The sequence below is a fragment of the Streptomyces iakyrus genome, assembly GCF_000717055.1.
Lineage (GTDB): Bacteria > Actinomycetota > Actinomycetes > Streptomycetales > Streptomycetaceae > Streptomyces > Streptomyces iakyrus.
Map to the genome: position 1 here is coordinate 170,983 of NZ_JNXI01000027.1, position 179,899 is coordinate 350,881.

Annotated in this window: 149 protein-coding genes, 5 tRNA genes, 7 pseudogenes and 2 riboswitches (1 of these 163 cut by a window edge); of the genes and pseudogenes, 67 read left to right on the plus strand and 94 right to left on the minus strand. The window is 71.5% G+C overall.

Annotated elements, in window-relative coordinates; translation table 11 throughout:
• Nucleotides 1–694 carry the 5' portion of an NAD(P)H-dependent glycerol-3-phosphate dehydrogenase gene (locus OO68_RS34405; protein WP_033313191.1) on the minus strand. The gene continues 317 nt to the left of window position 1, outside the view, so 694 of the gene's 1,011 nt are visible here — the first part of the coding sequence; it begins with the start codon at nucleotides 692–694; its stop codon lies beyond the left edge, outside the window.
• Nucleotides 691–1,482, minus strand: a complete 792-nt coding sequence (locus tag OO68_RS34410; RefSeq protein WP_033313192.1) for a lysophospholipid acyltransferase family protein — start codon at nucleotides 1,480–1,482, stop codon at nucleotides 691–693. The genes OO68_RS34405 and OO68_RS34410 overlap by 4 nt, the downstream gene beginning before the upstream one ends.
• A gap of 158 nt (nucleotides 1,483–1,640) precedes the next feature.
• On the opposite strand from OO68_RS34410, the gene cofC reads away from it, so the two are divergent.
• Together cofC and OO68_RS34420 are read left to right on the plus strand one after the other, a co-directional pair.
• Complete coding sequence (cofC, locus tag OO68_RS34415; protein ID WP_033313193.1) at nucleotides 1,641–2,279, plus strand: 2-phospho-L-lactate guanylyltransferase; 639 nt, start codon at nucleotides 1,641–1,643, stop codon at nucleotides 2,277–2,279.
• A gap of 9 nt (nucleotides 2,280–2,288) precedes the next feature.
• Entirely contained in the window at nucleotides 2,289–2,492 is a 204-nt protein-coding gene (locus tag OO68_RS34420; protein WP_033313194.1) for a hypothetical protein, read from the plus strand.
• 71 nt (nucleotides 2,493–2,563) lie between these two features.
• Here OO68_RS34420 and OO68_RS34425 read toward each other — a convergent pair whose 3' ends face one another.
• From OO68_RS34425 to leuC, 4 genes are all read right to left on the minus strand, one after another.
• Nucleotides 2,564–3,205, minus strand: a complete 642-nt coding sequence (locus tag OO68_RS34425) for an HU family DNA-binding protein (RefSeq protein ID WP_030851950.1) — start codon at nucleotides 3,203–3,205, stop codon at nucleotides 2,564–2,566.
• A 136-nt stretch (nucleotides 3,206–3,341) separates the two neighbouring features.
• A complete protein-coding gene (locus tag OO68_RS34430) occupies nucleotides 3,342–3,572 on the minus strand; it encodes an SCO5555 family protein (RefSeq protein WP_033313195.1) in 231 nt (76 codons plus the stop codon).
• Nucleotides 3,573–3,849: 277 nt separating this feature from the next.
• Nucleotides 3,850–4,443 carry a 3-isopropylmalate dehydratase small subunit gene (gene leuD / locus OO68_RS34435; protein WP_033313196.1) on the minus strand — a complete coding sequence of 198 codons (594 nt, stop codon included), beginning with the start codon at nucleotides 4,441–4,443 and terminating at the stop codon, nucleotides 3,850–3,852.
• Nucleotides 4,444–4,449: 6 nt separating this feature from the next.
• On the minus strand, nucleotides 4,450–5,880 hold the full coding sequence (gene leuC, locus OO68_RS34440) for a 3-isopropylmalate dehydratase large subunit (protein WP_033313197.1): 1,431 nt from the start codon (nucleotides 5,878–5,880) through the stop codon (nucleotides 4,450–4,452).
• A gap of 195 nt (nucleotides 5,881–6,075) precedes the next feature.
• Between leuC and ndgR the strand changes: the two genes are divergently transcribed.
• Complete coding sequence (ndgR, locus tag OO68_RS34445) at nucleotides 6,076–6,792, plus strand: IclR family transcriptional regulator NdgR (RefSeq protein WP_003993203.1); 717 nt, start codon at nucleotides 6,076–6,078, stop codon at nucleotides 6,790–6,792.
• A 201-nt stretch (nucleotides 6,793–6,993) separates the two neighbouring features.
• On the opposite strand, the gene OO68_RS34450 is transcribed toward ndgR, so the two are convergent.
• The 10 genes from OO68_RS34450 to OO68_RS34495 form a co-directional block, all read right to left on the minus strand.
• Nucleotides 6,994–7,066: transfer RNA gene (locus OO68_RS34450), tRNA-Glu, on the minus strand.
• Nucleotides 7,067–7,094: 28 nt separating this feature from the next.
• Nucleotides 7,095–7,166: transfer RNA gene (locus tag OO68_RS34455), tRNA-Gln, on the minus strand.
• 20 nt (nucleotides 7,167–7,186) lie between these two features.
• A tRNA-Glu gene (locus OO68_RS34460) sits at nucleotides 7,187–7,259 on the minus strand.
• A gap of 39 nt (nucleotides 7,260–7,298) precedes the next feature.
• Nucleotides 7,299–7,371: transfer RNA gene (locus tag OO68_RS34465), tRNA-Glu, on the minus strand.
• 21 nt (nucleotides 7,372–7,392) lie between these two features.
• Nucleotides 7,393–7,464: transfer RNA gene (locus OO68_RS34470), tRNA-Gln, on the minus strand.
• Between the two features lie 89 nt (nucleotides 7,465–7,553).
• Entirely contained in the window at nucleotides 7,554–8,285 is a 732-nt protein-coding gene (locus tag OO68_RS34475) for an HAD family hydrolase (RefSeq protein WP_033313198.1), read from the minus strand.
• Between the two features lie 29 nt (nucleotides 8,286–8,314).
• Nucleotides 8,315–10,531, minus strand: a complete 2,217-nt coding sequence (locus OO68_RS46440; protein WP_051814900.1) for a T9SS type B sorting domain-containing protein — start codon at nucleotides 10,529–10,531, stop codon at nucleotides 8,315–8,317.
• A gap of 173 nt (nucleotides 10,532–10,704) precedes the next feature.
• Nucleotides 10,705–12,189, minus strand: a complete 1,485-nt coding sequence (gltX, locus tag OO68_RS34485; RefSeq protein WP_078625628.1) for a glutamate--tRNA ligase — start codon at nucleotides 12,187–12,189, stop codon at nucleotides 10,705–10,707.
• Entirely contained in the window at nucleotides 12,182–12,958 is a 777-nt protein-coding gene (locus OO68_RS34490) for a fumarylacetoacetate hydrolase family protein (RefSeq protein ID WP_033313200.1), read from the minus strand. Before OO68_RS34490 ends, gltX begins: the two co-directional genes overlap by 8 nt.
• A 173-nt stretch (nucleotides 12,959–13,131) precedes the next feature.
• Nucleotides 13,132–13,323 carry a hypothetical protein gene (locus OO68_RS34495; RefSeq protein WP_033313201.1) on the minus strand — a complete coding sequence of 64 codons (192 nt, stop codon included), beginning with the start codon at nucleotides 13,321–13,323 and terminating at the stop codon, nucleotides 13,132–13,134.
• 604 nt (nucleotides 13,324–13,927) lie between these two features.
• Here OO68_RS34495 and OO68_RS34500 point away from each other — a divergent pair.
• From OO68_RS34500 to OO68_RS34535, 8 genes and pseudogenes are all read left to right on the plus strand, one after another.
• Nucleotides 13,928–17,779: a sensor histidine kinase gene (locus tag OO68_RS34500; protein WP_033313202.1), complete on the plus strand. Its 3,852-nt coding sequence runs from the start codon at nucleotides 13,928–13,930 to the stop codon at nucleotides 17,777–17,779.
• 9 nt (nucleotides 17,780–17,788) lie between these two features.
• Nucleotides 17,789–18,202 carry a roadblock/LC7 domain-containing protein gene (locus tag OO68_RS34505; RefSeq protein ID WP_030231800.1) on the plus strand — a complete coding sequence of 138 codons (414 nt, stop codon included), beginning with the start codon at nucleotides 17,789–17,791 and terminating at the stop codon, nucleotides 18,200–18,202.
• A gap of 110 nt (nucleotides 18,203–18,312) precedes the next feature.
• On the plus strand, nucleotides 18,313–18,708 hold the full coding sequence (locus tag OO68_RS34510) for a DUF742 domain-containing protein (RefSeq protein ID WP_030851927.1): 396 nt from the start codon (nucleotides 18,313–18,315) through the stop codon (nucleotides 18,706–18,708).
• Nucleotides 18,689–19,021, plus strand: a pseudogene (locus OO68_RS34515) (GTP-binding protein); the annotation flags it as partial. The gene OO68_RS34510 and the pseudogene OO68_RS34515, both read left to right, overlap by 20 nt.
• Before the next feature lie 414 nt (nucleotides 19,022–19,435).
• The gene (locus tag OO68_RS34520) at nucleotides 19,436–22,747 is read left to right on the plus strand and encodes a sensor histidine kinase (RefSeq protein WP_033313203.1); all 3,312 of its coding nucleotides are present in this window, start codon (nucleotides 19,436–19,438) and stop codon (nucleotides 22,745–22,747) included.
• A 10-nt stretch (nucleotides 22,748–22,757) separates the two neighbouring features.
• On the plus strand, nucleotides 22,758–23,171 hold the full coding sequence (locus OO68_RS34525; protein ID WP_003993185.1) for a roadblock/LC7 domain-containing protein: 414 nt from the start codon (nucleotides 22,758–22,760) through the stop codon (nucleotides 23,169–23,171).
• A 94-nt stretch (nucleotides 23,172–23,265) separates the two neighbouring features.
• Nucleotides 23,266–23,844: a DUF742 domain-containing protein gene (locus tag OO68_RS34530; RefSeq protein WP_029181511.1), complete on the plus strand. Its 579-nt coding sequence runs from the start codon at nucleotides 23,266–23,268 to the stop codon at nucleotides 23,842–23,844.
• On the plus strand, nucleotides 23,825–24,214 hold the full coding sequence (locus OO68_RS34535) for a GTP-binding protein (RefSeq protein WP_033313206.1): 390 nt from the start codon (nucleotides 23,825–23,827) through the stop codon (nucleotides 24,212–24,214). Before OO68_RS34530 ends, OO68_RS34535 begins: the two co-directional genes overlap by 20 nt.
• Before the next feature lie 178 nt (nucleotides 24,215–24,392).
• On the opposite strand, the gene OO68_RS34540 is transcribed toward OO68_RS34535, so the two are convergent.
• The 4 genes from OO68_RS34540 to OO68_RS34555 all read right to left on the minus strand — a co-directional run bounded on the left by OO68_RS34540 (nucleotide 24,393) and on the right by OO68_RS34555 (nucleotide 29,742).
• Complete coding sequence (locus OO68_RS34540) at nucleotides 24,393–24,587, minus strand: acyl-CoA carboxylase subunit epsilon (protein ID WP_033313207.1); 195 nt, start codon at nucleotides 24,585–24,587, stop codon at nucleotides 24,393–24,395.
• Nucleotides 24,588–24,622: 35 nt separating this feature from the next.
• Nucleotides 24,623–26,206, minus strand: a complete 1,584-nt coding sequence (locus OO68_RS34545) for an acyl-CoA carboxylase subunit beta (protein ID WP_033313208.1) — start codon at nucleotides 26,204–26,206, stop codon at nucleotides 24,623–24,625.
• Nucleotides 26,207–26,360: 154 nt separating this feature from the next.
• A complete protein-coding gene (locus tag OO68_RS34550) occupies nucleotides 26,361–28,733 on the minus strand; it encodes a polysaccharide lyase 8 family protein (protein ID WP_051814910.1) in 2,373 nt (790 codons plus the stop codon).
• 151 nt (nucleotides 28,734–28,884) lie between these two features.
• Complete coding sequence (locus tag OO68_RS34555; protein WP_033313209.1) at nucleotides 28,885–29,742, minus strand: SDR family NAD(P)-dependent oxidoreductase; 858 nt, start codon at nucleotides 29,740–29,742, stop codon at nucleotides 28,885–28,887.
• Between the two features lie 444 nt (nucleotides 29,743–30,186).
• Between OO68_RS34555 and OO68_RS42615 the strand changes: the two genes are divergently transcribed.
• Nucleotides 30,187–30,717, plus strand: a complete 531-nt coding sequence (locus OO68_RS42615; protein WP_245237283.1) for a YceI family protein — start codon at nucleotides 30,187–30,189, stop codon at nucleotides 30,715–30,717.
• Nucleotides 30,718–30,934: 217 nt separating this feature from the next.
• Nucleotides 30,935–31,720, plus strand: a complete 786-nt coding sequence (locus OO68_RS34565; RefSeq protein WP_033313210.1) for a S1 family peptidase — start codon at nucleotides 30,935–30,937, stop codon at nucleotides 31,718–31,720.
• Nucleotides 31,721–31,830: 110 nt separating this feature from the next.
• Here OO68_RS34565 and OO68_RS34570 read toward each other — a convergent pair whose 3' ends face one another.
• Both OO68_RS34570 and OO68_RS34575 read right to left on the minus strand, forming a co-directional pair.
• Nucleotides 31,831–32,409 carry a YdeI/OmpD-associated family protein gene (locus tag OO68_RS34570; protein ID WP_033313211.1) on the minus strand — a complete coding sequence of 193 codons (579 nt, stop codon included), beginning with the start codon at nucleotides 32,407–32,409 and terminating at the stop codon, nucleotides 31,831–31,833.
• A gap of 39 nt (nucleotides 32,410–32,448) precedes the next feature.
• On the minus strand, nucleotides 32,449–33,033 hold the full coding sequence (locus tag OO68_RS34575) for a TetR/AcrR family transcriptional regulator (protein ID WP_033313213.1): 585 nt from the start codon (nucleotides 33,031–33,033) through the stop codon (nucleotides 32,449–32,451).
• Nucleotides 33,034–33,105: 72 nt separating this feature from the next.
• Between OO68_RS34575 and OO68_RS34580 the strand changes: the two genes are divergently transcribed.
• Complete coding sequence (locus tag OO68_RS34580) at nucleotides 33,106–34,044, plus strand: DMT family transporter (protein ID WP_033313215.1); 939 nt, start codon at nucleotides 33,106–33,108, stop codon at nucleotides 34,042–34,044.
• Nucleotides 34,045–34,215: 171 nt separating this feature from the next.
• Entirely contained in the window at nucleotides 34,216–35,388 is a 1,173-nt protein-coding gene (locus tag OO68_RS34585; protein ID WP_033313217.1) for a Cmx/CmrA family chloramphenicol efflux MFS transporter, read from the plus strand.
• A gap of 555 nt (nucleotides 35,389–35,943) precedes the next feature.
• Here the strand turns inward: OO68_RS34585 and OO68_RS34590 are convergent.
• Entirely contained in the window at nucleotides 35,944–37,299 is a 1,356-nt protein-coding gene (locus OO68_RS34590) for a membrane protein (protein WP_033313218.1), read from the minus strand.
• A 149-nt stretch (nucleotides 37,300–37,448) separates the two neighbouring features.
• On the opposite strand from OO68_RS34590, the gene OO68_RS43235 reads away from it, so the two are divergent.
• Complete coding sequence (locus OO68_RS43235; RefSeq protein ID WP_051814901.1) at nucleotides 37,449–38,108, plus strand: SLATT domain-containing protein; 660 nt, start codon at nucleotides 37,449–37,451, stop codon at nucleotides 38,106–38,108.
• A 31-nt stretch (nucleotides 38,109–38,139) separates the two neighbouring features.
• On the opposite strand, the gene cimA is transcribed toward OO68_RS43235, so the two are convergent.
• The 6 genes from cimA to ureA form a co-directional block, all read right to left on the minus strand.
• Complete coding sequence (gene cimA, locus OO68_RS34600; protein WP_033313219.1) at nucleotides 38,140–39,744, minus strand: citramalate synthase; 1,605 nt, start codon at nucleotides 39,742–39,744, stop codon at nucleotides 38,140–38,142.
• A gap of 301 nt (nucleotides 39,745–40,045) precedes the next feature.
• Nucleotides 40,046–41,293: a TolB family protein gene (locus OO68_RS34605; protein WP_033313220.1), complete on the minus strand. Its 1,248-nt coding sequence runs from the start codon at nucleotides 41,291–41,293 to the stop codon at nucleotides 40,046–40,048.
• Nucleotides 41,294–41,435: 142 nt separating this feature from the next.
• A complete protein-coding gene (locus OO68_RS34610; RefSeq protein WP_033313221.1) occupies nucleotides 41,436–42,041 on the minus strand; it encodes a TetR/AcrR family transcriptional regulator in 606 nt (201 codons plus the stop codon).
• An 8-nt stretch (nucleotides 42,042–42,049) separates the two neighbouring features.
• The gene (locus OO68_RS34615; RefSeq protein ID WP_033313222.1) at nucleotides 42,050–43,087 is read right to left on the minus strand and encodes an agmatine deiminase family protein; all 1,038 of its coding nucleotides are present in this window, start codon (nucleotides 43,085–43,087) and stop codon (nucleotides 42,050–42,052) included.
• A gap of 9 nt (nucleotides 43,088–43,096) precedes the next feature.
• Nucleotides 43,097–44,806: an urease subunit alpha gene (locus tag OO68_RS34620; protein ID WP_033313223.1), complete on the minus strand. Its 1,710-nt coding sequence runs from the start codon at nucleotides 44,804–44,806 to the stop codon at nucleotides 43,097–43,099.
• Nucleotides 44,803–45,510, minus strand: a complete 708-nt coding sequence (gene ureA, locus OO68_RS34625) for an urease subunit gamma (RefSeq protein ID WP_033313226.1) — start codon at nucleotides 45,508–45,510, stop codon at nucleotides 44,803–44,805. Before ureA ends, OO68_RS34620 begins: the two co-directional genes overlap by 4 nt.
• Nucleotides 45,511–45,625: 115 nt before the next feature.
• Here ureA and OO68_RS34630 point away from each other — a divergent pair, with 115 nt between their 5' ends.
• The gene (locus OO68_RS34630) at nucleotides 45,626–47,077 is read left to right on the plus strand and encodes a cytosine permease (RefSeq protein WP_033313228.1); all 1,452 of its coding nucleotides are present in this window, start codon (nucleotides 45,626–45,628) and stop codon (nucleotides 47,075–47,077) included.
• Nucleotides 47,078–47,120: 43 nt separating this feature from the next.
• Here OO68_RS34630 and OO68_RS34635 read toward each other — a convergent pair whose 3' ends face one another.
• On the minus strand, nucleotides 47,121–48,209 hold the full coding sequence (locus tag OO68_RS34635; RefSeq protein WP_033313230.1) for a branched-chain amino acid aminotransferase: 1,089 nt from the start codon (nucleotides 48,207–48,209) through the stop codon (nucleotides 47,121–47,123).
• 241 nt (nucleotides 48,210–48,450) lie between these two features.
• Nucleotides 48,451–49,494 (minus strand): 3-isopropylmalate dehydrogenase, encoded by a 1,044-nt coding sequence (locus OO68_RS34640; RefSeq protein WP_033313231.1) that lies wholly within the window; start codon nucleotides 49,492–49,494, stop codon nucleotides 48,451–48,453.
• Between the two features lie 154 nt (nucleotides 49,495–49,648).
• Between OO68_RS34640 and OO68_RS34645 the strand changes: the two genes are divergently transcribed.
• Complete coding sequence (locus OO68_RS34645; RefSeq protein WP_033313232.1) at nucleotides 49,649–51,229, plus strand: purple acid phosphatase family protein; 1,581 nt, start codon at nucleotides 49,649–49,651, stop codon at nucleotides 51,227–51,229.
• A gap of 53 nt (nucleotides 51,230–51,282) precedes the next feature.
• On the opposite strand, the gene OO68_RS48370 is transcribed toward OO68_RS34645, so the two are convergent.
• From OO68_RS48370 to OO68_RS34660, 4 genes are all read right to left on the minus strand, one after another.
• Nucleotides 51,283–51,414, minus strand: coding sequence for a hypothetical protein (locus OO68_RS48370; RefSeq protein WP_104781486.1), 132 nt, complete (start codon nucleotides 51,412–51,414; stop codon nucleotides 51,283–51,285).
• 248 nt (nucleotides 51,415–51,662) lie between these two features.
• Nucleotides 51,663–52,205: a GNAT family N-acetyltransferase gene (locus tag OO68_RS34650; protein ID WP_033313234.1), complete on the minus strand. Its 543-nt coding sequence runs from the start codon at nucleotides 52,203–52,205 to the stop codon at nucleotides 51,663–51,665.
• 73 nt (nucleotides 52,206–52,278) lie between these two features.
• A complete protein-coding gene (pruA, locus tag OO68_RS34655) occupies nucleotides 52,279–53,910 on the minus strand; it encodes an L-glutamate gamma-semialdehyde dehydrogenase (protein ID WP_033313236.1) in 1,632 nt (543 codons plus the stop codon).
• A gap of 54 nt (nucleotides 53,911–53,964) precedes the next feature.
• Nucleotides 53,965–54,891, minus strand: coding sequence for a proline dehydrogenase family protein (locus OO68_RS34660; RefSeq protein WP_033313238.1), 927 nt, complete (start codon nucleotides 54,889–54,891; stop codon nucleotides 53,965–53,967).
• Nucleotides 54,892–55,042: 151 nt separating this feature from the next.
• Here OO68_RS34660 and OO68_RS34665 point away from each other — a divergent pair, with 151 nt between their 5' ends.
• On the plus strand, nucleotides 55,043–56,503 hold the full coding sequence (locus OO68_RS34665; protein WP_403550577.1) for a PucR family transcriptional regulator: 1,461 nt from the start codon (nucleotides 55,043–55,045) through the stop codon (nucleotides 56,501–56,503).
• Nucleotides 56,502–56,676 (plus strand): annotated as a pseudogene (locus OO68_RS47945) (ATP-binding cassette domain-containing protein); the annotation flags it as partial. The gene OO68_RS34665 and the pseudogene OO68_RS47945, both read left to right, overlap by 2 nt.
• Here the strand turns inward: OO68_RS47945 and OO68_RS34670 are convergent.
• Nucleotides 56,663–57,241 carry a TetR/AcrR family transcriptional regulator gene (locus OO68_RS34670; protein WP_033313240.1) on the minus strand — a complete coding sequence of 193 codons (579 nt, stop codon included), beginning with the start codon at nucleotides 57,239–57,241 and terminating at the stop codon, nucleotides 56,663–56,665. The pseudogene OO68_RS47945 and the gene OO68_RS34670 sit on opposite strands and share 14 nt — an antisense overlap.
• Before the next feature lie 85 nt (nucleotides 57,242–57,326).
• Here OO68_RS34670 and OO68_RS34675 point away from each other — a divergent pair, with 85 nt between their 5' ends.
• A complete protein-coding gene (locus OO68_RS34675; protein ID WP_033313242.1) occupies nucleotides 57,327–58,868 on the plus strand; it encodes an MFS transporter in 1,542 nt (513 codons plus the stop codon).
• Nucleotides 58,869–58,895: 27 nt separating this feature from the next.
• Here the strand turns inward: OO68_RS34675 and serA are convergent, their stop codons facing one another.
• From serA to OO68_RS34705, 6 genes are all read right to left on the minus strand, one after another.
• Nucleotides 58,896–60,485 carry a phosphoglycerate dehydrogenase gene (serA, locus tag OO68_RS34680; protein WP_033313244.1) on the minus strand — a complete coding sequence of 530 codons (1,590 nt, stop codon included), beginning with the start codon at nucleotides 60,483–60,485 and terminating at the stop codon, nucleotides 58,896–58,898.
• A 272-nt stretch (nucleotides 60,486–60,757) separates the two neighbouring features.
• Complete coding sequence (gene ilvC, locus OO68_RS34685; RefSeq protein ID WP_033313245.1) at nucleotides 60,758–61,756, minus strand: ketol-acid reductoisomerase; 999 nt, start codon at nucleotides 61,754–61,756, stop codon at nucleotides 60,758–60,760.
• Nucleotides 61,757–61,878: 122 nt separating this feature from the next.
• Nucleotides 61,879–62,403, minus strand: a complete 525-nt coding sequence (ilvN, locus tag OO68_RS34690) for an acetolactate synthase small subunit (protein ID WP_003993148.1) — start codon at nucleotides 62,401–62,403, stop codon at nucleotides 61,879–61,881.
• Nucleotides 62,404–62,424: 21 nt separating this feature from the next.
• Nucleotides 62,425–64,275 (minus strand): acetolactate synthase large subunit, encoded by a 1,851-nt coding sequence (locus OO68_RS34695; protein ID WP_033313246.1) that lies wholly within the window; start codon nucleotides 64,273–64,275, stop codon nucleotides 62,425–62,427.
• A gap of 225 nt (nucleotides 64,276–64,500) precedes the next feature.
• Entirely contained in the window at nucleotides 64,501–67,515 is a 3,015-nt protein-coding gene (locus OO68_RS34700; protein WP_033313247.1) for a putative bifunctional diguanylate cyclase/phosphodiesterase, read from the minus strand.
• Between the two features lie 425 nt (nucleotides 67,516–67,940).
• On the minus strand, nucleotides 67,941–68,891 hold the full coding sequence (locus OO68_RS34705; RefSeq protein WP_078625631.1) for a 2-hydroxyacid dehydrogenase: 951 nt from the start codon (nucleotides 68,889–68,891) through the stop codon (nucleotides 67,941–67,943).
• Between the two features lie 77 nt (nucleotides 68,892–68,968).
• Here OO68_RS34705 and OO68_RS34710 point away from each other — a divergent pair, with 77 nt between their 5' ends.
• Together OO68_RS34710 and OO68_RS34715 are read left to right on the plus strand one after the other, a co-directional pair.
• Complete coding sequence (locus OO68_RS34710) at nucleotides 68,969–69,967, plus strand: aldo/keto reductase (RefSeq protein ID WP_033313250.1); 999 nt, start codon at nucleotides 68,969–68,971, stop codon at nucleotides 69,965–69,967.
• A 125-nt stretch (nucleotides 69,968–70,092) separates the two neighbouring features.
• Nucleotides 70,093–71,265, plus strand: a complete 1,173-nt coding sequence (locus tag OO68_RS34715; RefSeq protein WP_033313252.1) for a PQQ-dependent sugar dehydrogenase — start codon at nucleotides 70,093–70,095, stop codon at nucleotides 71,263–71,265.
• 20 nt (nucleotides 71,266–71,285) lie between these two features.
• On the opposite strand, the gene OO68_RS34720 is transcribed toward OO68_RS34715, so the two are convergent.
• The 7 genes from OO68_RS34720 to OO68_RS34750 form a co-directional block, all read right to left on the minus strand.
• The gene (locus tag OO68_RS34720) at nucleotides 71,286–71,471 is read right to left on the minus strand and encodes a DUF6191 domain-containing protein (protein WP_033313254.1); all 186 of its coding nucleotides are present in this window, start codon (nucleotides 71,469–71,471) and stop codon (nucleotides 71,286–71,288) included.
• Nucleotides 71,472–71,519: 48 nt separating this feature from the next.
• Entirely contained in the window at nucleotides 71,520–74,564 is a 3,045-nt protein-coding gene (locus tag OO68_RS34725) for a helix-turn-helix transcriptional regulator (RefSeq protein ID WP_033313256.1), read from the minus strand.
• A 128-nt stretch (nucleotides 74,565–74,692) separates the two neighbouring features.
• A complete protein-coding gene (locus OO68_RS34730; protein ID WP_033313258.1) occupies nucleotides 74,693–74,878 on the minus strand; it encodes a hypothetical protein in 186 nt (61 codons plus the stop codon).
• A 198-nt stretch (nucleotides 74,879–75,076) separates the two neighbouring features.
• The gene (locus OO68_RS34735) at nucleotides 75,077–75,613 is read right to left on the minus strand and encodes a hypothetical protein (RefSeq protein ID WP_033313259.1); all 537 of its coding nucleotides are present in this window, start codon (nucleotides 75,611–75,613) and stop codon (nucleotides 75,077–75,079) included.
• A 35-nt stretch (nucleotides 75,614–75,648) separates the two neighbouring features.
• Nucleotides 75,649–76,221: a GNAT family N-acetyltransferase gene (locus tag OO68_RS34740; protein ID WP_033313260.1), complete on the minus strand. Its 573-nt coding sequence runs from the start codon at nucleotides 76,219–76,221 to the stop codon at nucleotides 75,649–75,651.
• The gene (locus OO68_RS34745; protein ID WP_033313261.1) at nucleotides 76,199–78,445 is read right to left on the minus strand and encodes an MMPL family transporter; all 2,247 of its coding nucleotides are present in this window, start codon (nucleotides 78,443–78,445) and stop codon (nucleotides 76,199–76,201) included. The genes OO68_RS34740 and OO68_RS34745 overlap by 23 nt, the downstream gene beginning before the upstream one ends.
• A 158-nt stretch (nucleotides 78,446–78,603) precedes the next feature.
• On the minus strand, nucleotides 78,604–78,945 hold the full coding sequence (locus tag OO68_RS34750) for a hypothetical protein (RefSeq protein ID WP_033313262.1): 342 nt from the start codon (nucleotides 78,943–78,945) through the stop codon (nucleotides 78,604–78,606).
• 190 nt (nucleotides 78,946–79,135) lie between these two features.
• Between OO68_RS34750 and OO68_RS34755 the strand changes: the two genes are divergently transcribed.
• Nucleotides 79,136–79,939 carry an SAM-dependent methyltransferase gene (locus OO68_RS34755; RefSeq protein WP_033313263.1) on the plus strand — a complete coding sequence of 268 codons (804 nt, stop codon included), beginning with the start codon at nucleotides 79,136–79,138 and terminating at the stop codon, nucleotides 79,937–79,939.
• A 61-nt stretch (nucleotides 79,940–80,000) separates the two neighbouring features.
• Here OO68_RS34755 and gatB read toward each other — a convergent pair whose 3' ends face one another.
• The 10 genes and pseudogenes from gatB to OO68_RS34805 form a co-directional block, all read right to left on the minus strand.
• Nucleotides 80,001–81,515, minus strand: coding sequence for an Asp-tRNA(Asn)/Glu-tRNA(Gln) amidotransferase subunit GatB (gene gatB / locus OO68_RS34760; RefSeq protein ID WP_033313265.1), 1,515 nt, complete (start codon nucleotides 81,513–81,515; stop codon nucleotides 80,001–80,003).
• A 16-nt stretch (nucleotides 81,516–81,531) separates the two neighbouring features.
• Nucleotides 81,532–81,771, minus strand: a complete 240-nt coding sequence (locus tag OO68_RS34765) for a hypothetical protein (protein WP_019329755.1) — start codon at nucleotides 81,769–81,771, stop codon at nucleotides 81,532–81,534.
• Nucleotides 81,768–83,261 carry an Asp-tRNA(Asn)/Glu-tRNA(Gln) amidotransferase subunit GatA gene (gene gatA / locus OO68_RS34770; protein ID WP_033313267.1) on the minus strand — a complete coding sequence of 498 codons (1,494 nt, stop codon included), beginning with the start codon at nucleotides 83,259–83,261 and terminating at the stop codon, nucleotides 81,768–81,770. Before gatA ends, OO68_RS34765 begins: the two co-directional genes overlap by 4 nt.
• 5 nt (nucleotides 83,262–83,266) lie before the next feature.
• The gene (gene gatC, locus OO68_RS34775) at nucleotides 83,267–83,563 is read right to left on the minus strand and encodes an Asp-tRNA(Asn)/Glu-tRNA(Gln) amidotransferase subunit GatC (RefSeq protein WP_018531282.1); all 297 of its coding nucleotides are present in this window, start codon (nucleotides 83,561–83,563) and stop codon (nucleotides 83,267–83,269) included.
• Between the two features lie 125 nt (nucleotides 83,564–83,688).
• Nucleotides 83,689–85,760: pseudogene (locus OO68_RS42620) on the minus strand (putative bifunctional diguanylate cyclase/phosphodiesterase).
• A gap of 258 nt (nucleotides 85,761–86,018) precedes the next feature.
• Complete coding sequence (gene ligA / locus OO68_RS34785) at nucleotides 86,019–88,214, minus strand: NAD-dependent DNA ligase LigA (RefSeq protein ID WP_033313270.1); 2,196 nt, start codon at nucleotides 88,212–88,214, stop codon at nucleotides 86,019–86,021.
• 15 nt (nucleotides 88,215–88,229) lie between these two features.
• Nucleotides 88,230–89,237, minus strand: a complete 1,008-nt coding sequence (locus OO68_RS34790; protein ID WP_033313272.1) for a methionine synthase — start codon at nucleotides 89,235–89,237, stop codon at nucleotides 88,230–88,232.
• Between the two features lie 31 nt (nucleotides 89,238–89,268).
• Complete coding sequence (locus OO68_RS34795) at nucleotides 89,269–89,967, minus strand: SDR family oxidoreductase (protein ID WP_078625633.1); 699 nt, start codon at nucleotides 89,965–89,967, stop codon at nucleotides 89,269–89,271.
• 18 nt (nucleotides 89,968–89,985) lie between these two features.
• The gene (locus OO68_RS34800) at nucleotides 89,986–90,525 is read right to left on the minus strand and encodes an LOG family protein (protein ID WP_033313276.1); all 540 of its coding nucleotides are present in this window, start codon (nucleotides 90,523–90,525) and stop codon (nucleotides 89,986–89,988) included.
• A complete protein-coding gene (locus tag OO68_RS34805) occupies nucleotides 90,522–91,328 on the minus strand; it encodes a class I SAM-dependent methyltransferase (protein ID WP_051814902.1) in 807 nt (268 codons plus the stop codon). The genes OO68_RS34800 and OO68_RS34805 overlap by 4 nt, the downstream gene beginning before the upstream one ends.
• 81 nt (nucleotides 91,329–91,409) lie before the next feature.
• On the opposite strand from OO68_RS34805, the gene OO68_RS34810 reads away from it, so the two are divergent.
• Nucleotides 91,410–91,733 carry a DUF427 domain-containing protein gene (locus OO68_RS34810; protein ID WP_033313277.1) on the plus strand — a complete coding sequence of 108 codons (324 nt, stop codon included), beginning with the start codon at nucleotides 91,410–91,412 and terminating at the stop codon, nucleotides 91,731–91,733.
• Nucleotides 91,734–91,794: 61 nt separating this feature from the next.
• A complete protein-coding gene (locus tag OO68_RS34815; protein WP_033313278.1) occupies nucleotides 91,795–92,577 on the plus strand; it encodes an alpha/beta fold hydrolase in 783 nt (260 codons plus the stop codon).
• Nucleotides 92,578–92,701: 124 nt separating this feature from the next.
• On the opposite strand, the gene mnmA is transcribed toward OO68_RS34815, so the two are convergent.
• Nucleotides 92,702–93,832, minus strand: a complete 1,131-nt coding sequence (mnmA, locus tag OO68_RS34820) for a tRNA 2-thiouridine(34) synthase MnmA (RefSeq protein WP_033313280.1) — start codon at nucleotides 93,830–93,832, stop codon at nucleotides 92,702–92,704.
• 60 nt (nucleotides 93,833–93,892) lie between these two features.
• Here mnmA and OO68_RS34825 point away from each other — a divergent pair, with 60 nt between their 5' ends.
• Nucleotides 93,893–94,558: an N-acetylmuramoyl-L-alanine amidase gene (locus tag OO68_RS34825; protein ID WP_033313282.1), complete on the plus strand. Its 666-nt coding sequence runs from the start codon at nucleotides 93,893–93,895 to the stop codon at nucleotides 94,556–94,558.
• 209 nt (nucleotides 94,559–94,767) lie between these two features.
• On the opposite strand, the gene OO68_RS34830 is transcribed toward OO68_RS34825, so the two are convergent.
• From OO68_RS34830 to OO68_RS45785, 3 genes are all read right to left on the minus strand, one after another.
• Entirely contained in the window at nucleotides 94,768–95,937 is a 1,170-nt protein-coding gene (locus tag OO68_RS34830; RefSeq protein WP_033313284.1) for a cysteine desulfurase family protein, read from the minus strand.
• A 140-nt stretch (nucleotides 95,938–96,077) separates the two neighbouring features.
• A complete protein-coding gene (locus OO68_RS34835; RefSeq protein WP_033313286.1) occupies nucleotides 96,078–96,344 on the minus strand; it encodes a hypothetical protein in 267 nt (88 codons plus the stop codon).
• A gap of 44 nt (nucleotides 96,345–96,388) precedes the next feature.
• Entirely contained in the window at nucleotides 96,389–96,553 is a 165-nt protein-coding gene (locus tag OO68_RS45785) for a hypothetical protein (protein WP_033313288.1), read from the minus strand.
• 116 nt (nucleotides 96,554–96,669) lie between these two features.
• On the opposite strand from OO68_RS45785, the gene OO68_RS34845 reads away from it, so the two are divergent.
• Nucleotides 96,670–97,308: a TetR family transcriptional regulator gene (locus tag OO68_RS34845; protein ID WP_033313290.1), complete on the plus strand. Its 639-nt coding sequence runs from the start codon at nucleotides 96,670–96,672 to the stop codon at nucleotides 97,306–97,308.
• A 630-nt stretch (nucleotides 97,309–97,938) separates the two neighbouring features.
• On the opposite strand, the gene OO68_RS34850 is transcribed toward OO68_RS34845, so the two are convergent.
• Nucleotides 97,939–98,799 carry a thioesterase family protein gene (locus tag OO68_RS34850; RefSeq protein ID WP_033313291.1) on the minus strand — a complete coding sequence of 287 codons (861 nt, stop codon included), beginning with the start codon at nucleotides 98,797–98,799 and terminating at the stop codon, nucleotides 97,939–97,941.
• Nucleotides 98,800–98,947: 148 nt separating this feature from the next.
• Here OO68_RS34850 and OO68_RS34855 point away from each other — a divergent pair, with 148 nt between their 5' ends.
• The gene (locus OO68_RS34855) at nucleotides 98,948–100,183 is read left to right on the plus strand and encodes an alpha/beta hydrolase (protein WP_033313293.1); all 1,236 of its coding nucleotides are present in this window, start codon (nucleotides 98,948–98,950) and stop codon (nucleotides 100,181–100,183) included.
• Here OO68_RS34855 and OO68_RS44670 read toward each other — a convergent pair.
• From OO68_RS44670 to OO68_RS34900, 9 genes are all read right to left on the minus strand, one after another.
• Nucleotides 100,074–100,748, minus strand: coding sequence for a trimeric intracellular cation channel family protein (locus OO68_RS44670; RefSeq protein WP_078625635.1), 675 nt, complete (start codon nucleotides 100,746–100,748; stop codon nucleotides 100,074–100,076). The two genes, OO68_RS34855 and OO68_RS44670, sit on opposite strands and share 110 nt — an antisense overlap.
• Nucleotides 100,749–100,812: 64 nt before the next feature.
• Nucleotides 100,813–101,937: an ABC transporter ATP-binding protein gene (locus tag OO68_RS34865; protein ID WP_033313295.1), complete on the minus strand. Its 1,125-nt coding sequence runs from the start codon at nucleotides 101,935–101,937 to the stop codon at nucleotides 100,813–100,815.
• Entirely contained in the window at nucleotides 101,934–103,016 is a 1,083-nt protein-coding gene (locus OO68_RS34870) for an ABC transporter ATP-binding protein (protein WP_033313297.1), read from the minus strand. Before OO68_RS34870 ends, OO68_RS34865 begins: the two co-directional genes overlap by 4 nt.
• Entirely contained in the window at nucleotides 103,013–104,023 is a 1,011-nt protein-coding gene (locus OO68_RS34875) for an ABC transporter permease (protein ID WP_033313390.1), read from the minus strand. The genes OO68_RS34870 and OO68_RS34875 overlap by 4 nt, the downstream gene beginning before the upstream one ends.
• Before the next feature lie 91 nt (nucleotides 104,024–104,114).
• Complete coding sequence (locus OO68_RS34880; protein WP_209442650.1) at nucleotides 104,115–105,881, minus strand: ABC transporter substrate-binding protein; 1,767 nt, start codon at nucleotides 105,879–105,881, stop codon at nucleotides 104,115–104,117.
• Nucleotides 105,882–105,889: 8 nt separating this feature from the next.
• Nucleotides 105,890–106,888: an ABC transporter permease gene (locus OO68_RS34885; RefSeq protein WP_033313301.1), complete on the minus strand. Its 999-nt coding sequence runs from the start codon at nucleotides 106,886–106,888 to the stop codon at nucleotides 105,890–105,892.
• Between the two features lie 343 nt (nucleotides 106,889–107,231).
• On the minus strand, nucleotides 107,232–108,032 hold the full coding sequence (locus OO68_RS34890) for an enhanced serine sensitivity protein SseB C-terminal domain-containing protein (protein ID WP_033313302.1): 801 nt from the start codon (nucleotides 108,030–108,032) through the stop codon (nucleotides 107,232–107,234).
• A gap of 137 nt (nucleotides 108,033–108,169) precedes the next feature.
• Nucleotides 108,170–108,958, minus strand: coding sequence for an enhanced serine sensitivity protein SseB (locus OO68_RS34895; RefSeq protein WP_033313304.1), 789 nt, complete (start codon nucleotides 108,956–108,958; stop codon nucleotides 108,170–108,172).
• A gap of 103 nt (nucleotides 108,959–109,061) precedes the next feature.
• Nucleotides 109,062–109,727 (minus strand): AAA family ATPase, encoded by a 666-nt coding sequence (locus tag OO68_RS34900; RefSeq protein WP_033313305.1) that lies wholly within the window; start codon nucleotides 109,725–109,727, stop codon nucleotides 109,062–109,064.
• Between the two features lie 222 nt (nucleotides 109,728–109,949).
• Nucleotides 109,950–110,049, plus strand: a riboswitch (glycine riboswitch).
• Nucleotides 110,050–110,166, plus strand: a riboswitch (glycine riboswitch).
• Nucleotides 110,167–110,204: 38 nt separating this feature from the next.
• Here OO68_RS34900 and gcvT point away from each other — a divergent pair.
• From gcvT to OO68_RS34920, 4 genes are all read left to right on the plus strand, one after another.
• Nucleotides 110,205–111,323: a glycine cleavage system aminomethyltransferase GcvT gene (gene gcvT, locus OO68_RS34905; RefSeq protein ID WP_033313306.1), complete on the plus strand. Its 1,119-nt coding sequence runs from the start codon at nucleotides 110,205–110,207 to the stop codon at nucleotides 111,321–111,323.
• Nucleotides 111,324–111,426: 103 nt separating this feature from the next.
• Nucleotides 111,427–111,804 (plus strand): glycine cleavage system protein GcvH, encoded by a 378-nt coding sequence (gene gcvH / locus OO68_RS34910; RefSeq protein WP_033313307.1) that lies wholly within the window; start codon nucleotides 111,427–111,429, stop codon nucleotides 111,802–111,804.
• A gap of 9 nt (nucleotides 111,805–111,813) precedes the next feature.
• Entirely contained in the window at nucleotides 111,814–113,076 is a 1,263-nt protein-coding gene (gene glyA / locus OO68_RS34915; RefSeq protein WP_033313308.1) for a serine hydroxymethyltransferase, read from the plus strand.
• Between the two features lie 87 nt (nucleotides 113,077–113,163).
• Nucleotides 113,164–114,531 (plus strand): L-serine ammonia-lyase, encoded by a 1,368-nt coding sequence (locus tag OO68_RS34920; protein WP_033313309.1) that lies wholly within the window; start codon nucleotides 113,164–113,166, stop codon nucleotides 114,529–114,531.
• 61 nt (nucleotides 114,532–114,592) lie between these two features.
• On the opposite strand, the gene OO68_RS34925 is transcribed toward OO68_RS34920, so the two are convergent.
• Nucleotides 114,593–115,333, minus strand: a complete 741-nt coding sequence (locus OO68_RS34925) for a class I SAM-dependent methyltransferase (protein ID WP_033313310.1) — start codon at nucleotides 115,331–115,333, stop codon at nucleotides 114,593–114,595.
• A 190-nt stretch (nucleotides 115,334–115,523) separates the two neighbouring features.
• Between OO68_RS34925 and OO68_RS34930 the strand changes: the two genes are divergently transcribed.
• Nucleotides 115,524–116,081: a glycoside hydrolase family 25 protein gene (locus tag OO68_RS34930; protein WP_033313311.1), complete on the plus strand. Its 558-nt coding sequence runs from the start codon at nucleotides 115,524–115,526 to the stop codon at nucleotides 116,079–116,081.
• 236 nt (nucleotides 116,082–116,317) lie between these two features.
• On the opposite strand, the gene OO68_RS34935 is transcribed toward OO68_RS34930, so the two are convergent.
• The gene (locus OO68_RS34935) at nucleotides 116,318–116,530 is read right to left on the minus strand and encodes an EF-hand domain-containing protein (RefSeq protein WP_033313313.1); all 213 of its coding nucleotides are present in this window, start codon (nucleotides 116,528–116,530) and stop codon (nucleotides 116,318–116,320) included.
• Between the two features lie 54 nt (nucleotides 116,531–116,584).
• Entirely contained in the window at nucleotides 116,585–116,956 is a 372-nt protein-coding gene (locus tag OO68_RS34940) for a hypothetical protein (RefSeq protein WP_033313315.1), read from the minus strand.
• On the opposite strand from OO68_RS34940, the gene OO68_RS43240 reads away from it, so the two are divergent.
• Nucleotides 116,904–117,527 carry a hypothetical protein gene (locus tag OO68_RS43240; protein WP_033313318.1) on the plus strand — a complete coding sequence of 208 codons (624 nt, stop codon included), beginning with the start codon at nucleotides 116,904–116,906 and terminating at the stop codon, nucleotides 117,525–117,527. The genes OO68_RS34940 and OO68_RS43240 overlap by 53 nt on opposite strands.
• A 180-nt stretch (nucleotides 117,528–117,707) precedes the next feature.
• Here the strand turns inward: OO68_RS43240 and OO68_RS34950 are convergent, their stop codons facing one another.
• Complete coding sequence (locus tag OO68_RS34950) at nucleotides 117,708–117,926, minus strand: hypothetical protein (protein WP_033313319.1); 219 nt, start codon at nucleotides 117,924–117,926, stop codon at nucleotides 117,708–117,710.
• Nucleotides 117,927–118,714: 788 nt separating this feature from the next.
• Between OO68_RS34950 and OO68_RS34955 the strand changes: the two genes are divergently transcribed.
• The 8 genes from OO68_RS34955 to OO68_RS34990 are packed head-to-tail and all read left to right on the plus strand — an operon-like array spanning nucleotide 118,715 to nucleotide 131,619.
• Nucleotides 118,715–120,127, plus strand: a complete 1,413-nt coding sequence (locus OO68_RS34955; protein ID WP_245237276.1) for a hypothetical protein — start codon at nucleotides 118,715–118,717, stop codon at nucleotides 120,125–120,127.
• 27 nt (nucleotides 120,128–120,154) lie between these two features.
• Entirely contained in the window at nucleotides 120,155–121,402 is a 1,248-nt protein-coding gene (locus OO68_RS34960; protein ID WP_051814903.1) for a hypothetical protein, read from the plus strand.
• Nucleotides 121,399–124,005: a hypothetical protein gene (locus OO68_RS34965; RefSeq protein WP_157852782.1), complete on the plus strand. Its 2,607-nt coding sequence runs from the start codon at nucleotides 121,399–121,401 to the stop codon at nucleotides 124,003–124,005. The genes OO68_RS34960 and OO68_RS34965 overlap by 4 nt, the downstream gene beginning before the upstream one ends.
• Entirely contained in the window at nucleotides 124,002–125,333 is a 1,332-nt protein-coding gene (locus OO68_RS34970) for a hypothetical protein (RefSeq protein WP_033313323.1), read from the plus strand. The genes OO68_RS34965 and OO68_RS34970 overlap by 4 nt, the downstream gene beginning before the upstream one ends.
• On the plus strand, nucleotides 125,333–126,940 hold the full coding sequence (locus OO68_RS34975) for a VWA domain-containing protein (RefSeq protein WP_033313324.1): 1,608 nt from the start codon (nucleotides 125,333–125,335) through the stop codon (nucleotides 126,938–126,940). Before OO68_RS34970 ends, OO68_RS34975 begins: the two co-directional genes overlap by 1 nt.
• Nucleotides 126,937–127,614: a 4Fe-4S single cluster domain-containing protein gene (locus OO68_RS45790; protein WP_106974491.1), complete on the plus strand. Its 678-nt coding sequence runs from the start codon at nucleotides 126,937–126,939 to the stop codon at nucleotides 127,612–127,614. Before OO68_RS34975 ends, OO68_RS45790 begins: the two co-directional genes overlap by 4 nt.
• Nucleotides 127,604–128,989 carry a hypothetical protein gene (locus OO68_RS44675; RefSeq protein WP_106974492.1) on the plus strand — a complete coding sequence of 462 codons (1,386 nt, stop codon included), beginning with the start codon at nucleotides 127,604–127,606 and terminating at the stop codon, nucleotides 128,987–128,989. Before OO68_RS45790 ends, OO68_RS44675 begins: the two co-directional genes overlap by 11 nt.
• On the plus strand, nucleotides 128,986–131,619 hold the full coding sequence (locus OO68_RS34990) for an AAA family ATPase (protein ID WP_033313325.1): 2,634 nt from the start codon (nucleotides 128,986–128,988) through the stop codon (nucleotides 131,617–131,619). The genes OO68_RS44675 and OO68_RS34990 overlap by 4 nt, the downstream gene beginning before the upstream one ends.
• A 92-nt stretch (nucleotides 131,620–131,711) precedes the next feature.
• Here the strand turns inward: OO68_RS34990 and OO68_RS34995 are convergent, their stop codons facing one another.
• Entirely contained in the window at nucleotides 131,712–132,683 is a 972-nt protein-coding gene (locus tag OO68_RS34995) for a hypothetical protein (protein ID WP_033313396.1), read from the minus strand.
• Between the two features lie 187 nt (nucleotides 132,684–132,870).
• On the opposite strand from OO68_RS34995, the gene OO68_RS35000 reads away from it, so the two are divergent.
• The gene (locus OO68_RS35000) at nucleotides 132,871–133,200 is read left to right on the plus strand and encodes a CU044_2847 family protein (protein ID WP_033313326.1); all 330 of its coding nucleotides are present in this window, start codon (nucleotides 132,871–132,873) and stop codon (nucleotides 133,198–133,200) included.
• On the plus strand, nucleotides 133,193–137,575 hold the full coding sequence (locus OO68_RS35005) for a tetratricopeptide repeat protein (protein ID WP_245237277.1): 4,383 nt from the start codon (nucleotides 133,193–133,195) through the stop codon (nucleotides 137,573–137,575). The genes OO68_RS35000 and OO68_RS35005 overlap by 8 nt, the downstream gene beginning before the upstream one ends.
• Here OO68_RS35005 and OO68_RS35010 read toward each other — a convergent pair.
• Together OO68_RS35010 and OO68_RS35015 are read right to left on the minus strand one after the other, a co-directional pair.
• A complete protein-coding gene (locus OO68_RS35010; RefSeq protein ID WP_033313328.1) occupies nucleotides 137,570–138,022 on the minus strand; it encodes a hypothetical protein in 453 nt (150 codons plus the stop codon). The genes OO68_RS35005 and OO68_RS35010 overlap by 6 nt on opposite strands.
• A gap of 5 nt (nucleotides 138,023–138,027) precedes the next feature.
• Nucleotides 138,028–140,859, minus strand: a complete 2,832-nt coding sequence (locus tag OO68_RS35015) for a tetratricopeptide repeat protein (RefSeq protein ID WP_157852783.1) — start codon at nucleotides 140,857–140,859, stop codon at nucleotides 138,028–138,030.
• An 80-nt stretch (nucleotides 140,860–140,939) separates the two neighbouring features.
• Between OO68_RS35015 and OO68_RS35020 the strand changes: the two genes are divergently transcribed.
• Nucleotides 140,940–141,908 carry a hypothetical protein gene (locus tag OO68_RS35020; RefSeq protein ID WP_033313330.1) on the plus strand — a complete coding sequence of 323 codons (969 nt, stop codon included), beginning with the start codon at nucleotides 140,940–140,942 and terminating at the stop codon, nucleotides 141,906–141,908.
• 4 nt (nucleotides 141,909–141,912) lie between these two features.
• On the opposite strand, the gene OO68_RS47950 is transcribed toward OO68_RS35020, so the two are convergent.
• Entirely contained in the window at nucleotides 141,913–142,308 is a 396-nt protein-coding gene (locus OO68_RS47950; protein ID WP_245237279.1) for a hypothetical protein, read from the minus strand.
• Between the two features lie 1,033 nt (nucleotides 142,309–143,341).
• Complete coding sequence (locus tag OO68_RS35030; RefSeq protein ID WP_157852784.1) at nucleotides 143,342–143,683, minus strand: hypothetical protein; 342 nt, start codon at nucleotides 143,681–143,683, stop codon at nucleotides 143,342–143,344.
• Nucleotides 143,684–144,707: 1,024 nt separating this feature from the next.
• Here OO68_RS35030 and OO68_RS46450 point away from each other — a divergent pair.
• Both OO68_RS46450 and OO68_RS35045 read left to right on the plus strand, forming a co-directional pair.
• Nucleotides 144,708–145,013: a hypothetical protein gene (locus OO68_RS46450; RefSeq protein ID WP_033313335.1), complete on the plus strand. Its 306-nt coding sequence runs from the start codon at nucleotides 144,708–144,710 to the stop codon at nucleotides 145,011–145,013.
• Between the two features lie 237 nt (nucleotides 145,014–145,250).
• Complete coding sequence (locus tag OO68_RS35045) at nucleotides 145,251–145,544, plus strand: hypothetical protein (RefSeq protein WP_209442651.1); 294 nt, start codon at nucleotides 145,251–145,253, stop codon at nucleotides 145,542–145,544.
• Between the two features lie 16 nt (nucleotides 145,545–145,560).
• Here the strand turns inward: OO68_RS35045 and OO68_RS35050 are convergent, their stop codons facing one another.
• Complete coding sequence (locus OO68_RS35050) at nucleotides 145,561–145,767, minus strand: hypothetical protein (protein ID WP_033313337.1); 207 nt, start codon at nucleotides 145,765–145,767, stop codon at nucleotides 145,561–145,563.
• An 18-nt stretch (nucleotides 145,768–145,785) separates the two neighbouring features.
• Nucleotides 145,786–145,950, minus strand: a complete 165-nt coding sequence (locus OO68_RS46455) for a hypothetical protein (RefSeq protein ID WP_157852785.1) — start codon at nucleotides 145,948–145,950, stop codon at nucleotides 145,786–145,788.
• 120 nt (nucleotides 145,951–146,070) lie between these two features.
• Here OO68_RS46455 and OO68_RS35055 point away from each other — a divergent pair, with 120 nt between their 5' ends.
• Complete coding sequence (locus OO68_RS35055) at nucleotides 146,071–146,748, plus strand: GNAT family N-acetyltransferase (RefSeq protein WP_033313339.1); 678 nt, start codon at nucleotides 146,071–146,073, stop codon at nucleotides 146,746–146,748.
• Here OO68_RS35055 and OO68_RS35060 read toward each other — a convergent pair.
• The 5 genes from OO68_RS35060 to OO68_RS35080 all read right to left on the minus strand — a co-directional run bounded on the left by OO68_RS35060 (nucleotide 146,715) and on the right by OO68_RS35080 (nucleotide 152,224).
• Complete coding sequence (locus OO68_RS35060) at nucleotides 146,715–147,887, minus strand: YncE family protein (RefSeq protein ID WP_033313341.1); 1,173 nt, start codon at nucleotides 147,885–147,887, stop codon at nucleotides 146,715–146,717. The two genes, OO68_RS35055 and OO68_RS35060, sit on opposite strands and share 34 nt — an antisense overlap.
• A gap of 74 nt (nucleotides 147,888–147,961) precedes the next feature.
• A complete protein-coding gene (locus OO68_RS35065; protein WP_078625637.1) occupies nucleotides 147,962–148,570 on the minus strand; it encodes an ATP-binding protein in 609 nt (202 codons plus the stop codon).
• Nucleotides 148,571–148,738: 168 nt separating this feature from the next.
• The gene (locus OO68_RS35070) at nucleotides 148,739–149,506 is read right to left on the minus strand and encodes an enoyl-CoA hydratase/isomerase family protein (RefSeq protein WP_033313344.1); all 768 of its coding nucleotides are present in this window, start codon (nucleotides 149,504–149,506) and stop codon (nucleotides 148,739–148,741) included.
• Between the two features lie 81 nt (nucleotides 149,507–149,587).
• Nucleotides 149,588–150,820: a L,D-transpeptidase gene (locus OO68_RS35075; RefSeq protein WP_033313345.1), complete on the minus strand. Its 1,233-nt coding sequence runs from the start codon at nucleotides 150,818–150,820 to the stop codon at nucleotides 149,588–149,590.
• 159 nt (nucleotides 150,821–150,979) lie between these two features.
• Nucleotides 150,980–152,224: a L,D-transpeptidase gene (locus OO68_RS35080; RefSeq protein WP_033313346.1), complete on the minus strand. Its 1,245-nt coding sequence runs from the start codon at nucleotides 152,222–152,224 to the stop codon at nucleotides 150,980–150,982.
• A gap of 186 nt (nucleotides 152,225–152,410) precedes the next feature.
• On the opposite strand from OO68_RS35080, the gene glgX reads away from it, so the two are divergent.
• The 9 genes from glgX to OO68_RS35125 all read left to right on the plus strand — a co-directional run bounded on the left by glgX (nucleotide 152,411) and on the right by OO68_RS35125 (nucleotide 162,047).
• A complete protein-coding gene (glgX, locus tag OO68_RS35085) occupies nucleotides 152,411–154,663 on the plus strand; it encodes a glycogen debranching protein GlgX (RefSeq protein WP_033313348.1) in 2,253 nt (750 codons plus the stop codon).
• Nucleotides 154,664–154,749: 86 nt separating this feature from the next.
• A complete protein-coding gene (locus OO68_RS35090; RefSeq protein ID WP_078625638.1) occupies nucleotides 154,750–156,465 on the plus strand; it encodes an FAD-dependent oxidoreductase in 1,716 nt (571 codons plus the stop codon).
• Nucleotides 156,466–156,745: 280 nt separating this feature from the next.
• The gene (locus OO68_RS35095; RefSeq protein ID WP_033313350.1) at nucleotides 156,746–157,903 is read left to right on the plus strand and encodes a SchA/CurD-like domain-containing protein; all 1,158 of its coding nucleotides are present in this window, start codon (nucleotides 156,746–156,748) and stop codon (nucleotides 157,901–157,903) included.
• Nucleotides 157,904–157,971: 68 nt separating this feature from the next.
• A complete protein-coding gene (locus OO68_RS35100; RefSeq protein WP_033313352.1) occupies nucleotides 157,972–158,415 on the plus strand; it encodes a cupin domain-containing protein in 444 nt (147 codons plus the stop codon).
• Complete coding sequence (locus OO68_RS35105; protein WP_033313353.1) at nucleotides 158,412–159,680, plus strand: beta-ketoacyl-[acyl-carrier-protein] synthase family protein; 1,269 nt, start codon at nucleotides 158,412–158,414, stop codon at nucleotides 159,678–159,680. Before OO68_RS35100 ends, OO68_RS35105 begins: the two co-directional genes overlap by 4 nt.
• Entirely contained in the window at nucleotides 159,677–160,927 is a 1,251-nt protein-coding gene (locus tag OO68_RS35110) for a ketosynthase chain-length factor (RefSeq protein WP_033313354.1), read from the plus strand. Before OO68_RS35105 ends, OO68_RS35110 begins: the two co-directional genes overlap by 4 nt.
• A 31-nt stretch (nucleotides 160,928–160,958) precedes the next feature.
• A complete protein-coding gene (locus OO68_RS35115; protein WP_033313356.1) occupies nucleotides 160,959–161,213 on the plus strand; it encodes an acyl carrier protein in 255 nt (84 codons plus the stop codon).
• A gap of 1 nt (nucleotide 161,214) precedes the next feature.
• Entirely contained in the window at nucleotides 161,215–161,694 is a 480-nt protein-coding gene (locus tag OO68_RS35120) for an SRPBCC family protein (protein WP_033313358.1), read from the plus strand.
• A gap of 20 nt (nucleotides 161,695–161,714) precedes the next feature.
• Nucleotides 161,715–162,047 carry a TcmI family type II polyketide cyclase gene (locus tag OO68_RS35125; protein WP_033313359.1) on the plus strand — a complete coding sequence of 111 codons (333 nt, stop codon included), beginning with the start codon at nucleotides 161,715–161,717 and terminating at the stop codon, nucleotides 162,045–162,047.
• A 113-nt stretch (nucleotides 162,048–162,160) separates the two neighbouring features.
• Here the strand turns inward: OO68_RS35125 and OO68_RS35130 are convergent, their stop codons facing one another.
• The 4 genes and pseudogenes from OO68_RS35130 to OO68_RS44690 form a co-directional block, all read right to left on the minus strand.
• Nucleotides 162,161–163,189, minus strand: a complete 1,029-nt coding sequence (locus tag OO68_RS35130) for a methyltransferase (protein WP_033313361.1) — start codon at nucleotides 163,187–163,189, stop codon at nucleotides 162,161–162,163.
• 40 nt (nucleotides 163,190–163,229) lie between these two features.
• Entirely contained in the window at nucleotides 163,230–164,318 is a 1,089-nt protein-coding gene (locus OO68_RS35135; protein ID WP_033313362.1) for a right-handed parallel beta-helix repeat-containing protein, read from the minus strand.
• 88 nt (nucleotides 164,319–164,406) lie between these two features.
• Nucleotides 164,407–164,514: pseudogene (locus OO68_RS45800) on the minus strand (LuxR C-terminal-related transcriptional regulator); the annotation flags it as partial.
• Nucleotides 164,507–164,659: pseudogene (locus OO68_RS44690) on the minus strand (ATP-binding cassette domain-containing protein); the annotation flags it as partial. The pseudogenes OO68_RS44690 and OO68_RS45800, both read right to left, overlap by 8 nt.
• Before the next feature lie 185 nt (nucleotides 164,660–164,844).
• Between OO68_RS44690 and OO68_RS35145 the strand changes: the two are divergent.
• The 7 genes and pseudogenes from OO68_RS35145 to OO68_RS35175 all read left to right on the plus strand — a co-directional run bounded on the left by OO68_RS35145 (nucleotide 164,845) and on the right by OO68_RS35175 (nucleotide 174,746).
• Nucleotides 164,845–166,968, plus strand: coding sequence for an ABC transporter ATP-binding protein (locus tag OO68_RS35145; RefSeq protein ID WP_051814905.1), 2,124 nt, complete (start codon nucleotides 164,845–164,847; stop codon nucleotides 166,966–166,968).
• Complete coding sequence (locus OO68_RS35150; protein ID WP_033313365.1) at nucleotides 166,965–168,839, plus strand: ABC transporter ATP-binding protein; 1,875 nt, start codon at nucleotides 166,965–166,967, stop codon at nucleotides 168,837–168,839. Before OO68_RS35145 ends, OO68_RS35150 begins: the two co-directional genes overlap by 4 nt.
• A 21-nt stretch (nucleotides 168,840–168,860) precedes the next feature.
• A pseudogene (locus tag OO68_RS48770) lies at nucleotides 168,861–169,608 on the plus strand (ABC transporter transmembrane domain-containing protein); the annotation flags it as partial.
• A gap of 2 nt (nucleotides 169,609–169,610) precedes the next feature.
• A pseudogene (locus OO68_RS48775) lies at nucleotides 169,611–170,027 on the plus strand (ABC transporter ATP-binding protein); the annotation flags it as partial.
• A gap of 170 nt (nucleotides 170,028–170,197) precedes the next feature.
• Nucleotides 170,198–172,258 (plus strand): M4 family metallopeptidase, encoded by a 2,061-nt coding sequence (locus tag OO68_RS35165; protein ID WP_033313368.1) that lies wholly within the window; start codon nucleotides 170,198–170,200, stop codon nucleotides 172,256–172,258.
• Nucleotides 172,259–172,500: 242 nt separating this feature from the next.
• On the plus strand, nucleotides 172,501–174,147 hold the full coding sequence (locus OO68_RS35170; protein WP_033313369.1) for a M4 family metallopeptidase: 1,647 nt from the start codon (nucleotides 172,501–172,503) through the stop codon (nucleotides 174,145–174,147).
• A gap of 68 nt (nucleotides 174,148–174,215) precedes the next feature.
• Complete coding sequence (locus tag OO68_RS35175) at nucleotides 174,216–174,746, plus strand: DUF1990 domain-containing protein (RefSeq protein WP_033313371.1); 531 nt, start codon at nucleotides 174,216–174,218, stop codon at nucleotides 174,744–174,746.
• 50 nt (nucleotides 174,747–174,796) lie between these two features.
• Here the strand turns inward: OO68_RS35175 and OO68_RS35180 are convergent, their stop codons facing one another.
• The gene (locus OO68_RS35180) at nucleotides 174,797–177,415 is read right to left on the minus strand and encodes a glycosyltransferase family 1 protein (protein ID WP_033313373.1); all 2,619 of its coding nucleotides are present in this window, start codon (nucleotides 177,413–177,415) and stop codon (nucleotides 174,797–174,799) included.
• A 276-nt stretch (nucleotides 177,416–177,691) separates the two neighbouring features.
• Here OO68_RS35180 and OO68_RS35185 point away from each other — a divergent pair, with 276 nt between their 5' ends.
• Both OO68_RS35185 and OO68_RS35190 read left to right on the plus strand, forming a co-directional pair.
• On the plus strand, nucleotides 177,692–178,894 hold the full coding sequence (locus OO68_RS35185; protein WP_033313374.1) for a S8 family peptidase: 1,203 nt from the start codon (nucleotides 177,692–177,694) through the stop codon (nucleotides 178,892–178,894).
• Between the two features lie 215 nt (nucleotides 178,895–179,109).
• On the plus strand, nucleotides 179,110–179,899 hold a 790-nt coding region (locus OO68_RS35190; protein ID WP_033313400.1), incomplete at its 3' end, for a maltotransferase domain-containing protein.

Consider the following 179,899-nt stretch of genomic DNA (forward strand, 5'->3'; position numbering starts at 1 on the left):
GCGCCATGCCGAGCCGGGTGGTCTCGGCGAGGCCGCGGGTGATGAGCGAGCCCTTGGCGTTGTCGCCGAGTCCCATGCCGTCCGCGATGCCCACGGCGAGGCCGATGACGTTCTTCACGGCTCCGCCCAGTTCGCAACCCACCACGTCCGTATTGGTGTACGGCCGGAAGTACGGCGTGTGGCAGGCGGCCTGGAGCCGCTGGGCGACGGCCTCGTCGGTACAGGCGACCACGGCCGCGGCCGGCATCCGCGCGGCGATCTCCCGGGCCAGGTTGGGCCCCGTGACCACGGCGATCCGGTCCGGGCCGACCTTGGCGACGTCGTCGATGACCTCGCTCATCCGCATCGCGGAGCCGAGCTCGACGCCCTTCATGAGCGACACCAGCACCGTCTCGGGGGCCAGCAGGGGGCTCCACTCGGCGAGGTTGCCGCGCAGGGTCTGCGAGGGCACCGACAGGACCGTGAAGTCGGCGTCCGCCGCGGCCTCGGCGGGATCGGTGGTGGCCCGCACGTTCTCCGGGAGCTCGACGCCCGGGAAGTAGTCGGGATTGGTCCGCGAGGAGTTGATCGCCTCCGCGACCTCCGGGCGGCGCGCCCACAGGGTGACCTCGCACCCCGCGTCGGCGAGCACCATGCCGAAGGCCGTACCCCACGAACCGGCGCTCAGGACCGCCGCCTTGACCGGCTTGCTCACTTGCCCAGCCCCTCTTCCTGCACGGTCTGCCCGGACTTCTGGTGCGTCTGCGTCTGTGCCTGCGTGCGGCGCCGCTGCTCGATCCGCTCCCGGCGCGGGTCGTACGGCGTCTCGGGCGCCTTCTCCCCCCGGATCTGCTCCAGCTGGGCGGTCACGGCGGCCATGATGGCCTCCGTGGCCTCCTTCAGCAGGTCCGCGGTCATCTCCCGGTCGTAGAACCGCGCGAGGTCCACGGGCGGCCCGGCGAGCACGCGGTGCGTCTTGCGCGGCAGCAGATGCGGCTTCTTCGCGTACGGCGGGAGCAGCTCGTTGCAGCCCCACTGGGCCACGGGGATCACCGGGCACTTGGTCTGCAGCGCGACCCGCGCCGCCCCCGTCTTGGCGGTCATGGGCCAGCCGTCCGGGTCGCGGGTGAGGGTCCCCTCGGGATAGAAGGCGACGCATTCCCCGCGGTCCACGGCCTCGATCGCGGCCCGGAAGGCGCTCAGCGCGTCCGTGCTCTCGCGGTAGACGGGGATCTGCCCGGTGCCCCGCATCGCGGCCCCGACGAATCCCTTCTTGAAAAGCCCGCTCTTCGCGAGGAATCGCGGGACGCGCCCGGTGTTGTACTGAAAGTGCGCGTAAGCGAAAGGATCGATGTGCGAATTGTGGTTCACCGCGGTGATAAATCCACCCTCAGCCGGAATGTGCTCCATTCCACGCCAGTCCCGCCTGAGCAGAACCACCAGCGGCGGTTTGCAGATCACCGCGGCGAAGCGGTACCAGAAGCCGATTCTGCGGCGGGGCACGCGGACACCTTCCTCTAGGGCCTGAAGCCGGGGCCACGGGGGGCCGCACAAGTGTCGCCCCAGGCCGCCGGTCTGTCGAGAACACCGTACGCCCCGGCACGCCGCCCGCCCGAGGCCCCGGGTGACAATGACCGCGACAAGAGGAGGACGGAACACCCGTGCAGTGGACCCTGGTCGTACCCCTGAAGCCCCTGGCCCAGGCCAAGAGCAGGCTTGCGGACACCGCGGATGACGGGCTGCGGCCGGACCTGGCGCTGGCCTTCGCCCAGGACACGGTGGCGGCCGCGCTGGCCTGCCCGGCGGTAGGGGATGTGGCAGTCGTCACGGACGACGCCCGGGCGGGCCGTGAGCTGGCGGCATTGGGTGCCGCGATCATCCCCGACGAGCCGGGCGGCGGCCTCAACGCCGCGCTCGCACACGCGACCCGGGTCGTACGGTCGGCCCGGCCGGCCCGTTCCGTCGCCGCACTGAACGCCGATCTGCCGGCCCTGCGCCCAGCGGAATTGTCCCGGGTACTGGAAGCCGCCGCTGAATTCCCGCGCGCATTTCTCCCGGACGCGGCCGCAATCGGCACGACCCTGCTGGCCGCCGCTGCGGGCCGTGAATTGCGCCCGGCCTTCGGCGCGGATTCCCGGGCCCGGCACCGAGCGTCCGGCGCCGTGGAACTGCCCCTCACCGCGGTGGATTCCGTACGCCAGGACGTGGACACCGGCGAGGACCTGCGCAGCGCGCTGGCCCTGGGAGTCGGCCCTCATACGGCCGCGGCCGCCGCGCGCTTGCTGATACCCGGGCAGTAGGCTGCGGCCATGCAGGCGACCGCGTACACGTACGACCCCGAAAGCCGCAGCGGACAGGTGCTCCTGGACGACGGCACGCCGGTGCCCTTCGACGCGGCCGCCTTCGACGCGGGGGGCCTGAGGCTGCTGCGTCCTGGCCAGCGGGTGCGCATCGAGGTGGAGGGCGCGAAGGACGCGCCCCGCATCACTCTGGTGACCCTGCAGACCCTCTGATCACTTGCTGAACACGCCGCGGGCCGGACTCCGTGCGGAGTCCGGCCCGGCGCGTGAGTACTCCAGCGCCCTTACTTCTTGCGGGCGGTGGTCTTCTTGGCGGTGGTCTTGCGCGCCGTCGACTTCTTGGCGGGCGCCTTCTTGGCCGTGGCCTTCTTCGCCGGGGCCTTCTTCGCGGTGGTCTTCTTCGCGGCGGTGGTCTTGGACGTCGCCGTGGTCTTCTTGGCGGGCGCCTTCTTCGCCGTGGTCTTCTTCGCGGCCGCGGTCTTGGTCGTGGCCTTCTTCGCCGTCGTCTTCTTGGCGGTGGTCTTCTTCGCGGCGGCCGACTTCGTGGTCGCCTTCTTGGCGGCGGCCTTCTTGACCGTCGCGCCGGCACCGCCGGTCAGGCTGCCCTTAGGCGCCTTCTTGACGGACACCTCGCCGCCACGCGGGAGCTTCTTCGAGCCGCTGACCAGGTCCTTGAAGCCCTGACCTGCGCGGAAGCGCGGAACGGAGGTCTTCTTGACCCGAACCCGCTCGCCCGTCTGGGGGTTACGGGCGTACCGGGCCGGGCGGTCGACCTTCTCGAACGAACCGAAGCCGGTGACCGAGACCCGCTCACCCGAGACGACCGCGCGGACGATGGCGTCCAATACATGGTCGACAGCATCGGCGGCCTGCTGGCGACCGCCCATCTTGTCGGCAATCGCTTCTACGAGCTGCGCCTTGTTCACGTCTTCCCCTTCGGAGACATCGCCAGAACGAAACTGTTCAAGCTTTTTCGCACGTTAGGCAGATATATACCGCAAATCAAACACGAAACGGGCTTATCACCCTTGTGCCGCAACGAACTCGACGGTGTCGCGGGGTTCAGCGTTCCTCGTCGGGGATTCGTCCCTCGTCGAGGTCCGCGGAGAACCGCTCCAGCCGCCTTGCCGCGTCGGCGAGATCGTGCTTGGCCGCGGCCGTAATGACCAGCAGCTTCCGGGTCAGCGCCATCCGTACGCCCTCCGGGACTTGCAGTGCGCGCACCCTTGTGTGCGCTTCCTTGAGTTGGTCCGCGACTGCCGCATAGAGCTCGAGTTGGCCGTCGTGTTCCATGCACAGATTGTGCCATCTGGGGCGAGTTGTCGCCTGCGCAGGGGACAACTGACGCCTCAAACGGCCTTCCGGGCACACGTGGAAGTCACGGCTGTACCCCTCGCGTACCCCAGCAACCACCGGCATAACGCGGGAAGTTGGCAGCTGAACAGTGGGTGGGCAGGGCCGTTCGGGTGCAGACACAGCTGTACCCCCGATCGGGCTGATCGGGGGTACAGAGGGGGTGTTGCGGTGGCCGAAAGTCGCCTTGTCCGGAGGCGGTGGGCCGTGCCCGACGTCAGACCGGGAGGGTCTGCGGCTTGAACGCCGGGCGCTTGGCTTCGTAGGCGGCGATGTCGGCCTCGTTCTGGAGGGTGATCGAGATGTCGTCGAGGCCGTTCAGCAGCCGCCAGCGGGAGTTCTCGTCCAGCTCGAAGGAGGCGGTGATGCCCTCGGCGCGCACCTCGCGGCGCTCCAGGTCGACGGTGATCTCGGCCTGCGGGTCCTGTTCGGTCAGCTCCCACAGCGCGTCCACGGTCTTCTGCTCCAGAACGACCGTGAGCAGGCCGTTCTTGAGCGAGTTGCCGCGGAAGATGTCGGCGAAGCGGGAGGAGATCACGGCCTTGAAGCCGTAGTTCTGCAGCGCCCAGACGGCGTGCTCACGCGAGGATCCGGTACCGAAGTCGGGGCCGGCGACCAGCACGGTCGCGCCCTGGCGCTCGGGCTGGTTGAGGACGAACGTCTCGTCCTTGCGCCAGGCCTCGAACAGCCCGTCCTCGAAACCGTCCCGGGTCACCTTCTTGAGCCAGTGGGCGGGGATGATCTGGTCGGTGTCGACGTTGCTGCGGCGCAGCGGGACGGCCCGGCCGGTGTGGGTGGTGAATGCTTCCATGACTGATCAGACTCCAGCGGGCGTACGGACGTCGGCGTCGGCCAGGTCGGCCGGGGAGGCCAGGTGGCCCAGGACGGCGGTGGCCGCCGCGACCTGCGGCGACACCAGGTGCGTACGGCCGCCCTTGCCCTGCCGGCCCTCGAAGTTGCGGTTGGAGGTGGACGCGGAGCGCTCACCGGGGGCCAGCTGGTCGGGGTTCATGCCCAGGCACATCGAGCAGCCCGCGTGCCGCCACTCGGCGCCGGCCTCCTTGAAGACCACGTCCAGGCCCTCGGAGACGGCCTGCAGACCGACCCGCGCGGAGCCCGGGACGACCAGCATCCGTACGCCGTCGGCGACTTTGCGGTCCTTGAGCAGTTCGGCCGCGGCACGCAGGTCCTCGATGCGGCCGTTGGTGCACGAGCCTACGAAGACGGTGTCCACCTTGATGGAACGCAGCGGCTGCCCGGCCTCCAACCCCATGTACTCCAGGGCCTTTTCGGCGGCGTAGCGCTCCGATGCGTCTTCGTACGAAGCAGGATCGGGGACGGACGCCGAAAGCGGTGCGCCCTGCCCGGGGTTGGTGCCCCAGGTGACGAACGGCGACAGCGCGGAGGCGTCGATGACGACCTCGGCGTCGAACTCGGCGTCCTCGTCGGTCTTCAGCGTCTTCCAGTAGGCGACGGCCGCGTCCCAGTCCTCGCCCTCGGGGGCGTGCGGGCGTCCCTTGAGGTAGGCGAAGGTGGTCTCGTCCGGGGCGATCATGCCCGCGCGGGCGCCGGCCTCGATCGACATGTTGCAGATGGTCATCCGGGCTTCCATCGAGAGCTTCTCGATGGCCTCGCCGCGGTACTCCAGGACGTAGCCCTGGCCGCCGCCCGTGCCGATCTTCGCGATGATCGCCAGGATCAGGTCCTTGGCGGTGACGCCCTCGGGCAGTTCACCGTCGACCGTGATCGCCATGGTCTTGGGGCGGGACATCGGCAGCGTCTGCGTGGCCAGCACGTGCTCCACCTGGGAGGTGCCGATGCCGAACGCCAGCGCGCCGAAAGCGCCGTGCGTGGAGGTGTGGGAGTCGCCGCAGACGACGGTGGTGCCCGGCTGGGTCAGACCCAGCTGCGGGCCCACCACATGCACGACTCCCTGCTCGACGTCGCCCAGCGGGTGCAGACGCACCCCGAACTCGGCGGCGTTCTTGCGCAGCGTCTCCAGCTGCACCCGCGAGACCGGGTCCGCGATCGGCTTGTCGATGTCGAGGGTGGGGGTGTTGTGGTCCTCGGTCGCGATGGTGAGGTCGAGGCGGCGCACGGTGCGGCCGCTCTTGCGGAGGCCGTCGAAGGCCTGCGGGCTGGTCACCTCGTGCAGCAGGTGCAGATCGATGAAGAGAAGGTCGGGCTCGCCCTCCGCGCGCCGGACGACATGGTCGTCCCAGACTTTCTCCGCGAGTGTCCTACCCATCGCTGTTCCCTCCGGCCGGCTACGGTCCGCCGACCCAACTAGAGATCTTGAGGAGGCGGCGCCCGTTCCCCTGATCCCAGGCGCACGCCACCAGGCCCTTACGTCACGGGCCGTTGTGACTTCGTGATTCCAGGGTGGCGCGTTCCACGGAAATTTGAACTTGCGTTTCACAGAGTGAGACGCAAGTATCGTTTCATGGACAACAGTAGCGGCGTCGGCGTTCTGGACAAGGCGGCCCTCGTCCTGAGCGCTCTGGAGTCCGGACCGGCCACCCTCGCGGGTCTGGTCGGTGCCACCGGACTGGCACGACCCACGGCCCACCGCCTGGCCGTGGCCCTGGAACACCACCGCATGGTGGCGCGCGACATGCAGGGCCGATTCATTCTCGGCCCTCGTCTGGCAGAGCTCGCCGCGGCCGCGGGTGAGGACCGTCTCCTCGCCACCGCCGGCCCGGTGCTCACGCACCTTCGTGACATCACGGGCGAGAGCGCGCAGCTCTATCGCCGTCAGGGCGACATGCGCATCTGCGTCGCCGCGGCGGAGCGCCTGTCCGGTCTGCGGGACACGGTCCCGGTCGGTTCGACGCTCACGATGAAGGCCGGCTCCTCGGCGCAGATCCTGATGGCCTGGGAGGAGCCGGAGCGGCTGCACCGCGGCCTGCAGGGGGCGCGCTTCACGGCGACGGCCCTGTCGGGTGTGCGGCGGCGGGGCTGGGCGCAGTCGATCGGTGAGCGGGAGCCGGGCGTCGCGTCGGTGTCCGCGCCGGTGCGGGGGCCTTCGAACCGGGTGGTTGCCGCGGTGTCGGTGTCCGGGCCGATCGAGCGGCTGACGCGTCACCCGGGGCGTATGCATGCGCAGGCTGTGATCGATGCGGCGGGGCGTCTCTCCGAGGCGTTGCGGCGCACCGGCTGAACCGACGGAGCGTTTCGGGGAGGCCGGCCTCAACGCCGCGGCAGGCCTTTCCCGATCACGCGCCACCGATCACGCGCCATGGCACGGACGCTTTGATCATCGCGTGCGGTCCATGGGGGTTGTTCGCGCGATTCCCCGCGCCCCCAACAGAAGGCGAGCACGCAAGAGGCCCCTCACCGAAGTGAGGGGCCTTATGTGATGTACCCCCGACCGGATTCGAACCGGCGCTACCGCCTTGAGAGGGCGGCGTGCTAGGCCGCTACACAACGGGGGCCTGGACACTGCGTTTCCGCAGGTCCGAGCTGGTCTACCTGGACTCGAACCAAGACTAACTGAACCAGAATCAGTCGTGCTGCCAATTACACCATAGACCAATGTGGTTTAGACCAGTCAGTACCCCCGACCGGATTCGAACCGGCGCTACCGCCTTGAGAGGGCGGCGTGCTAGGCCGCTACACAACGGGGGCCCTAGCAGTCCCGAGATGATCGTCGATCACTTGGAACAGTACCCCCGACCGGATTCGAACCGGCGCTACTGCCTTGAGAGGGCAGCGTGCTAGGCCGCTACACAACGGGGGCGATGCAGATGAGCTCTGCGAGCTGGCCTACCTGGACTCGAACCAAGACTAACTGAACCAGAATCAGTCGTGCTGCCAATTACACCATAGGCCACTGGAACGCAAGCCCCGGAGGGTTCGTGTTCTAGCTGTGCGCCTGGGATTCCGGCCTTCCGGCCCGCTCCCCGCGGCGCAGGAAGAACATTACCCGAAGGTGGACGGGGCTCCAAAACGACTATCCGAGCCGAGCAGGGACGGCAGTTCGCTCAGGGACGCGATGCGGTGCGGCCCGACGGGCGGGTCGATCGTGGCGTACAGACCACCCCGGTCGATCCACACCGACAGCAGTCCGGCGTCGGCGGCACCCCGGCCGTCGATCTCCGGGTGGTCGCCGACGTAGGCGACCTGGTGCGGGGGCAGGCCGAGGAACTCGCAGGCCGCGAGGAACGCCCCTGCCTCGGGCTTGGAGATGCCGAGCTCGGCCGCGCACAGGATGGTCTCGAAGCGGTCGTGGACGCCGAGGGCCCGCAGCTTGCGGTCCTGGACGTGGAGGCTGGAGTTGGAGAGCACGGCGTGCCGGTGGGTGGCGGAGAGGGCGTCGAGGACGGGCAGGACGTCCGGGAAGAGGGACCAGACCGCCTCGTAGTGGGCGATGTACCGCTGGAACCACGCGTCGGCCTCGGCGTCGGTGAGGTCCCGGTCGAGGAACACCCGCACGCGGTCGCGCCGCTGGTCCTCGAAGGTGGCCTCGCCGGCCGCGAAGCGTGCCCATTGCGAGTCGGTGATCTCCCGCCAGCGGGTGATGGCCTGCTCGACGGTCTCGTGGTCGTCGAGCAGGCCCTCGGCCGTGAGGTGCGCGCGCATGCCGAGGCGGTCGGCGGAGGTGTAGTCGAAGAGGGTGTCGTCTACGTCCCAGACCACGGCGTGGATGCTCATACTCCGACCGTACCCACCGCGTTCCGCTCTCAGCCCGGGTTCATGCTCCCGGAGAGTGTGAGGTCGGGGCCCTGGCCGTCGCGGGGGTGAGCGGTGAGCTTCCAGGCATAGGGGCCGCCGGTGGCGCCGCCGCCGCTGTCGGTGGTGCCGTCCCAGGCGGGGCGCACGGCGGCCCCGGTGGAGGCGCCGGTCAGCGTGCGGACGGGCCGGCCGGAGGCGTCGGTGAGGGTCAGGGCCCAGGTGGAGGGCTTGTTCAGCTGCCAGACCGGGGCCCAGGGGAAGGCCTTGCCGATCACGGACGGGGCGTAGACCTGGGCTTCCATCTGCGCCAGGGGCGAGGTGGGGACTCCGCTGGGGACGATCGACACCTCGCCGTACGTGCCGTTGAGGTAGGCGATGTGGCCGCCGAAGCGGTCGACGGCCCAGCGGCCGTTGCTGCCGCCGGTGTTCTGGTCCGTGGCGGGCAGCTTCACCAGGGTGCGGGTGGTGGCCGTGCCGGTGTGGAAGTCGGTGAGCAGCAGCTCGTGGGCGGTGCGGTTCTCCCGGAGCAGGAAGCCGTCGGCGAGGCGGGCCGGGCCGAGGTCGGCCGGGACCGGGATGCAGCGCCCTGTGGCCCGGTCGTAGACGCCCGCCGAGCTGCCGCAGGACCAGTACAGCCAGGTGTTGACGGCCTGGATGTCGGTGGGGGTGCAGGCGGCGCCGGTGGTGATGGTGGTGGTCGAGCCCGTCTTGAGGTTGCGGCCGGTGACCTGGCCCTGGGTGCTGCCCGGCGCCCACAGGGTCTGCCCCCAGACCGCGGCGGCGGTGCGGTCGCGGGTGAGGGTGGTCTCGCCGGCGGTCGCCCCGCGCGGGAAGTCGACGACCCGCTGCTTGCCGGAGCCGCCGTTGTAGAGCACGTAGCGGCCGGTGCCGGCTCCGATGCGGCCGCGCGAGTCGCCGTCCGTGGGCTCGCTGAGGACGGCGGTGGTGTCGAGGCCGACGTTGACGACGGATTCCTCGCCCGTATCGCCGGTCCACAGGTGGCTGACCCGGCCGTCGCCGAGGGCCTCCAGCTGGGGGCAGGCGGCGTCGCCGGTGAGGCAGGTGGACGGGCTCAGGCCCGGGCTGCGGCGGGTCTGGGGGCCGTCGGGCCGGCCGGTGGCGTCCAGCTGGAAGCTGCTGTAGCGCAGTGAGGCTCCGGGCGTCGCGCCGTAGAGGAACAACTCGCCGCCGGCGACGGCCAGTCCCTGTACGCCGGTCGCGGCGGCGGGGACCCGGGCCACTTCGGTGGTGGTGAGGCCGCCGCTGCCGGTGGGGGTGATGCGGTGGATGTTCCAGTCGAGGCTGGAGGGGCCCGCGGTGGCCAGGGCGCCGCCGTCCAGGGTCGGCCCGATGCCGCCGAACGACGAGGGGAGCACGGTGGCCGATGCCCCGGTGACCAGGGAGCGGGCGGTCAGCGCGGCCTCGGTGCCGCCCAGTACGAAGCCCGGGTTGCCGATCAGGAGTTGATCGCCGACGACGGCTTCCAGCTGGGCGTCGGTCCTGGTGAGGGCGGTGGGCTCGGTGCCGGGTCCGGCGTCCACCCGGATCGCCTTCCAGTCGGCGACGAGCCAGCGGTCGTTGAAGGCGAGCTGCGGGGTCGCCTCGTCGCCGGTGACGTACGTGCGGAAGGCGCCGTCGGAGAGGTCGACCAGGCCCACCGACGTCTTGCCGTCCAAGGCGTAGACGATCGCGAGACGGGTGACCGAGCCGCCGGTGCGGTAGAGGACGGGGCGGGCGCCCGCGGGGAAGCCGGTGACCGGGGTGTCCACGGTGAGGGTGCCGTCGACGGTACGCAGGACGTGCAGGGCGCCGGTGTTGTCCATGGTCAGCACGCTCCAGCCGGCGGCGGCGCGGTAGGTCTGACCGGTGGGGATCGTGACGGTGGCGGTGACGCCCGTGGAGCGGTGTTTCTGGCTGACGGTCCGGTCGTCGCGGGTGTTCACGACGTCGGTGCCGGTGGCCAGGTCGTCCGGGCCGGCGTGGGCGGGCGGGACCGCGTCGGGGTAGTCGACCGTGGTGACCGCGGTGGTCCCGGGCCGGTACTGGAAGCCGGATGCGCCGGCCCACGGGTAGTCGACGGTCACGCGCTTCTCGGTGACGAGCCGCACCGTGCCGGCCGGCTCATCGGCTTCCGGCGCGGCCTGCGCGGGTGCGGTGAGCACCGTGCAGGACAGGGCGACCACCCCGCCGACGGCCGCGTGGACGAGTCTTCGTGAACGCATCATGCTTCTCCCCCTGTACCTGGGCGCAACACGCGCACCGTGCGCACAGGGGGCATCCAACGTCCCGTGCGGGGACGGGAGTTGGCTGGAAGGGTGAACTCCGGGTGACGGCTGGGCGGACACGGCGAGGGCGGCGCCCGAACCGGACGCCGCCCTCGCGGTGTGATGCCGTGCGCTTACGCGGTGAGCTTGGCCAGCGCCGCGTCGATCCGGGCCAGAGTGGTCTCCTTGCCGAGGACCTCCAGGGACTCGAAGAGCGGCAGGCCGACCGTGCGGCCGGTGACGGCGACGCGGACGGGGGCCTGGGCCTTGCCGAGCTTCAGCCCGTGGGCCTCACCGGCGGCCAGGACGGCCTCCTTGAGCGACTCGGCGGAGGTCCAGTCGGCCGCCTCCAGCTTCTCCCGGGCCGTGCGCAGGAGAGCGTCCGAGCCCTCCTTCATGGCCTTGGTCCAGCTGGCCTCGTCGGCCACCGGCTCCGGCAGGAACAGGAAGTCGACGTTGTCGGTGATCTCGGAGAGGACCTTGAGGCGGGTCTGGGCGTGCGGCGCGATGGCCTGCCACTTGTCCTCGTCGAAGGCCTCCGGGGCCCAGGGGGCGAACGGCGCCTGGAGCCACGGGCGGCAGCGCTCCGTGAAGTCCTTCACGTCCAGCATGCGGATGTGGTCGCCGTTGATGGCCTCGCACTTCTTGAGGTCGAAGCGGGCCGGGTTCGGGTTCACGTCGGAGATCTCGAACGCGGCGATCATCTCGTCGGTCGAGAAGATGTCCTGGTCGGCCGAGAGGGACCAGCCGAGCAGGGAGAGGTAGTTGAGCAGGCCCTCGGGGAGGAAGCCGCGCTCCCGGTAGAGGTTGAGGGAGGACTGCGGGTCACGCTTGGAGAGCTTCTTGTTGCCCTCGCCCATCACGTACGGCAGGTGGCCGAAGGACGGGATCTCCTTGGCGACGCCCAGCTCGATCAGCGCCTTGTACAGGGCGATCTGGCGGGGGGTCGAGGAGAGCAGGTCCTCGCCGCGCAGGACGTGGGTGATCTCCATCAGGGCATCGTCGACCGGGTTGACCAGCGTGTACAGCGGGGCGCCGTTGGCGCGGACGATGCCGTAGTCCGGGACGTTCTCCGGGGTGAAGGTCAGCTCGCCGCGGACCAGGTCGGTGAAGGTGATCGTCTCGTCGGGCATCCGGAAGCGGACGATCGGCTCCCGGCCCTGGGCCTGGTACTCCTCGACCTGGGCGGCGGTCAGCTCGCGGCAGTGACCGTCGTAGCCGGAGGGCTTGCCGGCGGCGCGGGCGGCCTCGCGGCGGGTGTCCAGCTCGTCCTGGGAGCAGTAGCAGCGGTAGGCGTGGCCGGCGTCGAGCAGCTTGGCCGCGACGTCCTTGTAGAGGTCCATGCGCTGCGACTGGCGGTACGGCGCGTGCGGGCCGCCGACCTCGGGGCCCTCGTCCCAGTCGAAGCCCAGCCAGCGCATCGAGTCGAGCAGCTGGGTGTACGACTCCTCGGAGTCGCGGGCGGCGTCGGTGTCCTCGATGCGGAAGACCAGGGTGCCCTGGTGGTGCTTGGCGAACGCCCAGTTGAACAGGGCGGTGCGCACCAGGCCCACGTGGGGGTTACCGGTGGGCGAGGGACAGAAACGGACGCGTACGGGGGAGCCGGGTGCGCTAGCCACGCTTGACAACCTTGTTGGTGAGAGTGCCGATGCCTTCGATGGTGACGGCGACCTCGTCGCCGACGTTCAGGGGGCCGACCCCAGCCGGGGTGCCCGTGAGGATCACGTCGCCCGGGAGCAGCGTCATGGCCTCGGAGATGTTGACGATCAGATCCTCGATCGAGTGGATCATCTCGCTGGTCCGGCCGAGCTGTCGCTGCTGGCCGTTGACCGTGAGCTGGATGGTGAGGTCGCTCGCGTCCAGGTCCGTCTCCACCCAGGGGCCGAGCGGGCAGGAGCTGTCGAAGCCCTTGGCCCGGGCCCACTGCTTCTCGCGCTTCTGCACGTCGCGGGCGGTGATGTCGTTGGCGCAGGTGTAGCCGAAGATGACGTCCTTGACGCGCTCGCGCGGGACCTCGCGGCACATCCGGCCGATCACGACGGCCAGCTCGGCCTCGTGGTGCACCTCCTCGGAGAAGGAGGGGTACTGGATCTCGTCGCCCGGGCCGATCACGGAGGTGGACGGCTTGAAGAACGCGAAGGGGGCGTCGGGGACCTCGTTGCCCAGCTCGCGGGCGTGCTCCGCGTAGTTGCGGCCGAAGGCCACGACCTTGTTGGGGAGCACCGGCGGCAGCAGCCTGACCTTGCTCACCGGCACCTTCGTACCGGAGAGCTCGAAGTCCGCGAACGGGATGCCCTTGATGATGTCCAGGACGAGTTCGTCCTGCTTGTCGCCCTCGATGGCGCCGAAGGCGACGTTCCCGTCGATGGAGAACCTGGCGATGCGCACGGGATGCTTGGCCCCTTGACTGAAGCGGCTGGAGTCTGACGCTCCAGGCTAACGCGGGGAGGTCCCCCGGCCCCGCGCATTCCGAAGGGGCGCCCCGTCACGCGGGGCGCCCCTCGGAAATCCGTGTCCTGCCGCCCTGAGCATCCGGCGGCCGGCACGCGTACTACCAGGTGTCATTCCGCGGCTGCGGCGGCCGCGACGGGGATCTCCATGAGGACGGTGCGCTTGGGGTTTGCGGTCTGGGCCGGGAGGTCGACGGGGTGCTCCGGGTGCTCCGGCGTCTGCAGTTCGTCGGCATCGTCCAGGTGAGCCAGCGTCGTGCGTCGCGGGTTGGCGATCTTGTGGAACATCGTCGTCGTCTTCACTGTTTACTTGACCCTGTCCTGTGACGGGCGCCGGGAGGGTGTGTGAAACCTCCGCACGGGCGCGGGTTGTCGGTTGTGCCTTCGCTGTAAAGCGTCAGGCTAAACATGCGATTCCCCGGCCCATTCGTCCGGAGGCCATGATCGGCATGTGAGTTTCCTCACGAATCAGAGGGCGAATCGGTCAATCCGGGCGCGCGTCGCACGCCAGCGAAACGGACATTGGCCCACTGAAGCCATCATTCCGCTCCTGATCATGGCGACTGGGACACCCGGCACCGCTCGGCGACTCGCGGACTAACGCCCGAAATGGGTGAACTCGCCTTCCACGACCGGTGATCCGGCACTCACGTGGTGTCACCTACATCACGGCTCGGCCTACGGGCCTTGTTGGAGATCCTGTGCTGTGCTGGAATCTCACGGACCGCCGCAGGATCGAGCCGGCGCACAGGGGGCGCACAGTCGCGCCGAGTGGCGGCGAGAAGGGGGAGCCAGCGCCGGTCACTCAAGACCACCACGGGGGCGTTTTTCAGGGCGTCCCCAGAACGCCGACACCGTGCCCCGCCGTTCAGGCGACGGGGTGCCTGGTCCAGAGGTTGCGACGCTAGTGCAGGGACGTTTCAAGAGGGATGGCAACGCTTCGGCGGAGCCTCAGCCGCACGGCGGGACTGGCCCCATGACTGGCGGCCCCTCGCCCCAGCACGCCCAGAACCAGGGCCCGGCCGGTGACGGCGGTGAGCGCTCCGGGCGCCCCGGCACGTCGACCCCTTCGGGGTCCGCGAGCCCGTCCCCGGCGCTGAAGCCGCCCACGGGCCCGACCGGCCCCGGGCCGCGAATAGCCCTGCGCAACTGGCGCATCTCCACGCGACTGGTGTCGCTGCTCGCCCTCCCGGTGGTCGCGGCCACCTCGCTGGGCGCACTGCGCATCAACCAGTCCATGGACGACATCCAGCAGCTCGACAACATGAAGCTGCTGACGGACATGACCAAGCAGGCCACCGAGCTGTCGGCCGCGCTCCAGGAGGAACGCGACCAGTCGGCCGGCCCGCTCGCCCACGGCGGCAAGGCGAGCGACTTCACGGTCAAGGGGCTTCGCGAGAAGACCGACCGGGCGAGGACCAACTTCCTCGACTCGTCCGAGGAGATCGACAGCGCGAGCAAGGACGGCAACCTCAAGGGCGTCCGCGAGTACCTCGTCCAGATCGCCGGCGAGCTGGGCAACCTCGAGCAGATCCGTAAGGGCGCCTACGCCTCCGAGGGCAACTCGACGCAGACGATCGAGGGATACCACCGTCTGATCGAGAACCTGATCGACCTCTCCCAGGACATGGCCGAGGCGACCAGCAATCCGGACATGATCCAGCGCACGCGTGCGCTCGCGGCGTTCTCCTCCGCCAAGGAGTACTCCTCGATCCAGCGTGCGGCCCTCGCCGCGGCGCTGCCCGCCAGCAACACCACGGCCGGCAAGCTCTCCCCGAACGACCGGCTCTACGCCCAGTCGGCCCTGGAGAGCCAGGACTCCGAGCTCCGCACCTTCAAGAGCATCTACGGCGAGGACGCCGCCGCCGAGCTGCTGAAGCCGATCGAGGACGGCGGCAACTCCACGATCAAGGCGACCGACACCTACGCCGGCCGCGCCCTGATCTCCGCGAGCGGTCTCGCCCAGCAGGACAAGCGGTCCTACCGCGACTGGCTGGACGACAGCTCCACCAAGATCCAGCAGATGAAGAACATCGAGCACACGCTGCTCGAAGAGATGGAGCAGAAGGCCCGCGAGCTGCGCAGCGCCACCGAGCGCGACGCGATCATCTCCGGTGCCCTGATCCTGATCGTGCTGGGTGTGTCGCTGGTCGGCGCCTTCGTCGTGGCCCGCTCCATGATCCGCTCGCTGCGCCGTCTTGAGGACACCGCGACCAAGGTCGCCTCCGACCGCCTGCCCGAGCTGGTCAAGCAGCTGTCCGAGTCCGACCCGCAGGACGTCGACACGTCCGTGGAGTCGGTCGGTGTGCACTCCCGGGACGAGATCGGCCGAGTGGCCGCGGCCTTCGACGACGTGCACCGCGAGGCGGTCCGCCTCGCCGCCGAGCAGGCCCTGCTGCGGGGCAACGTCAACGCGATGTTCACCAACCTCTCGCGCCGCTCCCAGGGCCTCATCCAGCGCCAGCTGTCGCTCATCTCCGAACTGGAGTCCCGCGAGGCCGACCCGGACCAGCTGTCCTCGCTGTTCAAGCTCGACCACCTCGCCACCCGCATGCGCCGTAACGGTGAGAACCTCCTCGTCCTCGCGGGTGAGGAGCCCGGCCGCCGCTGGACCCGTCCGGTGCCGCTGGTCGACGTTCTTCGCGCCGCCGCGTCCGAGGTGGAGCAGTACGAACGCATCGAGCTGGCCTCCGTGCCGACCACCGAAGTGGCCGGCCGGGTCGTCAACGACCTCGTGCACCTCCTCGCCGAGCTGCTGGAGAACGCGACCTCCTTCTCCTCGCCGCAGACCAAGGTCAAGGTCACCGGTCACGCGCTGCCCGACGGCCGGGTGCTGATCGAGATCCACGACACCGGTATCGGTCTGTCGCCGGAGGACCTGGCCGCGATCAACGAGCGGCTCGCCTCTCCCCCGACGGTGGACGTCTCCGTCTCCCGTCGCATGGGCCTCTTCGTGGTCGGTCGTCTGTCCCAGCGGCACGGCATCCGCATCCAGCTGCGCCCGTCCGACTCCGGTGGTACGACCGCGCTGGTCATGCTGCCCGTCGACGTCGCCCAGGGCGGCAGGAAGCCCCAGCCCAAGCAGCCCGGTCAGCCTCCCGTCGGTGGCGGTCCCGCCGCCGCGCAGGCCGCCGCCGGTGCGGCCGCTGCCCGGCGTGCCGCCGGGGCCGGCCAGGGTGCCGGTGCCCTCGGCGCCGGTGCGTCCGGCGGTGCCTTCGGTGGCGGTGCCTCCGGCGGTGGCCGGCTCGCTCCCGGTCAGGGCCCGCGGGCCGCGCTGCCCGGACGTGACGGGGACGGTGGCCGTCCCGGAGCGCAGGGCGGCACGCGCGGACCGCAGGGTCCCGGCCCGTCGTCGTTCGAGCAGAGCGGTCCCCCGCAGGGCCGTCCGTCCCCGGCCGGTGCCGGTGGCGGGTTCGGTCAGCAGGCCCCGGGCGCCCCGCAGGGTCTTCAGGCCGCGGGCACCAACGGGCCGCAGCAGGGCCAGGACGCCTTCGGCGGTGGCCGGAGCCGCAAGAAGCAGGGCGGCAACGCCGAGCAGGACAAGGGCCGCAGGCCGCAGCTGCCGCCGCGCGGTGGTCCGCGGGCCGAACTGCCCGGTGGCGACGCGCAGCAGCGTGTGCCGAGCTGGAGCGACGAGAACGCCCAGCCGCCGGTGCCGCGCGCGTCGCTGGACGCCCCGCGCGGCCACGAGGAGCAGCCGGACGTCTCCCGTACGTCCGCCCTGCCGCGCGTCGACGACCGCCAGGGCCCCGGTGCGACGGCGGAGATCCCGGCCGTGCCGCGCGACGACAACAGGCAGGGCTTCGGCTCGCCGGCCGACTTCGGTACCGCCCAGGACCCCTTCGGTCCTGGCGCGAACGCACAGCAGGGCCAGGGTTCGTTCGTGCGCCCGGACGTCTTCGGCGCCCCGGGCGGCCGTAACGACTCGTCCACGTCGGGCCAGTACCCGGCACCGCAGTCCTACGACAACGGCTCGGCCGGCCAGTACCCGGCCCCGCGCCAGGAGAACGGGGCGACCGGCCAGTACCCGGCGCCCCGCCAGGACAACGGATCCACGGGCCAGTACCCGGCGCCCCGCCAGGACAACGGCTCGACCGGCCAGTACCCCGCACCGCGCCAGGACAACGGCTCCGGGCGGCCCACGCTCCCGGGTCCGGCCACGCCGGCCGACCCCGCGGGCACGGGCCGGTACGAGCAGCCGCAGGTCAACGGCGGCAGGGGACCGGCCGACTTCGGCGCCCCGCGGCCGCCCGCGCCGCAGGCCCGTCCGGTCCGGCAGGAGCCCGAGGCCCTGCCGCCGGCGTCCGGTCCGGGCGACGGTCGTACGCCGCTGTACGACACGCTGGAGACCAACTGGTTCCACGGCCAGCAGGAGCAGCAGTCGCAGCCGCAGAACAACGGCTCCGCTCCGGCCGCCCCGCAGCAGCCGCAGGGACCCACCGGTCCGCAGCGGTCCGCCGCCCCCGCCGGCTGGCGCACCTCGCCGAACGACGACCTCGTCCGCCAGGCCGAGCGAGTCCGCCAGCCCGCCGCGGGTGGTGTCACCACCTCCGGCCTGCCGCGCCGGGTGCCCCGGGCGAACCTCGTCCCGGGCACGGCGCAGCAGCAAACCCACCAGAGCGGTCCGCAGGTCTCGCGTGCGCCCGATGACGTACGCGGCCGGCTGACCAATCTCCGTCGGGGAATCGCACAGGGTCGTCAGGCCGGGTCCACCCAGACCGGCAGCCACCCACGGCCCACTCACCAGCAGGAGCGTTAGTTGAGTCCGATGAGCCAGGCGGCACAGAATCTCAACTGGTTGATCACCAACTTCGTGGACAACACCCCCGGGGTGTCCCACACCGTCGTCGTGTCCGCCGACGGTCTCCTCCTGGCGCTGTCGGAGGGCTTCCCGCGCGACCGCGCGGACCAGCTCGCGGCCGTCGCCTCGGGCCTGACGTCGCTGACGGCGGGCGCTTCCCGGATCTTCGAGGGCGGTGACGTGGCGCAGACGGTCGTGGAGATGGAGCGAGGGTTCCTCTTCCTCATGTCCGTCTCGGACGGCTCGTCCCTCGCGGTCCTCGCTCACCCCGAGTGCGACATCGGCCTCGTCGGCTACGAGATGGCGCTCCTGGTCGACCGCGCGGGCGCGGTCCTCACCCCCGACCTGCGAGCTGAGCTCCAAGGCAGTCTGCTCCACTGATCGGCCCCGGCACCACCCGTCTCACCACATCACCGTCCGGCTGCCACACACCCCACACAGGCCCCGTCAGACGGCTTGCTGACCGACTTGCTGTCCCGCCCGGAGGACCCATGACCCCGCCCACCGCCTCTCATGATCCGTACGCGGAGCCGTACGAGGACGAGGGCGACCAGCCGCTGGTTCGGCCCTATGCCATGACCGGCGGCCGGACACGGCCGCGCTACCAGCTGGCCATCGAGGCACTGATCAGCACGACCGCGGACCCCGCCGCGCTCATGGGGCTGCTCCCGGAGCACCAGCGGATCTGCCACCTCTGCCGTGAGGTGAAGTCGGTGGCCGAGGTCTCGGCGCTGCTGAACATGCCGCTGGGTGTGGCCCGGATCCTGGTCGCGGACCTCGCCGAGGCCGGTCTCGTCGCGATCCACCAGCCGGGCGGCGACGACGCCACCGGTGCGCCGGACGTGACACTGCTCGAAAGGGTGCTCAGTGGACTTCGCAAGCTCTGACCAGGGTCGATCCACCACCTCCGCGAAAATAGTGGTGGCGGGCGGCTTCGGCGTGGGCAAGACCACGTTCGTGGGCGCCGTCTCGGAGATCAACCCGCTGCGGACCGAGGCCGTGATGACCTCGGCCAGCGCGGGCATCGACGACCTGACCCACACCGGGGACAAGACCACCACCACGGTGGCCATGGACTTCGGCCGCATCACCCTGGACCAGGACCTGATCCTGTACCTCTTCGGTACGCCGGGCCAGGACCGCTTCTGGTTCATGTGGGACGACCTGGTGCGCGGCGCCATCGGCAAGAGTGCCCTGATCACGCTGGTCGAGCACGCTCTGATGGCACGGCTGAGGTAGCACCCAATTCAGAAGCGCCATACGGCAGTTGTCGTAGATGCACCGGAGCCGACTGTGTCCTTTGACACGGTCGGCCAAGGTGTTCATAACGTTTCGGCAGAGGAATCTGGTGGTACGGCCACGCGTCGCGCACATCCGGTCTCGCTGCGCGCACAACAGCCCCGCCTTTTGGCGGGGCTCGCTCTTTATGACCGTTTTATCTGGGGCTTACATCACGTCGAATCCCCGCCCCGGACTGTTTGGAAGAGCGCAGGTCGTCGTGCTGGAATGCCTGAACTGCCCAATAGTCAATGACGCACTCGTCCATCGAGGCGTGTTGGGCTCTGAACACTGCGGCACAACGTTGGTGCCGACCGCCGAGAGGTTGTTGGTCGAGTGAGGCGAAGCAAGAACAGTCCCGAGCCGTCGGCCCGGGGCAACTTCACCCCGCCGCCGCGCACAGCGGCGCCCGCCCCCGTGCCCGGTTCGGAACCGACGGCCGCGCCCGCTGAGAGCGGCGGCCGTCTCTCTCCGCGCAACTGGCGCGTGGCGACCAGGCTGAACGCGATCCTGCTCATACCCGTGCTGGTCGGCCTCGTCATGGGCGGCTTCCAGGTGAAGAGCTCGATCGACACCTGGCAGGAGGCCGAGGACGCGGAGAACACCGCCCGCCTCGTCCGCGCCTCGCTGCTCTACGCCAACGCCCTCTACATCGAACGTGACGCGTCGGCGGCGCCGCTGCTGAAGGGCAGCGCCCAGAGCGCCCAGGACAAGGCGACCGTCACCCAGGTCCGCAAGGCCACCGACGAGGCGGCGGACGCCTTCGACGCCGCGGCGCAGAACATGCCGGCCAAGCCCGGTCTGGAGCGCCGGCTGAAGCTCTTCCGCAAGGCGGAGCCCAAGCTGGCCACCCTGCGCCAGGTCGCGTACACCTCCAAGCTCAAGGGCGTACAGACCGAAGAGGGCTACGTCGAGGTCGCCCACCCGCTGACGGAGTTCGCCAACGAGCTCGGCCTCGGCACCGGCAACATCACCAGCTACGGCCGGACCGTGTACGCCATCGAGCTCACCAAGGCGGCGCTGTCGCTCCAGCGCTCCATCGGCATGCACATCCTGGTCAAGCCGGGTCCGGACGACGGCAACCTGGCCAGCCAGCGCATCGCGCTCTCCTCGTACGCCTACCTCGAGCGCATCGCCGTGCAGGAGTACATCGGCGGTGGCACCGAGCAGGACGCGGCCAAGCTCGAGGCGGCCGAGGCCAAGGTCAAGGCCGACGGTGCCGCGATGGCCCGCGAGGCCAAGGCCAAGAACCCGGACTACGTCCCGCCGCCCGCCAGCCTGACGACGATGATCTCGCGTGTGGCCACGCTGCGGAGCACGGACCCGAGCGCGCGCGCCGCACTCGCCGAGCAGGGCATCACCGCCGAGAACTGGTGGGCGGTCAACACGCTCAAGTTCAACGCGTACGAAAAGATCGAGACGGACCTGGCCGACAAGGCCGTGAGCGAAGCGTCCGACATCGCCGACGACGCCCAGCGTGACGCCTACATCACCGGTGCCGCCGTCGTGGTCGCCCTGCTGCTCGCCTTCATCCTGGCCGGCGCGGTCGCCCGCCAGATGAGCCGCTCGATGCGCCAGCTGCGCAACGCCGCCTTCGGTATCGCCGAGCAGCGTCTGCCGATGCTGGTCGACCAGCTCTCCCGCACCGACCCCGGCCGCGTCGACACCCGCGTCCAGGCCATCCCGATCTCCACCACCGACGAGATCGGCGAGGTCGCCCGCGCCTTCGACCAGGTCCACCGCGAGGCCGTCCGGCTCGCCGCCGAGCAGGCCCTGCTGCGGGGCAACATCAACGCGATCTTCACCAACCTGTCGCGCCGCAACCAGTCGCTGATCGAGGGCCAGCTGACCCTGATCACCGACCTGGAGAACAACGAGGCCGACCCGGACCAGCTGGAGAACCTCTTCAAGCTGGACCACCTGGCGACCCGTATGCGCCGCAACGGCGAGAACCTCCTGGTCCTCGCCGGCGAGGAGCCCGGCCGCCGCTGGGACCAGCCGGTCCCGCTGGTCGACGTGCTGCGCGCCGCCTCCTCCGAGGTGGAGCAGTACGAGCGCATCGAGCTCTCCGGCGTCCCGGAGGCCGAGATCCACGGCCGTGCCGTGACCGACCTCGTGCACCTGCTCGCCGAGCTCCTGGAGAACGCCACCACGTTCTCCTCCCCGCAGACCAAGGTCCGCGTCACCGCGACCCGTCTCCCCGACGGCCGCGTGATGATCGAGATCCACGACAAGGGCATCGGTCTCACCGCCGAGGACTTCGCGGACATCAACCACAAGCTGGCCAACCCGCCGACCGTGGACGCCGCGATCTCCCAGCGCATGGGCCTGTTCGTGGTCGGCCGGCTGTCCGACCGGCACGGCATCCGGGTCCAGCTGCGCCCCTCGGGCGAGCAGGCCGGCACCACCTCGCTGGTCATGCTGCCGGACGCGATCACCCACGGCGGTGGCGGCGAGCAGCACGTGGACCGCGACGAGTTCACCGTCTCGCAGATCATCCCGGAGCAGAACTTCGGCGGCGGCGAGAACTTCGGCCAGCCCATGCGCACGGCCGCGGAGCTCGGCTTCGACGACAGCCGCTACTCCGACGTCCCCGACGACATACGCGAGCTGGACCCCGTCGGCCGCTCCCTGATGCGTGAGGAGCGCCGGGCGGCCCTGGAGTCGCAGTCGCACGAGCAGCCCGCGCTGCCCGGGCAGAGCAGCCAGGAGCCCTCCCAGGCGACCGGCTACCGCGACGAGTACAACGGGCAGCAGCAGGGCTACGACGCCGGGCAGGGCTACGACACCGGCCAGTCCGGCTACCCGGAGCAGCAGCCGTCCGCGTACGACCGTCAGGCGCCGTACCAGGAACAGCAGGCGCCGTACCAGGAGCAGCAGGCGTCGTACGAGGAGCCGCAGCGGTCTGCGTACGACGAGCAGTACTACGCGCCGAACGGCGGTCTGCCGCAGAACGACACCTTCTCGCCGAACGGCGGCTACCCTGAGCCCTCCTCCTATGCGGAGCCGGCCCAGGAGGAGCCCTCGGCTCCGGGCGCGGGCGGGCAGGGCGGATTCGCCGCGTTCGAGCAGCGGCGCCACCAGGACGACTGGCCGCAGCAGGACGGTTACCAGAACGGCTACCCGAGCCAGTACCCTTCTCAGGCCCAGGAAACGGAATCTGCGCAGGCCGCTGACGCAAGTGAGCAGGACCGCGTAGGCTTCGACCGTCCGGGATCGAGCCCCTCCGCCGCTCACACGATGACCGACGCCGGTCTTCCCCGCCGTGGAGCCACCGCGAGCGGTGCGAACGGCACGGGTGGCGCACGGCATGTGAGCCAGGAGCCGCCGGCCTCCGCTCCGGAGAGCAAGGGCGACGACTGGCGCTCGGCCAACGACGAGCGGTGGCAGCAGGCTTCGCAGCTCCGGAAGCCCAAGGCGGGCGGGGTCACCTCCTCCGGCCTGCCGAGGCGGGTTCCCAAGGCCAACCTGATCGAGGGAGCCGCCGAGAGCACCCCCCAGGGAGGCCCACAGGTCTCCCGCGCCCCGGAGGACGTCCGGGGCAGGCTGAGCAACCTGCGTCGGGGCGTCCAGCGCGGACGCAGCGCAGGCAGTGAAACGAACGGCCAGGGCTTCGGTCCTGACAGCACCTACAACCAGGAGCGTTAGTGTGAGCCCGATGAGCCAGGCGGCACAGAACCTGAACTGGTTGATCACCAACTTCGTGGACAACACCCCGGGGGTGTCCCACACGGTGGTGGTCTCCGCCGACGGACTCCTTCTGGCGATGTCCGAAGGCTTCCCCCGCGACCGCGCCGACCAGCTCGCGGCCGTCGCTTCCGGTTTGACGTCGCTGACGGCGGGCGCTTCCCGGATCTTCGAGGGAGGCGCCGTGAACCAGACCGTTGTGGAGATGGAGCGGGGATTCCTCTTCATCATGTCCGTATCCGACGGTTCGTCGCTCGCCGTTCTCGCACATCCGGAGGCGGACATCGGCCTCATCGGGTACGAGATGGCGCTGCTGGTCGACCGAGCCGGTACGGTCCTGACACCGGACCTTCGTGCAGAGCTCCAGGGGAGCCTGCTCAACTAACAGACGGACGGTGCGTTTTGGCGTCCCGTGGCCGTAAGGTTTCGGGACGCGGCTCCACAGCGATGGGTGCCAGGCACAGTCGGAGGAGGAGAAAGTGGCAACACCCCCAGGCGGTTCGTCTTCGGGCAACTGGTCGTACGGCCCTGCCCAGGGCCAGGGCGACGGTGGTCAGAACCCGAACCGTTACAACTTCCCCTCCGCACCGAGCCACCGGCAGCCGTACGCGCCGCAGGGCCCCGGCCCGTCGCCGTACGACCAGCCGCCGGCCCCGCGAATCCAGCCTGTGCAGCCGCAGCGCCGCACCCCCGAGCCGGCGCCCGCCGGGGCGTCGAACAACCCCCTGGTGCGTCCGTACGCCATGACCGGCGGCCGGACCCGCCCGCGCTACCAGCTCGCCATCGAGGCGCTGGTGCACACCACTGCGCAGCCGCACCAGATGCAGGGCCAGTTGCCCGAGCATCAGCGGATCTGCAACCTCTGCCGGGAAATCAAGTCGGTCGCCGAGATCTCGGCGCTCCTCACGATCCCTCTCGGCGTGGCCAGGATCCTCGTCGCCGACTTGGCGGAGGCGGGACTGGTCGCCATCCATCAGCCCGGCGGCGACGAGAACGCCGGCGGCCAGCCAGACGTGACACTGCTCGAAAGGGTGCTCAGTGGACTTCGCAAGCTCTAGCGGAGGGCCTTCCCGCTCCACCACGTCCGCGAAGATCGTGGTGGCTGGCGGCTTCGGCGTGGGCAAGACCACGTTCGTGGGTGCCGTCTCGGAGATCAACCCGCTGCGCACAGAGGCCGTCATGACGTCCGCTTCGGCCGGCATCGACGACCTCACCCACACCGGGGACAAGACGACCACGACGGTCGCCATGGACTTCGGCCGTATCACCCTGGACCAGGACCTGATCCTGTACCTCTTCGGTACGCCGGGCCAGGACCGCTTCTGGTTCATGTGGGACGACCTGGTGCGCGGCGCCATCGGCCGCGCGGACGCGAAGTCGGCGCTGATCACGCTGGTGGAGCACGCGCTGATGGCTCGACTGCGGTAGTTCTCCGTTGCTGTGGGACAGCCCCTGGCGGCCTCTGGGCTGCCGGGGGCTGCCGCGTTGCCGGGTGCGGGTTGGTGGGGGCTTGTCGCGCAGTTCCCCGCGCCCCTGACGGCGCGCCCCCAAGGCAGCGCTGAAAGGGGCCCCTCCATGTGGAGGGGCCCCTTTTGGCGAAGGTGGATCAGCGCCAGCTGTGCGGGGCGCGGAAGCCCGGCTCGCGTTCCAGGCGGCGCCAGCCTGCCTTGATGCGGCCACGGTGGGCTGGGGCCGGGTCCGTGGGGCGGGCGGCGGCGCGGGCCAGGAGGATGGCCGTGATGGCGGCGACTTCCTCGGGCTCGGCGTGGCCCTTCTCGACGCGGATATCAGCAGATTCCATGGGTGTCAGTCTCCGTGAGGAAGATGTCCGCAGGGTTACTGCGGCGGGTTGCCGTGCTTGCGGGACGGCAGGTCCGCGTGCTTGGTCTGGAGCATGGCGAGGGACTTGATGAGCACCTCGCGGGTCTCGGCGGGGTCGATGACGTCGTCGACCAGGCCGCGCTCGGCCGCGTAGTAGGGGTGCATCAGCTCGGACTTGTACTCCTTGACCATGCGGGCCCGCATGGCCTCGGGGTCCTCGGCGTCGGCGATCTGGCGGCGGAAGATGACGTTGGCCGCACCCTCCGCGCCCATGACGGCGATCTCGTTCGTCGGCCAGGCGTAGGTGAGGTCCGCACCGATGGACTGGCTGTCCATGACGATGTACGCACCTCCGTAGGCCTTCCGCAGGATCAGGGAGATCCTGGGCACGGTCGCGTTGCAGTAGGCGTAGAGCAGCTTCGCGCCGTGGCGGATGATGCCACCGTGCTCCTGGTCGACGCCCGGGAGGAAGCCGGGGACGTCCAGAAGAGTGATGATCGGGATGTTGAACGCGTCGCACATCTGGACGAAGCGGGCCGCCTTCTCGGAGGCCTCGATGTCCAGCACGCCGGCCAGCGCCTGGGGCTGGTTGGCGACGATGCCGACGACCTGTCCGTCCATCCGGCCCAGGGCGCAGATGATGTTGCGGGCCCAGCGCTCGTGGACCTCCAGGTAGTCGCCGTCGTCGACGATCTCCTCGATGACCTTGGCCATGTCGTACGGCCGGTTGCCGTCCGCCGGGACGAGGTCCAGGAGGACGTCCGAGCGGCGGTCGGCCGCGTCCGAGGGCTCCGTGCGGGGCGGGTTCTCGCGGTTGTTCTGCGGGAGCAGCGAGAGGAGGTAGCGGACCTCGGCGATGCAGGTCTCTTCGTCGTCGTAGGCGAAGTGGCAGACACCGGAGGTCTCGGCGTGGACGTCGGCGCCGCCCAGGCCGTTCTGCGTGATCTCCTCACCGGTGACCGCCTTGACGACGTCGGGGCCGGTGATGAACATCTGCGAGGTCTCGCGGACCATGAAGACGAAGTCGGTGAGGGCGGGGCTGTAGGCCGCGCCGCCGGCGCACGGGCCGAGCATCACCGAGATCTGCGGGATCACGCCCGAGGCCTTGGTGTTGCGCTGGAAGATGCCGCCATAGCCGGCGAGCGCCGAGACGCCCTCCTGGATGCGGGCGCCGGCACCGTCGTTCAGCGACACCAGCGGGGCACCGGCCGCGATGGCCATGTCCATGATCTTGTGGATCTTCGTGGCGTGGGCCTCGCCCAGGGCGCCGCCGAAGATGCGGAAGTCGTGCGCGTAGACGAAGACCGTGCGGCCCTCCACCGTGCCCCAGCCGGTGATCACACCGTCGGTGTAGGGCTTCTTGGCCTCCAGGCCGAAGCCCGTGGCCCGGTGCCGGCGCAGCTGCTCGACCTCCCGGAAGGAGTCCGGGTCGAGGAGGAGTTCGATGCGCTCCCGCGCGGTCAGCTTGCCCTTGGCGTGCTGCGCGCTGGTCGCCTTCTCGCTCGGTCCGGCCACCGCCTGCGCACGGATCTCGTGCAGTTCGGCCACGCGTCCACGCGCGTCGGTCGGCTCACCCGGCGCCTCATCCAAAACGGTCATGTAGTGACCTTACGAAGCCGAGCGAGGAATGCGGGCCGTCGACTCCTCACAGTCTCCGGCGTGTTTTCCTGGTACCCCTGAACAGAACCGTGGCCGGGTTGAGCCTTTCCGACTGCTCAGAGGGCGTGTCGCTTGTAGGGGTCGTACAAAGCGGTCAGGCGAGAGTCAGCTCACAGACGTGGGTGGCACATGCCTCCCCCGGAGTGACGCGCACCCGCAGCCGGCGGCCTGTGGAGAGCACCTCGACGGTCTCGTCCGCGCGGTCGACCCGGCGGACCGGGTGGTCCCAGACGACCTCCAGCGGTTCGCCCGTGCGGGGCGGTTCGCTCACGCAGAGGGTAGCGGTACGGTCCCGGCGGACGACCAGCACGCTCGCGCCGCCGGAGGCGGAGAGCGGGCCCGCCGTCCCCGCCCGCCAGAAGGTGGCGGCCGTGCAGCCGAGGGAGGGCACGCTGACCGCCTGGCGGCCGGCGTCGTTGGCGAGGACCGACAGCCAGCGGCGGTCGGTGGCCCGGCGCGTGACCGCGCGGCGGGAGGCACCGGGCATCAGGACGTAGGCGTACGTGGCGTCCTCGGGGTCGGTGCCGTGATCGAGCCAGAGGGTCTGCCAGCGGCGGGTGCGCCGCTCCCGCGTGCTGCCGGTGTTGATGTCGGACCAGGCGCCGGTGCGGTCCTCGCGCAGCGCCTTGGGCTCGCGGCCGAGGAGGATCCAGCCGCCGTGGTCTTCCAGGTGGGCCCAGTTCGGGCCCTTGACGAAGCGCTGGGTGCCGGAGGCGCCGAGGTTGCGGTTGTCGACGACCGTCTCCACCGGGACGCCGTCGGAGCAGGTGATCCCGGCGCCGAGGCAGATCACCGCGTCCTCGACGCAGAACCAGGACTTGCGGGCTTCGAGGGTGGAGCCGAGACCCTTCAGGTGCTGGCCGAGGGCCGCGTACGTGCCGTCGGTGGTGCCACCGACCCAGCGCGCGTCCGGGCGGGCCGTGCCCCACTCGCCGCCTTCGCGGTCGGCGAGCCGTTTGGTCGAGACGGTGGTGCCGGGCAGGCGGTACCAGTCGACGGTCGGCCAGAACCAGTCCGTGTACTGGTCGCCGGTGCCCTCGGCCCACCAGGTGACCATGCCGGCGCCGGTGTGCCAGCCGCGGGGGTTCTCGCCGTTGCCGCACTCGTAGTGGGCGATGCGGTCGCTCGCCATGGCGATGTTCACGGTGAATCCGGGGCCGCGGTGGACGGCACGGTCCATGGCGGCGAAGAGGTGGTGCCCGGGCGGTTCGGGCGCGGCCGGGACGGGTGAGGCGGCGATGGCGTGCAGCCGGGCCAGGTCGGCGACGCCGAACTGGGGTGCCGTCAGGATCGGGCTCACGGTGTCGCGTTCGATCCAGCCCTTGACGCGGGCGTGCCAGCGCTCGCGTTCCGCGGGGCCGGCGCCGGCCGCGAGCAGGGCGATCGCGGCGATGAGCTGGTGGCCGTGGTAGTGGTCGCTGCGCAGGATCTTGCGGTCGTCGGTGCTGAGGTAACCGCGGCTGATGGCCCGGCCGTTGACGCTGTCCATGACGAGTCCGTCGTGGATGAGCGGGGCGTAGGCGCGCTCGACGCTGTCCAGGACGGTCTGCCGATCGGGGTCGGTGACCTCCCAATCGGATCCGGCGAGCAGGGCGAAGAGCCGCCCGAGCCCGTCGAGCATGACCTGGCCGTACGTGCCCGAGTAGGCGACCCAGGTGTGCTGGACGAACGAGCCGTCGGCATAGAGGCCGTCGCCCCGGGTGACGTGGGGGAACACCGGGGACAGGGCGTCCCGGGCGAGGGCGATCCTGGCGGGGTCGCGGCCGAGGATGCCGCGCAGGGCGACGGAGCGGCACAGGTCGACGCGGTTGGCGCCGGTGGAGGTGCCGCTGTAGTCGGCGAGGGCCGAGTCGGGGATGAAGTGGCCGACGGCGGCGCAGGCCGCACGGACGCGGGTCTCCCCCAGCTCCTGGTAGAGGGCGGCCGTGATGTCCATCAGCAGGCGGGGGCTGCCGATCTGCCACTCCCACCAGTTGCCGTAGCGGGTGGTGGAGGGGTGGTAGACGGTGGCGGAGAGGTGGTCGAGGCCGCGCAGGATGCCGTCGAGGAGGGCGGGGTCGGCGGTCGAACCGGTGCCCTGCTGGACGTAGGCCCGGGTCATGGTCCAGAGCCGCCCGTAGCTGAGGGTGATGCCGGCCGGCGGGTCGAAGGGGTGGCCGGGCCAGAGGGAGTCCGCCGCAGGGGCCATGCTCGCGCGCAGGTCGCGGGCGAGTGCGCCGGTCTCGGCGAGGCGGGCGGCGTAGGGCTCGGCCGCCGGGTCGTAGCCGGTGCCGAGCGCGATGCCGAGCCAGCGGCGGCGCAGGGCGTCGTACGGGTCGCCCGGCGCGTCGGTGCCCCGGCCCGCGGGGGCCGCGCTCCCGGTCGCCGCCAGGGCCGCGGCGGCCAGCAGCAGGGCGCGGCGGCTGGGGCGGAGCAGGGCGGCGGCCCCGGCCGTACGGCGGGGGAAGACGCGGCGCTGGGGAGTCATGCCCATGCCCTACCACGGGGAGGCGGTCACCTGAACGGTGGATCCGGCCGGAGTGACCGGAACGGGGGAACGGCCGGCCTGAGCCGAGCGGCAGGCTTGCTCTGAGCGACAGTCTTGTTCTGAGCAACAAGCTTGCTCCGAGCGACGGGCCTCAGCCGAAGCGGTTCAGCAGGCGGCGGTACAGGCCCGGCGCGAGGCCGCGGACCCGGCCGGGGACGGTCAGCCAGGTGGGGACGTAGGCCTCGTCGCGGTTCTGCCGGACGGCCTCCCAGATGGTGCCGGCGACGCTGCCCGGCGAGAGGAGGCCGGTGCGGGTGCCGTCGTAGGGCCTGCCGCGGCGGGTGTGGAAGGGCGTGTCGACGGCTCCGGGCACGACGAGGGTGACGCCCACGCCCGTGCCGCGCAGTTCCTGGCGCAGCGCCTCGGCGAAGGCGGCCAGGCCGGCTTTGGCCGCGGAGTACACCGCCTCCTCCCGCAGGCCCACGCAGCCGGCGACCGAGCCGAGCAGCACCACGCGGCCGCGTCCCGCTGCGATCATGGAGGGCAGTACCTCGCGCACGAGGTGCAGGGTGGCGTTGAGGTCCAGGGTCAGCACCCGGTCGATGTCGGTGTGCGGCATGGTGGCGAAGGGGCCCGCCCAGCCCATGCCCGCCCCGGCGACCAGGACGTCGATCCGGCCGGTGGTGTGCAGCGCGGACTGGGCCAGCAGGCGCGGGCCGTCCGGGGCGGCGAGGTCGGCGGGCAGGACGACGGCCGTGGTGCCGGACGCCGTCTGCTCCAGTCGGTGCCGGTCGCGGCCGCTGAGGAGCAGTTGCCAGCCGTCCATCGCGAACCGCCGGGCCGTGGCCGCCCCGATGCCGGAGGAGGCGCCGGTGACCAGGGCGACGCGCCGGTCGAGACGTCGCGGCGGCCCGTACTGGCTCACCCGGACGGGGACGGGGGCCGTGGAGCGGCGCGGGGCGGGGTCCGCCGGAGGGTCGTAGGCCGAGCCGGAGCCGGTGAGTGTCACGAGTCGCTCTCCCCTGCTCTGTGCGTCCGCCGTGGTCTCGTCTGTGTCCTTACGGTCACTGAAAACGGAACCCCGTCTCCCCGGACGCCGCCACCGCAGGGTGTGCCGGCGGGGGCCGGGTGCCCGGACTCCGCCGGGCCCCGGGCCGTGGGAGGACCGCGTGGCGGGGCGCGATGCGCCGCGTCCGGCAGGACCACTCCCGCGGGCCGGGGGATTCGGCCAAGCGGGCGTACGGGAGGCGCGCACGGCCTTCGACACACCCGCCGAACGACACACCCGCCGAAGATGTTGAACATTGAACGGAATAGGTCTACGGTGGGTCGCGTTGGAGTAGTTAAAGATTCAACATCACACGCAGGAGGCGTAACCCCCATGAGCATCTTCAGCCGCAACGACGCCCAGACCGCCACCGCCACCGGTGCCGTGAACCCCTAGCCGGCCGCCCTGACCGGCGACTACACGATCGACCCCGCGCACTCGACGGTCGGCTTCGTCGCCCGGCACGCCATGGTCACCAACGTCAAGGGCAGCTTCCAGGACTTCACCGGCACGCTCCACCTCGACGGCAGCGACCCGTCGCGGTCGACGGCCTCCATCGACGTCGTGATGGACAGCATCAGCACGGGCAACGCCGACCGCGACGGCCACCTCAAGAGCGCGGACTTCTTCAAGGCGGACGAGTTCCCGGCCATGACGTTCCGTTCCACCAAGGCGGAGGCGCTCGGCGGTGACGACTACCGGATCACCGGCGAGCTGACGATCCTCGGCACCACCCGCCCCCTCTCCATCGACCTGGAGTTCAACGGCGCCGCGAAGGACCCCTTCGGCAACGAGCGCGTCGGCTTCGAGGGCAAGGCGGAGATCCTGCGTTCCGAGTGGGGTCTGACCTGGAACGCCGCGCTGGAGACGGGCGGCGTCCTGGTGTCGGACAAGATCAAGCTCAACTTCGACATCTCGGCCATCCGGAACGCGTGAGCCCCGCGGGACCGGCCCGGTGACATCACCCGGGCCGGTCTGGCCGGTTCCCGCCCCTTGTGCAAAGACTGTCGGCGTTCTCATAATCCAGCAGCGATATTTTGACCAGTCCATGCCAGCACATGGACGTTCTTTTTGCTCCTGCTGCTGTCATGTTCTCGTCAATCTGATGCTTCGGTTGCACCTCCCCAGTCAACCCCCCACGAAAGGCATCACGTTGAAGAGACTCCTCACGGCCCTCAAGAGATGCGCGGCCCTCGGCGCCGCCGCGCTCGCGATCGCCAGTCTCCAGCCCGTTTCCGCCGCGCAGGCCGCGCCGTCGCCCGTCGTCGGCGGGACCCGGGCCGCGCAGGGCGAGTTCCCGTTCATGGTCCGGCTCTCCATGGGCTGTGGCGGCGCGCTCTACACCCAGCAGATCGTGCTCACGGCCGCGCACTGCGTGGGCAGTTCGGGCAACAACACGAGCATCACGGCCACCGCGGGGGTCGTCGACCTGCAGTCCACCAGCGGCCGGGTCCAGGTCCGCTCCACCAAGGTGCTGCGCGCCCCCGGCTACAACGGCACCGGCAAGGACTGGGCGCTCATCAAGCTCGCCCAGCCCATCAACCTGCCGACGCTGAAGATCGCCACGACCACGCAGTACAACACCGGTGACTTCACCGTCGCCGGCTGGGGCGCGAACCGCGAGGGCGGCTCCCAGCAGCGCTACCTCCTGAAGGCGACCGTGCCGTTCGTCAGCGACGCCGCGTGCAAGGCCTACGGCGGTCTGTACAGCGGCCTCGTCGCGAACGAGGAGATCTGCGCCGGCTTCGACGCGGGCGGCGTCGACACCTGCCAGGGCGACTCCGGCGGCCCGATGTTCCGCAAGGACAACGCCGGGGCCTGGATCCAGGTCGGCATCGTGAGCTGGGGTGAGGGCTGCGCCCGGCCCGAGGCCCCCGGCGTCTACACGGAGGTCTCCACCTTCGCCTCCGCCATCGCCTCGGCGGCGTCGACCCTCTGACCGACGGCTTTTCCGGGCCCGGCGCCGTGCGGTGTCGGGCCCGTCCGGTGCCGCGGCCTGTGCGGTGTCCACGAACTCATCGTGTTCGCACCCCGACCGCCCCGTGGGGGTCAGGGCGTTTGAGCGCGGGCTTCCAGCTTCTTCACCGCCGCCGCCACCTGTGCGGCGCGGCTTCTCGTCGTCCTGGCGCGGAGTACGCCGAGCATCGCCAGGTAGCGGTCCGTGCGGCCCAGGGTCTCGAAGGCCGCGGCGGCGCGGGGGCTGCGGGCCAGGGCCGCCGCCAGGTCGGCCGGGACCTCGGCCTCCTTCTGGGACGCGTACGCCGCATCCCACCGGCCGTCCGCCCGGGCGGACGCCACCTCCGCGAGGCCGCCGGGCCGCATCCGACCGGCGGCGGTCAGTTCCTCGATGCGCCGGACGTTGACCATGGACCAGAGGCTGCCGGGGCGGCGCGGGGTGATCCGCTGGAGGTAGTGCGACTCGTCGAGTCCCTTGCGCTGCCCGGTGATCCAGCCGTGGCACAGCGCCACGTCGTTGACGTCGGCGGCCGTGACGGAGGGGAGCCCCGAGCCCTTCTTCGCGACCCTGACCCAGAGGCCGGGGTGCGGGGCAGGGTGTGCCGTCAGCCAGGAGTCCAGGTCGGCCACGGTCGCGAAGGGGAGGGGGCCGGCGTCGTCGGAGGTGGTCATGGCATCACCGTAGGGACGGATCAGGCCAGGCGCCGTCCGCTATGCGAGCAGCAGGCGTGCCTGCTCGCGGGCCTGGGCGATGGCGTCCGGGAAGACGCCCAGGCCGTGGGCGACCAGGGCGCCCTCGTGCAGGAGCATCAGCGTCCGGGCCGTCGCGTCCGCCGTCGCGGGCGTGATCTCCTCGGTGAAGCGGGTGAACAGGGCGAGCATCCACCGCTTCTGCCCGGTGATGATCGGGTGGGCCGGATGGGCGGGGTCGCTGATCTCCGCGTGGGCGTTGACCATGCTGCACCCCTTGGGGCTGTTCTCCTCCGCCCAGGCGCGCGAGGCGTCGAACACGGCCAGGACGCTCTCGCGCGGGTCCGGGCCCACCGCGTCGAGGCGCTCGGCGAGGAAGGCCCGCCAGCGCTCGTCGCGGTCCGCCAGGTACTCCACGACGATCTGTTCCTTGGAGCCGAACCGGTCGTAGAGCGTCTTCTTCGTGACGCCGGCCTCGGCGGAGATGAGGTCGACGCCCACGGCGTGAATGCCGCGCTCGTAGAACAGCCGGCCGGCGGCCGCCAGGGCACGGCGGGCGGCGGGCGTCATCGTGATCCGGCGCGGGTGCTGCGCGGTGGTACCCATGACACGCCACTATACCGATCTGTATAGTGGCAGGGGAACGGGTAAACCGATCTGTCTACTGGTTGTGATGTCGTGAACATCCTTCTGTCCCTCGCCTTCGTCCTGTGCTGGAGTTCCGGCTTCATCGGGGCCAAGCTCGGCGCCGGCAGCGCGTCCGCGCCGACGATCCTGATGTGGCGGTTCCTGCCGCTGGCCGTCGTCCTGGTCACCGTCGCCGTCCTCACCCGGGCGGCCTGGCGGGGCCTCACCACCCGGGACCTGACCCGGCAGGCCATGATCGGCGTGCTCTCGCAGAGCGGCTATCTGCTCAGCGTCTACTACGCCATCCAGCTCGGTGTCTCCAGCGGTACGACGGCCCTGATCGACGGGGTCCAGCCCCTGGTCGCCGGCGCCCTCGCGGGGCCGCTGCTGGGGCAGTACGTCTCGGGCCGGCAGTGGACCGGTCTGGGCCTGGGGCTGAGCGGCGTGGCCGTGGTCACGCTGGCCGACGCGGCCGCGGGCGGCGACGTGGCGTGGTGGGCGTACGCCGTGCCGCTGCTCGGCATGCTGTCCCTGGTCGCGGCGACGTTCCTGGAGAGCCGGTCCCGCTCGCGGGTCACCCCGTCGGTGTCCCTGACCGTCCACTGCGCGACCAGCGCGGTCCTCTTCTCCGTACTGGCCCTGGCCACCGGCGCCGCCGCACCGCCCGGCCGGTGGGACTTCTGGGTGGCGGTCGCCTGGCTCGTGGGGCTCTCCACCTTCGGCGGGTATGGGCTGTACTGGCTCATTCTGCAGCGCTCCGGCGTCACCAAGGTCAACACGCTGATGTTCCTGATGGCCCCGGTCACCGCCGTCTGGGGCGCGCTGATGTTCGGCGAGCCGTTCGGCGCGCAGACCGCCCTCGGACTGGCCGTCTGTCTCGCGGCGGTCGTCATCGTCCATCGGGGCGGGGGCCGGAAGGACACGACCCTGACCGCCGCCCGGGCGGAGCCGGAGGAAAACCGGTGGACCCGGTCGCCCGGGTCCGCCTAGCCTGCCGAGCATGTCCGGCCCCGAGGCGTCCAGAGTGCGGCCACCGGCTCTCCGGTGGCTGTCCGTGATGCTGATGTTGGGCCGCTGAGGCCGCCCGCACGTTCACTCCGCTGCCGGTTTGCCGTCCGACCTGTCGTGTCCGACGTCGACCCTTCGGTGCGGAGTTCCTTCATGCCGTTCGCTCTTCTTCCGCTGGGCCTTGCCGTGTTCGCTCAAGGCACGTCCGAATTCATGCTGTCCGGGCTGGTGCCGGACATCGCGCGGGATCTGGGAGTGTCCGTTCCCGCGGCCGGGGCCCTGACCTCCGCCTTCGCCGCCGGGATGGTCGTGGGGGCGCCCCTCGTGGCGGGTCTCGCGCGGCGCTGGCCCCGGCGGGGCGCGCTGCTGGCGTTCCTCGTCGTCTTCCTCGCCGCCCATGTCGTCGGCGCGCTCACGGGCAGCTTCGCGGTCCTGCTCGCCACACGGGTGGTGGGGGCGTTCGCCAACGCCGGGTTCCTCGCGGTCGCCCTGGTCGCCGCCGTGGACATGGTCCCGGCCGATGCGAAGGGGCGGGCCGCCTCCACGCTGCTGGGCGGGGTGACACTGGCCTGTGTGGCCGGGGTGCCGGCCGGTGCCCTGCTCGGCGAAGTATGGGGCTGGCGTGCTGCGTTCTGGGCCGTGGCGCTGGTGTCACTGCCCGCGCTGGTGGCGGTGGCGCGGTCCGTGCCGGGCGGTGCGGCGGAGGGTGCGCCGCCCGCGTTGCGCGGTGAACTGCGGTCGCTGCGCAGCCCCCGGCTGCTCGTCACCCTGCTGCTGGGCGCCCTCGTGAATGGCGCGACGTTCTGCACCTTCACCTTTCTCGCGCCGCTGGTCACCGAGGTCACGGGGCTCGGCAGCAGCCGGGTCCCCGGGGTCCTGGCCCTGTTCGGGGCCGGGGCGTTCGCCGGGGTCACCGCCGCGGGGCGTTTCGCCGACCGGCGGCCCCTGCCGGTCCTCATCGGTGGGGGCCTGGCGCTGGGCGCTGGCTGGTGCGCCCTGGCACTCGGGGCCGCACACCCGGTCCCGGCACTCGCGCTCGTCTTCGCGCAGGGCGCCCTGTCCTTCGGCGTCGGCTCCACGTTGATCGCCCGGGCGCTGTACGCGGCGCAGGGGGCACCGACCCTGGCCGGGGGTTTCGCGACGGCCGCGTTCAACGTGGGCGCGGCGGTGGGCCCCTGGGCCGGGGGTGCGGCGATCGGCGCGGGGTTCGGGTACCGGGCGCCGCTGTGGGTCAGCGCGGCGCTGGTGGCTCTGGCGTTCGCGGTCGCCGGGGTGACGGTCGGGCGGCGGGAGCGATCCGCGGGGCGTGAGCCGCTACGCCGCTGATCGCGTGCCGTAGGCGTTCTTGGTGGGAACCCGCCGTCGGGTCCGCAAAGGCGAGCCCAAGGTTGCACGGCTTGCGCGCGAGGGTGCGCAGGGGCGGGGCAACGTACTCGGCGAAGGTGCCGCGGGAGAGCCGGGCCCGCGCCCGGTGCGATGACGGTCGAGCCCGGCCGGAACCGCCCCGGGCGCCTCCGATCGACTCGGGTGCCGCGGAGCCGAGACCCGGGCCGGGACCCCGGACGCCGGGAACTCGGCCGGACCCGCGCCCGGTACCGGTACGTCCGGGTCCGGGCAGAGCCCCGGGCATCCCGGCCCCGCGCCACACCCGCGCCCGGTACCTCCTGACCCAGGCGGCACCCCGGACACCTCCAGCCCCACGCCGCACCACCCGCGCCCAGTGCCGGTACCTCCTGACGCAGGCCGCACCCGCGCCCAGTGCCGGTACCTCCTGCCCCAGGCCGAACCCCGGACAACCCCAGCCCCGCGCCACACCCCAGCCCAGTGCCGGTATGTCCGGGCCCGGGCCCGGGCAGAACCCCGGACCCCCGGCCCCCTCCGTCAGAACCCGCCTCCGAAGTCCCCTCCCCCGCCGAAGCCTCCCCCTCCACCGAAGTCCCCGCCGCCGAAACCGCCGCCGAAATCGCCGGTGTCGAAGTCCGCGCCGGAGACGTCGCCGCCCTCGTAGCCGCCGAAGTCGCCGTAGCCGGAGCCGTAGTCGGCCGCGTAGGCGGGGCCGGCCATCATGCTGCCGAGCATGGTGCCGACGAGGAGGCCGGGCAGCAGGCCGCCGCCGAAGTAGCCGCCGGCCCAGGGGCCGTACGCCGGTCCGGCCTCCCAGTAGGGGCGGCGGCCGTAGTCGGTGTCGACCTCGCGGATCGCCGGGTCGCGGCCCTCGGCGAGGCGCCGCTCGTCGGCCGCGCAGACCGGGACCTCGCGGGCTGCGCCGCCCGGGGGCGTCCAGGTGGCGTCGGCGACGGAGGGGCCGTGGCGCGGGTCGAAGAAGCAGGGCGGGCGGCGCTCCGGCAGGGCCCCGCCCTCGCGGCGGGCCGCGAGCCGGGCGAGGGAGAACCGGCCGTCCTCCACGGCCTGGGTGACGGCCCGGACGTCCTCCGGTTTCGTCGCCGCCGCCATGAGGGACTTGGCCTGTTCGTAGGAGTCCAGGGCACGCTCGTAGTCGGTGCGCATCGCGTCGTCGGCGCGGGGCTCCCCGGGGTGGAAGTCGAGGCGGTCGAGTTCCTCGCCGAAGGCGGTGATGTCCTCGTCGACGACCACCCGCAGCTTCTCCAGCGCGGCCCGCTGCTCCTCCTCGTGGCGGCGCCTGTTGCGGCGGACCAGGGCATAGGCGCCCGCGCCGCCGGCCGCGACCAGCGCGCCGACGGTGATCAGGCCGCCGACCGGCACGTCGGTGCCCGCCCCGTCGCTCCAGCTGCTCGGCGCCGAACCGCCCATGTTGCGCAGGGCGTCGTCGACGAAGTCGTTCAGCTGTGCCTTGGTGTCACCCGCGTCCTGCACCGCCGTGACCAGGTTGGACACCGCCTGCCGGCTCATCACGGAGCTGTCGGCACGGGCGTCGAACCGGTCACCGAGGTGGATGCCGTAGAGGCCGGTGATGCCGGTCTCCGTGCGCAGGTTCCGGAAGAGGTCCTGCGTGGGGTAGCCGGCCGGGAGGACCGCCACGAAGACGGGCTTGTCCGCGTCCTTGATCTTGTCGGCGAGCGCCTCGGCGTCCGATGCCGCCAGCTGCCCGGAGGCGGCCGGATCGACGTAGACGGGGCTCTCGCGCAGTTCCTGGGCGACCTCCGTGAGGTCGGTGGCCGCGTGCGCACCCGGCGCACCGGCCAGCAGCACCGCCAGTACGGCGGCGACCGGCACGATCAGCAGACGTACGACGGTACGCACCAGTGCGGCCTTCATATGTTCGAAGCTACCCGAAACCACCCATAAAGGGTTATCCGTCGAGACAGGGATTTGTGGCCCCGGCTGGGCCTAGGATGCCCTCTGGCCACGGGCCAACCAGGAGGGGCGGTATCAGGGGCATGTTCGGAAGACGCAGGGCTGCGGACATGACGGTGTCCGAACTGACCGAGCTGGACCGCTCGCGTACGCGGGCCGACCTGCTGTGGGAACTGTTCCGGCATGCCGAGGCGGAGGTGACGTCGGCGATCGGCTGGTACCTGGCGCGGCGCCGGGGGCCGTCGCTGTGGTCGCGTTCGCTGCGGGCGCTCGCCACACTGCTGGGCATCGTCGGCACGATCACGCCGCTGGTGCACGCGGCCGCGCCCACGGCCGTGCAGCCCGAGTGGGGCTTCGTGTTCCTGGCCGGCGGCGCGGGCTGCGTGCTCTTCGACCGGATCTTCGGTTTCTCGGCGTCCTGGACCCGCTACATCCGAGCGGAGATGGCGCTGCAGCAGATCCTCAAGAAGGCGCAGTCCGACTGGGCGCAGGCGTTCCTGCGGACCACCGACTCCCCCAGCGACAAGGAGCAGGCCGCCCTGCTCGGGGTGATCGAGCGGCTGCGGACCGACGCGCAGCGGATCATCGAGGACGAGGGCACGGCGTGGGTCGGCTATCTGGCCGACGGCGTCGAGGAGCTGACCCGCTCCACGACCAACGCCACCGGCCAGCGCCCCCACACGGCGGGGCTCTTCCGCCTCGACCGGACCCCCGGCCGCGACCGGGGTGGCGAGGTCCCGGTCCCGCGGTCCCGGGACACGGCGATGTGACACGCGCCCCGGGCACCCGGCCGGGCCGCGGCTACTCCGCCGGTGCGACTCCCGCGCGCAGCAGCCCGTAGGTGTACGCGTCCTCCAGGGCCTGCCAGCTCGCGGCGATGACGTTGTCGGCGACGCCGACCGTCGACCACTCGCCCGTGCCGTCGGACGTGGAGATCAGCACACGGGTCGTGGAGTTGGTGCCGTGCTTGCCCTCCAGGATGCGGACCTTGTAGTCCACCAGCTCCAATTTGGCGAGCTGGGGGTAGATCTTCTCCAGGCCCACGCGCAGGGACCGGTCCAGGGCGTTGACCGGGCCGTTGCCCTCGGCGGTGGCGACGATGCGCTCGCCCTTGGCCCACAGCTTGACCGTGGCCTCGTTGGCGTGGGAGCCGTCGGGCCGGTCCTCGACGATGGCGCGCCAGGACTCGACCTCGAAGTAGCGCAGCGGCCCGCCCTGGACCTCGGCGCGCAGCAGGAGTTCGAAGCTGGCGTCGGCCGCCTCGTACGTGTAGCCCTTCAGCTCGCGTTCCTTCACGCGCTCGACCACCCGGCCGACCAGTTCGCGGTCGCCGCCGAGGTCGATGCCGAGTTCCTTGCCCTTGAGCTCGATGGACGCACGCCCGGCCATGTCGGAGACCAGCATCCGCATGGTGTTGCCGACGAGTTCGGGGTCGATGTGCTGGTACAGGTCCGGGTCGACCTTGATGGCGGAGGCGTGCAGGCCCGCCTTGTGCGCGAAGGCCGAGACGCCGACGTAGGGCTGGTGCGTGGAGGGGGTGAGGTTGACGACCTCGGCGATGGCGTGCGAGATGCGGGTCATCTCGCGCAGGTGCCCGTCGGGCAGGACCTTCTTGCCGTACTTCAGCTCCAGGGCGGCCACGACCGGGAAGAGGTTGGCGTTGCCGACGCGCTCGCCGTAGCCGTTGGCCGTGCACTGCACGTGCGTCGCGCCCGCGTCGACGGCGGCCAGGGTGTTGGCGACCGCGCAGCCCGTGTCGTCCTGGGCGTGGATACCGAGCCGGGCGCCGGTGTCGGCGAGGACCGTGGAGACGACGGCCTGGATCTGCGCCGGGAGCATGCCGCCGTTGGTGTCGCACAGGACGACGACGTCCGCGCCGGCTTCCGACGCCGTGCGGACGACCGCCTTGGCGTACTCGGGGTTGGCCCGGTAGCCGTCGAAGAAGTGCTCGCAGTCGATGAAGACCCGGCGGCCCTGCTCCTTGAGGAAGGACACGGTGTCGCGGACCATCGCCAGGTTCTCGTCCAGGGTGGTGCGCAGGGCGAGTTCGACATGGCGGTCGTGCGACTTGGCGACCAGCGTGATCACCGGCGCGCCGGACTCCAGGAGCGCCTTGACCTGCGGGTCCTGGTCGGCGGTGGTGCCGGCGCGGCGGGTGGAGCCGAACGCGACGAGCTGGGCGTGCCGGAAGTCGATCTCCTGCTGCGCGCGGGCGAAGAACTCGGTGTCCCGGGGGTTCGCGCCCGGCCAGCCGCCCTCGATGAAGCCCACGCCGAAGTCGTCCAGGTGCCGTGCGATGGCCAGCTTGTCGGCGACGGTGAGGTTGATGCCCTCGCGCTGGGCGCCGTCGCGCAGGGTGGTGTCGAAGACGTGGAACGAATCGTCGAGGTCGCTGGTAGCGGTCATGGTCTCAAGGCTCCTGAGGATGGGATCTCGGTCGTACCGGAATGACCGGCTCCACCGCCCTCACATACTCCCTCGCGCTCTCGCCTCCGGCTGCGGGTGGGCCAGAAATGCGAAAAACCTCTCGCGGGTGCGAGAGGTCTGCGCGCGGGTCGAGGACGACGGTGTCCACCCGTACCTGGTCGTACGTGGTGGTCACTGCGGACCGGCGCGCCTGCTGCCAATAATCATGGCGAACGAGAGCACGGGGGCAGTCTGGCACAACCCCCGCGCTCCGCTCACGGCTGTCTCAGGATGCGGTCGGTCACCTCATGTGACGGACGTAGACGTGCGAGGTGTCGTACGTGTCGCCGGGCACGAGGTCGGCCGAGGAACTGCCGAAGGCGACGGTGCGGCCGTCGCGGTCGGTCACCGGAGCGGACACACTCTGGCCGTTCGGCCCGCCCTGGGCGTCCGGGCTGGCCAGGACGGTGCGCCCGGTGCGCAGGTCGCGTACGTACGCCCGGATCGTGCGGTTCGTGTCGCCCGGGTCGGCCGAGACGAAGGCCAGGCGGCGGCCGTCGGCGCTGAGACCCGGATATGCGGTGAAGGCGGCCGGCTCGGTGGCGTCGATCCGGCGCAGTTCGCCCCTCTTCAGGTCGCGGACGAAGACGTTGTGCCCCTGGTTGGTGTCGCCCGGGGTGAGCCGCGAGTCGAGGGAGTTGAAGACCGCGTACCGGCCGTCCGCGCTGACCTGCGGGAACTCGCTCTGCCCGTCGGAGGTCCGGCCGTCCGGGGCCCGGTCGGCCTGGATCAGCCCGCCGCTCGGGACATCGCGGACGTAGACGTCGCTCCAGTCGCCCGAGGCGGGGTGCGGGACGAAGAACCGGTAGCCGACGCGCTTGCCGTCGGCGCTGATGGACGGGTTGGCGGCGGCCGTCTTGCGGTCGCCGGCGGCGGGCACCTGGCTGATCCGGACGGCCTCGCCGCCGGCGCGGTCGACGCGGTAGACCCGGCCCCAGCGGTCCGCTCCCTCCCCGGGGGCGGACTGCTGGGCGACGAAGGCGACGTAGCGGCCGTCGGCGCTGATGGCGGGCTGCCGGGCGGTGTCGTAGCCCGTGTCGACGGTGTCCTTGACGCGTTGTACGGCGCCGGTCCTGAGGTCTTCGACCCAGATGTGGCTCAGGCCGTCGCCGGTACCGGTGGCGCTGAAGGCCAGGTACCGGCCGTTGCCGCTCAGGGCGACGCCGTCGACGGAGCCGTCCACCGAACCGCCGGCCATCCTGGTCGTCCCGGTCCTCAGGTCGCGGACGAAGGCGTCGGCGGCACCGTCGGTGTCCCCGGCGACGAGGTTGTCGGCGCTGGAGACGAACGCCAGCAGGCGGCCGTCGGCGCTCAGGCTCGGGCCGCCGGAGGGGCCGTTGCCGTCGCTGCCGTCCGGGGCGATGCTCGCCTTCTCCGTCCGCGGCGCCGGTGCGGGCGCGGCGGTCGCCGGCAGCGCGGCGGCGGCGCCGAGCGTGACGGCCAGGGCCACGCCGAGCGCGCCGGACGTAGCCCTCCTGGTGCTGGTCATGTGCTGTTCCCCCAGTGTTCCCCGTGTCCCCGTGTCCCCGTGGACGCGCTTCCCCCGGCCCCGCGCCGGGAGCTCCCCGAAGCCAACATCACGACGGCCCGGTGGGTCAATCCGTCGTATTGAGTACAACCCGGGCGGGCGTTCAGGTGTCCGCGAGAAGACTGTCGGCGAGGAACTCGCGCACGTGACCGAGGACTTGGGTCCGGTCGGTGCCGCGCAGGCCGATCGCCACGTGGATGGAGAAGCCGTCCAGCAGCGAGCGCAGCCGAGTGGCGAACCGGTCCGGGTCGACCCGGCGGAACTCGCCGCGCGAGACGCCCTCGGCGAGCAGGGCGACGAGGTCGCGGTGCCAGGCGCCCTCGATGGCGGCCTGCCGGTCGCGGGCGGCCCCCTCGACGGCAGCGCTCTGCGAGCGGTTCCAGACCTCCAGCCACAGCGTCCAGTGCGGGTCGCGGTGACGGTCGGGGACGTACAGGTCGACGTAGGCGTCGAGGCGCTCGCGGGCGGGCGCGGTCCGGGTCAGCAGGCGCCCCCGCTCGGCCCCGAGCCGGCCCTCGCTCCACTCCAGCGTGCGCAGCAGCAGTTCGTCCTTGGAGCCGAAGTAGTAGAGCAGGTGGCCGCTGCTCATGCCGACCTCGCGGCCGAGCGCCGCCATCGTGAGCTTCTCCAGGCCGCGCTCGGCGATCATCTCCATGGCGGCGGCGAGGACGTCCTCGCGGGGCGGGGCCTGCCTGCGCCCACCGGCCATCTGCGCTCCTAGGTCCTCGGCTGCTGCTGGGTGATGCAGTGGATTCCGCCACCGCCCGCGAAGATCGTACGGGCGTCCACCAGCGTCACGGTCCGCTCGGGGAAGAGGCGGCGGAAGATGCCGGCCGCGATCTCGTCACGCGGGTCGTCGAAGCCGCACAGGACCACGCCGCCGTTGCACAGGTAGTGGTTGATGTAGGAGTAGTCGGCCCAGTGGCCGTCGGCCTCCAGGACGGTCGGGGCGGGGACCTCGACTACCTCCAGGCGCCGTCCGCGCGCGTCCGTCTGCGACTTCAGCAGGCCGATGACCTCCCGGGTCACCTCGTGGTCGGGGTGGGCCGGGTCCGGCTGGGAGTGCGCCACGACGACGCCAGGGCGGGCGAAGGCCGCGACGATGTCGACGTGGCCGAGGGTGCCGAAGCCGTGGGGAGGGTAGTCGCCGGTCAGTCCGCGCGGCAGCCAGATCGCCTTGCGGGTGCCGAGCTGGGCGTGGATCTCGGCCTCGACCTGCTCGCGGGTCCAGCCCGGGTTGCGTTCGGGGCCGAGCTGGACGGTCTCGGTCAGCAGGACGGTGCCCTCGCCGTCGACATGGATCGCCCCGCCCTCGTTGACGAGCTTCGAGGCGTACGTCCGTGCCCCGGCGAGGCCGGCGACGTGCCCGGCGACCTTCGCGTCGTGCTCCCAGCGGGCCCACTCCTGCGCGCCCCAGCCGTTGAACGTCCAGTCGACGGCGCCCAGTCCGCCCTTCCCGTCGGTCAGGAAGGTGGGTCCGATGTCGCGCATCCAGGCGTCGTCGAGGTTCCGTTCGACCGTGTCGACGCCCTCGCCCAGCAGCGCACGCGCCTCGCCCGACTGCCCCGGCCCGCACACCACCGTCACCGGCTCGAAACGGCGAACGGCCCGGGCGACCGCGGCCCAGGCGACCCGGGCGGCGGCCAGCTCCCCGGGATCGTCGAAGGTCTCGTTCGGGCCCGGCCAGGCCATCCAGGTCCGCTCGTGCGGGACCCATTCGGCGGGCATGCGGAAGCCGTCGGCGGCTGCGGACATCGTTGATCCTCAGAGGAAGTAGAGACGGTTGAGGGAGACGGACTCGGCGGGTTCGGAGCGCAGCGGCTCGCCGTCGAGGGTGACGAGACCCGTGCGCTGGTCGACGTCGACGGCTCCGGTACGGGAGTTGCGGCGCAGGTCGGCCGGACCGATGCCGCGGGTGCCGCGCACGGCGACCCTGCGGCGCCGGGTCGGGAGGGTGTCGTGCCCCTGGTCGAGCGCGGCCTGCGCGACGAACGCCACCGATAGCTCGCCCGGCGCCGCCCCGTGAGCGCCGAACTGCGGCCCGAGGACGAGGGGTTCGCAGGTGTCGGTCGCCGCATTGGGGTCGCCGACCACGCCGTACGCCGGGAAGCCGGCCTTCAGCACGAGCTGCGGCTTGGCGCCGAAGTACTCGGGCCGCCACAGCACGATGTCGGCGAGCTTGCCGGTCTCGATGGACCCGACCTCGTGCGAAAGCCCGTGTGCGAGGGCGGGGTTGATGGTCAGCTTGGCCATGTAGCGCAGGACGCGCTCGTTGTCGTGCTCGTCCGGAGCGCCGAACTCGGCCTTCATCTTCCCGGCCATGGCGAACGTACGGCGGACCGTCTCGCCCGCGCGCCCCATGCCCTGCGCGTCCGAGGAGGTGATGCCGATCGCCCCCAGGTCGTGCAGGACGTCCTCTGCGCCCATGGTGCCGGACCGGATGCGGTCCCGGGCCATGGCCGCGTCGCCCGGCAGGTCCGTCTTCAGGTCGTGGACCGAGACGATCATGCCGTAGTGCTCGGCGACGGCGTCCCGGCCGAACGGCAGGGTCGGGTTGGTGGAGGAGCCGATGACATTCGGCACACCCGCCATCTTCAGCACGTTCGGCACGTGCCCGCCGCCGCAGCCCTCGATGTGGAAGGCGTGGATCGTCCGGCCCTCCAGCACGCGCAGGGTGTCCTCCACCGACAGGCACTCGTTCAGCCCGTCGCTGTGCAGGGCGACTTGGACGTCGTGCTCCTCGGCGACGCGCAGCGCGGTGTCCAGGGCGCGGGTGTGGGCGCCCATGTCCTCGTGCACCTTGAAGCCGCTCGCCCCTCCCTCGGCGAGGGCCTCCACGAGGGGCGCCGGGCGGGACGACGAACCCCGGCCCAGGAAGCCGATGTTGACCGGCCAGGCGTCGAAGGCGCCGAACGCGTGCCGCAGCGCCCAGGGCGAGTTGACGCCGACGCCCCACACGGGCCCGAACTCCTGCCCGATGATCGTGGTCACGCCGGACGCCAGCGAGGCCTCCATGACCCGCGGCGACAGCAGGTGGACGTGGGTGTCGACGGCCCCGGCGGTGGCGATGAGGCCCTCGCCGGAGACGATCGAGGTGCCCGTGCCGACGACGACGTCGACCCCGTCGAGGGTGTCGGGGTTGCCGGCACGTCCGATCGAGCAGATCCGGCCCTCGCGGATGCCGATGGACACCTTCCGGATGCCCTGCACGGCGTCGATCACGACGACGTTGCTGACCACGACGTCACAGGTCTCCCGGACCGCGGCGGCCTTCAGGTGCATCCCGTCCCGGGCGGTCTTGCCGAATCCGGCGAGGAACTCGTCGCCGGGGCGCTGGGAGTCGGACTCGACCTCGACGACCAGCCCCGAGTCGCCCAGACGGATGCGGTCGCCGGCGCGGGGCCCGTGGGTGGCGGCGTACTCGTACGGAGTGAGGCGGCGGGCCTCGGCGGGGTGGCCTCCTGGGCGGCTCATCGTTCGACCTCCTGATCGGCTGCTGTTTCCGGTACGCCGAGATAGCCGCAGGCTGCGGCGCGCCGCAGCGCCTCCTCCTTCGCGCCCGGCGCGTCCAGCGGCCCGTCGACGAGCCCGGCGAACCCGATCGCGATCCGCTCGCCCCCGATCGGGACCAGCCCGACCTCGGCGCTCTCCCCCGGCCCGAACCGCACGGACGACCCGGCGGGCACGGCCAGCCGCATGCCGTAGGCCCGCCCGCGCTCGAAGCGGAGCCGGGGGTTGGCCTCGAAGAAGTGGAAGTGGGAGGTCACCGAGACGGGCACGGCCGCCGTGTTGGTGACGCTCAGCCGTACGGCCGGCTCGGGTTCGGGCTGCCCCGGTCCGGGCAGCAGGGCGCCCGGGGCGTCCGGCCCCGAGCCGCCTCCGATGGGGTCGGAGACGACGGCGAGCCGTGAGCCGTCGTCGAAGACGGCCTCGACGTGGACCTCGGTGACGACGTCGGCGACGCCGGGCAGCACGTCACCCGGCGCGAGGACGGACCGGGCGGCCTCGACTGCCTCCGCGAGCCGCTTGCCGTCCCGGGCGGCCTCGCACACCGTGTCGGCGATGAGCGCGGTCGCCTCGGGGACGTTGAGCTTCAGCCCCCTGGCCCTGCGGGCGCGGGCCAGCTCGGCGGCGCCGAAGAGCAGCAGCCGGTCGCGTTCGGTCGGGGTCAGCCGCATGTCACTCCCTCCATTTAGAGCAACACTCTAAACATAAAATTCCCATGTCCGAAAGGTTGACGACGGTGGTCCGGGCACACCACATTGAACGTCGCTCTAACCGAGGGAGACCAGCATGCCGATCGAACAGCGCGGAGTCGACACCATCCCCGAAGAGGAACGCACCAGCGGACCGCGGGATCTCGTCTCGATCCTGCTCGGCTCCAACCTCTGCCTGGGCGTGATCGTCTTCGGCTGGCTGCCGCCGTCCTTCGGCCTGGACTGGTGGTCGTCGGTCAGCGCGGTGCTGGCGGGCACGGTGGTGGGCGTGCTGTTCACGGCTCCGCTGGCCCTGGTCTCGCTGCGCACCGGCACCAACCTGTCGACCTCCTCCGGCGCCCAGTTCGGGGTCCGCGGGCGGCTGGTCGGCTCGGTGGTCGGGCTGCTGCTGGCCCTCGGCTACACCGCGCTGACCGTGTGGATCGGCGGCGACGTGATGGTGAGCGTGCTGGGCCGCTTGGCGGGGCTGCCGCAGGGCGGGGTGCCGTACGGCGTCGTCTACGGGCTGCTCGCCGCGGCCACCGTCGCCGGTGCGGTGTACGGATACCGGGTGCTGCTCGCGATGTCACGGGTGCTGGCGTTCGGTATGACGGCCCTGCTGGCGCTGGGCGTGCTCGCCTACGCCCCCGGCTTCACCACCGCCGCGCTGCCGGAGGCCGGCGGCTATCTCCTGGGCGGGTTCTGGCCCACCTGGCTGCTCGCGGCCGTGGCCGCCGGGCTGTCCGGGCCGGTCGCGTTCATCACGCTGCTCGGCGACTACACCCGCTACATCTCCCCGGTCCGCCACTCCTCCCGCAAGGTGCTGCACGCGACCTGGCTGGGGCTGATGCTGGGCCTGCTGGTGCCGCAGCTGTTCGGCACGTTCACGGCATACGCGGCCGGGGCGGCCCTGGACTACGCGGGCCCGCTGGTGGACGCGGCTCCGTCCTGGTACCTCGTGCCGCTGCTCCTCGCGGCCTCGGCCGGGTCGGTCGGCAACGCGGGGCTGATGCTCTACTCGATGGGCCTCGACCTGGACGCGATCCTGCCGCGCGCCTCCCGGGCCCGGGCGACGTACGTGGTCGCGGCCGTCGCCACGGCCTGCGTCTTCGCCGGGCACTACTACTCGACCGCGCAGGACGCGATGACGTCCTTCGTGCTGCTCCTGACGGCCATCGGCACGCCCTGGGCCGTCATCACCCTCATCGGCTTCGCCCGCTGCCGCGGGGTCTACGACGCGGACGCCCTCCAGGTCTTCAACCGCCGCGCCCGGGGCGGCCAGTACTGGTACCGCGCCGGGTGGAACGTCCCGGCGACCGCCTCCTGGGCGGCCGGCGCGACCGTCGGCGTCCTGGCGGTGTCCCTGCCGTCGTACGAGGGACCGCTGCTGTCCCTGACCGGCGGGGTGGACTGCAGTTTCCTGCTGTCGGGGGTGGTGGGAGGGGGGGCGTACATGCTGACGGCCCCGGGTTTCGTGCGTCAGGAACCCGGGGCCGATGAGGCAAGTCGTGCTTCCAGCCCAACCGCTTCGGGTGGTGGGTGGGCATAGGTCCGGGGGTCCGGGGGCGGAGCCCCCCGGGGACCAGGAGCACTCAGCCCAGCCGGTGCATCCAACCGTGGGCGTCCGAGGCCGTACCCCGCTGAATGTCCAGCAGCGCCTGACGCAGCCGCAGCGTGACCTCGCCCGGCTCTCCCCCGCTCTGCTTCCACTCCGCCCCGGCCCTCTTCACCGTACCGACCGGGGTGATCACCGCGGCCGTACCGCACGCGAAGACCTCCGTCAGCGACCCGTTCTCCGAGTCCCGCTGCCACTGGTCGACCGAGACCCGGCCCTCCTCGGCCTCGTACCCGAGGTCACGGGCGACGGCGAGCAGGGAGTCGCGCGTGACGCCCTCCAGGATCGAGCCGGTGAGCGAGGGCGTCACGATCTTGTCGCCGTACACGAAGTACAGGTTCATGCCGCCCAGCTCCTCGACCCACGTGTGCTCCACGGCGTCGAGGTAGCAGACCTGGTCGCAGCCCTTCGTGGCGGCCTCGGCCTGCGCGAGCAGGGACGCCGCGTAGTTGCCGCCCGTCTTCGCGTCGCCCATGCCGCCGGGGACGGCCCGGACCCGGTCCTCGGAGACCCAGATGGAGACCGGCTTCACACCACCGGGGAAGTACGCACCGGCCGGGGAGGCGATCACCAGGAACAGGTACTCGTTGGCCGGCTTCACACCCAGCCCGACCTCGGTGGCGATCATGAACGGGCGCAGGTAGAGGGACTCCTCGCCGCCGTGCGCCGGCACCCATGCCTTGTCCTGCCGCACCAGGGCGTCGCACGCCTCGATGAACGTCTCGACCGGCAGCTCGGGCATCGCGAGCCGGCGTGCGGAGCGCTGGAACCGCTCGGCGTTCTTCTCGGGGCGGAAGGTGGCGACGGAGCCGTCGGGCTGGCGGTAGGCCTTCAGCCCTTCGAAGATCTCCTGGGCGTAGTGCAGGACCGTGGTGGCGGGGTCGAGGGAGATCGGCGCGTACGGCACGAGCTGGCCGTCGTGCCAGCCGCGGCCTTCCGTCCACTTGATCGTCACCATGTGGTCGGTGAAGTGGCGGCCGAACCCGGGGTTGGCCAGGATCCCCTCGCGTTCCGCGGCGGACAGCGGGTTGGCGGAGGGCTTGAGCTCGATCGTGGGCGTCGTCATGGGTTGATGTCCTTCACCGGTTGTAGTGACGGGCCGCGCTCGGTACTGCTCTGATGGTGACCAGTGCTAGGACGTCCGAGCATTCCCTCATTCCGCGGCCTCGCGTTCGATTATCGCCCGGGGGCGGCGGCGGAAGGAACGGGGTGAATGCGGCCCGGTGGTCGATGGTGACACCCGGCGGGAACATGCGGAAGCCGCCGGGTGCGTTGCGACCCGGCGGCTTGCGGTGTGCAGCGGCGGGTCAGCCGGCTACGCGTACGGCGAGCGCGTCGCCGATCTCCGAGGTGGAGCGGGCGGGCTTGCCGGTGCGCTCCGACAGGTCGGCGGCGACCGCGTCGTCGATGCGGGCGGCCTCGGCCTCGTAGCCGAGGTGGCGCAGCAGCAGGGCGACGGACAGCACGGTGGCGGTCGGGTCGGCCTTGCCCTGGCCGGCGATGTCCGGGGCCGAGCCGTGCACCGGCTCGAACATCGACGGGAACTCTCCGGAGGGGTTGATGTTGCCGGAGGCCGCCACACCGATGCCGCCGGAGACGGCCGCGGCGAGGTCGGTGACGATGTCGCCGAAGAGGTTGTCCGTGACGATCACGTCGAAGCGCTCGGGCTGCGTGACGAGGTAGATCGTCGCCGCGTCCACGTGCATGTACTCGGTGGTGACCTCGGGGAACTCCTCGGCCACCTTGTTGAAGATGTTCGTCCACAGGTGACCGGCGAAGGTCAGCACGTTGTTCTTGTGGATCAGCGCGAGCTTCTTGCGCGGGCGGGCCTGGGCCCGCGCGAAGGCGTCCCGCACCACGCGCTCGACACCGAAGGCCGTGTTCACGGAGACCTCGGTGGCGACCTCGTGCTCGGTGCCCTTGCGGATCGTGCCGCCGTTGCCGGTGTAGGGGCCCTCGGTGCCCTCGCGGACCACGACGAAGTCGATCTCCGGCTCGCCCGCGAGCGGGGTGGCGACACCCGGCAGGAGCTTCGACGGACGCAGGTTGACGTGGTGGTCGAAGGCGAAGCGGAGCTTGAGCAGGAAACCGCGCTCCAGGACGCCGGAGGGCACGGACGGGTCGCCGATCGCGCCGAGCAGGATGGCGTCGTGCCGCTTCAGGGCGTCGAGGTCGGCGTCGGTGAGGGTCTCACCGGTGGCGTGGTAGCGCCGGGCACCGAAGTCGTACTCCTCGGTCTCCAGCTTCACATCCTGCGGAAGGACGGCGGAGAGGACCTTCAGGCCTTCGGCCACGACCTCCTGGCCGATGCCGTCACCGGGGATCACTGCGAGATTGATGCTGCGAGACATGCGGGCACCCTACTCCTCGTCCCATGGAATGACATGGGGTGTCCGTGATGCGGACAGCGGGACGGCACCCGTCCGGGGGACGGCACGCGTCCGTCGGTTCGCGTTCACCCGTACGTGGTGGGGACGTTGGCCGCCGCTGGGAAGTTCACTGGACATGGAGATCCCCCACTTCGGCATCCCGCCCGAGCTCGCCCGCCGGATGAGCATGGCGGAGCAGCACGAGTACCTGCGGACGCGACTGTCGCGGCGGCGCACCCTGGTGACCGCGGGCGCGGTGGCGAGCGGGCTGCTGACCGGCTGCTCCGGTTCCGGCTCCCGGTCCGGGCAGGGCGGCGCCACGACGGCCGGCAGCCCGTCGCCCGGCACTTCGAAGGCAGCCGGTTCCCTCATCACGCCCTTCGGCCGCCATCTCGCCTTCGGCGCCGACCCGAAGACGCAGATGCGGATCTCCTGGCAGGTGCCGCTCGCGGTACGGAAGCCCTACGTCCGAGTGGGCCTGCGCCCGGACGACCTCGGCCGCAGAGTCGAGGCGGAGCTGCGCGACCTGCACACCCCGGAGCTGAAGGGCGTACGGGCGGCGGTCGACCAGTACTACCTGCACGCCGCGCTGGACGGCCTGCGCCCGGACACCACCTACTACTACGGCGTCGGCCACGAGGGCTTCGACCCGGCCTCCCCGCGGCACCGGCGGACCGTCACGTCCTTCCGCACGGCACCCGCGCGCCCGCCGGAGCGGTTCGTGTTCACGGCGTTCGGCGACCAGGGCGTGGGCGACGAGGCGGCCCTCAACGACCGTACGCTGCTGCGCCGGGAACCCGCCTTCCATCTGCACGCGGGCGACATCTGCTACGCCGACCCGACCGGCAAGGGCAAGGAGTCGGACGTCTTCGACGCGAGCCAGTGGGACCGGTTCCTCAAGCAGACCGAGCCGGTGGCCAAGTCGGTGCCGTGGATGGTGACGACCGGCAACCACGACATGGAGGCCTGGTACTCACCGGACGGCTACGGCGGCCAGTCCGCCCGGTTCTCCCTGCCGGACAGCGGCTTCGACGCGCGGACGGCACCGGGCGTGTACGCCTTCACGTACGGCAACGTGGGCGTGGTCGCGCTGGACGCGAACGACGTGTCGTACGAGATCCCCGCCAACTTCGGCTACACGGAGGGGCGGCAGACGAAGTGGCTGGACGCCAAGCTCGGCGAGCTGAGGTCCGCGAAGGACGTGGACTTCATCGTCGTCTTCTTCCACCACTGCGCGTACTCGACGTCCACGCACGCCTCCGACGGCGGGGTGCGGGCCGAGTGGCTGCCGTTGTTCGCCCGGCACGAGGTGGACCTGGTGATCAACGGGCACAACCACGTCTACGAGCGGACGGACGCCATCCGCAACGGCGAGGTGGGCCGGCCGGTGCCGGTCGGGGGGACGACGGATCCGCGGCGGGACGGGATCGTGTACGTGACCGCGGGCGGCGGCGGCAAGGAGCTCTACGGCTTCCCCGACGGCGTGAAGGAGAGCTACGAGGGGAACACCGCCGACCACGAGCCGGTCACCACGTTCCGGTGGACCAAGTCCCGGGACACCAAGGCGGAGTCGGCGCAGTGGTCGCGGGTGCGCTACCGCGGCTTCTCGTTCCTCTCGGTGGAGGCGGTCAGCGGCGCCAGGCCGGAACTGAAGGTGTCGGCGCTGGCGTCGAGCGGTGCGCGGATCGACCACTTCGAGGTGCGGCGCGGGGCGTGAGGCCCCGCACCGCTCCTCGTCGGGCGGCTCCCGGTCCTGTTGCGGTGTGCTGCTCAGTGGCCGCTGGATCCGCCGTTGTCCCTGCGGTCGAGGGCGCGCTGGAGCGCTGCGGCGGCGTTCTTGCGGTCGGACTCGGTCGTACGGGAAACGTGACGGACTCGGCGGCGGACGGTCGTCTCGGCCATGGGAAATCGACTCCTTCGACAGCACGGAGTGCACAGGGAGGGTTACGAGACGCCGGAAGGGGCGGGGAGCGGTGCCGCAGGGGTTGCCTGCACGGGGCCCGGCTCACGACCGCCATTCGCTTGGTCGAGCGAGACGTTCGGCTCCTACAAAGCTAAGGGAGCGCGGAGCGTCTGTCTCCACAATTACTCGGACTTCCTACTATCTGAGACGGTGGACTGGGTCACACTGCTCTGACCTGCGGTGATTTCTAGAGCACATCGCCGTCGCGCCAGTCGAAGAGCAGCTCCTGCCCGGGGTCGAGGGAGCCGGCCAGGGCCGTGCGGACGTAGGTGCTGCCCTCCTCGTCCGGCAGGCGGACGATGCCGTCCCGCGGGCTGAGGGCGTGCACCCGGCCGGGCCACGGCTCCCAGCCGCGGGAGGTGTAGAGCCGGGCCCCGTCGTCGCTCGCGGAGAGGGCGCCGAGGTCGTAGGCGCGGGCGACGACGCGTTCCAGTTCCGCCATGACCAGCCCGCCGAGGCCGGTGCGGCGCGCGTCGGCGCGGACGGCGACGTTCTCGACGTACCCGGTGCGCAGCCACCGGCCGCGGTGCCGCACCCGGCGCATCACCACCGCGCCGTGCGCGGCGAGCCCCGAGCCGTCGTGCACGAGGGCGTGGATGCCGCCGAGGCCGTGGTCCCAGTCGTCCTCGCCGAAGTCGCCGTCGAACGCGGCGTCCAGGAGCGCGCGTACGGCGCGGAGTTCGGCGGGGTCGAGGTCGGCGGTGTGGGCGGTGCGGGCTCGGGTGGTCATCGGCCCAGTCTTCCCCCGGACATGCCGACGGGCCAGGTCATTTCGTGACCCGGCCCGTCGGTGCGGCTGTGTGTCAGCCCATGTGCGGGTAGGTGTAGTCGGTCGGCGGGACCAGCGTCTCCTTGATGGCGCGGGTCAGGGTCCAGCGCATCAGGTTCTGCGGGGCGCCGGCCTTGTCGTTGGTGCCGGAGGCCCGGCCGCCGCCGAAGGGCTGCTGGCCGACGACGGCACCGGTCGACTTGTCGTTGATGTAGAAGTTGCCGGCCGCGTAGCGCAGCTTGTCGGCCGTGTAGGCGGCCGCCGCGCGGTCGTTGGCGATGACCGAGCCGGTCAGCGCGTAGTCGGAGACGGACTCCATCTGGGTCAGCATCTCGTCGTACTGGTCGTCCTCGTAGACGTACACGGCGATGATCGGGCCGAAGTACTCGGTGCGGAACACCTCGTTCTCCGGGTCGGTGCACTCGATGACGGTCGGGCGGACGAACCAGCCCACGGAGTCGTCGTAGGTGCCGCCCGCCACGATCGTGCAGGTCGGGTCCTCCTTGGCGCGGTCGATGGCGGCCTTGTTCTTGGCGAAGGCACGCTCGTCGATGACGGCGCCGATGAAGTTCGACAGGTCGGTGACGTCACCCATCTTGATGCCGTCGACCTCGGCGGCCAGCTCCTCCTTGAAACCGGAGTTCCAGATGGAGGCGGGGATGTACGCCCGGGAGGTGGCGCTGCACTTCTGGCCCTGGAACTCGAAGGCGCCGCGGGTGAACGCCGTCTTCAGGATCGCCGGGTCGGCCGAGGGGTGGGCGACCAGGAAGTCCTTGCCGCCGGTCTCACCGACGAGGCGCGGGTAGGTGCGGTACTTCTCGATGTTGTTGCCGACCGTCTTCCACAGGTACTGGAAGGTGGGGGTCGAGCCGGTGAAGTGGATGCCGGCGAGGTCGCGGTGCTCCAGCGCGACCTTGGAGACCTCGATGCCGTCGCCGGTGACGAGGTTGATGACCCCCTTGGGCAGACCGGCCTCCTCCAGCAGCTGCATCAGCAGCACGGCGGCGTGCGTCTGCGTCGGGGACGGCTTCCAGACGACGACGTTGCCCATCAGGGCGGGGGCCGTCGGCAGGTTGCCCGCGATGGCGGTGAAGTTGAAGGGCGTGACCGCGTAGACGAAGCCCTCCAGGGGGCGGTGGTCCAGACGGTTCCACACGCCCGGGGCGTTGGCCGGGGGCTGCTCGGCCAGCAGGTTGCGGGCGTAGGAGACGTTGAAGCGCCAGAAGTCGATCAGCTCGCAGGGCGTGTCGATCTCGGCCTGCTGCGCGGTCTTGGACTGGCCGAGCATGGTCGAGGCGGCGAGCGTCTCGCGCCACGGGCCGGACAGCAGCTCGGCGGCGCGCAGGATGATCGCCGCGCGGTCGTCGAAGGACATCGCACGCCAGGCGGGAGCGGCGGCCAGGGCCGCGTCGATGGCGTCCTGGGCGTCCGCCTGCGTGGCGTTGCGGTAGGTGCCGAGCACGGCCTTGTGGTTGTGCGGCTGGACGACCTGGAAGGCCTCGCCGCCGCCCATCCGCTTCGCGCCGCCGATGGTGCAGGGCAGGTCGACGGGGTTGTCGGCCAGCTCCTTCAGCTTGGCCTCCAGCCGGGCCCGCTCGGGCGAGCCGGGGGCGTAGCCGTGCACCGGCTCGTTGACGGGGGTGGGGACCTGGGTCACAGCGTCCATGTTTTCCGTAACTCCTTACTGAGCGGTGTGTCGGTCTCAGCCCGTGTAGAGCTGTCAGCCCTTGGTGATCATGCTTCGCGCGAAGAAGCGCAGGTTGGCCGGCTTCTCCGCGAGACGGCGCATGAAGTAGCCGTACCAGTCGGTGCCGTAGGCGGTGTAGACGCGCATCCGGTGGCCCTCGGCGGCCAGCCGCAGGTGCTCGTCGGTGCGGATGCCGTAGAGCATCTGGAACTCGTACTCGTCGAGCTTGCGCCCGGCCTGGTGGGCGAGTTCCTGGCCGATCGCGATCAGGCGCGGGTCGTGGGACCCGATCATCGGGTACCCCTCCCCCTCCATCAACGTGCGCAGAATGCGGACGTATGCCCGGTCGATCTCGTGTTTGCCCTGGTACGCGACCGAGGCGGGCTCCTTGTACGCGCCCTTGACCAGACGGACCCGGCTGCCGCTCGCGGCGAGGCGGCGGGCGTCGGCCTCGGTGCGGAAGAGGTAGGCCTGGATGACGCAGCCGGTCTGCGGGAAGTCCTTCCGCAGCTCCTCGTGGATGGCGAACATCGAGTCGAGGGTGGTGTGGTCCTCGGCGTCGAGCGTGACCGTCGTGCCGATCTCGGCGGCGGCCTCGACGACCGGGCGGACGTTGCTCAGGGCCAGCTCGTGGCCGCCCTCCAGCGCCTGCCCGAACATCGACAGCTTCACCGACATCTCGGCGCGGGTGCCGAGTTCCAGTGGCTTGAGGCGGTCGACGAGCTCCAGGTAGGCGTCCCGGGCGGCGGCGGCCTGCACGGGGCTGGTGATGTCCTCGCCGACGACGTCCATCGTCAGTTCGAGGCCGCTGCCCGCGAGGTCCCGGACGACGGGGACGATGTCGTCGACGTCCTCGCCCGGGATGAAGCGGTCGACGACCTGCTTGGTCACCGGGGCCGCCGAGATCAGGCGTCGCATCCGGTCGCTGCGTGACGCGGCGAGAATCACGGGACCCAGCACGGGGCACCTCCAGAGCACAAGCAACGTGTAGGCCGCCCCCTCGCGGATGACGCGTCGGGTACGGCACGGAGAACCACCGTGAAACCTAAGGATTGCTCCGATCGTCGGCCATCGACAGCTGTCACGCATTCGTGCCGCAGATCTCAGACAGATGTATGAAGGGGTCCGGGAAGTGCGCGACAATGCCCGGGTGACGTCGGAACACAGGGGCGACTACGAGGAGCTGGTCGACGAGATCTCGGAGCTGCTCGGCGCGCCCGCGACCTTGGAGAACCGGGACTTCGAGCTGATCGCCTTCGGGGCGTACGACAGTGAGGGCGACCTCGATCCGTCGGCCCTGGACCCGGTGCGCACGCGCTCGATCCTCACCCGCCGCTCGACCGCGGCGGTCCGGGCGTGGTTCGAGGGCTTCGGCATCACCCGGGCGACGGGCCCGGTCCGTATCCCCCCGACACCGGAGGCCGGGGTCTACCGGGGCCGGATCTGTCTCCCGGTACGCCACCGGGGCGTGGTGCACGGGTACGTCTGGCTCCTGGACGACGATCCCGGCCCGGGCGAACCCCGGCTCGATGCCGCCATGCGGGTCACGGCCCGCATCGGCGCCCTGCTCGCGGACGAGGCCCAGCACGGCGCCGACCTGAGCCGCGAGCTGAGGGCGGTGCTCACCGCCGAGCCCGGCTGGCAGAGCGACATGGCGATCGCGGAACTCCGCACCGCCCTCGGGTCCCGCGCCGACGGCCCCCACACGGTGGTGTGCGTGGCCCCCTGGCCCTCGGCCGATCCGGACGACGCGCCGTCGGTCCGCACGATGCCGGGCGCGACGGCACTGTGCACGCTGCCGTGGGGGGCGGCCGAGCAGTGCGTGGCGGTTCTGATGCGGCTGCGCTCGACGGACGTGCTCACACCGGCGACCACGGCGGCGGGACGGTTGCTGGAACGCGGTCGAGCGGGCGGCGGGCCGGGGGGACCCCCGGCAGGGAAGGGCCCGGCCCCGGGCGGTGCGGCCGCGGGCGGTGCGGCCGCCCGCGGGGCGGACGGACAACGGCCGGACGCCGCCCCGGGCGGACCGGCGCCCGGCCCTCCGGGCGCGAGGAGACACCCCACCGACACCACCCCGGGCGCACCGGCGAGTGGGACATCCGCCAGCACCCCGCGCAAGTCCGGGGCGTTCGCGCACGGGCCGGCCGGGAGCGGCTCCCGCGGTCCCGCCGCCGGTGTCGCCACCCCCCGCTCCGGTCTCGCCGAACTGGGATCCGCCTGGCGGGAGGCCTCGGCCGCCGCTCGGGCAGCGCTCGCGGAGCCCCGGCTCGGGCCGGTCGCCGAGTGGTCCGCGATCGGGCCGTACCGGCTGCTCACCGCCCTGCCGCCGGAGCAGGCCCACGACCCCGCCGTCCGGGCGCTGCTCTCCCCCGCCCACCGCGAACTCGCCCGCACCGCCGAGGTCTACCTGGACTGCGCCGGCCAGGCCGCCCGGGCCGCCGCCGCACTGGGCATCCACCGCCAGACCTTGTACTACCGGCTCTCTCGCGTCGAGAAGCTCACCGGCCTGGACCTGGACGACGGCGAGGACCGGCTGCTGCTGCACATGGCGCTGAAGGCACACCTACTCTGAGGAGGTGTCGTCACTCGACCCGTCGCTGCGGGCGGGCGTGCTGAACCTGCTCGCCGGCCTTCCAGGACGACCTGGGCCCCGGCTGCCTGTTCATCTGTCACGACCGGGCGGTCGTACGGCACTTCGCAGACCGGGTCGTCGAGCTGCGCGACGGGCGCGTCACGTCCGGGTAGCGCCCTCGATCGCCTGGCGGAGCCCCGCGGCGAGCTGACCGGCCTCGGGTGCGCTCTCGGGATCGAAGGTCCACTGCGCCATGAGCCCCATCATCAGGGTCAGGTAGAAGTAGCCGAGGGTGTCCACCCGCTCCTCGGGGACGTCCTCCTCGCGTCCTCCGTGGAAGAGGGTGACGATCCCGCGCGCCCCCTCGCGCTGGGCCCGCGCCAGATGGTCCCGCACCTCCGGCAACTGGTCCCCCATGGCGACGATCTCCATGCTGAGCCGCCAGAGGGAGCCGGGCTCCCGCATGGTCCCGATGATGTTCGCCCACACCTCGGTGAACCGCTCCAACGACCCCGGCTCGCCCCGCAGTTCGCCGCCGCCCTCGAAGGCGTCGGACATGCCCTCCACCATCTCGACGTAGGCCCGAGCCAGCAGCGCGTCCTTCGAGCCGTAGTGGTAGCCGATGGACGCCAGGTTGGTCCCCGACTCCTTGACGATGTCGCGCGCGGTCGTGCGCAGGAAGCCCTTCGCCAGCAGGCAGCGCTTGGCGCCTTCCAGCAGATCCTCACGGTGTCCCATGGCACGCCACCCTACCCCGGTGTCCAGACGAGCGTATTAAACGAGCGTACTAGACAAGTGTTTAAGACGCTCGTACAGTCTGCTCATGACGACGACACCCCACCCCCCGGCCCGCGCGGGCCGTCGCGAGTGGACCGCTCTCGGCGTGCTGATGCTGCCGCTGCTGCTGGTCTCGATGGACGTCTCGGTCCTCTACTTCGCGATCCCCGCGATCAGCGCCGACCTGGAACCCACCGCCACCGAGCAGCTGTGGATCTTCGACATCTATGGCTTCGTGCTGGCGGGCCTGCTGATGACGATGGGCTCGCTCGGCGACCGCATCGGCCGCCGCAGGCTCCTGCTGATCGGCGCCGCCGCCTTCGGCACGGCGTCCCTGCTGGCGGCCTACGCGAACAGCGCCGAGACCCTGATCGCGGCCCGCGCTCTGCTGGGCATCGGCGGCGCGACGCTGATGCCCAGCACGATGGCGCTGGTCCGCACGATGTTCACCGACCCGGGGCAGCGCGCGAAGGCCATCGGGCTGTGGTCGGGCGTGATGACGGCCGGCATCGCCCTCGGCTCGGTGCTGAGCGGCGTTCTCGTCGAGCACTTCTGGTGGGGCTCGGTCTTCCTGGTGAACCTGCCCGCGATGGTGATGCTCCTGGTCCTCGGCCCGCTCCTGCTGCCGGAGTCCAGGAACCCGCACCCCGGCCGCTTCGACTGGCTGAGCGTCCCGCTGTCCATGGCCGCGGTGCTCCCCGTGATCTACGGCCTGAAGGAGCTCGCTTCGGAGGGCTGGAACGTGCGGTACGCGCTGGCGGTGTCGGCCGGACTGCTCTTCGCCGCGCTGTTCGTGCACCGTCAGCGCACGGCGGCGTCCCCGCTCATCTCACCGGAGCTGTTCCGGCGCCCCGGCTTCAGCCCGGCCATGGCCCTCAACCTGGTGGCGGCCTTCGGCATGATGGGCTCGGCGTACTTCACGACCCAGTACATCCAGTCGGTCCTGGACAAGAGCCCGCTGGAGGCGGCGCTGTGGAGCCTGCTGCCGTCGGTGCCCATCGGCCTGGCGGCCCCGGTCAGCGCCCAGCTGGTGCAGCGGGGCGTACCCCGGGGGCACGTCGTCGGCGGCGGCTTCGCGGTCACCGCCTGCGGCTATGTGCTGCTGGCCCTGACCGGGACGGACTCCCTCTGGCTGCTGCTGGCCGCCTGCGCCGTCCTGGCCTGCGGCGTCGTCACCATCATGTCCCTGGTGGTCGACCTGGCCATGAGCGCCGCTCCGGTGGAGAAGGCGGGTGCCGCCTCGTCCCTGATGGAGACCGGCACCGAGTTCGGCGGCGCGCTCAGCATGGCGTTCCTCGGCTCCATCGGCACGGCCGTCTACCGCCACGAGATCCCCGCCTCGGCACCCGCCGCGGCCCAGGAGACCCTGGGCGGCGCCCTGGCGGTGGCCGGCCGGATGCCGGGGCGCGCGGGGGACGCCCTGGTGACGGCGGCACGCGAGGCCTTCACGAACGGCATGCACGCGGCCGCGGTCACCGGGACGGTGCTGATGGCCGTGGCGGCGGCAGCGGCGGCGGTGACCCTGCGGCGGGTCCGTGCAACGGAAGACGCCGGACGCGCTGATCAGCTCAGCTCGTCCGGCGTCTGAGGTCCGCGGGCGGAGCCCCCGGGAAGGTCAGGCCAGGTTCACCGACCGGGCCGAGGTCGCCCCGATCTCCGCGGCCACCTCGGCCAGCACGGTCGCGGTCACCGTGTCGTCCACGGTCAGCACGGCCAGCGCCTCGCCGCCGGCCACCGACCGCGACACCTGCATGCCGGCGATGTTGAGGCCCGCCTCACCGAGGATGCGGCCCACCGTGCCGACGACACCGGGACGGTCCTCGTACTTCAGCACGATCATGTGGTCGGCGAGCGCGAGGTCCACGTCGTAGTCACCGACGGCGACGATCTTCTGCAGGTGCTTCGGGCCGGCCAGCGTGCCGGACACCGACACCTCCTCGCCGTCGGCGAGGGTGCCGCGCACCGTGACGACGTTGCGGTGCTCGGTCGCCTCGGAGCTGGTGGTGAGGCGCACCTCGACGCCACGCTCCTGTGCGAACAGCGGGGCGTTGACGTAGGACACCGTCTCGTCGACGACGTCCTCGAAGACACCCTTGAGCGCGGACAGCTCCAGCACCTTCACGTCGTGCTGGGTGATCTCCCCGTACACCTCGACGTCGAGGCGGACCGCGACCTCACCGGCGAGCGCGGTGAAGATCCGGCCCAGGCGCTCGGCGAGCGGCAGCCCCGGCTTGACGTCCTCGGCGATGACGCCGCCCTGGACGTTCACCGCGTCCGGCACGAGCTCACCGGCGAGGGCGAGGCGCACCGAGCGGGCCACCGCGATACCGGCCTTCTCCTGCGCCTCGTCGGTGGAGGCACCGAGGTGCGGGGTGGCGACGACCTGGTCGAACTCGAAGAGCGGGGAGTCCGTGCAGGGCTCCTTCGCGTACACGTCGAGACCGGCACCGGCGACCCGGCCCTCCTTGAGGGCGGAGTACAGCGCCTCCTCGTCGACGATCCCGCCGCGCGCGGCGTTGACGATGCGCACGCTCGGCTTGACCTTGCGCAGCGCCTCGTCGCCGATCAGGCCGAGGGTCTCGGGGGTCTTGGGGAGGTGGACGGTGATGAAGTCGGAGACCTCCAGCAGCTCGTCCAGCGACAGCACCTTGACGCCCATCTGCGCGGCGCGCGCCGGCTGCACGTAGGGGTCGTAGGCGACGACCTTCATGCCGAAGGCGGACATGCGCTGCGCGACGAGCGCGCCGATGCGGCCGAGGCCGACGACGCCGAGGGTCTTCTCGGCCAGCTCGACGCCGGTGTACTTGCTGCGCTTCCACTCGCCGTTCTTCAGGGCGGCGTTGGCCTGCGGGATGTTGCGGGCCGTGGCGACGAGCAGACCGCAGGCCAGCTCGGCGGCGGTCACGATGTTCGAGGTGGGGGCGTTGACGACCATCACGCCGGCCTTGGTGGCGGCGGAGACGTCCACGTTGTCCAGGCCGACGCCGGCTCGTGCGACGACCTTCAGCTTGTTCGCGGCGGCGATCGCCTCGGCGTCGACCTTGGTGGCCGAGCGGACCAGGATCGCGTCCACATCGGCGATGGCCGGGAGCAGCTCGGCTCGGTCCGCGCCGTTGCAGTGCCGGATCTCGAAGTCCGGGCCCAGCGCGTCGACGGTGGCGGGCGACAGCTCTTCAGCGATGAGTACGACGGGTTTCGAGCTCACGTGAGTCCTCACAAGTCCAGTGCTGCGGACGGCCGTCCCGACGGCCGCAGGCGGTGGAGGGATGCTTGCCGCGTGGAAGACGCACGACGCTGTGGGCCTGACGCGTATGTATGTGTGCAGCAGTCTAGTGGCGCACCTGGCGTCGTCCTGTGCCGCTGCGGAAGGATCACCCGTCCGTGGCGGACGGGATGGACAACGCCGTACCACCGACGTTACCCCGGGTTCGCCGAAGGGGCCGGAGCGGGGATGCTCCGGCCCCTCGGCCGTGAGGCTTACGCCTCCTCGTCGACCCAGCTCATGAGCTTGCGCAGCTCCTTGCCGGTGGTCTCCAGCAGGTGCTCGGAGTCCTGCTTCTTGTACTCGTTGTACTTCTTCAGGCCGCCGTGGTACTCGTCCATCCACTGCTGCGCGAAGGTGCCGTCCTGGATCTCGGCGAGGACCTTCTTCATCTCGGCCTTGGTGGCGTCCGTGATGATCCGCGGGCCCGTCACGTAGTCGCCCCACTCGGCGGTCTCGGAGATCGACCAGCGCATCTTCTCCAGGCCGCCCTCGTACATGAGGTCGACGATCAGCTTCAGCTCGTGCAGGCACTCGAAGTAGGCGATCTCCGGCTGGTAGCCGGCCTCGGTCAGGGTCTCGAAGCCCGCCTTGACCAGCGCCGCGGTGCCACCGCAGAGCACGGCCTGCTCACCGAACAGGTCGGTCTCGGTCTCCTCGGTGAAGGTCGTCTTGATGACGCCGGCGCGGGTGCCACCGATGCCCTTCGCGTACGACAGGGCCAGCGCGAAGCCGTTGCCCGTGGCGTCCTGCTCGACGGCGGCGATGCACGGAACGCCGCGGCCCTCCTCGTACTGGCGGCGGACCAGGTGGCCCGGGCCCTTCGGGGCGACCATGCAGACGTCGACGCCGGCCGGGGGCTTGATGAAGCCGTAGCGGATGTTCAGGCCGTGGCCGAAGAACAGGGCGTCGCCGTCGTTCAGGTTCGGGGCGATGTGCTCCTCGTAGACCTGGGCCTGGATGGGGTCCGGGACGAGGATCATGATGACGTCGGCCTCGGCGGCGGCCTCCGACGGGCTCACCACGCGCAGGCCCTGCTCCTCGGCCTTGGCCTTGGACTTGGAGCCCTCGTGCAGACCGACGCGGACGTCGACACCCGAGTCACGGAGCGACAGCGCGTGGGCGTGGCCCTGGCTGCCGTACCCGATGACCGCGACCTTGCGGCCCTGGATGATGGACAGGTCGGCGTCGGCGTCGTAGAACAGCTCGGCCACTTTGGGTTCTCTCCTCGGGAGTGCAGGTGTTGCGTCCCACCGTATGACGGGGGGCGGAAGGGAAGTCTGAGGGTCTCGGAATACGGGCGGCCGACGGCGCGCCGACCGCCCGTTTCGGGGTCCTAGGCCGACCGGTCCAGGGCGCGCAGCGAACGGTCCGTGATGGAACGGGCGCCACGGCCGATCGCGATCGTGCCGGACTGGACGAGCTCCTTGATGCCGTACGGCTCCAGCATCTTGAGCATCGCGGTCAGCTTCTCGCCGGATCCGGTGGCCTCGATGGTGACGGCCTCCGGGGAGACGTCGACGGTCTTGGCGCGGAACAGCTGGACGATCTCGACGATCTGGGAGCGCGTCTCGTTGTCGGCGCGCACCTTCACTAGAACGAGTTCGCGCTGCACCGCCTGCGACGGCTCCAGCTCGACGATCTTCAGCACGTTGACGAGCTTGTTGAGCTGCTTGGTGACCTGCTCCAGCGGCAGGTCCTCCACGCCGACGACGATGGTGATGCGGGAGATGTCGGGGTGCTCGGTGACGCCGACTGCGAGCGAGTCGATGTTGAAGCCGCGGCGGGAGAACAGGGCGGCGATCCGGGCGAGGATGCCGGGGGTGTTCTCCACCAGGACGGAGAGCGTGTGCTTGGACATGGTCTTTTACGTCTCTCTCGCTCAGTCGTCTTCGTTGTCGCCGAAGTCGGGGCGGACGTCCCGGGCGGCCATGATCTCGTCGTTGGAGGTGCCGGCGGCGACCATCGGCCAGACCATCGCGTCCTCGTGGACGATGAAGTCCACCACGACCGGGCGGTCGTTGATGGAGTTCGCCTCTTCGATGACCTTGTCGAGGTCGTCCGGGGACTCGCAGCGGATCGCGTAGCAGCCCATGGCCTCCGACAGCTTCACGAAGTCGGGGACGCGGGTGCCGCGGGCCTCCGGGTTGACGTCGTCCGGGCCGGAGTGCAGGACGGTGTTGGAGTACCGCTGGTTGTAGAAGAGGGTCTGCCACTGGCGGACCATCCCGAGGGCGCCGTTGTTGATGACGGCGACCTTGATCGGGATGTTGTTCAGGGCGCAGGTGGTGAGCTCCTGGTTGGTCATCTGGAAGCAGCCGTCGCCGTCGATGGCCCAGACGGCCCGCTCGGGGGCTCCGGCCTTGGCGCCCATCGCGGCCGGGACGGCGTAGCCCATCGTCCCGGCGCCGCCGGAGTTCAGCCAGGTGCCCGGCTTGTCGTACTCGATGAAGTGGGCGGCCCACATCTGGTGCTGGCCGACGCCCGCCGCGAAGATCGTGCCCTCGGGGGCGAGCTGTCCGACGCGCTCGATGACCTGCTGCGGGGAGAGCGAGCCGTCCTCGGGCTGGTCGTAGCCGAGCGGGTAGGTGTCGCGCCAGCGGCTCAGGTCCTTCCACCAGGCGCTGTAGTCGCCCCGGTGGCCCTCGCTGTGCTCCTTCTGGACGGCCTGGATCAGGTCGGCGATGACCTCGCGGGCGTCACCGACGATCGGCACGTCGGCGGCGCGGTTCTTGCCGATCTCGGCCGGGTCGATGTCCGCGTGGACGATCTTGGCGAACGGGGCGAAGCTGTCCAGCTTGCCGGTGACGCGGTCGTCGAAGCGGGCGCCGAGGGCGACGATCAGGTCGGCCTTCTGCAGTCCGGTGACGGCGGCCACCGAGCCGTGCATGCCGGGCATGCCCAGGTGCTGCGGATGCTTGTCGGGGAACGAGCCGAGCGCCATCAGGGTGGTCGTGACGGGCGCGCCCGTCAGCTCGGCGAGGACCTTCAGCTCGGCGGTGGCCTTGGCCTTGATCACGCCGCCGCCGACGTACAGCACGGGCCGCTTGGCCTGGGTGATCAGCTTGGCGGCCTCGCGGATCTGCTTGGCGTGCGGCTTGGTCACCGGGCGGTAGCCGGGCAGGTCCATCGCGGGCGGCCAGGAGAAGGTGGTCTTCGCCTGGAGGGCGTCCTTGGCGATGTCGACCAGGACCGGGCCGGGGCGGCCGGTGGAAGCGATGTGGAACGCCTGGGCGATGATCCGCGGGATGTCCTCGGCCTTGGTGACGAGGAAGTTGTGCTTGGTGATCGGCATGGTGATGCCGACGATGTCCGCCTCCTGGAAGGCGTCCGTGCCGATCGCCTTGGACGCCACCTGGCCGGTGATCGCGACCAGCGGCACGGAGTCCATGTGCGCGTCGGCGATGGGCGTGACCAGGTTGGTGGCGCCGGGCCCTGAGGTGGCCATGCAGACGCCGACCTTGCCGGTGGCCTGCGCGTAGCCGGTGGCGGCGTGACCGGCGCCCTGCTCGTGCCGGACCAGGACGTGGCGCACCCTGGTGGAGTCCATCAGCGGGTCGTAGGCCGGGAGGATCGCACCGCCGGGAATGCCGAATACCGTGTCGGCGCCGACCTCCTCGAGAGAGCGGATGAGGGACTGCGCGCCCGTCACCTGCTCGGGGGCGGAGTGTCCTCCGGATCGGGGCCGGGGCTGCGGGTGGTGGGCCCCGGTGGCCTGCTCGGTCATCGGCATTCTCTTCTCAGATGCTGAGGGTTTTTTGCGAGGTTTGTGCGGTCTTCGGCTGTTGCACGAAGGGTGCCTGTGCAACAAAAAACCCCTCGTGCCATAAGGCAAGCGAGGGGAGCGCGCCGGGTGGAGATGCTGAGCGGTCGAGGCTCAGCGTCAGCCGACGCGCTTTCCAAGTACGAGAATTCGGGTGCGCATGGCACTGACCCTCCCCCCGGCACGCACTCACTGTCAAGTGGGTGGGACGGGAGTCTCATTATGTGAGCGAAGGGCCGTACCGCCTCCGATGACGGCGGACACACCCGAGCTGTACACCCGCGGGGAGCCGCCCACTAACGCCGGTTCGGCCGGTCCGTTCGGCACCGGATAGTGCCCGGCGGCGAGCGTCCGGCGCAGCCGGTACTCGTCGAGCGGCCCGGAGAACGCCATGCCCTGCCCGTGCGTGCAGCCCATCGCGCGCAGGGCGGTCACCTGCTCGGGCAGATCCACCCCTTCGGCCACGGACTTCAGCCCGAGGTCGCCCGCGATGCGCAGCAGCCCGCTGGTGATCTTGTGCAGGCGCGCCGACTCGACGACGCCCTCGACCAGACCGCGGTCCAGCTTCAGGACGTCGACGGGGAGCCGCCTCAGGGCCGTGATCGCCGCGTAGCCGCTGCCGAACCCGTCGAGCGCGATCCGTACGCCGACCCGCCGCAGGGCGCCCAGACGCCGCTCCAGCTCGTCCAGCGAGACCCTGGGGTCGGCGTCCGACAGCTCGATGATCAGCGACCCGGACGGCAGGCCGTGCCGCGTGAGCAGCGCCTCGATCGAGCCGAGCGGCATCGACCGGTCCAGCAGCCGGCGGGCGCTCATCCGCACCACCACGGGCACGGACAGTCCGGTCGCGTGCCGCTCGGCGGCCTGCTCGACGGCCTCCTCGATCAGCCACCGGCCCAGCTCGGAGGTCTTGTCGCTGTCCTCGGCCACACGCAGGAACTCCGCCGGGGTGAAGAGCACCCCTTGCGAGGAGCGCCAGCGCGCCTGCGCGGACACCGAGGTGATCCGGCCGTCCTCCAGGGACACCACCGGCTGGTGCAGCAGGGCGAACTCCCCGTCGTGCAGGGCGGCCCGCAGGCGGGTGGCGAGCTCGGCCTTGCGGGCGACGTCCTGCTGCATCTGCGGCTTGTACAGCTCGACACGGCCCTTGCCGCCGGCCTTGGCGCGGTACATCGCCAGGTCGGCGTTGCGCAGCAGTTCGCCCGCCCCGAGGCCGGATTCGGCGAAGGCCACGCCGATGGAGGCGTTGACACGGACATCGTTGCCGTCGATGAGGTAGGGCTGGGACAGCGTCGTCCTGAGGCGGTCGGCGAGCTCCAGGATGTGCCGCTCCCGCGCGTCCCGGTCGCGGGTGTTGTCCCCGGCGATCAGGGCCGCGAACTCGTCCCCGCCGAGCCGGGACGCGGTGTCGCCGTGCCGGACCGAGTCCTGGAGCCTGCGGGCGGCCTGGACGAGCAGCTCGTCACCGGCCTGGTGCCCGATGGTGTCGTTGACGGCCTTGAAGCCGTCGAGATCGATGAACAGCACGGCCGTGTTGCGCAGGGCCACGCCCCGGTCGGAGGCCCGTCGGCCCGAGAGGGCGTGCTGGACACGCTTGGTGAACAGGGCGCGGTTGGGCAGGTCGGTGAGCGGGTCGTGCTCGGCGTTGTGCTGCAACTGGGCCTGGAGCCGCACTCTTTCGGTCACGTCGCGGCTGTTGAAGATGAGGCCGCCGTGATGACGGTTGACGGTCGACTCGACGTTCAGCCAGCCTTCCCCACCGCCCGAGCGGAAGCGGCACTCGATGCGTGTGGTGGGTTCCTCGACCGGGTCGGCGGCGAGGAATCTGCGCACCTCGTGCACGACGCAGCCCAGGTCCTCGGGGTGGATGAGGTGGGCCAGTTCCGTGCCCACCAGTTCCTCCGCCGGGCGGCCGTACACCCCGGCGGCTGCCGGGGAGACGTACCGCAGGACCCCGCTGGGAGCAGCGATCATGATGACGTCGCTGGACCCCTGCACCAGGGAGCGGAAGTGGTTCTCCTTCTGCGCCAGCTCCTGGGTGAGGGTGATGTTGTCGAGCAGCATGATGCCCTGGCGTACGACGAGCGCGAGCACGACCGTGCCCCCCGTCAGCAGGACCACGCGGTCGACGCTGCGGCCGTTGAGGACGTTGTAGAGGATCCCCAGGGTGCACACGGCCGCCGCGAGGTAGGGCGTGAGCGCGGCCAGGGAGCCGGCGATGGGCCGGGCGGCCGGGTACCGGCTGTGGTCGGCGCCCGGCAGGGGCACGGGGTGGTGGGGGACGCTGCGCTGCCCCGGCACGTGCTCGTGCACCACGCGGGTGTGCCCCGTGCCGCCGTGCCGGTCGGCGCCCTGGCGGTCGGCCTCCGCGCGGGGCGCCGCCCACGGGGCGTACGCCAGCAGCAGCGAGCCCGCGAACCAGCCGGCGTCGAGCAGCTGGCCGGAGCGGTAGTCGTGCTGCATGAGCGGCGAGGTGAACAGGGCGTCGCACATCACGGTCAGCGCCAGGGCACCGATGGCGGTGTTGACCGCGGAGCGGTTCACCGCGGACCGCCTGAAGTGCAGGGCGAGGACCATGCTGACCAGCGCGATGTCGAGCAGCGGGTACGCCAGCGACAGCGCGATGTGCGCGACGCCCGGCCCTTCGGATTTCGCGGCCTGGGCGAGGGCGAGGCTCCAGGCCAGCGTCAGCAGCGAGCCGCCGATCAGCCAGGCGTCCAGCCCGAGGCAGACCCAGCCGGCCTTGGTGACCGGCCGTTTGGCGAGCACGAGCAGTCCGACGATCGCGGGCGGCGCGAAGCAGAGGAAGAACAGGTCGGCGTAGCTGGGGCTGGGCACGGGCAGTCCCAGGACCACCTCGTACCACCCCCAGACCAGGTTGCCCAGGGCGGCCATGGTGGAGGAGAGGCCGAACAGCAGCCAGGCGGGCCGGAAGCCTGGACGGCGGCTGCGGGCGTAGAGGAAGCACGAGACGGCGGCGGTGCCGGCCGCGGCGCTCAGCCCGAAGTCGCCCATGATCAGGGCCAGCTCCACCGAGCCCCAGCCGAACGCGGAGCCTGCGGCGTATCCCGCGCAGACCAGGGCGAGGACAAGTTGGAGGGCCAGGCCCGGCCGGTGGCCGGTGACCGGTGTGCGGGGCAGCAGCGCACCCGGGGACGGAGGCTGTGCCCGCAGCGCTCCGTCCAGCGTGGGGGTGGGGGGCGCGCTCACCGGGCCCTCCCGGTCCGCTGAGCTCCCGGGCCCCGCGGGTCCCGGCGGGGCGGCTGGTCAGGCCTCCTGCGGCTGCCGGGCCTGCGGTGGTGATGGCTGTGTGCGCTGTGGCGTTTGCTGTGGCGGGTGTGGTGGCCGACGTGATCGGCGTGCCGTCCGCGGCTGCCCGCGGCCGTCCGCCAGGGTCGCCGCCGGCAGCCCCGCCCCGTCGGATCGCTCGCCCAAAGGCCGTGCATCGCCTGTCGCCCCCCTCACAGTCCGAAGTGTCCATCCCCGGCGCCGGAACGGTCCCCGGCGCTGCCCCTGTCGGGACGATACACCAGTCTCGTCACTCAGGGACATAGGTTCTCTACGCTCCGTGACGATCAACAGATATATGAGTACCCACCGCACCCGGAGGATTGCGGACGGTACTCGAAGGTCTCTCAGCCGGTTGATGCACCCGTCGTAAGGATCACGTTGCGGAGCGGCTCCCGGTTCACATAACGGTTCAACTGGTCCACCAGGAGCCGCTTGGCGCGCGGGAGGAACGCGGAGGTGGGTCCGCCGACGTGCGGGCTGATGAGTACCCCCGGCGCACGCCACAGGGGGTGTTCGCGCGCCAGCGGCTCCGGGTCGGTGACGTCGAGGGCTGCGGTGATGCGGCCGGTCTCCAGCTCGGCGAGCAGGGCCTTGGTGTCGACGACGGGACCGCGGGCGACGTTGACCAGGAGCGCGCCGTCCTTCATCCGGGACAGGAAGTCGGCTCCGGCCAGGCCACGGGTGGATTCGTTGAGCGGGGTGGACAGGATGACGACGTCCGCCTCCGGCAGCAGCGCGGGGAGTTCGGTGAGCGGATGCACCGGACCGCGCGCCGTGGTGCGCTCGGAGCGCGCGACGCGCGCCACCCGCGCCACCTCGAACGGAACGAGCCGGTCCTCGATGGCCTCGCCGATCGAGCCGTATCCCACGATGAGGACGTTCTTGTCGGCGAGGGCGGGCCGGAAGCCGCCGAGCCACTCCCCCCGGTCCTGCGCGCGCACGAAGTCGGGGATCCCGCGCAGCGAGGCCAGGATCAGCGCGAGGGTGAGCTCGCCGGTGCTGGCCTCGTGCACCCCGCGCGCGTTGCACAGCCGCACGCCCGCGGGCAGCCGCCCGAGCCCCGGCTCCACGTGATCGATCCCGGCGGAAAGGGTCTGAACGACCCGGACGTTGCTCATCCGCCCCAGGGGACGCACGCACAGCGGGCTGGGCTTCATGTAGGGGACGACGTAGAAGGCGCAGTCGGCCGGGTCCGCGGGGAAGTCCTCCCCGCCGTTCCAGAAGCGGTAGTCCGGGCCCTCGGGGAGTCCGTCGATCTCGTCCGGCGGGATGGGCAGCCACACGTCAGCAGTCATGCTCTGGAGGCTATGTCAGGAGCGTGCGACGGCAGAGGTTAGGTTGGGGTGGCTCGAACAGGGAGGGTCACGACCAGGTGGAGCGCAGGACGATCGGCGCGGCGGCGCTCGCGGTGGGGGCCGTCGGACTCGGGTGCATGCCGATGAGCTGGGCCTACAGCGCGTCCAGGCGGCGCGGCGACGAGTCGCTCAGGGCGGTGCACCGGGCGCTCGACCTGGGCGCGTCCCTGCTGGACACGGCCGACATGTACGGCCCCTTCACCAACGAGCTGCTGGTGGGGCGGGCGTTGAAGGAGCGGCGGTCCGACGCGTTCGTGTCGACGAAGGTCGGGCTGCTCGTGGGCGACCAGCACATCGTCGCCAACGGCCGCCCGGGGTACGTGAAGCGGGCCTGCGACGCGTCGCTGCGGCGGCTCCAGACGGACGTCATCGACCTCTACCAGCTGCACCGGGCCGACCCCGAGGTGCCGGTCGAGGAGACCTGGGGCGCGATGGCGGAGCTCGTCCAGGCCGGGAAGGTGAGGGCGTTGGGCCTGTGCGCGGTGGGGGCGCGGGCCGGCCGCCGGGCCGGGGCCCGGCTGCACGACGGGACGATCCGGCAACTGGAGCGGGTGCAGCAGGTCTTCCCGGTCAGCGCGGTGCAGGCGGAGCTGTCGGTGTGGTCGCCGGAGGCGCTGGAGACCCTGCTGCCCTGGTGCCGGACGCGGGGGGTCGGTTTCCTCGCCGCGATGCCGCTGGGCAATGGCTATCTGACCGGCCGGCTGCGGCCCGGCGCGGGCTTCGAGGCGGACGACCCGCGCGCCCGCCACCCTCGTTTCACGGCCGAGATGATGGCCGCGAACCAGCCGGTCGTCGCGGGGCTGCGCCGCGTGGCCCGTCGGCACGGCACGGACGTCACGCCCGCCCAGGTCGCCCTCGCGTGGGTGCTGGCCCAAGGGCCGCACGTGGTTCCGGTCCCGGGTACGAAGCAGGAGCGCTGGGTCACGGAGAACACGGCCGCGGCGGCACTGCGTCTGACCCCCGGCGATCTGAAGGAGATAGCGGAGCTGCCCCCCGCCCGGGGCTCGTGGGACTGAGGCCCGGTTCCGCCCCGGTGCGTTTCGGGCAAACCCCGTGTTCCCGGTTCGACGTTGCGTGATCGGGAACCTGGGAGCCGCGAGCGGTGTATGACAGGGAGAGGACCCGCCCCGTTGAAGGGACCATGATCGTGCAACGTCGAGCCGTGCCGACCGTGTTGGCCGCCGCCGCGCTCCTGCTGACGGCCGGTTGTTCGTCCGACGGCCCAGGGTCGTCGGGCAATGACGAGGGCGCCTCCCCGAGCCGTAGCGCACCGGGGTCGTCCGCGCCGCCGCGCCAGGGCGCCGAGGAGACACCTCCCGCCGAGGGCTCGGTGAAGGTCGTGCGTACCGTCGCCGAGGGGCTGGACTCCCCCTGGGGCCTCGCTCCCCTGCCGGGCGGCGGCCTGCTGGTGTCCTCCCGGGACGACGGGACGATCGTCCGGGTCGACGAGAAGACCGGCAAGAAGACCGAACTGGGCGAGGTGCCGGGGGTCTCCGCGGCGGGCGAGGGCGGCCTCCTCGGGATCGCCCTGTCCCCCGACTACGCCTCGGACCGCATGGTCTACGCGTACTTCACCTCGGCCTCCGACAACCGCGTCGTCCGCATGATCTACGACGAGCGGAAGCCCTCCGGCCAGCAGCTCGGCGCGCCCGACACGGTCTTCCGGGGCATCCCCAAGGGCTTCATCCACAACGGCGGCCGCATCGAGTTCGGCCCGGACAGGATGCTGTACGTGGGCACGGGCGAGAGCGGCGACACCGGCCTGTCCCAGGACAAGGACTCGGTGGGCGGCAAGATCCTCCGCCTGACCCCGGAAGGCGAGCCGGCGCCGGGCAACCCGTTCCCCGACTCGCCGGTGTACTCCTACGGCCACCGCAATGTGCAGGGCCTGGCCTGGGACGGCAAGCAGCGGCTGTTCGCCTCGGAGTTCGGCCAGGACACCTGGGACGAGCTCAACGCGATCAAGCCGGGCGACAACTACGGCTGGCCGGAGGCCGAGGGCCGGTCCGACGACGGGGAGTTCAACAACCCGGTCGACCAGTGGACCACGGCCGAGGCCTCCCCCAGCGGCATCGCCTACGCCGAGGGGTCGGTCTGGATGGCGGGCCTGCGCGGCAAGCGGCTGTGGCGCATCCCGCTGAACGGCACCGAGGCCTCGGCCGAGCCCCAGGCCTTCCTGGAGGGCGAGTACGGCCGGCTGCGCACGGTGGTGCCGGCGGGCGGCGACCGGCTGTGGCTGGTCACCAGCAACACGGACGGCCGGGGCAGCCCGAAGGACGGGGACGACCGGATCCTGGAGCTGCGGGTGACGTAGGGCCCCCGTCCCGTCCCCGCCTAGTCGCCCGGGTTCTGCGTGTCCTCCTCGGAGGGGCGCACGACGACCTTTCCGGACGCGAGGTCTATCGGGCCGCGTCCGGGGTCGGCGTCCCCGACGTCCTCACGGGTCAGTTCCAGGCGGTTCTGCTCATCGCGGGTGTGCTTGCGCCCGGGCGAGAACAGTTCCTCGAACATGTTGAACACGGAGCCTCCCTGGGCCGCGGAGCCGCGACGTCCTTTCCAGCGTAGGCCTCAGCCCGCCGGACCGGGCATGAGCATCTCGGCCGGGAACAGTCCCAGCCGGTGCGCCACGGCCGCCGCCTCGCCCCGCCCGGAGACGCCGAGTTTGCCCAGGATGTTGGAGACGTGGACGCTCGCGGTCTTCGGTGAGATGAACAGCTCCTGGGCGATGCGGCGGTTGGTGTGGCCGGCCGCGACCAGGCGCAGCACGTCCCGTTCCCGGCTGGTGAGCCCCAGGGCCTCGGCCGGGTCGGCGGGCGCGGGGCCGGGCGCCGCGGCGGGCGTGAGCGGGAGGCGGGCGCGCCGGCCGAGGGTGGTGGCGGCGTCGGCGAGCGGCCGTGCGCCGAGGTGGCGGGCGGCGGCGTGGGCGAGCCGGAGCAGTTCCGCGGCGCGCTCGCGCTCGTCCTCGCCGCCGCACGTCAGCAGGGACTCGGCCAGGCGGTAGCGGACGCGGGCGAGGTCGTAGGGCCGGCCCAGGGGTTCGAAGGCGGTGACCACCTCCGACCAGGTGTCCGAGGTGCTCCGGTCCGCGGCGCGGTGGAGTTCGGCGCGGACCCACTGTTCGTGGGCGTACCAGACGGGGGCGTGGGTGGTGAGGCGCTTCACGGCGGCGAGGATGCCGTCCAGGACCTGCTCGCGGCCCTCGCGGGCGGCGGGCAGCGCCCGGGCCTCGGCCTCGGCGGTGGCCGCCTCGAGCAGCAGCGGCCAGGCGTAGCGCAGGGTTCCGAGCGGGAAACCGGACTCCAGGGTGCGGGCCAGTCCGGCGCGGGCGTCGGCCAGGCGTCCCTCGGCGGCGGCGACGGCGATGGCGAGGCGGGAGATCGGCAGGTCCTGCTGCGGCATGGGGTCGTGCGGGCCGTAGGAGGCGCGGGCGTCGGCGAGGTGGCGGGCGGCCTCGGCCACTTCGCCGCGGGCGAGTGCGAGGAAGGCCAGGCTGTGTGCGCCGGATCCGTACGGAGCGGCCGTCCGGCCCATCCGCTGGGCGCTGACGGCCGCCTCCGCCGCCTCGTCCCAGCGGCCCAGGGAGATGAGCGACTCGGCGAGGTTGCCCCAGACCCAGCCCTCGGACTCGGTCAGGCCCATCCTGCCGGTGAGCCGCAGGCCCTCGCGCAGGATGTTCACGGACTCCTCGGAACGCCCGATGCCTTCCAGGGTGGAGGGCAGGTTCACATGGCTGCGGCCCACGACGACTGCGAGACCACGGGCCACGACGTCGTCCCTGACCTCGTACATGTGGGCCAGCCCGGCCTCGATCTGCCCGGCCTCGACCATGAGCCCGCCGAGGGTGAGCCGGGCGTTGGACTCGATCTCGTCGGCGCCCACCATGCGCGCGTACTCGACGGCCCGCTCGGCGGCCGTGAGGGTGTCGGGGCCGGGCTCGCGGAGCATGGACCAGTGGGCGGCCGTGGCCAGTACCTCGGCGTGCACCTCGGACGGCGGCAGGCCGCGGACCAGGTCCTGCGCGGTGGCGATCTCCTGCCAGCCGTCGCCCCGGGCGAGCCGCTGCACCAGCCGGGAGCGCTGGATCCAGAACCAGGCGGTGCGCAGGGGGTCGTTCTCCTGCTCCAGGAGGCGCAGCGCCCGCTTGGTGATCTTCAGGGCGCGTTCGCGCTCCCCGCAGAGCCGTCCGGCGACGGCCGCCTCGGCCAGCAGGTCCAGGTAGCGCAGCGCGGTCGTGGCCGGATCGCAGCCGCAGGGAGGGTAGACCTCGGCGTAGTCGACGGGGCGCAGGGACTCGCGTACGGCCTCAGGGGCGGTGTCCCACAGGTCCATCGCGCGTTCCAGCAGCCGGAGTTGTTCGGCGTAGGCGTGGCGGCGGCGGGCCTGGACGGAGGCTTCGAGGACGGCGGGCAGGGCCTTGGCGGCGTCGTGGGCGTGGTACCAGTAGCTGGCCAGGCGGGCCGCCCGCTGGTCGGCGGGGACGAGGGCCGGGTCGGTCTCCAGGGCCTCGGCGTAGCGGCGGTTGAGGCGGGAGCGTTCGCCGGGGAGCAGGTCGTCGCTGACGGCCTCGCGAACCAGGGAGTGGCGGAAGCGGTAGCAGTCGTCGCCGGGTGCGGGGGCGAGGATGCCGGCGTTCACGGCGGCCCGCAGTGCCTCGATGAGGTCGTCCTCGGCGAGCCGGGCGACGGCGGACAGCAGCCGGTACTCGACGGTGGAGCCGCCCTCGGCGACGATCCGGGCGACCTGCTGGGCGGCCTCGGGCAGCCCTTCGACGCGGACGAGCAGCAGGTCGCGCAGGGAGTCGGTCAGGCCGGTGCGGCAGCCCTCATGGGCGGCGACGGCGAGCTCCTCGACGAAGAAGGCGTTGCCGTCGGAGCGTTCGAAGATCGCGTCGACCTGGTCCGGCTCGGGTTCCCGGGCGCGGATCCCGGCGATCTGGCGGCCCACCTCCTCGCGGTTGAAGCGGGCGAGTTCGAGGCGGCGGATGGTGCGGAGCCGGTCGAGTTCGGCGAGGAGGGGCCGGAGCGGGTGGCGGCGGTGGATGTCGTCGGAGCGGTAGGTGGCGAGGACGACGAGGCGGCCGGTGCGCAGGGTGCGGAAGAGGTAGGAGAGCAGATGCCGGGTGGAGGCGTCGGCCCAGTGCAGGTCCTCCAGGGCGAGGACGACGGTGTGCTCGGTGGTGACGCGTTCCAGCAGGCGTGCGGTGAGCTCGAAGAGGCGGGCCATGGCGTCCTCGTCGTGCCGCCCGGCCCTCGACTCGCCCAGCTCGGGCAGCAGCCGGGCCAGTTCCTCCTCCTGGCCGGCGGCCGCGGCGGCCAGCTCGCCGGGGAGTTCGCGGCGCAGGGCGCGCAGCGCGGTGGAGAAGGGGGCGAAGGGCAGCCCGTCGGCGCCGATCTCCACGCAGCCGCCGAGTGCGACCACCGCCCCGCGGCTGCGGGCGGACGCGGCGAACTCCTCGACCAGGCGGGTCTTGCCGACTCCGGCCTCCCCGCCGATGAGCAGCGCCTGCGGCTCGCCCTCGCGGGCGCGTACGAGCGCGTCGTGCAGCGTGCCCAGTTCCTCGGCACGGCCGACGAACACGGGGCTGACGGACCGGGTCTCCACGGCCCCGAGCATCGCACGCGGGTCCGACAGTGCGGCACCGGTTTTCCGCGCAACGGCCGGAGCAGCGGCCCTCGTTCCCGCGGGAACGAGGGCCGCTGCCTGTCGGACGGCCACGGCCGGGGCCGGTCCCGCCGCGGTGTTCACGCGGTCCGGGCGGACCGTGGCCGCCGGAAGAGGCGGCTATGGCTCTCGTGCTCGGCGGTGTCCGTGTTCGCCTGGTGGCGGGCGGCGCGGCGGGCCCGGGCCGCCTCGCGGACCAGACGCTCGTGGTCGGCCCGGCGGATGAGGTCGGAGGTGCGCAGCTGCTGGAGCTCGTACTCGTGCATGGTGTGTCCTTCGAGGAGTGGCCGGTCACGGAGTGTTTCTCCGTGATGACCTCACTCTCGTCCCCCAGGCGGGGCCGCCACATCGGGAGAGTTCCGCATCTTCGGCGACGGGAGGGGCCTTAGACACGGCTGAGGGGCCTCAGGGGTTCCGTAAGGTGCTTACGGAACCGCCTGAGACCCCTCAGGAAGCGCGTGCTCTCAGCTCGCTGACGGCAGTCCGAGCAGGACGCCGGTGTACTTGAGGACGGCCAGGAACAGGCCGATGACGCCGAGCGCGACGCCCGCCCAGGCGACGGACTTGATCCAGGGGGCCTGGATCCGGCCCGGCGTGCCGAAGGCGGGCCGGGCGAGCGTCACGACGCCGGTGACCAGGGCGATGAGCGCGAACAGGCCGCCCCACAGGGCCGTGGTCTGCCAGGCGTCGCCGTAGACCGCCTGGATCTGCTGGGCCACGCCCGCGTTCTGGGCGGTCTCCAGCTGACCGATGAGGTTCTGGCGCGCGGAGGCGACGGTGCCGATCCAGCTGCCGGTGAGGGAGACGACGCCCAGGGCGGCGGAGACCACGGCGGCGGCACCCTGTCCGACACCGAAGGGGCGCTCCTCCTTGGTCTGCGCGTCGTCGGCCGCGGCCGGGACCTCGGTCTGGGGCACCTCGTCGGACTTGGTGGTGTCCACCGCCTTCTCGTCGGTCGTGGCCTGGGTGGCCTCGGTCTCGTCCACTGCGTTCGTTGCCATGTCTCGCACCGTAGGGTCGCTGTCTGAGAAGTCTCTTAATGATCGTCGTGAGCGGCACGCGCGCGTGCGGCGCGCCACTCGGGCGCCAGCACCGACCAGACTTCGAGATCGTGCCGTAGCCCACCATAGGGGTGGGCCTCGCGCCGCACACCGTCCCGGGCCATGCCGAGGCGCCGCGCCACGTTCAAGCTGGGCCGGTTGGCGGAGGCGGCGACCCATTCGACGCGGTGGATGCCGCGCTGCTCGACGGCCCAGTCGATGAGGACCCGCATCGCGCGGGTGACCAGGCCGCGGCCCGTGGCGGCCGGCTCCAGCCAGCACCCGACCTCGCAGTTTCCGGTCGCCGCGTCGAAGTTCAGGAACAGCACCCCGCCCACCAGCGTCCCCTCCAGCCACAGGCCGTGCAGGGAGCCGGTGTCGGCGGCGCGCATGTCGGCGTAGCGCTGGAGCTTGGCCCGGGCCGAGGGCAGGTCCGTCTCGGTCGTGCCGAACGGGATGTACTGCCCGATGAACTCCCGCCCCCGTTCCAGGTGCGCCAGGAACTCCCCGGCGTGCCAGGGTTCCAGGGGCCTCAGCTCGGCGTCGTCACCCAGGGATATCGCGTACATCCCGCTGCCGCTCCTCCTCCGCCAGGACGTCCGCCACCTCGGCGTCCGTCGCGGCGGCCAGCCTCTCATGGGCGGCGCGGCTCTCGGGCGGCTCGATGCTGATGCGCGGCATGCGCTTGTCCAGCCAGCGGGGCAGCCACCAGTTGGCGCCGCCGAGCAGGTGCATCAGGGCCGGGACGAGCAGGGTGCGCAGCACGAAGGCGTCCAGGGCGACGGCGGCGGCCAGGGCGATGCCGAACATGGCGATCACCCGGTCGCCACTGAGGACGAAGGCCAGGAAGACGGAGATCATGATGACCGCAGCCGAGTTGATCACCCGGCTGGTCTCGGCGAGGCCGACGCGCACGGCACGCCGGTTGTCGCCGGTCTCCAGCCACTCCTCGTACATCCGGCTGACCAGGAAGACCTGGTAGTCCATGGAGAGGCCGAAGAGCACCGACACCATGATCACGGGCAGGAAGGGCTCGATGGGCCCGGCACTGCCGAGGCCGAGCAGTTCGCTGCCCCAGCCCCACTGGAAGATCGCGACCACCACTCCGAAGGCCGAGGCCACAGCGGCGACGTTCATCGCGGCGGCCTTCAGCGGGATGCCGACGGAGCGGAAGGCGAGCAGGAGCAGCAGACAGCCCAGGCCGATGACGACCCCGACGAACACCGGCAGCTTGGAGACGATGACGTCGGCGAAGTCGTCGTAGCCGGCCGTCATGCCCCCCACCTGCACGTCGAGCGAGGTGCCCGACTCGGCGCGCGGCAGTACCTCGCCGCGCAGCCGGTCGACGAGGTCGCTGGTGTCCTTGGACTGCGGGGAGGACTCCGGGACGACGGTGAGGTACGCGGTGTGGCCGCCGGCGTCGAAGGTCACCGGGGTGACCGAGGCGACGCCGTCGGTGGCACGGAGGGTGCCGTCGAGGTTGTCCAGGGCGAGCTTGTCGTCGGCGCCGTCGACCTTCGTGACGAGGGTGAGCGGGCCGTTCACGCCGGGGCCGAAGCCGTCGGCCAGGAGGTCGTAGGCCTGGCGGGTGGTCGCCGTCTTCGGGCCGTTGCCCTGGTCGGAGGTACCGAGGTGCAGGGAGAAGGTGGGCAGTGCGAGGACGCCCATGACGACCAGGGCGACCGCGCCGAGCACCTTGGGGTGGCGTTCCACGAAGGCCGACCAGCGGGCGGCGAAGCCGGTGGGCACCTCGGGTTCCGGCCCGTGCTCGGCGAGGCGGCGGCGCTCGCGGCGGCTGAGCGCGCGCATGCCGATGAAGGACAGCAGGGCGGGCAGCAGGGTCACGGAGGCGGCGACGGTGAGGATCACGGTGAGGCTGGCCGCTACGGCGACGCCGTTGAGGAAGCTCAGCCGGAGGATCAGCATGCCGAGCAGCGCGATGCAAACGGTCGCGCCCGCGAAGACGACCGCCCGTCCCGTGGTCGCGACGGCGTTGGTGGCGGCCTCGGTGACGGACAGGCCGCGCTTCAGCCCGCGCCGGTGCCGGGTGACGATGAACAGCGCGTAGTCGATGCCGACGCCGAGCCCGACGAGCATCCCCAGCATCGGTGCGAAGTCCGCGACGGTCATGGCGTGCCCGAGCAGCACGATCCCGGCATAGGCGGTGCCGACGCCGACCAGGGCGGTGGCGATGGGCAGCAGGGAGGCGGCGAGCGAGCCGAAGGCGAGGAACAGCACCACCGCGGCGACCATCACGCCGACGATCTCGGCGAGGTGCCCGCCGGAGGACTCGGTGAGCGCGACGGCGCTGCCGCCCAGCTCCACCTGGAGTCCGTCGGTCTCGGCGCTCTTGGCGGTGTCGACGACGGCCCGGGCCTCGCCCTCGGCGATGTCCTCGGCCTGGTCGTCGAAGGTGACCGAGGCGTACGCCGTGCGGCCGTCCCCGCTGATGCGGCCCGTGCCGGGTCCGTCGTAGGGGCTGGTGACCGAGGCCACCCCGGGGAGGTCCTCGATCCGGTCCAGGGTGCGGGTCATCGTCTGTTCGACGTCGGCGGCGCGGACGCTGCCGGAGGCGGTGTGCCAGACGACGGTGTCGCTGTCCCCGCCGAGCTGCGGGAAGCCCTCGTGCAGCAGCTCGGTGGCGCGGCCCGACTCGGTGCCGGGGACCTGGTAGTCGTTCGAGTACGTGGTGCCGGCGACGGCGGCGCCGGCGGCGACCCCCGCGAACGCGAGGAGCCACAGCAGGACGCTGAGCAGACGGCGCTGGACACACCAGCGTGCGAGGGCTGCCACGAAACGTGCTCCCGGATTTGCCTTGTGTGGATCTTTGGCCGGGAACAGTCGTACATGAACTGAACAGCCAGCAAAGAACGCATGAGCAATGCGCTGCCACTCTGACAAACGAAGGAGATCATTTGTCGGTTTCGTGGGCTTATTCACAGCGGCCGGGCTCAGTCGAACTGGTCCCCCAGCGCCATCACCATCACGCCCGCGATCAGCAGCCACAGTGCCCGCCGGGTACGGCCGCGCGAGCCCAGCACGGCGGCGGATGCGCAGACGGCGGCCCCGCTCGCGTAGGCGGCCGGGACGAGCGCCGGCGCGGGGCCGGTGAGGCGAAGCACGGCTGCGGCGAGTCCCGCGAGGGTCAGCGCGGCACCGGTGGCGGCGGCCGTCCAGCGGGCCCGCCGCGCGGCTCCCTCGTCCTGCTCCGGGTCAGCGGCCTCGTCCTGCACGGCGGCCGCCTCCGAGTCCGCCATCTCTGGATCGGTGCCGGAATCAGGACGTCCACTCATGGCCGAGACGGTAGCGCGCCGGGAGGCGAAAACCGGGTGCGGGGCCCGCGGGCCGGCTGTTAGCGTCCGCTGGTCCGAGGAATACCCGCGGCCTCCCGCCGCCCGGCCGAAGCAGGTGCGTGTATGACGGTCCGACCGAGCTCCTCCGCATCCCCTTTCTTCCTCAAGGACTCAAGGAGCCCGTCCACCGATGTCGGACATCACTTCCCGGACCTCGAACGACCCCCTCACTGACCGTGTGCGCCACCCCGGCTACCCGCGCAGCAACGGCTACGACGCCCGTTGGACCATCGACAACCAGATGGGCCCGCACGCGCTGTGGCTGCTGGAGTGGCTGGCCCCCGCCCTGGGGCTCGACACGCTGAGCCCCGGCTCCCGCGTGCTCGACCTGGGCTGCGGCCGCGCCATGACGTCCGTCTTCCTCGCCAGGGAGTACGACGTCCAGGTCACCGCCGCCGACCTGTGGGTCAAGCCCGACGAGAACGCCGGGCGCATCGCCGAGGCGGGCGTCGCCGACCGCGTCCTGCCCGTACTCGCCGAGGCGCACGACCTGCCGTTCGGCGCGAACAGCTTCGACACGATCGTCTCGATCGACGCCTACCAGTACTTCGGCACCGACGACCTCTACCTGCCCCACCTGACGCGGCTGCTGAAGCCCGGCGGGCGGATCGGCGTCGTCGTACCGGCGCTGCGCGAGGAGATCGACGGCGTCGAGCCGCCGGAGCACCTCAAGCCGTACTGGGAGCCGGACTTCTGGTGCTTCCACACCGCGGCGTGGTGGCGGCGCCACTGGACCCGCAGCGGGGCCGTGGAGGTCGAGACCGCGGACTGGCTGGAGGACGGCTGGCGCGACTGGCTGCGCTGGTGCGAGGTCGTGGCCGGGGAGCACACGGACGCGTGGCACGTCCGGATGGCCGGCCAGTGCGCCGAGATGCTGCGCCTGGACCGGGGCGAGACGCTGGGCTTCGTCCGGGTCGTGGGCCGCCGCCTCTGAGTGAATGACGCGGGGGACGCACCGGGTCCGGTGCGTCCCCCCTCGCCGGGTCCACGGGAGGTCAGCCCTCGCTGACGCCCAGCTTCTCCAGGATCAGCTCCTTGACGCGTGCCGCGTCGGCCTGGCCACGGGTCGCCTTCATGACCGCGCCGACGAGCGCACCGGCCGCGGCCACCTTGCCGCCGCGGATCTTGTCCGCGACGCCCGGGTTGCCGGCGATGGCCTCGTCGACGGCGGCCGTCAGCGCGCCCTCGTCGGAGACGACCTTCAGACCGCGCTGGTCGACGACCTCGTCCGGGGTGCCTTCGCCCGCGAGGACGCCCTCGATGACCTGCCGGGCCAGCTTGTCGTTCAGGTCGCCCTTCGTGACGAGCTCGGTGACCCGGGCCACCTGCGCCGGCGTGATCGCCAGCTCGTCGAGGGCCTTGCCCGACTCGTTGGCGCTGCGGGCCAGCTCGCCCATCCACCACTTGCGGGCGGAGGCGGCGTCCGCCCCGGCCTCGATCGTGGCGACGATCGGCTCCAGCGCACCGGCGTTGAGGATCGCCTGCATGTCGGTGGCCGAGACGCCCCACTCCTCGCGGAGCCGGTTGCGGCGGACCAGCGGCAGCTCGGGCAGACCGGCGCGGATCTCCTCGACCCACTCGCGGGACGGGGCCACCGGGACGAGGTCGGGCTCCGGGAAGTACCGGTAGTCCTCGGCCTCCTCCTTCACCCGGCCCGAGGTCGTCGACCCCGTGTCCTCGTGGAAGTGCCGGGTCTCCTGGATGATCGTGCCGCCGGACGACAGCACGGCCGCGTGCCGCTGGATCTCGAAGCGGGCCGCGCGCTCCACCGAGCGGAGCGAGTTGACGTTCTTCGTCTCCGAGCGGGTGCCGAACTTCTCGGTGCCGTTCGGGCGCAGCGACAGGTTCACGTCGCAGCGCATCTGGCCCATCTCCATGCGGGCCTCGGAGACGCCGAGCGCCTTGATGAGCTCGCGCAGCTCACGGACGTAGGCCCGGGCGACCTCGGGCGCGCGCTCGCCGGCGCCCTCGATCGGCTTGGTGACGATCTCGATGAGCGGGATGCCGGCGCGGTTGTAGTCCAGCAGGGAGTGGGACGCGCCATGGATACGGCCGGTGGCGCCGCCGACGTGCGTCGACTTGCCCGTGTCCTCCTCCATGTGGGCGCGCTCGATCTCCACGCGGAAGGTCTCGCCGTCCTCCAGCTGCACGTCGAGGTAGCCGTTGAAGGCGATCGGCTCGTCGTACTGGGAGGTCTGGAAGTTCTTCGGCATGTCCGGATAGAAGTAGTTCTTCCGGGCGAAGCGGCACCACTCGGCGATCTCGCAGTTCAGCGCGAGGCCGATCTTGATGGCGGACTCGACGCCGGTCGCGTTGACGACCGGGAGCGCGCCGGGCAGGCCGAGGCAGACCGGGCAGGTCTGCGTGTTGGCCTCCTGGCCGAGTGCGGTCGAGCAGCCGCAGAACATCTTGGTCTTGGTGCCGAGTTCGACATGGACCTCGAGGCCCATGACGGGGTCGTACGACGCGAGTGCGTCCTCGTACGACACCAGGTCGGTCGTGGTGGTCACGGTGAGTACTTCCCTCTCAGCCCAGCAGGACGTCGTCGTCGCCCAGCCGCTTCAGCTCGCGGTAGAGGATGGCCAGGTTGGTGACGACCGCGGCGCCGGTCACGACGGCGTCGAGCAGCCGCAGCGTGTCGTTGTCTCCGCGGGCCTTCTTGATCTGCTTGTAGACACCGACGGCGCCGAACGCCGACGTGGCCATCGAGACGTACAGACCGGACTTGGACTTCTTGAAGCCCTTGGCCTTGGACAGTGCGCTCACAGCGACGGAGCCTCCTCGATCAGCGGGTGGCCCCACTTTTCCACGAAGGCGGCCTCGACGGCTGCGCCCACCTTGTACAGGCGGTCGTCCTTCATGACGGGGGCGATGATCTGCAGGCCGACCGGGAGGTTGTCCTCCGGGGCGAGGCCGCACGGCAGCGACATGGCCGCGTTGCCCGCCAGGTTGGTCGGGATGGTGCACAGGTCGGCGAGGTACATCGCCATCGGGTCGTCGGCGCGCTCGCCGATCGCGAAGGCGGTGGTCGGGGTCGTCGGGGAGACGATTACGTCGACCTGCTCGAACGCCTTGTCGAAGTCCTGCTTGATGAGCGTGCGGACCTTCTGGGCGCTGCCGTAGTAGGCGTCGTAGTAGCCGCTCGACAGGGCGTACGTGCCGAGCATGATGCGGCGCTTGACCTCGGGGCCGAAGCCGGCCTCGCGGGTCAGGGAGGTGACCGCCTCGGCGGAGTTCGTGCCGTCGTCGCCGGTCCGCAGGCCGTAGCGCAGGCCGTCGAAACGGGCGAGGTTGGAGGAGCACTCCGAGGGCGCGATCAGGTAGTACGCCGACAGCGCCAGGTCGAAGGACGGGCAGTCCAGCTCGACGATCTCGGCGCCCAGCTCCTTCAGCAGCGCGACGGACTCGTCGAACCGCTGGATGACGCCGGCCTGGTAGCCCTCGCCGCGGAACTGCTTGACGACGCCGACGCGCATGCCCTCGACGCTGCCGCCCAGGGCGGCCTCGACGACCGCCGGGACGGGCTCGTCGATGGACGTGGAGTCGAGCGGGTCGTGCCCGGCGATGACCTCGTGCAGCAGCGCCGCGTCCAGGACCGTACGGGCGCAGGGCCCGCCCTGGTCGAGGGAGCTGGAGAAGGCGACCATGCCGTAGCGGGAGACCGCGCCGTACGTCGGCTTCACACCGACCGTGCCGGTGACGGCGGCCGGCTGGCGGATGGAACCGCCGGTGTCGGTGCCGATGGCCAGCGGCGCCTGGAACGAGGCGAGCGCTGCGGAGGAACCGCCGCCGGAGCCGCCGGGGATCTTGGTCAGGTCCCACGGGTTGCCGGTCGGGCCGTAGGCGCTGTTCTCGGTGGAGGACCCCATGGCGAACTCGTCCATGTTGGTCTTGCCGAGGATGACGACGTCGGCGGCCTTGAGCCGCTGGGTGACGGTCGCGTCGTAGGGCGGGATCCAGCCTTCGAGGATCTTCGAACCGACGGTCGTGGGCACGCCCTCAGTGGTGAAGATGTCCTTCAGCGCCAGGGGCACGCCGGCCAGCGGGCCGAGCTTCTCGCCGCGCTCGCGCTTGGCGTCCACGGCACGGGCCTGGGCGAGGGCGCCCTCGCGGTCGACGTGCAGGAAGGCGTGCACCTTCTCGTCGACGGCCTCGATACGGGCGAGGTGGGCCTCGGTGACCTGCACCGCGGTGAGCTCGCCGGAGGCGATCTTCGCGGCGGTCTCGGCGGCCGTGAGCTTGATGATGTCCGTCATGGCTGTTAGTCCTCCCCCAGGATCTGCGGCACCTTGAAACGCTGCTGCTCCTGGGCCGGGGCGCCGGAGAGCGCCTGCTCGGGGGTGAGCGACGGACGGACCTCGTCCGCGCGCATGACGTTCGTCAGCGGGAGCGGGTGCGAGGTCGGCGGTACGTCTTGGTCGGCGACCTCACTGACGCGGGCGACCGCGCCGATGATGTCGTCCAGCTGTCCCGCGAAGTGGTCGAGCTCTTCGGGCTTCAGCTCCAGACGCGCCAGCCGGGCGAGGTGGGCGACCTCCTCGCGCGTGATGCCAGGCATGCAGCGATCCTCAGGGGTGAGTGAATGTGGTTTGGCCTAATCCTATGGGGCGGGAGGGCGTGCCCGTGAAACGGTTTGCCGGACCTTCGCGCCCCGGCCCCGCCAGGACGTGTCGGGTCCCGTGACTAGACGACCCGGCCCGAGTCGTCCGCCGCGGCCGCCGGCAGGGCGGCCCGGGGGCGCTGCCAGCCCCGGGAGCCCCGGGCGCGGAGCCAGGCCGTGGTCTCGTCCGGGGGCATCGCGGCGGCGACCAGCCAGCCCTGGACCGCGTCGCAGCCGAGGTCGCGCAGGCGCTCCCAGGTCTCGGCTGGTTGAGGGTGTCGGCGGCGCGCTGCGGATCCTCCAGGAGGACGTGTTCCGTGATCTCCAGTTGGAGCGCTCCCGCCGGGACGCCGTGCCGGGCGAGCCGGGCGGCGACGGAGCCGGCGAAGCCCGGGGTGTGCACGTCGCGCGGGGAGACGTTCACCGCGACCGGGACGAACAGGCCCTGTTCCCGCCAGCGCGCGACCTGGCCGAGCGCGGTCTCCAGCACGTACTCGGTGAGGTGGGGCATCAGGCCCGAGGACTCGGCGATCGCTATGAACTCGTCCGGGGGCACCTTGCCGCGCTCGGGGTGCACCCAGCGGACCAGGGCCTCCAGGCCCGCGACCTGCCCGTCGAAGCGGACCTTGGGCTGGTAGTGCAGATGCACCTCGTGCGCGTCGAGGGCGCGGCGCAGATCGCCCAGCAGGCCGAGGCGGTCGGGAGTGTTGGAGTCGCGCTTGGACTCGTAGACCTCGACGCCGGTGCGGTCCCGCTTCGCCTGGTACATCGCCACGTCCGCCCGCCGCAGCAGTCCTTCGGCGTCCAGGGCGTGGTCGGGGAAGACGGCGACCCCGGCGCTGGCCTCCAGGACGAGGGTGAGGCCGTCGAGGTCGAGGGGGGAGCTGAGGGCGGCGACGAGGGTGCGGGCGATCCGGGTCGCGGACGTGGTGGAATCTGCGACCGGCAGTAAGACGGCGAATTCGTCCCCGCCGAGCCGGGCGGCCTCGGCCCCGCGCGGCAGCGCCACCCGCAGCCGGTCGGCGATCTGCAGCAGCAGCCGGTCACCGGCGAGATGACCGAGCGTGTCGTTGACCGACCGGAACCGGTCGAGGTCGATCAGCATGAGGGCGGCGCGGGCGTCGATCCGCTCCGCGTCGTCCAGCGCGGTCCAGATGCGCTCCAGCAGCCACTGGCGGTTGGGCAGCCCGGTCAGCGGGTCGCGCAGCTGTTCCTCCGCGCGGGCCCGGGCTATCCACAGGGTGGAGTCCAGGGCGATCAGGGGGATGGAGAACAGCGGCAGCAGGATCGGCTTGGCGACGGCGACCACGCAGACCAGCGGCGCGATGCCGAGCAGCGCGACGGCGACCAGGCCCTGCCTGACCAGGGCGGTGCGGGCGACGGTGGGCAGTCCGGGGCGCGGGGCGTGCAGGTACCAGAGCAGGACGCGGGTGACCATCAGGTAGGCGACGGCGACGAAGGCCACCTGGGGTGCCGTGGCGAGCGTCCAGGCGGCGGGATCCGCCGGGGACTCGACGGACGGAACGGTTCCGAAGACGGCCAGCACGAGCGCGCCGGCGCCGATGCCGAGGAGGTCGACGGCGCCGTGCAGCACGCCCTGGCGCCAGCGGTTGCGGCGGGCTATGCCCACCAGCACGACGACCGTGAGGCTGACCATGCCGGCCGGCACCCAGCCGTAGAGCAGCAGCACGGCGAGGGTGAGGGCGGCGCCCGAGCCGGTGCCGCCCCACCAGCGGGAGCGGCCCAGCATGACGAGATGGCCGACGATGATGCCGGTCAGCACGGCCAGCGCCCACCCGGCCGTACCCGCCGGGAAGAGCGCGTGGCCGCCGGTGAAGGCGCGGTAGAAGCCGGCGCCCAGGACGAATCCGGCCGCCGCGACGACGGCCGCGGGCAGCGCGGGCCAGGACTGGTGCCGTTCGCCGTCGGGGTCGTCCGCGCCGGCGGGGAGGGGCGTGTGTTCGGTGATCGACTGTGCGCCGGGGCCGTCCACGGCGCGCCCCCCGTCACCCCGCCCGTCCGGGGTGTACTGTCCGACGGCGCGCACCTCCGCTCCCGGACGCCCCGCCGGCCGCACGGCCCCACGGACTGCACGCCATGCGACCGCCACACGGCGCAGCCGTGAGCCCGGCACGGCGCTCTCGGTCGGTTCCATTCCCGTCCCTCTCACAGCCGGCGGTGCCCACGCCCCGCGGCCCGGTGCCCGACATCCCTCAACGGCCCGCGCCCGAAAACCCTTCCCCGCGCTCTGTGCGAGCACGAGGATGCCCCGACCGCAGCTGGGCACGGCAGGCGCACATCTCAACAGTAGGCCGCAGAAGGCTTCCACGGGCAGCGGTCGCCGACGGTTGCCCGAATGCGCCCCGGCCACCCGTATGCATCTGGTATGCGCCGAACGGGTGGCCTTCAACCGCTACTCCTCGGCCGAAAGGGCGACTTCGGCCGCGGCTTCCGGTCCCTGCTCCAGCAGGACGCCGAAACCCTCCTCGTTCAGGACCGGAACCTTCAGCTGCATCGCCTTGTCGTACTTCGATCCGGGGCTGTCCCCCACGACGACGAACGACGTCTTCTTCGAAACCGAGCCGGTCACCTTCGCTCCGCGGCTCTGCAGCGCCTCCTTGGCGCCGTCCCGGGTGAAGTGTTCGAGGGTGCCGGTGACGACGACGGTGAGGCCTTCGAGCGGGCGCGGCCCCTCGTCCTCACCGGTGCTCTCGGCCTCCATGCGGACGCCCGCGGCCTTCCACTTGCGGATGATGTCGCGGTGCCAGTCCTCGGCGAACCACTGCTTGAGGGAGGCGGCGATGGTCGGTCCGACGCCCTCGGTGACCGCGAGCTCCTCCTCCGTGGCCTGGTCGATGCGCTCGATCGAGCGGAACTCGCGGGCCAGCGCCTCGGCCGCGACGGGTCCGACGTGACGGATCGACAGGCTGGTGATGACGCGGGCCAGGGGGCGCTCCTTGGCCGCGGCGATGTTCTCCAGCATGGCGACCGCGTTCTTGCGGGGCTCGCCCTGCTGGTTGGCGAAGATCGTGGCGACCTTCTCCTCGCCGGTCTTCGGGTCGCGCTTGGGCAGGCCGCTGTCCGGGTCGAGGACGTACGCCTTGATGGGCAGCAGCTGCTCGATGGTGAGGTCGAACAGGTCGCCCTCGTCGGCCAGCGGCGGGTCCTCGGGCTCCAGCGGGGCGGTGAGGGCCGCCGCCGCCACATAGCCGAAGTGCTCGATGTCCAGCGCCTTGCGGCCCGCCAGGTAGAACAGGCGCTCGCGCAACTGGGCCGGGCAGGTGCGGGCGTTGGGGCAGCGCAGGTCGACGTCGCCCTCCTTCATCGGCCGCAGCGGTGTGCCGCACTCGGGGCACTCGCCCGGCATGACGAACTCGCGCTCGGTGCCGTCGCGCAGGTCGGCGACGGGGCCGAGGATCTCCGGGATGACGTCACCGGCCTTGCGCAACACGACCGTGTCGCCGATGAGGACGCCCTTGGCCTTGACCACGTCCTGGTTGTGCAGCGTGGCGAACTCGACCTCGGAGCCCGCGACCGTGACCGGCTCGACCTGGGCGTAGGGGGTGACGCGGCCGGTGCGGCCCACGCCCACGCGGATGTTGACGAGCTTGGTGTTGACCTCCTCCGGCGCGTACTTGTACGCGATCGCCCAGCGCGGGGCGCGCGAGGTGGAGCCGAGGCGGCCCTGCAGGGGGATCTGGTCGAGCTTGACGACGACGCCGTCGATCTCGTGCTCCACGGAGTGGCGGTTCTCGCCGAAGTAGGCGATGAACTCCCGGACGCCTTCCAGGCCGTCGACCACCTTGTTGTGCCGGGATGTGGGCAGGCCCCACGTCTTGAGCAGGTCGTAGGCCTGGGAGAGGCGGGTCAGGCCGGTGAAGCCCTCCAGGGCGCCGATGCCGTGGACCACCATGTGCAGGGGGCGGGTGGCGGTGACGCGCGGGTCCTTCTGGCGCAGGGAACCGGCGGCCGCGTTGCGCGGGTTGGCGAAGGGCTTGTCACCGGCCTCGACGAGGCGGGCGTTGAGCTCCTGGAACTTCTCCATCGGGAAGTAGACCTCGCCGCGGATCTCCACGAGGTCGGGGACGGAGTCGCCCTTGAGGCGGTCGGGGATCTCGGCGATCGTGCGCACGTTGGGCGTGATGTCCTCACCCGTGCGGCCGTCGCCGCGGGTGGCCGCGCGGGTGAGGCGGCCGTGCTCGTAGGTGAGGTTCACGGCGAGGCCGTCGACCTTGAGCTCGCACAGGAAGTGGTACTCCTGCTCGCCCAGTTCCCTGGCGATGCGCTCCGTCCAGGCGGCCATCTCCTCGTCGTTGAACGTGTTGTCGAGGGAGAGCATGCGCTGACGGTGCTCGACCGCCGTGAACTCCGTCTCGTAGGACCCGGAGACCTTCTGGGTCGGCGAGTCCGGCGTGCGCAGCTCCGGGTGCTCCTCCTCCAGCGCCTCCAGGGAACGCAGCAGCTGGTCGAACTCCGCGTCGCTGACGACGGGAGCGTCCTTCACGTAGTAGCGGAAGCGGTGCTCCTCGATCTGCTCCGCGAGGCGCGCGTGCTTCTCCCGTGCCTCGGCGGGCACCGTCGTCGTCTCCGCTTGCTTGTCGCCGGCCACCGTGTCGTCCTCCCGTTACTCTGGGTTGTCCGCGAGGGATCTCGCCGCCCGGGCGCAGTGCGCGAGGGCCGTGCGCGCGTACCCCGGGGAGGCCCCCGCGAGTCCGCACGCCGGGGTGACCGTGACCGCCTCCGCGAGAAGCCCCGGAGACAGCCCCAGCCTGCGCCACAGCGTCCTGACACCCATGACGCTACCGGCAGGGTCTGACAATGGGCCCTCGGTGCCCGGGACGACACCGGCGAAGAGCCGGGTGCCGCCCTCTACGGCCTCCCCGATCGCCTCGTCGTCACGCTCGGTGAGCAGCGAGAAGTCGAAGGAGACGGCGGCCGCTCCGGCCCGGCGGAGCAGGGCGAACGGCACGTCCGGGGCGCAGGAGTGGATCACGACCGGGCCGGACGTGTGCACTCCGACGAGGTCGCGCAGGGTCTGCTCGACGACCTGCCGGTCGACGGCCCGGTGGGTGCGGTAGCCGCTGGCGCTCTTCACCTGCCCGCGCAGGACGGCCGTCAGCGACGGCTCGTCGAGCTGGAGGACGAGCTGCGCGCCGGGGATCCGCCGCCGCAGTTCGGCCAGGTGCTGGCGCAGTCCCTCGGCGAGGGAGGCGGCGAGGTCGCGGCAGGCACCGGCGTCGGAGAGGGCCGCCTCGCCGTTCCTGAGCTCCAGGTTGGCGGCGAGGGTCCAGGGGCCGACGGCCTGGACCTTCAGCGGCCCCTCGTACTCCTGCGTGAACTCCTCCAGGGCGTCGAGGTCCTCGCCGAGCCAGGAGCGGGCCCGCTTGGTGTCCCGCCCCGGCCGGTCCCCGAGCCGCCACCCGCTGGGCTCCACGCGCGCGTACAGCTCGACGAGCAGGCCGGCGGTCCGCCCGATCATGTCCGCGCCGGGGCCGCGGGCGGGCAGTTCGGGCAGGAAGGGGAAGTCCTCGAAGGTGCCGGTGACGGTCTTGGCGGCCTCACGGGCGTCGCCGCCCGGCATGGATCCCACGCCGGTGGCCGCGCCGAACCTGAACTGGCTGTTTTCGCTCACCGGAGAAGCCTACGCAGCCCCTTGACCGGGGTCAGCCTCCCGGTCGCACCGTGAGGTCGTTGACCTCCGCGTCCCTCGGCAGATCGAGGGCCATCACGATCGTCGTGGCGACCGACTCGGGGTCGATCCACTTCGAGGCGTCGTACTCCTTGCCCTCCTGCTGGTGGACCTTGGCCTGCATGGGGCTGGCCGTGCGGCCGGGGTACACCGAGGTGACGCGGACCCCGTTGCCGTGCTCCTCGTGGCGCAGGGAGTCGGCGAGGGCCTTCAGGCCGTGCTTGGAGGCGGCATACGCGGACCAGTCGGCGTGGGCGTTGAGTCCCGCGCCGGAGTTGACGAAGAGCACGTGGCCGCGGGCGGCGCGCAGTTGGGGCAGGAAGTGGCGGGTCAGCTCGGCGGGGGCGATCAGGTTGACGTCGATCTGGTGGCGCCAGGCCTTCGGGGTGAGCTCGCCGACCGGGCCGAGGTCGACCACGCCCGCGATGTGCAGCAGCGAGTCCACGCGGTCCGGCAGCGACTGGTGGGAGAAGGCCCAGGAGAGCCGGTCGGGGTCGGCGAGGTCACCGACCAGGGTCCGCGCCCCGGGGAACGCGGCCGCCAGTTCCTTCGCGCGGCCCGCGTCGCGCGCGTGCAGCACGAGGTCGTCCCCGCGCGCGTGCAGACGGCGGGCCACGGCCGCGCCGATGCCGGAGCCGGCTCCGGTGATCACATGAGTAGCCATGCCCGCCATGCTCGCATCAGCACCGGCTCACTCGATGCCCCGGCTCTCCTCCAGGTACGCCAGCGCCCCCACCGGCTCCTCGGCGAAGAACACCAGGTCGGTCAGGGGCCGGGGCAGGAAGCCCTCGGCGTCCATGCGGCGGAACTGCTCCTTCAGGCCGTCGTAGAAGCCCGCGGTGTTGAGCAGGACCACCGGCTTGTCGGTGTGCCCGTGCTTCTTCAGCTCCAGGATCTCGGTCGCCTCGTCGAGCGTGCCCGTGCCGCCGACCATGATCACCACGGCGTCGGCCCGCTCCAGGAGCAGCTTCTTGCGCTCGGCGAGGTCCTTCGCGACGACCATCTCGTCGACGCCCGGGCGGGCCTTGGCCGCGAGGAACTGCACGGAGACGCCGGCCAGCCGGCCGCCCGCCTCCTGCACCCCGTCGGCGACCACCTTCATCAGGCCGACGTCGGAGCCGCCCCACACGAGCGTGTGACCGCCCTTGCCCAGCAGCGTGGCGAACTCCCGTGCGGGGCGGGTGTAGCGCTCGTCGAGGTCGGCGGCGGACAGGAAGACACAGATGTTCATGAACCCACCGTACGGGCCCGGTCGGCCGCGGCGGTGAGCCGCATTTTGGACTGCCGGTGCGGCAGGCGCTCCCAGTCGTCCATGAACCGGGCGTCCAGGCCGTGCTGGGCGGCGAGGTCGGTGAGGGTCCGCGTCCGGTAGTAGAAGTCCTCGTGCAGGACCTGGTGCTCCTCGCCCTCGGTGCGGTCGAAGGTGAAGTCGAAGAACCCGCCGGGCGCGAGGATCCGGCCGACGTTCGCGAAGCACTCGTCGATGACGTGCAGCGGCGAGTGCGAGAAGACGCTGTGCGCGTGCACGACGTCGAAATGCGCGTCCGGCAGGAAGGCGAAGGTGAGGTCACGGGAGAGCGCCAGGTAGGGCAGTTTGGGCTGGAGTTCCTCGGCCACGAGGGTGTCCTGGGCGGCGAGCAGGATGTGCGGCGAGATGTCGATGCCGTAGTAGTGCCCGGTGTCGAGGTGGCCGATGAACAGCCGTCCGGCGCGCAGGTTGCCGCAGCCGATCTCCAGCATCCGGTGGTGCGGCCGCAGGCCGTGGCCGACCAGGTAGTCGAACTGCATGCGACCGATCCGCGCCCACTGCTCGCGTGAGGGGTTGTGCCCCACCGCCGCCTCGGCGCTGCGGGCCGCGTCCGACGCCATCACGGCCCGGTAGTAGGCGATGTGGTCGGGGTGGCGCAGCCGCAGCCAGGCGTCGCGCACCGCACGCCGGGCGTGCGCTGGCACGCGCTCCGGATGGCGCAGGGCGTACCGGACCTGGTGGAGCAGGCGGGAGCGGTTTCCGGCAGCCGGTTCCTTGGCGCGCATGGGGGCCTCCTGCGGCGAGGGAAGAACTCCGCTTCAGCCTGCGCTGTACGGGAGGAGTCGGCTACCCAAGGAGGGGCGATCGTGACGACAGGGCATCGCATCACCATCGAGCGCAGCGACCGGCACGTGCGCGTGGTGCACGGCGGGCAGGTGCTGGCGGAGAGCGACCGGTCGCTGGTGCTGCGCGAGACGGGCTGTCCCGAGCGGTACTACATCCCGCCGGAGGATGTGCGACTGGACCTGCTGACGGCGTCCGACGCGCAGACGTACTGCCCGTTCAAGGGCACCGCCTCCTACTGGTCCGTGCCGGACGCGGAGAACCTCGTCTGGGCGTATCCGGACCCCAAGCCGGACGTCGCCGGGATCAAGGACCACCTGTGCTTCTACGAGGTGGAAGTGTTCTGATCGGCTGACGCGCCGCCCGCCTCATCGATGAACACCGCGGCGTGCGGCAGTCTGCATGAGCATGGACAAGAAGATCCTTTCGCGCGACGGCACCCGCATCGCCTACGAGAGCACCGGCCGCGGCCCGGCGGTCGTCCTGGTGAGCGGCGCGATGTCGACGGGCGGCACCCTGGCGCCGCTCGCCGTGTCGCTCTCCGAGCGTTTCCAGGCCGTGGTGTACGACCGCCGGGGCCGCGGCGCCAGCGCGGACACCGCGCCGTACGCCGTGGAGCGTGAGGTCGAGGACCTGGGAGCGGTGATCGAGGCGGTGGGCGGCGAGGCGCTCCTGTACGGCATCTCCTCGGGCGGCGCTCTGGCGCTGGAGGCGGCGGCGAGCGGACTGCCGGTGCGGCGCGTGGCCGTCTACGAGACGCCCTTCGCGATGTCGGAGGAGGGTGCCAGGGAGCGTGCGCAGTACACCGAGCGGCTGACGGAGGCGCTCGGCGAGGGGCGGCGCGGGGACGCGGTCGAGCTGTTCCTGCGGCTGACCGGTCTGGCCGAGGGGGTGATCCAGGGCGCCCGGCAGTCCCCCATGTGGGCCGGGATGGAGGCGATGGCCGCGAGTCTCGCCTACGACGACGCCGTGATGGGCGACGGCCGGGTCCCCCGCTCCCGGCTGGGCTCGGTCGGCGTCCCGGTCCTGGCGGTCGCGGGCGACGCGAGCCCCTCGTGGCTGCGCGAGGCGGCCCGGGCGATCGCGGACTCGGTCCCCGAGGGCACGTACCGCACGCTCCAGGGGCAGACCCACATGGTCGAGCCGAACGTGCTGGCGCCGGTGCTGTCGGAGTTCTTCAGCCGGGACTGACGGGTTCTTCAGCGGGGACTGACGGGTTCTTCCGCCGGGCTGACCGGCCTCGGCCGGGACCGAGGCGGGCGGCACGCGGGCACGCGCGCGTGGAACCCGCGTCCGGGTGCGCGCAGCGGCGGGGTCAGGCCACGCCCGCCGTCGCCCGGGTCGTCGTCGCGATCGTCGCCGAGCCCACCACGCGCGTGCCGTCGTACAGCACGATCGCCTGGCCCGGGGCGACGCCCCGGACGGGCTCGGCGAACGTGACCTCCAGGGAGCCGTCGACGAGTTCGGCGGTCACCTCGGTCTCGCCGCCGTGGGCGCGCAGCTGGGCCGTGTAGGTGCCGGGGCCGGTGGGGGCGGCACCGCACCAGCGGGGCTTGATCGCCGTGAGGGCGCTGACGTCCAGGGCGGAGGCCGGGCCGACGGTCACGGTGTTGTCCACCGGCGAGATGTCGAGGACGTAGCGCGGCTTGCCGTCGGGGGCGGGGGTGCCGATGCGCAGGCCCTTGCGCTGGCCGATGGTGAAGCCGTACGCGCCCTCGTGCGTGCCGAGCTTGGCGCCGGACTCGTCGACGATGTCGCCCTCGGCGCGGCCGAGCCGGTTCGCCAGGAAGCCCTGGGTGTCGCCGTCGGCGATGAAGCAGATGTCGTGCGAGTCGGGCTTCTTGGCCACGGCCAGGCCCCTGCGCTCGGCCTCGGCGCGGATCTCGTCCTTGGTGGTGACGGTGTCGCCGAGCGGGAACAGGGCGTGGGCGAGCTGCCGGTCGTCCAGGACGCCGAGGACGTACGACTGGTCCTTGGCCATGTCGGAGGCGCGGTGCAGTTCGCGGGTGCCGTCCTCGCGCACGATGACCTGGGCGTAGTGGCCCGTGCAGACCGCGTCGAAGCCCAGCGCGAGCGCCTTGTCGAGGAGGGCGGCGAACTTGATCTTCTCGTTGCAGCGCAGGCAGGGGTTGGGGGTGCGGCCGGCCTCGTACTCGGCGACGAAGTCCTCGACGACGTCCTCACGGAAGCGGTCGGCGAGGTCCCAGACGTAGAACGGGATGCCGATGACGTCCGCGGCGCGGCGGGCGTCGCGTGAGTCCTCGATGGTGCAGCAGCCCCGTGCGCCCGTCCGGAAGGACTGGGGGTTGGCGGAGAGCGCGAGGTGGACGCCGGTCACGTCGTGGCCCGCTTCGGCCGCACGGGCGGCGGCGACGGCGGAGTCGACACCGCCGGACATGGCGGCCAGGACGCGGAGGGGGCGGGGGCGCTGCGGGGTCTCAGTCATAACCCTTCCAGGGTAAGGGGGCGCGGGAACCAGGACCGCCGGGTATCCGTTGACGATCACATGGGACAGCGGAAGGCTTCGAGGGACGGCGACCGGAAGGTCGGCCGCCGCGCGCTGCTGATCGGTGGCACGGTGGCCGCGGCGGGCTCCGCCGTCCTGGCCCGGGACGAGCTGGCGAGACTGTGGTGGCGCACCCCGGGCGTCGAGAAGCCGCGCGAGGCGGGCGCGGTCGACTACAAGGGCGCGCGCTGGGTGGCGGCGTCGGACGCGAACTGGCGCCGCGCGGACCGCCCCGACGACTTCGGCATAGACATGGTGATCGTGCACGTCACGCAGGGCAGCTTCGACAGCGCGGTGAAGGCCTTCCGGGACCCGGGGCACAAGGCGGCCACGCACTACATCGTCCGCCAGGACGGGCACGTCACGCAGATGATCCGCGAGCTGGACGTGGCGTACCACGCGGGCAACCGCGACTACAACGAACGCAGTGTCGGCATCGAGCACGAGGGCTTCGTGGACCGCCCGCAGGACCTCACGGACGAGATGTACGAGGCCTCGGCCCGTCTCACGGCCCGGATCTGCGCCCGCTACGACATACCCGTCGACCGCGAGCACATCATCGGCCACGTGGAGGTCCCGGGCACGGACCACACGGACCCCGGCCCGCACTGGGACTGGGACAAGTACATGCGCCTGGTGCGCCGGGCGCGCACGACGCCGGCCTGACCGGTCAGAACGGGGCGGCGACGAGCGCGACGGCCGGTGCCAGGCCCTGGCCCACGGCCCCGCGCCACAGCCTCCGGGGGAACGACAGGGCGAAGACCTGTGTGACGACGTGCACCTGCGGAGTGTCCGCCGGACCCGGCCCCGGCGAGGGCGCACGCCGATACACCACATGTCGATACACGTGCCCCGCCCCCGTCCCGCGCCGGGCGCTACGTCAGCCCGGCCGCCCGGGCCCGTTCCACCGCCGGGCCGATGGCCTTGGCCAGGGCCTCGACGTCGGCCTCGGTGGAGGTGTGGCCGAGGGAGAAGCGCAGGGTGCCGCGGGCCAGGTCGGGGTCGGTGCCGGTGGCGAGGAGGACATGGCTGGGCTGGGCGACGCCGGCGGTGCAGGCGGAGCCGGTGGAGCACTCGATGCCCTGGGCGTCGAGGAGGAGCAGCAGGGAGTCGCCCTCACAACCGGGGAAGGTGAAGTGCGCGTTGGCCGGGAGGCGCCCTTCCGGGTCCGGGTCGCCGCCGAGGATCGCGTCCGGTACGGCGGAACGGACCGCGTTGACGAGGGAGTCGCGCAGGGCGCCGATCTCGCGGGCGAACCACGCGCGCTGCTCGGCGGCCAGCCGCGCCGCGACGGCGAAGGAGGCGATGGCCGGGACGTCGAGGGTTCCGGAGCGCACATGGCGTTCCTGACCGCCGCCGTGCAGCACCGGTACGGGGGTGTGCTCCCGGCCGAGGATCAGCGCGCCGATGCCGTAGGGGCCGCCGATCTTGTGGCCCGAGACCGTCATCGCGGCAAGGCCCGAAGCGGCGAAGTCCACGGGGATCTGGCCGAAGGCCTGAACGGCGTCCGAGTGCAGTGGTACTCCGAACTCGGCTGCCACGTCGGCGAGTTCACGGACGGGCAGGATCGTCCCGATTTCGTTGTTGGCCCACATGACGGTGGCGAGGGCCACGTCGCCGGGGTTGCGGGCGATCGCCTCACGCAGGGCGTCCGGGTGGACGCGGCCGTGGGAGTCCACCGGCAGGTACTCGACGGTGGCGCCCTCGTGTTCGCCGAGCCAGTGCACGGCGTCGAGGACCGCGTGGTGCTCGACGGGGCTGGCGAGGACGCGGGTGCGGGCCGGGTCGGCGTCACGGCGTGACCAGTAAAGGCCCTTGACGGCGAGGTTGTCGGCCTCTGTGCCGCCCGAAGTGAGGACGACCTCGCTGGGGCGGGCGCCGAGGGCTTCGGCGATGGTCTCGCGGGCCTCCTCGACGGTGCGGCGGGCCTGCCTGCCGGATGCGTGGAGGGAGGACGCGTTGCCGGTGGCACCCAGCTGCGCGGTGAGCGCCTCTGCCGCCTCCGGGAGCATCGGGGTGGTCGCGGCGTGGTCGAGGTAAGCCATGGTGAGCCCGATTCTACGGCTCCCCTTCGACCGGCCTCAGAGCAAGGCTGGCCGAACGTGAACCGCCGTACTGCGCTGCGCCGGCCCGTCGTCCCCGGGCCCGGCCGCGGCGCACCGGCTTACGGCTGTCCGACGGCGGCTCAGAAGCTCCACGAGATGGTGCTGTCGAACTCCATGAAGGCGGCGAGGACCAGCAGGTCGGCGACGCCCAGGCCCAGGCCCAGCAGGGCGCGGCCGCGGCGCTCGGTGCCGCGCCACAGGGCGATGCTCGCCAGCACGATGGCGATCGGGCCGAGGAAGAGGTTGAGCACGAGCAGGCCGAGCAGGCCGAGGATGAAGGACGCGACGGCCATGCCGTCGGTGTCACGGATGCCGGTGCGGCGCGAGGCCGGAGCGGTGAGCTGCATGGTGATCGACTCCCGAAGTCGGTGCGAAGGGATGGCGAACGGCGTCAGTGGGCCTGCGTGTGGCGCCGGCGGCCGCGCTCGCGGACCGCGAAGACGCCGAGCCAGACGGCGATGACGGCGCCCGCGGCCAGGGAGAAGGTGAGCGGCGCGTGGGCCACGGTGCCCAGGACGACACCCAGCAGCAGGAGCGCGGCGACGATGAACAGCATGGGAAACAGCCCCCAGAATTTCGGTGAACGGTTGTGGTTACAGTTGTTCACTGACTTCCCAGTCTAGCGCTTCTCATGACTTTCCAATTCCAGAGAACAGTTGTTAACTGCATGGTATGAGTCACACCCTCGGCATCCGGCAGGCCCAGAAGCAGAAGACCCGGCAGGCACTCCTGGACGCGGCCCTGGCGCTGCTGGAGGAGCAGAGCCTGAGCAGCCTGGGACTGCGGGAGGTCACCCGCGCCGTCGGAGTCGCCCCGACCGCCTTCTACCGCCACTTCCGGTCCACGGCGGATCTGGGCGTGGCCCTGGTCGAGGAGGCGCTGGGCAGCCTGCACCCGATGATCCGGACGACGGTGTCCACGACGGGCGACCCCGAGGAACGCGTCGCGCGCGCCATCGACCTGATCGCCCGTCACGTCGACGGGTACCCCGCCCATGTCCGGTTCATCGCCCGTGAACGACATGGCGGAGTCCAGCCGGTCCGGGAGGCGATACGGGACCAACTGGCCCGCTTCGCCCAGGAGGTCAAGACCGAGCTGGCCAAGGACCCGGTGGCGCGCGGCTGGAGCGAGGACGACCTGCTGATGCTCGCGCACCTCTACGTCGACCAGATGCTGAGCACGGCTTCGCTGTTCCTGGAGGCCCTGGAAGGACCGGAGGAGGAGCGCGCGGACCGGACCCTGCACGTCACACAGCTGGCGACCCGTCAGATGCGGCTGATCGGCCTCGGCCGGCAGCATTGGCTGGATTGAACTCCTCGGGCGAGGCGCACACGCGCATCCGCTAACGCACAGGGGCGGCGCGCCCGTGCGCCGGACGCGCCGCCCCTGCCTGCCCCGGGCGGACCCGGGCCTTCCTTACGCCTACTGCTCCTTCTGCGACTGCTGAGGCTGCTGCCCCTGCCCCTGCCCGCCCGCGGCCTGGCCACCGCCACCCGGGCCGCCGCAGCCGCCGCCCTGACCGCCATGGGGACCGCCCTGGCCGCCCTGACCGCCCCCCGGCGCGCCGCTGGGCATTCCCGAAGGGGCCCCGGACGGTGCACCCGTGGGCTCGCTCCCACCGAGGCGGCACCCGAGGGAGCTCCGGAGGGTGCGCCGGAGGGTGCGCCGGAAGGGGCGCCCGAGGCCGCCCCCGACGGCGCCCGGCAGGCCTGCTGCTGCCCGGCCCCGCCCCCGCTGTTCGAGGACGACGAGGAGTCCCCCGACCCGCAGGCCGCCAGCGCCAGGGCGACAGCGCCAGCAGGGCCACGGCGGGAAGGAGACGCGCACGCTTCATGGGACAGCTCCAGGGAGGTCGAGGGCGTCCTGAGGCGAGCACTCAACCAGCGCCGTGTGGGCCTCCCTTGGGACCGGCCTGTGAACCGCCTGTCAGCGAGGCAAGGTTCAGCCCAGCCGGACCCGCGCCAGTTGCCGGGACTGCGCGACCAGCCGGTCCGTGCTGTCCCACACCTCGGCGTCCTCCTCCAGGAAGCCGCCCGCGAGGTTGCGCGTGGCGATCGACACCCGCAGCGGACCCGGAGCCGGACGGCAGCGCACGTGCACCGTCAGCTCGACCGTGGGGACCCAGCCCTTCAGCCCGATCTCGAAGGCGGTGGGCGGCAGCGCGTCCACCGCGAGCAGCAGGGAGAGCGGGTCGGGGTCGCGCCCGTCCTTGAGGCCGAACCAGGCCCGCATCTCGCCCTTGCCGGAGGGCTGCCCGAGGGCCCAGCCCAGGGTCGAGGGGTCGAGCTTGAGCATCAGCCGGTCCGCGATGGCCGAGCTGCCGTCGACCGGGGCGGGCCCGTCCTCCGGGCCGAAGCAGTGCTCCATCGGCGGCATCGCGGGGGGCCGGGCCGTCGTACGGACGTCGTCGGGCAGGGTGTCCAGGTCGCCGTAGGAGGCCAGCACGCGGATGCGTTCCACCTCGCGGCCCTCGTCGTCGTACTGGAAAAGGGAGGCCTGGCCGGTCGACAGGGTGCGGCCGGTGCGGACGACGTCCGTGCGGACGACCGCCGGGCCGGGCTGGGACGCGGTCAGGTAGTGCGCCGAGATCGTGAAGGGGTCGGCGTGCGGCAGGGCGTCCGCGAGGGCGCGGCCCAGGACGGCCAGCAGGTAGCCGCCGTTGACGGCGCTGATGATCGTCCAGCCGGCGGAGAGGTCGATGTCGTAGACGCCGGGCGCGCGGCGGGTGAGCGCGGTGTCGCGGTCGAACTCGCTGTCGCCGATCGTGGCCCGGGCGGCCGGGGCGGTGGCTGCTTCTGGCATGGCTGAACAGTACAAGATGTTGCTACTAAGCGGTAGCTTTGCAGAACGGGGCGGGCTTGGGTCACGCCTTGGTGAGACACGGGCAATTTCTCGGTAAGTGTCCGACTCGTCCGTAAACCCCGGGACCGGTCCCGGCCTCTGTACGGGCATGAGCCTCACCGGGACACCGTTTCTCTGCACGCTGGTCGTGCTGTCCGTCGCCGCCCTCGTCACTCCGCTGGTCCTCTGGTCGCGCATCCGCGGGCCCAGGGCCCTGCGCACCGCGGCCCGGGCGCTGATGCTGCTGTTCGCGCAGGGGACGGCCGTGGCCCTGGTCTTCACGCTCGTCAACAACGCCAACGACCTGTACGACAACTGGGCCGACCTGCTCGGCACCGGCGACCACGTGCAGCAGGCGGCGAATCTGGGCGCCGACGGCACGGGCGGCATCGCGCTCCGGAAGCTGCCCAAGGTGCGGCAGACCTTCGCCCCGGCCACCGGGCCCGGGATGAGCGCGGCCGGCGGGGTGCGGGTGACCCAGCTCCGGGGCCGGGTGTCGGGGGTGAACGCGGAGGTCTACGTCTGGCTGCCGCCCCAGTACCGGGAACCGGCCTACCGGCACTACCGGTTCCCGGTCGTGGAGTTGCTGCCCGGCTACCCCGGTTCGGCGAAGGCGTGGTTCGGCTCGCTGCACGCCCACGAGCAGCTGGAGCCGCTGATGCGCGACGGCCGGGTGGCCCCGTTCATCCTGGTCGCGCCCCGCACCAACCTGCTGGCCGGGGTGGACACCGGCTGCGCCGACATCCCGGGCACGGTGGACGCCGACACCTGGCTCAGCGTCGACGTGCCGAAGATGGTCATGGACAACTTCCGCGCCCAGTCCGCCCCGCGGGGCTGGGCCGTCGCCGGCTACTCGGCCGGGGCGCACTGCGCGGCGCGGCTCGCCATCGCGCACCCCGACCGCTACCGGGCCGCCGTCAGCATGTCCGGCTACAACGACCCCATCGGCGAACGCGACTCGCTCACCGCGCAGAGCCCGGCCCTGCGCACCGAGAACAACCCGTATCTGATGCTGCGCAGGTCACCCGTACCGCCGCGGGTCGCGCTGTACCTCTCCGGCCAGCCGCACGACGGCTACGAGGCCGCCGTGGCCCTGGAGCAGGCCGCGAAGGCCCCGACGACCGTGCACGTGGTGTACATCCCGAAGAGCGCGGGCGGTCACAACATGGCGCTGTGGCGGCCGCAGGTGGTCCCGGTGTTCCGCTGGCTGACCCAGCAGATGGGCGCACGGCCCGTCACGGCAGGACGGGCTGCTCCTCCTCGCTCACCGTCGAACGCCGGTGCCACGCCCGCGGAGCTCGCCAGTGGTACCGCATCGCGAGCAGGCGCAGTACGAAGGCGGTGATCACCGCGAGAGAGCTGGTCAGCGGGTTCAGGGAGTCATACCGGATGCACAAGGCGGCCAGGGCGGAGCCGACGATGGCCGGGACCGCGTACAGGTCACGGTCCCAGCGCAGCAGCGAGGGGACCTCGTTGGCGAGCACGTCCCGCAGCACACCGCCGCCCACGGCGGTGGTCAGCCCCAGACCGGCGGAGGCGGTCAGGCCGAGCCCGTACTCGTACGCCTTGATCGTGCCGGCGACGCAGAACAGACCGAGGCCGGCCGCGTCGAAGACGTTCACCGCGACCTGGATGCGCTCGACCTGGGGATGCAGGAAGAAGACGAGGAGGGTGGCGAGCAGCGGGGTGAGGAAGTACCCCAGGTCCGTGAAGGCCGCGGGCGGTACGGCTCCGATGACCAGGTCCCGGAAGAGCCCGCCGCCCAGCGCGGTGACCTCTGCGAGGACGGCCATGCCGAACACGTCGAAGTTCTTGCGCACGGCCAGCAGGGCGCCGGAGATCGCGAAGACGAAGATGCCGATCAGGTCGAGCGTGTGCTGGACGGACGGGCTGAAGAGTTGCTGGAGCACCCGAACATCTTTACCCATGGGTGAGCCCCCGCCCCCCATGTACGGGGCGGGGGCTCGGGCCGGACTACTTCTCGACGGGCTCGGAGACGATCTCCTTGGCCGAGGACAGCAGCTTGGTGTCCTGCGGCTGCTGGTCCTCGAAGTTCTCCGGGTGGTGACAGGCGACCTGCTGCCCGGCCCGCAGCTCCTTGAGCGGCGGCTCGGTCGTCTTGCAGATCTCCGTCGCCTTCCAGCACCGCGTGTGGAAGCGGCAGCCGCTCGGCGGGGCGATCGGCGAGGGCACGTCGCCCTTGAGCAGGATGCGCTCGCTCTTGACGCCCCGGCGCTTGGGGTCCGGGATCGGCACGGCCGACAGCAGCGCCTTGGAGTACGGGTGCATCGGCGACTTGTACAGCTTGTCGCGGTCGGCCAGCTCGACGATCTTGCCGAGGTACATCACCGCGATCCGGTCGGAGACGTGCCGGACCACCGACAGGTCGTGCGCGATGATCACGTACGTCAGGCCCAGCTCCTCCTGGAGGTCGTCCAGCAGGTTCACCACCTGCGCCTGGATCGACACGTCCAGCGCGGAGACCGGCTCGTCCGCCACGACCAGCTTCGGGTTGAGCGCGAGCGCACGGGCGATGCCGATGCGCTGGCGCTGGCCGCCGGAGAACTCGTGCGGGTAGCGGTTGTAGTGCTCGGGGTTGAGACCGACCACCGACAGCAGCCGCTGGACCTCCTTCTTCACACCGCCCTCGGGGTTGACGCCCTGGAGCCGGAAGGGGGCGCCGACGATCGTGCCGATGGTGTGGCGGGGGTTCAGCGAGGAGTACGGATCCTGGAAGATCATCTGCACGTCGCGGCGCATCGGGCGCAGCTCGCCGGTCTTCAGGTGCGTGATGTCCTGGCCCTCGAACTCGACCTGTCCGCCGGTCGGTTCGAGCAGGCGGGTGATCAGCCGGCCCATGGTGGACTTGCCGCAGCCCGACTCACCGACGACGCCGAGCGTCTCGCCCTTGCGCACCTCGAAGTCGATGCCGTCGACGGCACGCACCGCACCGGTCTGCCGCTGGAGCAGGCCCTTGCGGATGGGGAAGTGCTTCTGAAGGCCGGTCACCTTCAGCAGGACCTCGCCGTCGGAGGTGGTGCCCTGGGTGAGGGTGCTCCCGCTCGTGTCCGGTGTGCTCACCGTCTTGTCGTCGCTCACAGCTTCGGCGCAATCTCTTCGGTCCAGATACGCTCCCGCTGCTCCTGCGTCATGTGGCAGGCGGCCCAGTGCGAGCCGCCGACCTCGGTCAGCTCGGGGCGGACCGTGCGGGTGACGTTGTCCTTCGGGATGTCCGCGTACGGGCAGCGCGGGTGGAAGGCGCAGCCGGACGGGAGGTTGATGAGGGAGGGCGGAGCACCCTTGATCGGGATGAGCCGGTCGGTCTCCTCGCGGTCCAGTCGCGGCATCGAGCCGAGCAGGCCCCAGGTGTAGGGGTGGCGGGGCTCGGAGAACACGTCCTCGGCGGGGCCGCGCTCCACGCACCGGCCGCCGTACATGACCAGCAGGTCGTCGGCCATCTCGGCGACCACGCCCAGGTCGTGGGTGATCATGATGACCGCGGAGCCGAACTCCTTCTGCAGATCCCGGATCAGGTCGAGGATCTGCGCCTGCACGGTGACGTCCAGGGCGGTGGTCGGCTCGTCCGCGATGAGCAGCTCGGGGTTGTTCACCAGCGACATGGCGATCATGGCGCGCTGGCGCATACCGCCGGAGAACTCGTGCGGGTAGCCGTCGACACGCTTGGCGGGCTCAGGGATGCCGACGCGGTCGAGCATCTCGATCGCCCGCTGCTTGGCCGCCTTCTTGCTGACGTCGTGGTGGACGCGGTACGCCTCGACGATCTGGTGCCCCACCGAGTAGTAGGGGTGCATCGCCGACAGCGGGTCCTGGAAGATCATGGCCATCTTCCGGCCGCGCAGCCGCCGTACGACGTCCGGGTCGGCCCCGATCAGCTCCTGGCCGTCCAGCCAGACCTCGCCGGAGACCTTGGCCCGGGCCGAGCGGTGCAGGCCCATCACGCCGAGCGAGGTCACCGACTTGCCGGAGCCTGACTCGCCCACGATGCCCAGGGTCTTGCCCTTGCGCACGTCGAAGCTGACGCCGTCGACGGACTTGACCAGACCGTCGTCGGTGTCGAAGTGGATGCGCAGATCACGGACGGACAGGAACACGTCGTCCGGGACGGACGGGGCGGTGGAGTCCGGTTCGCCGAGCGCGGCTTTGTCGAGCTTGCTCACGAGTACCTCACCCGGGGGTCGATGGCGGCGTACACCAGGTCGACGATCAGATTGCAGAAGACGATGAAGAACGCGGCGACCAAGGTCACGCCCATGATGATGGGCAGGTCGTTCGTCTGGATGGACTGGACGGCGTAGGCGCCGATGCCCTGGAGCGAGAAGACGGTCTCCGTGAGCACCGCGGTGCCGACGAGGGTGCCGAAGTCCATGCCGAAGATCGTCACGATCGGGGTGAGCGCGGAGCGCAGGCCGTGCTTGGCCACGACCGTGCTCTCCTTCAGACCCTTGGCCCTGGCCGTTCGGATGTAGTCCTCGTTCATCGTCTCCAGCATGCCCGCCCGGGTGAGCCGGGCGTAGAGCGCGGAGAAGAGGAAGGCGAGGCTGACCCAGGGCAGCACCAGGTGCCAGGCCCATTCGGCGGGGTTCTCGGTGAACGGGACGTAGTCGACGCTGTCCCAGATCGGGATCTCGTAGACGAAGAGCGCGAGCAGGATCTGGCCGGTGAAGAAGATCGGGAGCGAAACGCCGGCGAGGGCGATGAACATGGCACCGCGGTCGATCGGCTTGCCCTTCCGGAGCGCCGAGACGACACCGGTCGTGACACCGAAGACCACCCAGATCACCGCGGCACCGACGGCCAGCGAGAAGGAGACGGGGATCCGCTCCAGGAGCTGGGGCCACACCTCGACGTGGTTCTTGAACGAGTAACCGAAGCAGGGCGCGTCGCAGTGCGTCGCGTCAGGCCCGAACTTGTAGTCGGCGCCCACCACGAGGCCCTTGATGAAGTCCCAGTACTGGACGTAGACCGGCTGGTCCAGACCCAGGTTCTGCTTGATGGCAGCGACGGACTCGGGGTTCGCGTCCTTGCCGACGTACTGGGTGGCCAACTGGTCGGCCGTCTGGCCCCCGAGGCGGGGCACCAGGAAGAAGATGGCGAAAGTGACTGCGCTGACCACCAGCAGCAACAGCACGGCGCCCATGACGCGTCGGAGGATGTACGCAGCCACAGCTGTACGGCCCCGGGTGGCCGCGGCGGGGTCCTCCGCCGCGGCCACCCGGTGCCTTCACCTGCCTTTCGAAAGGATCCGGCCTGCTGAATTACTTCGAGGAGCTCATCAGCAGGTAGTCGTACATGCCGAGGTAGGCCTGCGTGACCGTGACGTTCGTCGCGGACTCCGGCCGGAGCAGCAGGTTCTTGCGGTAGATCAGCGGGACGACCGAGGCGTTGTCGAGCACCATCTTGTCGATGTCACCCCAGGCCTTGGTGCGGGCGGCGTCGTCGGTGTTGGCGATCGCGTCCGTCAGGGCCTTGTTGATCTTCGGGTCGTCCAGCTCCATCAGGTTGTTGCCGCCGGAGGGCTTGATGGCGGCACCGTTGACGATCTGGTCGAGGAAGCCGTAGCCGGTCGGCCAGTCGGCGCCCCACGCCATCGAGAGCATGCCGAGCTTGTTGTCGTGGACGTAGCTCGGGACACCGGCGAAGTTGGAGAAGTACTTGCCGGAGGGGAACTGCTTGATCTCGACGTTGATGCCGATCTTCTTCAGCGACGCCTGGGTGGCGGTCGCCGCGGCGATCTCGGCGGGGCGGTCGGAGCGGGCGGTCAGGATGGTGTTGAAGCCGTTCGGCTTGCCGCACGCCTTCAGCGCCGCCTTGGCCTTGGCCACGTCACCCTTGTGACCCTCGGTCGCGTAGGTGTCGAACTTGGTGTAGCCGTTCACCGACGGCGGCAGCAGCGTGGTCGCCACGTCGCCCTTCGGGGAGCCGCCCATGGCGTCGAGCACCGACTGCTTGTCGAGGCCCCACTGCACGGCCTTGCGGCAGTCGGCGTTGTCGAACGGCTTCACGTTCACGTTGAGCGCGATGTACTGCGTGGCGCCCGCGTAGGAGCTGTCGGTCTGGCTGGCGAGCTTGCCGCGCAGCACCTTGGGCTGGGTCTGCGGCTGCACACCCGTGCCGGCCGCGTCAGCCGTGATCTTGTCGGAGATTAGGTTGTTGTCGACCGTGACCGGGTTGACCTTGAACTTGATCGTGATCTTGTCCGGCAGGGCCTTGCGGATCGGGTCCGTCTTGGCGTCCCACTGCGGGTTGCGCACGAGGGTGGCGCCGCGGCCCTCCTCGTAGGACTGGAACTGGTACGGGCCGGAGGACTGGATGGCCTGGACGTACTTCGCACCGGTGTCCTTCGCCTTCGGCACGGGGGCCGTCTGCGAGAACGTCGCCAGGTAGTCGAAGTCGGCGAACGGCTGCTTCAGCTTGAAGACGATCGTCCGGTCGTCCGGCGTCTCGATGGACTTGATGCCCTCGGCGGACTTGTCCTTGTACGGGCCCTTGTACTTGTCGCCGCCCTCAAGGTACGCCTTGAAGTAGGTCGGGCCGTTGGACAGCGCCTCGGGCGCGAAGTTGGAGCGCTCGATGGCGTACTTCACGTCCTTGGACGTCACCGGGGTGCCGTCCTGGAACTTCACACCCGCACGCAGCTTGTACGTCCAGGTCTTGGCGTCCGGGCTGGACTTGCCGAGCCCCTCGGCGAGGTCCGGCACGACCTCCAGGCCTTCCTTGCCCGCCGCCGGCTTGAACGTGGTGAGCGTCCGGCCGTAGAGGCGGGAGAAGTTCTGGACCCAGCCGTAGTACGTGTTGCCCGGGTCGAGGGAGTCCGGCACGTCCGAGTGCTCGTACGTGGCCGTCCCTCCCTTCTTGTCCGACGCGTTGACGATCGAGTTCAGCGCGGCGTCCTTCTTGCCGTTGCCTCCCCCGTCGTTGTCGTCACCGCCGCCGCCGCACGCGGCAGCACCCAGCGACAGTGCCAGGACCGACGCAACGCCGGCGGTCACCCTTCTCGTCTTCACCTGAGGAAGCCCCCTCATTCGATGGATCACTTGCTGCGAGGGTCGAGGGCGTCACGCAGCCCGTCACCCAGCAGGTTGAAGGCCAGGACGGTGATGAAGATCGCCAGTCCGGGCACGAACATGTACTGCGGATCAGCCGTGTAGAGATCCACAGCGTTGCTGAGCATGCCGCCCCAGGAGGCCTGCGGCGGAGCGATACCGACGCCGAGGAAGCTCAGCGCGGCCTCGAACAGGATGTTCGTCGGGATGATCAGCGTCGCGTAGACGAGGATCGGCGCGACGAGGTTCGGGAGGAGCTCCCGGAACAGGACGTACGGGCCGCGCGCCCCGAGGCTCGTGGCCGCCTCGATGAACTCCCGCTTGCGCAGGGTCATCGTCTGGGCGCGCACGATGCGGCCGATGTACGGCCAGCTGAAGAAGCCGATCACGAAGATCAGCACGCAGATGCGCAGCGGCAGGCCTTCGAGGCCGAAGAACCCGTCCTGCACGGAGGCGGAGATGGAGATGGCGAACAGCAGCAGGGGGAAGGCCAGGAAGGTGTCCATCAGCCTGCTGATGACGCTGTCGATCCAGCCGCCGTAGTAGCCGGCGACGACACCGAGCACGGTGCCGATGCACACGGACAGCAGCGTGGCGCCGCCCGCCACCAGCAGGGAGACCCAGGAGCCGTCGATGATGCGGGCGAGCATGTCCCGGCCGTACTGGGGGTCCACGCCGAGCGGGTGGTCCCAGCTCATCCCACCCCAGCCGCCCTTGGGGGCGAGCAGCGCGGGGTCGATGAGGTCCTGGTTGAACTTGTTGGGATCGAGGTTGAAGATCCACTGGATCGGCTTGGAGAACACCGCCATCAGCGTGAGCAGGATGACGACGACGCCTCCCGCCATCGCCACCTTGTCCCGCTTGAAGCGCATCCAGGCGATCTGGGTGAGCGAGCGCCCTTCGATCTGGCTCTTCTTGACCCCGGAGAGCACGGCCTCGGGCTGTGCTCCGGCTTCCGCCCCGGTGGTCTCGATCGGTGCGGTCACGGTGCGATTGACCCCTCTCGGGCCGGCGATCGCCGACCCCCTGGCTGCCGCTGTAGCGGTTTGTTTGTCTCGTACACGGGACCGACCCGGCCTGTGTCTTGCGGGGAGTCTTCAACGCTTTGGCGATCAGTTGCCAGACTTGGCGGTGAAAGGATGCGTAAACGTGATGCTGTCTGGGGGGTTCCGTTATCCGGACAGCGGGTAACACGGGTCGGACGCGCGAGGACAAGGGCACTTTAGGACATAAGCGATCAACCTGCCCCGATCTACGCGCGGAGAGCTGAGTGGTTGTCACCTTCGGGGAGGGGTGCGGGAGAGGCCGCCGGGGGCGCCTTCCGGCCGGTCAGTACCGGCCTTGGGCCGGCGGGTATCCGTAGCCGGAGGCCGGGGCCTGGACGGGTGCGGTGGCGTGGGCCTCGCGGTCGTAGAAGGGGCGCGCGGTCGCGCGCAGCCACATGGCGACCGGGTCGTGCTCGTCGGACATGGCGACCGTCGACACGGGGAGCCCGTCCGGCACGGCGCCGAGGGACTGCTGCATCATCGCGCGCACGGAGTCCACGGCCGGCGGCGAGGTGTCGTACACGTCCAGTCCGATGGCGAGGTACGGCGCCCCGAGCGCGGGCTGCACCCAGGCGCGGCGCAGCGAGCGGACCGCGGGGGTGCGGTGGGCGTTATGCGCGAGCAGGGCGTAGAACTGCGGGATCTCGATGGCGGGTTCGGACAGCCGCAGCGGGCCGGCCGGCTGGCGGTCCAGGCCGGTGGCGATCCGGCGCAGGTCGAGCCACGGGATGCCGACGCCGCCGCCGGGCGCGTGCGGATTGAGCCAGAGGCCGTAGTGGTCGGGGTAGAGCGCACGGGCGACGTCAACGCCGTCGACCACCTCGTAGGAGCGGTTCCAGCCGCTGGCGGAGAGCTCCTGGGCAGAGGTCACGCAGGGGGCGTAGCCGAAGCCGTCGACGTCCATGTTTCCGTACTGGGCGTCCGGGGAGCCGGCCTGGCCGTGCCACAGCAGCATCCAGATCTGGCCGGTGTGCGGGGTCGCGAGCGCGCGCAGGAGAGCCTCGTAGGCGTCGTAACGCCCGGGCGTGACCTGGCGCAGCATGTGCTCGACCTGTCCGGCCGCGGCCGTGCCGCTCGCGCTCACCTTTACCGCCCCTTCGTACAACGCCTCGACGGTGCCCTAGCTTAAGCCCGCCCACCGGGTCGGGGGTTGCCCTCGTTCGGCGAGTGCGGCTGCGTCTTGGCTTGTCGCGCAGTTCCCCGCGCCCCTGAGGCGCTGCCCTAACGCTGGAAGAAGGGCCGGACCCGGTCCCGCATCCAATTGCCCACCGGGTCCTCCGTGACGTCGAGGAGTACCAGGTTCACCGGCCAGGGGGCCGGGGACGCGCTGACGGCGCGGGTGAGGGCGTCCAGGGGGAGGGCGCGCAGGTCGCCTTCCCACTGGGAGAGTTCGACGCCGACGAACATCACCGGCTCGGCGGTCTCGATGGCCGCGAGGCAGCGGCGGGCCGTGACGACGACACCGGTCGCCTCGAATTCCGCGGAGGCGGCGGCGAGGAAGTCCACCGGGTCCTCCTGCCAGTCCGGCTCGAAGAGGCGGACCCGGCCGCCGCTCGCCGGGCCGTCCAGCGGGGTCCGGCCGGCCCGGCACAGTTCGGCCACCGCGGGCGGCGGGAGCGGGATGCCGACCACGCCGCCCGGGTTGACGGCGATGCCCGCGTGCGGGGGCAGGCCGCGGGCGAACTCCACGGCGGGCGCGATGGTGTACGACATGTGGGAGCCGACGACCTGGCGGAACTGCTCCTCGGAGCTGAACACCGGCACGAACGCCTGGCCGTCGATCTCGATGCCGGGCAGGTCGAGGGGGCCGCTGTGCGGGCCGCCGCCGCTGGGCAGCGGAATCCACACGAAGCTCCGGCCGAGCACCTCGACGATCCGCCCGCCGGCCGCCGGGCCCGCGCCGAGGGAGGCCGAGAGCACCTCCTCCAGCTCGTTGCCGGGCCAACCGCCGTGCGGGTGGGTCTGCGTCTGCGCCGGGAAGTCCGCGGAGAAGCCCGCCGGGATGTCCATCTGCCTACCGCCTGCCTGGAACCACTGCTGTGGCTCAAAGGCTAACGGCTGCGGGAGGTGGGGCGGCAGGGCTGGGGAGGGCCCGTCCCCTCGCCCCTGCCCCTCAGCCCGTGAAACCGATTCTCTGGAGGGCGTTCGCCGCGTCGCGGTCGGCGAGGACCGCCGAGCCGCAGCCGGAGGGGAGGTCGCCTCGTTCCACCGCGCGCAGGAGGCGGGTGCTGGCCGCGCGGTGGCGCAGGAACGCGTAGCGCGAGACGCCGCGGCCCCGGTCGCGCTGGCCGGCCAGGGCCTGCTCGGGGGTGACGTCGAGGAGGAGCAGGTGGAGCGTGCCGCCCCGGCGGCGGGCCTCGCGGGCGAGCCAGCGGCGGACCCAGGCCTGGGTGCCGCAGTCGTGCACGACGACGCCCTCGCCGGTGCGCAGGGCGCGGCGCAGCCCGGCGTAGTGGGAGAGGCGGACGAGCGGGCGGTAGAGCGCGTACGGCACGGCGCGTGGCATGCGGCGGGCCCAGCGGTCCCGGGTGTCCTGGGAGTCGATGCGCCGGCCCGGCACGGTGCGCCGCATCAGCGTGGACTTGCCGCTGCCGGGCAGGCCCGTGACGGCGACGAGGTCGCGGGGGCCGAACAGCAGCGCGTGCGGGCTGCGGCCGGCGCGGTCGCGCAGATCACGGACGACCGGTGCCGGCGCCGGGGCGCGGACCGCCCGGGCCGGAGTGGCCGGCTGCTCGGGCAGCGCGATGCCCGTCGTCGCGTACGCGGTGGTCCTGTTCACCGTGATCGTCCTCCCCTGGGGCCAGGTACGGAGTCCCATCCCCGCCGAGTGTAAAGAGAAGGTAATGCCGCAGGCCTCTCATTTACGTTCTTGTCCTGCAACAGGGCTGCTACAGGTCGCCGTGTCCGGCGGGCGGGACTCGTGCACTCCCTGGGAAAGGTCCCCCTGCCGCGCCGGAAGGATGCGTGCAATGATGTGCGCGCCAACTGCATACCGGCCGTTTGAATCCGCGCGGGAGAGTCCCCAGCACCGCAAGAGCTGGGGCGCCGAAGGAGCAAGTCCCTCCCTTGAATCTCTCAGGCCCCGTTACCGCGCGGGCGAGGCACATCTGAAAAGCGGGCCCTCCCCTGCCCCGGCAGGCCGGCTCCACCCAAGGTGCAAGCCATGGACCAGCGCGGTCATGGCGAACCTCTCAGGTTCCGATGACAGATGGGGAGGAACGACCTCGCCCGTCATGCCTTGGGAGACAACCGTCCGATGAGCAGTACAGAACCCCGCCGTACCACGCTCGATGCCCTGCATCGTTCGCTCGGCGCGACGATGACCGACTTCGCCGGCTGGGACATGCCCCTGCGCTACGGCTCCGAGCGCGACGAGCACCTCGCCGTGCGCACGAAGGCCGGCCTCTTCGACCTCTCCCACATGGGTGAGATCACCGTCACCGGCCCGCAGGCCGCCGCGCTGCTGGACTTCGCCCTGGTGGGCAACATCGGCGCTGTGAAGCCGGGCCGCGCCCGCTACACCATGATCTGCCGGGCCGACGGCGGCATCCTGGACGACCTGATCGTCTACCGCCTGGGCGAGACCGAGTACATGGTGGTCGCCAACGCCTCCAACGCGCAGGTCGTCCTGGACGCGCTGACCGAGCGCGCCGCCGGCTTCGACGCCGAGGTGCGCGACGACCGGGACGCCTACGCGCTGATCGCCGTCCAGGGCCCTCAGGCGCCCGGGATCCTGGCGTCCCTGACCGACGCCGACCTCGACGGCCTGAAGTACTACGCCGGGCTGCCCGGCACGGTCGCGGGCGTGCCGGCCCTGATCGCCCGGACCGGTTACACCGGTGAGGACGGCTTCGAGCTGTTCGTGAAGCCCGAGCACGCCGTCGAGCTGTGGCAGGCCCTGACCAAGGCCGGCGAGGGCGCCGGGCTGGTCCCCTGCGGGCTGTCCTGCCGCGACACGCTGCGCCTGGAGGCGGGCATGCCGCTGTACGGGCACGAGCTGACGACCTCCCTCACGCCCTTCGACGCCGGGCTCGGCCGGGTGGTGAAGTTCGAGAAGGAGGGCGACTTCGTGGGCCGCGAGGCCCTGCGCGAGGCCGCCGCCCGCGCCGGGCAGAACCCGCCGCGCGTGCTGGTCGGGCTCGTCGCCGAGGGCCGCCGGGTGCCGCGTGCCGGGTACGCGGTCGTCGCCGGCGGCGAGGTGATCGGCGAGGTCACCTCCGGAGCCCCCTCCCCCACCCTCGGCAAGCCGATCGCAATGGCGTACGTCGACGCCGCGCACGCCGCTCCCGGCTCGGCCGGCGTGGGCGTGGACATCCGGGGCAGTCACGAGCCGTACGAGGTCGTGGCGCTGCCGTTCTACAAGCGTCAGAAGTAGACACTGGCCGAAGGGCCGCGGGCAGCGCCTCGTGCCCGTCGTCCCAGCTCACCAGCAGTCCCCCCTTCCACAGCACTCCCGCGCGTACAGGAGAATCCAGGCCATGATCAACCCCAAAGAGCTGCGCTACAGCAAGGAGCACGAGTGGCTGTCGGCCGCCGAGGACGGCGTCTCGGCGGTCGGCATCACGGAGCACGCGGCCAACGCGCTCGGCGATGTTGTGTTCGTCCAGCTTCCCGAGGTCGGTGACTCCGTGTCCGCCGGCGAGACCTGCGGCGAGCTGGAGTCGACCAAGTCGGTGTCCGACCTGTACTCCCCCGTCTCCGGTGAGGTCACCGAGGTCAACGTGGACGTCGTGAACGACCCGTCGCTGGTGAACTCGGCCCCCTTCGAGGGCGGCTGGCTGTTCAAGGTGCGGATCACGGACGAGCCGGCCGACCTGCTCTCCGCCGACGAGTACACCGCGTTCTCCGCGGGCTGAGGGAGTCGTATGTCCGTCCTGAACACACCCCTGCACGAGCTCGACCCGGCGGTCGCCGCCGCGGTCGACGCCGAACTGCACCGCCAGCAGTCCACGCTGGAGATGATCGCCTCGGAGAACTTCGCTCCGGTCGCGGTCATGGAGGCGCAGGGCTCGGTCCTCACCAACAAGTACGCCGAGGGCTACCCGGGCCGCCGCTACTACGGCGGCTGCGAGCACGTCGACGTGGTCGAGCAGATCGCGATCGACCGCATCAAGGAGCTGTTCGGCGCCGAGCACGCCAACGTCCAGCCGCACTCGGGCGCCCAGGCCAACGCGGCCGCGATGTTCGCGCTGCTCAAGCCTGGCGACACCATCATGGGGCTGAACCTGGCGCACGGCGGGCACCTGACCCACGGCATGAAGATCAACTTCTCCGGCAAGCTCTACGACGTCGTCGCCTACCACGTGGGCGACGACGGCCGGGTCGACATGGCCGAGGTCGAGCGGCTGGCCAAGGAGTCCAAGCCGAAGCTGATCGTCGCCGGCTGGTCGGCCTACCCGCGGCAGCTGGACTTCGCCGCGTTCCGCCGGATCGCGGACGAGGTCGGCGCGTACCTGATGGTCGACATGGCCCACTTCGCCGGTCTTGTCGCGGCCGGGCTGCACCCCAACCCGGTGCCGCACGCCCACGTGGTCACCACCACCACCCACAAGACCCTGGGCGGCCCCCGCGGCGGTGTGATCATCTCCACGGCCGAACTGGCCAAGAAGATCAACTCCGCCGTCTTCCCCGGTCAGCAGGGCGGCCCGCTGGAGCACGTGATCGCCGCCAAGGCCGTCGCCTTCAAGGTCGCCGCCTCGGAGGACTTCAAGGAGCGCCAGCGCCGTACGCTGGAGGGTGCCCGCATCCTGGCCGAGCGTCTGGTGAAGGACGACGTCCGGGCCGTGGGCGTGGACGTCCTGTCCGGCGGCACGGACGTGCACCTGGTCCTGGTCGACCTGCGCCATTCGGAGCTGGACGGCCAGCAGGCCGAGGACCGCCTCCACGAGGTGGGCATCACCGTCAACCGGAACGCGATCCCGAACGACCCGCGTCCGCCGATGGTGACGTCCGGTCTGCGGATCGGCACCCCGGCCCTGGCGACCCGGGGCTTCGGCGCCGAGGACTTCGCGGAGGTCGCGGACGTCATCGCCGAAGCGCTGAAGCCCGCCTATGACGCGCAGGCCCTCAAGGCCCGGGTGAAGGCCCTGGCCGACAAGCACCCGCTGTACCCGGGTCTGAACAAGTAACGAAGAAACCTTTCGGGTGCCGCGCCCGCCAACCAGCGGGCGCGGCACCCACCCCCTTGCACCACCCCCGTAGTCAGGAGTTCCCCCGTGGCCATCTCGGTCTTCGACCTGTTCTCGATCGGCATCGGCCCGTCCAGCTCCCACACGGTCGGCCCCATGCGGGCGGCCGGCCTGTTCGTCCGGCGGCTGCGCAACGAGGAGCTTCTGGGGTCCGTCGCCTCGGTCCGCTCGGAGCTGTACGGCTCGCTCGGCGCCACCGGCCACGGCCACGGCACGCCCAAGGCGGTGCTGCTCGGCCTGGAGGGCGACTCGCCCCGCACGGTCGACGTGGCGAGCGCGGACGAGCGGGTGGAGGCGATCAGGACCGGCGGGCGGCTGAACCTGCTCGGCGAGCACGAGATCGCGTTCTCCTTCGACGACGACATGGTCCTGCACCGCCGCAAGGCCCTGCCGTACCACGCGAACGGCATGACGCTGTGGGCGTACGACGCCTCGGGCGCGGAGCTGCTGACGAAGACGTACTACTCGGTCGGCGGCGGTTTCGTCGTCGACGAGGATGCAGTCGGGGCGGACCGCATCAAGCTCGACGACACCGTGCTGAAGTACCCCTTCCGCACGGGTGACGAGCTGCTGCGCCTGACCGAGGAGACGGGCCTGTCCATCTCCGCGCTGATGCTGGAGAACGAGCGGGCCTGGCGCACCGAGGAGGAAATCCGCGCAGGCCTGCTGGAGATCTGGCAGGTCATGCGGGACTGCGTGGCGCGCGGACTGTCCCAGGAGGGCATCCTGCCCGGCGGTCTCAAGGTGCGCCGCCGGGCCGCGAACACCGCGCGCAAGCTGCGCTCCGAGGGCGACCCGCTGGCCCTCTCCATGGAGTGGATCACCCTCTACGCCATGGCGGTCAACGAGGAGAACGCCGCCGGCGGCCGGGTCGTCACCGCCCCCACCAACGGCGCCGCCGGCATCATCCCGGCGGTCCTGCACTACTACATGAACTTCGTGCCGGGCGCCGACGAGGAGGGCGTGGTCCGCTTCCTGCTCGCCGCGGGCGCGATCGGCATGCTCTTCAAGGAGAACGCCTCCATCTCCGGCGCCGAGGTCGGCTGCCAGGGCGAGGTCGGCTCCGCCTGCTCGATGGCCGCGGGCGCCCTGGCCGAGGTCCTCGGCGGCTCGCCCGAGCAGGTCGAGAACGCCGCCGAGATCGGCATGGAGCACAACCTCGGGCTCACCTGCGACCCGGTCGGCGGCCTGGTCCAGATCCCCTGCATCGAACGCAACGGCATGGCCGCGGTCAAGGCCGTCACGGCCGCCCGCATGGCGATGCGCGGCGACGGCTCCCACAAGGTGTCCCTGGACAAGGTCATCAAGACGATGAAGGACACCGGCGCGGACATGTCGGTGAAGTACAAGGAGACGGCCCGGGGCGGGCTGGCGGTGAACATCATCGAGTGCTAGGCCGTGTCCGGCGGCGAGGGTGCCTTCACGTGCCGGCGCGGCGGAACTCACGGTTTGGGGGTCACGGTTTGTGGGTTACCCAGAGCAGTTCCGCCGGCCAGCGGTGTGCCCAGTCGGGTGGGTCGGTTTCGTTGTAGCCGTTGCGTGTTCCGGGTTCGGGCCGCGGCTCGATGAGGTCGTCGATGATGAGACCCGCGCCGCGCAGGACCTTGACCCAGTCGCCGTAGGTGAGCTGATAGCTGGTCGCACCGTCGCCTTCGGCGATGGTGTTCAGCCCGAAGTAGTCCTGCTGCAGCGTCGTCGTCACGCGGCCGGCGGCTTCGTCGTAGCACGCTTCGAACCATGGGCTGGCGACGTTGAACACCAGGCGCCCGCCTCGGGCGAGGACGCGTGCGGCCTGCGGGACGGCCAGGTGCGGGGGCGCCCAGCTGAGCCCACCGAAGTCGCAGAACACCAGGTCGAAGCTGTCGGCGGCGAAGGGGAGTTGTTCGGCGGCGCCCTGCACCAGCGGGTAGCGGGCCGCTCCCATCGCGCGGGACGCAGCGGCGAGTTGGGATTCGGACAGGTCGAGCCCGACCACGGTGGCACCCTCGGCGGCGAGCGCCCTGGACCACTGGCCGGCGCCGCAGCCGAGTTCGAGGACGCGCTTGCCGGTGACGTCGCCCAGGGCGCGCAGGTGCGCGTCGGGGATGGAGTACATGCCCCACAGCCGGGGTGCGGCACCGATCTGCGGGTCGTGCTCGTACTGGTAGGCGCTGCTGATCCGGTTCCAGAGCCGCCGGTTGGCGGGGATGCTGTCCACGTGCCGACTCCAGCACTGCCTGCCGAGGGCGGTCAACACGATCAGGTCTGGCGGACCGGATCACCGAGACGGCGGCGGACACCCGTCCCAGGGTTCACCCAAGTTGACGTTTCCACGTCATCCCCACGGCAGGCCGTGCCAGGGTGGTGGACACCAACTCCCATCCCCACAGCACTTCAGGGAGCCCCCCATGCTGCGCGGTATCGATGTGAGCGCCTACCAGTCCTCCACCTACGGCACCGACGGTCTCTCCTTCGTCTTCGTCAAGGCGACGGAGGGGCGCTCCTACGTCAATCCCAAACTCGCCGCCCAGACCAAGCGGGCCCGGGACGCCGGGCTGGTCGTCGGCTTCTACCACTTCCTGTGGCCCGGCAACCTCACCGCCCAGGCGGAGTACTTCGTGAGCAAGGCCCCGGACCGGGCGGGCGACATCCTCGCCGTCGACTGGGAGACGACCGGCGACGGAACACACGCGAGCAACGCCGAGAAGGACCGGTTCCTACGGAAGGTGAAGGACCTGCGGCCGGACAACCGGGTGGTGCTCTACTGCAACCGGAATTTCTGGCTGAACGTCGACACGACCTCCTACGCGGGCGACGCGCTGTGGATCGCCGACTACGTCTCGGCGGGCAAACCCCGCATCAAGGCGAAGTGGCGCTTCCACCAGTACACCGACGACCCGCTCGACAAGAACGTGGCCGACTTCGAGAGCGAGGCCGCGCTGCGGAGATGGGCGGAAGCCGCCTGATCCGCGCTAGCCGCTGAACTCCGGCGTGCGCTCCGGGGACGCCGCATGCCCTCGCCTGGTCCTTCCGGAGAAGAACAGCGCCGCGTGAAGCCTTCGTGAGCGGCGTCAACCTCCGGGGCGGATGGGCTATTCCGGGCCTGGACACGGGTGACGTGCACGCCCCTCCGGGCACGGCGAGGGGCCCGGTCCGGCGGTTGCGGACCGGGCCCCTTCGCTGGCTGCTGCGCCCGGGCGGGCTACTTGTTCAGGTAGTCCCAGAACTCGTCGAAGCTCAGCCGCTTGTCGCCGTCGAGGTCGCGGGTCTTGATGACGACCTCGGCGACCGACTCGGTGACGTTCCAGTCACCCGACCCGGCCAGGGCGGCCTTGAACTCGGCAGCGGTGATGAATCCGTCACCGTCCGTATCGATCCGCTCGAACTGCTTGCGCGCTTCCTCGATGTCCGCCACCGATCCGCCCCTCATCTCGTGCTGTACGTCCTGCTGACGCAGGTATGACGCAGGTCAGATTAACCGGCCGTGTGCGCCTCCAGCGCGGCGACCACCCCAGGCGAACTCCGCCCGGTAGGCGGCCTCGGGTCCGGCGCCCTTCACGACGGCGAGCAACTCGCGGTACCGGGCGACCCGGTGAGTGGCGTGCGACCGCAGCCGGATGAGCACGGTCGCCGGGTCGGCGTCGCCCAGCAGGGCGCTCAGCACCTCGGCCGCGTCCGGCGAGCCGGGGGCGATGCCCCGCTCGACGGCGTCGGCCCCCAGCTGCACGAGCCGCCGGGAGAACCACACGGACGCCCCGGCGGGCGTGTCGTGCCCGCGGTCGGCGGCGTTGAACTCGGCCAGGAACGTCCAGGACAGCTGGCGGGAGTTCGCCGAGGACATCCTCCAGCCCTGCTTCGACTACCTCAGCGAACGCGTCGGCGCCGAAAGCAGCATCCTGCACACCCTCGAGCGCTACCGCACCCGCATCGAATGGTTCGACCGCGAAGAGCTGTACACCCGCTTCGAAGCGGACCGCGCCAACGGCGAAGAGATCTACAACCTCGGCCTGCAGCGCTTCCTCTTCCTCGAAGGCGACCACATCACCCACGCCAAACCGCGCTCAGCCTCCGGCGAAGCCGACCTCATCGGCGACCTCGACGGCCGCGACCCCCTCGTCTGCGACGGCAAGATCTTCGACGGCCAAGGACGCGGCAAGGGCTACATCGTCAAAGGCGTGCACCAGATCATCAAGTACGCCCCCGACTACGGGCAGCACACCGCCTACCTAGTCATCTACAACATCACCGACAAGCTTCTCGACCTGCCCGCCGACGGCGCCCCCGGCGCATGGCCCCCGTATGCCGAACTATCCGGTGTACGCGTCTACTTCATCCACGTCCGAGTCCTGCCACCCACCACCACCGCCAGCAAAGCCACCCGCGTCACCCTCACCAACCCCGACACTACCTGACCTGTCCCATCAAGTAGCAGCTCACTGGAACTGCACCACGCTCAATCAACCTGAGCACACCCGCGTAGGCACAGGTCAGACAGACACCATCCCGCCCACCCCACTCTCCGAGCACCCCCAGGCACCACGCGCATCACCCAGAAGAACTGAGAAACCCCAGCTCACAGCCACAGCAACAACTCAGAAAAACTGGGCGACGACAACCTCGGCGGCGACGTGCGGGTGTTCGCGCAGTCGCTCCTCGGGCCGGTCGCGGGAGGCACAGACCCCGCTGAAGGGGCACTGTGAGCAGTAGGACTTTTTGATCTTCTCGCCGAGCTGGTCGTAGACGTAGGCCTCGACGGCGGCCCGGTCTGCCTCGGCTGAATCCGCCGCTTTCTCCGCGCGCTCGGCATGCACGCGTGGCGGTACAGGGCGACAAGACCGTCCCCTGAGTCACTCCCGTAACGGAAGAGCGATCCGCCCCAACCGGAAAAAGGAACAAAAGTTCCCCGTACTGGCGTGTTGCAGTTCCGGAATTCCCCGCCAAAGGGCATCCCACCGCCTGCACTTGTGCCATCATGAGGCCCTCCGGAGCGAGTGCTTCTGGCTGGCGTGCGTGCGGATGGGGATCCGCTACGACGCTCAGGGGGATCAAGCGACGGCCCGCAGAGATCTTCGGCTGTCGTATCGGGGGGAGTGGGGTGACGGAATCTCATGTCGATCAGGCATGCCCTGTGTGCAGAACTCCCGGGGAAGTCGGTGAGTTCTGCGGAGTCTGCCAGTGGCGTTTGCGGGACGACCGGGTCCTCGGGGAACTGACCGAGGAGGACGTGGCACAGTCCCGCTCCGCACTGCAGGCGGCCGGACACGCGTGGGACGTGCGAGCCGCGACCCTGTCGAGCCGGGCGCCGAACGGCCGGGCCGACGCGGACGGCGACCAACTCGCGGACGTGATCCGCGGCGGGCCCTGGAGACCGAAAGGAAAGGCGCCGGCCGGAGCGCCGGATCTTTCGTACGGGCGCCGTGACCCCGGTTCGCAGGACGGCGCGGAATTCCTCGACGACCTGTTCGCTCGGCGCATCATGGAATTACTCTTCATCGAATTCACGCCCGACGAAGTGAATGTGATCAAGGTGGCGGTGGGGGAAGGCGGACTTCCCCGGCAGGCTGACGCGGGAAGTATGCAATGGCCCTCTCTGGCACCCATGATCGATTCCCGTGACAGCATCCGCCGATTCCAACTCGCAGGCGGTATCGGAACACTGCCTCCCGTATCCCGTAGGCAATTCGACACGACCGTTCTGCATTGGCTCAAGGCCTACATCCCCCCTTCGTACGAGCAGTCCGTCGTACTGCTGACCCCCCGCACCGGATGGGTCCTGCTGGAGCGGGCCGCGGCCGCCGTGCGTACCACCTACACCCTCCGAGCCGAACTCGGGCGGGGCAGCGCCGTCGACGCGGACGGCACAACCTCACAAGCCGTACGAGAGGTGCTGCGCACCGCGCCCCTGCTCGCCGATCACACACTGGTACTGGCCCGGGCCGACCGGTCCACCGGTGCCGTGCGGACGCACAGCCACGTGCTCTTCCCGGCGGGGGGCCGGCTCCGCCGTGGTGAGACGGCGGTCGCGGACGTCACCGTGCACGGCGGGGTCTCAGGCGCCGAGCCCGTGCGCCTGCCGGTCTTCGCGGGCAGGCCCGCGGCCGACGGCACCGGAGCCGAGCCCCTGACCGTGCACGAGGTCACCGTCGCTGCGCTGTCCCAGGTCCGGTTACGGTTCGTCCTGCGCGGACCCGGCGAAGTCGAACTCGTCACCCCGCAGGAAGGAAGCGCGCACGCGCCGAGAAGACCGGCCGCCGTCGACGTGCCCGCCTTGCTCACGGGCCTGCCCCACCGGATCCTCCGCCCGCCGAGGCTCGAGGTCTTCCTCACGGTCGAACTCAGCGGCGCGGACCGGGACGAGACGCAGGAGCGGCTGGCGTTCGCCCGGGACCTCCTCACCACACTGTCCGGGCAGGACGCTTCAGGTGCCGCGATCCGCACCGGGGCGATCGGTCACTACGACCACGAAATCCACGAGAACGGCTACACCTCCCGGCGCACCCTCCTGCTGCCACCGGTCCCCGCCGGACCCGCCCCCGCCGCGCTCACCGCCCTGGCGGGCTGGCGGCCCGCCAGGCGCGAACAGGACATGGCCTCCTCACTGGAAGACGCGCTGCGGGCGGTACTTCTGCTCGTCGGCGCGGCCACGGGCAGCTCCGAGGACGTGCGGCGCGTCCTCCTGATCGTCGCTCGCCGCCCGCCCGGCCAGCCCCGACAGCACGGCATCATCCCGGCCTGCCCGCTCGGCGCCGACTGGCGAACGGAACTCGGCCGCCTGCGCTCCGCCGGCGTCAAGGTGATGACCAGGGCCGATCCGCAGACCGGGCCGCCACCGCAGGACCACCCGGGCATCGCGGCGCGACGCTACACCGACGCGGCCTGGGCCGAACTCTCCGCCGAGGGCACCTTCCGCCCCGGCCAGGACTCGGCGGCCGATGTCGCCAAGGCACTCGTCCCGCCCTGGCGACTGGAGGGGCCACCCTGCCGTCTGGCCTTCGCCACCCCCCTGCTCTGAATTCCTTTCCCGCACGAGGAGAACGTCATGGCCCCAGAGTTCTTCAACCCCAATGAGGACAAGCCCGGCGGCGGCCCGAGCGGCACCGGCACCCCGGCTGGCGGTCCGGCCGGCCCACAGCCCGCCGAAGCCGCGCAGCCCGCCGAGCCGGAGCAGCCCGGCACCCGGTGGTCTCCCCGCGTAGTACCGCCCCAGGCCCCCGGACGCACGGACGCCGGCCCCGCGCCGGCCTATCCGTCCCAGCCCACCCTCCCGCCGCCGATGCCACCCGTGCAGGACGGCAACCTCGAACCTCTGCGGATCCCCACAGCCCCCCAGGAAGACGGCACCGCCGCGGACCGCGTACGCATCGGCCTGTGGGGCGCGCCGCGCTCCGGCAAGACCACGTACCTGGCCGCACTGCCCATCGCGGCGATGCAGTACCAGCGCCACGGGCAGGGCAACTGGCTGATCAGCGGCATGACCGCGGAGGCCAACACGTTCCTCAGCGACAGCGTGTCCAAGCTTGCGATCCAGCGCGAGTTCCCCGGCAGCACCGTGGCTGTCACGGGCATGAGCTGGTCGTTCCAGGGCCAGGAACCCGGCACCGGGATGATGCGCAGGCGCACCCGGGAACCGAGCTTCGTCCTGGAGATCCAGGACGCGCCGGGCGAGGCGTTCCGGCCGAGCAACCCCCTCCAGACCCAGGTGGTCGACCAACTGGCCCGCTCCCAGGGCCTGATCTACCTGTTCGACCCGCTAGGCGACGCCCAGGAACTGACCCAGAGCCTGACCTTCTTCTACTCGACGCTGAACGAACTGAACACCCGGATCAGGGACGCGGGCGGCCACTACCGGGGCCGGCTGCCGCACCACGTGTCGGTCTGTGTCGCCAAGTTCGACCACCCGGACGTATTCCGGCCCGCCGTGGAAGCAGGCTGGGTCACCCAGGACACCGTCGGCTCCCAGCTGCCGCGCATACCCGAGCACCTCAGCGAGCGCTACTTCCAGTGGCTGTGCGACGAGTTCCGCGGCTCCACCGCGCGCCTGGTGCGCGACGGGCTCGCGAACTTCTTCCACCCCGACCGCATCACCTACTACGCGACGTCCGCCATCGGGTTCCGGCTGAACCCGCAGCACGTCTTCGACTACCGCAACTACGCCAACGAGGAGATCGTCGACGGAGTGCGCCGGATCTGCACCTCCCCCGAGCCGATCAACGTGCTGGAGCCGCTGACGGACCTGGAACGCAAGATCCGTACTGTCCGGGACGCCCGCAAGGGGTGGCGGCGGTGAACGAGGAGCTGGGCCAGGACCGGCTGGCCGCCCACTGGGCCGTGCTGGGCAAGCACCCGGGCCAGGTCATGGGATACGAGGTGCTGGACGGCAGCCTCCCCCCGGACCGGGCCGAGTCCTACCTGTGGGCTGCCGCCACCGGCACCCCCGAGAGCCGCGAACCGGCGGCGGCACTGCCCTGGCGTGTGTTCCTCGGCAGCGTGCGCACCGACCCCACCCCGGTCTGCGCGACCGTCGAGACGACCTGGGACGGAAGCCGGGACGGGACCGGCGCCCCCAGTTACACCTGGCGACTGTTCCTCCTCGACTGGTCCCAGGCAGGCGCTGCCCGGCTGACCTGGTCCGCGCTGGACCAGGCGCTGCCACACGACGGCCAACTGCCGACCAGCGGGGACCCGGTGCCCCTCTCCCCGCCCCGGCCGCAGGCCGGGCAACTCGCCGCACAGGCGGAGGAGCTGGGCTTCGAATGGACAGCACGCGTCGCCGCCCTGCTCCTGGACAACCGGCGGGTCGCGATCGTCCCGCCCTCCGGGACGACACTCCCGGAGGTCACCGAACGGGTCCGTGTCCTCGACGCTGTCTGCGCTCTCCTGCCGTACGGCTGCCGCGCCTGGCTGAGCGGTGCGACCTGGGCCGGGCAGTCCGATCACGCACTGCGGCTCGTCTTCACCGCCACCCCTACGACCGGGCAGGTAGAGGTCTGGCCGGGCACCGGCAGCCCGCCCGATCCGCAGGGCACCGCCGCCCGCACCTACCTGAGCGAACTGCTCCGGCTGCGGGCGAAACCCCGGCCCACCGCCGAACTGGTCGAGCACCTGCTGGGCTGGACCGAGGTCATCCCGGTGCAGAACCCGGCCGAGGCACTGCGGGCGCTGCGCGATGCCGACCTGCTGGACTCCGTGATCGAGGCCGTCCGGCAGGGCCGCGGTGACCTGCACGACGTACAGCGGCTGTTGGAGCGGTACCCGGTGGAGTCCCTCGGCGAGGTGCGGCTCGCGGTTCTCCTGCCCTTCCTGGCCCGGTGCGCGCAAGGCCCGGAGGGCGGGCCCGCGCGTGCGCTGCTGCTGCGGCACTGGAGCCGGTCCCTCCCGCACCTGCTGGCCGAGGACGTCGTCGCGGGCGGCGGGACAAGGGAGTCGTTCGAGCGTGCGCGGGGCCATCTGGGACTGTTGCACGCCCTGGAGGCCGAACGGCCCGGTGCACTCGACGAACTGCTGACCGCTCTGGTGTCAGCCCCGCAGCACAGGCCCGAATGGACCGGATACCTCGTCTACTGGGCGGAGCAGACGTTCGGCCGGGCACCGGAGGCCGCCGACACCCTCCTGATCCGTTCCCGCGAGGCGGGGCTGGCCTGGCTCAGCAGCTGGCTGGAGGACAGGACACGCGACCTGGCGCCGCTCGTGCGGCTGGCGACGCGAGCGGTCGGCGGCGCCTCGGGCGGCGTCACCGGATGGCCGCGGTTCGCCGCGGCCCTCACCGGACGGGCGGGCTTCGCGCAGGCGACGGCGGAGGACGCCGAAGAGTTCGTCGGAGCACACGACGACGCGTGGGAGACCGCCCTTGAACTGGCGACGGCCGAGGGACGGCCGGAGGTCGTCGATCTGATGTGGCCCCGCCTGCGCGAAGTCGCCCGAAGCCGGGAGGCGTCCGCACGGCTGCTGCCCGCGCTCGACAGGCTCGCCCCGGCCGAGGGCGCGAGCCTGGCACCGGAGGTCGCGGCGGACGCCGACCTGCTGCGCGCTCTGCACGCACACGCGGCGGACGGCTCCAGGATCCCGTCCGGGATGCCCCGCGCCCGACGGCTGACCGACACCCGTGCCCAGGAGGCGTACGCCGCGGCCCTGAGCCGGCGTGTCGACACGGACCAGACCTCCACAGCGGTGGCGGTTGAAGCCCTGCTCGGTGACGAGCCGGATCCACACAGCTGGTGTGTGCTCCAATTGCTGATGGCGCAGCGGGTCTCCACCGAATCCCTCGTCCGGGACGGCCTGGCCCGACGGCTCACCGAGAAGCACGCCCGCTGGCTCCGCCTCGACCTGCCCGACCACCTAGTGCGGGACCTGAGCCGGCGCCACCACCTCAGCTGGCTCACATCGGTGTGGGAATTCGGCCGCGCGGTGCGTGAGAAGCAGCCGATGGACCGGTTGGCCCGGCTGATCGCCACCGCCGCTCCCGGCGGCAGGTTCAGCCCCCAACTGCTCTCCGCGATCGCGGACTTCATCCGGGCCAACGGCCCGTGGATCGCCTACTCCCTCGCGGCGCCGCTGCACCGGACGGCACCGAACCTCGACCTGGTCCTCTACAGCGCGCTGCGCCGGAGCGAGGGGACCGGGGCGGTCGCGGACCTGCTGGACCGGTTCCACGCGGAGGAGACCTACCAACACCAGCGGCTCCACGGTGCGCTCACCGGCACGCCGCCCACCACGGCACCGCTCACCGCCCTGCCACCGGCCGGTGCGTCGCCGGTGACCGCTCCCGCGCCGCCGCAGACAGCTTCGCCCCAGACCGCCGCACCCCTGCCGGCGGCGGCGCAAGGGACGGGCCACAAGGCGCGGTGGCCTGTGTTTCGCCGCCCCGACTGGTTCCAGGGCATGCGGCGATGACGACTCCCACGGCCATCGCCATCGACCCGGGCGGCCGCTTCACCCGCGTCGCCCACGTCGGCTCGGACGGCACACCGGCCCTGGCCGCGCTGCCCGGTGAGGTGCCGGGGGAGGGCCTGCCCGCTTCCGGAAACACGGCAGGCCACCCTGCTGCTGCCCTTCGGGCCGCGTACGCCGTGTACCGCGAGCACTACGGCACCCCCGAGCAGGTGGTACTCGTCGTCCCGCAGCACGATCGGGCCACCCACGCGCGCCGGGCGACCGACGTGCTGACCGCCCTCCACGGCACCGCCCCCATGCCGCGGCTACGGACGCTGAGCCACCCGCACGCGGTCCTGGCCCTCCTGCGGCACGCGGGCACGGCGACCGCTCACCGGTACCTGGTGTGCGACCTGGGCGCTACCGCAGTGGAGGTATCGGTGTGCGCCCTCGCCCCCGGCTCGGTGGCGGTGACCGGCACGGCACGCCAAGCCCCTGGCGACGGCTTCGCCGCCGGTTTCGACGCGGCGCTGCTGACCGGCGCCGGGCTGCCGGACGACGGGGCCACCCGCCTGGCGCTCGCGCGGGCCAGAACCCGGGACGGCGCGGAGCAGCGACTCGATGTCGCGCTCGGTCACAGCGCCCGCCGTCCCGGGCGGTACGACGACACCGTGGTCCTCGAGGTGGCAGGTGGAGAGATCACCGTCGGGGTGCTCCGACGGGCCCTCGACCGGCTCACCGCAGGGCTCGACGCCGTGCTCGACGAGACGGGGGACGACTCGGCGCCGCCGCTGATCGCGGTGGGCGGCGTGGCGCGGTCGGGTACGCTTCTGCGCCACCTGACGCAGCATCACCGAGCGCCGGTCGCGCTGCCCGGCGGTGTGGACCCCGCCCTGGCGGCCTCGTTCGGCGCCGCGCTGGTCGCCGCTGGGCGGGTCGACCCCGCCGACCGGTATCCGTACGCCGTCTACGTCGGCACCCACCGGACCCTGGGCGGCGAGATCGAAGCGGAGGATCTGCTGGTCAGCCCGGCGGGAGCGCTGGAACCGGGCGGGGCGACCGTCTTCGCCGAGACCGGCGGCCGGCGCGTCCGCGTACGGACCAGGCCGATCGGCTCGGGAGCCGCGCGACCCGTGCGGATACACGTACGCGACGCGCGGGGCGGCAACGCGACACAGATCGGAACTCTGACGGTCCCCGCGAGCGCCGAGGGAGCCCGTTACCACGTCGGCGTCCGAATCGCCGTCGACGGCACCGCCCGTCTCGTCCTGCACCCGCTGGGTTCCGGGACGCCCAGTGAACACCCGCTCGGCGCCCTGCCGACCCACATCGAGGGAGCTCGTTCGTGATGTCATCCGCCGGGGGGCCGTCGGCCGTGCCCCCGTCCAAGGAAACGGCCGGCCTTGCCCGGCGCCGCGCCGGGCGAGCCCGGGGCGCCTTCGTGGCCGCGAGCCTCCTGGCCCTCCTGCCCTTCGCCGCGCCTACGGCGTCCGCCGACACCGCTCCGTCCCGGGCCGAGATCTACGACGCCCTGGGACTGGACGAACAACCGGCCGACTACGTGGTCCTCGTGGACACCTCCGGCTCGATGGCGAACAAAGGCCGGTACAACACCGTCCGCTCCACCCTGCGCCAGTTCCTCGACGGCCTGTCGGCCAAGGACCACATCGCGCTGTTCACCTTCGACTCCAGCACCGAGCCGCGCTACGTCGGCTCGGGCGGTGACACCGACGCCATCATGTCCCGGCTGCCCGCGTCCCCCGACCCCGACGGCGAGACGGATGTCGGGTCGGCCCTGAACAGCGCGCTTGGCGAGCTCGAACGGGAGGACGCCGCCGAGGTCGCCTCGGTGGTGCTGCTCACCGACGGCGAGCACAGTCCGCCCAAGGGATCGCGCTACCCGAAGTCGACCGGTGCGGCGTGGACCGACCTGTACGAGCGGGCGCAGGACATCGGCAAGGGCACCGAGCTGGCCGGATACGCCCTGCCGTTGGGCGACGGCGCCACCGGTGCCGAGCTGCTGGGGGAGGTCGTCGACGACACGACGGTGCTGCGCCCCGACAGCATCGAGGACCTCGGCGGATACCTGAAGCGGGCCGGCGACGGTGCCCGGGCGCGCAAGGCGGGACTCCTGCTCGCGGGCGACGAGGGCGAGGGGATCACCGCGTCCTGGTCCGACGGCCCCCGCCGCGACATCACCGGCGGCTCGGTCACCGCGCGCCTCACATTGCGCTCGACGGCCCGTCACGTGCCGTTGAGCGTGAGTGGCCTGGACGTGTCGGTGCCGGGCGACGACCTGCGGATCTCCGGCCTGCCGTCCTCCGTGACCCTGGGCCCGGGGGAGTCCCGCACATTCCCCGTGAGGGTGCGCGGCACCCTCCCGGACGGCCCGCTGCCGTTCCGCCGGGACCGGGACACCGACGCCCGCCTGAGCGTGGCCGGACGTGTCAGCTCCGACTGGGAGCGGCCGCTCGCCGCGGACGTGCGCCTGGACGTACCGCGCCGGGTCCAGGTCACCGGCGCACCGCTGCCGCTGCGGGCCACGGTGGGATCCGCTGCCCTCCTGCCCGCCCTCCTCACGGGAATGTTCGCCGTCCTGCTGGCCTGCTGGCTCCGGTGGCGGCGTACGAACCGGCCCCGGCTGAGCGGCGAGTTGCTGCTGACCCCGGTCTACGGCGGGCAACTGCCCGACCGGATCCAGCTCAACGGGCGCCGGGTGGACCTGCGCCCACACGCGATCGGCGGACGGGGCTCGGTGCGCGGACGGCGCCGGTCTACCGAGCAGGGACCGCGGGTCGATCTGCGGATCCGCTACACACCGGACGGATCCGCCGGCCGGGAGAGCGACGCCACATGCGGGCCCGGCGGTCAGGTCGTGGTCAACGGAGTGTCGTTCACCTATCTGCCCGAGCGGCGCGCCGACGGCGTCACCTCCACGGGCGGGCGGCCGCGATGACCGCCACGGTGCTCAACGTCGCCGCCACACACATCGGCACCGAGGCGCTGGGGCCGGGCGTACGGTCCGTCGTCTGGGTGCAGGGATGTCCCTTCCACTGCGCCGGCTGCATCGCCCCGGACTGGATCCCGGACCGTCCGGCACGGCACGTCGCGCCCGGCGCGCTGGCGGCGGAACTCCTGGCCGACCCCCGGGTCACCGGTCTCACCCTCTCCGGCGGGGAGCCGATGCAGCAGGCCGGCGGCCTGGCCGAGCTGGTCTGCCAGGCCCGGCTGATCAGGGACGTCTCCGTCATCTGCTTCAGCGGGCACCGTCTGGAGCACCTGCTGACCCGGCCTCCCTCACCCGGCGTACCGGACCTGCTCGCCGCCGTCGACGTGCTGATCGACGGTACCTACGTAGCCGCGCTGAACGACGGCCGGGGCCTGCGCGGCAGCTCCAACCAGCGGATCCACCACCTCACTGACCGCCTGGCGGTCCACGGGCACGAACTGGCTCAGGGGCCCCGCACCGCCGAGATCGCCGTGACCGGCCGGGAGGCCCTGCTCATCGGCGTACCACCCACCGGGCTGCTCACCGCGTTCGACAGCGCGGTCGACGCCGTCCGCGCCTCTACGCCACCCCGCACGTCACCCCGTACGTCCCCAGGAAGGAAGCACCACCATGAGCGGTAGGAAGCGCATTCAGGTCGACGAGTCGGAGTGGTACCGCATTCAGCGCAAGGCGCAGCAGCTCAAGGAGGTGCAGCGCAACATCCCCCGGCTGATCGAGGACGTACGGTCCCAGACACGCGCGGACATCGACCGCACCTTCGCTGGTGTCCAGCAGCGACAGCGCCGGCACGAGGAAGCCGTTCGCGCGCTCAGCGACCAGACCCGGCAACTGGAGGCCGACACCACGCGCCGGCTCCAGCAGCAGGCCGCGGACCTGCACCGCTCGCTGGACGAGACCGCCGGCCGGATCCGGGAGGAGACCCGCCGGGAACTGGCCCGGCAGCACGAGGAGACCACGCGGGCGCTGGCCGCCGAACGTGCCGAGCGCCGCGCAGAGATGACGAGGCTGTCCCAGGACATCGAAGTGATCAAGGCGGGCGAGGCGCGCGCCGAGGAGATGGTGCGAGCCTGGCTCGCGGACGCTCGCACGATGGCCGCACTGATCGCCGACACTCTGCCGCACGAGCGGTACGCGCCCGGCGCACTGAACCGGCTGACCGGACGGCTCGCCACCGTGGAGCACAACGTGGCGGAAGGCCGGTTCGAGGCCGCCCTCGCTGTGGCACAGGAGACCTTCCACTCGCTGAGCGACCTGCGGGTGGACACCGAGCACCGGGAACTGGAGCGCTGCTCGGCCCAGTCGGAGGCGGTCGAAGCCCTGGTCCGTGTCGAGAGACTGATCGCGGGCAATGAGCAACGGCCGGTCATCGGGCCGGACGGTGAGGCACTGGCCGGGTACAGGCTGGACGTCGTCCACTGGTCGGAGGGCGAGTTCGACGAGCTGCGCCAGGAAGCCGCCGACGCCCTGGCCCGGGCCCGCGACGACGTGACGGACACCGACGAGCTGCGCGGCCTGCGCGACCAGGAGGCCACCCGGCTCGAGCAGGCCCTGGGCGGCACGGTGGAGCGGGCGGGCATGCGTCACCTCGCCTCGCAGATCCGGGTCAACCTCGCCGACGCGGTGGCCCAGACCCTCAGCGATTACGCGTACTACGACCTCGTCGACGGCAAGTACGAGAACGCCGACGCCCGCGGCAGCTACTACGCCAAGCTCCGCAACGGCGCCAACGGCAACGAGATCGTGGTGAACGTCTCCCAGGCGGAACGGGATTCGGACCAGTGTGTGATCCGGGTGCTGTCCTACGACCACGATGTCACGGCCGAGGCCGAACTCATGGACCGTGCCCGGGCCATCCAGCAGGCGCTCGAGGCGGACGGCCACCGTGTGTCGGCGCCGGAGTGCGAGCCGGACACGCCCGGCGGCGGTCAGTTGCCCACCCCGCGCCCCGCGCCCCGTCCCGCCGAGCAGAGGCAGTCGAGGAAGGCGGCAGAATGACCGCGACGGCCGCGGAGACACCGTCCGTGCCGGGTCCCACGACGGAGCGGCTGGACCCGGCCGCTCTGCACAGCGGTGAGCCGTTCACCGTCCTCTACGGACCCGGCGTGGGGGACGTCTTCGTCGACAGCGCCTACCAGGTGTGCGTCCTGGAACAGGCCCTGTGGCGGCTGCTGCGGGCCGAGGGCTTCGAGCGGATCGTCTTCAGCTCCCTGGACCATCCGGTGTACTTCCGTGACCGCGCCTCCCGCGACCTGTCCCGGCGCGCCCCTGCCCGGGCAGCCGCGGCCTCCCGGGCGCCGGACCGGCGCACCATGCGTCATCCACAGCTCAGGGGCCCACTGGACGGGCTGCTGGTACGGGACTTCACGCCCCGCGCCGGCCCGGAGCCGCATCCCGCTCCACCGCCGCCCGGCGGCAGCGGTGGCGGGGCGGCGCCCCCTGCGCCGTCGACGGGGATATCCGACCCGTTCGGAGTCATGACCCTCACCGGCTATCTCCGCCAGTCGCGGCACCGCACCGCCGTGGTGTTCTCCCAGGCCGAGGAGATCCTGCACCACACCAGGGCCGCACGGCAGCTGGCGGGCGCCATGGAGCGGTGGGCGCACCACGGCGACGACCGCAACCTGTGGATTCTGGTCTTCCGCAAGGCGACCCTGGACGACGTGGCCGAGTTCCTGCGGGTACGCGGGAGCTTCCCGTTCCTCGAGACCTTCGTGAATGACCAGCGGGCCGCGCCGGGACGTGGCGGCACCTTCCGGGTCGGCCACCCCGAGGCCGCCGAGCTGGAACGGCTGATCCACACGGTGCGGCTTCGGCAGGATCTGCGCATCGCCGACTGGGTGGAACTCGACCCGATCGTCAAGGCGATGGCGGCCCACCCCGGCAAGGCCCTCACCTGGCAGTCGCGGCTCGCCCGACTGGCCCGACAGGGCGGGACGCTGAGCCGGGACACGGTACGGCAGTGGCTCGGCACCGTGTCCGCCGACGGCCGCACCCCGTGGGAACGGCTGGAGTCCATGCCCGGAATGGGCATGCTCTTGGAACACTTCGAGCAGCTGCGGGCCGAGACCGAGGCCGCGGCGGAACTGCGCGCCCGCGGGCGGGCCACCGGCGCGGAGCCACCCGCCCTGCACCTGGTGTTCACCGGAAACCCGGGTACGGGAAAGACCACGGTGGCGCGACTGGTCGGTGAAATGTACCGGGATCTCGGCCTGCTGAGCCGCGGTCACTTCGTCGAAGCGCAGATGAGTGACCTCGTCGCCGGATACGTCGGCCAGACCGCCCAGTTGACCAACGCGACGGTCGACCGTGCCCTGGACGGGGTGCTGTTCATCGACGAGGCGTACGGACTGAGCGACCAGCGGGACGGATTCGGCGACGAGGCGATCCAGACGTTGCTCAAGCGCATGGAGGACGACCGTGGCCGGCTGGTCGTGATCGTCGCCGGATACCCGGGGAAGATGAAGGAGTTCCTCGCGGCCAACCCCGGCCTCGCCGGCCGGTTTCCGCTGGACAACATCCTCGAGTTCCCCGACTACGCCCCCGGCACGCTCCAGGCCATCCTGGAACGCCGGCTGGCGGAGCGCGGTCTGCTGCTCGCTGAGGGGACGGCGGACCGGCTGCGGGAGATCGTCGCCGAGATGCACCGGACCAGGAACCCGGACTTCGCCAACGCCCGGGAGATGCGCACCCTCGCCGACGCCGTCGCCAAGCAATGGGCCCGTCGCGTCCGGCGCGACGTCGGGGAGCCGGTCACCGCCGAGGACATTCCCGATGCCTACCGCGCCTACCTGCCCCGCCCGGCACCCGACCCGGCGGCCCTGCTGGCCGAACTCGACGACTACGTCGGCCTCGGCCCGGTACGGGAGATGCTGGAGAACCTGGCCAACAGACTGAGGATGCGCCAGGAGTTCCGCAAGCGGGGCCCTCTCCTCCCACCCCACATGCTGTTCACCGGGCCGCCCGGAACGGGCAAGACCACCGTGGCCCGGCTGATCGGGGCGCTCTTCCGCGACCTGGGTCTGCTGCGCAAGGGCCACGTCATCGAGGCGACCAAGGCCGACCTGGTCGCGAGTTACGTGGGCCAGACCGCTCCGCTGGTGTGCAAGGCCGTGCAGGACGCGCTGGACGGTGTGCTGTTCATCGACGAGGCCTACAGCCTGGTCCGGGACACCAAAGGGCACGGCGGGTTCGGCGCCGAGGCCATCGACACCTTGATCCGGGAGATGGAGCACTGGCGGGGGCGCCTGGTGGTGATCGCCGCCGGCTACCCGCGGGACATGGACGAACTTCTGGCCTTCAACCCGGGCATGCCCTCACGCTTCACCGAGCGGGTGCCCTTCCCGGAGTACTCCATGGCGGACCTGGTCGAGATCCTGAGCAGGATGGCCGCCGCCGAGGGCTACACCCTGGCCGAGGGAGTCCCGGAGCGGGCCGCGCGCTGGCTGCGAGCCGCCCGCCTCGCCGATCCCGCCGCCTTCGGCAACGCCCGCACGGTGCGCGGACTGCTCGGCAGCATGGAGGGCCGGATGGCCGCCCGCTACGCCCGGGGAGAAGCCACCGGCCCCGAACTCCGGCCCGACGACGTCCCGCCCCCGCCACCCGTCCACCGGCACGAAGGGTTGTGAACCGTGCCGGGCCGGCTGTCGGACGGTTGGGCGTTCCAGCGGTGTCGAGCAGCCGGGGCGGCCTGCACGGCCGGGGCGCGGTGAGGGACCGGTCAGCCGGTGGTGCGCAGAATGACGTCGCGGCCTTGTGTGTCCTGCTCCTCACGCTCTCGCAGTACGTCGGCGAGGGCCTCGTCGGCCTCGCGGAGACGCCGTTCGATGGTGTCCGCGACGGCCTCCACCTGCTCCGGCGTCATACGCTCCTGCGGCGCGGAGGCGGTCGTGCCGCCCGGACCGGTGGCCTCCCGCAGTGCCCGGGCGAGCACCCGGTCGGCCCGGGCGTGCCGGTTCAGGGAGGCCAGCCGGGCCCCCTGGGCGGCGTGGACGTTCTCCAAACGGTCCTGGTACGAGGCCAGTTCCTCACTGCTCGCCTGGTACTCGCGTTCCGCCGCGGCCAGCGCGCTCTGTGCCGTCGCCGCCCGTTCCAGCACCTGCCGGGTCTGCGGGGCCAGCACCGAGAGCTGGTCCTCGGTGAGCCGTACCAGCGCGCCACTGCTCGTGCGCAGCGCCTCGTCGACACCGGCGTCCCGCCCCCGCAGCTCCGCCAGCCGTGCGCCGATGATCTGCTGCTGCTCGCGCAGCGCGTCCAGCGCCACGACGAGCCGTTCCAGCCGGCGCAGCTCGTCCACCTGCCGACGCAGCGCCTCGTGCTCGGCGAGCCGGCGGCGCAGCGTGTCCTCCGAGGCCGCGAGCTTCTCCAGAGTCTCGCGCTCGCCGCGGACCCGGTCGGCCGTCTGCACGAGCTCACGCGTCAACTCGTCCGTGCCGCGCGCCACCCGGTCCCCCGGCCGGGCGGCGGCCAGCAGCCCCGGCAGCGCCTCGGCAAGGTCCCGGCCGCTCTCCAAGGCCTCGTCCAGCGCGTACAGAGCGGCGAGGGCTTGGCTTCCCCCGGCCCCGCCGTCAAGCCTGCGTATCACGGCCGTGGCCCACCGCAGGGCGTGCCCGAGTACGCGCAGGGCGACCTCCTGGTCGGTCGTGCCGGTGGCGGCCAGAGCGTCCGCGATGCCCTGCCTGCTGTCGTCCACGATGCCCCCCAACGGATCCCCTGCGGACCCTTGTCGTTCCTGGTAAGGCCTCCGCCGCTGCGCGACACGGCCTGCTCCGGACCCAGCGGCCGGCCGACCCTGACGTATCACCGCAAACCCGCACGCAGCCGGAGTTCCCCCACTATCCTGCACGGACAGCGTCCGGTGGAGTTGATTCGGGGGATTCATGGCCGAGTTGGTGCGATTCGATGGTCCTGACGGGGCGTCGCTGATGGTGGAGGTGGAGGACGACGACGCAGGACTCGAGCTCATCTCCCGCGATCCGAACGGCGTCGTGCGGGCCGGCCGCCGCTTGGAGGAGGCTCTGGCCTCGGTCCGGCCCGCCCTCCGGTCGGTCGTCGACTCCGTTGCAGCCCTCGCTCCGGACGCGTACGAGGTCGAGTTCGGGATGAAGCTCAACGCCGAGTCCGGCGTCGTCGTCGCCCGGACGGCCCTCGAGGGCCACTTCAGCGTCAGGCTCCAGTGGAGCGGACCCGATCGAACCCCCGGTGAGTGAAGCGGTGTCCGCCGTGCGGGAGCGGCCCCCCTGGCTGGTGAGCGTCCGGCGTTCCCGGGACGACAACCCGGTCGGCGCCGGTCTGCTGGTCACCCCCCACCACGTGCTGACCTGTGCGCACGTCGTACGGCCGGGCAGCGCGCTCGGTGTGCCCGACGATCCGGTGTACGTCGAGTTCCAGTACGCCCAGGAGCACGGCGCGATCCCGGCCACCGTCGTGCCCGACGGCTGGCACCCGGCCACCGGGTCCGACTCCGGGGACATAGCGGTGCTGGAACTCGGTGCCCCGGCACCGGCCGAAGCCGAGCCCGCCCCGCTGCGCACCACCGACCCCGGCACCTGGGACCACCGTTTCCGCGCGTATGGCTACCCCAAGGAGCATCCCCGCCAAGGTGTCCCCGTCCGGGGCGAGATCATCGGCCATGCCGGCGGCGAGTGGCTGCAGGTGGAGGCGAGCCCGCACACCGGATGGGCACTGGAACAAGGCTTCTCCGGATCCCCGGTGTGGGACATGAACAGCCAGGGCGTGGTGGGGATGCTCGTCGCCCGTGACTCCGTGTCCAAGGTCGACCGGCGCACGGCCTACGCCATCAAGGTCGAGACGCTAGTCCGGTACTGGCCCCCGCTCGCCGCGCAGGTACGCGACGCGACGACGGGGGAACTGCGCAACCGGCTGGAGAGCCTGCTGTGGATCCCGCTGGCCGGGGAGGGGCGGATCCCCCGGATCGGCGAGGTGGACCCGTACGACATCGGTGTCTCGCGATCCAAGTACAGCAACCGTCCGGGCGAGGCACCCTACGTGCCGCGGCATCCGCAGGACGGGCAGCTGGACGCCGCCCTCGCCGAGTCCCGGTTCGTCGTGCTGGCCGGCCGCTCCAAGGCCGGCAAGTCCCGCACCCTGTACGAGGCGTTGCTGCGGACGTCTCCGGGGGCCCGGCTGATCGTGCCGCGTCCCGACGGCCCGGAGCAGCGGGCACTGGACGACCTCAGCCGGCTGACGCTGCCGACCGGGCAGGACCCGAGCGTGCTCTGGCTGGACGACCTGCACCGCTACCTGCGGCCCGGCGGTCTGGACCTGCAGATCCTAGACCGGCTGACGCGCCGGCACCCCGCCGTCACCGTCGTCGCCACCATCCCGGCCAAGCAACGGGCCGCGCTGACGGCCATGGAGAACGACGTCGGCCGTGTGTCCCGGACCGTTCTCGGCAAGGCGCGCACCGTCGAACTGCCGTCGCGGCTGGGGGCGGCGGACACCGCGGTCGCCCGGGACCTGTATCCGGGCGAGGACTTCGCGGCCCGCGGCATCGGCGAACTCATGGTGGCCGCCCCCGCCCTGGAACAGCGCTTCGCCGACGGAGCCGAGAGCTGCCCCGCCGGCTGGGCCCTGGTGAAGGCGGCCACGGACTGGCAGCGGATGGGCATGACCGAGCCCGTCTCCGAGACCGTGCTGCGCGAGCTCTTCGGCGCCTACCTCGGTGCACACCAACCGCAGTTCGACGCCAACGACGAGCTGTACCTGACCGGGCTGACCTGGGCCCGCGAACCGGTCGCCGGCGGCATCGCCCTGCTGCACCGCGTCCCCGGCCCGGACGGCGGGCCCGCGTACGCCGGGTCGCCCTACCTGTCCGAGTACCTGGACACCCGCTCCGACGACCCGTCCGCCGCCGTGCCCCTCCTCGCCTGGGAGCACCTCGCCGAACGCCGGCCCGCCGCGGACCTGCTGCACAGCGCGTACGTGGCCCTGATGCGCGAGGAGCCGGAGGTTGCCGAGCGGATGTTCCAGCAGGTCGTGCAGACCAGTGGAGACCGGGACAGCGCGGCCTGGGCTTCGCTGATGCTCGGTGAGATACACCTCTACCAGGGCGACTTCGCGCGCTCGGCGGCCCTGTTCGACACAGCGGTCTCCTCGGGAGTGGAGGACGTGGTCCCGCTGGCCCAGGTCGACCTGGCCGGGGTGCTCATGGTCACCGGTGACCGCACGCGGGCGCGAGCCCTGCTGGAGACCGCCGTGGCCTCCCGGGACCCGCAGGTCTCGCAGATGGCCCAGGTCGGGTTCGCCCGGCTGCTGGCGGAACAGGGCGAGGCGGAACGGGCCGAGGAACTGCTGGAAGCGGTACTGGCGGCGGGGGACACAGAGGTGGCGACGCTGGCCCAGACCCAGTGGCTTCGCGTGGTGACCGGTGAGGCACGTAACGTACGAGCGGCCGGACGGACGGGCCGTGAGCGGGTCAAGCCCGGCGCCGGAGCGGGTGCGGCCCGCACCGACTCCGCGGAGCTCGGGGAGCAGCCGTGGGCCCTGTCCCGGGCCCTCGGAGAGTCGATCGCCGGCCAGATCACCGCTCTGGCCTCGGTGAACCTCGGCGGAATCTACGCCCACCAGGGCAAGCTCGACCGAGCCGAGGAACTGCTGAAATCGGCGGCCGACAGCGGCGGATACCATGCCGCCCCGCAGGCCCAGTCGGGACTCGGCGAGCTGTACATCCTGCAGGGCAGGTACGCGGAGGCCGAGGAGATGCTGGAGGCCGTACTGCGCTCCGGGCATCCGCTGCTCGTCCCGGTCGCCCAGGTCGCCCTCGGCATCGCACTGCTCCAGCAAGGCGACGACGCACGGGCGTTGCCCCTGCTGCGCGAGGTGGCCGAGCTGGGACACCCCGACCAAGGACCGCGGGCGGCCTGTGTCCTCGGCGAGTGGTACACCGCCCAAGAGGACGCCGGAGCCGCCCGGGAATGGCTGGGCCGCGCGGTCGGTTCCGGCCACCCGGACTGGGCCCACACCGCCCGTGTCGACCTGGCGTTCGTACTGGCCACCCAGCAGGACGACCTGGACGAGGCGCGGGAGTTGCTGGCGGAGGTGACCGGGTCCCGGCACCCGGAGCAGGCGCCGCGCGCGGCGGACATCCTGGGCGAACTCCTGGCGGCCGAAGGCCACGCGCAGGAGGCCGAGGAGGCCTACCGCGTCGCGATCGGCTTCGGGCACCGGGACTGGACGCAGCTGGCCCGCATCAACCTGGCCGCCCTGCTCGCGGCCCAGGCGCCGGACACGACCCGGGCACGGGAACTGCTGACGGAGGTGATGCGCTCCGGGCACCCGGATCAGGCGCCGCGCGCCGGGGACATCCTCGGTGACATCCTGGCGGCTGAGGGCCGGGTCAGGGAGGCCGAGGAGGCCTACCGCGCCGCGATCGACTCCGGTCACGGCGAGTGGTCGCTGATCGCCCGGCTCGACCTCGCCGTCATGCTCGCCGACAACGAGGACTTCTCCCGGGCGGAGAGCCTGTTGCGTGTGGTCGCCGAGTCGGACAACGCCACCGCCGTGGCTTGGGCGACCACCCTGCTCGGCATGGTCCACGTGCACGGCGGCCGACGCGCCGAGGGCCTGCGTCACCTGCGGCAGGCGGGCGAGACGGGCGAGGTGCCCGTGGCTCAGATGGCCCGGTTCCAGCTGGCGAAGTTCCTGCTCGACGACGGAGAGAACGACGACGCCCGGGAACTGCTGCGGTCCGTGGTCGAGGACCAGCCTTCGGACGTCACCGAGGTCGCCCGCGCCTACCTCTGCGTGCTCCTGCTGCGTGAAGGATCCACCGCGGCCGCCGAGGAACTCCTACTCGGCGTGGAACGCTCGGGCGACGCGGAGGCGATCGCCGTGGCCTACCTCGGCATGGGCGAGTACCTGCTGGACGTCGGCGAGGTACAGGCCGCCGGAGAACTCCTCGAGGGCGCGCTCAGCGTGGCGGATCCGGAGACCGCGCCCCGGGCTGGCGCCCTGCTCGGCGTCGTACGGCGTTCCGACAACGAACTAGAAGAGGCTCGGCGTTTGTTGTCCGACGCGCTGGACACCGGGGACCCGGACGTCGAACCGCTGGCGAGACGGTATCTGGGCAGCACTCTGTTCCGTATGCGCCTGCTGCGAGAGGCGGAGGAGGTCCTGCTGCCGCTGGCCCGTTCAGATGACGGCGAGCACCGCCTGCAGGCACTCCGATTGCTGGGGCAGGTGCTGGTCGCGGACGGCAGGCCGGAGGAGGCCTGTCCGTGGTTCGAGGAGGCCATCGCGTGCGGCGATCCGGAGACGGAGTCCGCCTCCCGTTACGACTTCGCCGAGTTGCTGCTCAGCATGGGGCAGCGGGAGCGCGCCCGGGAGGTGTGGGCGCCGGAGGTGTCCGAGGAGGACGAACCGGCGCAGGCCCGGCCCGGCCTCCGCCCCCTGGAGGAGTCCGTCGCCACGACCGAGGCGGCGAAGCCGCCCGGGCCCGCCCAGCATCCGCTGCCTGCGGCCGTGCTGTCGCTGCTGGGCGACGTGGCGTCCGCGGAGGGAGACGAGGACGAGGCCCGGTACTGGTATGGGCTCGCTCAGCCCCACACCGGGCCCTCCTCATGAACCGCCGGGCAGTGAGTTGCTGAACGCGCTCACCCCGGGGATGCCCCGTTCCAAGGACCGCACCTTGAACAAGTCCTCGTAGATCCGGTGCAGAGCCCCGGCCTGTTCGCCGGCCGGAAGCAGGGCCGCCTGGTCCACCCGGTCGAGCAGGACGGCGTAGCGCGAGCGCATGTTCAGGTGCCACCGCCAGCGTGCGCCGAAGTCCAGGGCGCGGGCCACCGCGATGAGGAACGTGGCCACGCCCGCCGCCACACGGGCCCAGGTGGAGTAGTCCACCGGCAGCACGGTCGCCACCGTCGTGGCGGCCATGGCTGCCATCGTGCTGCCGTTGTGCAGCAGCGAGTCGCGTTTACCGCCGTGTGGTCGCATCGCCAGCTTGATACTGGTGGTCAGACGGGCCCTCTGCTCGGAGAGGTCCTGCGCGGCGGGCTCGGATGCGTCGGGCAAAGGGGTCAGCCTCCATCCAGCCGGTTGAGGAACGCACGCGTGGCCAGGGTGACGGTGTGTGTGGGGCCCAGCACCCGCGTCTGGTCGTTCGCGACCTGCCGCAGCAGGGCAAGGGCCTCGGACCGCCGGTGTGCGCGCAGCAGGTGTACGGCGTAGTTGCTGCGGACCGTGAGGACGTCGGGGTGCTCGTCGCCGTAGACCCGCTCCATCGCGGACACGAGCTCCGCCGACTGGGCGAGAGCCTCCTCGTGGCGCCCACACTCCGCCGTAAGCTCGACCAGGTTGGCCCGGGCCGTGAGGACGTGCCGGTCGTGTGCCGGAAGGCGCGCGGCCATCTCGGGCACGAGTTCGGCGAGGGCGCTGCGTGCCTCCTCCTGCCTGCCTTCCTGCTTCAATCGGTAGGTGATGTTCAGCCGCAGCAGGAGCACGCGCGCGTCACCGGCCCCCAGCACCCTGGTGGCGGTGGGCAGCATCTCCTCCAGGTAGGTCCGGCCGAGGGCCGGATCCCGCGTGCCGATCAGCCAGGCGACGGTCTGCTGGGCTCCGAGCGTGTCGGCGTGCGCGGGCCCGTGGACCTGCTGCACGTCGGACACGAGCGCGTGAGCCTGCTCGAGGCGCTCGTCGAGGTCGCCCCCGTCGTCCCACCGGATGAGGTCGTGGCGCACAGCGAGCGTCGCGGTGTGACGTGGTCCGAGCGCCGCCCGGCAGTCGTCGGCCAGTCGGCGTGCGAGGGCAAGCGCCTCGGCCCGCCGCCCCGTCGCCTCGGTGCAGCCGCTCAGCTGGTGACGGGCCGTCAGGGACTCCGCGCTTCGCTCACCGAAAGCGTCGGTGAGGCGTGGCAGCCACGCACTCCAACGGGCCAGGTTGTCGGCGGGGCGGGCCGCGGTGCGGCACTGCAGCCCGTGCAGTACGGCCTTTTGCCGGCCGGCCCGCCACAGATGCTCGGGCTCCGCCGCCAGGGCGTAGTCGAACGGCTGGGTCCCGTGACCCTGTGTCTGGTGCGGCACACGGGCGTGCAGCACATCGGCCAGCGCGCCGTGCCCGTCGGTCACGCGGACCCGGCGGGACGGGGGCAGCGGTTCCTCGGTGCCGTCCGGCGCCGGTGGGCCCATGAGGTCCTCGAACAGGTCCAGGTCGTCACCCGAGGTGAGGTGTTCGACGAGCAGGGCGTGGAAGAAGCCCACGAGTTCCTCGTCCGTGCCCGCTGCGGAGCGCACGAGCAGTCCCTGGAGTCGCACCAGGACGTCTCGCACCAAGTGGGCGGGCTCCGGTCCCGCCAGCAAGCGGACGGCCTCCATGAGGAGGGACATCGGCAGCACGGGCCCCGGACCCGCGGCCGCCAGTACGGTCAGCACCGCGTCGAGGAGCGGGTCGCCCCGGTCCGGACGGGTCCTCGCCGCATCGAGGGATCGGTCGAACGCCGCGCCGAGGGAGCTCGGCAGGTCGTCCGCCGTTTCCAGAGCGCCGGCTACGTCCGCGTAGGTGCGTGCGGCCAGCCAGTTGCCGTCGGCGCGGTCCAGGATGGTCGCGTGCAGGTGCGGGGGCACCCCGCGCTCGGTGAGGTAGGAGGCCAGCTCGGCGCGGGTGGCGGTGCCGAGGGGGAACTCCCGGGCACCGTGCGGCAGTCGCGCCCCGGTCCGTGCGGTGACCAGGAGGGACACATGCTCCAGCCGCGGATCCGACGCCAGGTCGTCCAAACCCGCCAGCACCGGATCGTGCGCGGTGGCGCTCAACTGGTCGAGCCCGTCGACGACCACGCGTGCCGGTTGCCCGAGGAGGGCGAGGGGGCCGAGGACCTGGGCGTGCAGCGCGTCGAGGCCGGCCAGCACCGCGTCGGGCGTGGTCTGCCGGAACGTGCTGACAGCCGCCGGGAAGCCTGGCAGTCGGCGAAGGTCACGGGCCAGTTCCTCGGCGAAGGTCTCGGGCGTCGTCGCAGCGGTCACGACGGCCACCGCGTCGTGCTGCGCGGCCTGCGAGGCGACGAACGCCGACTTGCCCTGGCCGGCGGGCGCGGTGACCGCCACGGCGCGATGGCCGTCGAGTTGCCCGGCCAGCGTGTCGGCTCCGGCGGTCGGCCGGTACCAGGTGAGCAGGTCGGCCAGCTGCTCGATGCCGCGGCGGGCCCGTGAGGCGTTCAGGGCCAGCCACAACGAGGGGTCGTTGTAGGAGACTTCGGTTCCGCGGTCGTAGACCCGATGGGACGGGTGCTGGGCGCGTAGCTGCCCGCACAGCAGGGGCAGCGCCGAGTGCGCGGTGAGGAAGGCCCGGGGCGTTCCGGTCCCGCTGCGCATGAGCCGGGCGAGGGCCGCGGTGAAGGCGCAGGCGAACGCGGCGCCGGAACCGGTGGAGACGAGCACCTCGAATCGCTTCCCTGTGCTTCGAGCGATGTCCTTGAAGACGTCCCCAAGCACGGTCAGGACGTGCCCGGACTCACAGGCGTCGAGTACCAGGACGAGCCCGTCGAGGTGCGGATGTTCCAGGAGCAGGTCGGTGAACGACTTCCCGAGCGCGTACGCCGACTCCGGCTTGCCGACCGACGACTTCCGGGTCATCAGGTGGAAGTCCGAAGCGGTCGCGAATCCGTGCCCGGTGAAGGCGACGAACAGCGTCGCGCCGTCCGCCGAGGCCCGGGCGACGGCGGTGCGCAGGCCCTCCTCCAGGGCGGAGGCGTCGGGATCGAGCAGGAGCGAGGTGCCGTCGGGAAGAGCCGGCCGGCAACCGCCCAGGGCCAGGTCCCGGAACACCGCGTCGAGATCGGTGACCGCCCGGCCCAGACGCGAGAGGTGCTCCTGTGTGTCGCACTGCGACCCCACCAGCAGACACCGCCGTTCCCCCATGGGAGGAAGCCTGCCATGTGAGGATGGGGTGTGTCAGCGGGTTGGCGACGCGGGCGCGATCACCAAGGGGGGAAGGGCACATGGCCGAGATCGTCCTCGTACATGGGATCGACCATGAACAGAGTGTCGCCGGGACACTGGAGTCCGAGTGGCTGTCCGCCCTGGCGCACGGACTCACCAAGATCAGCCGGGAGGACCTCGCGACGAGCGTGTGGCACCGTGGCCTGCCGGGTGCCGTCGATGTCCGGATGGCCTTCTACGGGGACGTCTTCCTCTCCCCGGAGGGGGAGGGGCTGACCGCGGAGGAACAACAGGAGATCGAGCGGCGCCTCATCCTCCGGGACGAAGCGACCTCGCGGTACGTCCTCGAGAACGCCGCCACCAGGTCGACCGATCCCGGACAGCGTGCCATCGCCGCGCGGGAACTCGACAGGCTCCGCGGGACCCCGCCGGAGCCCATGGGAGTCAGGTCCGCGACCCGCGCCGTGACCCACGCTCTGCTGCGCCTGCCGTACTTCGGCGACGCGGCCCTGTCGGCGCTCGGCGCCGCCAAGCCGCCGGTCCGCCAGATCTCCCGGTACTTCGGTGAGGCGCGGATCAGACGCGACGTGCTGGACCGGGTGCACAAGTACCTGGACGCGGGCACCAAGGTGGTGATCGGGCACTCCCTCGGCTGCGTCGTCGCCTACGAGGCGCTCTGGGAGCGAGCGGACGCCGGCCACAGTAAGGGGCCCGAACTCCTCCTCACCCTCGGCTCTCCGCTCGGCATCCACCCCGTCCGCCGTCAGCTGGCGCGCCGGCCCTACGGGCCCCCGACGGGACTGCGCCGCTGGGCGAACTTCGCGGATCCGGACGACATCGTCGCCGCGCACCATGACCACACGAAGCTTTTCCCCGATCCGCACCACCACGACCCGGACCGCCGGACCGAGATGACTGCCAAGCCGGTCACCGTGGACAACGGAAGCTCCCCGCACACCGGAACCCACTACCTCGTCAAGAAGGGATGCGCTCTACGGATCGCCGAGGCCCTCGACACCCGGCGCTGACACATCACGGCCGCGGCGAGCCGCACTCCGGGACGTCCGGCAGCCGGTTGTCCGGCGAGTCGATGCAGAGGGTGGAGATGTACCCGCCGTACTGAGGCAGGAAGGCCCACCACTCGCCGCTGCAAGCCGGCACGGCGACCACCTGGCCACGGGTCCGGCAGCCGACCAACACCTCGACACCGGCCGGAAGTTGCGTGATCAGGGCGTCTCCCATGGACGGGCCCTCGCGGACGTGCACGAACTCGCCCCGGGTGCCGTGCCACGTCCCCGCGGGCAGCACCGCGCCCGGCACGCTCAGCGACCGCGTGAGCCGGCCGAGGTCGGTGTACGCCTTGCCGTACGACGTCCCCACCGGATGCAGCGTCAGCACGGCCATGATCGCGCGGTCGTCCGCGCCCACCGTGCCGGTGGTGTGCAGCGCGGGCGCGTGAGCTCCACGTCCGCGACGGCACCGGCACGGGGGCGGCGGCCGGTCCCGCCGCGGCCTGTGCGCCCGCCGCGAACGCCCCCGACCAGCCCTGCTTCACCGCCCAGGGCCGCTCTAACGCCCCGGCGATGTCGAAGTGCTGGTCGAAGTGGTCCGAGGCGCGGCGTGTCGAGCGGCGCAGGCTGTCCATGACGAAGTCCCGCACGGGTGCGGGTGCCTTCTCCAGGACGTGGCGGTAGATCGTCACGGTGTCCCGGGCCGAAAGCGCGGTGTAGCCCCAGTACCGTTCGTGACCGGCGGGCGGTGGCGCGCAGGTCCAGCCGGGCCGACATCCGGTCGATGATCGCCGAGCCGCCGCACGTCGCCCAGTAGTGGCTGGCTGCCGCGTCGTCACTGCTGCGCAGCATTGGATCCAGCCGGGCCAGGTCGGCCTCGGGGATGGTGTAGCCGGGGCCCGGTCCCACAGGAAGTCCAGGGCCAGCAGCAGTTTGACGACAGAGGCGGACCGGAACCGGGCGCTCGCGTCGATATGCTCGGTGAACGTGCCCGTCCGGCGGTCGAAGACGGCTGCTCCGGCGGTGACGCCGTCCGGTACTTCGGCGGTCCGGGCGGCCGCCCCCGGCCGGGGGTTCGCCGCCGCGCCGCCCGGAAGACGCGTGACCGCTGCGACGGTCGAGGGCGCGGCGGCTCCACGGAGGAGTCTGCGCATGGTTGTCCTTCCTGATCGCCCGGTCGCCCGGGGGAGTTCGGAGCCTGCACCGACACACCAGGAGCCCGAGTGGTGCGGGCGGCCCTGCCGGATGTCAGCGCCTTGCCTTCGACCCTGACAAGTGTCAGGTGCTGCCCCGGGTGCGCACCGGACGCGGCCGAAAACCGCTCGACGGGCACGGCTGCCTGTGTCTACGATCACGGCGCGGCATCGCGTGTCGGTCACCGGCCGGGTGAGGCATGGAGGCGCTGCGGAGATGCCCGTGAAGGCGGACCCATGCCGTCGATGAATGTCTGGTCAGGAGATGCCCTGCCCGCTCTCCTCGCAGCGCAGGGCGAGGACGTCGGCCGCCTCGATGCCGGACAGGTAGGCCGGCGCGACTTCGAGCATCAGCTCGCCGATCGCATGCGTGCTGGTGGCGAGTTCGTCGACGGCGCGGCCGGGGGGCGGGGCGGTGCGGACGTCGCGGACGGCCTGGCGGACCACCGCGAGCACCGTGGGCTCATCGAGGGCCTGGAGGCCGCTGTGGGCGAGCGTGGCGAGTCGGCGGGTGATCAGCTCCGCGACGTCGCCGCTGCGGCTGGAGACGGCGATCAGGGCCCGCTGGACAGCCCGTAGTTGACCTGGCGGCTTCCGCACGGTCGGCAAGCTGCCCGAGCGCAGTTACAAGTAGTCCCTCACGCTCCGCGCAAAGTTCCGACGGGCTTCCACCAGAGCATCGAAGTCAGGAAACTGCGAATCCCTCCACTCGTGAAAAGGCCGCGCCCTTTCGTACCTGATTTGGATCTTGAAGGCGAAGCAGGCTCTACTGCAGCGGTCAGCTATGTCGCTGGCCTTCGACGCGACATCGTCTGGCCCGTGCATCTCGATGACGACACATGCGTGCCGGATACGACGGTAAGCAGCGTCCATCTCAGTGAGCCACACGCCCGCCTCGCGCATGTCTCTTCGTACCGGCCGTGAGTGCCACCGCCGAAAGCGCCGCCATTTTGTCCGACTTAGGTGCAGCAGAAAGGCCACGCCCCTGAGGTCGGGGCGTGGGCGCAAGGGAGGTGGCTCCGACGAAAAGAGCCGGTCGTGGTACTGGTTCGGCGGGTACCGTCTCAGCAACGCCTCGAAGTCAACTAGCTCCGCGAGCAACGCGGTATACGCATTCAGACGACTGGAACGCATCCACTGAAGGTGAGCAGCTTCTGCCTGGACATCCGCACTACTAGACGTCGCGCTAGCCTGAGCACGTGCACCCCTCGCCTGCGCAAAGGCGCCGGCGAGCGCAAGACCAGCAGCCAGCAATGCAGTCACCGCAGGCACAGCAATCTCTTCCCCCATGGGCGCAGTGTGCCCGAGCATCAAGCTCTACAAGCCGATCTCCACTCAACTCACGGTGCTGCGGCCGGCCGCCTCGACTACGGCTGGGCGTGATGCCGGTCGAAACACGAGCCCGCTTACACAGACCGCGATGCTCGCCCCATTCCTCCGGCGAGCGGGGTGAACAGGTGAGGGACGGGGCCTGCAGCAAATCCGCGTAGCTCTGGCCGCCGAGGAAGATCACGTCAGCGTCGTCGGTGCCCAGCGGGTGCCGTGTGAAGAGCAAGCTTCTCAGCCGTGACGGCTCGTTCATGGCCGAGCCTCACGTTGTACGGAGGCTGCGGCGGCCGCGCCGGTGTCTCTCCGCGAGACAGGCTGGGGCTGGCGGCACGGCACCGTGGATCGCGGCGAGGGAGCGGGCGACATCGAGGAGCCGGTACGCCTGGGCGCGGCTGATGCCGACTCCGCCCAGCAGTACGACTCCCACGAGGTGAAGCCCAGCGGCTCCCAGACGCGGGCGGCGTGCGCGTCGCGGACCCGGTCGGCGAGGACCGCTACGGAGCGCCGGACGTCGTCCATCGCCAGCCCGGTCGTCATCTCCCGGGCGCGGGCCGCGGTCAGCGGCGGCCGCGCCGGTTCGACGCAGTGCTCCTGGTCCTGATGTGCTCGCCCACGACTCCATCGGCCTCCGCGCCTATGAGCACCACCAGGGCGTGCGGGAGGCACAGGGCGCGAGCTCCACCTCACAGGCTCACAGCCTCACAGTTCTCCTCGTTCACCTGGGGAAACGGCCTGTGAGCCTTATAGCCTCACAGCGTGACACCGCGCGGGGAGCGGGTCTGTCACGCTGATCCGCGACGGCGGGCGCGGGGCCTGCCGCACGAGGCGAGGGGGCCGGGTGGCGGGGATCGAGCGGGAGCCGGCTGAGGTCAGGATCCCCAAGACGGCGCTGGACGCCTTCGCCGCGGCGCTGAGCGTGCGCGCTGTGGCGATGCGGACCTGGCCCGACGGCATCGAGTGGATGTACCCGGTGGGCACGTGGGACGAGGCGCATCTGGAGGTGGCGCTCATGCCTGGCGGCGAGGAGGTGTGGCTTCGGATGTCGACCGACCGTTCCAGCGTCGCCGTGTGGACCATCGAACAGTGGTGGGACTTCGTCGGCGAACTGCCCGGCGCGGTGCCGCAGGACTGAGCCGGGGCGCTGGGGGTCAGATGCTCTTGATGACCCGGCTGATTTCGAACGGCACCTCCTCCGCTACCACGAACAGCGGTTCCAGGATCCCCATGTACACCGGGTCCGTCCACGACGGGCTGTGCTCGGTCATCAAGCAGCCTGCCGCTTCCTCCTTGGTCCGGGGGTGGGCGGCTCCCTCCTCTCGGGCGATCTCGACAACGATCTCGGTCGCGGTGTCCACGCCGTCCCGCAGCTGGGACTACCGCTCCGCCATTTCCTCCCGATCGTCACCGAACCTGCGCTCGTGGACGGGCAGGAAGTCGGCCGCCGGCACCGACAACGCCTCGCGCAGCTGGCCAAGGGTCGGCTCCTGGCAGAGCGCTTCCACGGCGGCGGCCGTCAGCGGCGGCTTTGCGTGGGCCACGCGCTCCAGCACGGTGATGCCCAGGACGGCAGTTCCCCGATGGTGAGCAGTCCGGTGCCGTCGTCGATCATGTCTGCGAGTCTGGACCCTCCATCGGGTGGAGACTCAAGGAGCGCGACGATGGCCGACGGCCTGGGGGACATACTCGACGCGGCGGCGCACGGCGTCTTCCCGCCCGCGGACGGCGGGACGACGATCGTTCCCCAGCCCTCACGCCGGGACGCGGGGGTCCTCGCCTTCACGGCCCACTCGGTCGTCTTCACCGACGAGGACCCGGACTGGGTCCGCGAGGCTCTCGCCCGGACCGACTGCGACGCCCTCGCGGCCACGATGAACGCCCGCTTCCTGACGGCCCTGATGGACCGGACGGGGCGGGTCTCCGACACGGTCGACGTGCTGCTGACCGGTGCCGCGCTGCCCGGGGAGCCGTCGGTCGCGCTGACGGAGATCGACGACCCCGGGCATCCGCGCGTGGCATCGGCCCGCAGGCGGCGGGACGGCGTGCGGGTGTGGGCGGCGGACGGCGGGGTGCTCGTGCTGGGCCGTGGGGTGGCCGGACGGTGGGAGGTCGCCGTCGAGGTGGACGAGGGGGCGCGGCACCGCGGGGTCGGGAGGCGGCTGGTCACGGCGGCGCGGCAGCTGCCCGGGGGCGCCCCGGTGTGGGCGCAGGTGTCGGCGGGGAACGCCCGCAGTCTGCGGGCGTTCCAGGCGGCCGGTTACCGGCCGGTGGGCTCGGAAGCGCTGCTCGTCCCCGGAGCCGGGCGTCAGCGGAAGATGCCCGTGTGGCCGAGCGAGTAGCGGCCGGGCTGCGGGTAGACCGCGAGGCCGTGCGGGCCGCTGCCGACCGGGATGCGGGCGAGCTGGGTGCCGGTGCGGGTGTCGATGGCGTACACCTCGGCGTCGTAGCGGCCGGACAGCCACAGCACCTTGCCGTCGGCGGAGACGCCGCCCATGTCGGGGCTGCCGCCGTCGGGCAGGTCCCACTTCTTGGTCAGCTTGTTCTGCGTGAAGTCGAAGACGGAGACGGTGCCCTCGCCGCGGTTGGACACGTACATCTCGCGGGAGTCGCGGCTGACGTAGAGGCCGTGGCAGCCCTTGCCGGTGGGCATCAGGGTGGGCTCGGTGAACGTGTCGCCGTCCAGGACCCACATGCCGTGGGCCATCATGTCGGCGATGTAGAACCTCTTGCCGTCGGGCGAGATCTTCACGTCCTGCGGCATGGCGCCCTCGAACGGCAGCCGCTGCTGCCCGACGACCTCCATCTTCTCGGTGTCGACCTTGAGCAGTTCGCCGCTGAACTCGCAGGAGACGATGAAGTAGCGGCCGTCGAGGGAGAAGTCGGCGTGGTTGACGCCGTAGCAGGAGACCGGGACGGTCTTCTTGACCGCCATGGTGTGCGGGTCGCGGAAGACCAGCTCGCGGTCGAGGGAGGCCATGACGACGGCGTATCTGCCGTTGGGCGTGAAGTAGAGGTTGTAGGGGTCGTGGACCTCCACCTCCTTGCCCGCCTTGCCGGTCTTCGGGTCGATCGGGGTGAGGGTGTGGCCGCGGTTGTTGTTGACCCAGAGCGTCTTCAGGTCCCAGGACGGCACGACGTGCTGGGGCTGCCGGCCGACGGGGATCGTCTCGATGATCTCGTACGTCTTCGGATCGATGACGGAGACGGTGTCGGACTCGGTGTTGGGGACGTAGACCCGGGACGGGAAGTCCTTGACCACCGGGGACAGCTTGTTCGGGCGGTCGGCCGCGTACACGTCCTCGGGGTCCAGGACGGGCGGCATGCCGGGCAGGCCCTCCACGGGCTTCTTCTCGGGCGGGGCGGGGACGGCGGCCTTGGTGCCCCGTGCCTCGGAGGTCCGCTCCCCGGTGCCGCAGGCGGAGAGGACGGCGAGGGCGGCACCCGCGACCAGGGCGCTTCTGACGAGATGGCGGTGCATTGCACCATTTAATGGGCGTCTCGCAGGGAAACGCGCGATTCGTCCGTCCGGCGGCCGGGTGAGGCAGCGCGCGGTCAGCGGTCGGCGACCCGCATCTCGAACCAGGTCGTCTTGCCCCGGGGCAGCAGATCGACCCCCCAGCGGTCGGCCAGCTTGTCGACGAGGAACAGGCCCCGGCCGCTGATGTCCATCTCCTGGACGGGCATCAGGCACGGCAGCCCCCGGGAGGGGTCGCGCACCTCGACGCGGATCCAGCCGCGGCGCCGGTGCAGGCGCAGTCCGAAGACGCGGGCGCCGGTGTGCCGGACGGCGTTGCCGACCAGTTCGGAGACGAGCAGGACCGCGTCCTCGGTGGTCTTGGGGGTGAGCCCCCAGTGGCGCAGGACCACGACCTGGGTGAGCCGTCTCGCGGTGGCGGCGGACTCGGGACGGGACGGCAGTGGAACCTCTGCCTCCGTCGGGTTGCCGTACAACTCCAGCGCCTTGAGCGCGTGTTCGTCCTCGACGGTCGGCGACCAGCGCGCCGCGGACGCATGAGCGTGTCCCCGCGGCTGTTCCATACCCTCCAGCCCCGCCATGCCCCCATCATGGCCGCCCGGAGCGCCGCACGGGGCCGTTCCCGGGGAATACGCCCCGGTGAACGGGCGGTGAAACGGCGGCCCTCTGTCATATGCCGGAGGCACTTCGAAGTCGAGGGAAGCCCCTCCGACCTGCTGGAACGCCCCGTTCCGGAGTGACCGGCGGACTCCCCGACCAGGCGGGCTTAAGGTTGCCTTAAGGCTGCCATAAACCGCCCCATCGAGGGACTCCGGGTCAGACACCGTGTCAATTGCAAGCCCCTGGAGGGCGGTTCAGAGGAACTTCGCCTTGCCCGGCCCCTCCGCCACGAAGCTGCGCATCCCGCGCTCGCGGTCCTCGGTGGCGAACAGGCCCGCGAACCAGTTCCGTTCGATCGCGAGGCCCGTGTCGAGGTCCGTCTCCAGCCCCGTGTCGATCGACTCCTTCGCGGCGCGCAGCGCGAGCGCCGGGCCCTGTGCCAGCCTGGCGGCCCAGGCGTGCGCCTGCGTGTACACCTCGTCGGCGGGGACGACCCGGTCCACCAGGCCGATCTCGCGGGCCTCCTCGGCCTTCACCATCCGGCCCGTGAAGATGAGGTCCTTGGCCTTCGAGGGGCCGACCAGGCGGGCCAGGCGCTGAGTGCCGCCGGCGCCGGGGATCAGCCCGAGCAGGATCTCCGGCTGGCCGAGCTTGGCGTTCTCGCCGGCGATGCGGAAGTCGGCGCACAGGGCGAGCTCACAGCCGCCGCCCAGCGCGTAGCCCGTCACGGCCGCGACGACCGGCTTGGGGATCCGGGCCACCGCCGTGAAGGAGTCCTGCAGGGCGCGGGCGCGCAGGACCATCGCGGTGTGGTCCATGTCCTGCATCTCCTTGATGTCCGCGCCGGCCGCGAACACCTTCTCGCCGCCGTAGACCACCACGGCCCGGACGTCCTCGCGCCGCGTGGCCTCCTCGGCGAGTTCCTTCAGCCGGTCCTGCGTGGCGATGTCCAGCGCGTTCATGGGCGGGCGGTCGAGACGGAGCGTGCCGACGCCTTCAGCGACTTCGAGAGAGACGGTCATAGGCAGCAGGTTAACCACGACTAACGGGTGGGGCCCCGGTGCGGTCCGTCACACCGGGGCCCTCTTGTCAGCAGCGGAGAACTACTTCTTCCACTTCTCCCACGACATGTTCCAGCCGTTGAGCCCGTTGTCCGGGTCGACGATCCGGTCCTCGGAGTTCTTGACGACCACCACGTCGCCGACCATCGAGTGGTTGAAGAACCACGCGGCGGCCACCTTCTTGTCCCAGCCGCCGCGCACGTCGCGCAGGCCGATGCAGCCGTGGCTCGCGTTGTAGTTGCCGAAAGCGCCGCTCGCCCAGTAGTTGCCGTGCAGGAACGTGCCGGAGGTGGTCAGGCGGACGGCGTGCGGGACGTCCTTGATGTCGTACTCGCCGCCGTAGCCGACGGTCTCTCCGTTCATCCGGGTGACCGTGAGCATCTCGCTGATGACCATCTGGCCGTTCCAGGTCTCCATGCCGGGCTTGCCGGTGGTGACCGGGATGGTCTTGATGACCTTGCCGTCGCGCATCACCTTCATGGTGAGCTTCTTGGCGTCGACGACCGAGACCTGGTTGCGGCCGATGGTGAACTCGACCTTCTTGTCCTGCTCACCGTAGACGCCGGAGCGGCCTTCCACGCCGTCGAGGTTCAGGTCGACGGTCACCTTGGTGCCGGGCTTCCAGTACTTCTCCGGGCGGAAGTCGAGGCGGTCGTTGCCGAACCAGTGGCCCTCGACGTCGACGGCCGGCTCCGTCTTGATACGGATGGCCTTCTCGACGTCCTCCGGGTTGGTGATGCCCCGGTCGAAGCGGATGGAGAACGGCATCCCGACGCCGACCTTGGAGCCGTCCTCGGGGGTGAAGGTGCCGGTGAAGGTGTTCTCGGGGGTCAGCGTGGTGAAGCCGGCGTCCTCCGCGGCCGTACGCCCCTCGGAGTCCTTGGCGACCGCGTGGACCGTGTACTTGGTGGCGCCCGCCAGGTGAATGGACGGCGTCCAGCTGGCGCCGTCCTCGGATATCTCGCCGTCGACCTTGTTGCCCTTGGCGTCCTTGACCTCGACCTCGGTCAGCTTCCCCTTCTCGGCGGTCACCTTCAGCGCACCGCTCGTGTCGACGGACTTGGCGCCGTCCTTGGGGGTGATGCCGACGACCGCCTCGGACTGCTTGCTCTGCGCGGCGTCCGAGTCCTTGCCCTTGCTGTCGCTCCCGCCGGAACCGGAGCCGCTGCCCCCGCCGCCGCACGCCGTGACGGCGAGCAGCAGCACGCCGAGTATCAGCGCGAGCACTCCGTTCCTGCGCCCAACCGACGCCCCCGATATCGGTCGCCCGTTCAAGTGGTTCTCCCCTCCCCGGGCCTGGTCAGGCCCGCACGCGCACCCGCGCGTCCCCCGCGCGTCGGCGAATAGTAACCACAGGTCGGACGGCATCGGAGGCCCGCGATTGTCACCGTTCGGTCCCAACAGATCGCCGGGTCAACCGGCCCCCCTGTCCGGTTACTTCACCGCACTGCCCGCCTTCCATGCGTTCCAGTCCATATTCCATCCTCCGAGCCCATTGTCGGGAGAGACCTTTTTGTCATTGCTGTTGACGACTTCGACGACGTCCCCGACGAGGCTGCGGTCGAAGAACCAGCCGGCCGGGGTGTCCGAGCCACCGCCCTTCACGTCCCGCAGTCCGATGCATCCGTGACTGACGTTGGTGCGGCCGAAGACGGTGTGGTGCGCCCAGTAGTTGCCGTGCAGGAAGGTGCCGGAGTCGGTCAGGCGCATCGCGTGCGGAACGTCCGGGATGTCGTACTCGCCCTTGCCGTCGCGCTTCTTGAAGCCGACCGTGGCGCCGTTCATCCGGGTGACGTCGAGCATCTCGGTCACCACCATCTTGCCGTTGTAGGTGGTCGTCTTCGGGGCGCCGGCGGTGACCGGGACGGTGGCAAGGGGCTCGCCGTCGCGCCGGACCTCCATGGAGTGCGCGGCGGCGTCGACCACGGAGACCTGGCTGCGGCCGACGGTGAAGGAGAACGTCTTGTGCTGGAGGCCGTAGACGCCGGGCGCCCCCTCCACGTCGCGCAGGCGCAGGGCGACGGTGACCTGGGTGCCGGGTTTCCAGTAGTCCTCGGGGCGGAAGTCGAGGCGGGTCCTGCCGAACCAGTGCGGACGGATCTCGACGGCCGGGCGGGCGGTGACGCGCACCGCGCGTTCGACCGCGGCCCGGTTCGCGATCCTCCGGTTGAACTCCAGGGAGACGATCATGCCGGTGCCGACGGTGGCGCGGTTCTCCGGGGCGACGTAGCCGATGAAGCGTTCCTCCGGGACGTAGGTGGTGAAGGTGGTGCGCCGGGCCGAGCGGCGGCCGTCGCCGGCCACGGCCACCGCGTCGACCGTGTACTTGGCGGCCAGCGCCAGCCGCTCCTCGTCGGGTTCCCAGGTCAGGCCGTCGGCGGAGAGGTGCCCGGGCACCGGGGACTCCTGCGCGTCCTGTGACCTGACGACCTTCACCTTCTCCAGCCGGCCGTCGGGCACGCGCACCCGCAGCCGCTTGCCGGGGCGCACTCCCCTGCTGCCGTCGCCGGGCGAGACCTTGATGACGTCCTCGGGCGCCGGGGGCGCGCCGAACACCCCGGCGATCCCGTCCGCGTCGTCCGAGGTACAGCCGGTGGCCCCGGCGAAGAGCCCTGCCCATGTCACTACGGCGGCCAGTGCGGCCCTCGCGCGCCGCGCGCGCCCTTGTACGTGCCTCACGAGGTGCCCAACGACCGGCGGAGTCCGCGGAAACGACCATGCCCGCCCCCGGGGAAACGTGAGTGCGAGCCACGCTCTGGGCAGAACAGTGGGGAGGACGACGCGCAGGGGAGCCGCGGCCCGGGCCGCAGACAGGGCCGCACCCCTCTGTCCCCCGTCGTCCCACGAGCCGCGGGAGGCTGACAGGTGTCCAGCGCAGCCGAGCAGGAGGCGGTGGCCGGTCGTCAGGCCACCGGGAACGGGCGCCAGGCCGCCGCCGTGAACGGGGCCCGGCCTGCCGTGCCGCCGCCCACCGTGCCCGCGTGGCCGGGCGCGCCGACACCGCTGGGCGCCCGCTTCCGGGTCGGCCCGGACGGAGTGGCGGGCACCAACTTCGCGTTGTGGGCGGGCGGGGCCGAGGGGGTCGAGCTGTGTCTCTTCGACGAGTCGGGCAGGGAGTCGCGGGTCCGGCTCGCCGAGCTGACCCACGAGATCTGGCACGGTTTCGTCCCCGGTGTGCTTCCGGGGCAGCGCTACGGCTACCGGGTGCACGGCCGCTGGGACCCGTGGACGGGCGCCCGCTGGAACCCCGCGAAGCTGCTGCTCGACCCCTACGCCCGCGCCGTGGACGGGGACTTCGGCCTGCCGCCGGAGGTGTACGGGCACGTCCGCGACTGGCCGCAGCAGCATGTCGCCGACACTGTGCGCGACGACCGGGACTCGGCGCCGCACGTCCCCAAGGGCGTCGTCGTCCATGATGACGACGACTGGGCCGACGACCGCCGGCCGAAGACCCCGTGGGCGGACTCGGTGATCTACGAGCTGCACGTGAAGGGCTTCACGCAACTCCACCCGGGCATCCCCGAGGAGCTGCGCGGCACCTACGCCGGCCTCGCGCACCCCGCGGCCATAGAGCATCTGGTGAAGCTGGGGGTGACGGCGGTGGAGCTGCTGCCGGTGCACCAGTTCGCGCACGAGGACCATCTGCTGCGCCGGGGCCTCAGGAACTACTGGGGCTACAACTCCATCGGCTACTTCGCCCCGCACGCGGCCTACGCGGCCTCCGGGACCCGGGGCCAGCAGGTCGGCGAGTTCAAGCGGATGGTGCGCGCCCTGCACGCGGCCGGGATCGAGGTCGTCCTCGACGTGGTCTACAACCACACCGCCGAGGCGGGCGAGCTCGGCCCGACACTGTCCCTGAAGGGCATCGACAACCGCGGCTACTACCGCCTCCAGGACGACGCCCGCCGCTACGCCGACTACACCGGCTGCGGCAACACCCTGCACGTGGTCCAGCCGCACGTGCTGCGCCTGATCACCGACTCGCTGCGCTACTGGGTCACGGAGATGGGCGTGGACGGCTTCCGCTTCGACCTGGCGGCGGCGCTGGCCCGCTCCATGCACGACGTCGACATGCTCTCCCCGTTTCTCGCGGTCATCGCCCAGGACCCGGTGCTGCGCCGGGTGAAGCTGATCGCCGAGCCGTGGGACGTGGGGTCGGGCGGCTACCAGGTGGGGGCGTTCCCGCCGCTGTGGACGGAGTGGAACGACCGGTACCGCAACGCCGTCCGGGACTTCTGGCGGCACGCCCTGCCGGACGTCCGCGAGATGGGCTACCGGCTGTCGGGCTCCAGCGACCTGTACGCCTGGGGCGGGCGCAGGCCGTACGCGTCCGTCAACTTCGTCACCGCGCACGACGGGTTCACCCTGCGGGACCTGGTGTCCTACGAGCGCAAGCACAACGAGGCCAACGGAGAGGGCAACCGCGACGGCACGGACGACAACCGGGCCTGGAACGGCGGCACCGAGGGCGAGACGGACGACGAGGAGGTGCGGGCGCTCCGGCGCCGGCAGCTCAGGAATTTGCTGACCACCCTGCTGCTCTCGACGGGCGTGCCCATGCTGGTCGCGGGCGACGAACTGGGCCGCACCCAGCGCGGCAACAACAACGCCTACTGCCAGGACAACGAGATCAGCTGGCTGGACTGGGGACTGCTGGAGGATCCGGGCTGGCAGTCCCTGTTCGCGCTGACCTCCCGGCTGATCGCGCTGCGCCACCGCCACCCGGTGCTCAGGCGCCGGGCGTTCTTCTCGGGCCGGGCCCAGACCGCGGACGGGCTGCGCGACCTGGCCTGGTTCACGTCCCGGGGCACGGAGATGACGGAGCAGGACTGGTACGCGCCCGCCGCCACCCTGGGCATGTACCTGTCCGGCCGGGACATCCCGGGGCGCGACGAGCGCGGGGAGCAGATCCTCGACGACAGCTTCCTGGCCGTCCTGCACGCGGGCGAGGGGCCGGTGGACTTCACCCTGCCGGGGCCGCCGTGGGCCGAGCGGTACGAGGTCGTCGTCGACACGAGCCGGGAGGAGCAGGGGGAGGCGCCGGGCGTGGAGCACCGGGCGGGGACGGAGATCACGATGCCGGCGCGGGCGGTGCTGCTGCTGCGGGTGGCGGGGTGACCCCGGCGGGGCGGCCGGCGGGTGCGGACGGGCAGCACGCAGCAGGCGGGTGAAGCCTGAGCCACTGTCACCTTCCCGGGGCATGCATGAGGATCTCCGCCGCATCCGGCCGGATCGGCGGTATCGATGCGCTGGAGGCGACAGTGACGAACCAACGAGGCGGACAGACGGGTCCGCACACCATCAGCGTCCCGGTCCTCATCGTCGGCGGCTCCCTGGTCGGCCTGTCGACCTCGCTGTTCCTGGGACGGCTGGGTGTGCCGCACGTGCTGGTGGAGCGCCACGCGGGCACCTCCATCCATCCGCGGGGCCGCGGCAACAACGTCCGCACGATGGAACTGTTCCGGGTGGCGGGCGTGGAGAAGGCGATCCAGGACGCGGCCGCCACTCTGGCGGTCAACAAGGGCATCCTCCAGACGCCCACGCTGACCGGTGACGCGGGCGAGTGGCTGTTCAGGGACATCGACCCCGGGGGCGGCCTGGCCCGTTTCAGCCCCAGCGCCTGGTGCCTGTGCAGTCAGAACGACCTCGAACCGGTCCTGCTCGACCACGCCCGCGGGCACGGCGGGGACCTGCGCTTCTCCACCGAACTGATGTCTTTCGAGACGGGCGCGACCGGTGTGACCGCCGTGGTCAAGAGCCGCGAGACGGGCGAACACACCACCATCCGCGCGGACTATCTCGTCGCCGCGGACGGCCCGCGCAGCCCCGTGCGTGAGCAGCTCGGCATCGGTCAGAGCGGGCCCGGCGACCTGTTCCACAACGTCAGCCTCACCTTCCGCTCCCGCCGCCTCGCCGATGTCGTGGGTGAGCGCCACTTCATCGTCTGCTACCTGACGAACCCGGAGGCCGACGGCGCCCTGCTGCCGGTGGACAACCGCGAGAACTGGGTCTTCCACGCCCCCTGGCACCCCGAACACGGCCAGACCCTGGAGGAATTCACGGACGAGTGGTGCGTCGAGCACATCCGCCGGGCGGTCGGGGTCGCCGACCTCGATGTGGAGATCACCGGCAGGGCGCCGTGGCACGCCGCGCAGCGGGTCGCCCGCAGCTACCGGTCCGGACGGGTGTTCCTGGCCGGTGACTCGGCTCACGAGATGTCCCCCACCGGGGCCTTCGGTTCCAACACCGGCATCCAGGACGCGCACAACCTCGCCTGGAAGCTGGCCGCGGTGCTCGACGGCTGGGCCGGCGAGCGCCTGCTGGACACCTACGACGCCGAGCGCCGTCCCGTGGCCGAGGCCACCAGCGCGCGGGCCGCGGCCCGGTCGGCCGAGCACAGCCACCCCGGATTCGCCGCGCCGGCCGGAGCGGGCGGCGGTCCCCAGCGCGGCATCCTCAACGTGGCCCTCGGCTACCGCTACCCGCAGGGCGCCGTCGTCGGCGCCGATCCCGCGGCCCCCGTGGTGCCCGAGAGTCTCGACCTGACCGGCGCCCCCGGCAGCAGGGCCCCGCACCTGTGGGTGCGTCACGGGGACGAACGCAAGTCGACGCTCGACCTCTACGAGCGGTCCCTGGTGCTGCTCAGCGACGCCGCCGAGCCGAACGGCTGGCACGAGGCCGCGCTCCGCCTCACCGACGAGCTCGCCGTCCCGCTCAGGTCGTACCGGGTGGGCACCGGACCTCGGGCCGACCTGGTGCCTGAGGACGCCGTCGACTGGGCGGAGCGCCACGGCACGGGGCCCGGGGGCGCCGTGCTCGTCCGGCCCGACGGGTTCGTCGCATGGCGGTCGCCGGGTCCGGACCCGGATGCCGAGGAGGCGCTGCGCCTGGTCCTGAGGACCGGCCTGGCCGTCGGCTGAGTCCCCGCCGGCCCGGAACCGGCGAGTGCCCCGACGGGTGGTGAGGGGCGGGCTGCCGGCCCCTCATCACCCGGACGGGGGACCGCGGCCGGCAGGCCGCTGACCACGCGGACGGCCCGGTGGTCCTGACCTGTCACGTCCGGCGGCCACCCGCCCCGTCACTCGCGGACGCCGTCCGAGTCGCGCGATGTGCGGGGACGGCCACAGGATCGAGGAACGCCGACGTCGCATCCCCGCGACCGGCGTTCACGTTCCCCGCCGCGAAGGAGATGTGCGCAGGATGACCACCACGTCCGAACGGGGGGCAGGTTCGCGGGCGCGACAGGCCTCGCACCATGTCTCCCAGACCGTGTTCGACGGTTCCCGGCTCCGCGTCGTCCTCCTGGTCGACGTCCACGACGGAGCCCAGCAGGAGTTCCTCGAAGCCTACGAACAGTTGTGCAACCAGGTCGCGTCCGTCCCCGGGCACGTCAGCGACCAGCTGTGCCAGTCGATCGAGAACCCCTCCCAGTGGCTCATCACCAGTGAGTGGGAGAGCGCCCCGCCGTTCCTCGCCTGGGTCAACAGCGAAGAGCACGTGCGGATGGTGGAGCCGCTGCACAGCTGCGTGCGGGACACGCGGTCGTTGCGCTTCCACGTCGTCCGCGAGACCGGCGGACCGGCGAAGGGCGCCGACCAGGCGGGGCGCCGCCTCCAGGCGGCCCCCCGGATCGGCGACGGCGTGATCCGGCACGCGCTCACGTTCACCGTGAAGCCGGGCAGCGAGGAGATCGTCGCCAAGATCCTCGCCGACTACGACTCGCCCGAGCCGAAGGTCGACGACACCACCCGGCTCTGCCGCACGTCTCTGTTCATGCACGGCAACCGGGTGGTGCGGGCCGTCGAGGTGCGGGGCGACCTGCTGGCCGCGCTGCGCCACGTCGCCCGGCAGCCCGAAGTGCGGGCCGTCGAGGAAGCGATCAATCCCCACCTCGAGCAGGACCGGGACCTGGGCGACCCCGAATCCGCCCGGGTCTTCTTCACCCGGGCCGCGCTGCCGGCCGTCCACCACGTGACGGCGGGGCGGCAGGAGCCGCTGGGCGAGCGGTACGCCCTGTACTACCCGGCACGGCCGGAACGCGGCATGCAGCTCGCCGAACTCCTGGCCCATCGCGACGAGGCGGCCGCGGACGCCCCGCGCAGCCCGGTCCTGCGCAGCACGATCTTCCAGCGCGACGACGTCGTCGTACGGCTGATCGACGTGCACGGCGCGATCGAGGAGGCCGACCCCGGCCACATCCTCGGCCTGTCCGACTCGGCGCAGGTGACCGAGCTGACGACGCTCCTGGACGACGCCGCGGGCATGGACGTCGCCCCGTCGAAGGACGGCAGCCTCGCCCGCCTCCTCGAACTGGCGCGCATGGATCTCGTCACCGACCGCCGGTCGTCCGACACCTGATTCACCAGCCGGCGGGAGAGGCGAAACCGCCTCTCCCGCGCTGGTGCAGCACCTCAACGGAGGAACGCGTGATCACATCTCGTCCCAACATCGTGAGCCTGAGCGACGTCGAGCCCAACCGCCGCCGAGGCGGTGACCTGCGCGCCATGCTCACCCCGGCCGCGGTGGGCGCCACCAGTGGATTCATGGGCGTGGCGCTCATCGAGCCCGGTGACCGCATCGGTGAGCACTACCACCCGTACTCCGAGGAGTTCGTGTACGTGGTGTGCGGGCAGCTCGAGGTGGACCTGGACGGCGAGCCGCACCCGCTCCGGCCCGAGCAGGGGCTGCTGATCCCCGTCAACGTGCGCCACCGCTTCCGCAACGTCGGCAAGGAGGAGGCCCGGCTGGTCTTCCACCTCGGCCCCCTGGCGCCGAGTCCGCCGCTGGGCCACGTCGACACCGAGGAGACCGACGCCGAGTCCGCGGTGGTGGGAGCGGAGGCGGCCGCACGACGTCAGGTCCACTCATGAGCAGGCGAGTGGCGGTCACCGGCATAGGTATCGTCGCTCCCGGAGGCATAGGCGTACCGGCGTTCTGGAACCTCCTGGCGGCCGGGCGCACCGCGACACGGGCCATCACGTTCTTCGACCCGTCCGGTCTGCGTTCGCGGATCGCCGCCGAGTGCGACTTCGACCCCGCTGCCCACGGCCTGGACCCGCGGGACGTGGAACGGAGCGACCGTTACATCCAGTTCGCCATGGTCGCGGGTGACGAAGCGATACGGGACGCCGGTCTCGACCTCGCCGCCGAGGACCCCTGGCGGGTCGGCGTCTCGCTCGGCACCGCTGTCGGCGGCACCACCCGGCTGGAGCACGACTACGTCCTGGTCAGCCACGGCGGGCAGCGCTGGGACGTGGACCACCGGGAAGCGGGCCCCGACCTGCACCGGGCGTTCACGCCCGGCGCGCTCGCCTCGACGGTGGCGGAGCGGTTCGGGGCGCGCGGCCCGGTGCAGACCGTGTCCACGGGCTGCACCTCCGGGCTCGACGCGGTCGGCTACGCCTTCCACACCGTGGAGGAGGGCCGGGCCGACATCTGCATCGCCGGCGCCTCGGACTCGCCGATCTCCCCGATCACCATGGCCTGCTTCGACGCGATCAAGGCCACCTCCCCGAACAACGACGACCCGGCCCACGCCTCGCGTCCCTTCGACGCCGACCGCGACGGATTCGTCATGGGCGAGGGCGGCGCCGTACTCGTCCTGGAGGAGCTCGAACACGCCAGGGCCCGCGGCGCGCGCGTGTACTGCGAACTCGGCGGTTACGCCACCTTCGGCAACGCCTACCACATGACCGGTCTCACCAGCGAGGGCGTGGAGATGGCCCGTGCCATCGACGACGCCCTTGACCACGCGCGGCTCGACCCCACCGCGATCGACTACGTCAACGCGCACGGCTCGGGCACCAAGCAGAACGACCGCCACGAGACCGCCGCGGTCAAACGGGTCCTCGGACCGCACGCCTACGAAACCCCCATGAGTTCCATCAAGTCGATGGTGGGCCACTCCCTGGGCGCCATCGGTGCGATCGAACTCGTCGCCTGTGTGCTGGCCCTGACGCACCAGGTGGTACCGCCGACCGCGAACTACGAGACCCCCGACCCCGAGTGCGACCTGGACTACGTCCCGCGCGAGGCCCGCGAGCGCAAGCTCGACAGCGTGCTCTCGGTGGGCAGCGGATTCGGCGGCTTCCAGTCCGCGGTGGTCATGAACCGGCCGAGGGAGACGTCACGATGAGCGAACCTCGTCCCCGCGCGGCCGTCACCGGCATCGGTGTGGTCGCGCCCAACGGATCCAGTACCGAGACCTTCTGGAAGTCCACCAGGGAGGGCATCAGCGTCCTGGACCGCGTCACGCGGGAGGGCTGTGAGCAGCTGCCACTGAGGGTGGCGGGCCAGGTGCGCGACTTCGACCCGGCGGCGGCGATCGAGGAGCGCTTCCTGGTCCAGACGGACCGGTTCACGCACTTCGCGATGGCCGCGGCCGACCTCGCCCTGGACGACGCCCGCCTCCCCCGGTCCGAGACCGACGAGGCGCCGTTCTCCGTGGGCGTGGTCACCGCGGCCGGTTCCGGCGGCGGCGAGTTCGGTCAGCGCGAGCTCCAGCAGCTGTGGGGCAAGGGCAGTCGCTTCGTCGGCCCGTACCAGTCCATCGCCTGGTTCTATGCCGCCAGCACCGGCCAGATCTCCATCCGCCGCGGCTTCAAGGGCCCCTGCTCGGTCGTCGCCGCAGACGAGGCCGGCGGTCTGGACGCCCTCGCCCACGCGGCACGAGCCGTGCGGCGCGGCACGGACGTGATCGTGGCCGGGGCGACGGAGGCGCCGATCGCGCCCTACTCGGTGGTCTGCCAACTCGGCTATCCGGAACTCAGCACGGTCGACGACCCGACCCGTGCCTATCGCCCGTTCACGTCCGCGGCCTGCGGGTTCGTGCCCGCTGAGGGCGGCGCCATGGTCGTGGTGGAGGCGGAGAGCACGGCCCGGGAGCGGGGCGCGCCCGTGCGGGCCCACCTGGCCGGACACGCGGCGACCTTCACGGGGGCCTCCCGCTGGGAGGAGTCCCGGGAAGGACTCGCCCAGGCCGTCCGGGGCGCTCTGGCGGAGGCCGGCTGCGCCCCCGAGGAGATCGACGTGGTGTTCGCCGACGCGCTCGGCGTACCGGAGGCGGACCGGGCCGAGGCCCTGGCCATCGCCGACGCTCTGGGGGCCCACGGCACCCGGGTGCCCGTCACCGCGCCGAAGACCGGGATCGGCCGGGGCTACTGCGCGGCGCCGCTGATGGACGCCGCGGCGGCGGTGCTCTCGATGGAGCACGGTCTGATCCCGCCCACTCCCAACGTCTTCGACATCTGCCACGACCTCGACCTCGTGACGGGCCGGGCCCGTACCGCCGAGGTACGCACGGCGCTGGTACTGAGCCGCGGACTCATGGGGTCGAACTCGGCGCTGGTGCTGCGGCACGGCGCCACCGACGCCTCGTCGTGAGGCGCCGTGGAACGGAAAGGAAGGGAATGGCATGACTGACCGCATCACTGTGGAAGAGCTGTCCGAACTCATGAAGAAGTGCACCGGTGTCACCGTCGCCCCGGAGGAACTGCGACGCGACGACACGGCCTTCGAGAGCCTCGGCGTCGACTCGCTGGGCCTGCTGGGCATCGTGGGCGAGCTGGAGAACCGGTACGGCACTCCGATGCCGACGGACGCCGAACGCTCCAAGACGCCCCGGCAGTTCCTCGACCTCGTCAACGGTGCCCTCCTGGCAGGAGCGTGACATGGCCGGACACACGCAGAACGAGATCACCATCGCTGCGCCGGTGGACGTGGTCTGGGAGGTGACCAACGACCTGGAGAACTGGCCGCAGCTGTTCAGCGAGTACGCCTCCGTCGAGATCCTCTCCCGGGAAGGCCACAAGACGACCTTCCGGCTGACGATGCACCCCGATGAGAACGGCACCGTGTGGAGCTGGGTCTCCGAGCGCGAGCCGGACCGCGAGACGCTCACCGTCAAGGCCCGGCGGGTGGAGACGGGCCCCTTCGCCCACATGGACATCCACTGGCGGTACGAGGAGGTCCCGGCCGGCACGCGGATGGTGTGGACGCAGGACTTCGCGATGAAGCCGGACGCGCCGGTCGACGACGCGTGGATGACGGACAACATCAACCGGAACTCCAAGGTGCAGATGGCCCTGATCCGCGACCGCGTCGAGAAGATCGCCGCGGAGCGCGGTGCGAGTGCCGGTCTGACCGACTGAGCCGGACGGAGAACAGCCCCATGCACCAAGCCCTGATCGTCGCCCGCATGGCCCCCGGGTCGGCGCCCGACATCGCCAAGGTGTTCGAGAAGTCCGACCGGGGGGAGCTGCCGCACCTCGTCGGTGTGACCCGGCGCAGCCTCTTCCAGTTCGGCGATGTGTACCTGCACCTGATCGAGGCCGAGCGCGAGCCCGGGCCGGCCATCGCCGAGATCACCGGCCATCCCGAGTTCCGGGACGTCAGCGAGCGCCTGTCCGCGTACGTCAGCGCGTACGACCCCGCGACCTGGCGTTCCCCGAAGGACGCCATGGCGCAGCGCTTCTACCTCTGGGAGCGCGACCCGGCCGGCTGACCGCCGCCGGCACTCGACGGCCGCCGGGTCCGCAGCATCGCGGACCCGGCGGCCGTTCGTCCGTCCGCACCGGGGAGTGCCGGGATCGCCGGCTCCCCCGGGACGCGGTCGGATCAGCCGGGGATGTGGCAGTCGAACGCGTGCAGATAGGGATTGACCGGGCTGATGTCGTCGATGACCAGGCCGGCCTCGGTGAGCCGGTCCACCATGCTCTGCCGGGTGTGCTTCGCCCCGCCGACGTTGAGGAGCAGCAGCAGGTCCATGGCGGTGCTGAACCGCATCGACGGCGAGTCGTCGACGAGGTTCTCGATGACCACCACGCGCGTCCCGGGGCCGCCGGCCTCGCGGACGTTGCGCAACGTGCGCATGGTGCTCTCGTCGTCCCACTCCAGGATGTTCTTGATGACGTAGACGTCGGCTTTCACCGGGACGGCCGTCCGGACGTCGCCGGGCACGACGTGCGCGCGGTCCGCGAGGTCGCCGCCCGTGCGCAGTCTCGGGACGGCGTTCTCCACCACCCGGGGAAGGTCGAGCAGCGTCCCGCGCAGGTCCGGGTACTTGTCCAGCAGACTCGCCACGACGTGCCCCTGGCCGCCGCCGATGTCGGCCACCGAGGTGCATCCCGTGAGGTCCAGGAACGCGGCGACGTCCTGCGCCGACTGCACGCTGGAGGTGGTCATGGCGCGGTTGAAGACGTCGGCGGACTCCGGGGCGTCCTCGTTGAGGTAGGGGAAGAACTCCTTGCCGTACAGGTCCTCCACCACGTTCCGGCCGGTGCGCACCGCCTCGTCCAGCTTCGGCCAGACGTCCCAGGTCCAGGGTTCGGTGCACCACAGCGTGATGGCGCGCAGGCTGTGGGGGTCGTCCTCGCGCAGCAGCCGGGAGACGTCGGTGTGCGCGAACGTCCCGTCCGGGCGTTCCGCGAAGACGCCGTGGCACGACAGGGCTCGCAGGAGCCGCCGCAGTGGCCCGGGTTCGGTCTTCACCGCGGCCGCGATGTCCTCCGCGGCCAGGGGCTCGTCACCGAGGGCGTCGGCGACGCCCAGACGGGCGGCCGCGCGCAGGGCGGCGGCGCATGCCGCCCCGAAGGCGAGTTCCCGCAGCCGCATGGACGGCGGAGGCGCGGGCTGGGTGGTCGTCATGTGCCGCCTTCCTACTTCGATCACGTCAACGGTGGGGGGGTCAGCACAGGCCGGCGGGCTGGGACAGCCGGCAGGTGTTGCCCTGGAACGTGTTGCCCTGACCCGGGTCCGTGTTGACCAGGTCCGCCGGAGCGTTGCCCTGCAGCAGGTTGCCGCTGACGCGGTTGCGCTCGCTGGGCATGCCGACGAAGCTCTTGAACACGACGATGCCGCCCGACAGCGGGGACGTGCCGACGTTGTCCCTGATCACGTTGTGGGTGACCAGGTTGTCGTCGGTGCCCGTCAGGACGATGCCGGATCCCTGCAGGGCGTCCAGCCGGGCGGTCTTCGGGCAGGACTTGTTGTTGCGTTCGATGCGGTTCCCGCGCACGGTCACCAGGCCGGCCTTCGGCTTGTTCTCGTCGCCGACGACGAACAGCCCCGCGCAGTTGCCCGTGAGGTGGTTGGCCGAGACGGTGAGGTTGCGCAGCCGGCGGACGGTGACGCCGATCCGGTTGCCCTGCAGCCGGTTGTGCTCGACCACCGTCCCGCCGGTGTCCATGGCCCCGAGCTCTTCCGTGACGCTGTTGGCGAGGAACAGGCCCGCGTCGCCGTTGTCCCGGGCGGTGTTGCCGCGGAGCGTCCCGCGGGCCGACTGCTCCGTGGCGATGCCCCACACCCCGTTGTCGACGGCGTCGACGTTCTGCACGGTCAGCCCGTCGGCCTCACGGGCATGGATGCCGGACTTGCTGAAGCCCCTCACCGTCAGGGAGGCGATGGTGACGCCGTCGACGTTGTGGTCCCGTTTGCCTTCGACGCAGATGCCGTTGCCGGCCGCGGCGCAGGCGTGGGCGGATCTCCGGGCGTCCGGTGCGGTCGCGGCGCCGGCCCCCGCCTGCGGCCGGAGCACCGTGCCGCGGCCCATGCCGTGCAGGGTGATTCCGGGCGTGCTGACGCTGACGCTCCCGCGGTGGGTGCCGTGGGCGAGCAGAACGGTGTCGCCCGGACGGGCGGAGTCGACCGCCTTCTGGATCGACTCCCCCGGTCTCACCAGATGGATCGTGTGAGGGGCGGTCGGCGCGGCGGCGCCGAGGCCCGTCCCGAGGAGCGCCGCGGCGCATGCCAGGGGCGCGATATGACATTTATTCATATCGCGCAGATTAGGGGTGAAAGGTCGCGAATCGGCGGCATGGGCCATCCGGCGGCGTGGCACCCGGGGCCTGGTGTGGCGACGTGCCCTAGCCGAGGATCCCCCGGTCGTAGGCCACCGCCACGGCCGCCGCGCGGTCCTTGGCGCCGAACTTGGCGTAGAGGTGGGTGAGGTGGGTCTTCACGGTCGCATTCGACGGTGGTGGTCTTCCCGGCGCCGTTCGGGCCGAGGATCCCGAAGATCTCTCCTTCCTCGGCGTTGAAGGAGACACCGTCGACGGCGGGACGCCCGGCGTAGCTCTTGCGCAGGTCGGTGACTTCGATGACGGGTGCGGTCGGCATACGGAGAGGGTCCCGGCGGGGCGGGGTCCGCCGCATCGGCCGTCGCGCTCGAACGGACATCGGCCGATCGGTTGATGCAGCCCTACGACCCGTCGAACACGCCCAGGTCGCAGGACCGGCGACCGGTCCGGGTCCGGCGGAAACTCGGTGGGCAGTGTCAGTGGCGATCCGTAGGCTCGCTGCTGATGGCCACGACACCAGCCCCCGCCCAGGACCGTTCCGCCGTGCGTACCCTGCTGCGCCTGTGGCCGTACGTTCGGCCCGTGCGGGCGCGGCTGTTCGGTGCCGCGCTGGTCGCGATAGTCGCCTCCTGCGTGGGCCTGGTGATCCCGCTCGCCCTGAAGTGGATGGTCGACGGGCCGATCGCCGACCGGGACCCGGCGGGCGTGTGGCTCGGCGCGTTGTTCCTGCTGCTGCTCGGCTTCACGGAGGCCCTGCTGTTCGGGCTGCGGCGCTGGCTGGTGGCCCGGCCGCTCTCGCACGTCGAGGCGTCGATGCGGGCGGCTCTGTACCGGCACCTCCAGCGGCTGCCGGTGGCCTTCCACGACCGGTGGGCCTCGGGGCAGTTGCTGTCGCGGGGGACGACGGACCTGATGCTGCTGCGCATGTTCCTGGCGTTCCCGCTGACGTTCCTCCTGGTCAACGGGGTGACGATCCTCGTCGGCGTGATCATCATGCTGCTCCAGGACTGGACGCTGGGGCTGGTCATCCTCGGGCCCGCCGTCCCCGTCATGGCCACGTGCGTGATCTTCGAGCGGCGCTACGCGCAGCTGGCCCGGCGCGCCCAGGACCAGGTCGGCGACCTGACGACGGTCGTCGAGGAGAGTGTGCTCGGCATCCGCATCATCAAGGGCTTCGGCCGCCACCGGAGCCAGGAGCGGGCGTTCCGGGACCTGTCGAAGACGCTGCGCGGCACGGAACTGCGCAAGGCGCGGCTGCTGGCGACGATCTGGGGCGTCATCGTGACGCTGCCGGAGGTTGCGATCGGGGCGGCGCTGGTGGTCGGGGTCGTCCAGGTGGCCGACGGCGTTCTGTCGGCCGGGACGCTGGTGGCGTTCCTGTCGACGGCTCTGGCGCTGCGGTGGCCGGTGGAGTCGATCGGTTTCCTGCTGGCGATGAGCCAGGAGGCGGCGACGGCGACCGAGCGGTACTTCGAGGTGATGGACACGGAGGAGGAGGGGGCGACGGGCGCCCAGGACCCAGGCTCGGGCTCCGCCCCGGGCTCCGGCTCCGATTGCGGCCTGGGCACAGCCCACGGCTCCGGCTCCGGCTCCGCCCCGGGCCCCGCCCCCGGCTCCGGTTCCGGCTCCGGTCCCGGCTCCGCCCAGGGCTCAGGCTCGGGCTCCGCCACGGGTTCCGCCCCGGGCTCCGGCTCCGGTTGCGGCCTGGGCACCGCCCACGGCTCCGGCTCCGGCTCCGCCCAGGGCTCAGGCTCGGGCTCCGCCTCCGGTTCCGGCCTGGGCTCTGGCTCCGCCCCGGGCCCCGGCTCCGTTCCCGGCCCCGGCACCCGCTCCGACTCGCCCTCCGGCACCGGTCCCCGCCTCGGCTCGGCGCCCGCCCAGGAGAAGGGACTCCGTTTCCACGACGCTCGCTTCCGCTACCCCGACGCGCCGCCTGACAGCCCGCCCGTCCTTCAGCACATCGACCTGCACATCCGTCCGGGCGAGTCCATGGCGCTGGTCGGTGCCACCGGCAGCGGGAAGACCACCCTCACCGCGCTCATCCCCCGCCTGTACGAGCTGACCTCGGGCCGTATCACCCTCGACGGCGTCGACATCACCGGCCTGTCCAGGGAGGCGCTGCGCGCCAAGGTCGCCGTGGCCTTCGAGGAGCCCACGCTGTTCTCCGCCTCGGTGGGCGACAACGTTCTCATGGGGGCGAAGGACACCGCCGGCCACGCCGACCTGGAGCGCGCGCTCGCCGTCGCCCAGGCGGGCTTCGTGCACTCCCTGCCCCAGGGGACGGACACCCCGGTGGGCGAGCAGGGCCTCAGCCTGTCCGGCGGTCAGCGCCAGCGCCTCGCGCTCGCCCGGGCCGTCGTCGCGCAACCGGATTTCCTGGTCCTGGACGACCCGCTGTCGGCCCTGGACGTGCACACCGAGGCCGCCGTGGAGGCCGCCCTGCGGCAGGTCCTCGCGGACACCACCGCCCTGATCGTGGCGCACCGCCCCTCCACCGTGCTGCTCGCCGACCGCGTCGCGCTGCTGTCCGGCGGCCGGATCGCCGCGGTCGGCACCCACCACGAACTGCTGCGCACGAACGCCGAGTACGCGCATCTGATGTCAGGGGAAGAGGAGGGCGCACGATGACGGCGGCCACCGGCGCACCGGCCGGCAACAAGCCCGACGACCGGCCCGGCCGACAACCCGGCGACCGGCCCGCCGCCACCGGCGACCCCTTCGACCGGGACGTCCTGCCCACTCCGCCGGGCGCCACCGGAGCCCTGCTGCGCTCCCTGCTCGCCCCCCTGAAGGCCCGGGTCGCGGTCACCACGCTCCTGCTGCTGCTCCAGCAGGCGGTCGTCCAGGCGGGCCCGCTGCTCGTGGCGTACGCCATCGACCGTGCCGTACCTGCGTTCCGGGCCCAGGACCACGGGCCGCTGATCGCGGTGGGCGCCGGCTATCTGGGGTGCGCGCTGGCCGCGGGCGGGCTGCAGTTCGCGTTCGTCGCCGCCGCGGCCCGGGTCAGCCAGGACGTGCTGCTCGACCTGCGCGGCCGGATCTTCAGCCACGCGCAGGCACTGAGCGTCGACTTCCACGAGCGCTACACCTCGGGCCGGCTCATCTCCCGCTCCACGGCCGACGTAGAGTCGCTGCGCGAGCTGCTGGACGAGGGTCTCCAGGAGCTCGTGACGGTCATCCTCTCCTTCGTCTACATCTCGGCGATGCTGCTCTGGCTCGACCTGGGTCTCGGGGGCGTGGCAGTGGCGTCCCTGGTGCCGCTGTACGCGCTCGTGCGGTGGTACCGGCGGCGGGCGGCCCGGGTGTACCGGGCGCGGTCGACGGCCATCGCGGCCGTCATCGTCAAGTTCGTCGAGACGATGAACGGCATCCGGCCGGTGCGCGCCTTCCGCCGCGAGGCCGCCAACGACGCCGACTTCGGCGAGCTCAACCGGCGGCACGAACGGGTCAACGGCGACGCACTGCTGGAGATGGCCCGCTACGTCACCGGCTCCCGGCTGGTCGCCAACACGGCGGTCGCCTCGATCGTGCTGTGGGGGGCCTACCGGGTCGCGGACGGCACACTGGCCCTCGGCGTGCTGGCGGCCGCGGTCCTGTACCTGCGGCGGCTGTACGACCCCATCGACCGGCTCGGGATGTTCCTGAACTCCTACCAGTCGGCGGCGGCCTCGCTGGAGAAGATCGCCGGCCTGCTCGCCCAGACCCCGTCGGTCCCCGAGCCGGCCACTCCCCGCCGGCTCCCGCCGCTCGAAGGCGAGCACCCCGGCCGCGAGGTGGTGTTCGACGGCGTCCGCTTCGGCTACCGCACCGGCGGCGAGGTGCTGCCCGCGTTCGACCTCACCCTCCCGGCCGGGCAGACGGTCGCGGTCGTGGGCTCCACGGGCGCCGGAAAGTCGACTCTGGCCAAGCTGCTTGCCCGGTTCTACGACCCCTCCGGCGGCCGGGTGCTGCTGGACGGCGTCGACCTGCGCGACCTCGCCGTGCCCGAACTGCGGCGCGGGGTGGTCATGGTGACGCAGGAGGCGTTCCTGTTCTCCGGCACGGTCGCCGACAACATCGCGATCGGCCGCCCGGACGCCACCCGTGAGGAGATCGAGCAGGCCGCCAAGGAGATCGGCGCGCACGACTTCATCAGCGGCCTGCCCGACGGCTACGACACCGACGTACGCAAGCGGGGCGGCCGCATCTCCGCCGGGCAGCGGCAACTGGTGGCGTTCGCCCGGGCGTTGCTGGCCGACCCGGCGGTGCTGATCCTCGACGAGGCGACCAGCTCGCTGGACGTCCCCGGCGAGCGTGCGGTGCAGCGGGCCATGGCGACAGTGCTGAAGGGCCGTACGGCGGTGGTCATCGCGCACCGGCTGTCGACCGTCGAGATCGCGGACCGGGTGCTGGTGATGGAGCACGGCCGGATCGTCGAGGACGGCGAACCGTCCGAACTCATCGCGGGCACGGGCAGATTCGCGGAACTGCACCGGGCCTGGCGGGACAGTCTGGCGTAACGGCGGCGGGAGGGCGGGCGGATGATCGACGGGTACGAGGACCCCGGCACGCCCGACCGCCGTGGCGGCGCCCGCTTCCTGTGGTGGCTGGTCACCCGGCAGCCCGGCCGGTGCGCCGCCGGGGCGATGTTCGGCAGCGTGTGGATGGTGCTGCTGGCGGCGACGCCGTACCTGATGTCCCGGGCGATCGACGAGGGCCCCGGCGACATGGGCGCCGTGGCCGCCTGGAGCGGGGCGCTGCTCGCGGTGGGCGTGTTCAACGCCTGGCTCGGCACCGTGCGGCACCGCACATGACCCGCGTCCGGCTGGACGCCAACTTCCGCACGGTGAAGGTCGTCGTCGGGCAGGCGGTGCGGCTCGGTGCGTCGCTGTCGCGGCAGATGGGTGCCGGGGAGGTCGTCACGATCGGCGTGGGTGACGTGCAGACGATCAGCCAGTCCCTGACGGTCGTCGGTCCCGGCGTCGGGGCGGTCGTCGCCTACCTGGTGATCGCGGTCATGCTCGTGTCGATCTCCCCGGCCATCGCCGTGGTGGTGCTGCTCGGCATCCCGGTCATCGTGCTGCTCGTCGGCCCGCTGCTCGGCCGGCTGCAGGGCTCCGAGACCGAGTACCGCGAGCGGCAAGGCGTCCTGACCGCACGGATCGGCGACCTGGCGGGCGGCCTGCGGGTCCTCGGCGGACTGGGCGGGAAGGGCCTGGTGGCGGACGCCTTCCGCCGTGACTCACAGCGCTGCGCGAGCAGGGCTACCGCGTGGGCGCGGTGACCAGCTGCTGGCCGTGGTCGGCGCCGACGCGTGGGTGCGGGTGCTTCCGCGGGGGCTGGACACCCCGCTGGGCGAGGGCGGTTGCCGTGCCGACGGCCCGCAGGCCCAGCAACTCGCCCTGGCACGGGTGGTGCTGGGCGATCCGCACACCCTGATCCTGGACGAGGCGACCGCGCTGCTCGACCCGACGACCGCCCGGCACACCGAACGCGCCCTGGCCGCCGTTCTCCGGGGACGTACCGTCATCGCCGTCGCCCACCGGCTGCACACGGCGCACGACGCCGACCGGGTGGCCGTGATGGAGGACGGGCTGCTGACCGAACTGGGCACGCACGACGAGCTGGTGGCGGCCGGCGGAGCCTACGCGGCACTGTGGCACTCCTGGCACGGCGACCTGCCCGACGGCGGCAAAGCGTCCGTATAGCGAACATGAACTTCCGGACAACGAACCGTTTCCGGCCATAGTTTTGACGCGGTCCTGACAGCAAGCGCACTCCCCTGCGACGCTTCCCACGACTGCTCCACAGGAACCCCACAGCAACACCTCCACCTCCCCAGGCCGGGCGACCCCCGGTCCCGCAGAAGGAGTCAGTGTTGAGAAGCAGTTCCTCGCGAAGAGGCACCTCCCACAGACGCACTCCCCACACCCCCCGCCGCACCGCGGCCGTGGCCCTCGCCGGCGTCGCCGCGCTGATCGCCGCCGCCGTCCAGGGCGGCACCGCCGTCGCAGCCCCGGAGAAGGCACCGTCGGCCGCGAGTAAGGCGAAGCCGGGATCCGAGTCGGTCAGGCTCACCCCCGCCCAGCGCGCCGCGCTGATCCGCGAGGCCGACGCCGCCAAGGCGGAGACCGCGAAGGACCTGGGCCTCGGCGCCAAGGAGAAGCTGGTCGTCCGCGACGTCCTCAAGGACCGCGACGGCACCGTGCACACGCGCTACGAGCGCACCTATGACGGCCTGCCGGTCCTCGGCGGCGACCTGGTCGTCGAGAGCACGAAGGCGGACGCCACCGCGGCCGTCGTGAAGGCCACCCGCGCCGCCATCAAGCCGGCGACGACGAAGACCGCGGTGTCCGTCGCGAAGGCCCGGCAGCAGGCCCTGAAGGCCGGCGAGGCCGACGAGGCCAAGGACGCCGGCATCAACCGCGCGCCCCGCAAGGTGATCTGGGCCGCGAACGGCAAGCCGGCCGTGGCCTACGAGACGGTCGTCGGCGGCTTCCAGCACGACGGCACCCCGCAGGAACTGCACGTCGTCACCGACGCCACCACCGGCGAGAATTTGTTCGAGTGGGAGGCGATCGAGACCGGCACCGGCAACACGGTGTACTCCGGCACGGTCGACCTCACCACCACCCAGTCCGGGTCGACGTACAACCTCACCGACGGCGCCCGCGGCAACCACAAGACGTACAACCTCAACCGCGGCACCTCCGGCACCGGCACCCTGTTCTCCGGCCCGGACGACGTCTGGGGCAACGGCACCCCCTCCAACCTGGAGTCCGCGGGCGCCGACGCGCACTACGGCGCCGCTCTGACCTGGGACTACTACAAGAACGTGCACGGACGCTCGGGCATCAAGGGCGACGGCGTCGGGGCCTACTCCCGGGTCCACTACGGCAACAACTACGTCAACGCCTTCTGGTCGGACAGCTGCTTCTGCATGACCTACGGCGACGGCTCGGGCAACGCGAACCCGCTGACGTCGATCGACGTGGCCGCGCACGAGATGACCCACGGGCTCACCTCGAACACCGCCGGCCTCAACTACAGCGGCGAGTCCGGCGGCCTGAACGAGGCGACCTCGGACATCTTCGGCTCGACGGTCGAGTTCTACGCGAACAACTCATCCGACGTCGGTGACTACCTCATCGGCGAGGAGATCAACATCAACGGCGACGGCACGCCGCTGCGCTACATGGACAAGCCGAGCAAGGACGGCGCGTCCAAGGACAGCTGGTACTCGGGCATCGGCTCGATCGACGTGCACTACTCGTCCGGCCCGGCGAACCACTTCTTCTACCTGCTGAGCGAGGGCAGCGGCACCAAGACCATCAACGGTGTCACGTACAACTCGTCCACCTCGGACGGCCTTCCGGTCACCGGCATCGGCCGGGACAAGGCGGAGAAGATCTGGTTCCGCGCGCTCACCACGAAGTTCACCTCGACCACCAACTACGCGGGCGCCCGCACCGGCACCCTCGCGGCCACCGGTGAGCTGTACGGCACCGACAGCGCCGAGTACAAGGCGGTCCAGCACGCTTGGGCGGGCATCAACGTCGGCACCCGGCCCGGCGACGGGGGCGGCGGCGGCACGTCCTTCGAGAACACCGCCGACGTGGCGATCCCGGACCGGGGCGCGGCGGTCACCTCCTCGGTCACCGTCTCCGGCCGGACCGGCAACGCGCCGTCCAACCTCCAGGTCGCGGTGGACATCGTCCACACGTACATCGGTGACCTCAAGGTGGATCTGCTCGCCCCCGACGGCACGGCGTACACGCTGAAGGGCTACGGCACCGGCGGAAGCGCGGACAACCTGAACACCACCTACACGGTGAACGCCTCCTCCGAGGTGGCCAACGGCGTCTGGAAGCTGCGGGTCCAGGACAACGCGGCCGTCGACACCGGCTACATCAACAGCTGGAAGCTGACGTTCCCGTAGACCGCAGGCGCTGTAGGCCCTTAGGCCCGTGCGGCACACGCCCGTAGGCCTCCCAAGTCAGGGCGTCGCCCCGGTGGGTTCGAATCCCCCGGGGCGGCGTCCGTTTCACGTTCCCTCGCGTCCATCCCGCCATCGAATTCCGGCCAACATCACACCCACTCCTGACATGTACGCGTCCCAAGTGCCACTCTTCCCCCACGCCGCACAGCACCCCAGCACTTCCCCCACACCTAGGAGCTCGTGTGACCTCCCCTCTCTACGCGCGTCACAAGCGCGCCACGCTGGCCATCGCCACCGCTGTCGCCGCCGGCGCCCTGCTCACCACCGGCCTGACCCCCGGCAGCAGCGTCGCCGCCGACTCCGCGAGCAAGCCGGCGCTCGCCGCCGCCCCCGTCCTGCTCTCCGCGCCCGCCCGCACCGCGCTCATCCAGGAGCAGCAGGCGGACGCCACGCGGACCGCGGACGAGATAGGCCTCGGCGCCCAGGAGGAACTCGTCGTCAAGGACGTCGTGAAGGACGCCGACGGCACGGTCCACACCCGCTACGAGCGCACCTACGCCGGTCTGCCGGTCCTCGGCGGCGACCTCGTCGTGCACGAGTCGAAGTCCGGCAAGGCCCAGGGCGTCACCAGAGCCACGAAGGCCACGCTCAAGGTCGCCACGCTCAAGCCGGCCGTCACCGCCGCCAAGGCGGAGAAGCAGGCCGTGACCCTCGCCAAGGCGGCCGGCTCGGAGAAGACCGAGGCGAACTCCGCGCCCCGCAAGGTGATCTGGGCGGCCGACGGCAAGCCCGTCCTCGCCTACGAGACGGTCGTCGGCGGCCTCCAGGAGGACGGCACCCCGAACGAACTCCACGTCGTCACCGACGCCGCCAGCGGCAAGAAGCTGTACGAGTACCAGGCCATCGAGACCGGCACCGGCACCACCACGTACAGCGGCAAGGTCGACCTCACCACCACCAAGTCCGGGTCGACGTACAACCTGACCGACGGCACGCGCGGCGGCCACAAGACGTACAACCTCAACCGCGGCACCTCCGGCACCGGCACGCTCTTCTCCGGCCCGGACGACGTCTGGGGCACCGGCAGCCCGTCCAACGCGGAGACGGCCGCCGCCGACGCCCACTACGGCGCCCAGGTCACCTGGGACTTCTACAAGAGCACTTTCGGCCGCAGCGGCATCCGCAACGACGGCAAGGCCGCCTACTCGCGCGTCCACTACGGCAACAACTACGTCAACGCCTTCTGGTCGGACAGCTGCTTCTGCATGACCTACGGCGACGGCTCGGGCAACACCCACCCGCTCACCTCGCTCGACGTGGCCGCGCACGAGATGAGCCACGGTCTGACGTCGGCCACGGCGGGCCTCAACTACAGCGGCGAGTCGGGCGGGCTGAACGAGGCCACCTCCGACATCTTCGGCGCGGGCGCCGAGTTCTTCGCCAACAACTCCTCCGACGTCGGTGACTACCTCATCGGCGAGGAGATCGACATCAACGGCGACGGCAGCCCGCTGCGCCACATGGACAAGCCCAGCAAGGACGGCTCCTCCAAGGACAGCTGGTCCTCAAGCCTCGGCGGCCTCGACGTCCACTACTCCTCGGGCCCCGCCAACCACTTCTTCTACCTGCTGTCCGAGGGCAGCGGGAAGAAGACGATCAACGGCGTGGCGTACGACTCGCCGACGTCCAACGGCTCCACGGTCACCGGCATCGGCCGGACCAAGGCGCTGCAGATCTGGTACAAGGCGCTGACGACGTACATGACGTCGACGACCAAGTACGCCGCCGCCCGCACGGCGACGCTGAACGCTGCCTCGGCCCTGTACGGCGCGAGCAGCACCGAGTACAAGGCGGTCGCGTCCGCCTGGTCCGCCGTGAACGTCGGCTGACCGAAGCGCGACCACGGGCGGTACCCGGCCCCGGAGCGGGTCCGGGTACCGCCTTACTCTTGGGGACCGTGTCTTCTACGGATTCGCAGGACTTCACCTACGCCGATGTCGGCGCCACCCGCGACCAGGGCTTCTGCCCGCCGGGCTTCCACCCCATGAACGTGCGCACCCGCCTCGGCGAGGGCGAGGAGATCTTCCGCCGGGCCTCGGAGGCCGTCCTGACCTGGGAGATGCACCGGGCCATGGGCGTGGGCATCGACGCGACCGCGGACCGCGCCGCCCCCGGCGTGGACGTCACCGTCACCCTCGCCGGCATGATCAAGGCCCCCTGCCGGGTGGTCTGGACGGTCGAGGAGCCCCGCCGGGCGGGCTGGGCCTACGGCACGCTGCCCGGCCACCCGGAGACCGGCGAGGAGTCCTTCGTGGTCGACCGCACGGGCGACGGCACGGTGTGGCTGACGGTGAACGCCTTCAGCCGGGCCGCCAAGTGGTACGCAAAGGCGGGCGGCCCGGCGACCAGAGGCTTCCAGCACGCGTACGCACGCAGGTGCGGCACCGTTCTACGTAACTTGGCAACGCAGGGCGGTGCGGACGCCTAGGGGACGCGGGGAACTGTGCGCCAAGCCCCCACGCTCCCGCAGACGGCGAACTACCGCATCAACAGCCCCGCAGCCGCCACCAGCTCCTCGCTGGGCCCCGCCACCAGCCCCAACTCCGCGCTGGACGCCATCAGCCGATGCGCGGGAAGGATCCGCACCGTGTACCCAAAAGGCCCGGTGCGATCCAGCGACAAGGGCCCTTCGTAAACCCAGCACCCCTCCTGATCGGCGGAGCCCACCGGCTTCAGGGGCACGACCGTCGCGTCACCGATCCGGTCCTCCTCGTCCACCCGCCCCGAGACGACCTGGACATCCACGTCGTCCGGCCCGAGATCGCCGAGGGCGACCCGCACGCGCAGCCCCAGCGTCGTACCGAGCTCGGCCAGCGCATCGGACGCCGACGTCTCCACGTGGTCGACCGTGACGCCCGGCCAGGCCGCCCGCACCCGCTCCTTCCACTCCGCGAGGTCCCGCGCCGCGTCCGGCCCCATGGACCGGTGCGAGAGGGCCGCGGGCGCATAGAGCCGCTCCACGTACTCCCGGACCATCCGCCCGGCCAGCACCTTCGGCCCGAGCAGGCTCAGCGTGTGCCGGACCATCTCGATCCACCGGTCGGGCAGCCCGCTCTGCCCGCGCTCGTAGAAGCGGGGCGTCACCCGCTGCTCCAGCAGGTCGTACAGCGCCGCGGCCTCTATGTCGTCGCGGTGGTCCGGGTCGGTCCCTGCACCGTCGGCCGTGGGGATGGCCCAGCCGAAGTCGGGCTGGAACCACTCGTCCCACCAGCCGTCGAGGACGGACAGATTGAGACAGCCGTTCAGCGCCGCCTTCATGCCGGACGTGCCACAGGCCTCCAGCGGCCTGAGCGGGTTGTTCAGCCAGATGTCGCAGCCGGGGTACAGCTTCTGCGCCATCGCCATGCCGTAGTCCGGCAGGAACACGATCCGGTGCCGCACCCGGGGATCGTCCGCGAACCGCACCAGCTCCTGCACCAGCCGCTTCCCGCCGTCGTCGGCCGGGTGCGCCTTGCCGGCGACGACGATCTGGACCGGCCGCTCGGGGTGCAGCAGCAGGTCCATCAGCCGGTCCCGGTCCCGCAGCATCAGCGTCAGGCGCTTGTACGACGGAACGCGCCGGGCGAAGCCGATCGTGAGGACGTCGGGGTCGAGGACGCCGTCGATCCAGCCGAGCTCGGCCGTGTGCGCGCCGCGCTGCCGCCAGGAGGCCCGCAGCCGCTCGCGCACCTCGGTCACGAGCTGCTCGCGCAGCACCCGCCGGAGGTCGAAGATGTCCTGGTCGGGGATGTCGGCCACCGCGTCCCAGCGGTCCGAGCCGCCGACGGTCAGCGCGTCCTCGGCGCGCCGGTCGCCGATCTGCCGGGCGCCGAGCCGGAACACCTCGGGGGCGACCCAGGTGGGCGCGTGCACGCCGTTGGTCACGGAGGTGATCGGCACCTCGTCGGCGTCGAAGCCGGGCCACAGGCCGGCGAACATCTCGCGGCTGACGTTGCCGTGCAGCAGGGACACGCCGTTGGCGCGCTGGGCCAGGCGCAGGCCCATCACGGCCATGTTGAAGAGGTTGGGCTCGCCGCCGGGGTAGCTCTCCATGCCGAGCCGCAGGACGCGGTCGACGTCGATGCGGGGCAGCTCGGCGTCGGGGCCGAAGTGGCGGGCGACCAGTTCGCGGTCGAAGCGGTCGATGCCGGCCGGGACGGGGGTGTGGGTGGTGAAGACGGTCCCGGCGCGGACCGACTCCAGCGCGGAGTCGAAGTCCAGCCCCTCGGCGCAGAGTTCGGCGATCCGCTCCAGGCCGAGGAACCCGGCGTGTCCCTCGTTGGTGTGGAACACCTCCGGTGCGGGGTGGCCGGTCAGCCGGCAGTACGTCCGTACCGCCCGGACACCTCCTATGCCGAGGAGCATCTCCTGGAGCAGCCGGTGCTCGCTGCCGCCGCCGTAGAGCCGGTCGGTCACACCGCGCTCGCCGAGGTCGTTCTCCTCGACGTCGGAGTCCAGCATCAGCAGCGGGACGCGCCCGACCTGCGCGAGCCAGATCCGGGCGTGCAGCTGCCTGCCGCCGGGCAGGGCGAGGGAAACCTGGGCGGGGGTGCCGTCGGCCTCCTCCAGCTGGACGACGGGCAGCTCGTTGGGGTCGAGGACCGGGTAGTGCTCCTGCTGCCAGCCGTCCCGGGACAGGGTCTGGCGGAAGTAGCCGTGCCGGTAGAGCAGGCCGACACCGATCAGCGGGACGCCGAGGTCGCTGGCCGCCTTGAGGTGGTCGCCGGCCAGGATGCCGAGGCCGCCGGAGTACTGGGGCAGGGCGGCCGTGATGCCGAACTCGGGTGAGAAGTAGGCGATCGCGGCGGGCAGTTCCTCGGGCTGGGTCTGATACCAGCGGTCGCCGGTCGTGTAGTCGTGCAGATCGCCCGCGACCGCGGCCAGGCGGCTCAGGAACGGGCCGTCCCCGGCCAGCTCCGCGAGCCGCGCGGGCGGCACGCTGCCGAGCAGCCGGACGGGGTCGCCGCCCGAGGCGGCCCACCGCTCGGGGTCGACCGACCGGAACAGGTCACGGGTCTCCGCGTGCCACGACCAGCGCAGGTTGCGGGCCAGATCACCGATGGGCCGGAGGGGGTCGGGGAGAACGGGTCGGACGGTGAATCGACGGATCGCCTTCACGGGTTCCACCTCGGCGCGTTCGCTGGATTTCGCAGGGCTTCGACGACGTCTCCTACGACAGTACCGGCGTCGGTGCCTCCGCCGCTGAGGCTCCGCCACCCGCCGCCCGATCGGCCTGAACAGCACCATCCGCGGATATGGCCGATTCCGCACCCATAGGCGTCCTTGTGGTGCTTCACCCGTCACGAGAGGCTGCCTCTGGCGTACCGGCCCGCGCCCGCCGTTCGCGGCGCCGCGCGGCGGCCGTACGCCGAGTCGAGGAGGGGAACTCGGACCATGGCTCGGACGCGCGAGCGGCGTCTGCGCCGGACGGGGGGCCTGGCGGCGGCGGTCTGCGTCGCGGCGTTTTCGGCCACCACCCTGCCCGCGCACGCCGCACCGGAGGGGCGGATACTCGGCGCCGGATCACCCGGCTCCGTGCACGGAAGTTACCTGGTGACGCTGAGGGAGGGCACGGCTGCCGGGTCGGCGGCCGGAAAGGAGCTCGCCGGACGGTACGGGGTGGAGATCAGCCACATCTACGGCACGGTCCTGAACGGCTACGCGGTCCGCGCGGACGAGAGACAGGCCGGGCGGCTGGCCGCCGACCCCCGGGTCGCCTCGGTCGTCCAGGACACCCGCGTGCGGCTCGACGGCACCCAGACGAACCCCCCGTCCTGGGGGCTGGACCGTCTCGACCAGCCGAAGCCGCCGCTGGACCGGAGCTACACCTGGCCCGGGAAGGCGGGCGCCGGGGTGACGGTCTACGTGATCGACACCGGCGTGCGGACCACCCACCGGGACTTCGCCGGCCGGGCGGGCCACGGCTGGGACTTCGTCGGGGGCGACCCGGTCGCCGCGGACGGCAACGGCCACGGCACGCACGTCGCCGGCACCGTCGCGGGGACGGTCCACGGCGTCGCCAAGAAGGCCCGGATCGTCTCCGTGCGCGTCCTCGACGCCGCGGGCGGGGGCACCACGGCCCGGGTGATCGCCGGGATCGACTGGGTGACCCGGCACGCCAAGAAGCCCGCGGTCGCCAACCTGAGCCTGGGCGGACCGCGCAACGACCGGCTGGACGCCGCCGTCCGCGCCTCCATCGCCTCGGGCGTCACCTACACGGTCGCCGCGGGCAACGACGGCAGGCCGGCCGGCCTGTACTCCCCGGGGAGCGTGGAGCAGGCCGTCACGGTCGGGGCGACCGACCGCAGGGATAGGAAATCGGCCTTCTCCAACCACGGTCGGGCCCTCGATCTGTTCGCCCCGGGCGCCGGTATCACCTCCGCGTCCGCCGCGAGCGACACCGCGCGGGCGACCTACTCGGGTACCTCGATGGCGTCCCCGCACGCCGCGGGCGCGGCCGCGCTCTATCTGGCCGATCATCGGCAAGCGACTCCGGCCCAGGTCGGGAGGGCTCTGACGGCCGGAGCGGCGACCGGGAAGGTCTCCGGCCGGGGCGCCGGTTCGCCGGACAAGTTACTGCGGGTGCCGCGCGAGTAGGGCGAAGGAGCAGCCACGCCAGGGGGCCGGCCTCGTCCGTCGCGGACGAGGCCGGTCTTGTGTGTCGACATACGCGTGAGTAGTTAACAAAGTGCCGGATTGCCCACCCGAATAGGGTGGGAAGGCTCCTGCGGGTACCCCTCTCAGGAGCACCACGCAGGACCCACCTCCCCACAGACCTCCGCCCACCCACGTTGACGCGGACAGGAGCGGTCATGCCCGCCAAGCACCATTCGCCAGCACCCCCCAACCGCCGCACCACCGGGGCGCGCGCGCCCGGCGGCGAAGCACGCCCCGCGCGCCCGGCCGCGGCCGGTCCGCCGTCCTCGCCGCCACCACCTGGCGACGCGACCGCCGTCGGGCGCATACCCGTACTCGATGTCCGTCCGGTGGTCCAGCAGGGACGCCGGCCGGCCAAGGCCGTCACCGGCGAGACCTTCGAGATCTCGGCGACCGTGTTCCGGGAGGGGCACGACGCCGTCGCGGCCAACGTCGTCCTGAAGGACCCCGAGGGCCGGCCCGGCCCGTGGACGCCGATGCGCGAGCTCGCCCCGGGGACGGACCGCTGGGGCGCCACGGTCACCGCCGGGGAACCCGGCCTGTGGACGTTCACCGTCGAGGCTTGGGGGGACCCGGTCGGTACCTGGCGTCACCACGCCGAGATCAAGATCCCGGCCGGCATGGACACGGACGTCGTGCTGGAGGAGGGCGCGCGTCTGTACGAGCGGGCGGTCGCCGGTGTGCCCGAGGAGGAGGGACTGCGCGACGTGATCCTCACCGCCGTCGATGCCCTGCGGGACGAGGACCGCCCCGTGGCGGCCCGTCTGGCGGCGGCGCTGACGCCGGAGGTGGACGAGGTCCTGGCGCGGTATCCGCTGCGGGATCTGGTGACCAGCAGTGAGCCGCTGCCGCTGCTGGTGGAGCGGGAGCGGGCGCTGTACGGCTCGTGGTACGAGTTCTTCCCGCGTTCGGAGGGCACGCGCGAGCAGCCGCACGGCACGTTCG

Excerpts from the sequence above, each read along its gene's own strand:
- OO68_RS34505 (WP_030231800.1), top strand. The coding sequence starts at position 17,789 with ATGAGCCAGGCGGCACAGAATCTCAACTGGTTGATCACCAACTTCGTG.
- OO68_RS34430 (WP_033313195.1), bottom strand. The coding sequence starts at position 3,572 with ATGGAACACGACGGCCAACTCGAGCTCTATGCGGCAGTCGCGGACCAA.
- OO68_RS34815 (WP_033313278.1), top strand. The coding sequence starts at position 91,795 with ATGGACAAGAAGATCCTTTCGCGCGACGGCACCCGCATCGCCTACGAG.
- OO68_RS35115 (WP_033313356.1), top strand. The coding sequence starts at position 160,959 with ATGACTGACCGCATCACTGTGGAAGAGCTGTCCGAACTCATGAAGAAG.
- OO68_RS34990 (WP_033313325.1), top strand. The coding sequence starts at position 128,986 with ATGACCGCGACGGCCGCGGAGACACCGTCCGTGCCGGGTCCCACGACG.
- OO68_RS34800 (WP_033313276.1), bottom strand. The coding sequence starts at position 90,525 with ATGAACATCTGTGTCTTCCTGTCCGCCGCCGACCTCGACGAGCGCTAC.
- OO68_RS34855 (WP_033313293.1), top strand. The coding sequence starts at position 98,948 with ATGAGCCTCACCGGGACACCGTTTCTCTGCACGCTGGTCGTGCTGTCC.
- OO68_RS34635 (WP_033313230.1), bottom strand. The coding sequence starts at position 48,209 with ATGACGACGCCCACGATCGAGCTCAAGCCCTCCGCCAACCCGCTGTCC.
- OO68_RS34545 (WP_033313208.1), bottom strand. The coding sequence starts at position 26,206 with ATGACCGTTTTGGATGAGGCGCCGGGTGAGCCGACCGACGCGCGTGGA.
- OO68_RS34675 (WP_033313242.1), top strand. The coding sequence starts at position 57,327 with ATGACGACGACACCCCACCCCCCGGCCCGCGCGGGCCGTCGCGAGTGG.
- OO68_RS34825 (WP_033313282.1), top strand. The coding sequence starts at position 93,893 with ATGGGACAGCGGAAGGCTTCGAGGGACGGCGACCGGAAGGTCGGCCGC.
- OO68_RS34975 (WP_033313324.1), top strand. The coding sequence starts at position 125,333 with ATGTCATCCGCCGGGGGGCCGTCGGCCGTGCCCCCGTCCAAGGAAACG.
- OO68_RS34835 (WP_033313286.1), bottom strand. The coding sequence starts at position 96,344 with ATGCAGCTCACCGCTCCGGCCTCGCGCCGCACCGGCATCCGTGACACC.
- OO68_RS34970 (WP_033313323.1), top strand. The coding sequence starts at position 124,002 with ATGACGACTCCCACGGCCATCGCCATCGACCCGGGCGGCCGCTTCACC.
- OO68_RS34880 (WP_209442650.1), bottom strand. The coding sequence starts at position 105,881 with ATGAGGGGGCTTCCTCAGGTGAAGACGAGAAGGGTGACCGCCGGCGTT.
- leuD (WP_033313196.1), bottom strand. The coding sequence starts at position 4,443 with ATGGAAGCATTCACCACCCACACCGGCCGGGCCGTCCCGCTGCGCCGC.
- gcvH (WP_033313307.1), top strand. The coding sequence starts at position 111,427 with ATGATCAACCCCAAAGAGCTGCGCTACAGCAAGGAGCACGAGTGGCTG.
- OO68_RS35125 (WP_033313359.1), top strand. The coding sequence starts at position 161,715 with ATGCACCAAGCCCTGATCGTCGCCCGCATGGCCCCCGGGTCGGCGCCC.
- pruA (WP_033313236.1), bottom strand. The coding sequence starts at position 53,910 with ATGGACGCTGTGACCCAGGTCCCCACCCCCGTCAACGAGCCGGTGCAC.
- OO68_RS34830 (WP_033313284.1), bottom strand. The coding sequence starts at position 95,937 with ATGGCTTACCTCGACCACGCCGCGACCACCCCGATGCTCCCGGAGGCG.
- OO68_RS45790 (WP_106974491.1), top strand. The coding sequence starts at position 126,937 with ATGACCGCCACGGTGCTCAACGTCGCCGCCACACACATCGGCACCGAG.
- OO68_RS35145 (WP_051814905.1), top strand. The coding sequence starts at position 164,845 with ATGGCCACGACACCAGCCCCCGCCCAGGACCGTTCCGCCGTGCGTACC.
- OO68_RS34930 (WP_033313311.1), top strand. The coding sequence starts at position 115,524 with ATGCTGCGCGGTATCGATGTGAGCGCCTACCAGTCCTCCACCTACGGC.
- OO68_RS43235 (WP_051814901.1), top strand. The coding sequence starts at position 37,449 with ATGACGGTGTCCGAACTGACCGAGCTGGACCGCTCGCGTACGCGGGCC.
- OO68_RS35060 (WP_033313341.1), bottom strand. The coding sequence starts at position 147,887 with ATGCACCGCCATCTCGTCAGAAGCGCCCTGGTCGCGGGTGCCGCCCTC.
- gcvT (WP_033313306.1), top strand. The coding sequence starts at position 110,205 with ATGAGCAGTACAGAACCCCGCCGTACCACGCTCGATGCCCTGCATCGT.
- OO68_RS34960 (WP_051814903.1), top strand. The coding sequence starts at position 120,155 with ATGGCCCCAGAGTTCTTCAACCCCAATGAGGACAAGCCCGGCGGCGGC.
- OO68_RS35105 (WP_033313353.1), top strand. The coding sequence starts at position 158,412 with ATGAGCAGGCGAGTGGCGGTCACCGGCATAGGTATCGTCGCTCCCGGA.
- OO68_RS34795 (WP_078625633.1), bottom strand. The coding sequence starts at position 89,967 with ATGGCGGGCATGGCTACTCATGTGATCACCGGAGCCGGCTCCGGCATC.
- OO68_RS34525 (WP_003993185.1), top strand. The coding sequence starts at position 22,758 with ATGAGCCAGGCGGCACAGAACCTGAACTGGTTGATCACCAACTTCGTG.
- OO68_RS34420 (WP_033313194.1), top strand. The coding sequence starts at position 2,289 with ATGCAGGCGACCGCGTACACGTACGACCCCGAAAGCCGCAGCGGACAG.
- OO68_RS35130 (WP_033313361.1), bottom strand. The coding sequence starts at position 163,189 with ATGACGACCACCCAGCCCGCGCCTCCGCCGTCCATGCGGCTGCGGGAA.
- OO68_RS34805 (WP_051814902.1), bottom strand. The coding sequence starts at position 91,328 with ATGCGCGCCAAGGAACCGGCTGCCGGAAACCGCTCCCGCCTGCTCCAC.
- OO68_RS34895 (WP_033313304.1), bottom strand. The coding sequence starts at position 108,958 with ATGGACATCCCGGCGGGCTTCTCCGCGGACTTCCCGGCGCAGACGCAG.
- OO68_RS34955 (WP_245237276.1), top strand. The coding sequence starts at position 118,715 with ATGATCGATTCCCGTGACAGCATCCGCCGATTCCAACTCGCAGGCGGT.
- OO68_RS34750 (WP_033313262.1), bottom strand. The coding sequence starts at position 78,945 with ATGAGTGGACGTCCTGATTCCGGCACCGATCCAGAGATGGCGGACTCG.
- OO68_RS34575 (WP_033313213.1), bottom strand. The coding sequence starts at position 33,033 with ATGGGTACCACCGCGCAGCACCCGCGCCGGATCACGATGACGCCCGCC.
- OO68_RS34670 (WP_033313240.1), bottom strand. The coding sequence starts at position 57,241 with ATGGGACACCGTGAGGATCTGCTGGAAGGCGCCAAGCGCTGCCTGCTG.
- OO68_RS35150 (WP_033313365.1), top strand. The coding sequence starts at position 166,965 with ATGACGGCGGCCACCGGCGCACCGGCCGGCAACAAGCCCGACGACCGG.
- OO68_RS35095 (WP_033313350.1), top strand. The coding sequence starts at position 156,746 with ATGACCACCACGTCCGAACGGGGGGCAGGTTCGCGGGCGCGACAGGCC.
- leuC (WP_033313197.1), bottom strand. The coding sequence starts at position 5,880 with ATGGGTAGGACACTCGCGGAGAAAGTCTGGGACGACCATGTCGTCCGG.
- OO68_RS34850 (WP_033313291.1), bottom strand. The coding sequence starts at position 98,799 with ATGCCAGAAGCAGCCACCGCCCCGGCCGCCCGGGCCACGATCGGCGAC.
- OO68_RS34740 (WP_033313260.1), bottom strand. The coding sequence starts at position 76,221 with ATGTACGCGATATCCCTGGGTGACGACGCCGAGCTGAGGCCCCTGGAA.
- OO68_RS34845 (WP_033313290.1), top strand. The coding sequence starts at position 96,670 with ATGAGTCACACCCTCGGCATCCGGCAGGCCCAGAAGCAGAAGACCCGG.
- OO68_RS34735 (WP_033313259.1), bottom strand. The coding sequence starts at position 75,613 with ATGGCAACGAACGCAGTGGACGAGACCGAGGCCACCCAGGCCACGACC.
- OO68_RS35055 (WP_033313339.1), top strand. The coding sequence starts at position 146,071 with ATGGCCGACGGCCTGGGGGACATACTCGACGCGGCGGCGCACGGCGTC.
- OO68_RS35000 (WP_033313326.1), top strand. The coding sequence starts at position 132,871 with ATGGCCGAGTTGGTGCGATTCGATGGTCCTGACGGGGCGTCGCTGATG.
- OO68_RS34570 (WP_033313211.1), bottom strand. The coding sequence starts at position 32,409 with ATGACCACCTCCGACGACGCCGGCCCCCTCCCCTTCGCGACCGTGGCC.
- OO68_RS34755 (WP_033313263.1), top strand. The coding sequence starts at position 79,136 with ATGTCGGACATCACTTCCCGGACCTCGAACGACCCCCTCACTGACCGT.
- OO68_RS35070 (WP_033313344.1), bottom strand. The coding sequence starts at position 149,506 with ATGACCGTCTCTCTCGAAGTCGCTGAAGGCGTCGGCACGCTCCGTCTC.
- OO68_RS34550 (WP_051814910.1), bottom strand. The coding sequence starts at position 28,733 with ATGACTCCCCAGCGCCGCGTCTTCCCCCGCCGTACGGCCGGGGCCGCC.
- OO68_RS34585 (WP_033313217.1), top strand. The coding sequence starts at position 34,216 with ATGCCGTTCGCTCTTCTTCCGCTGGGCCTTGCCGTGTTCGCTCAAGGC.
- OO68_RS34645 (WP_033313232.1), top strand. The coding sequence starts at position 49,649 with ATGGAGATCCCCCACTTCGGCATCCCGCCCGAGCTCGCCCGCCGGATG.
- OO68_RS35020 (WP_033313330.1), top strand. The coding sequence starts at position 140,940 with ATGGCCGAGATCGTCCTCGTACATGGGATCGACCATGAACAGAGTGTC.
- OO68_RS34620 (WP_033313223.1), bottom strand. The coding sequence starts at position 44,806 with ATGAGCCGCCCAGGAGGCCACCCCGCCGAGGCCCGCCGCCTCACTCCG.
- ureA (WP_033313226.1), bottom strand. The coding sequence starts at position 45,510 with ATGCGGCTGACCCCGACCGAACGCGACCGGCTGCTGCTCTTCGGCGCC.
- mnmA (WP_033313280.1), bottom strand. The coding sequence starts at position 93,832 with ATGACTGAGACCCCGCAGCGCCCCCGCCCCCTCCGCGTCCTGGCCGCC.
- OO68_RS45785 (WP_033313288.1), bottom strand. The coding sequence starts at position 96,553 with ATGCTGTTCATCGTCGCCGCGCTCCTGCTGCTGGGTGTCGTCCTGGGC.
- OO68_RS34610 (WP_033313221.1), bottom strand. The coding sequence starts at position 42,041 with ATGGCCGGTGGGCGCAGGCAGGCCCCGCCCCGCGAGGACGTCCTCGCC.
- OO68_RS35090 (WP_078625638.1), top strand. The coding sequence starts at position 154,750 with ATGAGGATCTCCGCCGCATCCGGCCGGATCGGCGGTATCGATGCGCTG.
- OO68_RS34640 (WP_033313231.1), bottom strand. The coding sequence starts at position 49,494 with ATGTCTCGCAGCATCAATCTCGCAGTGATCCCCGGTGACGGCATCGGC.
- ilvN (WP_003993148.1), bottom strand. The coding sequence starts at position 62,403 with ATGTCCAAGCACACGCTCTCCGTCCTGGTGGAGAACACCCCCGGCATC.
- OO68_RS35120 (WP_033313358.1), top strand. The coding sequence starts at position 161,215 with ATGGCCGGACACACGCAGAACGAGATCACCATCGCTGCGCCGGTGGAC.
- OO68_RS34665 (WP_403550577.1), top strand. The coding sequence starts at position 55,043 with ATGTATGAAGGGGTCCGGGAAGTGCGCGACAATGCCCGGGTGACGTCG.
- OO68_RS34615 (WP_033313222.1), bottom strand. The coding sequence starts at position 43,087 with ATGTCCGCAGCCGCCGACGGCTTCCGCATGCCCGCCGAATGGGTCCCG.
- OO68_RS48370 (WP_104781486.1), bottom strand. The coding sequence starts at position 51,414 with ATGGCCGAGACGACCGTCCGCCGCCGAGTCCGTCACGTTTCCCGTACG.
- OO68_RS35135 (WP_033313362.1), bottom strand. The coding sequence starts at position 164,318 with ATGAATAAATGTCATATCGCGCCCCTGGCATGCGCCGCGGCGCTCCTC.
- OO68_RS44675 (WP_106974492.1), top strand. The coding sequence starts at position 127,604 with ATGAGCGGTAGGAAGCGCATTCAGGTCGACGAGTCGGAGTGGTACCGC.
- OO68_RS34705 (WP_078625631.1), bottom strand. The coding sequence starts at position 68,891 with ATGACTGCTGACGTGTGGCTGCCCATCCCGCCGGACGAGATCGACGGA.
- OO68_RS46440 (WP_051814900.1), bottom strand. The coding sequence starts at position 10,531 with ATGATGCGTTCACGAAGACTCGTCCACGCGGCCGTCGGCGGGGTGGTC.
- ndgR (WP_003993203.1), top strand. The coding sequence starts at position 6,076 with ATGGACAACAGTAGCGGCGTCGGCGTTCTGGACAAGGCGGCCCTCGTC.
- OO68_RS35110 (WP_033313354.1), top strand. The coding sequence starts at position 159,677 with ATGAGCGAACCTCGTCCCCGCGCGGCCGTCACCGGCATCGGTGTGGTC.
- OO68_RS34540 (WP_033313207.1), bottom strand. The coding sequence starts at position 24,587 with ATGGAATCTGCTGATATCCGCGTCGAGAAGGGCCACGCCGAGCCCGAG.
- OO68_RS34730 (WP_033313258.1), bottom strand. The coding sequence starts at position 74,878 with ATGCACGAGTACGAGCTCCAGCAGCTGCGCACCTCCGACCTCATCCGC.
- glyA (WP_033313308.1), top strand. The coding sequence starts at position 111,814 with ATGTCCGTCCTGAACACACCCCTGCACGAGCTCGACCCGGCGGTCGCC.
- OO68_RS34695 (WP_033313246.1), bottom strand. The coding sequence starts at position 64,275 with ATGCCGATGACCGAGCAGGCCACCGGGGCCCACCACCCGCAGCCCCGG.
- OO68_RS34510 (WP_030851927.1), top strand. The coding sequence starts at position 18,313 with ATGACCCCGCCCACCGCCTCTCATGATCCGTACGCGGAGCCGTACGAG.
- gatC (WP_018531282.1), bottom strand. The coding sequence starts at position 83,563 with ATGCCTGGCATCACGCGCGAGGAGGTCGCCCACCTCGCCCGGCTGGCG.
- OO68_RS34590 (WP_033313218.1), bottom strand. The coding sequence starts at position 37,299 with ATGAAGGCCGCACTGGTGCGTACCGTCGTACGTCTGCTGATCGTGCCG.
- OO68_RS35015 (WP_157852783.1), bottom strand. The coding sequence starts at position 140,859 with ATGGGGGAACGGCGGTGTCTGCTGGTGGGGTCGCAGTGCGACACACAG.
- gatA (WP_033313267.1), bottom strand. The coding sequence starts at position 83,261 with ATGACGGACATCATCAAGCTCACGGCCGCCGAGACCGCCGCGAAGATC.
- OO68_RS34475 (WP_033313198.1), bottom strand. The coding sequence starts at position 8,285 with ATGAGCATCCACGCCGTGGTCTGGGACGTAGACGACACCCTCTTCGAC.
- OO68_RS34940 (WP_033313315.1), bottom strand. The coding sequence starts at position 116,956 with ATGTCCTCGGCGAACTCCCGCCAGCTGTCCTGGACGTTCCTGGCCGAG.
- OO68_RS34605 (WP_033313220.1), bottom strand. The coding sequence starts at position 41,293 with ATGACCAGCACCAGGAGGGCTACGTCCGGCGCGCTCGGCGTGGCCCTG.
- OO68_RS34715 (WP_033313252.1), top strand. The coding sequence starts at position 70,093 with ATGATCGTGCAACGTCGAGCCGTGCCGACCGTGTTGGCCGCCGCCGCG.
- cimA (WP_033313219.1), bottom strand. The coding sequence starts at position 39,744 with ATGACCGCTACCAGCGACCTCGACGATTCGTTCCACGTCTTCGACACC.
- OO68_RS34650 (WP_033313234.1), bottom strand. The coding sequence starts at position 52,205 with ATGACCACCCGAGCCCGCACCGCCCACACCGCCGACCTCGACCCCGCC.
- OO68_RS34630 (WP_033313228.1), top strand. The coding sequence starts at position 45,626 with ATGCCGATCGAACAGCGCGGAGTCGACACCATCCCCGAAGAGGAACGC.
- OO68_RS34725 (WP_033313256.1), bottom strand. The coding sequence starts at position 74,564 with ATGCTCGGGGCCGTGGAGACCCGGTCCGTCAGCCCCGTGTTCGTCGGC.
- OO68_RS35185 (WP_033313374.1), top strand. The coding sequence starts at position 177,692 with ATGGCTCGGACGCGCGAGCGGCGTCTGCGCCGGACGGGGGGCCTGGCG.